At 51.5% G+C, this 227821-nt stretch carries 227 protein-coding genes, 5 tRNA genes, 1 other RNA gene, 1 pseudogene and 1 riboswitch (1 of these 235 cut by a window edge); of the genes and pseudogenes, 142 read left to right on the top strand and 92 right to left on the bottom strand.

What is annotated here, in order from left to right; translation table 11 throughout:
- Together kdpA and kdpF are read right to left on the bottom strand one after the other, a co-directional pair.
- On the bottom strand, positions 1–490 hold the 5' portion of the coding sequence (kdpA, locus tag NMD08_RS18365) for a potassium-transporting ATPase subunit KdpA (protein ID WP_151219532.1). The gene continues 1190 nt to the left of window position 1, outside the view; only the first 490 of its 1680 coding nucleotides appear in the window; the start codon lies at positions 488–490; its stop codon lies off the left edge, out of view.
- Complete coding sequence (kdpF, locus tag NMD08_RS18360; protein ID WP_001670793.1) at positions 490–579, bottom strand: K(+)-transporting ATPase subunit F; 90 nt, start codon at positions 577–579, stop codon at positions 490–492. The genes kdpA and kdpF overlap by 1 nt, the downstream gene beginning before the upstream one ends.
- Before the next feature lie 308 nt (positions 580–887).
- Here kdpF and NMD08_RS18355 point away from each other — a divergent pair, with 308 nt between their 5' ends.
- Complete coding sequence (locus NMD08_RS18355) at positions 888–1094, top strand: YbfA family protein (protein ID WP_151219533.1); 207 nt, start codon at positions 888–890, stop codon at positions 1092–1094.
- A 123-nt stretch (positions 1095–1217) separates the two neighbouring features.
- Positions 1218–2636, top strand: a complete 1419-nt coding sequence (gene phrB, locus NMD08_RS18350; RefSeq protein WP_151219534.1) for a deoxyribodipyrimidine photo-lyase — start codon at positions 1218–1220, stop codon at positions 2634–2636.
- A 140-nt stretch (positions 2637–2776) separates the two neighbouring features.
- Here the strand turns inward: phrB and dtpD are convergent, their stop codons facing one another.
- Positions 2777–4258: a dipeptide permease DtpD gene (dtpD, locus tag NMD08_RS18345; RefSeq protein WP_151219535.1), complete on the bottom strand. Its 1482-nt coding sequence runs from the start codon at positions 4256–4258 to the stop codon at positions 2777–2779.
- Between the two features lie 289 nt (positions 4259–4547).
- Here dtpD and ybgI point away from each other — a divergent pair, with 289 nt between their 5' ends.
- The 8 genes from ybgI to nei are packed head-to-tail and all read left to right on the top strand — an operon-like array spanning position 4548 to position 10841.
- Positions 4548–5291 (top strand): radiation resistance protein YbgI, encoded by a 744-nt coding sequence (gene ybgI / locus NMD08_RS18340; RefSeq protein ID WP_071696195.1) that lies wholly within the window; start codon positions 4548–4550, stop codon positions 5289–5291.
- 15 nt (positions 5292–5306) lie between these two features.
- Positions 5307–5963: a 5-oxoprolinase subunit PxpB gene (gene pxpB / locus NMD08_RS18335; protein WP_151219536.1), complete on the top strand. Its 657-nt coding sequence runs from the start codon at positions 5307–5309 to the stop codon at positions 5961–5963.
- On the top strand, positions 5957–6889 hold the full coding sequence (gene pxpC / locus NMD08_RS18330; protein WP_370618732.1) for a 5-oxoprolinase subunit PxpC: 933 nt from the start codon (positions 5957–5959) through the stop codon (positions 6887–6889). Before pxpB ends, pxpC begins: the two co-directional genes overlap by 7 nt.
- Entirely contained in the window at positions 6879–7613 is a 735-nt protein-coding gene (gene pxpA / locus NMD08_RS18325) for a 5-oxoprolinase subunit PxpA (RefSeq protein WP_187252802.1), read from the top strand. The genes pxpC and pxpA overlap by 11 nt, the downstream gene beginning before the upstream one ends.
- A 53-nt stretch (positions 7614–7666) precedes the next feature.
- On the top strand, positions 7667–8389 hold the full coding sequence (locus NMD08_RS18320) for a DUF969 domain-containing protein (RefSeq protein WP_151219539.1): 723 nt from the start codon (positions 7667–7669) through the stop codon (positions 8387–8389).
- Positions 8386–9381, top strand: coding sequence for a DUF979 domain-containing protein (locus NMD08_RS18315; protein ID WP_187259439.1), 996 nt, complete (start codon positions 8386–8388; stop codon positions 9379–9381). Before NMD08_RS18320 ends, NMD08_RS18315 begins: the two co-directional genes overlap by 4 nt.
- Positions 9382–9390: 9 nt before the next feature.
- A complete protein-coding gene (gene pcp / locus NMD08_RS18310; protein ID WP_151219540.1) occupies positions 9391–10035 on the top strand; it encodes a pyroglutamyl-peptidase I in 645 nt (214 codons plus the stop codon).
- Between the two features lie 14 nt (positions 10036–10049).
- Positions 10050–10841, top strand: a complete 792-nt coding sequence (gene nei / locus NMD08_RS18305; protein WP_187252800.1) for an endonuclease VIII — start codon at positions 10050–10052, stop codon at positions 10839–10841.
- Positions 10842–10843: 2 nt separating this feature from the next.
- Here the strand turns inward: nei and NMD08_RS18300 are convergent, their stop codons facing one another.
- Positions 10844–11692, bottom strand: a complete 849-nt coding sequence (locus NMD08_RS18300; protein ID WP_210904831.1) for an AraC family transcriptional regulator — start codon at positions 11690–11692, stop codon at positions 10844–10846.
- 191 nt (positions 11693–11883) lie between these two features.
- Here NMD08_RS18300 and NMD08_RS18295 point away from each other — a divergent pair, with 191 nt between their 5' ends.
- From NMD08_RS18295 to NMD08_RS18280, 4 genes are all read left to right on the top strand, one after another.
- Positions 11884–13665 (top strand): DUF2264 domain-containing protein, encoded by a 1782-nt coding sequence (locus tag NMD08_RS18295; protein WP_252838013.1) that lies wholly within the window; start codon positions 11884–11886, stop codon positions 13663–13665.
- A 24-nt stretch (positions 13666–13689) separates the two neighbouring features.
- Positions 13690–14955 (top strand): oligosaccharide MFS transporter, encoded by a 1266-nt coding sequence (locus NMD08_RS18290; RefSeq protein WP_187252798.1) that lies wholly within the window; start codon positions 13690–13692, stop codon positions 14953–14955.
- 21 nt (positions 14956–14976) lie between these two features.
- Positions 14977–16167: a glycoside hydrolase family 88 protein gene (locus NMD08_RS18285; RefSeq protein WP_151219545.1), complete on the top strand. Its 1191-nt coding sequence runs from the start codon at positions 14977–14979 to the stop codon at positions 16165–16167.
- An 80-nt stretch (positions 16168–16247) separates the two neighbouring features.
- Positions 16248–17036, top strand: coding sequence for an oligogalacturonate-specific porin KdgM family protein (locus tag NMD08_RS18280; protein ID WP_151219546.1), 789 nt, complete (start codon positions 16248–16250; stop codon positions 17034–17036).
- Between the two features lie 19 nt (positions 17037–17055).
- On the opposite strand, the gene NMD08_RS18275 is transcribed toward NMD08_RS18280, so the two are convergent.
- Both NMD08_RS18275 and NMD08_RS18270 read right to left on the bottom strand, forming a co-directional pair.
- Complete coding sequence (locus NMD08_RS18275) at positions 17056–18093, bottom strand: AbrB family transcriptional regulator (protein ID WP_151219547.1); 1038 nt, start codon at positions 18091–18093, stop codon at positions 17056–17058.
- 174 nt (positions 18094–18267) lie between these two features.
- The gene (locus NMD08_RS18270; RefSeq protein WP_151219548.1) at positions 18268–19551 is read right to left on the bottom strand and encodes a citrate synthase; all 1284 of its coding nucleotides are present in this window, start codon (positions 19549–19551) and stop codon (positions 18268–18270) included.
- 697 nt (positions 19552–20248) lie between these two features.
- Here NMD08_RS18270 and sdhC point away from each other — a divergent pair.
- From sdhC to sucD, 8 genes are all read left to right on the top strand, one after another.
- The gene (gene sdhC, locus NMD08_RS18265; RefSeq protein ID WP_016152282.1) at positions 20249–20653 is read left to right on the top strand and encodes a succinate dehydrogenase cytochrome b556 subunit; all 405 of its coding nucleotides are present in this window, start codon (positions 20249–20251) and stop codon (positions 20651–20653) included.
- On the top strand, positions 20647–20994 hold the full coding sequence (sdhD, locus tag NMD08_RS18260; protein ID WP_005122550.1) for a succinate dehydrogenase membrane anchor subunit: 348 nt from the start codon (positions 20647–20649) through the stop codon (positions 20992–20994). The genes sdhC and sdhD overlap by 7 nt, the downstream gene beginning before the upstream one ends.
- Positions 20994–22760, top strand: coding sequence for a succinate dehydrogenase flavoprotein subunit (gene sdhA, locus NMD08_RS18255; RefSeq protein ID WP_003022919.1), 1767 nt, complete (start codon positions 20994–20996; stop codon positions 22758–22760). Before sdhD ends, sdhA begins: the two co-directional genes overlap by 1 nt.
- Before the next feature lie 15 nt (positions 22761–22775).
- Positions 22776–23492 carry a succinate dehydrogenase iron-sulfur subunit SdhB gene (gene sdhB, locus NMD08_RS18250; protein ID WP_003022921.1) on the top strand — a complete coding sequence of 239 codons (717 nt, stop codon included), beginning with the start codon at positions 22776–22778 and terminating at the stop codon, positions 23490–23492.
- Positions 23493–23856: 364 nt separating this feature from the next.
- Entirely contained in the window at positions 23857–26658 is a 2802-nt protein-coding gene (sucA, locus tag NMD08_RS18245; protein WP_151224956.1) for a 2-oxoglutarate dehydrogenase E1 component, read from the top strand.
- A 14-nt stretch (positions 26659–26672) separates the two neighbouring features.
- A complete protein-coding gene (odhB, locus tag NMD08_RS18240; protein ID WP_370618729.1) occupies positions 26673–27896 on the top strand; it encodes a 2-oxoglutarate dehydrogenase complex dihydrolipoyllysine-residue succinyltransferase in 1224 nt (407 codons plus the stop codon).
- Positions 27897–27986: 90 nt separating this feature from the next.
- Positions 27987–29153, top strand: coding sequence for an ADP-forming succinate--CoA ligase subunit beta (sucC, locus tag NMD08_RS18235; protein WP_003022927.1), 1167 nt, complete (start codon positions 27987–27989; stop codon positions 29151–29153).
- The gene (gene sucD / locus NMD08_RS18230) at positions 29153–30022 is read left to right on the top strand and encodes a succinate--CoA ligase subunit alpha (protein ID WP_003022929.1); all 870 of its coding nucleotides are present in this window, start codon (positions 29153–29155) and stop codon (positions 30020–30022) included. The genes sucC and sucD overlap by 1 nt, the downstream gene beginning before the upstream one ends.
- A gap of 97 nt (positions 30023–30119) precedes the next feature.
- Here the strand turns inward: sucD and NMD08_RS18225 are convergent, their stop codons facing one another.
- Genes NMD08_RS18225 through otnK form a run of 8 tightly spaced genes read right to left on the bottom strand, consistent with a single transcriptional unit; the run spans position 30120 to position 36880 of the window.
- Positions 30120–30773, bottom strand: a complete 654-nt coding sequence (locus NMD08_RS18225) for an aspartate/glutamate racemase family protein (RefSeq protein WP_151219549.1) — start codon at positions 30771–30773, stop codon at positions 30120–30122.
- Positions 30770–31189: a heme-binding protein gene (locus NMD08_RS18220; RefSeq protein WP_151219689.1), complete on the bottom strand. Its 420-nt coding sequence runs from the start codon at positions 31187–31189 to the stop codon at positions 30770–30772. The genes NMD08_RS18225 and NMD08_RS18220 overlap by 4 nt, the downstream gene beginning before the upstream one ends.
- A 5-nt stretch (positions 31190–31194) precedes the next feature.
- On the bottom strand, positions 31195–32541 hold the full coding sequence (locus NMD08_RS18215; RefSeq protein ID WP_370618727.1) for a bile acid:sodium symporter family protein: 1347 nt from the start codon (positions 32539–32541) through the stop codon (positions 31195–31197).
- Between the two features lie 21 nt (positions 32542–32562).
- On the bottom strand, positions 32563–33375 hold the full coding sequence (locus NMD08_RS18210) for a 3-keto-5-aminohexanoate cleavage protein (protein WP_370618725.1): 813 nt from the start codon (positions 33373–33375) through the stop codon (positions 32563–32565).
- A 34-nt stretch (positions 33376–33409) separates the two neighbouring features.
- On the bottom strand, positions 33410–34186 hold the full coding sequence (locus tag NMD08_RS18205) for a TIM barrel protein (protein WP_187252789.1): 777 nt from the start codon (positions 34184–34186) through the stop codon (positions 33410–33412).
- On the bottom strand, positions 34167–34976 hold the full coding sequence (locus NMD08_RS18200; RefSeq protein ID WP_187252788.1) for a DeoR/GlpR family DNA-binding transcription regulator: 810 nt from the start codon (positions 34974–34976) through the stop codon (positions 34167–34169). The genes NMD08_RS18205 and NMD08_RS18200 overlap by 20 nt, the downstream gene beginning before the upstream one ends.
- 6 nt (positions 34977–34982) lie before the next feature.
- On the bottom strand, positions 34983–35627 hold the full coding sequence (locus NMD08_RS18195) for an aldolase (RefSeq protein WP_210904838.1): 645 nt from the start codon (positions 35625–35627) through the stop codon (positions 34983–34985).
- Positions 35624–36880: a 3-oxo-tetronate kinase gene (otnK, locus tag NMD08_RS18190; protein ID WP_151224961.1), complete on the bottom strand. Its 1257-nt coding sequence runs from the start codon at positions 36878–36880 to the stop codon at positions 35624–35626. Before otnK ends, NMD08_RS18195 begins: the two co-directional genes overlap by 4 nt.
- Before the next feature lie 372 nt (positions 36881–37252).
- On the opposite strand from otnK, the gene NMD08_RS18185 reads away from it, so the two are divergent.
- Positions 37253–38146: a PocR ligand-binding domain-containing protein gene (locus NMD08_RS18185; protein ID WP_252838015.1), complete on the top strand. Its 894-nt coding sequence runs from the start codon at positions 37253–37255 to the stop codon at positions 38144–38146.
- Here the strand turns inward: NMD08_RS18185 and cobA are convergent.
- Positions 38125–38913, bottom strand: coding sequence for a uroporphyrinogen-III C-methyltransferase (gene cobA, locus NMD08_RS18180; protein ID WP_370618722.1), 789 nt, complete (start codon positions 38911–38913; stop codon positions 38125–38127). The two genes, NMD08_RS18185 and cobA, sit on opposite strands and share 22 nt — an antisense overlap.
- Positions 38914–39317: 404 nt before the next feature.
- Between cobA and NMD08_RS18175 the strand changes: the two genes are divergently transcribed.
- Complete coding sequence (locus tag NMD08_RS18175; protein WP_151219554.1) at positions 39318–40220, top strand: LysR substrate-binding domain-containing protein; 903 nt, start codon at positions 39318–39320, stop codon at positions 40218–40220.
- 57 nt (positions 40221–40277) lie between these two features.
- On the opposite strand, the gene cobO is transcribed toward NMD08_RS18175, so the two are convergent.
- From cobO to glmS, 10 genes are all read right to left on the bottom strand, one after another.
- Positions 40278–40880, bottom strand: a complete 603-nt coding sequence (gene cobO / locus NMD08_RS18170; RefSeq protein ID WP_370618720.1) for a cob(I)yrinic acid a,c-diamide adenosyltransferase — start codon at positions 40878–40880, stop codon at positions 40278–40280.
- 9 nt (positions 40881–40889) lie between these two features.
- Complete coding sequence (locus NMD08_RS18165) at positions 40890–42542, bottom strand: class I fumarate hydratase (RefSeq protein ID WP_187252784.1); 1653 nt, start codon at positions 42540–42542, stop codon at positions 40890–40892.
- 93 nt (positions 42543–42635) lie between these two features.
- Positions 42636–43637, bottom strand: coding sequence for a glutaminase A (gene glsA / locus NMD08_RS18160; protein ID WP_370618718.1), 1002 nt, complete (start codon positions 43635–43637; stop codon positions 42636–42638).
- Positions 43638–43711: 74 nt separating this feature from the next.
- On the bottom strand, positions 43712–45019 hold the full coding sequence (locus NMD08_RS18155) for a dicarboxylate/amino acid:cation symporter (RefSeq protein ID WP_151219558.1): 1308 nt from the start codon (positions 45017–45019) through the stop codon (positions 43712–43714).
- A gap of 168 nt (positions 45020–45187) precedes the next feature.
- Complete coding sequence (locus NMD08_RS18150; protein WP_005122536.1) at positions 45188–45505, bottom strand: DUF4387 domain-containing protein; 318 nt, start codon at positions 45503–45505, stop codon at positions 45188–45190.
- Entirely contained in the window at positions 45502–46872 is a 1371-nt protein-coding gene (locus NMD08_RS18145) for an acyclic terpene utilization AtuA family protein (RefSeq protein WP_003831426.1), read from the bottom strand. Before NMD08_RS18145 ends, NMD08_RS18150 begins: the two co-directional genes overlap by 4 nt.
- A gap of 3 nt (positions 46873–46875) precedes the next feature.
- Positions 46876–48117: a methylaspartate ammonia-lyase gene (locus NMD08_RS18140; protein ID WP_005122534.1), complete on the bottom strand. Its 1242-nt coding sequence runs from the start codon at positions 48115–48117 to the stop codon at positions 46876–46878.
- The gene (locus NMD08_RS18135; protein ID WP_151219559.1) at positions 48117–49562 is read right to left on the bottom strand and encodes a methylaspartate mutase subunit E; all 1446 of its coding nucleotides are present in this window, start codon (positions 49560–49562) and stop codon (positions 48117–48119) included. Before NMD08_RS18135 ends, NMD08_RS18140 begins: the two co-directional genes overlap by 1 nt.
- An 18-nt stretch (positions 49563–49580) precedes the next feature.
- Entirely contained in the window at positions 49581–50969 is a 1389-nt protein-coding gene (gene glmL, locus NMD08_RS18130) for a methylaspartate mutase accessory protein GlmL (RefSeq protein WP_187252783.1), read from the bottom strand.
- Positions 50969–51418 (bottom strand): methylaspartate mutase subunit S, encoded by a 450-nt coding sequence (gene glmS, locus NMD08_RS18125; RefSeq protein WP_151219560.1) that lies wholly within the window; start codon positions 51416–51418, stop codon positions 50969–50971. Before glmS ends, glmL begins: the two co-directional genes overlap by 1 nt.
- A 1218-nt stretch (positions 51419–52636) precedes the next feature.
- Here glmS and cydA point away from each other — a divergent pair.
- From cydA to pnuC, 19 genes are all read left to right on the top strand, one after another.
- Positions 52637–54205: a cytochrome ubiquinol oxidase subunit I gene (gene cydA, locus NMD08_RS18120; protein WP_151219691.1), complete on the top strand. Its 1569-nt coding sequence runs from the start codon at positions 52637–52639 to the stop codon at positions 54203–54205.
- A gap of 15 nt (positions 54206–54220) precedes the next feature.
- Complete coding sequence (gene cydB / locus NMD08_RS18115) at positions 54221–55360, top strand: cytochrome d ubiquinol oxidase subunit II (protein ID WP_151219561.1); 1140 nt, start codon at positions 54221–54223, stop codon at positions 55358–55360.
- A 14-nt stretch (positions 55361–55374) separates the two neighbouring features.
- A complete protein-coding gene (cydX, locus tag NMD08_RS18110) occupies positions 55375–55488 on the top strand; it encodes a cytochrome bd-I oxidase subunit CydX (protein WP_003022970.1) in 114 nt (37 codons plus the stop codon).
- Complete coding sequence (gene ybgE, locus NMD08_RS18105) at positions 55488–55781, top strand: cyd operon protein YbgE (protein WP_151219562.1); 294 nt, start codon at positions 55488–55490, stop codon at positions 55779–55781. Before cydX ends, ybgE begins: the two co-directional genes overlap by 1 nt.
- A 273-nt stretch (positions 55782–56054) precedes the next feature.
- Positions 56055–56459 (top strand): tol-pal system-associated acyl-CoA thioesterase, encoded by a 405-nt coding sequence (gene ybgC, locus NMD08_RS18100; protein ID WP_045441116.1) that lies wholly within the window; start codon positions 56055–56057, stop codon positions 56457–56459.
- Positions 56456–57148, top strand: coding sequence for a Tol-Pal system protein TolQ (gene tolQ / locus NMD08_RS18095; RefSeq protein ID WP_003022976.1), 693 nt, complete (start codon positions 56456–56458; stop codon positions 57146–57148). Before ybgC ends, tolQ begins: the two co-directional genes overlap by 4 nt.
- Before the next feature lie 3 nt (positions 57149–57151).
- Entirely contained in the window at positions 57152–57580 is a 429-nt protein-coding gene (tolR, locus tag NMD08_RS18090) for a colicin uptake protein TolR (RefSeq protein WP_003022978.1), read from the top strand.
- A gap of 63 nt (positions 57581–57643) precedes the next feature.
- Entirely contained in the window at positions 57644–58900 is a 1257-nt protein-coding gene (gene tolA, locus NMD08_RS18085; protein WP_370618716.1) for a cell envelope integrity protein TolA, read from the top strand.
- Positions 58901–59028: 128 nt separating this feature from the next.
- Entirely contained in the window at positions 59029–60321 is a 1293-nt protein-coding gene (gene tolB, locus NMD08_RS18080) for a Tol-Pal system beta propeller repeat protein TolB (protein ID WP_003022981.1), read from the top strand.
- Positions 60322–60355: 34 nt separating this feature from the next.
- Entirely contained in the window at positions 60356–60874 is a 519-nt protein-coding gene (gene pal, locus NMD08_RS18075) for a peptidoglycan-associated lipoprotein Pal (RefSeq protein WP_003022983.1), read from the top strand.
- 9 nt (positions 60875–60883) lie between these two features.
- Positions 60884–61672 carry a cell division protein CpoB gene (gene cpoB, locus NMD08_RS18070; protein WP_151219564.1) on the top strand — a complete coding sequence of 263 codons (789 nt, stop codon included), beginning with the start codon at positions 60884–60886 and terminating at the stop codon, positions 61670–61672.
- A 164-nt stretch (positions 61673–61836) separates the two neighbouring features.
- Positions 61837–61912, top strand: a tRNA-Lys gene (locus tag NMD08_RS18065).
- A 137-nt stretch (positions 61913–62049) separates the two neighbouring features.
- Positions 62050–62125, top strand: a tRNA-Val gene (locus NMD08_RS18060).
- 3 nt (positions 62126–62128) lie between these two features.
- A tRNA-Lys gene (locus NMD08_RS18055) sits at positions 62129–62204 on the top strand.
- A gap of 145 nt (positions 62205–62349) precedes the next feature.
- Positions 62350–62425: transfer RNA gene (locus NMD08_RS18050), tRNA-Lys, on the top strand.
- Positions 62426–62457: 32 nt separating this feature from the next.
- Positions 62458–62533, top strand: a tRNA-Lys gene (locus NMD08_RS18045).
- Between the two features lie 22 nt (positions 62534–62555).
- A non-coding RNA gene (locus tag NMD08_RS18040) (RtT sRNA) lies at positions 62556–62689 on the top strand.
- Positions 62690–62913: 224 nt separating this feature from the next.
- Entirely contained in the window at positions 62914–63957 is a 1044-nt protein-coding gene (nadA, locus tag NMD08_RS18035; protein WP_187252781.1) for a quinolinate synthase NadA, read from the top strand.
- 27 nt (positions 63958–63984) lie between these two features.
- On the top strand, positions 63985–64704 hold the full coding sequence (gene pnuC, locus NMD08_RS18030) for a nicotinamide riboside transporter PnuC (protein ID WP_151219566.1): 720 nt from the start codon (positions 63985–63987) through the stop codon (positions 64702–64704).
- Here pnuC and zitB read toward each other — a convergent pair.
- Together zitB and NMD08_RS18020 are read right to left on the bottom strand one after the other, a co-directional pair.
- The gene (gene zitB, locus NMD08_RS18025) at positions 64701–65642 is read right to left on the bottom strand and encodes a CDF family zinc transporter ZitB (protein WP_151224966.1); all 942 of its coding nucleotides are present in this window, start codon (positions 65640–65642) and stop codon (positions 64701–64703) included. The two genes, pnuC and zitB, sit on opposite strands and share 4 nt — an antisense overlap.
- 113 nt (positions 65643–65755) lie before the next feature.
- Positions 65756–66130, bottom strand: a complete 375-nt coding sequence (locus NMD08_RS18020) for a YbgS-like family protein (RefSeq protein ID WP_286538033.1) — start codon at positions 66128–66130, stop codon at positions 65756–65758.
- Positions 66131–66447: 317 nt separating this feature from the next.
- Between NMD08_RS18020 and aroG the strand changes: the two genes are divergently transcribed.
- Positions 66448–67500, top strand: coding sequence for a 3-deoxy-7-phosphoheptulonate synthase AroG (aroG, locus tag NMD08_RS18015; RefSeq protein ID WP_187252779.1), 1053 nt, complete (start codon positions 66448–66450; stop codon positions 67498–67500).
- A gap of 67 nt (positions 67501–67567) precedes the next feature.
- On the opposite strand, the gene gpmA is transcribed toward aroG, so the two are convergent.
- The 7 genes from gpmA to modE all read right to left on the bottom strand — a co-directional run bounded on the left by gpmA (position 67568) and on the right by modE (position 75357).
- On the bottom strand, positions 67568–68320 hold the full coding sequence (gpmA, locus tag NMD08_RS18010; protein WP_151224968.1) for a 2,3-diphosphoglycerate-dependent phosphoglycerate mutase: 753 nt from the start codon (positions 68318–68320) through the stop codon (positions 67568–67570).
- Positions 68321–68552: 232 nt separating this feature from the next.
- On the bottom strand, positions 68553–69593 hold the full coding sequence (gene galM, locus NMD08_RS18005; protein ID WP_151219571.1) for a galactose-1-epimerase: 1041 nt from the start codon (positions 69591–69593) through the stop codon (positions 68553–68555).
- A complete protein-coding gene (gene galK / locus NMD08_RS18000) occupies positions 69587–70735 on the bottom strand; it encodes a galactokinase (protein WP_151219572.1) in 1149 nt (382 codons plus the stop codon). Before galK ends, galM begins: the two co-directional genes overlap by 7 nt.
- Before the next feature lie 3 nt (positions 70736–70738).
- The gene (gene galT / locus NMD08_RS17995) at positions 70739–71785 is read right to left on the bottom strand and encodes a galactose-1-phosphate uridylyltransferase (RefSeq protein WP_151219573.1); all 1047 of its coding nucleotides are present in this window, start codon (positions 71783–71785) and stop codon (positions 70739–70741) included.
- Between the two features lie 9 nt (positions 71786–71794).
- Positions 71795–72811: a UDP-glucose 4-epimerase GalE gene (galE, locus tag NMD08_RS17990; RefSeq protein WP_151219574.1), complete on the bottom strand. Its 1017-nt coding sequence runs from the start codon at positions 72809–72811 to the stop codon at positions 71795–71797.
- A 218-nt stretch (positions 72812–73029) separates the two neighbouring features.
- Positions 73030–74502 carry a molybdate ABC transporter ATP-binding protein ModF gene (modF, locus tag NMD08_RS17985; RefSeq protein WP_151219575.1) on the bottom strand — a complete coding sequence of 491 codons (1473 nt, stop codon included), beginning with the start codon at positions 74500–74502 and terminating at the stop codon, positions 73030–73032.
- A 66-nt stretch (positions 74503–74568) separates the two neighbouring features.
- A complete protein-coding gene (gene modE, locus NMD08_RS17980) occupies positions 74569–75357 on the bottom strand; it encodes a molybdenum-dependent transcriptional regulator (protein WP_151219576.1) in 789 nt (262 codons plus the stop codon).
- Between the two features lie 130 nt (positions 75358–75487).
- Here modE and NMD08_RS17975 point away from each other — a divergent pair, with 130 nt between their 5' ends.
- The 4 genes from NMD08_RS17975 (at position 75488) to modC (ending at position 78361) form a co-directional block, all read left to right on the top strand.
- Complete coding sequence (locus tag NMD08_RS17975; RefSeq protein WP_003023026.1) at positions 75488–75637, top strand: AcrZ family multidrug efflux pump-associated protein; 150 nt, start codon at positions 75488–75490, stop codon at positions 75635–75637.
- A gap of 200 nt (positions 75638–75837) precedes the next feature.
- Positions 75838–76611 carry a molybdate ABC transporter substrate-binding protein gene (modA, locus tag NMD08_RS17970; protein ID WP_370618714.1) on the top strand — a complete coding sequence of 258 codons (774 nt, stop codon included), beginning with the start codon at positions 75838–75840 and terminating at the stop codon, positions 76609–76611.
- Entirely contained in the window at positions 76611–77300 is a 690-nt protein-coding gene (gene modB / locus NMD08_RS17965; RefSeq protein WP_003023032.1) for a molybdate ABC transporter permease subunit, read from the top strand. The genes modA and modB overlap by 1 nt, the downstream gene beginning before the upstream one ends.
- 2 nt (positions 77301–77302) lie before the next feature.
- A complete protein-coding gene (gene modC, locus NMD08_RS17960) occupies positions 77303–78361 on the top strand; it encodes a molybdenum ABC transporter ATP-binding protein ModC (RefSeq protein ID WP_151219577.1) in 1059 nt (352 codons plus the stop codon).
- Here modC and NMD08_RS17955 read toward each other — a convergent pair whose 3' ends face one another.
- Positions 78362–79180: a pyridoxal phosphatase gene (locus NMD08_RS17955; RefSeq protein WP_187259457.1), complete on the bottom strand. Its 819-nt coding sequence runs from the start codon at positions 79178–79180 to the stop codon at positions 78362–78364. It abuts the gene before it with no gap.
- 165 nt (positions 79181–79345) lie between these two features.
- Between NMD08_RS17955 and pgl the strand changes: the two genes are divergently transcribed.
- Positions 79346–80341, top strand: a complete 996-nt coding sequence (gene pgl, locus NMD08_RS17950; protein WP_187252774.1) for a 6-phosphogluconolactonase — start codon at positions 79346–79348, stop codon at positions 80339–80341.
- Positions 80342–80394: 53 nt separating this feature from the next.
- Here the strand turns inward: pgl and NMD08_RS17945 are convergent, their stop codons facing one another.
- Positions 80395–81345, bottom strand: a complete 951-nt coding sequence (locus NMD08_RS17945; RefSeq protein WP_187260168.1) for a LysR family transcriptional regulator — start codon at positions 81343–81345, stop codon at positions 80395–80397.
- Positions 81346–81523: 178 nt separating this feature from the next.
- Between NMD08_RS17945 and NMD08_RS17940 the strand changes: the two genes are divergently transcribed.
- From NMD08_RS17940 to NMD08_RS17930, 3 genes are all read left to right on the top strand, one after another.
- Positions 81524–82576, top strand: coding sequence for a 4-oxalomesaconate tautomerase (locus NMD08_RS17940; protein WP_370618711.1), 1053 nt, complete (start codon positions 81524–81526; stop codon positions 82574–82576).
- An 82-nt stretch (positions 82577–82658) separates the two neighbouring features.
- Complete coding sequence (locus NMD08_RS17935; protein ID WP_151219581.1) at positions 82659–84092, top strand: anion permease; 1434 nt, start codon at positions 82659–82661, stop codon at positions 84090–84092.
- A gap of 63 nt (positions 84093–84155) precedes the next feature.
- A complete protein-coding gene (locus NMD08_RS17930; protein WP_370618709.1) occupies positions 84156–86417 on the top strand; it encodes a hydratase in 2262 nt (753 codons plus the stop codon).
- A 53-nt stretch (positions 86418–86470) separates the two neighbouring features.
- On the opposite strand, the gene NMD08_RS17925 is transcribed toward NMD08_RS17930, so the two are convergent.
- Positions 86471–87754 (bottom strand): putative acyl-CoA thioester hydrolase, encoded by a 1284-nt coding sequence (locus tag NMD08_RS17925; protein WP_210904845.1) that lies wholly within the window; start codon positions 87752–87754, stop codon positions 86471–86473.
- Positions 87755–87977: 223 nt separating this feature from the next.
- On the opposite strand from NMD08_RS17925, the gene hutI reads away from it, so the two are divergent.
- The 5 genes from hutI to hutH all read left to right on the top strand — a co-directional run bounded on the left by hutI (position 87978) and on the right by hutH (position 94268).
- On the top strand, positions 87978–89201 hold the full coding sequence (gene hutI, locus NMD08_RS17920; RefSeq protein WP_370618707.1) for an imidazolonepropionase: 1224 nt from the start codon (positions 87978–87980) through the stop codon (positions 89199–89201).
- Entirely contained in the window at positions 89198–90139 is a 942-nt protein-coding gene (gene hutG / locus NMD08_RS17915) for a formimidoylglutamase (protein ID WP_286543619.1), read from the top strand. The genes hutI and hutG overlap by 4 nt, the downstream gene beginning before the upstream one ends.
- Positions 90140–90203: 64 nt before the next feature.
- The gene (locus NMD08_RS17910; protein WP_187252766.1) at positions 90204–90923 is read left to right on the top strand and encodes a histidine utilization repressor; all 720 of its coding nucleotides are present in this window, start codon (positions 90204–90206) and stop codon (positions 90921–90923) included.
- A 137-nt stretch (positions 90924–91060) separates the two neighbouring features.
- The gene (gene hutU / locus NMD08_RS17905) at positions 91061–92746 is read left to right on the top strand and encodes a urocanate hydratase (RefSeq protein ID WP_370618705.1); all 1686 of its coding nucleotides are present in this window, start codon (positions 91061–91063) and stop codon (positions 92744–92746) included.
- Between the two features lies 1 nt (position 92747).
- A complete protein-coding gene (gene hutH / locus NMD08_RS17900; protein ID WP_370618703.1) occupies positions 92748–94268 on the top strand; it encodes a histidine ammonia-lyase in 1521 nt (506 codons plus the stop codon).
- Positions 94269–94307: 39 nt separating this feature from the next.
- On the opposite strand, the gene NMD08_RS17895 is transcribed toward hutH, so the two are convergent.
- Together NMD08_RS17895 and bioA are read right to left on the bottom strand one after the other, a co-directional pair.
- Entirely contained in the window at positions 94308–94784 is a 477-nt protein-coding gene (locus NMD08_RS17895) for a kinase inhibitor (protein WP_370618701.1), read from the bottom strand.
- A gap of 57 nt (positions 94785–94841) precedes the next feature.
- The gene (gene bioA / locus NMD08_RS17890; protein WP_370618699.1) at positions 94842–96131 is read right to left on the bottom strand and encodes an adenosylmethionine--8-amino-7-oxononanoate transaminase; all 1290 of its coding nucleotides are present in this window, start codon (positions 96129–96131) and stop codon (positions 94842–94844) included.
- A 76-nt stretch (positions 96132–96207) separates the two neighbouring features.
- Between bioA and bioB the strand changes: the two genes are divergently transcribed.
- From bioB to bioD, 4 genes are read left to right on the top strand one after another with little or no spacing between them, the layout of a single operon-like run.
- Entirely contained in the window at positions 96208–97248 is a 1041-nt protein-coding gene (gene bioB, locus NMD08_RS17885; protein ID WP_187252763.1) for a biotin synthase BioB, read from the top strand.
- Positions 97245–98399 (top strand): 8-amino-7-oxononanoate synthase, encoded by a 1155-nt coding sequence (bioF, locus tag NMD08_RS17880; RefSeq protein ID WP_286543608.1) that lies wholly within the window; start codon positions 97245–97247, stop codon positions 98397–98399. Before bioB ends, bioF begins: the two co-directional genes overlap by 4 nt.
- Positions 98386–99141, top strand: a complete 756-nt coding sequence (gene bioC / locus NMD08_RS17875) for a malonyl-ACP O-methyltransferase BioC (protein ID WP_151224984.1) — start codon at positions 98386–98388, stop codon at positions 99139–99141. The genes bioF and bioC overlap by 14 nt, the downstream gene beginning before the upstream one ends.
- Positions 99134–99832: a dethiobiotin synthase gene (gene bioD / locus NMD08_RS17870; protein ID WP_151219593.1), complete on the top strand. Its 699-nt coding sequence runs from the start codon at positions 99134–99136 to the stop codon at positions 99830–99832. Before bioC ends, bioD begins: the two co-directional genes overlap by 8 nt.
- Here bioD and NMD08_RS17865 read toward each other — a convergent pair.
- Complete coding sequence (locus tag NMD08_RS17865; protein WP_151224985.1) at positions 99798–100520, bottom strand: ATP-binding cassette domain-containing protein; 723 nt, start codon at positions 100518–100520, stop codon at positions 99798–99800. The genes bioD and NMD08_RS17865 overlap by 35 nt on opposite strands.
- 769 nt (positions 100521–101289) lie before the next feature.
- On the opposite strand from NMD08_RS17865, the gene uvrB reads away from it, so the two are divergent.
- Positions 101290–103311, top strand: coding sequence for an excinuclease ABC subunit UvrB (gene uvrB / locus NMD08_RS17860; protein ID WP_103768867.1), 2022 nt, complete (start codon positions 101290–101292; stop codon positions 103309–103311).
- Between the two features lie 94 nt (positions 103312–103405).
- Here uvrB and yvcK read toward each other — a convergent pair whose 3' ends face one another.
- The gene (gene yvcK, locus NMD08_RS17855; protein WP_151219595.1) at positions 103406–104314 is read right to left on the bottom strand and encodes a uridine diphosphate-N-acetylglucosamine-binding protein YvcK; all 909 of its coding nucleotides are present in this window, start codon (positions 104312–104314) and stop codon (positions 103406–103408) included.
- A 289-nt stretch (positions 104315–104603) separates the two neighbouring features.
- Positions 104604–104749: riboswitch (molybdenum cofactor riboswitch) on the top strand.
- On the opposite strand from yvcK, the gene moaA reads away from it, so the two are divergent.
- From moaA to NMD08_RS17825, 6 genes are all read left to right on the top strand, one after another.
- Complete coding sequence (moaA, locus tag NMD08_RS17850) at positions 104737–105726, top strand: GTP 3',8-cyclase MoaA (protein ID WP_151219596.1); 990 nt, start codon at positions 104737–104739, stop codon at positions 105724–105726. Its footprint overlaps the riboswitch before it by 13 nt.
- A gap of 19 nt (positions 105727–105745) precedes the next feature.
- Complete coding sequence (moaB, locus tag NMD08_RS17845; protein ID WP_003035187.1) at positions 105746–106258, top strand: molybdenum cofactor biosynthesis protein B; 513 nt, start codon at positions 105746–105748, stop codon at positions 106256–106258.
- Positions 106259–106260: 2 nt separating this feature from the next.
- Positions 106261–106746, top strand: coding sequence for a cyclic pyranopterin monophosphate synthase MoaC (moaC, locus tag NMD08_RS17840; RefSeq protein ID WP_151219597.1), 486 nt, complete (start codon positions 106261–106263; stop codon positions 106744–106746).
- Positions 106739–106984 (top strand): molybdopterin synthase sulfur carrier subunit, encoded by a 246-nt coding sequence (moaD, locus tag NMD08_RS17835; protein WP_151219598.1) that lies wholly within the window; start codon positions 106739–106741, stop codon positions 106982–106984. The genes moaC and moaD overlap by 8 nt, the downstream gene beginning before the upstream one ends.
- Position 106985: 1 nt before the next feature.
- Entirely contained in the window at positions 106986–107438 is a 453-nt protein-coding gene (gene moaE / locus NMD08_RS17830; protein WP_187260183.1) for a molybdopterin synthase catalytic subunit MoaE, read from the top strand.
- A gap of 44 nt (positions 107439–107482) precedes the next feature.
- Positions 107483–108187, top strand: coding sequence for a Bax inhibitor-1/YccA family protein (locus NMD08_RS17825; protein WP_038639068.1), 705 nt, complete (start codon positions 107483–107485; stop codon positions 108185–108187).
- A gap of 39 nt (positions 108188–108226) precedes the next feature.
- Here the strand turns inward: NMD08_RS17825 and NMD08_RS17820 are convergent, their stop codons facing one another.
- From NMD08_RS17820 to NMD08_RS17810, 3 genes are read right to left on the bottom strand one after another with little or no spacing between them, the layout of a single operon-like run.
- Complete coding sequence (locus tag NMD08_RS17820; protein ID WP_187252759.1) at positions 108227–109189, bottom strand: lysylphosphatidylglycerol synthase domain-containing protein; 963 nt, start codon at positions 109187–109189, stop codon at positions 108227–108229.
- Entirely contained in the window at positions 109189–110430 is a 1242-nt protein-coding gene (clsB, locus tag NMD08_RS17815; RefSeq protein WP_370618695.1) for a cardiolipin synthase ClsB, read from the bottom strand. The genes NMD08_RS17820 and clsB overlap by 1 nt, the downstream gene beginning before the upstream one ends.
- On the bottom strand, positions 110427–111188 hold the full coding sequence (locus tag NMD08_RS17810; protein ID WP_210904860.1) for an endonuclease/exonuclease/phosphatase family protein: 762 nt from the start codon (positions 111186–111188) through the stop codon (positions 110427–110429). Before NMD08_RS17810 ends, clsB begins: the two co-directional genes overlap by 4 nt.
- A gap of 131 nt (positions 111189–111319) precedes the next feature.
- Between NMD08_RS17810 and NMD08_RS17805 the strand changes: the two genes are divergently transcribed.
- Positions 111320–111730, top strand: coding sequence for a YbhQ family protein (locus NMD08_RS17805; protein WP_016152353.1), 411 nt, complete (start codon positions 111320–111322; stop codon positions 111728–111730).
- On the opposite strand, the gene NMD08_RS17800 is transcribed toward NMD08_RS17805, so the two are convergent.
- Genes NMD08_RS17800 through cecR form a run of 5 tightly spaced genes read right to left on the bottom strand, consistent with a single transcriptional unit; the run spans position 111692 to position 117333 of the window.
- The gene (locus NMD08_RS17800; RefSeq protein ID WP_003837035.1) at positions 111692–112798 is read right to left on the bottom strand and encodes an ABC transporter permease; all 1107 of its coding nucleotides are present in this window, start codon (positions 112796–112798) and stop codon (positions 111692–111694) included. The genes NMD08_RS17805 and NMD08_RS17800 overlap by 39 nt on opposite strands.
- Before the next feature lie 10 nt (positions 112799–112808).
- Complete coding sequence (locus NMD08_RS17795) at positions 112809–113942, bottom strand: ABC transporter permease (protein WP_003831545.1); 1134 nt, start codon at positions 113940–113942, stop codon at positions 112809–112811.
- Positions 113935–115671 carry an ATP-binding cassette domain-containing protein gene (locus NMD08_RS17790; RefSeq protein WP_370618692.1) on the bottom strand — a complete coding sequence of 579 codons (1737 nt, stop codon included), beginning with the start codon at positions 115669–115671 and terminating at the stop codon, positions 113935–113937. The genes NMD08_RS17795 and NMD08_RS17790 overlap by 8 nt, the downstream gene beginning before the upstream one ends.
- Positions 115664–116659: a secretion protein HlyD gene (hlyD, locus tag NMD08_RS17785; RefSeq protein WP_151224986.1), complete on the bottom strand. Its 996-nt coding sequence runs from the start codon at positions 116657–116659 to the stop codon at positions 115664–115666. The genes NMD08_RS17790 and hlyD overlap by 8 nt, the downstream gene beginning before the upstream one ends.
- Positions 116656–117333 carry a transcriptional regulator CecR gene (gene cecR / locus NMD08_RS17780; protein WP_151219603.1) on the bottom strand — a complete coding sequence of 226 codons (678 nt, stop codon included), beginning with the start codon at positions 117331–117333 and terminating at the stop codon, positions 116656–116658. Before cecR ends, hlyD begins: the two co-directional genes overlap by 4 nt.
- Before the next feature lie 221 nt (positions 117334–117554).
- Between cecR and rhlE the strand changes: the two genes are divergently transcribed.
- From rhlE to NMD08_RS17760, 4 genes are all read left to right on the top strand, one after another.
- Positions 117555–118898 carry an ATP-dependent RNA helicase RhlE gene (gene rhlE, locus NMD08_RS17775; RefSeq protein WP_151219604.1) on the top strand — a complete coding sequence of 448 codons (1344 nt, stop codon included), beginning with the start codon at positions 117555–117557 and terminating at the stop codon, positions 118896–118898.
- A gap of 96 nt (positions 118899–118994) precedes the next feature.
- Positions 118995–121145: an ATP-dependent DNA helicase DinG gene (dinG, locus tag NMD08_RS17770; protein WP_286537963.1), complete on the top strand. Its 2151-nt coding sequence runs from the start codon at positions 118995–118997 to the stop codon at positions 121143–121145.
- Positions 121146–121174: 29 nt separating this feature from the next.
- Complete coding sequence (gene ybiB / locus NMD08_RS17765; protein ID WP_151224987.1) at positions 121175–122143, top strand: DNA-binding protein YbiB; 969 nt, start codon at positions 121175–121177, stop codon at positions 122141–122143.
- Between the two features lie 161 nt (positions 122144–122304).
- Entirely contained in the window at positions 122305–123390 is a 1086-nt protein-coding gene (locus NMD08_RS17760; protein ID WP_187252752.1) for a malate/lactate/ureidoglycolate dehydrogenase, read from the top strand.
- Between the two features lie 97 nt (positions 123391–123487).
- On the opposite strand, the gene ybiJ is transcribed toward NMD08_RS17760, so the two are convergent.
- The 5 genes from ybiJ to mcbA all read right to left on the bottom strand — a co-directional run bounded on the left by ybiJ (position 123488) and on the right by mcbA (position 127950).
- Positions 123488–123748: a DUF1471 family protein YbiJ gene (ybiJ, locus tag NMD08_RS17755; protein ID WP_079936844.1), complete on the bottom strand. Its 261-nt coding sequence runs from the start codon at positions 123746–123748 to the stop codon at positions 123488–123490.
- 301 nt (positions 123749–124049) lie between these two features.
- The gene (locus NMD08_RS17750) at positions 124050–124316 is read right to left on the bottom strand and encodes a DksA/TraR family C4-type zinc finger protein (protein ID WP_142417726.1); all 267 of its coding nucleotides are present in this window, start codon (positions 124314–124316) and stop codon (positions 124050–124052) included.
- A 75-nt stretch (positions 124317–124391) separates the two neighbouring features.
- On the bottom strand, positions 124392–125069 hold the full coding sequence (gene ybiX, locus NMD08_RS17745; RefSeq protein WP_151219607.1) for a PKHD-type hydroxylase YbiX: 678 nt from the start codon (positions 125067–125069) through the stop codon (positions 124392–124394).
- Positions 125070–125112: 43 nt separating this feature from the next.
- Entirely contained in the window at positions 125113–127398 is a 2286-nt protein-coding gene (locus NMD08_RS17740; RefSeq protein WP_252838040.1) for a catecholate siderophore receptor Fiu, read from the bottom strand.
- Positions 127399–127689: 291 nt separating this feature from the next.
- Entirely contained in the window at positions 127690–127950 is a 261-nt protein-coding gene (gene mcbA, locus NMD08_RS17735) for a DUF1471 family periplasmic protein McbA (protein ID WP_151219609.1), read from the bottom strand.
- 211 nt (positions 127951–128161) lie between these two features.
- Between mcbA and rlmF the strand changes: the two genes are divergently transcribed.
- Positions 128162–129088, top strand: a complete 927-nt coding sequence (gene rlmF / locus NMD08_RS17730; RefSeq protein ID WP_187252750.1) for a 23S rRNA (adenine(1618)-N(6))-methyltransferase RlmF — start codon at positions 128162–128164, stop codon at positions 129086–129088.
- Here rlmF and ybiO read toward each other — a convergent pair.
- The 6 genes from ybiO to rhtA all read right to left on the bottom strand — a co-directional run bounded on the left by ybiO (position 129085) and on the right by rhtA (position 135732).
- Positions 129085–131322 carry a mechanosensitive channel protein gene (gene ybiO, locus NMD08_RS17725; RefSeq protein ID WP_252838041.1) on the bottom strand — a complete coding sequence of 746 codons (2238 nt, stop codon included), beginning with the start codon at positions 131320–131322 and terminating at the stop codon, positions 129085–129087. The genes rlmF and ybiO overlap by 4 nt on opposite strands.
- 118 nt (positions 131323–131440) lie before the next feature.
- On the bottom strand, positions 131441–132163 hold the full coding sequence (gene glnQ / locus NMD08_RS17720; protein WP_048226011.1) for a glutamine ABC transporter ATP-binding protein GlnQ: 723 nt from the start codon (positions 132161–132163) through the stop codon (positions 131441–131443).
- A complete protein-coding gene (glnP, locus tag NMD08_RS17715; RefSeq protein ID WP_043015695.1) occupies positions 132160–132819 on the bottom strand; it encodes a glutamine ABC transporter permease GlnP in 660 nt (219 codons plus the stop codon). The genes glnQ and glnP overlap by 4 nt, the downstream gene beginning before the upstream one ends.
- Positions 132820–132926: 107 nt before the next feature.
- Entirely contained in the window at positions 132927–133673 is a 747-nt protein-coding gene (glnH, locus tag NMD08_RS17710; RefSeq protein WP_016152370.1) for a glutamine ABC transporter substrate-binding protein GlnH, read from the bottom strand.
- Positions 133674–134038: 365 nt separating this feature from the next.
- Positions 134039–134542 (bottom strand): DNA starvation/stationary phase protection protein Dps, encoded by a 504-nt coding sequence (gene dps, locus NMD08_RS17705; RefSeq protein ID WP_370618688.1) that lies wholly within the window; start codon positions 134540–134542, stop codon positions 134039–134041.
- A 302-nt stretch (positions 134543–134844) separates the two neighbouring features.
- Positions 134845–135732 (bottom strand): threonine/homoserine exporter RhtA, encoded by an 888-nt coding sequence (gene rhtA / locus NMD08_RS17700; protein ID WP_151219613.1) that lies wholly within the window; start codon positions 135730–135732, stop codon positions 134845–134847.
- A 353-nt stretch (positions 135733–136085) separates the two neighbouring features.
- Between rhtA and ompX the strand changes: the two genes are divergently transcribed.
- Positions 136086–136601 (top strand): outer membrane protein OmpX, encoded by a 516-nt coding sequence (gene ompX, locus NMD08_RS17695; RefSeq protein ID WP_003035257.1) that lies wholly within the window; start codon positions 136086–136088, stop codon positions 136599–136601.
- Positions 136602–136665: 64 nt separating this feature from the next.
- On the opposite strand, the gene NMD08_RS17690 is transcribed toward ompX, so the two are convergent.
- Both NMD08_RS17690 and mntS read right to left on the bottom strand, forming a co-directional pair.
- Positions 136666–138252: a phosphoethanolamine transferase gene (locus NMD08_RS17690; RefSeq protein ID WP_370618686.1), complete on the bottom strand. Its 1587-nt coding sequence runs from the start codon at positions 138250–138252 to the stop codon at positions 136666–136668.
- A gap of 276 nt (positions 138253–138528) precedes the next feature.
- Complete coding sequence (mntS, locus tag NMD08_RS17685; protein ID WP_003831584.1) at positions 138529–138657, bottom strand: manganase accumulation protein MntS; 129 nt, start codon at positions 138655–138657, stop codon at positions 138529–138531.
- Between the two features lie 186 nt (positions 138658–138843).
- Between mntS and mntR the strand changes: the two genes are divergently transcribed.
- Positions 138844–139317 (top strand): manganese-binding transcriptional regulator MntR, encoded by a 474-nt coding sequence (gene mntR, locus NMD08_RS17680; protein WP_187252747.1) that lies wholly within the window; start codon positions 138844–138846, stop codon positions 139315–139317.
- On the top strand, positions 139314–140426 hold the full coding sequence (locus tag NMD08_RS17675; RefSeq protein ID WP_151219616.1) for an anion transporter: 1113 nt from the start codon (positions 139314–139316) through the stop codon (positions 140424–140426). The genes mntR and NMD08_RS17675 overlap by 4 nt, the downstream gene beginning before the upstream one ends.
- A gap of 61 nt (positions 140427–140487) precedes the next feature.
- Here the strand turns inward: NMD08_RS17675 and ldtB are convergent, their stop codons facing one another.
- Positions 140488–141408, bottom strand: coding sequence for a L,D-transpeptidase (gene ldtB / locus NMD08_RS17670; RefSeq protein ID WP_048233825.1), 921 nt, complete (start codon positions 141406–141408; stop codon positions 140488–140490).
- Positions 141409–141640: 232 nt separating this feature from the next.
- Here ldtB and NMD08_RS17665 point away from each other — a divergent pair, with 232 nt between their 5' ends.
- Positions 141641–143236: an ABC-F family ATPase gene (locus tag NMD08_RS17665; RefSeq protein ID WP_103768890.1), complete on the top strand. Its 1596-nt coding sequence runs from the start codon at positions 141641–141643 to the stop codon at positions 143234–143236.
- A 143-nt stretch (positions 143237–143379) separates the two neighbouring features.
- Here the strand turns inward: NMD08_RS17665 and NMD08_RS17660 are convergent, their stop codons facing one another.
- The 4 genes from NMD08_RS17660 to NMD08_RS17645 all read right to left on the bottom strand — a co-directional run bounded on the left by NMD08_RS17660 (position 143380) and on the right by NMD08_RS17645 (position 149137).
- Entirely contained in the window at positions 143380–144642 is a 1263-nt protein-coding gene (locus tag NMD08_RS17660) for a DUF1479 domain-containing protein (RefSeq protein ID WP_370618684.1), read from the bottom strand.
- Positions 144643–144791: 149 nt separating this feature from the next.
- Complete coding sequence (locus NMD08_RS17655) at positions 144792–145607, bottom strand: Cof-type HAD-IIB family hydrolase (protein WP_252838043.1); 816 nt, start codon at positions 145605–145607, stop codon at positions 144792–144794.
- 192 nt (positions 145608–145799) lie between these two features.
- Positions 145800–148232: a glycyl radical protein gene (locus tag NMD08_RS17650; RefSeq protein WP_187252744.1), complete on the bottom strand. Its 2433-nt coding sequence runs from the start codon at positions 148230–148232 to the stop codon at positions 145800–145802.
- Between the two features lie 5 nt (positions 148233–148237).
- Entirely contained in the window at positions 148238–149137 is a 900-nt protein-coding gene (locus NMD08_RS17645; RefSeq protein WP_151219618.1) for a glycyl-radical enzyme activating protein, read from the bottom strand.
- A 132-nt stretch (positions 149138–149269) separates the two neighbouring features.
- On the opposite strand from NMD08_RS17645, the gene fsa reads away from it, so the two are divergent.
- The gene (gene fsa, locus NMD08_RS17640; RefSeq protein WP_151219619.1) at positions 149270–149932 is read left to right on the top strand and encodes a fructose-6-phosphate aldolase; all 663 of its coding nucleotides are present in this window, start codon (positions 149270–149272) and stop codon (positions 149930–149932) included.
- A 27-nt stretch (positions 149933–149959) separates the two neighbouring features.
- On the opposite strand, the gene moeB is transcribed toward fsa, so the two are convergent.
- Both moeB and moeA read right to left on the bottom strand, forming a co-directional pair.
- Positions 149960–150709 (bottom strand): molybdopterin-synthase adenylyltransferase MoeB, encoded by a 750-nt coding sequence (gene moeB / locus NMD08_RS17635; RefSeq protein WP_151219620.1) that lies wholly within the window; start codon positions 150707–150709, stop codon positions 149960–149962.
- On the bottom strand, positions 150709–151944 hold the full coding sequence (gene moeA / locus NMD08_RS17630; protein WP_151224998.1) for a molybdopterin molybdotransferase MoeA: 1236 nt from the start codon (positions 151942–151944) through the stop codon (positions 150709–150711). Before moeA ends, moeB begins: the two co-directional genes overlap by 1 nt.
- Positions 151945–152120: 176 nt before the next feature.
- On the opposite strand from moeA, the gene NMD08_RS17625 reads away from it, so the two are divergent.
- The 6 genes from NMD08_RS17625 (at position 152121) to gsiD (ending at position 159372) form a co-directional block, all read left to right on the top strand.
- Positions 152121–152909, top strand: coding sequence for an aminoglycoside adenylyltransferase family protein (locus NMD08_RS17625; RefSeq protein WP_370618681.1), 789 nt, complete (start codon positions 152121–152123; stop codon positions 152907–152909).
- A gap of 191 nt (positions 152910–153100) precedes the next feature.
- The gene (iaaA, locus tag NMD08_RS17620) at positions 153101–154066 is read left to right on the top strand and encodes a beta-aspartyl-peptidase (RefSeq protein ID WP_370618679.1); all 966 of its coding nucleotides are present in this window, start codon (positions 153101–153103) and stop codon (positions 154064–154066) included.
- Positions 154053–155924, top strand: coding sequence for a glutathione ABC transporter ATP-binding protein GsiA (gene gsiA / locus NMD08_RS17615; protein WP_151225000.1), 1872 nt, complete (start codon positions 154053–154055; stop codon positions 155922–155924). Before iaaA ends, gsiA begins: the two co-directional genes overlap by 14 nt.
- Before the next feature lie 28 nt (positions 155925–155952).
- The gene (gene gsiB / locus NMD08_RS17610) at positions 155953–157491 is read left to right on the top strand and encodes a glutathione ABC transporter substrate-binding protein GsiB (RefSeq protein ID WP_370618677.1); all 1539 of its coding nucleotides are present in this window, start codon (positions 155953–155955) and stop codon (positions 157489–157491) included.
- Positions 157492–157537: 46 nt separating this feature from the next.
- Positions 157538–158458, top strand: a complete 921-nt coding sequence (gsiC, locus tag NMD08_RS17605) for a glutathione ABC transporter permease GsiC (RefSeq protein WP_151219626.1) — start codon at positions 157538–157540, stop codon at positions 158456–158458.
- A gap of 2 nt (positions 158459–158460) precedes the next feature.
- A complete protein-coding gene (gsiD, locus tag NMD08_RS17600) occupies positions 158461–159372 on the top strand; it encodes a glutathione ABC transporter permease GsiD (RefSeq protein ID WP_370618675.1) in 912 nt (303 codons plus the stop codon).
- A 91-nt stretch (positions 159373–159463) separates the two neighbouring features.
- Here gsiD and rimO read toward each other — a convergent pair whose 3' ends face one another.
- Entirely contained in the window at positions 159464–160789 is a 1326-nt protein-coding gene (gene rimO / locus NMD08_RS17595; protein ID WP_151219628.1) for a 30S ribosomal protein S12 methylthiotransferase RimO, read from the bottom strand.
- Positions 160790–161018: 229 nt separating this feature from the next.
- Here rimO and bssR point away from each other — a divergent pair, with 229 nt between their 5' ends.
- Together bssR and NMD08_RS17585 are read left to right on the top strand one after the other, a co-directional pair.
- Positions 161019–161402, top strand: a complete 384-nt coding sequence (bssR, locus tag NMD08_RS17590) for a biofilm formation regulator BssR (protein WP_151219629.1) — start codon at positions 161019–161021, stop codon at positions 161400–161402.
- 102 nt (positions 161403–161504) lie between these two features.
- Positions 161505–162602, top strand: a complete 1098-nt coding sequence (locus tag NMD08_RS17585) for a PQQ-dependent sugar dehydrogenase (protein ID WP_286545306.1) — start codon at positions 161505–161507, stop codon at positions 162600–162602.
- A 5-nt stretch (positions 162603–162607) separates the two neighbouring features.
- Here NMD08_RS17585 and NMD08_RS17580 read toward each other — a convergent pair whose 3' ends face one another.
- Positions 162608–163234, bottom strand: a complete 627-nt coding sequence (locus tag NMD08_RS17580) for a glutathione S-transferase family protein (RefSeq protein WP_187260203.1) — start codon at positions 163232–163234, stop codon at positions 162608–162610.
- Positions 163235–163564: 330 nt separating this feature from the next.
- Between NMD08_RS17580 and dacC the strand changes: the two genes are divergently transcribed.
- The gene (gene dacC, locus NMD08_RS17575) at positions 163565–164767 is read left to right on the top strand and encodes a serine-type D-Ala-D-Ala carboxypeptidase (RefSeq protein ID WP_151219632.1); all 1203 of its coding nucleotides are present in this window, start codon (positions 163565–163567) and stop codon (positions 164765–164767) included.
- A gap of 45 nt (positions 164768–164812) precedes the next feature.
- Here the strand turns inward: dacC and deoR are convergent, their stop codons facing one another.
- The gene (gene deoR / locus NMD08_RS17570) at positions 164813–165571 is read right to left on the bottom strand and encodes a DNA-binding transcriptional repressor DeoR (protein WP_370618673.1); all 759 of its coding nucleotides are present in this window, start codon (positions 165569–165571) and stop codon (positions 164813–164815) included.
- A gap of 64 nt (positions 165572–165635) precedes the next feature.
- Positions 165636–166244 carry an undecaprenyl-diphosphate phosphatase gene (ybjG, locus tag NMD08_RS17565; protein ID WP_187253026.1) on the bottom strand — a complete coding sequence of 203 codons (609 nt, stop codon included), beginning with the start codon at positions 166242–166244 and terminating at the stop codon, positions 165636–165638.
- A 298-nt stretch (positions 166245–166542) separates the two neighbouring features.
- On the opposite strand from ybjG, the gene NMD08_RS17560 reads away from it, so the two are divergent.
- The gene (locus NMD08_RS17560) at positions 166543–167775 is read left to right on the top strand and encodes an MFS transporter (protein WP_210904871.1); all 1233 of its coding nucleotides are present in this window, start codon (positions 166543–166545) and stop codon (positions 167773–167775) included.
- Between the two features lie 96 nt (positions 167776–167871).
- Here the strand turns inward: NMD08_RS17560 and NMD08_RS17555 are convergent, their stop codons facing one another.
- Both NMD08_RS17555 and NMD08_RS17550 read right to left on the bottom strand, forming a co-directional pair.
- A complete protein-coding gene (locus NMD08_RS17555; protein WP_151225006.1) occupies positions 167872–168687 on the bottom strand; it encodes a Cof-type HAD-IIB family hydrolase in 816 nt (271 codons plus the stop codon).
- Positions 168687–169894, bottom strand: a pseudogene (locus tag NMD08_RS17550) (MFS transporter). Before NMD08_RS17550 ends, NMD08_RS17555 begins: the two are co-directional and overlap by 1 nt.
- 85 nt (positions 169895–169979) lie before the next feature.
- Between NMD08_RS17550 and NMD08_RS17545 the strand changes: the two are divergent.
- Positions 169980–170528 (top strand): TetR/AcrR family transcriptional regulator, encoded by a 549-nt coding sequence (locus tag NMD08_RS17545; RefSeq protein WP_032936378.1) that lies wholly within the window; start codon positions 169980–169982, stop codon positions 170526–170528.
- Positions 170529–170533: 5 nt separating this feature from the next.
- Here the strand turns inward: NMD08_RS17545 and NMD08_RS17540 are convergent, their stop codons facing one another.
- The 8 genes from NMD08_RS17540 to NMD08_RS17505 form a co-directional block, all read right to left on the bottom strand.
- The gene (locus tag NMD08_RS17540; protein ID WP_286545349.1) at positions 170534–170827 is read right to left on the bottom strand and encodes a LysR substrate-binding domain-containing protein; all 294 of its coding nucleotides are present in this window, start codon (positions 170825–170827) and stop codon (positions 170534–170536) included.
- A 29-nt stretch (positions 170828–170856) separates the two neighbouring features.
- Positions 170857–171654, bottom strand: a complete 798-nt coding sequence (locus NMD08_RS17535; RefSeq protein WP_151225012.1) for an SDR family oxidoreductase — start codon at positions 171652–171654, stop codon at positions 170857–170859.
- A gap of 112 nt (positions 171655–171766) precedes the next feature.
- Entirely contained in the window at positions 171767–172261 is a 495-nt protein-coding gene (locus tag NMD08_RS17530) for a hypothetical protein (protein ID WP_370618670.1), read from the bottom strand.
- Between the two features lie 388 nt (positions 172262–172649).
- Complete coding sequence (locus NMD08_RS17525; RefSeq protein ID WP_048225960.1) at positions 172650–173702, bottom strand: tyrosine-type recombinase/integrase; 1053 nt, start codon at positions 173700–173702, stop codon at positions 172650–172652.
- 79 nt (positions 173703–173781) lie between these two features.
- Positions 173782–174153 carry an ASCH domain-containing protein gene (locus tag NMD08_RS17520; protein ID WP_032428730.1) on the bottom strand — a complete coding sequence of 124 codons (372 nt, stop codon included), beginning with the start codon at positions 174151–174153 and terminating at the stop codon, positions 173782–173784.
- Entirely contained in the window at positions 174131–175204 is a 1074-nt protein-coding gene (locus NMD08_RS17515; protein ID WP_048225959.1) for a hypothetical protein, read from the bottom strand. Before NMD08_RS17515 ends, NMD08_RS17520 begins: the two co-directional genes overlap by 23 nt.
- 26 nt (positions 175205–175230) lie before the next feature.
- On the bottom strand, positions 175231–176310 hold the full coding sequence (locus tag NMD08_RS17510) for a hypothetical protein (RefSeq protein ID WP_048225957.1): 1080 nt from the start codon (positions 176308–176310) through the stop codon (positions 175231–175233).
- Positions 176311–176336: 26 nt separating this feature from the next.
- Complete coding sequence (locus tag NMD08_RS17505; protein ID WP_048225955.1) at positions 176337–176948, bottom strand: phage repressor protein CI; 612 nt, start codon at positions 176946–176948, stop codon at positions 176337–176339.
- 133 nt (positions 176949–177081) lie between these two features.
- Between NMD08_RS17505 and NMD08_RS17500 the strand changes: the two genes are divergently transcribed.
- From NMD08_RS17500 to NMD08_RS17455, 10 genes are all read left to right on the top strand, one after another.
- A complete protein-coding gene (locus NMD08_RS17500; protein ID WP_032411932.1) occupies positions 177082–177303 on the top strand; it encodes a hypothetical protein in 222 nt (73 codons plus the stop codon).
- A gap of 32 nt (positions 177304–177335) precedes the next feature.
- A complete protein-coding gene (locus tag NMD08_RS17495) occupies positions 177336–177839 on the top strand; it encodes a phage regulatory CII family protein (protein WP_000460873.1) in 504 nt (167 codons plus the stop codon).
- A gap of 9 nt (positions 177840–177848) precedes the next feature.
- Positions 177849–178076 carry a phage filamentation protein Fil family protein gene (locus NMD08_RS17490; RefSeq protein ID WP_075552825.1) on the top strand — a complete coding sequence of 76 codons (228 nt, stop codon included), beginning with the start codon at positions 177849–177851 and terminating at the stop codon, positions 178074–178076.
- Positions 178066–178494 carry a hypothetical protein gene (locus NMD08_RS17485; RefSeq protein WP_048225952.1) on the top strand — a complete coding sequence of 143 codons (429 nt, stop codon included), beginning with the start codon at positions 178066–178068 and terminating at the stop codon, positions 178492–178494. Before NMD08_RS17490 ends, NMD08_RS17485 begins: the two co-directional genes overlap by 11 nt.
- Positions 178494–178895, top strand: a complete 402-nt coding sequence (locus NMD08_RS17480; RefSeq protein ID WP_003838010.1) for a hypothetical protein — start codon at positions 178494–178496, stop codon at positions 178893–178895. The genes NMD08_RS17485 and NMD08_RS17480 overlap by 1 nt, the downstream gene beginning before the upstream one ends.
- Positions 178896–178963: 68 nt before the next feature.
- A complete protein-coding gene (locus tag NMD08_RS17475) occupies positions 178964–179197 on the top strand; it encodes a DUF2732 family protein (RefSeq protein ID WP_048225950.1) in 234 nt (77 codons plus the stop codon).
- Positions 179188–180057, top strand: coding sequence for a Dam family site-specific DNA-(adenine-N6)-methyltransferase (locus tag NMD08_RS17470; RefSeq protein WP_048225948.1), 870 nt, complete (start codon positions 179188–179190; stop codon positions 180055–180057). Before NMD08_RS17475 ends, NMD08_RS17470 begins: the two co-directional genes overlap by 10 nt.
- Complete coding sequence (locus NMD08_RS17465) at positions 180054–180266, top strand: hypothetical protein (protein ID WP_048225947.1); 213 nt, start codon at positions 180054–180056, stop codon at positions 180264–180266. The genes NMD08_RS17470 and NMD08_RS17465 overlap by 4 nt, the downstream gene beginning before the upstream one ends.
- Position 180267: 1 nt before the next feature.
- Positions 180268–182283, top strand: a complete 2016-nt coding sequence (locus tag NMD08_RS17460) for a replication endonuclease (protein ID WP_082201027.1) — start codon at positions 180268–180270, stop codon at positions 182281–182283.
- Between the two features lie 136 nt (positions 182284–182419).
- A complete protein-coding gene (locus NMD08_RS17455) occupies positions 182420–182617 on the top strand; it encodes a hypothetical protein (RefSeq protein WP_001742468.1) in 198 nt (65 codons plus the stop codon).
- Here NMD08_RS17455 and NMD08_RS17450 read toward each other — a convergent pair.
- Genes NMD08_RS17450 through NMD08_RS17440 form a run of 3 tightly spaced genes read right to left on the bottom strand, consistent with a single transcriptional unit; the run spans position 182591 to position 185744 of the window.
- Positions 182591–182914 carry an ogr/Delta-like zinc finger family protein gene (locus NMD08_RS17450; RefSeq protein WP_012602735.1) on the bottom strand — a complete coding sequence of 108 codons (324 nt, stop codon included), beginning with the start codon at positions 182912–182914 and terminating at the stop codon, positions 182591–182593. The genes NMD08_RS17455 and NMD08_RS17450 overlap by 27 nt on opposite strands.
- Positions 182911–183972 carry a phage portal protein gene (locus NMD08_RS17445; protein WP_000038862.1) on the bottom strand — a complete coding sequence of 354 codons (1062 nt, stop codon included), beginning with the start codon at positions 183970–183972 and terminating at the stop codon, positions 182911–182913. Before NMD08_RS17445 ends, NMD08_RS17450 begins: the two co-directional genes overlap by 4 nt.
- Entirely contained in the window at positions 183969–185744 is a 1776-nt protein-coding gene (locus NMD08_RS17440) for a terminase large subunit domain-containing protein (RefSeq protein ID WP_048225943.1), read from the bottom strand. The genes NMD08_RS17445 and NMD08_RS17440 overlap by 4 nt, the downstream gene beginning before the upstream one ends.
- A 161-nt stretch (positions 185745–185905) precedes the next feature.
- Here NMD08_RS17440 and NMD08_RS17435 point away from each other — a divergent pair, with 161 nt between their 5' ends.
- From NMD08_RS17435 to NMD08_RS17330, 23 genes are all read left to right on the top strand, one after another.
- Positions 185906–186709, top strand: a complete 804-nt coding sequence (locus NMD08_RS17435) for a GPO family capsid scaffolding protein (RefSeq protein ID WP_001738719.1) — start codon at positions 185906–185908, stop codon at positions 186707–186709.
- Between the two features lie 61 nt (positions 186710–186770).
- Positions 186771–187793 (top strand): phage major capsid protein, P2 family, encoded by a 1023-nt coding sequence (locus NMD08_RS17430; protein ID WP_003838043.1) that lies wholly within the window; start codon positions 186771–186773, stop codon positions 187791–187793.
- Positions 187794–187796: 3 nt separating this feature from the next.
- A complete protein-coding gene (gpM, locus tag NMD08_RS17425; RefSeq protein WP_048225941.1) occupies positions 187797–188498 on the top strand; it encodes a phage terminase small subunit in 702 nt (233 codons plus the stop codon).
- 96 nt (positions 188499–188594) lie between these two features.
- A complete protein-coding gene (locus NMD08_RS17420) occupies positions 188595–189047 on the top strand; it encodes a head completion/stabilization protein (RefSeq protein WP_181890984.1) in 453 nt (150 codons plus the stop codon).
- Positions 189044–189550: a phage tail protein gene (locus NMD08_RS17415; RefSeq protein ID WP_048225937.1), complete on the top strand. Its 507-nt coding sequence runs from the start codon at positions 189044–189046 to the stop codon at positions 189548–189550. Before NMD08_RS17420 ends, NMD08_RS17415 begins: the two co-directional genes overlap by 4 nt.
- Positions 189547–190254, top strand: a complete 708-nt coding sequence (locus tag NMD08_RS17410; protein ID WP_048225935.1) for a hypothetical protein — start codon at positions 189547–189549, stop codon at positions 190252–190254. The genes NMD08_RS17415 and NMD08_RS17410 overlap by 4 nt, the downstream gene beginning before the upstream one ends.
- On the top strand, positions 190251–191378 hold the full coding sequence (locus NMD08_RS17405) for a DUF2586 domain-containing protein (protein WP_048225933.1): 1128 nt from the start codon (positions 190251–190253) through the stop codon (positions 191376–191378). Before NMD08_RS17410 ends, NMD08_RS17405 begins: the two co-directional genes overlap by 4 nt.
- Positions 191375–191830 carry a phage protein gene (locus tag NMD08_RS17400; protein WP_000044253.1) on the top strand — a complete coding sequence of 152 codons (456 nt, stop codon included), beginning with the start codon at positions 191375–191377 and terminating at the stop codon, positions 191828–191830. The genes NMD08_RS17405 and NMD08_RS17400 overlap by 4 nt, the downstream gene beginning before the upstream one ends.
- A 9-nt stretch (positions 191831–191839) precedes the next feature.
- Entirely contained in the window at positions 191840–192133 is a 294-nt protein-coding gene (locus NMD08_RS17395) for a phage holin family protein (protein WP_048225932.1), read from the top strand.
- Positions 192130–192471 (top strand): M15 family metallopeptidase, encoded by a 342-nt coding sequence (locus NMD08_RS17390; protein WP_048225931.1) that lies wholly within the window; start codon positions 192130–192132, stop codon positions 192469–192471. Before NMD08_RS17395 ends, NMD08_RS17390 begins: the two co-directional genes overlap by 4 nt.
- Positions 192471–192851, top strand: coding sequence for a hypothetical protein (locus tag NMD08_RS17385; RefSeq protein ID WP_048225929.1), 381 nt, complete (start codon positions 192471–192473; stop codon positions 192849–192851). The genes NMD08_RS17390 and NMD08_RS17385 overlap by 1 nt, the downstream gene beginning before the upstream one ends.
- Positions 192781–192969, top strand: coding sequence for a hypothetical protein (locus NMD08_RS17380; RefSeq protein ID WP_023165677.1), 189 nt, complete (start codon positions 192781–192783; stop codon positions 192967–192969). The genes NMD08_RS17385 and NMD08_RS17380 overlap by 71 nt, the downstream gene beginning before the upstream one ends.
- The gene (locus NMD08_RS17375) at positions 192956–193213 is read left to right on the top strand and encodes a putative phage tail assembly chaperone (protein ID WP_021293731.1); all 258 of its coding nucleotides are present in this window, start codon (positions 192956–192958) and stop codon (positions 193211–193213) included. The genes NMD08_RS17380 and NMD08_RS17375 overlap by 14 nt, the downstream gene beginning before the upstream one ends.
- A complete protein-coding gene (locus NMD08_RS28360; RefSeq protein ID WP_371321192.1) occupies positions 193210–193404 on the top strand; it encodes a hypothetical protein in 195 nt (64 codons plus the stop codon). The genes NMD08_RS17375 and NMD08_RS28360 overlap by 4 nt, the downstream gene beginning before the upstream one ends.
- Positions 193401–195461: a phage tail tape measure protein gene (locus NMD08_RS17370; protein WP_048225927.1), complete on the top strand. Its 2061-nt coding sequence runs from the start codon at positions 193401–193403 to the stop codon at positions 195459–195461. Before NMD08_RS28360 ends, NMD08_RS17370 begins: the two co-directional genes overlap by 4 nt.
- Complete coding sequence (locus NMD08_RS17365) at positions 195458–195787, top strand: DUF2590 family protein (RefSeq protein ID WP_000004502.1); 330 nt, start codon at positions 195458–195460, stop codon at positions 195785–195787. The genes NMD08_RS17370 and NMD08_RS17365 overlap by 4 nt, the downstream gene beginning before the upstream one ends.
- On the top strand, positions 195784–196968 hold the full coding sequence (locus tag NMD08_RS17360) for a baseplate J/gp47 family protein (RefSeq protein ID WP_048225925.1): 1185 nt from the start codon (positions 195784–195786) through the stop codon (positions 196966–196968). Before NMD08_RS17365 ends, NMD08_RS17360 begins: the two co-directional genes overlap by 4 nt.
- The gene (locus NMD08_RS17355) at positions 196961–197548 is read left to right on the top strand and encodes a phage tail protein (RefSeq protein WP_048225923.1); all 588 of its coding nucleotides are present in this window, start codon (positions 196961–196963) and stop codon (positions 197546–197548) included. The genes NMD08_RS17360 and NMD08_RS17355 overlap by 8 nt, the downstream gene beginning before the upstream one ends.
- 10 nt (positions 197549–197558) lie before the next feature.
- Complete coding sequence (locus NMD08_RS17350; RefSeq protein ID WP_048225922.1) at positions 197559–199559, top strand: phage tail protein; 2001 nt, start codon at positions 197559–197561, stop codon at positions 199557–199559.
- A 12-nt stretch (positions 199560–199571) separates the two neighbouring features.
- Complete coding sequence (locus NMD08_RS17345; protein ID WP_048225919.1) at positions 199572–200108, top strand: tail fiber assembly protein; 537 nt, start codon at positions 199572–199574, stop codon at positions 200106–200108.
- A complete protein-coding gene (locus tag NMD08_RS17340; protein WP_048225917.1) occupies positions 200098–200823 on the top strand; it encodes a hypothetical protein in 726 nt (241 codons plus the stop codon). The genes NMD08_RS17345 and NMD08_RS17340 overlap by 11 nt, the downstream gene beginning before the upstream one ends.
- The gene (locus NMD08_RS17335) at positions 200795–201340 is read left to right on the top strand and encodes a hypothetical protein (RefSeq protein ID WP_003838080.1); all 546 of its coding nucleotides are present in this window, start codon (positions 200795–200797) and stop codon (positions 201338–201340) included. Before NMD08_RS17340 ends, NMD08_RS17335 begins: the two co-directional genes overlap by 29 nt.
- On the top strand, positions 201340–203043 hold the full coding sequence (locus tag NMD08_RS17330) for a hypothetical protein (RefSeq protein ID WP_181890983.1): 1704 nt from the start codon (positions 201340–201342) through the stop codon (positions 203041–203043). The genes NMD08_RS17335 and NMD08_RS17330 overlap by 1 nt, the downstream gene beginning before the upstream one ends.
- Positions 203044–203555: 512 nt before the next feature.
- Here NMD08_RS17330 and NMD08_RS17325 read toward each other — a convergent pair.
- Together NMD08_RS17325 and NMD08_RS17320 are read right to left on the bottom strand one after the other, a co-directional pair.
- The gene (locus NMD08_RS17325; RefSeq protein ID WP_048225915.1) at positions 203556–204218 is read right to left on the bottom strand and encodes a hypothetical protein; all 663 of its coding nucleotides are present in this window, start codon (positions 204216–204218) and stop codon (positions 203556–203558) included.
- Positions 204219–204474: 256 nt separating this feature from the next.
- Positions 204475–206160, bottom strand: a complete 1686-nt coding sequence (locus NMD08_RS17320) for an aspartate:alanine antiporter (protein ID WP_187252731.1) — start codon at positions 206158–206160, stop codon at positions 204475–204477.
- Between the two features lie 270 nt (positions 206161–206430).
- Here NMD08_RS17320 and NMD08_RS17315 point away from each other — a divergent pair, with 270 nt between their 5' ends.
- Positions 206431–206811, top strand: coding sequence for an inner membrane protein YbjM (locus NMD08_RS17315; RefSeq protein ID WP_151219645.1), 381 nt, complete (start codon positions 206431–206433; stop codon positions 206809–206811).
- A 34-nt stretch (positions 206812–206845) separates the two neighbouring features.
- Here the strand turns inward: NMD08_RS17315 and NMD08_RS17310 are convergent, their stop codons facing one another.
- On the bottom strand, positions 206846–207109 hold the full coding sequence (locus tag NMD08_RS17310; RefSeq protein WP_016152408.1) for a GrxA family glutaredoxin: 264 nt from the start codon (positions 207107–207109) through the stop codon (positions 206846–206848).
- A 172-nt stretch (positions 207110–207281) separates the two neighbouring features.
- Here NMD08_RS17310 and NMD08_RS17305 point away from each other — a divergent pair, with 172 nt between their 5' ends.
- The 10 genes from NMD08_RS17305 to rlmC all read left to right on the top strand — a co-directional run bounded on the left by NMD08_RS17305 (position 207282) and on the right by rlmC (position 216147).
- Positions 207282–207572, top strand: coding sequence for a YbjC family protein (locus tag NMD08_RS17305; RefSeq protein WP_151219646.1), 291 nt, complete (start codon positions 207282–207284; stop codon positions 207570–207572).
- A complete protein-coding gene (gene nfsA, locus NMD08_RS17300; protein WP_151219647.1) occupies positions 207556–208278 on the top strand; it encodes a nitroreductase NfsA in 723 nt (240 codons plus the stop codon). The genes NMD08_RS17305 and nfsA overlap by 17 nt, the downstream gene beginning before the upstream one ends.
- 59 nt (positions 208279–208337) lie before the next feature.
- Entirely contained in the window at positions 208338–209240 is a 903-nt protein-coding gene (gene rimK, locus NMD08_RS17295) for a 30S ribosomal protein S6--L-glutamate ligase (RefSeq protein WP_151219648.1), read from the top strand.
- Positions 209241–209330: 90 nt separating this feature from the next.
- On the top strand, positions 209331–209807 hold the full coding sequence (locus tag NMD08_RS17290) for a YbjN domain-containing protein (RefSeq protein ID WP_151219649.1): 477 nt from the start codon (positions 209331–209333) through the stop codon (positions 209805–209807).
- Positions 209808–210240: 433 nt separating this feature from the next.
- On the top strand, positions 210241–211353 hold the full coding sequence (gene potF / locus NMD08_RS17285; RefSeq protein ID WP_151219650.1) for a spermidine/putrescine ABC transporter substrate-binding protein PotF: 1113 nt from the start codon (positions 210241–210243) through the stop codon (positions 211351–211353).
- Positions 211354–211491: 138 nt separating this feature from the next.
- Positions 211492–212625, top strand: coding sequence for a putrescine ABC transporter ATP-binding subunit PotG (gene potG, locus NMD08_RS17280; protein ID WP_151219694.1), 1134 nt, complete (start codon positions 211492–211494; stop codon positions 212623–212625).
- Between the two features lie 9 nt (positions 212626–212634).
- On the top strand, positions 212635–213588 hold the full coding sequence (gene potH / locus NMD08_RS17275) for a putrescine ABC transporter permease PotH (RefSeq protein WP_151219651.1): 954 nt from the start codon (positions 212635–212637) through the stop codon (positions 213586–213588).
- Positions 213585–214430, top strand: a complete 846-nt coding sequence (gene potI / locus NMD08_RS17270) for a putrescine ABC transporter permease PotI (RefSeq protein WP_370618659.1) — start codon at positions 213585–213587, stop codon at positions 214428–214430. The genes potH and potI overlap by 4 nt, the downstream gene beginning before the upstream one ends.
- A gap of 59 nt (positions 214431–214489) precedes the next feature.
- Entirely contained in the window at positions 214490–214978 is a 489-nt protein-coding gene (locus NMD08_RS17265; RefSeq protein ID WP_187252730.1) for a YbjO family protein, read from the top strand.
- Between the two features lie 41 nt (positions 214979–215019).
- Entirely contained in the window at positions 215020–216147 is a 1128-nt protein-coding gene (rlmC, locus tag NMD08_RS17260) for a 23S rRNA (uracil(747)-C(5))-methyltransferase RlmC (protein WP_370618657.1), read from the top strand.
- Positions 216148–217270: 1123 nt separating this feature from the next.
- Here rlmC and NMD08_RS17255 read toward each other — a convergent pair.
- Positions 217271–217567 carry a hypothetical protein gene (locus NMD08_RS17255; RefSeq protein ID WP_370618655.1) on the bottom strand — a complete coding sequence of 99 codons (297 nt, stop codon included), beginning with the start codon at positions 217565–217567 and terminating at the stop codon, positions 217271–217273.
- Positions 217568–217595: 28 nt separating this feature from the next.
- On the opposite strand from NMD08_RS17255, the gene NMD08_RS17250 reads away from it, so the two are divergent.
- From NMD08_RS17250 to NMD08_RS17220, 7 genes are all read left to right on the top strand, one after another.
- Entirely contained in the window at positions 217596–218270 is a 675-nt protein-coding gene (locus NMD08_RS17250; protein WP_187260376.1) for a tyrosine-type DNA invertase, read from the top strand.
- A 492-nt stretch (positions 218271–218762) separates the two neighbouring features.
- The gene (locus NMD08_RS17245) at positions 218763–219311 is read left to right on the top strand and encodes a fimbrial protein PefA (RefSeq protein WP_187260375.1); all 549 of its coding nucleotides are present in this window, start codon (positions 218763–218765) and stop codon (positions 219309–219311) included.
- A 109-nt stretch (positions 219312–219420) separates the two neighbouring features.
- Positions 219421–221904 carry a PefC/AfrB family outer membrane usher protein gene (gene pefC / locus NMD08_RS17240; protein ID WP_370618653.1) on the top strand — a complete coding sequence of 828 codons (2484 nt, stop codon included), beginning with the start codon at positions 219421–219423 and terminating at the stop codon, positions 221902–221904.
- Position 221905: 1 nt separating this feature from the next.
- Complete coding sequence (locus tag NMD08_RS17235) at positions 221906–222598, top strand: fimbrial chaperone (protein ID WP_370620218.1); 693 nt, start codon at positions 221906–221908, stop codon at positions 222596–222598.
- Between the two features lie 124 nt (positions 222599–222722).
- A complete protein-coding gene (locus NMD08_RS17230) occupies positions 222723–223109 on the top strand; it encodes a fimbrial protein (RefSeq protein WP_187260373.1) in 387 nt (128 codons plus the stop codon).
- An 82-nt stretch (positions 223110–223191) separates the two neighbouring features.
- The gene (locus NMD08_RS17225) at positions 223192–224169 is read left to right on the top strand and encodes a hypothetical protein (protein WP_370618651.1); all 978 of its coding nucleotides are present in this window, start codon (positions 223192–223194) and stop codon (positions 224167–224169) included.
- A 470-nt stretch (positions 224170–224639) separates the two neighbouring features.
- Positions 224640–225200, top strand: a complete 561-nt coding sequence (locus NMD08_RS17220; RefSeq protein WP_210904881.1) for a hypothetical protein — start codon at positions 224640–224642, stop codon at positions 225198–225200.
- A 476-nt stretch (positions 225201–225676) separates the two neighbouring features.
- Here the strand turns inward: NMD08_RS17220 and NMD08_RS17215 are convergent, their stop codons facing one another.
- Positions 225677–226144, bottom strand: a complete 468-nt coding sequence (locus NMD08_RS17215) for a FidL-like protein (protein WP_187260370.1) — start codon at positions 226142–226144, stop codon at positions 225677–225679.
- Positions 226141–226857, bottom strand: coding sequence for a winged helix-turn-helix domain-containing protein (locus tag NMD08_RS17210; protein ID WP_187260369.1), 717 nt, complete (start codon positions 226855–226857; stop codon positions 226141–226143). The genes NMD08_RS17215 and NMD08_RS17210 overlap by 4 nt, the downstream gene beginning before the upstream one ends.
- A gap of 315 nt (positions 226858–227172) precedes the next feature.
- Between NMD08_RS17210 and NMD08_RS17205 the strand changes: the two genes are divergently transcribed.
- Complete coding sequence (locus tag NMD08_RS17205; protein WP_370618648.1) at positions 227173–227748, top strand: tyrosine-type recombinase/integrase; 576 nt, start codon at positions 227173–227175, stop codon at positions 227746–227748.
- The last annotated feature ends 73 nt before the right edge of the window (positions 227749–227821 follow it).

Raw genomic sequence — 227821 nt, 5'->3', positions numbered from 1 at the left:
CCAGCGTATTCATACTCTGGCGCGTGAAGGCGCGAGTCAGGGCAAAAATCACCGCAATACCGGTCGCCGCAGACAGGAAGTTCTGCACGGTCAACCCGGCCATCTGGCTGAAATAGCTTAAGGTGGTTTCGCCAGCATAGGATTGCCAGTTGGTATTAGTGACAAAACTCACTGCGGTGTTGAGCGCCAGATCCCACGAAAGCCCTGGCAGTTGCTGTGGATTTAACGGCAGCAGGTTTTGCGCCATCAGCATCGAAAACAGGACCAACAGGCCAAGCACATTGAGCGCGAGGATAGCCAGCAAATACTGCCGCCAGTTCATCTCCTGCTGCGAGATGCCCAGACCGCGCCAGAGCAGATGCTCCACGCCAGCCAGACCCGGCAGGGATGTATTGTTGATCAGTCGAGCCAGCCCGAACCCTAACGGTCTGGCGATGACAAACAGCACCAGCAAGAAACTGGCAATAAGTAAGAATCCTTGGGCCGCCATCAGAACGCCTCCGCATTAATCAGGGCATACACCAGGTAACCTAATAATAAAAAGACCAGCACAATGCCGGTTATCACGCCTGCACTCACAGTGCACCTCCAGTGGCATAAATGTGATAACCAGAGCGTAGATTTTTACCTGCAAAGATTTCGCAAAAATCAGCGGGCGGGGTATAAAAAAAGTATAAAAATGGCAAAAACCATTATTTAACTAATGATTAGTATTAATTTAACTTTTATGTAACTTAATTACAGTTTTAAGCTAAACGGAGCATCAATAGATAAAAATAAGTGGTCGGATGAGTAGTAAAATTACACACAAGGCGGTATTATTTTCATCAGTTAACCAAATTTATTTTTCCGGTGCGATTCACCGAACAGATATATGGGAGAGGATTATGGACTTATATAAAGAGTATCCAGCACACATTGTTTTCTTACGCCGTACCTTTGCCGTTGTGGCGGGCGTGCTGGCGCTACCGGTCATGCTTTTCTGGAAAGACCGCGCCCGTTTTTACAGCTATCTGCATCGCGTATGGTCTAAAACCAGCGATAAACCGGTGTGGATGGAGCAGGCTGAAAAAGCCACCTGCGATTTCTACTAAGTTATCGTTCTTGCTCAAAAAAACCGCTCACAGCAATGTGGCGGTTTTTTTATGTGCAGATGTCTACACTTGTCGGTGTAATGAACAAAGCGTGGCAATGACTAATTTATATCCGGGAGTATTATGACCACCCATCTGGTCTGGTTTCGACGTGATTTACGTCTGCATGACAACCTCGCGTTAGCGGCAGCCTGTCGCGATCCTTCCGCGCAAGTTTTAGCGCTCTATATCTCTACTCCTGAGCAGTGGAAAGCCCACGAAATGGCCCCACGTCAGGCTGCGTTTGTGAATGCGCAGTTGAATGCCTTGCAGGCGGCGTTGACGGAAAAGGGCATCCCGCTCTTGTTTGATGAAGTTGCAGATTTCGCGGCCAGCGTAGAAACCGTCAAAAACGTCTGCGCACAGCATAACGTCAGCCGGTTATTTTATAACTATCAATACGAAATAAACGAACGTCAGCGTGATGCCGCCGTCGAGAAATCATTACTCCATGTGGTGTGCGAAGGTTTTGACGACAGCGTGATCCTGCCTCCGGGGTCAGTCATGACCGGCAATCATGAGATGTATAAAGTCTTTACACCGTTTAAAAATGCCTGGCTGAAGCGAGTTAAAGAGGGGGTTCCAGAATGCGTTAGCGCGCCGAAGGTGAGAGAAAGCGGTGCGCTTGATGTTCCGTTAACATCAATAACGCTGAGCTATTCGCAGCAAGATTTTGATGCGCAGCTATTTGCGGCAGAAGAGAAATTAGCGATCGCGCAATTACGTAAGTTTTGCCAGCAGGCCGCGGGAGAATATGAGCAACTACGTGATTTTCCGGCGGTTGACGGTACCAGCCGATTGTCCGCGAACCTGGCGACAGGCGGGCTTTCGCCGCGCCAGTGCCTGAATCGACTGATCGCGGAGCAGCCGCAGGCTCTGGAGGGCGGGGCGGGCAGCGTCTGGCTGAACGAACTTATTTGGCGTGAATTTTATCGTCATCTGATGGCTTATCATCCGGCGTTGTGCCGGCATCAGCCGTTCATCCGTTGGACCGATCGTGTGCAATGGCAGAATAACCCGACACATTTGCAGGCCTGGCAAACGGGGAATACCGGATACCCTATTGTCGATGCGGCGATGCGTCAGCTCAACGCTACAGGCTGGATGCATAATCGATTACGCATGATTACGGCCAGTTTTTTAGTCAAAGATCTGCTAATCGACTGGCGTAAAGGCGAGCAATATTTTATGTCGCAGCTGATCGATGGCGATCTGGCGGCCAATAACGGTGGCTGGCAGTGGGCTGCCTCAACCGGAACCGACGCTGCGCCGTATTTCCGTATCTTTAACCCTACAACTCAGGGCGAAAAATTTGACCGTGACGGCGAGTTTATCCGCCAATGGCTGCCGGAACTGCGTGAAGTGCCGGGGAAAGCCATTCATGACCCGTGGACGTGGGCTGAAAAAGCGCAGGTGTCGCTCAACTATCCTCGTCCAATTGTCGATCACAAACAGGCAAGGCTGGCAACGCTGGCGGCCTATGAGGCGGCACGTAAAGGATAGCGTAAACCATGTTGGAGCAGGGAATAGATCGCGAAATGGTAAAACTGGTGACAGGTGTTTCTGAAACGGATTTGGCTGTAAGCCATGCATAATCGCCAAAAAACAGGCCCGAATCTTATCACATCATCGGGCCTGTACATTCAGGACTCTACTGCCAGCGGACGGTTTCTGAATTTAAGCGACTGGTATAACCAAATCAGCAGCACCAGCACCACGCAGGCCAACGCGCCCCAGGTAATTTCGCTAAAGACATCAATATACGCATTGATCGAATAGTTGATCGCCCCCGCACTGTCAAACGAGCCTTGCGACGTCTGATCGGCGATAACGCCTGCCAGATAGTTGGCGATGGCGCCGGAAAGCAGCATATAAATGCCTGTTAATACGCCGGTCACCCCAGGGATCTCGATACGCGTAATTTGCGACATCGCCACCGGGTCGATAAACAGTTCGGCAAAGCCCATGACCGCCAGCCCCAATACCATCAGCGGCATGGAAGAGTGGCCGTAGGCTGCGGACCAGCGGGCGCTTAAGGTCAGAATGCAGAACCCTGCGCTCATTAAACCGAGGCCCAGGGCGAATTTACCCCAGATACGTACGGTTCGATTGCCGCCAACGCTTTCTTTGACTACCCAGGCCAGCACGATACCGCACAGCATAACGGCAAAGGCGTTAACCGACTGGAACATCGCGGTCGGGACGGAATACCCCAAAATATCGCGATTAACGAAGCGGTCAATATACAGGCTAATCGAGCTGCCGCCCTGTTGAGCAAAGGCCCAGAACAGCAGGCTGAAGAAGGTCAGCGTCACGATAAGCCCCAATTCTTTGCGCTGCTTCTGGTTTTGCGCCTGACGGTAAATCTTCGCCAGAACCGCCAGACCAATAACCGTGGCAACGATCAGTGCGTAAACGGACCACTCTTTCCAGAACAGGACGGTAATCAGTAACGGTGCTGCAACCAGCAGAACTAACAGCCAGGCCCAGTTTGGCAGCATATACTTTTTCGCACACAGCACGGTTTTGTTGACGCCAGTGGTATGAGCGAAATGGCGATTACCGCATAAGAAAATCACCAACCCTGCCAGCATGCCAATCGCAGCCAGCGCAAAACCCATCGCCCAACTGTACTCTTCCTGCACGTAACCGCAGGCAATGGGCGCAATGATCGAACCGATGTTACCGGCAGCGTAGAGCAGAGAGAATCCACCGTCGCGGCGCGGATCTTCAGGCTGATACAACTCGCCCAGCAGGCAACTGATATTGGATTTAAACAGACCGTAGCCGCAGACAATAATCGCCAGCGACAAATAAAGGAACGCCGGAGCCATTTCACTGGCGCCCAGGACCAGATGTCCCACCGCCATTAAAAATGCGCCGATCATTACCGCCATACGATTGCCGAGCACCTTATCGGCCAGGTACCCCCCGAGAATAGGCGTGACGTAGACCAGAGAGCAATAGGCGCTGAACAGTTCATATGCGTGATTATCGTCGTACTTCAGCTGGTTGGTGAGATAGAGGATCAGCAGTGCACGCATGCCGTAAAAACTGAAGTATTCCCAGATTTGTAGCGCGACGACGTAGTAAATCGCCCGCGGTTGAGATGCTTGTTTATTCATTATTTTCTCGAAGTCAATGCCTCGCGACTGGCCTAACGTGCTGCGCGAGTGTGTTTCCTTAAAGTTGTAACTTTGATACAGATCTGATTATTTTTGCAATATGCTGTCTGATTGCATAAATATACATGAATTAGATCGCGTGAGGGGAAGCAAATTGCCTTCAAAGATGGTGTGATTGTTTCTTGATGTGTCAGTGAAATGGCTATCGACGAATGCTGGCGGGGACGCTATTTTAACCTAAGCTGTGATGCTGATTGGGCAGGCAGAACTAATGACTACGAGGACGACGATGAAAAACACCGAACTGGAACAACTGATCAACGACAAACTGAACAGCGCCGCCATTAGCGACTATGCGCCGAATGGTTTGCAGGTTGAGGGCAAAGAAACGGTGCATAAAATCGTGACCGGCGTGACCGCAAGTCAGGCGTTACTGGACGAGGCGGTACGCCTGCAGGCGGATGCGGTCATCGTTCATCATGGTTATTTCTGGAAAGGTGAATCCCCGGTAATTCGCGGCATGAAGCGCCATCGTCTGAAAACGCTGCTGGAAAATGATATCAACTTGTATGGCTGGCACCTGCCGCTGGACGCTCATCCCGAGCTGGGGAATAACGCGCAACTGGCCGCGCTGTTGGGGATTACTGTGATGGGGGAAATCGAGCCCCTGGTGCCATGGGGAGAACTCTCCATGCCGGTTCCGGGGCTGGAACTGGCATCGTGGATTGAAGCGCGTTTAGGCCGTAAACCGTTATGGTGCGGTGATACCGGGCCGGAAACCGTTCAGCGCGTCGCCTGGTGTACGGGAGGCGGTCAAAGTTTTATTGATAGCGCAGCCCGGTTTGGCGTCGACGCTTTCATCACCGGTGAAGTTTCAGAGCAAACCATTCATTCGGCCCGCGAACAAGGGCTGCATTTTTATGCTGCCGGCCACCATGCGACCGAACGTGGTGGCATTCGCGCATTAAGTGATTGGCTCAATGAAAATACCGATCTGGACGTGACCTTTATCGATATTCCTAATCCGGCGTAATAAAGAGGGACGAAAGTGCAGCGAGCGCGTTGTTATCTGTTAGGTGAAACAGCGGTGGTTCTAGAACTGGAACCGCCCATTACGCTGGCGACTCAGAAACGCATCTGGCGTCTGGCGCAGCGTCTGGTTGATGCCCCTAATGTACTGGAAGCTATTCCGGGTATGAACAATATCACGGTGACCTTGCGCGACCCGCAAACGCTGGCTCTGGATGCGATTGAACGCCTGCAGCGCTGGTGGGAAGAGAGTGAGGCGCTGGAGCCGGACTCACGCTTTATTGAAATACCCGTTACCTATGGCGGTGAGGCCGGCCCCGATCTGGCAGAGGTCGCCCGGCACAGCGGATTAAGCGACAAGCAGGTTGTTGAGCTTCATGCGTCGGTTGATTACGTGGTGTGGTTTATCGGATTCCAGCCCGGATTTCCCTATCTGGGGAGTTTACCTGAACAGCTCCATACACCCAGGCGTGCAGAACCGCGTCTGCTTGTTCCGGCAGGTTCTGTAGGTATTGGCGGATCCCAGACGGGGGTCTATCCGCTTTCCACGCCTGGCGGGTGGCAATTGATTGGCCGTACCTCCGTTGCATTATTTGATCCAAAACGGCAAGAGCCGATTCTGTTACGGGCTGGTGATACCGTGCGGTTTGTCCCGCAGAAGGAGGGGGTATGTTAAACATTATTCGCGCTGGCATGTATACCTCAGTCCAGGACGGGGGACGCCGTAGTTTTCGTCAATCCGGAATCAGTCACTGCGGCGCGCTGGATAAACCGGCACTGAACGTTGCCAACCTGCTGGTGGGCAACGATGCGAATGCCGCTGCGCTGGAAATCACGCTGGGGCAGCTGGTGGTGGAATTTGAAGCCGATGGCTGGTTTGCCCTGACCGGTGCGGGATGCGAAGCGCAGCTGGATCGTACTCCCGTATGGAGCGGATGGCGGCTACCGGTGAAAGCCGGGCAGCGCCTGACGCTAAAACGTCCGCATCACGGCATGCGCAGCTATCTGGCGGTAGCGGGCGGTTTTGATGTTCCCGAAGTTATGGGTTCGCGCAGTACCGATCTCAAAGTGGGCATTGGCGGGCTGGAAGGGCGCCTGCTATGTGATGGCGATCGGCTGGCAATTGGCACTTCAACCCGGCAATTCAGCGGGCCGCAGGGCGTAAAACAGCTGATGTGGGGAAACAATATTCGTGCGCTGCCCGGGCCTGAATATCAGGAGTTCGACGAGGTATCGCAGGCTTCTTTCTGGCGTTCGCCGTGGCAGCTCAGCCCACAAAGTAACCGGATGGGGTATCGTCTGCAAGGGCAGCCGCTGACGCGCACGACCGATCGCGAGCTGCTGTCACATGGTTTGCTTCCCGGTGTGGTGCAGGTTCCGCATAACGGCCAGCCGATCGTACTGATGAACGATGCGCAGACGACAGGCGGCTATCCGCGCATCGCCTGTATCATCGAGGCGGATATGTATCATCTGGCGCAGATCCCGCTCGGCCAGCCGATTCATTTTGTGCAGTGTTCGCTGGAGGAAGCGCTCAAGGCGCGCCAGGATCGGCAGCGTTATCTGGAACAATTAGCATGGAGACTAAACAATGAAAATTGATCTCAATGCAGACCTCGGCGAGGGATGCGCTAACGATGCCGCGTTGCTGCAACTGGTCTCTTCAGCCAACATTGCCTGTGGGTTTCACGCTGGTGATGCGCAGACAATGCTCTTAAGCGTGCGTGAAGCGCTAAAAAATGGCGTGGCGATAGGTGCGCATCCGAGCTTTCCGGATCGGGAAAATTTTGGCCGTAGCGCCATGACCTTGCCTGTGGAAACGGTGTATGCGCAAACGCTGTATCAAATTGGTGCGTTGGCTGCTATTACGCGGGCTGAGGGTGGCGCAATGCGTCATGTCAAACCGCACGGTATGCTGTATAACCAGGCCGCTAAAGATCCTCAGTTAGCCGATGCGATTGCCAAAGCGGTACATGCCTGCGATCCGTCGCTGGTTCTGGTGGGCCTTGCAGGCAGTGAGCTGATCCGTGCCGGAGAACACTATGGCCTGGTAACGCGCCAGGAAGTGTTTGCCGATCGGGGTTATCAGGCTGATGGCAGTCTTGTACCGCGCAGCCAGCCAGGCGCACTGATTGAAGATGAAGAGCTGGCGCTGGCGCAAACGTTAGAAATGGTGCAATCCGGCAGAGTAAAAAGCCAGAGTGGAACATGGGCGAGCGTGACGGCCCAGACGGTATGCATTCATGGGGATGGCGAGCACGCACTCGCTTTTACCCGTCGCTTGCGTAGCGCCTTTGAAGCATGCAATATTCAAATTAGCGCATAAAATTATTCATACAAAACAATAACATATTACACAACAACATAAGGGATTTAATTATGGGAGAGGCTATTTCTCTCTGGCCATTGACGGGGATCGCCGTCATCGTGGTCGGATTTCTTTTACGTTTTAACCCGGTATTGGTGGTTATTATTGCCGGGATCGTCACGGGACTGGCGGCGCATATGCCTATCGCCACTATTCTCGAGAAACTGGGTGAAGGTTTTCTTAACACACGCAACCTGCCGTTTATCCTGCTGATCCCACTGGCGGTAATCGGTCTGCTGGAGCGTCACGGTCTGAAAGAACGTGCACAGACGTGGATCGCAAAAATTCGCAGCGCAACCAGCGGCCGTCTGCTGATTGTTTATTTGTTCATTCGCGAAGCGACCGCTGCGTTAGGGCTGACCAGTCTGGGGGGACATCCGCAAATGGTGCGTCCGCTGCTGGCGCCGATGGCGGAAGGAGCCGCTGAGAAAAATCACGGCGAGATACCTGGGGCGGTACGCTATCGACTGCGCGCCATGTCCGCTGCGACCGATAATGTCGGGCTGTTTTTCGGTGAAGATATCTTTGTTGCTTTCGGCGCCATCATCTTCATGCACAACTTTATGCTGGAGTCCGGCGGGATCCAGACTGAACCGTTACACATTGCCCTGTGGGGGATCCCGACGGCAATTTGTGCCTTCTTGATCCATGGCGCACGTCTGTGGCGTCTGGATAGCTATTTGCAACGTGAAGTGGCGAAAGCGAATGCCGTAGCGAAAGGGGAAGCACAATGAATTTTCAACAAAGCTACCTCTACTGGCTGGCGGGCGCGGTATTACTGATTGTGGCCGTCATGTCCTGGCAGGATAAAGCGAACCCGCGTCGTTTCACCACTGGTCTGTTTTGGGGCATATACGGCGTACTGTTTCTACTTGGTGACTGGACATACTCGCTGTTTGGCGACAAACGCGCGGTACATATTGCCGTCGGTGTTGCGGTGGTCGTCCTGGCGCTGATTGCCGGTTTTGGTGGCGTGAAGCTGGGAAGCTACCATCAACGTACACAACAACAGCGTGAAGAGAGCGCCAGCCGACTGGGTAACCGCTTGTTTTTCCCTGCGCTGGCTATCCCGGTGGTGACCGTTATCGGCGTGCTGATGTTTAATCACATTCCGGGCTTACAGGATGCGCTATTTGGGCCGGGCAATCACGCCACGCTGGTGACGCTGTTTTCGATGACCGCAGGTTCATTAATTGGTCTGGCAATGGCGGTTAAAATGACCCATGAGCGGGCGCATCAACCGATCCAGGAGGCGCGTCGCCTGCTGGATTCCATTGGCTGGGCTTTCATCTTGCCGCAGATTCTGGCTACGCTCGGACTGTTGTTTACGGCAGCGGGCGTAGGCAGCGGCATTTCATATCTGACGCAGGAATATCTGGCGGTAGACAGTCGTTTTATCGCGGTGGCAGTGTACACCATCGGCATGGCATTGCTGACGATGGTGATGGGTAATGCGTTTGCAGCTTTTCCGATCGTGACCGCCGGGATTGGTATTCCGATCCTCGTGCTGCAGCACGGCGGTAATCCGGCGGTAATGGCGGCAATTGGTATGTTCTCCGGTTATTGCGGGACATTGATGACACCGATGGCGGCGAATTTTAACATTGTCCCTGCTGCGCTACTTGAGCTACCGGACAAAAACGCGGTGATTAAGGCGCAGGTGCCAACCGGCATACTGCTGCTGCTGGTCAACGTGTTCCTGATGTATTTCCTGATGTTCTTGTAAGGTGACAGGATGAAAACAGTACTCATCACGGGATTTGAACCCTTTGGCGGCGAGTCAGTTAACCCTTCCTGGGAAGTGGTCTCGGGTCTCGACAATGCTATCATCGGTGGGTGTCGCGTCGTCGCCCGCCAGTTGCCGTGCGTCTTTGGCGAGGCTCTTGTCGTACTCAATGGCGCGATTGACGCGCTGTCGCCATCGCTGGTGCTCGCAGTCGGGCAGGCCGGGGGCCGCACGGATATCACCGTGGAACGCGTGGCAATCAACGTGGACGATGCGCGTATCGCGGACAATCAAGGTCAACAGCCGGTAGATGTGCCGATTGTGGCCGATGGTCCGGCGGCATGGTTTAGTACACTGCCGATCAAAGCGATGGTTGTGGCGATGCGCAACGCGGGAGTTCCGGCCTCGGTTTCCCAGACCGCTGGCACTTTCGTGTGTAACCACGTGATGTATGGCCTGCTGCATAAACTACGCGACGCACCGGCGGTGAAGGGCGGCTTTATTCATATCCCTTATTTGCCGCAACAGGCCGCACAGCATCCCGGGGCGCCAAGTATGGCGGCTGAAACAGTACGCCGGGCGCTGGAAGTCGCAATTGCCACAGCATTGCAGGTGGAAAATGACATCGCAGTGACGGGCGGCGCAACACATTAACAAAGGACAGTATTATGCCTGAAGGCCCGGAGATCCGCCGCGCGGCGGATAACCTGGAGGCGGCAGTCAAAGGCAAACCCCTGACCGATGTCTGGTTTGCCTTTGAGCAGCTAAAACCGTATCAATCTCAACTGATTGGGCAGCGTGTTACTCAGCTTGAAACGCGGGGGAAAGCATTACTGACCCATTTCTCTAATGGTCTGACGCTGTACAGCCACAATCAGCTCTATGGTGTGTGGCGAGTGGTGGAGACGGGCAACATCCCACAGACCTCACGGGTACTCCGTGTCAGTTTGCAAACACAAGACAAAACTATCCTGCTCTATAGCGCGTCTGATATCGAGATGCTGACGCCAGAACAACTTACCACCCATCCGTTCCTGCTGCGGGTTGGGCCGGACGTACTGGATCTACGTTTAACGCCCGATGACGTTAAAGCACGTCTGTTATCCCCGCGTTTTCGCAACCGGCAGTTTTCTGGCCTGCTGCTCGATCAGACATTTCTCGCCGGATTAGGTAACTACTTGCGGGTAGAGATTCTCTGGCAGGTAGGGTTGACCGGGCAGCATAAAGCGTCGCAGCTTGCCGATGAACAGTTGGATGCGTTGGCGCATGCGCTGCTTGATATTCCACGTCTGTCCTATAACACCCGCGGGCTGGTGGATGAGAACAAACATCACGGCGCGCTGTTTCGCTTTAAGGTCTTTCACCGCAATGGCGAAGTCTGTGAGCGCTGTGGTGGAATCATTGAGAAAACGACGCTCTCTTCGCGACCCTTTTACTGGTGTCCGGGATGTCAAAGATAGATCTATACCGAAGCATAGGTTTTGCGATATTGCAGCGGCGTTTTACCCATGTTTTTGCGAAAGCTGGTAATAAACCAGGCATATTCGGAGAAGCCGACCTGGGCGGCGATATCGCGTACCGAGCCGTTGGTATGTAACAGCAGTTCGCAGGCCTGACGAATACGCCGCATCATCAGGTATTCCTGAATAGTGCCGCCGGTCTCTTCGTGAAAACGGCGCGAGGCATGACCTCGTGAACACCCCATTTCACTGGCGATATCTTCCAGCGAGCAGCGCTGATGAAAGTGTGTTTCGATCCAACGGATAATGCTTACCGAAAATGTATTTTGCCCCGTGGCCTGCGCCTGATGTGGCAGTAGGCTAATAAGTTGCATCACCAGGAATGCGCTGTCACTGATGCTAAAGGTCTGGCTTTTGAGCTGTTCTTCAAACCGGCTCAGCAACGTTTCAATGACCGGCTGAACGTCGCCTACGTCAAATACCCTCGCTTTCTCTCCCCTGGCGCACAGCTGGCGCAGCAGCATTTGCTGTCGAGGAAAGTCCCGCAGGTACTGCTCAATCTGCGGGGCGTTAAAGTGCAGCGTTGTGCGGTGATAAATATTGCGTGCATTCTGTTCGACAAACACTTTATGCAACTTTCCTGGCGGGAAAATAAAGATTCGCCCAGGTTTAACGGTGTACTGCTGGTGCTCCATAAGCGCGATACCAACCCCCTGAGAGACCGATAGTATCTCCACGCACTGATGCCAGTGATAGTAGTTGGCAGGCATATTCTTCATACGATTAAAGTAAATCGACTTATCGTTGATATTAATGTGTTCAAGATAGCTGCTGTCTTCAGTCTGCTGCATAACTGTCTCATTGGGTGATGTTAACAAACTTGATTTTTTATCACTGTAATCGAATTTTTGCTGTGAAATGCAGATGAATGTTGTTCTTCATCACCAGTGTTGTGCGGAAATACGACAATTATCACATTTGTATGTCAGGCCAAATCCTTATTATGCGCCCAACACTTCATCAAATGAAACGAGGTTTCATTATGCGGGCAAGGCAAGAATATGTAGAAATGGCGCGGAAATGGTTGGTATCAGCCATTCCTCATCTCACTCGCGATAATACGCGGTTGGACGTTGGAAATACGTCAGCACAATATCCGGCAGACATTGCCGGAATAGAGGGGTTCGCGCGTTTGTTGTGGATTCTTTCGCCGTTGCTGAGCGGAGGAGAGGCGAGTGATTATCGTGAGACATTTATTCGCGGTATTCGTCATGGCTGCGATCCCAAACATCCGGACTATTGGGGCAATCTGGTCGATAACGATCAGCGCTGCGTGGAAATGGCCGCTTTTGGCGTTGCGCTGGCGCTGCCGAATACGGGGTTGTGGAACGAGTTAACAGCCGATGAGCAGGGCAATCTGGAGCGCTGGTTACGGCAAAGTGCTGAAATCCAAATCCCGGATAATAACTGGCACTTTTTCCCGGTATTGGTGCAGGTCGGGCTTAAATGTGTCGGACGCCACTACGATATGATGGTTATTGATAAACATCTGAACGCGATTGAGTCGTTCTGGCTGGGTAACGGCTGGTATTCCGACGGTGCAGGCAAACCGCGCGATTACTATATCTCCAGTGGGTTTCATTTTTACAGTTTGCTGTATAGCCATTTTATGCAGGACGCTGACCCTGAACGTTGCCTGCGCTATCGCCATCGCGCGCGTCAGTTTGCCAAAGATTACATCTATTACTTTACCAGTGACGGGAATGCGATTCCGTTTGGTCGCAGCCTGACTTATCGCTTTGTCCAGGTTGCGTTCTGGAGCGCTGTCGTCTGGACAGGGCTGGATGTTTTTACGCTCCCTATCGTAAAAGGCGTTATTTTGCGCCACCTCGACTGGTGGTTAGCGCAGCCTTTCATTGATCCGGAGGGGTTATTCTCGCTGGGATATACCTATCCGAATCTGGTGATGACTGAAGATTACAACAGCCCGTGCTCGCCCTGGTGGGCATGTAAGGCATTGCTGATTCTGGCACTGCCGGAACAGAGCGCGTTCTGGCAAGCCGAGTCGGCCCCGTTGCCTGAACCAGAGCCAATTCATCCGATCAAGGAAGCTGGGCAATTTGTCGTTCATGATGATGAAAATCGACACGCCTGGATGCTGATGTCCGGGCAGTACGATCGCAATAATTTTGTCAATTTCGATGCCAAATACGGCAAATTTGCTTACTCCAGCCACTTCGGTTTTACCCTTGAGCGTGGTCTTTATGGCATCAACCATGCGGCCTGTGATTCGATGCTGATGTTCAGCGAACAGGACAACTATTGGCGCGGCCGCCGTGAGTGCGAGGCTGTAGAAATGACCGATACGTTGATTCGAAGCCGTTGGCTCCCATGGTCAGATGTCGCAGTGACGACCTGGCTGATCCCGTTTCAGCAAGGGCATATTCGAATCCATCGCGTGGAAACCGCGCGTACGCTTGAGTGTGTGGAAGGGGGATTTGCGCTTAATCGCCATCAGCTTATCGATACCAAAACTGCACAGCACGGGGTCACGCTTCGCGCCATCTCAGGTGTATGTCAGATAACCGATCTGTTGGCTGGACGCCAACCGGAGGTCGTCACTACGCCACCTAACAGCAATATTCTGTATGCATCTCCGGGAGAGATCCCCTGTCTTCGTAGCACGCTTACACCGGGCACGCACTGGCTGGCCTGCGCCATCAATGCCACTTCGCTTTTATGGCTGCCGCCCCCAGTGGCAATGGCCTTCGACTGCGAAAACCAGGCGCTGACGCTGGGTGCCAAAACGTTGGAAATCTTATAACTAACGCATCTCCGGAGAAAAATAATGGCTAACTCTGTGCAGTCGACGCGCTCGGCTTACATAAAATTAAGTCTGTTTGTATTCCTGTTTACCTTTACCTGGGCGGCCAGTTTTGGTCTGTATGCTATCTGGCTGGGAGATAAAGCCGGGCTGGATGGTGTGGAAATCGGCACGGTGTTTGCTGTAAACGGCGTTTTTGCGGTAGTTATCAAACCTGTTTACGGTTACATCATGGATAAAATGGGCATGAAAAAACATCTGCTTTATTTTGTCTGTCTCGTTTCGGCCCTGATGGCACCCTTTTTCATCTGGTGTTACCTGCCGCTATTACAAACGCATTTTATCAGCGGGATGATCGTCGGCGCGCTATTTTTCAGCCTCGGTTGGTATGCGGGCGTGGCGGCGGAGGAGTCCTATGTTGACCGTTTCAGCCGTCTGTACGCGATGGAGTTTGGCCGGATACGCATGTGGGCGGCGCTGGGCTGGGCAACAGCGTCGTCATTCTCCGGTTATCTCTACAATATATCCCCCAAAATAAACTTTGTTATCAGTAGCGTCTCCGCACTGTGCATGTTTGCGGTTCTGTTGACGCTGAAAGTTGATCACTTTGGCCAGGAAGAGAATAACGTCCTGTCGAAAGAGAAGATTGTGATTGGTGATGTGTTCGAGCTGTTACGTAATAAAAAATTCTGGACCTTTGCGCTGTATATCGCGGGAGTGGCATGGATGATGTTTATTGCCGAGCAACAGTTCTCTCGCTATTTCGTCACTTTCTTTAGCACTAAAGAAGAAGGTAATGCCATGTTTGGCTATATGAGTACCGCGCAGTCGGCCGCTGAGTTTTTCGGCATGATGCTGGTGCCTGCCATTATTAACCGCATTGGCGCCAAGCAGGGGATGATCCTGACCGGTCTGGTGATTAGCTTACGTTTGATTATCTCCGGACTAACTAACGATCCGCTGATCATCTGTCTGGTTAAACCATTATATGGAATTGAAATCGCCCTAATTCTGGTTTCAGTCTTCAAATATATTGCCGAGCATTTCGATAAACGCGTTAACGCCACGATGTATCTGCTGGGCTATCAGGCCATGATTTACGTTGGTTCAATTGTCGTGGCGCCGCCTGCTGGCTATGCCTACCAAAAAATTGGTTTTGAGCATACCTATCTGATTATGGGCGTGGTTGCCCTGGTATTTACCGGGATCTCTGCCTTCACGCTTTCTACTTGCTATCAACATAAAAAAAATATTGCAGCCCCTGTCCATGGGCAAGAAGCCACCCATTAAAGTAAAGAAAACGAGAGAATTATGTCTGCAACTATTCGTAAAGAACCGATCGTTCCTGTTGTCCTGCGAAGCGGCGAACGCGCTGCTATTGCGCAGAAGATTCGCCGTGCTTTACCGGTAATTTTATCTGCTATCGATCGTAACAGCGTTTATTTTGGCTCGCGTTTTCCCGATGCGGCATGTGAGGACGGGCGTTATCCAATTATTGATAATCAGGAATGGACTACCAGTTTCTGGACTGGCCAACTGTGGCTGGCATGGGAATGGACGCGTAATGATGCCTATCGTACGTTGGCCGAACAACATGTTCGTTCTTTTGGCGAACGTATTGCCAGACGGGATCATACTAATCACCACGATCTGGGTTTTCTGTACAGCCTTTCCTGCATAGCGGCTAATAAACTGACCGGCAATCGCGAGGCAGCTTATATCGCGCAGCAGGCAGCAGAAGTGCTGATGGAACGCTATCACGAGAAATGCGGCATTATTCAGGCGTGGGGCGAACTGGATAATCCAGAGCAGCAGGGCAGGATGATTATAGACTGCAATATGAATCTGCCATTACTGTATCAGGCCAGCGCCAGCACCGGCGATCCACGTTATGCAGAAGCGGCAAAAAATCATATTGAGCAGGCACGACGTTATATTGTGCGCGAGGACGGTTCGACGTTCCATACGTACTATATGGATGTTCACACCGGGGAACCGCGATTTGGCAATACTCATCAGGGTTTTTCTGATGATTCCTGCTGGTCGCGTGGGCAGGCATGGGGCGTTTATGGCTTTTTGCTGAATTATCTCTATACCGGAGATGAACGACTACTGGAACTGAGTCAGACGCTGGCAAATTACTTTATAAATCGTTTACCGGAAGATCTTATTTGTTATTGGGATTTGGCACTCACCGATCCCCATAGTGAAAGGGATAGCTCAGCCAGCGCAATACTTGCCTGCGCCTTGCTGGAGTTGGTTAAGCAGCTCCCGGCGACTCATCCAGATCGTGAAAGCTACGAAGCGCTGGCATTACGAATGATTGCGCGAATGCTTGATGACTATCTCAATACTGTGCATAAAGCAGGCGAAGGATTATTACAGCACTCTGTATATTATTTTAAAGGTAATGTTGGCGTCGATGAATGCTGTGCGTGGGGTGATTATTTTCTGATGGAAGCATTGACCCGCGCAACATCCTGCTGGAATAGCTACTGGTAATATACCGCTCCCCCAGTTTAATAAATATGCTATTGGTTTAGCAGGGGGAGCTTTTATCTCTGTACGGCGAGGAAAGTATAATGAAAAGCAATAATATTAAGAAGGCCATATTAATGGCTATATTGGTCATGCCCTCAACTGGCGCTTTGGCTGCGGAAAATAATACGACAACGGTCCCTCAGGTAAAATCAACTCCTTTTACGACGGTTTATTTTGCGCCGCGTACGCAGTATCGTACAGCCAGCAAAGGTTTTTTACAGCGACTGATGTTAACCGGCGTGGTACAGGATCCTGACTCAATTTTCAGCAAAATGTACTGGAGTTTTGAAACCGATGCCGATCTAGGAAAAAACATGGATCAGTGGAAAAGCAGCTATCAGGAAGCTGAGTTTAACAAACCTTTTGCGCTGGGTGAGAGTGACTTCTGGCTTGAGCCTGGCGTGGTGTTTCACTGGGAGTCTGCCGGTTCACGCGTTGATCCTTATATCGGGATTGGCTATCATTTTGATCCGACGCTGGGTGCGGTTTTACGCTATCGCTATAACCACCAAAACCATGACAGCGAAACATTGCAAGGCGACTGGGATGATTCTTCGGAACACCGTGTCGATATTTATTTAACCAAATATTTTACGCCAAACTTCTGGGTGCAATACAATCCGACGTATTACAGTAAAACTCATGGCGATAAATTTGAGTATGCTAATGGCAAGAATCATACCCTGCAGCATAACTTTGTATTTAATTTCCATGCCACGCCACGTTTTTATCCGTTTTTTGAATTAGGCTATCTTGATAAATATAAAGATGGTAATGATACAAAAAATGAATATCAAATCAGGGTAGGGTTTAAATATAACTTAAACTGATCCGGGTTTATGAGGGGAATTATTTTGGCGCATGCACCGAAATAAATCGCGCCACTGCCGGACCAGTCAATAATATACTGAATAGCCGCAGGGTTTGCATCGCCATGATCAGCGCCATATCGGCGTGGCTTCCTGCGGCAATCACCGCGACAGAATCCACGCCACCTGGACTGGTCGCCAGATAGGCAGTGAGAAAATCAATCTGCATGTAATGCGCCAGTCCCCAGGCCATAGCGGCACAGATCGCCATGAGTGAAAAAATGGACAACAGGATCTGCGGCAAAGGGCGCAGCGCCATTAAAAAGATCTGCTTATCAAAGCCGAGGCCGATTTGCCAGCCGATGGACATATAGGCTATTGCCAGTAGCCACTCCGGCAGCTCGATCACCATCACCCCACCGGCATTTAACAGTGCACCAGCCAGCATCGGGAGCAACATGACGCCAGAGGGAATGCGCAGTAAACGCCCGGCTATTCCGGCAATAGCAGCCAACAAGATGGTGCTGAACAGATTGCCGCTCAGCGGTGGGAACCAGACGATTTGCTCGCTGACCGTTTGGGCCTGTTCACCCATTACCAGTCGGGTGACCAGCGCCGCAGCGCCAACCACTAATAATACCCGCAGATACTGCATAAACGCCACCAGACGGATGTCGGCACCATAATCCTGCGCCATCGCGACCATGGCCGCTGCACCGCCCGGTGATGAGCCCCATGCACCGGTGTTCCCCGGTAGACTACTGTAGCGAACAAGCAGCCAGCCGATTACCGCGCTGCTGACAAGGGTTGCTATCAGGATAACCATCACCATCGGCCAGTGGGCCGCAAGGGTTGTAAAGATTGAGCCAGTCAGGTTTTGGGCAATCATGCAACCGAGGATCGCTTGGGCACCAAGAAACGTGAAGCGGGGAGGGCGCAATGAGATGCCGCGCAGACTGAAAATGATACCGACGATCATCGAACCGAGCAGCAAGGGTCCAGGAAGATGGATAAACAGAAAGAACAGGGAAAGAAGGAGTGATAGCAGAAACAACAGGCTCCACTGCAAAACAGGCATCCCGTGCTCCTGAGTAAAATGAGGGAAATCTCAGTAAATCATAGAGAAGGCGTGATGAGAATAAAATAATATGGATCAAGAAAAACAGGCCGGATTGTGGCTTTAACGCCTTGTCCGGCCAGGGGGAGCTGATTGTTGTAAGCCGGACAGGCGCTAACGCTATCCGGCAGACAATTAACGCTTAATTTCAGACTTAAAATCGCGTTTGTCGTAGCCGGTATACAGCTGACGTGGACGTGCGATCTTCATGCCGTCGGTGTGCATTTCGTTCCAGTGTGCAATCCAGCCAACGGTACGCGCCATGGCGAAAATAACGGTGAACATAGAAGACGGAATACCCATTGCTTTCAGAATGATGCCGGAGTAGAAGTCTACGTTCGGGTAGAGTTTCTTCTCAATGAAGTACGGGTCGTTGAGCGCAATGTGCTCAAGCTCCATAGCCACTTCCAGCAGATCATCTTTGGTGCCCAGTTCTTTCAGCACTTCGTGACAGGTTTCACGCATCACGGTGGCGCGTGGGTCATAGTTTTTATAAACACGGTGACCAAAGCCCATCAGGCGGAAAGAATCATTCTTGTCTTTCGCGCGGCGAACAAATTCTGGAATGTGTTTAACGGAGCTGATTTCTTCCAGCATTTTCAGTGCAGCTTCGTTTGCACCGCCGTGTGCCGGTCCCCACAGGGAAGCAATACCGGCTGCAATGCAGGCAAACGGGTTAGCGCCAGACGAACCCGCGGTACGTACGGTAGACGTCGAGGCGTTCTGTTCGTGGTCGGCGTGCAGGATCAAGATACGGTCCATTGCGCGTTCCAGAATCGGGTTTACTTCATATTTTTCGCACGGCGTGGAGAACATCATGTTCAGGAAGTTACCGGCGTAAGAGAGATCATTACGCGGGTACACGAACGGCTGTCCGATGGAGTATTTGTAGCACATCGCGGCCATGGTCGGCATTTTGGACAGCAGACGGAAAGCGGCGATTTCGCGGTGACGCGGATTATTCACATCCAGCGAATCGTGGTAGAACGCAGCCAGCGCACCAGTAACACCGCACATAACGGCCATCGGGTGAGAGTCGCGGCGGAAACCGTGGAACAGACGGGTGATCTGCTCGTGGATCATGGTATGGCGAGTGACCGTAGTTTTGAACCCGTCGTACTCTTCCTGCGTCGGTTTTTCGCCGTACAGCAGGATATAACACACTTCCAGATAGTTGGACTCGGTCGCCAACTGGTCAATCGGGAAGCCGCGATGCAGCAAAATACCTTCGTCACCATCGATGAACGTAATTTTGGATTCGCAGGATGCGGTAGAGGTAAAACCTGGATCAAAAGTGAACATCCCTTTTGATCCGAGACTACGAATATCAATAACATCTTGACCGAGCGTACCTTTCAGCACATCCAGTTCAATAGCAGTATCACCATTTAGAGTGATTTTTGCTTTAGTATCAGCCATTTACGGTCTCCTTAGCGCCTTATTGCTTAAGACTGCCGGAACTCACATTTGCTTTCGTACATCAATGAACCGTTACCAGTTTGTTATTTGGCTCGCCGCTCTGCGAAAGAGGGGATGACCTGGGTACAGAGCTATGGGCGCTTGCAGGTAAAACGGTCTTTTCATGGCGAATAAACTGCAAATCAAGAACTTAGCAATCCGAATTATTAAACCTGTCTATCACTAATAACTGTCCTGACGGTATTGGTCAATACTTCCACACTGTTGCATAACTAAATCTCCGGTGAAAGAGTGACCCCATAACTTTTACGCATTATATGCTTTTTCTGGTGTCGTTTGTAACAACTTTGTTTAATGATTGTCAAATCAGATGATTAAAAATTAAAATAATGTTGTTATCGTGACCTATGTCACTGTTCGGGATAAAACCCGACAAACTATATGTAGGTTAATTGTAATGATTTTGTGAACGTCCTATACTGCCGCCAGGTCTCCGGAATACCCTGCAATCCCGAGCCAACCAGCGTTGTAACGTGTCGTTTTAGCATCTGGAAGCAGTGTTTTATATGACGCGTAGTTATAGTAAGGACGCTGTCTGACCCGCACGCAGACCGGAGGAAGGAAATCCCGTCGTCTTTCAGGCTACAGGTGTCTTCATCTTCTGTACCCGAAGTCCAAAGGGAATAATAAGAACAGCATGTGGGCGTTATTCATGATAAGAAATGTGAAAAAACAAAGACCTGTCAATCTGGATCTGCAAACGATCCGGTTCCCAATCACGGCGATAGCGTCCATTCTCCATCGCGTATCCGGAGTGATCACCTTCGTGGCGGTCGGGATTCTGTTGTGGTTATTGGGTACCAGCCTTTCCTCCCCTGAAGGTTTCCTCGCGGCGTCATCCATTATGAATAACTTCTTTGTGGAGTTAATTCTGTGGGGGATCCTGATTGCGCTGGCATATCACGCCGTAATGGGCATTCGCCATCTGTTGATGGATTTTGGCTATATCGAAGAAACCCTCGAAGCAGGGACACGCTCCGCCAAAATTTGTTTCGTTATCATTGTCGTGCTTTCACTTCTCGCAGGAGTCCTCGTATGGTAAGCAACGCCTCCGCATTAGGACGCAACGGCGTACATGACTTCATTCTGGTTCGTGCTACCGCTATCGTTCTGACGTTATACATCATCTATATGGTCGGCTTCTTCGCCACCAGCGGCGAGCTGACGTTTGAAGTCTGGACCGGTTTCTTCTCATCGGCATTCACCAAAGTCTTCACCCTGCTGGCACTTTTTTCCATCTTGATTCATGCCTGGATCGGCATGTGGCAGGTGTTGACCGACTACGTTAAACCTCTGGCTGTGCGCCTGATTCTGCAACTGGCTATCGTCGTTGCGCTGGTGGTTTACGTCATTTATGGATTTGTTGTGGTGTGGGGTGTGTAATGAAACTGCCAGTCAGAGAATTTGATGCTGTTGTGATTGGTGCCGGCGGCGCAGGTATGCGCGCGGCGCTGCAAATTTCCCAGAGCGGTCAGACCTGTGCGCTGCTCTCCAAGGTGTTCCCAACCCGTTCCCATACCGTATCTGCGCAAGGTGGTATCACCGTTGCGCTCGGTAATACCCATGAAGATAACTGGGAATGGCACATGTACGACACAGTAAAAGGGTCGGACTACATTGGTGATCAGGACGCTATTGAATATATGTGTAAGACCGGTCCGGAAGCGATTCTGGAGCTGGATCACATGGGGCTGCCGTTCTCTCGCCTTGATAATGGCACCATTTATCAACGTCCGTTTGGCGGCCAGTCGAAGAACTTCGGCGGTGAGCAGGCGGCACGTACCGCAGCCGCGGCAGACCGTACCGGTCATGCGCTGTTGCACACGCTGTATCAGCAGAACCTGAAAAACCATACCACCATCTTCTCAGAATGGTATGCGCTGGATCTGGTTAAAAATGCCGATGGCGCGATTGTCGGTTGTACCGCGCTGTGTATCGAAACCGGTGAAGTCGTTTACTTCAAAGCTCGCGCAACCGTGCTGGCGACTGGTGGTGCTGGCCGTATTTATCAGTCCACTACTAATGCCCACATCAACACCGGTGACGGCGTTGGTATGGCTATCCGCGCCGGTGTTCCGGTGCAGGATATGGAGATGTGGCAGTTCCACCCAACCGGTATCGCCGGTGCGGGTGTTCTGGTCACAGAAGGCTGCCGTGGTGAAGGTGGCTACCTGCTGAATAAACACGGCGAGCGCTTTATGGAGCGTTATGCGCCAAATGCGAAAGACCTGGCGGGTCGTGACGTGGTGGCGCGTTCCATCATGATCGAAATCCGTGAAGGTCGCGGCTGCGACGGCCCATGGGGCCCACACGCCAAGCTGAAACTTGACCACCTGGGTAAAGAAGTACTGGAATCCCGTCTGCCGGGCATTCTCGAGCTGTCTCGCACCTTCGCTCACGTTGATCCGGTGAAAGAGCCGATCCCGGTTATCCCAACCTGCCACTATATGATGGGCGGTATTCCGACCAAAGTAACCGGCCAGGCGTTGACCGTAAACGAGCAGGGCGAAGATGTGGTGATCCCTGGATTGTTTGCCGTCGGTGAAATTGCCTGTGTATCGGTTCATGGTGCAAACCGTCTGGGCGGCAACTCGCTGCTGGACCTGGTGGTGTTTGGTCGTGCGGTGGGGCTGCATCTGCAAGAGTCTATCGCCGAGCAGGGCGACCTGCTGGATGCGACCGAAGATGAAATCGATGCTTCTCTGGCGCGCCTGAATCGCTGGAACGGCAACCGCAACGGTGAAGACCCGGTGGCGATTCGCAAAGCGCTGCAGGAATGTATGCAGCACAACTTCTCGGTATTCCGCGAAGGCGATGCGATGGCGAAAGGTCTGGAAGAGCTGAAAGCGATTCGCGAGCGTCTGAAAAATGCCCGTCTGGACGATACCTCCAGCGAGTTCAACACCCAGCGTGTTGAGTGCCTGGAACTGGATAACCTGATGGAGACCGCGTACGCCACCGCAGTATCTGCAAACTTCCGTACCGAAAGCCGTGGCGCGCATAGCCGCTTCGACTTCCCGGAACGTGATGATGAAAACTGGCTGTGCCATTCCCTGTACCTGCCAGAGTCGGAATCCATGACGCGACGTCAAGTCAATATGGAACCGAAGCTGCGCCCGGCATTCCCGCCGAAGATTCGTACTTATTAATGCGGAGACAGGACAATGAAACTCGAGTTTTCAGTTTATCGCTATAACCCGGATGTTGACGACGCTCCGCGCATGCAGGATTACACCCTGGAGGCGGAAGAAGGGCGCGACATGATGCTGCTGGATGCGTTGATGCAGCTGAAAGAAAAAGACCCATCGCTGTCGTTCCGCCGCTCCTGCCGTGAAGGGGTCTGCGGCTCCGACGGTCTGAATATGAACGGCAAAAATGGACTGGCCTGTATCACACCTATTTCTGCGCTGAATCAGCCGGGCAAGAAAATTGTCATTCGCCCGCTGCCGGGCTTACCGGTTGTGCGCGATTTGGTGGTAGACATGGGGCAATTCTACGCACAGTATGAGAAGATTAAGCCTTACTTGTTGAATAATGGGAAAAATCCGCCGGCTCGTGAGCATTTACAAATGCCTGAGCAGCGTGAGAAGCTCGATGGGCTGTATGAATGTATTTTGTGTGCATGCTGCTCAACGTCCTGCCCATCGTTCTGGTGGAACCCGGACAAGTTTATTGGCCCGGCAGGCCTGCTGGCCGCGTATCGCTTCTTAATTGATAGCCGCGATACCGAGACCGACAGCCGCCTGGAAGGTTTAAGTGATGCTTTCAGCGTATTCCGCTGCCATAGCATCATGAACTGCGTCAGTGTATGTCCTAAAGGGCTGAACCCGACGCGTGCCATCGGCCATATTAAGTCGATGCTGCTCAAACGTAGTGCATAAATAGTTGTTGTTGCCGGGGAAGTGATTCCCCGGTAGTGCAGGAAACCTCTAAAAACTGCCACATTGATAGCAATAATCGCAGCCTGAACAGCGAAGATTATTAGACAGTTTTTAAAGGTTCCTTAGCGGACGCAGAAAACACGACAGTCCGCAACAAGTGAACCCCGGCACGCACATCGGTGTGCGTGGTAGTATCCACGGCGAAATACTCGTCATAGATCACGTTGCATGTGCGTTGGCTGCACTTGCTCACCCTGGTCACTTACTGGATGTAAGCTCCCAGGGAATCGCAAGCTTGCCGCCTTCCTGAAACGTGATCTATTTAGAGTATTAAATAAGCAGAAAAGATGCTTAAGGGATCACGATGCAGAACAGCGCTTTGAAAGCCTGGTTGGACTCTTCTTACCTCTCTGGTTCAAACCAGAGCTGGATAGAACAGCTCTATGAAGACTTCTTAACCGACCCTGACTCGGTAGATGCTAACTGGCGTTCGACGTTCCAGCAGTTACCTGGTACCGGAGTCAAACCGGATCAACTCCACTCAAAAACACGTGATTATTTCCGTCGGCAGGCGTTGATTACCCCACGTTACTCTTCTTCTATTTCCGATCCTGATGCCAATGTGAAGCAGGTTAAAGTCCTGCAGCTCATTAACGCCTACCGTTTCCGCGGTCATCAGCATGCGAATCTCGATCCGCTGGGACTGTGGCAGCAAGAAAATGTGGCCGATCTGGATCCGTCCTTCCACGATCTGACCGATGCGGATTTCCAGGAAAGCTTTAACGTAGGTTCTTTTGCCGGCGGCAAAGACACGATGAAGCTGAGCGACCTGGTTGTCGCGTTGAAACAAACCTACTGCGGCCCGATTGGCGCCGAGTATATGCACATTACCAGCACTGAAGAAAAACGCTGGCTTCAACAGCGTATCGAGTCTGGCCGCGCCGCGTTCAGTAGTGAAGAGAAGAAACGCTTCCTCAGCGAACTGACCGCTGCGGAAGGTCTGGAACGCTACCTGGGCGCGAAGTTCCCGGGAGCGAAACGATTCTCGTTGGAAGGCGGGGATGCGTTAATCCCAATGCTCAAAGAGATGATCCGCCACGCCGGCAACAGTGGTACCCGTGAAGTGGTGCTGGGTATGGCGCACCGTGGCCGTCTAAACGTGCTGGTCAACGTGTTGGGTAAAAAACCGCAGGACCTGTTCGACGAGTTCGCTGGCAAACATAAAGAACACCTCGGTACCGGCGACGTGAAGTATCACATGGGCTTCTCGTCGGATATCGAAACCGAAGGCGGTCTGGTTCACCTGGCGCTGGCGTTTAACCCGTCGCACCTGGAAATCGTTAGCCCGGTGGTTATCGGTTCCGTGCGCGCGCGTCTGGATCGTCTGGACGAGCCAAGCAGCAACAAGGTACTGCCAATCACCATCCACGGCGATGCGGCGGTAACCGGGCAGGGCGTGGTTCAGGAAACCCTGAACATGTCGAAAGCGCGTGGTTACGAAGTGGGCGGTACCGTTCGCATCGTGATCAACAACCAGGTGGGATTTACTACCTCTAACCCGCTGGATGCGCGTTCTACGCCGTACTGCACCGACATCGGTAAGATGGTTCAGGCGCCAATCTTCCACGTTAACGCGGATGACCCGGAAGCGGTCGCTTTCGTGACGCGTCTGGCGCTGGACTTCCGTAATACCTTCAAACGCGATGTGTTCATCGATCTGGTGTGCTACCGCCGTCATGGCCACAACGAAGCCGACGAGCCGAGTGCAACTCAGCCGCTGATGTATCAGAAAATCAAAAAGCATCCGACCCCGCGTAAAATCTACGCTGACAAGCTGGAAGCGGATAAAGTCGCCACGCTGGAAGATGCGACCGAAATGGTCAATCTGTATCGTGACGCGCTGGATGCTGGCGAATGCGTCGTGAAAGAGTGGCGTCCAATGAACATGCACTCCTTCACCTGGTCGCCGTACCTCAACCACGAGTGGGACGAAAGCTACCCGAACAAGGTAGAAATGAAGCGTCTGCAGGAGCTGGCAAAACGCATCAGTACCGTGCCTGAAGCCGTTGAAATGCAGTCGCGCGTTGCCAAAATTTACGGTGACCGTCAGGCCATGGCCGCAGGCGAGAAGCTGTTCGACTGGGGTGGGGCAGAGAATCTGGCTTATGCCACGCTGGTTGACGAAGGCATCCCAGTTCGTCTGTCGGGTGAAGACTCCGGTCGTGGAACCTTCTTCCACCGTCACGCAGTGATCCATAACCAGGCGAACGGTTCAACCTACACGCCGCTGCAGCATGTGCATAACGGCCAGGGCACGTTCCGCGTATGGGACTCCGTGCTGTCTGAAGAAGCCGTGCTGGCGTTCGAGTATGGTTATGCCACAGCAGAACCGCGTACGCTGACCATCTGGGAAGCGCAGTTTGGCGACTTTGCCAACGGTGCGCAGGTGGTGATTGACCAGTTCATCTCTTCCGGCGAGCAGAAGTGGGGTCGTATGTGCGGTCTGGTTATGCTGCTACCACACGGCTATGAAGGTCAGGGCCCGGAGCACTCTTCCGCACGTCTGGAACGTTATCTGCAACTTTGCGCTGAGCAAAACATGCAGGTTTGCGTCCCGTCCACCCCGGCACAGGTCTACCACATGCTGCGTCGTCAGGCACTGCGCGGGATGCGTCGTCCGCTGGTGGTGATGTCACCGAAGTCGCTGCTGCGACATCCGCTGGCAGTGTCCACGCTGGACGAACTGGCAAATGGCACCTTCCTGCCAGCCATTGGCGAAGTAGATGAACTTGATCCGAAAGGCGTGAAGCGTGTCGTGATGTGTTCTGGTAAGGTTTATTACGACCTGCTGGAGCAACGCCGCAAGAACGACCAAAAAGATGTTGCCATTGTGCGCATCGAACAGCTCTATCCGTTCCCGCATAAAGCGGTGCAGGAAGCGCTGAAACCGTTTGCTCATGTACATGATTTTGTCTGGTGCCAGGAAGAGCCGCTCAACCAGGGCGCATGGTACTGCAGCCAGCATCATTTCCGTGAAGTAATTCCATTTGGGTCCGCTCTGCGTTATGCAGGTCGCCCGGCCTCTGCCTCCCCGGCAGTAGGATATATGTCTGTTCACCAGAAGCAGCAACAAGATCTGGTTAATGACGCGCTGAACGTCGATTAAATAAAGGATAAATAATGAGTAGCGTAGATATTCTTGTTCCCGACCTGCCTGAATCCGTAGCGGATGCAACGGTTGCAACCTGGCACAAAAAACCGGGCGATGCAGTACGTCGTGATGAAGTACTGGTAGAAATCGAAACTGACAAAGTGGTACTGGAAGTACCGGCATCAGCGGACGGTATTCTTGATGCGGTTCTGGAAGATGAAGGGACAACCGTCACTTCTCGCCAGATCCTTGGTCGCCTGCGTGAAGGCAACAGCACCGGTAAAGAGACCAGTGCCAAGTCTGAAGAGAAAGATTCTACTCCTGCACAGCGCCAACAGGCGTCTCTTGCTGAGCAGAACAACGATGCCCTGAGCCCGGCGATCCGTCGCCTGCTGGGTGAGCATAACCTCGAAGCCAGCGCCATTAACGGCACCGGCGTCGGTGGTCGTATCACACGTGAAGATGTTGAAAAACATCTGGCCAAAGCACCGGCGGCGAAAGCAGAATCCAAAGCGCCAGCCGCAGCACCTGCGCCACAGGCTCAACTTGGCGCGCGTGGTGAAAAACGTGTTCCGATGACCCGTCTGCGCAAACGCGTGGCTGAGCGTCTGCTGGAAGCGAAAAATTCCACCGCGATGCTGACCACATTTAACGAAGTCAACATGAAGCCAATCATGGATCTGCGTAAGCAGTACGGTGACGCGTTTGAGAAACGCCACGGTATCCGTCTGGGCTTTATGTCTTTCTACGTGAAAGCGGTGGTTGAAGCGCTGAAACGCTATCCGGAAGTCAACGCGTCCATCGATGGTGATGACGTGGTATACCACAACTACTTTGATGTCAGCATGGCGGTCTCCACGCCACGTGGTCTGGTAACGCCGGTTCTGCGCGATGTGGATCTGCTGGGTATGGCGGACATCGAGAAAAATATTAAAGAACTGGCAGTTAAAGGTCGCGACGGCAAGCTGACGGTGGAAGATCTGACGGGCGGTAACTTCACCATTACTAACGGTGGTGTATTCGGTTCCCTGATGTCTACGCCGATCATCAACCCACCGCAGAGCGCCATCCTGGGTATGCATGCCATCAAAGATCGTCCGATGGCCGTAGACGGTAAGGTTGAAATCCTGCCGATGATGTATCTGGCGCTGTCTTATGACCACCGTCTGATCGATGGTCGTGAGTCAGTCGGCTTCCTGGTAACCATTAAAGAGTTGCTGGAAGATCCAACGCGTCTGCTGCTGGACGTGTAGTTAATAAGAGTATCACCTGCCCCGTAGGCCTGGACGCTTATCAGGCCTACGGGTAAAAGATAACGATTACCTGAAGGATGGACAGAACACATGAACTTACATGAATATCAGGCAAAACAACTTTTTGCCCGCTATGGCTTACCGGCACCGGTGGGTTATGCCTGTACTACTCCGCGTGAAGCAGAAGAAGCCGCTTCAAAAATCGGCGCTGGCCCGTGGGTAGTGAAATGTCAGGTTCACGCTGGTGGCCGCGGTAAAGCGGGCGGTGTGAAAGTTGTGAACAGCAAAGAAGACATTCGCGCTTTTGCTGAACACTGGCTGGGTAAACGTCTGGTCACTTACCAGACAGACGCCCATGGTCAACCGGTAAATCAGATTCTGGTTGAAGCAGCGACCGACATCGGTAAAGAACTTTACCTCGGCGCAGTGGTTGACCGTAGCTCCCGTCGCGTGGTCTTCATGGCCTCTACTGAAGGCGGTGTGGAAATTGAAAAAGTCGCGGAAGAAACCCCGCACCTGATCCACAAAGTGGCGCTCGATCCGCTGGCAGGGCCGATGCCTTACCAGGGACGTGAGCTGGCGTTCAAACTGGGTCTGGAAGGTAAACAGGTTCAGCAGTTCACCAAGATCTTCATGGGGCTGGCGACCATTTTCCTGGAGCGCGACCTGGCGCTGATCGAAATCAACCCGCTGGTTGTAACCAAGCAGGGTGACCTGATCTGCCTCGACGGCAAGCTGGGCGCTGACGGCAACGCGCTGTTCCGCCAGGCTGATCTGCGCGAAATGCGCGACCAGTCTCAGGAAGATCCGCGTGAAGCGCAGGCTGCACAGTGGGAACTGAACTACGTTGCGCTCGACGGCAATATCGGCTGTATGGTTAACGGTGCGGGCCTGGCAATGGGCACCATGGACATCGTTAAGCTGCACGGCGGCGAACCGGCTAACTTCCTCGACGTTGGCGGCGGTGCCACCAAAGAGCGCGTGACCGAAGCGTTCAAAATTATTCTCTCTGACGACAATGTTAAAGCCGTCCTGGTTAACATCTTCGGCGGTATCGTACGTTGCGATCTGATCGCCGACGGTATCATCGGCGCGGTTGCCGAAGTCGGCGTTAACGTCCCGGTTGTGGTGCGTCTGGAAGGCAACAACGCCGAACTCGGCGCGAAAAAACTGGCTGATAGCGGCCTGAATATTATTGCAGCGAAAAGTCTGACGGATGCAGCTCAGCAGGTTGTTGCCGCAGTGGAGGGGAAATAATGTCAGTTTTAATTAATAAAGATACCAAGGTTATCTGCCAGGGCTTCACCGGTAGCCAGGGGACATTCCACTCCGAACAAGCGATTGCTTACGGTACGCAGATGGTTGGCGGTGTAACGCCAGGTAAAGGTGGCACCACGCACCTGGGCCTGCCGGTGTTCAACACCGTGCGTGAAGCCGTGGAAGCGACGGGCGCAACCGCGACCGTTATTTACGTTCCGGCACCGTTCTGCAAAGACTCCATCCTGGAAGCGATTGATGCTGGCATCAAACTGATTATCACTATCACCGAAGGCATCCCGACCCTGGATATGCTGACCGTGAAAGTGAAGCTGGATGAAGCTGGCGTGCGCATGATTGGCCCGAACTGCCCGGGTGTTATCACCCCAGGCGAATGTAAAATCGGTATCATGCCGGGTCACATTCACAAGCCGGGTAAAGTGGGCATCGTTTCTCGCTCCGGTACGCTGACCTATGAAGCGGTTAAGCAGACCACCGACTACGGTTTCGGCCAGTCTACCTGTGTAGGCATCGGTGGCGACCCGATCCCGGGGTCTAACTTTATCGATATCCTGAAACTGTTCCAGGAAGATCCGCAGACTGAAGCGATCGTCATGATCGGTGAGATCGGCGGTAGCGCGGAAGAAGAAGCCGCGGCTTATATCAAAGATCATGTGACCAAGCCGGTTGTGGGTTACATCGCGGGTGTGACTGCGCCGAAAGGTAAGCGTATGGGTCACGCGGGTGCGATCATCGCGGGCGGTAAAGGTACTGCGGACGAGAAATTCGCGGCTCTTGAAGCTGCGGGCGTGAAAACCGTTCGTAGCCTGGCCGATATCGGCGAAGCACTGAAAACCGTTATTAAGTAAGCAATAAAAATACAGCCCTGACTTTCTGCATGGTCAAGGGCTGGTCCCGTTTCGACATGGTTGGCCATCTGATGATGGCCTTTTTTTTGCCAGTAATTTAGCTTTCAGCCAACGTTTTCAGCCAGCGAATACCGCTTTCCGGCGAGGTCATTACCGGCACAGGCGGGGAAGGGAGCTGTTGTAGAACGCGCGCCATCGAAGCCTGCGCCAGCATCACGACATCCGCTTGGGTAAAGGCGCTCTGTAACCCTTCACTAACGATACGGTCATGGGTCTCCATATCTCCCGCCAGTAGCGCGTGGAATGCCTCCTCCATTAATACAGGCGTAATGGTTCGCGATTTACCGCTCTGTTGAACTTTGCGCTGGACGTAATCCAGCGTTGGCTTCAGCGTGGTTGCCACGGTCGCCAGGACGGCGATTCGCTCACCTTTTTCAATCGCCTCTTCCACCATCGCGCAGTCAATGCGCGCGAGCTGGAGTGGGGTCATAAACTGACATTGCTCCACCGCAGTACCAATTGAGGAACAGGCGGTAATAAAGATATCGCAGTCCGCCTTTTCAGCAATATGTACATAGTCGGCGATGCGGGCGGCAATATCTGGAGTCACTCCCTGGGCCTTCATTACCTGCTTGATCATGGATTCTTCAACCAGGTGCATAACTTCAACATCCGGCATAATGTCGGCGATCAGCTGTTGCATCATTGCAAGTGTGGCTGCGCTGGTATGTAGCATGGCGACCTTTTTCATTGGGCTATCTCCTTAAGTAACGTTTCCGCGACGGCCAGCGCCGCATCATGATCTTCCTGTGCGGATAAACCGCCTACCGCGACGGCTCCGAGGCATTTCCCCTGGCGCAGAATCGGGATCCCACCCGGCAGCGCCGTAAAACGCGGATCGGCAAAATAGCCAATATCCAGCTGCTCTTTCTGCAGACGCTGTAAAAATGCCTGCGTGGTGCAGCCCAGGCGGCTGCTGGTACGCGCTTTACGCTGGGTTAACTCGATGGTTAACAGTTTGGCGTTATCCATTCGTGCAAAGCTAAGCAGTTCTCCATTGGCATCGCATACGGCCACGCTTAACGGGCGATTTGCGTAACATGTTTCGGCGAGCTCGAGCGCACAGGTTACGGCGCGCTGGGCGTGTTCCAGAGTGAGAGTTGTCATCGTGATTATCCTTTCGATAGATTTTCGCAAGCGGGTTGAACGGGATCTTTGGCTGCGGCTGCCTGCGCCTGTCTGGCGTCTTTTTTGCGCCAGTAGTTGGCGAGCAGCGAGCCGCTAACGTTGCCCAGTGGTGTCATCACCGCTGATGCGAGGCCTACGGTTGCCAGTTTGCCCATCGCCGCGGCAAGCCCGGACGCCATACCGCCGTTTTGCAGGCCGACTTCAAAGGCCACGGTACGGGCAGACTGTACGTCCATGCGGAAGATCCAGCGGCTCATCAGGTAACCAATCAGGAAGCCGCCGAGGTTATGCATCAGCATGGCGAAACAGAGCAGGAAGCCGACCTGTACCAGGTTGTCGCGCCCGGCTGCGGCGGCGGTGGTGGTAAAGAAAATGATCCCCATCATTGAGATGGTTGGCATGACCTTCTTCACGCCCGCCACACGGCCATACAGCCAGTTGTAGAACAATGCCCACACGAGACCGCCTGCCACGAAGTTGAGGACCACCGCGTACATCTGTGCTTCGGCGCTGGCGTGATCAAACAGCGCGTCCCAGCCGCCGGCAATCATATACAGCAGCCAAAGCGCGCCGATCCCGGCCAGCATCTGGACGACACGGCGGCCGCGCACGCCGGCATAGGTTTTCAGATAGTCATGCAGAATTGCCGCGCCGATGGGAATTAATACGATTTTCACCACGTCCATCACCATCGCGGTGAGTTGGATATCGATCATCGAGCCCGCCAGCAGGTTGACCCACAGCGGCGTCATTACCGTTGCCGCCAGCGTTGAGACTGCGGCGATTGACACCGCCAGCGCGAGGTTAGCATTGGCGATGTAAACCATTACCGTAGATGAGAGACCGCTTGGGCAAGCGCCAATCAATAAAATGCCTACTGCGACTTCAGGCGGAAAATCAAAGATCAGGGTAATGCTCAGGCCGAGCAGGGGCATGATCACGAAATGGCAGAAGGTACCGATAAACACAGCCCACGGCATTTTGGCAACATCAATAAAATCCTGGATCGTTAGCTTCGTGCCCATGCTGAACATGGTGGCCTGAATCACGAGGAACACGATCCATTTATGGGTGATATTGAAACCGCCCCAGACGATCAGATCCGTAGACCAGGTCATGGCGGCCACAAAACCGGCGATGATCCACAATGTAAACTGATAGCTGCGTAAACCAGGCCAGTAGCCCGCACCGGCGGCGAATCCGGCGGTGAACATCACCAGCCCCGGCTGCCACAGCGCCGCGGACTGGATTAGTGCGCCGATAATCGCCAGCGCCGTGCCCGCAACGCTGAGGCCAAGTCCGGTTTTATGAATAACAGTGGTCATAGTCATGTTGAAATGTCCTTGCTGTTGTTATTGCTGCCGGGGGGGAATAGATAACATACGCCGTGCAATTTCCGGCGTGGCGACTTTTTTATCCATACTGCGAATGAGCGTAGCGAGTTTGGCGACTTGCTGATAATTATGCTGCGCTTTTTCTTCGGCGCTTAAATAATAACTATCTTCAAAGCCGATTCGTACTTCACTGGCACCCATAGCGACAGCAGCAGCGATAATATCGAAATTCTTTCTACCAAAATGGGTAATTCCCCATAAGGCATCGCGTGGAATCATGCTACGCAACGCAATTAATGCATCAATGGTTGCAGGCGTACTGCCGCGGTGGCCGAGAACGATATTAAAGAGCATGGGTTTTTGAAATTTTATTTTATCTTCAAGGTTCAGGATGTTATTAATCATGCCGATTTCAAAAACTTCAAACTCTGGGATAATATTGCGTTCGGTTATTTGCCGGGAACAATATTCCACGTCCGGACCGGGATTAAAATACACTGCATCACCGAGGTTGACGGAACCGACGTTCAGCGAAGCCATCTCTACGCCGGGACAGGCGAGTGGTGCGCAGCGTTCGGCGATGGACATCGAAGAGACGCCGCCGGTAGAAGCCTGAATAATCAGGTCTGAATGGTGCATAACGCGGTCAATGGTAGCCTGAAAGTCGATAGTATCTGGCGTCAGGCGTCCCTGTTTATCACGAACGTGTAAATGCACGATGGACGCGCCATGTTCTACGCTGGCGAGTATTTCCTGCGCCAGTTCTTCGGGTATAACTCTGGGGCAATCCGCGGCAACGGGTGCCAGCGAAATAATAACAGTATCCGACATTTTTTCCTCCGATACAGAGATAGAGATATTAAAATTATAGGTAAGGTGTCATCCAGTTTAATGAGTCTGGCCCTGATGTTGACGGTTGATATTCACAACCAATCCAGCCCTGGTAATTCATTTTTCTTATAAAATTAAATAGCCATGTTTCATTTAACTCCCCGGTTCCCGGTTCATGACGATAAGGAACAGAAGCAATTTGAAAATGTTTAATAAGGGTAAAATAGTGTTCGATATTTTTCGCCACGTTGCCATGAATTTTCTGACAGTGGTAAATATCAAACTGTAAACCGATATTTTTCTTAGCAACTTCGTGAATAATTGATTCGGCCAACGGGAAGCTGTCAATAAAATAACCGGGCATATCTTGCGAATTTAATGGTTCAATCAGTACATCGATTTCCGCGTCTGCCATCACATCACAGGCGATGCGCAGCCGATTTGTCAGGAGATCGCGCTGGGCGTGCAGCGTCAGGTCGCCGCAGCGCAAGCCCGCCATAATGTGAACCCGCCGACAGCCCAGCGCCGTGGCATAATCGCGCGCCACGTTCAGGCTATGGTGAAATTCTTTGTCGCGACCGGGCTGTGCGGCCAGTCCTCGTTCACCTTGCGCCCAGTTGCCAGCCGGCGCGTTCATCAGCACTACCGGCAGGGATGTTTCCCGCTGAGCGGCTTGCAAATGTTCCAGCGGATGCTGCCAGAGAAATAGCCCTTCTACACCGCGAAAACCGGCCGTCTGCGCCGCCGCAAATCGCGCCGCTATCGGTAAATCTGTAAACAACCAGTCGAGATTAGCCGCTAACTTCAGCATGGCGCGCACCCTCCAGGCCATCAACCAGATGCAGCTTAACGCCCTGACTGGCAATCGTTTGTTGCGCGTCTTCCGGTAACCGGTTATCAGAAATAATGTCGGTTAACTGCTGCAGACCACAGATGTGGAACATACCGTATTTGCCAAATTTACTGCTGTCGCAGACCAACACCCGACGCCGGGAGACGGTGAGTACCGCTTCTTTGACCGAGGCTTTCCCTTCACTCGGCGTCGACATACCGCGTTCGGTATCCCACGATGAGGAGCTTAGAAACGCTACGTCAATATTAATGGTGTGCAAAAAACTGGCGGCGCTTTTTCCAAGACATGAGCGGTTACGTTGATCTACAAGACCACCGGTGTGATAGAGCGTAATGTGCGGCATATCCATCAAATAGTGGCTGATGGAAAAATCGTTGGTGACTACCGTCAGATTGAAACAGTGGCTGGCGGCGACGGCTTTCGCCACTTCAAACAACGACGTTCCTGCATCCAGATACAGCGTTTGTCCGGGCTCAATGAGCATGGCGGCAAGCTGGCCCATTTTACGCTTCACATCATGATTCAACTCGGCTTTTTCCCGCCATGGCAGTTCAGATTTCAACAGGTTATTGAGCTTCACGCCGCCGTTAATGGCGATAACTTTGCCTTCTTCTTCCAGCAATTGAATATCGCGACGCACGGTCATATGCGACACGCTCATTAAATCTGCCAGTTCATTAAATGAGGCGGCATTTTTTTCGTGCACGTAGCGGTAGATAAAATCACGTCGTTGCTCGGGGATCATCATGTCACCTCACGCTTGCCGGGAATGTTCAAGTTCGGCCACCGCCTCTTCTGAGAGCGGAACATAGCCGAGCGGTTTTAACGTCAGCCAGATGCGAGCACTGTCTTCCAGCTCCTCGGCGTTAAATACTGCCTCACGCAGCGAGCGACCGCTTACTACCGGCCCATGATTGGCCAGCAGCGCTGCCGAATGGTTTGCTGCAATTTCACTCAGTGCGCTGGCAATACCTTCATGGCCGGGCTTGAAATAAGGTAGCAGCGGTAACTGCCCGACCCGCATCACGTAGTACGGCGTTAATGGCGGCAGACAGTTTTCCGGCGTGGCGCACGGCAGGCAGGAGAGTGCGGTCAGCCATGGAGAATGCAGGTGTACGACTGCACCGCAGGATGGCCGATGCCGATACCACGCCAGATGCATGGGAACCTCTTTTGAGGGTTTGTCACCGCTAAGATGAACGCCGTTGGCATCAAGCCGACTTAGCGTGGCCGGATCAAGTTCGCCCAGGCAGGAGTTGGTCGGGGTCACCAGATAGCCGCCATCCGGCAATTTGGCGCTGAGATTGCCGGAACCGCCGCTGCTGTAGCCGCGCACAAACAGGGAACGGCCATAATGGACGAGTAGTTCGCGCAGTTGGTGTTCACTCACCGGATTCATAATGCGTACTCCTGGGCAGTAAAAAAGAAATCTTCGTCACCAAAGTTGCCTGACTTCAGTGCCAGCGCCAGACCTGAAGAAAATACCCACGGCACGCCTGGCGCAATGGTTTTGCCAACGGACAAACGCTTCACCTGCAGGGCTTCCACAACGGTGCCGGACGTTTCACCGCCTGCGACGATAAATGTGTTTACACCTGCAACCTGTAGCTTTGCGCTCAGTCGGGAGAAAGCGTGTTCGATTGCCTGGCTGGCAGACTGTTCGCCGTACTCCTGTTGAATGCGTTTAAGTACTTCTGGCGGCTGAGTGGCGTAAATCATCGGCGCGAATGGGTCGCTGATATGCGTCATCGCCCAGGCACACAGTTCATCGGTGTAGCGTTCTGCATCAAACAGGCAGCGAGCCACATCGAGCACTCGAGATGCTGCCGCGGCTTTGTAACGAGTAACCTGGCGATTGCTCATTGCTGAACAGCTACCGGAGAACACCACGGTTTTTGCCGGCAGTGGAAAAGCGTCCGACTGCTGGGTTTGCCGACCTCCGGCGCAGGCGGCCAGCGCACCACCAAGCCCGGATCCCCCGGCTAACAGAGGGCTGGCATGGAGTGCCTGCGCCAGCGTGTTGAGATCTGCTTCATCCAGCGTATCGACAATAACGTGACGCGTACCTTCAGCCTGAAGTTGGGCCAAAGTATGAGTGACCGCTTCCACACCTTGACGCAGCGTTCTGAGGTTGATGCAGCCAACCGACCCCGGCGTTTGTGCGCTCAGCAGGCGCGGCAGGCTGGCATCGGTCATGGGATTGAGCGGATGCTTTTCCATTCCGGACTCGTTAAGCAGTACGCCATTTACAAAAAGATGGCCATGCACCACCGTGCGCCCGTTTTGCGGCAGGGCGGGGCAGTGGACGATCACGGGAGTCTGCAGGTCGTTCATCAACGCATCGCTGACTGGTCCAATGTTGCCTGTTGGCGTGGAGTCAAACGTCGAACAATATTTAAAATAGATCTGGCGGACACCTGCCTTTTGTTTCAGCCAGCGGGCACAGGACAGAGATTGTGCGACGGCCTGTTCTGAGGGTAATGAGCGGCTTTTCAGCGAGATGACGATAGCGTCAACCTCTTCATTCCAGCATTGAGCGGCATCAGGCATTCCGGGTAGTAGCGCAACGCGCCACCCCTGCTGCGCCATAAAGCTTGCAATGTCCGTTGCGCCGGTGAAATCGTCGGCGATAACGCCTGTGGTGACGGCCATGGATCAACTCCGTTCAGATTGTTTGCTAATTGAATATATTATTCAGGAGGGCCTTTCACATTCACATGATGATTATCACAAATAAGCACATCATTGATTCATGGTAAAAATGGGTAATCTATTGAAAAGAATGGAGATAGATTATGAGCGTTGCGAAAAGAGCCTCACAAGGAAGTGTGAAGATTCGTTAATCTTTGAGAAAGCAAAGTCAGTAGTGTGCAGCCGAGTATTATCGTGTCCGCTATAATTCTCTTGCTAATTGATCATAATAATCTGCGTAAATGAGATTATTTTTTGCGGTAAACATCATTTTTTCTTGAGACTAAATTTTGCATATTACCAGCTTTAATATAATTAATGCTGGGGGATAGCGTGCAGTTGAAAATCCAGAATGACTATTTACACCATTTTTTTTCTATCGCAGAACTCTTTTCCCGTGCCACTGGGTTAGCGTCGGTAGTCGTGGATATTAACGGTATACCATTGTCTAAATATCATAATTTTAATTCGTTCTGCACATTAATGCGGGCAGATGAACGTTATCGAGTGGGGTGTCAAAAGTGCGATAAGTACTGTGCTTTTGAAGCACTAAGACAGCTTAAACCCAGAATACTCACCTGTCATGCCGGGTTAAGCTTGTTTTCTATGCCATTAATTTGTGAAGGGCAACTTTACGGTTCTATTATCTGTGGGCAGGTCCGTGTAAAGTATCAGGAGTATAAAACTATCGCCATTGATAATGATAATTTATGGATGGGTAATATTGAATTAAAAGAACAATGGTATCAGGTTGCGGAAGCAGATAATAATTCACTGGTGGCGTCGGCAAATCTGTTAAATTTTATTGTTGATAATTTTGAGAAAGAGCAACCACAATTGGAAGAAGTTGTTATTCCACCGGTCGGTCATATTCAGAATTATTTCACAGAACCTTCCCGACACGAGAAAAAACTGCTGGCGGCACTGCGTTACATTGACGAGAATTTATATGGTGAATTGTCTTTGGAATCCGTTGCGGCTCATGTTTGCTTAAGTGCAAACTACTTCAGCCGATTTTTCAAAAAACGCCAGGGCGTTAATTTTAAAACCTGGGTGAGCCAGAAAAAGATGCAGAAAGCGGGGGAGTTATTACACGATCCGGTTCATTCAATAGACAGCATTGCCCGGAAACTGCAATATGCGCAAACCAGCTATTTTTGCCGCGTTTTCCGGGCGGCGCATCAAACGTCGCCCCAGTCTTTTCGTCATGCCAGACTTTCGCAGTAAAGGTTTTCCGGCAGCGAGATGGTTTCAGGTATAAAAGAGAGCCGATCGCTCAGGGTCACCACGTCACCAATGACAATCAGCGCGGGTGGAAGGATGTTCGCTTCCTGCGCTTTGCTCAGTAATGAACCGAGCGTACAGGTCAGGCGGCGTTGATTTTCTCGGGTCGCGGACATAATTAGCGCGGCGGGCGTGTCTGCTGCTTTCCCGCCCATCAATAGTTCTTCACAAATAAACGCCAGATTAGCGATACCCATGACGATGACCAGCGTACCGTTAAGTTTCGCCAGTTGACGCCAGTCCTGCTGCTGGTTGCCTTCGCGCGTATGGCCAGTGACTACGTGAAAGCCAGAGGCAAATTCGCGATGCGTCACCGGGATCCCCGCGTAGGTCAGACCGCCAATAGTAGAACTGATCCCTGGCACAACTTCAAAAGGGATCCCGGTCTCAACGAGATCCTCAACTTCTTCAGCCCCACGGCCAAAAACATACGGATCGCCCCCCTTCAGGCGCACAATGTTGTGATGCGTTTGGGCATACTGGACAAGTAGTGCGTTAATTTCATCCTGCGGGACGCAGTGGAAGCCCGGGTTTTTGCCAACATTGATAAGCAGACAATCAGGTAATGCCCATTCCAAAATTTTAGGATTGACCAGCCGATCGTAAATAATGACGTCTGCGTGTTTAATGCACATCATCGCTTTGAGGGTGAGTAATGAAATATCACCGGGACCTGCTCCAACGAGCCAGACCTTTCCGAAAGTTTTCACATTGCGTCCTTTATCACGTCTAACAAAAATGGCAGAAACTACATCAAGGAATGATAAAAAGCAGTCGTTTGCCCGTAAGTTATAACGTGAAATTATCCGGAATTATGGCATGGATAATATTGATTAATCTCGCAAAGTTTTTTCTGCAATAAACAAGATGACTTGAAAAATTATTAAGAACTTATTGGCACGTTTTACTTAGGTTTAACCTTATTTAAATTGTGTTTATTGTTGTGCTTGAGTATTATTGGTTAATATTTATCCGTCGTCAGTGTGAGTAAATCATGGATTGGATCAATGACATCAATGGATAAAATAAAATATAACTCTCGGTGCTTATCTGGGTGCCTTGAATTATTTTTTATAAATTAAACTATTTTTGTACGCTGCATATGGAAGAGGTTATGAGAGGAAAAATACCCAAGACGGAGTTGCTGGTAACTTTTGAAGTGGTTGCGCGTCACGAAAGTTATACCCGGGCAGCTGAAGAGCTGGCATTGACTCAAAGTGCTGTTTTCCGCCAGGTAAATGCACTAGAGGATTTTCTTAATACCGCGCTATTTAATCATGCCAAAAAGCGCATATTTTTAAATGCTGCGGGCAAACACTATTTAGGTATCGTTAAAGAAACGTTAAATAAACTCGAGCGCGATACGACCACAATAATGACCTGGCAGCCGACCGTACAGGTTATTGAGCTGGCGGTGAATCCGACGTTCAGCACGCACTGGTTGATCCCAAACTTGCGCGAGTTTAACAAACTCAATCCAGATATTATTGTGAACATCCATTCGCTGGCGAATATCGGTGATTTTCTCAATCGCGAGTATGATGCAGCAATTATGCGTGAAGACTTTTACTCGCCGTGGTCAGAGGTTGAGTACCTGTTTGAAGAGGAAATCCTGCCGGTATGTAGTCGCTGTCTGCTGGCTGAGCCGGAACGGAAACTGACGGTTGATGAACTGCTAAATGAATACCCGCTGTTGCATCAAAGTACGCGTATCAAAGGCTGGCAGGAATGGTTTGCACTGTCTGATGTCAGCAGTCCGCTGGTGAATAAAGGACCGAGGTTTGATCTGTTGTCGATGCTGATTGCGGCGGTCCGCTCTAATTTGGGCGTTGCGCTGCTGCCCCGTTTTGCCATTCAGCACGATTTGGACAGTGGTGATATGGTTATTCCTTGCGATGTCCCGATGCGCACCGGGAACCGTTTCATCATGACGTGGCGTGAAGAGAAATCAGAGTCCGAACATTTACAGATTTTCCGTAGTTGGCTGTTGAATAAATCCGTGGTGTCGCCCATTTGATGGCCCCAGCGCTACGTTGAAATCGGCCTACGACTCTGTGAGCTGTAGGCCGTATGACTACCAGTCGATCCCAACCTGCGCCTGAATTCCTCGGTCAAACGCGTGCCTGACCGGGCGAATTTCACTGATCGTATCGGCCATTTCCAGCAATCGTGCGTGGCATCCGCGTCCGGTGACAATTACGCTCTGATGGGCAGGGCGATTTTCGATGGCGTTGAGAACCTCCTGGGTATCCAGGTAGTGGTAAGCCAGCATGTAGGTGAGCTCATCCAGCACCACCAGATCGTAATGCGCATCAGCCAACATGCGCTTACTTTCCTGCCAGACTGTCGTTGCTGCCTCGATATCTGCCTGTCGATTCTGCGTTTCCCAGGTAAATCCAGTCCCCATAATATGGAATTCGACGCCGAGCGGTTGCAAAGTGTTGTACTCACCATTATCCCACTGGCCCTTAATGAACTGCGCGATGCCAACGGTTTTTCCGTGACCAACCGCGCGCGTTGCCGTACCAAAGGCTGCGGTGGATTTTCCTTTACCGTTACCGGTGAAGACTATCAGGATCCCTTTCTTCTCCGTTGCCGCCGCCACGCGGGTATCAACCTGCTCTTTCAGTTTCTGCTGACGCTGGCGGTGCCTGTCATTATTGGCTCGCGCTTCCATGGTGACTCCTTAGTGTCCTGCCGGACAAGTTGCGCAGCGATGCTGCTGCTCAAACTGGCTAAAGAAGTTATTGCCTTTGTCGTCTACTAATACGAACGCAGGCATATTTTTAACTTCCATCATCCACACCGCTTCCATTCCCAGCTCTGGATATTCAAGGCACTGCAGGCTCTTCACATACTGCTGGGCCAGTAGAGCCGCCGCGCCGCCAATGCTGCCGAGGCTAAATCCACCGTGTTTGTGACAGGCATCAGTGACCTGCTGACTGCGGTTACCCTTGGTGAGCATAATGAGACTTCCGCCTTGTGCCTGGAAAGCATCGACGTACCCATCCATGCGTCCGCCGGTTGTCGGACCCAATGAACCGCAGGCCTGGTTTTCGGGGGTTTTGGCGGGGCCGGCGTAATAAACGATATGTTTTTTCATGTATTCCGGCATCGGTTCGCCGTTATCCAGGCGCGCTTTGATGTTTGCGTGGGCGATATCTCGGGCAACAACAATTGGGCCGCTTAACGACAAACGAGTGCCGATCGGCAGGGCGGACAGGTCATGCAGAATTTCGCGTAATGGACGATTCAGATCCAGTTGAACGGTCTGGGCGCCGTTTTCCACACGCTGTGAATCAGGGATAAATTTGCCCGGGTTATGCTCAAGTTTCTCCAGCCAGATACCGTGTTTGTTGATTTTGGCTTTGATGTTGCGATCGGCTGAGCAGGAGAGGGCCATGGCGATAGGGCAGGAGCCGCCGTGGCGTGGCAGGCGGATCACCCGGATATCGTGGGCAAAGTATTTGCCGCCAAACTGCGCGCCGATGCCAAACTCGCGGCTGGCATTGAGCAGTTCGGCTTCCAGCGCTGTATCGCGGAACGCCTGACCCAGCTCGTTCCCGCTGGTGGGCAGGTTATCATAATATTTGGTTGATGCCAGTTTGGCTGTCTTCAGGGCCTGATCGGCGGACAAGCCTCCAACCACAAAAGCGATGTGATACGGCGGGCAAGCAGCGGTACCCAGTGATTTCATTTTTTCGATCAGGAAAGCAGTGAGCTTTTCCGGCTGCAGAATAGATTTGGTTTCCTGGAATAGCGCCGCCTTATTGGCAGAACCGCCGCCTTTGTTGACGAACAGGAATTTATATTCGTTACCCGGCGTGGCGCTGATGTCGATTTGCGCCGGCAGGTTAGTCTGGGTATTGATCTCGGTATACATGTCCAACGGGGCATTTTGCGAGTAACGCAGATTGTTTTCGGTGAAGGTGGTATACACGCCTTTGCTTAAGGCTTCGGCGTCATCGCCGCCTGTCCAGACATTCTGTCCTTTGCTGGCCACAATGGTTGCCGTCCCGGTGTCCTGGCAGTTAGGCAGGACACCTTTGGCCGAAACTTCAGCGTTGCGCAGCAGTTGTAATGCGACGTACTTATCGTTACCGCTGGCCTGCGGGTCGTGCAAAATGCTGGCTATCTGTTTCAAATGTCCGGCGCGCAGAAAAAATGAAGCCTCATAAAATGCCTGCTGTGCTAATAAGGTTAACGCTTCGGGCGCCACCTTAATCACTTCCTCTCCGTCTAACTCCGTTACCGTTACGTGCTGGTTACTCAGTAATTCATACTCGGTACTATCTTTACTCTGAACAAAGAGCTCCTGCCAGACAAATGGTTTAGACATGTTTACTTCTCACCTCTTCATTTTTGCCGGATGACGGCGTAAATAAGCGCGCTAATCGTAGGCCGGATAGGCGAAACGCCATCCGGCATCGTGTTATTTTGCTAAAAAGACATTGGCCTGCGTCGCTTCGGCGACATATTCGATGGTTTGCTGGGCGCGAACGCTGTTACCAGCCTCATCCAGCGGCGGAGAGTAGACGGCAATGGCATATTCGCCAGGAACAACGGCAACCATCCCGCCGCCGACACCACTTTTCGCCGGAATACCAACGGTGTACAGCCATTTACCGCTGCCGTCGTACAGTCCGGCAATCGCCATTTCCGCCAGCACCTGCGGAACATATTTTTCATTCAGCAACTGCTTGCCGTTGAACGGTGATTTCCCTTTGTTCGCCAGCACTGCACCCATTTTGGCCAGTTGCTCAACGGTGATATCCACCGAGCACTGACGGGTATAAATTTCGACGGCGTCGTCGGTGTTGCCATAGAAGCTGTTATAGGATTCCATCAGCTTCGCCAGCGCCTGATTGTGTTGGTTGGTTTCCATCTCGGATTTGAAGACCGGCTCATTAACCGTGAGCGTGGCGTCGGCCCAGACGTTCAGGTTGTCGAGGATTTTGTTCCAGCGATCGGTTTTATCTTTGGCTTCAATCAGGCTAACGGTGCTCATGGCTCCGGCGTTTACCAGCGGGTTCTCAGGCGCACCTTTGGTCAGTTCAACCGCTAAACCGGAGTTAAAAGGCATGCCAGTGGCATTTGCCCCGAGTTTATCCAGTACCACCTGAGGACCGTGCTGTTCCATGGCGAGCGCCATGGTGAAGACTTTACTCAGGGATTCCATGGGAAAGGGTTTGTTAACATCGCCAACCTGGTAGATCTTGCCATCCACCGTAGCAATAGTGATGGCAAAATTATTTGGGCTGTAGGTCGCCAGGGCAGGGATGTAGTCGGCGACTTTTCCATCGTTATTACTTTTGAACTTTTGATGCGCCTGTTCTATCAGTCTGGCGTAGTCCGGCGCGGTTTGCGCGAATGAGGTCGCGCTAAACAAGATGCTGAAAGAAAAGAGACTCACGCCGATAATTGTTTTATTCATTGTGCATTCCTGCTGATTTGATAACTATGTTGCCGGATAGCGGCGCAAGCGCCTTATCCGGCAATCGTGTTTTATCAGGACATCGCAACTTCAGACTGTTCAGTAACCGGGCGTTCCTGTTCCGGTGACTTCACTGGCGCAGTTCCACGGCAACCCTGGCCGAAGTGTTCGCCTTCCCAACGACCCACAATGGCAGCGCCCATGGCGTTACTCATGACGTTGGTGGCAGAACGACCCATATCGAGGAACGGATCGACGCCCATCAACAGGATCAAACCGGCTTCCGGAATGTTGAATTGGTTCAGGGTGGCGGCGATAACGACCATCGAGGCACGCGGTACGCCCGCCATTCCTTTAGAGGTCAGCATCAGAATTAACAGCATGGTAATTTGCTCGCCCATGCTCAGTTCGATATTGCAGGCCTGAGCAATAAAGACGGTGGCAAAGGAGCAGTAGGCCATGGAACCGACCAGGTTAAAGGAGTAACCGATAGGCAGAACGAAGCTGGCAATTTTTGAGGAAACGCCGAATTTTTCCAGCTTGTCCAGCGTGCCCGGGAAGGCGGCTTCAGAACTGGAGGTCGTAAAGGCCAGTAGTGCAGGCTCGAAGATTGATTTGGTCAAACGTGCGATACAAGGCCCGACTATCATGGTTGACAGGCCAATCAGGATTGCCCACAGCATACCCAGCGTCAGGTAGAATTCACCCATGAAGATCCCGGCGCTGACCATCACTCCCAGACCACGTTCGGCAATCAAACCTGAAATAGCGGCAAAAACGGTCAGCGGCGCAAACAGCATGACGTAACCCGTCAGCTTCAGCATCACGTGCACCAGAGAATCCAGAACCTTCACGATAGGCTCGGCTTTTTCACCAATGGCGGCCAGGCTGCAACCAAGGAAAATTGAGAACACCACGATCTGCAGAATTTCGTTCCGCGCCATCGCATCGACAATACTGGTCGGTACCGCGTGCGAGATGAACACTTTCAGCGTGAATGGCTCTGACTTAACCGCGGCAACGACCCCGGCGTCATGCGGCACGAAGTTGATACCTGCGCCTGGCTGGAAAATATTAACGATAACCAGACCCAGCGCGATTGACAGCAATGATGCGCAAATAAACAGGAAGAAGGTTTTTGAAAATATACGTCCCAGCGTTTTGGCATCGCCCATTTTGGCAATACCCACAACCAGAGTTGAAATAACCAATGGCGCGATAATCATTTTCACCATACGTAAGAATATAGTGGTGAAAATGGAAATGTCTGCTGCATAAGATTTTGCTGTTTCAGCCGTGACCATATTATTGATGGCTACCCCGGCAATCATGCCGAGTATCAGACCTAATATGATCATCTTCGTTAAACTTATTTTCTTCATGTGTACTCCATCGGATAAAGGTTGGTAATTGGAATTGTGTAGGGTGGCGTGCGCCTGAGCCTGGACAGCAGCTTAGACGCACGCCTGTTGTGACCAACCGCATGAATAATTCGAAGCACTGTGATACAGCTGAATTCTGTGCCCCAATGGTTGTTATTGTGTTTTTTGTTACAAGTCGAACTCAATACTTAATAATGGTGCGTGTTGCTGCGCACCATAAACATCATTGTCACCAACGTTGCCGGAAATAATATCGCGCGGCATGACAATTTTTACGGCATTCGCCGGGTCGAACCACACAATATTGTGAATAAAGTCAGGTTCAACGTTATATAAACCGGCAATAAGCTGCGGTGTTAATTGCTCGGAACGTTTTACGCGCTGATAATCTTCCCGGGTTTTAAATAAAATATCTAAAACCAGTTCGTACGGTCCGGCGTTTTTCGAGCGAATAACTTGCGCCAGTGAACAAATTGACTGTTTCATGCCTGAACTCCTTCTGGCGTCACCTGTTCAATGTGGAAATCAAAACGCAGCGCATCGCTTGCTTCAATCAGGTGATAGATCGAGAACTCATACACCGGTCCACTTTGAATATCAGATGGCGAGAACGGGAAGGCGAGGTTGCCCGCCGTCGCAATGCGATTCTCATAGCCGTAGTGCAGCAGGGTAGAGCGCACCAGCGAGCAAACGCTGTTGGCGATATCCTGCGTCGGCGCGACGACATCCAGTAAAATCCCCAGTTCGTGACCGGCGGTTTTCATCGGTTCATGGTTGCCCATCACGCCGTTCTTCCCGTAAAGGTGGAACGTCATACGGATGCTGTCGTCGTTCAGGGAGAGGTTACGTGCTACGCTTGCCTGGACCTCTTCGAGAATGGTGTCAATTCCGGCAATCATAATCGGGTCACGCGTTCCGGCGATGGTCAGGCAGCGGAAGCCAACCTGACGCGCCCCTTCCAGTTTCAACGCATACGGTGTTTCTTCATGACGTGAACCGCTGACATACACTTCACCCTCGTTAACCTGGGTAAAGGTGCACGCTTTCAGGTTCAGCACACCGCCGGGACCCGGCAGGAAGTACGGATCGGACTTCTCATACAGGGTGTGCGCCGCAGCTGACGTTTCTGTGAACTTACGCTTGGGATTGAACGCCTTCAGCGTAAAGCCGTTGTCGTCGATAATCCCCATCGCACAATCGGAGCCGGAGCCGGGTGTGGCAGCAATGGCAGCACACTCAAGGATCTTACCGCAATGCAACGCCAGACCTTCATCAAAGCCTTGCATAATTGGCAGCGCGGCAAAGCAGGCCGGATCGTAGGCGCGTCCGCCCAGCACCACTTGCGCACCGGCTTTCAGTGCGCGCTGGAAAGGCTCGATACCCATCTGCGCGACGATGTAGGTACTCTCTTCGATCGCCTCGTGAGTCAGTTCCGGCACAAAGTCGAGTGCGGTGATTTTGCCGTTATCCAGCGCCTGATGAACGATTTCTTTGTCGACATCTGACGGGATTAGCGCCATTGAGAAGGACAGTTTTTCTTCCTGTGCGATCTCATGGATAATCTGGCGACACCACTCCAGATGCGGAGCTGCGCCAGAACCACCGGCGGTGCCGATCACGACCGGGATGTTGTTCTTAACGCCCGCCACAATCATATAGCGCAGATCGCGTTTTACCCCGGCTCTGTCGGTAAAGGGTTTACCTGCCCCCAGGTAATGGGGGCCCGGATCGGAGGAACCCGCGTCAACGGCAATAAGATCGGGTGACTCTTCCATGGCTTTGCGAAAACTTTCTTCCGGGAAGCCATAACCCAGGATAGCCGTCGGCGATAAGATCTTAAATGTGCGAGCCATCTCTTAATCCTTAGTTTGCAACAACGCGATGGTGCGATTCATCTCGTTAAACACGATGTTGAGACCTTCATCGAATCCCATTCCTGGTTTGACCAGCATGCGCATCGGACGCGCGGCAAGCGCCACGTGTACGCAGGTGCGAGCACTGATCTCGGTTTCGTTACAGGTACCGCCCTGATAGGCTTCCATGGCGTGTTTGTTGCAGTACAGCACTGCATCAACAATGTTATGAATGCCGCCAAGATCAGGGGTTTTGATCTGTACCATGTGGCAGCTGCCCGCATCGGTAAAGTCCACGATATCCTGATAGGTGTTACACCATTCGTCGGCGACAATTTTCACGCCGGAGCCCAGACGGGTCAGTTCTTTGGTGATGGCGGTCAACATGCGGATCTGATCCGGCTTGTTACCCGCATCTACTGGCCCTTCGATATACAGCGGCAGGCCTTGAGCTTCGGCTTCCAGGCTGGCGATGTATTCGGCGCAGCGCACGGGATCCATATCGAAGATCAAACCGATCGTGCCGTACACATCAATATGCAGCGTCGGGTGATAACGTTCGCTGGTGCGCAGGCTTAAGATACGGTCGGACAACCAACGTACATACTCACGCAGTTTTTCGCCTTTAAAGCCCAGTTTCTCTTCGACGTTGTTGATCAGCGCATGCGGCAGGACGTCCACACCTTTGAGGATCATCTTGTCAACGGCGATATAACGGTCGTCGCCGCTCTGGCCAAATAATGGAATAGCTTCCGGTACGCACGGCAGTTGCCATTCATCGCAAACCACTTCAGTTTTCAGACGACCGGTAGCCAGCGCCGCCGCATCGAGCAGCGCCTGAGACAGACCATAGCGGACGGCAGTATGCAGCAGATGACCGTCAATACGCAGTTGGTCAAAGAAACGGGCGTTTGGCAGGAACGCATCAACGTCACGGCCTTCCAGCAGCGGTTTGATGTGATCGTTGAGGAACGGAATGAAATTTTCTGCCAGGAAAAGCGGATCACGACCACCTGCGCCTGAATATTGAACCGCTGCGCAATCGCCCACCGCTACCGCGCCATTCTCCAGAATCAGTTGCACGGAAACGCATTCACCCGCCTGACGAACAGAGGTAAATCCTGGCGTTACCGGATCGCCGGTATAGATAAACCCGTCATGACCGGCGCCATTTTTGATGGCCTGCTGATCGTCAAAATAAAATGAGGAGTAGCCAGCGGTGAAAAGGGCCTTTTTGATTTTCATTATGGTCTTCCTATTAATTTACTGTGGGATACGGCGTTGATGTCATCAATGACCATCTGGAAAGAAGGCTTGCGGCCTTCAAAATGTGCGCGCTCTGCGACATAGTCGTGGTGCAGGGCGAGAATATCTTTCGGCAGTGGAACTGCACCGGCTTCGAGAATACGGATAGCGCCTGTGTTATCGCGAACAGGGAGGATCTTGCCGGCGTTGCAAGCGGCAGGCGCGAACGGCACATCCAGTACGCCAGCTTCAAAGGCCAGCACCGTGCCACGCGCAATGTCGCCATTGCCCAGTTCGAAGACTTTTTTCAGCACTGCGCGGACTTCGCTCTTGATCAGATCAACTTCCTGCTCGACGGCAGCGCATTGCGGGAATTTCTGGTCACTGACCATGTTGAGCATCTGGCGTGACGCTTTCAGACCCTGGGCGTTGGCTGCTGCCGTTGGGATACCGAACGCTTCGTGCGGGCTTTTGGTGATCACTTTCGTGGCACCGGACATACCCGCAACCGCTGCCCCCCAGGCGATAACGGAGAAGGCTTTCGCTTCATCTTCCGGGAATCCGCCCATCCACTGGTGGAAAACGGTGCTCAGTTCGTAATCGTCGAATCCGTGGTTATGGAAGTATTCGTGGGACAGTTCGCGCAGCGCCTGAATAGCGGCGATATCCTGCGTCAGGCTACCGACCTGGCCGTAGCCGACGGTAATGGACTTCACGCCCTGTTCCAGCGCCAATAGACCTTCAATAATCGCCACCGAGTGGGACATAAACGGCGGGATTAGGGTGCCAGTTAGCGGGCCGAACGGTTCACGGTTGATACGAATACCGTTCTCTTCGTACAGGCCCATCAGGCGATCGCAGTACTGCCAGTCACGGATGGATTTTTCCAGGGTGACGCGCTTAGCGTAAGGAATGTTGTAGGAGATACCGCCGCCTTCGTAGCTGGTAAAACCACTGGCCATAGCGATTTCCGCCAGCAGGCGAGCATCTGGCGTTCCGTGGCGAACCTGGATCGGTTTTTCCAGCGATTCAGTCATCCGGCGGCAGGCAGCTACCCCGTGATTGACGACCGGTAAACCATTCAGTTTGGACGTCCCAGCTTCGATGGATTTCTGGATCCCGACAGCGGCTTCTTCATAGCGATTCAGACGGGTATAGGCATCGATGGTGCTTGGCAGGAGGTCGCACTCTTCCTGCAATGTTTTGAGCAGCGCAATATGCTCATCCATTAAGGCTACGCCTGCGCGCGGCTGGCTCAGGGTTCTGCCTTCCTGATCGGCTTTCAGCAGAGCAAGGGAGAAGCGTTTGTTATCTGGAATTGATTGCTGGTACTTCACGCCATCTTCGAAGTTCTCAACATCTTTGCCGGTTTCCCAGGTTTGTAACACCTGATGCCTTTCGGTCATGAATTCGTCGTGGGTTAATTTTTTATTTCGAAGTTCCATTCGTAGCTGCCTTAAGTTTTATAGGGTTAAACACTGAATGCTGGTGCGAGCAGCGGCTTGCGGGTACAGTCTGGCGACGTTTGCCAGTAGAGGGAGCAGGCCATTTGAATCGCGGTAATACTCAAACTGGTTCGGTAACAGAATTCTTTTGCCCTGGTCGTCCAGCTCCCGATATTTGAGCCAGTTATGGATATCGAACTGGCTGGCGCGAGAGAGCCATCCCCCTGAACCGACGACTTTGCGCACGGTGGTGAGATCGCGACCCATCTGTAAATCCACGTTACCCACGCAGGTACAAACCTGCTTTTTAGTGCCCGCGTGGCGCTCAGCGGCATAGCCCACGCATAAACCTGCCAGCAGGGTGTCGAAATATTTCTCTTCCTCGCTGAGTGGCAAGTAATCCGGTTGCCCAACCAGATGACGTAGGTAGCGGTAAAACGCTTCCTCGCGCTGTGGCTGTTGGGCGAAGATGACTTTCACCATATCCTGCGTGCTTTCTCCCACCACAACGGCGGAAACGCGCATGCCCAGGTCACCTTCAACGGTACGTTTGACGAACGGTTCAGGAACACCATGCAGGACGGTGTCGGGGGAGAGGGTATTCGCGCTGGCCGAATAGACATCCGTGGTGGCTCCGCCCATATCAATCAGCATGAACTCCTTCCATGCGTTGTCGTAATCGCTAATGGCTTTGACTAACTCATAGACTGTCCATGGCGTCGGCATTGGCTCTTCGCCTGTTTCACCGACAATGACGTCCAGACCTTTACCTTTGACAATGCGTGACAAGAACACATCGCAAATCGCCTGGCGTGCGGCAAACGGATTCGGGTGATCGAGGTCAGGTAGAATGTTGTCTACCGTGGTCAGATCTTTGTCTCCCAGAATCGTTTGAATTTCGTCCTGAATGTCCCGATTTCCGGCGTAGATAATGGCGCAATCAAGCTTTGAGCCTGCCAGAGCGCGCGCATTCGCCAGGCCGTAACTTTCTTCGCCGCCGTCTGTACCGCCGGTAAACAACAGAATGTCTGGTGGTGATGATTCCAGTTCCTGGATGTCATGACGGTTCAGTTTGTACGAATAATATTGCGCGATTTTCGCTCCTGCCGAATGGGCGGTAACTTTTGCCGATTCCAGCGTAATGGAAGGCACCAGCCCCATTGCTGCTACGGCGAGCCCACCTTTGGCCGAGGAGGAGTATTTCAACTGTACTTCACCACTTTTCAGTAACGGGCGAGCATCGGCAACATTCAGCACCTGATTCAGGCTGGCAAAAAAACCGTCTGCCAGATGATGTGTGGTGGTTGGGGTCAGGACATGGTTTACCAGGGTTAATTCCTCGCCTTCATGAGCAAAGAGGGCAGCCTTGGTCCATGTCGAGCCGATATCGACAGAAACTGTTTGCATCAGATGGCCTCTTCCAGACAACGCTGCTCGAGGCCATTGTGCTGGTGAATATCATTAGTGATAAGCGCGCAGACATCTTCCAGGTCGTGGCTCGGCGCGAAGACGCGGTTAAACCCCATCTCTTTAAATTTCACTTCTACATCGGCGAAGTCATGTTTCCCGACGACCAGATTGCCGCCGACGTACAGCAGAATGTCGCCGAGGCCACGCTCGATGCAGCGCTCACGTAATCCGAGGCAGTCAATATCACCATGACCGTAGATAGACGACACCACGATGGCATCGGCACCTGTTTCAATTGCGGCATCAATATATTCATCCTGGCTCACCATCACCCCGAGGTTTATTACGTGGAAATTATGAGCCGTGAAAACGCGATCCAGAACTTTATTACCTACTGCATGGCAGTCAGCACCGATGACGCCAATAACAAGTGTAGATTTCTTCATGGGTAATCCTCTGTAGGGCTGATGGTCAATAAGTGAAAATTGTTTTCTAATATTTAGAACATGGAGTGCGACAACCTTTTAATAGGGTTGGAGTTTCTGTGGAAGCGGAAAAGGAAGCAATTGATCTATTTTCAAAATATCCTGCGCAAAATGATTGTTATATTTCTTGGTTATAAAAAGTCATTAAAATCAATGTGTTGTTTTTGTTTCTTGTTTCTTTTTTTAATTTGTTAGGGAAATGAGTAATAAATGACTTGCCATGTTTGTGATCGAAATCTTATTTTGTTGCGATGCTCATTCATGCGACGATTTTTATAATTTCAAAAATTATTTCTGCTAAATAACTTGTGAACGGCATAACGTTTTTTTATTTTTTAATCTTATATGGCACAATTATCTTTTGTTAAATTTAAGATAAAAATGATAATGAATTGTTTGTATCAGATTTAATCTTATGTCACATAAAAAAGAGGGAGCAGGTACGATAACTTTCAGTGATGAGTGAAGCGAAGCGCCAACTTTCTGCGGTAAAACCTAAAATGCAATGAGGCGGTCAATGTCAGGCTCTTTCGCTTCTGATTGAGATAGTTACATTACGGTGTTAATCATAAGTAAAATTAAAATGAAAAAATTGTATGAAATAAATATTCACTGACTTGCTAAACAAAAAACTGTGAGCTACCCAGCAATAGTGACTCTTTATCTGTTGGCAAATTTGTCCGTCTGGCCGGTTAAAAGATCGTGTACATTTAAATAAATATCCTATCATTTGTAGTAACGGCAATTACTCATTGAAAAACATGTCGTTAACATGTTGTTTACTAGTCACCTGACTGCTAAACACTATTAACATTGGTTTTGGAAATTGATTTAAATCAATGTTTAAAACTTGGTAAACGATCTCAAAAGAGGTTAAATTGCTGCAGATCAAATTGGTCTGAAAGTGGTAAATTAGCTATAAATTGATCACTATCGAAAAATGCAAATTTACCTCGATAAAAACCTGTTTATTGTAAGGATTTTACGGCGTAATATAATTGCGGGATCAATTTGAGTGTTTTATTAACATGTTTGTAACCTATCGTCATTGTCCTTTCTTCAAACGAGAAGAAAGAGCTGCGGCGGAGGGGAGCAGATAAATTTGTATTGGGGCATGCGTGTGACCCTTTCTAACGGGGTTCACTCTCGGAGTCTTCATGCGATGAGCAAGGAGTCATGATGTTAGATATAGTCGAACTGTCGCGCTTACAGTTTGCCTTGACCGCGATGTACCACTTCCTGTTTGTGCCACTGACGCTTGGTATGGCGTTCTTGTTGGCCATCATGGAAACGGTCTACGTCCTTTCCGGCAAACAGATTTATAAAGATATGACCAAGTTCTGGGGCAAGTTGTTTGGTATCAACTTCGCTCTGGGTGTGGCAACCGGTCTGACCATGGAGTTCCAGTTCGGGACTAACTGGTCTTACTATTCCCACTATGTAGGGGATATTTTCGGTGCGCCGCTGGCGATCGAAGGTTTGATGGCCTTCTTCCTCGAATCCACCTTTGTAGGTCTGTTCTTCTTCGGCTGGGACCGTTTGGGTAAAGTCCAGCATATGTGCGTCACCTGGCTGGTGGCTTTAGGTTCAAACCTGTCCGCACTGTGGATTCTGGTTGCGAACGGCTGGATGCAAAACCCAATCGCCGCGGATTTCAACTTTGAAACCATGCGCATGGAGATGCTGAGCTTCTCTGAACTGGTGCTCAACCCGGTAGCACAGGTGAAATTTGTTCACACTGTCGCCTCTGGTTATGTAACAGGTGCGATGTTCATCCTTGGCATTAGTGCGTATTACATGCTGAAAGGCCGCGACTTCGCTTTCGCAAAACGCTCATTCGCGATTGCTGCCAGCTTCGGTATGGCTGCTGTACTTTCTGTTATCGTTCTGGGTGATGAGTCCGGATACGAAATGGGTGACGTACAGAAAACCAAACTGGCTGCGATCGAAGCCGAGTGGGAAACTCAACCTGCTCCTGCTGCGTTTACTTTGTTCGGTATTCCCGATCAGGATAAACAAGAAAACAAATTTGCGATTCAAATTCCTTATGCGCTGGGCATCATTGCCACCCGCTCTGTTGATACACCGGTCATTGGTCTGAAAGACCTGATGGTGCAACACGAAGAGCGCATCCGTAACGGTATGAAAGCCTATCAGTTGCTGGAAGAACTGCGTGCTGGTAGTACCGATCAGGCCGTTCGCGACCAGTTCAACAGTATGAAGAAAGACCTGGGTTATGGTCTGCTGCTGAAACGCTATACCGATAAAGTCACCGACGCGACGGAAGCGCAAATTCAGCAGGCAACAAAAGATTCTATCCCACGTGTTGCACCGCTTTACTTCGCTTTCCGTATCATGGTGGCGTGCGGCTTCTTGCTGCTGGCAATTATTGCGTTGTCCTTCTGGAGCGTAATTCGTAACCGTATCGGTGAGAAAAAATGGCTGCTGCGTGCGGCGCTTTACGGTATTCCACTGCCGTGGATTGCTGTAGAAGCAGGTTGGTTTGTTGCCGAATATGGTCGTCAGCCATGGGCGATCGGTGAGGTGTTACCAACGGCGGTTGCAAACTCATCGTTAACAGTAGGTGACCTATTGTTCTCCATGATCCTGATTTGTGGCCTGTATACCCTGTTCCTGGTGGCAGAACTGTTCTTAATGTTCAAGTTTGCACGCCTCGGCCCAAGCAGCCTGAAAACCGGTCGCTATCACTTTGAGCAGTCCAATGTGACTTCTCAGCCGGCACGCTAAGACAGGAGTCGTCAAATGATCGATTATGAAGTATTGCGTTTTGTCTGGTGGCTGCTGGTCGGCATTCTGCTGATTGGTTTTGCGGTCACTGATGGCTTCGACATGGGGGTGGGCATGCTCACCCGTTTCCTCGGTCGTAATGATACCGAGCGTCGAATTATGATTAACTCCATCGCCCCGCACTGGGATGGTAACCAGGTGTGGTTGATCACCGCGGGTGGCGCATTGTTCGCTGCCTGGCCGATGGTGTATGCCGCTGCATTCTCCGGTTTCTATGTGGCGATGGTTCTGGTGCTGGCGTCCTTGTTCTTTCGTCCGGTCGGTTTTGATTACCGTTCCAAGATTGAAGACACTCGTTGGCGTAACATGTGGGACTGGGGCATCTTTATTGGTAGCTTCGTTCCACCGTTGGTGATTGGTGTGGCGTTCGGTAACCTGCTGCAAGGGGTTCCGTTCCACATTGATGAGTACCTGCGCCTTTACTACACAGGTAACTTCTTCCAGTTGCTGAATCCGTTTGGTCTGCTGGCGGGTGTCGTGAGCGTTGGGATGATCATCACCCAGGGCGCGACTTATCTGCAGATGCGTACTGTGGGTGAGTTACATCTGCGTACCCGCACCACCGCTCAGGTAGCGGCGCTGGTGACTCTGGTCTGCTTCGCGCTGGCGGGTGTATGGGTGATGTACGGTATTGACGGTTATGTTGTGACTTCTGCAGTTGATCATCATGCGGCGTCTAACCCGCTGACCAAAGAAGTCGCGCGTGAAGCAGGCGCATGGTTGGTGAACTTTAATAATGCACCGATCCTGTGGTTGATTCCGGCACTGGGTGTGGTTCTGCCGCTGTTGACTATCCTGACCTCTCGTATGGAGAAAGGAGCATGGGCGTTCGTCTTCTCCTCACTGACGTTAGCCTGCATCATCCTGACTGCTGGTATTGCAATGTTCCCGTTTGTAATGCCATCCAGCACCATGATGAACGCGAGTCTGACCATGTGGGATGCAACGTCCAGCCAGCTGACGCTGAACGTGATGACCTATGTGGCATGTGTGTTCGTGCCAATTATTCTCCTCTACACCACATGGTGCTACTGGAAGATGTTTGGTCGTATCACCAAAGAAGATATTGAACGTAACACACACTCTCTGTACTAAGTAAGGAGCTTAAAATGTGGTATTTCGCATGGATTTTGGGAACGCTTCTTGCCTGTGCATTTGGGATAATCACAGCGCTGGCGCTTGAGCACGTTGAATCAGGCAAGGCCGGACAAGAAGATAGCTGATGACCAACATTATCGCGATAGTATATGCGGTAATGGACAAGCGCCCCTTGCGGGCGCTTTCCTTTGTGCTGGCAATCGTGTTGGCCGGCTGCATATTCTGGGAACCGTCACGTTTCGCGGCCAAAACCAGTACGCTTGAAATCTGGCATGGTTTTCTGCTGATGTGGGCGGTCTGCGCAGGCATCATTCATGGCGTTGGCTTTCGTCCTCGCGCCGTACACTGGCAGGGCATCTTCTGCCCGCTGATCGCAGATATCGTCCTCGTGGTTGGTCTGATTTTCTTCTTCTTTTGAATAAGAAACATCCTTAAATATTTATGGGCTTGCATAAGCCCATAATTTTTTACTCTCCGTTTACTTTCCCCCATTCCAAAGCACCATTCCCGCGCGTATAGTAGCGAAGTTTGAAAGCACTAACCTAATTGCATTACCGGGATGTAAAGTGAAGACAGCGCGATATACAACGACATTCTTGATGCATCGCGGCGGCAAGAACGCGAGTCACCAGGGGCTTACAAAGTTAAGCGACCGGTGTGAGTGGGCAAAGCCAACAAAGAGGCAGTAAGAATGAATAAGTATATTTTCCGATGGCCGGTTCGTGTCTATTATGAAGACACCGATGCCGGTGGGGTGGTTTATCACGCCAGTTACGTCGCTTTTTATGAAAGAGCACGCACAGAGATGCTGCGTCATCATCACTTCAGTCAGCAGGTTCTGTTGGCCGAACGTGTAGCCTTTGTGGTGCGCAAGATGACCCTTGAGTATTTTGCGCCTGCCCGGCTCGACGATATGCTCGAAGTCCAAACCGAAATTACGTCAATGCGTGGCACCTCATTGGTTTTCACGCAACGCATTGTCAACGCAGAGAACACCGTGCTGAATGAAGCCGAAGTTCTGATTGTTTGCGTTGATCCACTCAAAATGAAGCCTCGTGCGCTTCCCAAGTCTATTGTCGCGGAGTTTAAGCAGTGACTGACATGAATATCCTTGATTTGTTCCTGAAGGCAAGCCTTCTGGTTAAACTTATCATGTTGATTTTGATTGGTTTCTCAATCGCATCCTGGGCTATTATTATCCAGCGGACCCGTATTCTTAATGCTGCTTCACGTGAAGCCGAAGCATTTGAAGACAAGTTCTGGTCCGGCATTGAGTTGTCGCGCCTGTACCAGGAAAGTCAGGGGCGTCGTGATAATCTGGCGGGTTCAGAGCAAATTTTTTATAGCGGGTTCAAAGAATTTGCGCGTCTGCATAGGGCGAATAGCCATGCGCCTGAAGCGGTCGTTGAGGGGGCATCCCGTGCTATGCGTATCTCGATGAACCGTGAACTGGAAACGCTGGAAACGCATATTCCATTCCTCGGCACTGTCGGCTCCATCAGCCCGTATATCGGTCTGTTCGGTACCGTTTGGGGGATCATGCACGCCTTTATCGCGCTGGGCGCGGTAAAACAGGCGACGCTGCAAATGGTTGCGCCGGGTATCGCGGAAGCGTTGATTGCAACGGCTATCGGCCTGTTTGCGGCAATTCCGGCGGTTATGGCTTACAACCGACTGAATCAGCGCGTGAACAAGCTGGAACTGAATTACGACAACTTTATGGAAGAGTTCACCGCGATTCTGCACCGCCAGGCGTTTACCGTTAGCGAGAGCAACAAGGGGTAAACCATGGCCAGAACGCGTGGACGAGGTCGTCGCGAACTTAAGTCCGAAATCAATATTGTCCCGCTGCTCGACGTACTGCTGGTGCTGTTGCTGATCTTTATGGCAACCGCGCCGATCATTACGCAGAGTGTGGAAGTTGACCTGCCGGATGCGACCGAATCGCAAGCCGTCAGCAGTAACGACGAGCCACCGGTCATTATTGAAGTTTCCGGTATTGGGCAATACAGCGTGGTCGTTGAGAAAGACAGGATGGATCAACTGCCGCCGGAGCAGGTTATCGCGGAAGCGAAAAGCCGCCTGCAGACCAATCCGAAAACAGTATTTTTAATCGGTGGTGCGAAAGACGTGCCTTATGATGAAATAATTAAAGCGCTGAACTTGTTACACAGTGCAGGCGTAAAATCGGTTGGCCTGATGACGCAGCCAATCTGATGACTGCATATTGCTGGCTTGAAAGATAGCGCGTAACAGGCGAACAGTTTTTGGGAACCGAGAGTGTCAAAGGCAACCGAACAAAACGACAAGCTCAAAAGGGCGATAATTATTTCAGCGGTGCTGCATGTCATTTTATTTGCAGCGCTGATCTGGAGTTCGTTCGATGAGCACATTGATGCTTCAGCCGGCGGCGGTGGCGGTTCGTCTATCGACGCCGTTATGGTCGATCCTGGTGCCGTTGTTCAACAGTACGATCGCCAGCAGCAACAGCAGGCAAGTGCGAAACGTGCAGAAGAACAGCGCGAAAAACAGGCGCAACAGCAAGCAGAGGAACTTCGTGAGAAGCAAGCTGCTGAGCAAGAACGACTGAAGCAACTGGAAAAAGAACGTTTAGCTGCGCAGGAAAAAGTGCGCGAGCAGGCGGAACAGCAGAAGCAAGCAGAGGCCGCCGCCGCGAAAGCGCAAGAACAACAGAAACAGGCTGAAGAGGCTGCGGCGAAGGCTGCTGCAGACGCGAAGGCCAAGGCTGATGCTCAGGCGAAACAAGCGGCAGATGCCGCGAAGAAAGCTGCTGCGGACGCACAGAAAAAAGCTGAGGCAGAAGCCGCTAAAGCCGCTGCTGATGCGAAGAAAGCTGCCGAAGCACAAGCTGCTAAGGCTGCCGCAGATGCTGCGAAGAAAGCGCAGGTTGAAGCCGCTAAGCAAGCAGCAGCCGAGAAAGCTGCCGCTGAGAAAGCAGAAAAAGCCGCCGCCGCGAAAGCAGCCGCTGCTGAAAAGGCTGCCGCTGACAAAAAAGCAGCTGCTGAAAAAGCTGCGGCAGATAAAAAGGCTGCAGCTGAGAAAGCCGCTGCCGATAAGAAAGCTGCAGCAGATAAAGCTGCTGCTGCGAAAAAGGCTGCCGCCGAAAAAGCCGCCGCAGCATCTGGCGTTGACGACTTGTTGGGCGACCTAAGCTCCGGTAAGAATGCACCGAAATCGGGTGGTGGAGCGAAAGGAAACGGCCAACCGGCGAAAGATAGTGGTACAAGTGGTGCAAATGGCGGTGCATCTGGCGCTGATATCAGTGCTTACGCATCTCAAATTCGTAATGCGATTCAGAGCCGTCTGTATGGTGCCGATTTGTATGCGGGAAAATCCTGCGTATTACATATCAAGTTAGCGCCTGATGGTCTGTTACTGGATGTGACCGAAGAGGGCGGGGATCCGGCATTGTGCCAGGCTGCGCTGACGGCTGCGAAAACAGCCAGAATTCCTAAACCGCCTAGCCAGGCTGTTTATGAAAAAGTAAAAGATGCCAAACTGGACTTTAAACTGTAATAACGACCCCTGAGAAATCGGGGGAAACGGTCTAAGGTTGAGACAGTGTTCTGGTAGTTTTGTGTATTTGAGTTTGTTAACATTCTGCTAAATTATCGTGGGCTTTCCGTCCAGATAAGGGAGATATGATGAAGCAGGCATTACGAGTTGCATTTGGTTTTCTGATGCTGTGGGCAGCGGTGCTGCACGCAGAAGTACGTATCGAGATCACCCAAGGGGTGGACTCGGCACGCCCGATTGGTGTTGTCCCCTTCCAGTGGGCAGGACCGGGTGCTGCACCTGAAGATATCGGTGGTATCGTGGGTGCTGACCTGCGAAACAGCGGTAAATTTAACCCATTAGACCGTTCTCGCCTGCCGCAGCAGCCGGGTACCGCGCAGGAAGTTCAACCTGCCGCATGGTCTGCTCTGGGTATTGATGCCGTAGTGGTTGGCCAGGTCACACCGAATCCAGATGGTTCCTACAGTGTTGCTTATCAACTGGTTGATACCGGTGGCGCACCGGGTACCGTACTGGCACAGAACACGTATAAAGTGAACAAGCAGTGGTTGCGTTACGCAGGCCATACCGCAAGTGACGAAGTGTTTGAAAAACTGACCGGTATTAAAGGTGCATTCCGTACCCGTATCGCTTATGTTGTTCAGACTAACGGCGGTCAGTTCCCGTACGAGTTACGCGTGTCCGACTACGATGGCTACAACCAGTTTGTGGTACACCGTTCTCCGCAACCGCTGATGTCTCCGGCGTGGTCTCCGGACGGTTCAAAACTGGCGTACGTAACCTTCGAGAGCGGTCGTTCTGCACTGGTTATTCAGACATTGTCTAATGGCGCAGTTCGTCAGGTAGCGTCGTTCCCACGTCACAACGGTGCACCTGCGTTTTCTCCGGATGGCAGCAAACTGGCGTTTGCCCTGTCTAAAACCGGTAGCCTGAACTTGTATGTCATGGACATTGGTTCCGGTCAGATTCGTCAGGTGACGGATGGTCGCAGCAACAACACGGAACCGACCTGGTTCCCGGACAGCCAAAACCTGGCCTTTACGTCTGACCAGGCTGGTCGTCCGCAGGTATACAAAGTTAACGTTAACGGCGGTGCTCCGCAGCGTATTACCTGGGAAGGTTCGCAAAACCAGGATGCGGATGTGAGCAGCGACGGTAAATTTATGGTAATGGTAAGCTCGGCAAATGGTCAGCAGCACATTGCCAAACAAGATCTGGTAGCGGGTGGCGTACAAGTTCTGTCGTCAACGTTCCTGGACGAAACGCCAAGTCTGGCACCTAACGGCACTATGGTAATCTACAGCTCTTCTCAGGGGATGGGATCCGTGCTGAATTTGGTTTCTACAGATGGGCGTTTCAAAGCGCGTCTTCCGGCAACTGATGGTCAGGTAAAATTCCCTGCCTGGTCGCCGTATCTGTGATAATAAATAATTGATTAATAAAGGAATCATTGAAATGCAACTGAACAAAGTGCTGAAAGGGCTGATGATTGCTCTGCCTGTTATGGCTATTGCGGCATGTTCTTCTAACAAGAACGCCAGCAATGACGGCAGCGAAGGCATGCTGGGTGCCGGCACTGGTATGGATGCAAATGGCAGCGGCAACATGTCTTCTGAAGAGCAAGCGCGTCTTCAGATGCAACAGCTGCAGCAGAACAACATCGTTTACTTCGATCTGGACAAGTACGATATCCGTTCTGACTTCGCTGCAATGCTGGATGCTCACGCTAACTTCCTGCGTAGCAACCCGTCTTACAAAGTCACCGTAGAAGGTCATGCGGACGAACGTGGTACTCCTGAGTACAACATCTCCCTGGGTGAGCGTCGTGCAAACGCCGTTAAGATGTACCTGCAGGGTAAAGGCGTTTCTGCTGACCAGATCTCCATCGTTTCTTACGGTAAAGAAAAACCTGCAGTACTGGGTCATGACGAAGCGGCTTACGCCAAAAACCGTCGCGCCGTACTGGTTTACTAAGAGAATTGCATGAGCAGTAACTTCAGACATCACGTGTTGAGTCTGTCGTTACTGGTTGGCATAGCGGCCCCTTGGGCCGCTTTTGCTCAGGCGCCAATCAGTAGTGTCGGCTCAGGCTCGGTCGAAGACCGTGTCACTCAACTCGAGCGTATTTCTAACGCTCACAGTCAGCTTTTAACCCAACTCCAGCAACAACTCTCCGATAATCAGTCCGATATTGATTCCCTGCGCGGTCAAATTCAGGAAAATCAGTACCAGCTGAATCAGGTTGTTGAGCGCCAGAAGCAAATATTGCTGCAGATGAATAATCTTGGCAGCGGTAGCGCGCCTGCTGCGCAATCTGCAGGTGGCGATCAGAGTGGGGCGGCAACCCCAGCACCTGATGCAGGCGCTGCGACAACGTCAGGGGCGCCCGCGCAAACTGGCGATGCGAATACCGATTACAATGCGGCAATTGCTCTGGTGCAGGATAAATCTCGCCAGGATGACGCGATTGAAGCATTTCAGAACTTCATCAAAAAATACCCGGACTCAACTTACCTGCCCAATGCGAATTATTGGCTGGGTCAGTTGAATTACAATAAGGGTAAAAAAGATGATGCAGCGTTCTATTTTGCTTCGGTAGTAAAAAACTTCCCGAAATCACCGAAGGCTGCAGACGCGATGTACAAAGTCGGCGTCATCATGCAGGACAAAGGTGACACAGCAAAAGCTAAAGCGGTTTATCAGCAGGTTATCACTAAATACCCTGGCACTGATGGCGCGAAACAAGCGCAAAAACGCCTTGGCGCGATGTAATGACCACCACGCGACCAGAAATCGTGTTATTTCTGGTCGTGTCGTGTGATTCCTAAGCAGTTGAGTTATTTACATCGAAATTTTTGTTGCGCTAAAATCTGAAATCAGTAATATATGCCGCCGTTGCCAAGGGATATCAAACAAACCAAAAGCAGCGCAAAAGCGGGTCGTTAGCTCAGTTGGTAGAGCAGTTGACTTTTAATCAATTGGTCGCAGGTTCGAATCCTGCACGACCCACCAATCGCTAAGGTGGAACGCGATTGTAAAACGTGAAGGATAACGTTGCGTAAGCAACGGCCCGTAGGGCGAGACGAAGTTGAGTCATCCTGCACGACCCACCACTAACTCAGTTAGTAAGTAGTATCCAGCGTAGTATCGGGTGATTAGCTCAGCTGGGAGAGCACCTCCCTTACAAGGAGGGGGTCGGCGGTTCGATCCCGTCATCACCCACCACTCGGGGCGTTAGCTCAGTTGGTAGAGCAGTTGACTTTTAATCAATTGGTCGCAGGTTCGAATCCTGCACGCCCCACCAACTTTAACATCGTACTCAGATGTTAAACGTGAAGGATAACGTTGCCTAAGCAACGGCCCGTTAGGGCGAGACGAAGTCGAGTCATCCTGCACGCCCCACCAATTTATTGGTGGTACCGAGTAAAAATTTTCAGGTTATCCCGAGCGGGTCGTTAGCTCAGTTGGTAGAGCAGTTGACTTTTAATCAATTGGTCGCAGGTTCGAATCCTGCACGACCCACCATCCTGAAAGTATAAAGAAGTAAACCCCATAAGGGGGCGTTAGCTCAGTTGGTAGAGCAGTTGACTTTTAATCAATTGGTCGCAGGTTCGAATCCTGCACGCCCCACCAGTGTAAAAAAGCGCCCTAAAGGCGCTTTTTTGCTATGCGCAGGATTTCATGATTCGAACCTGCAGCAGGTTCGGGTCGAACGAAGTGAGACAACGGAGCCGTTTACGGCGATGGCCCGAAGGGCGAGCGTAGCGAGTCATCCTGCACGCCCCACCAGTGTAAAAAAGCGCCCTAAAGGCGCTTTTTTGCTATCTGCGATTTAAAAGATTTGAACCTGCAGGCCCGCAGGTCGCCATCCGGCACTCATCACTCGCAATTATTGTGACTTTTCTGCGCCAATCCGCTATCTTGTTTAGCATATAAAACAATTCAAACCGAATATGGCGTGCGTCACGCTTTTAATCGGTTAATTCGTTAAGCCAGTAAAACGAGAAAGCAAGATGAGCGTGATGTTTGATCCAGAAGCAGCAATTTATCCGTTTCCGCCGAAGCCAGGGCCGCTGAGTGTGGATGAAAAGCAATTTTATCGTGAAAAAATCAAGCGCCTGTTGAAAGAGCGTGATGCCGTTATGGTCGCGCACTATTACACCGATCCTGAAATTCAGCAATTGGCCGAAGAGACCGGTGGCTGTATTTCTGATTCTCTGGAGATGGCGCGGTTCGGTGCAAAACACCCAGCTTCTACGCTGCTGGTTGCGGGCGTGAGGTTTATGGGAGAAACCGCCAAAATTCTCAGCCCGGAAAAGACTATCCTGATGCCAACTTTACAGGCGGAATGTTCATTAGATCTGGGCTGTCCGATAGACGCGTTCAGCGCATTCTGCGACGCGCATCCGGATCGTACCGTGGTGGTTTACGCCAATACTTCAGCCGCCGTTAAAGCTCGTGCTGACTGGGTCGTGACCTCCAGTATCGCGGTTGAACTTATTGAGCATCTTGATAGTTTAGGTGAAAAAATCATCTGGGCTCCGGACAGACATCTGGGTAACTACGTGCAGAAACAAACCGGCGCAGATGTGCTCTGCTGGCAGGGGGCCTGTATTGTCCACGACGAGTTTAAAACCCAGGCTTTAACGCGCATGAAAGGACTGTACCCTGATGCTGCGGTGCTGGTGCACCCGGAGTCACCTCAGTCTATCGTTGATATGGCCGATGCGGTTGGCTCAACCAGTCAGCTCATCACCGCAGCTAAATCGTTACCGCATAAGCAGCTGATTGTGGCGACTGACCGGGGCATTTTTTACAAAATGCAGCAGGCCGTTCCGGATAAAGAGCTGCTTGAAGCTCCAACGGCTGGCGAGGGGGCAACCTGTCGTAGCTGCGCGCATTGTCCATGGATGGCGATGAACGGCCTCAAGGCGATTGCTGAGGGGCTGGAGCATGGCGGCGCGGCGCATGAAATACATGTTGATCACGCACTGCGAGAAGGGGCATTGTTGCCATTAAATCGTATGTTGGAATTTGCGGCTACACTACGAGCTTAATACTTTATTTTTGCTCTGGGGGAAAAGATGGACTTTTTTAGCACGCAGAACATTCTGGTACATATTCCGATTGGCGCAGGTGGTTACGATCTATCGTGGATCGAAGCCGTGGGGACGATCGCCGGGTTGCTGTGTATTGGCCTGGCGAGTCTTGAGAAAATCAGCAATTACGTTTTCGGTCTGATAAACGTCACGCTGTTTGCGATTATCTTCTTTCAGATCCAGCTTTATGCCAGCCTGTTGCTGCAAGTCTTTTTCTTTGCCGCCAACATCTACGGCTGGTATGCCTGGTCCCGGCAAACCAACCAGCATGAAGCGGAACTGAAAATTCGCTGGCTGCCGTTGCCAAAAGCGATCGGCTGGCTGGCGGCTTGTGTGGTGGCGATCGGCCTGATGTCGGTCTATATCGATCCGGTCTTTGCGTTGCTGACTCGTATTGCGGTCAACATAATGCAGGCATTGGGACTGCAGGTTGCTGTGCCTGAACTGCAACCCGATGCATTCCCGTTCTGGGACTCCTGCATGATGGTGCTTTCGATTGCGGCGATGATCCTGATGACGCGCAAATACGTTGAAAACTGGCTGCTGTGGGTGATCATCAACGTAATCAGCGTGGTGATCTTTGCCCTGCAAGGCGTATATGCCATGTCGCTGGAATATATGATCCTGACGGTTATCGCCCTCAACGGGAGCAGGATGTGGATCAACAGTGCGCGTGAGCGAGGTTCCCACGCGCTGTCTCATTAATGGTGATGATGTGAATGGCCGGACACGCCCTGATACAGGTGGCAGTCCGGTCCATTGCACGGCTGATACTCCATCTGAATCGTCGCGTGTTCAATCTGGTAATGATGGATAAGGAAATGCTGAATACGCTCCAGCAGCGCATCATGATCGTGCGGCGGGATCACCTGCACATGCAGCGTCATTACCGGCTTTTCTCCCACCATCCAGACGTGGACATGGTGCACATTGCGGACTTCGGGAATATCCCGGCTGAGATGGCGCTGCAGTGCGGCGATATCCAGCGCCAGCGGAGCCCCTTCCAGTAATTCGTTGACGCTATCTTTTAATAATCGCCAGGCGCTGCGCAGCACCAGTACGGATACCAAAATTGAGAGGATCGGGTCCGCAGGCGTCCAGCCCGTCCAGATAATAATCAACGCAGCGATGATTGCCCCGACCGAGCCGAGTAAATCGCCCATCACATGCAGCGCTGCGGCACGGACGTTCAAATTTTTCTCTTCGCTGCCGCGATGTAAAACCCAAAAAGCAAGCACGTTGGCCAGTAAACCCGCGACAGCAATAACCATCATCATGCCGCCCGCCACGGGACGAGGTGTCTGGAAGCGCTCAATCGCCTCCCAGACGATTAAAATGGTGATAACGACCAATGCGATGGCATTAACGAATGCGGCCAGCGTCGTGAGCCTCAGCCAGCCGAAGGTGTGGCGTATTGTAGGTGGGCGACGGGAAAACTGAACGGCCAACAGCGCGAAAAGCAGCGCTGCCGCATCCGTAAGCATATGCCCGGCGTCGGCCAGCAAGGCCAGTGAGCCTGAAAGTATTCCGCCCACCACTTCGACCAACATAAATCCGGCGGTAATGCAGAATGCGAACATCAGTCGGCGGGCGTTATTGTCTTTGGGTTGCTCAGAGGAAGTATGAGTATGTGCGTGCGCCATTATGCCATCCCTTTGTTATTCTCATCTTTACTGTATGCCATCATACCGTTTTTGGGACGATAAAATTAAAAAGGAGAGCTATTGCTCTCCCGTTATTAGCTTTATTTTCAGCGTTACTGCGTGGTGCCGTCAGTTTTGGTATCAACATCATTGTTGATGCCGTTTCCAGTCTCAACCTTCTTGTTCACATCAGGACAGCGACCGTCCTTACACATGGTGTTTTTGTGCATCTCGTCTTTGGTCATCCCCTCATGGTTCATTGATGAACCGTTCGGGTGCAGCATCGTGCCACCTGAATTCACGTTACTGTTGTCGACATTATTCGGCGCTACGTTTTCGCGAGCGTCTGGTGCGACCTGACCGGCATCTGCCGAGGAATTTGCCTGGCCATTATTGGACTGCGAGTTGGTTTCAGCGGCCAGCGCCGCACTGCTGGCGAGGCTGAGGGTAGCAGTAAGAAAGAGTGAAGCCAGCTTAGTCATATGCATAATATGCTCCTGTTAAGGTCGATATGTCGGATAACGTCTTCCAACAGTGCATGTGCCAGTTACATCATCAATACGTGGTTAATCGTTTTGCTTTGGAAATTAAAACCAGCATACAATCTTGAAATCTATGAAAATTTAAGATGTTACAGTTAGAAATTGTAGTCTGGATCTCATTTTTCGCTACATTATTGCGTTTTTTTACCAGATTCCAGGATTAATCCGTCCAAAGTGTAAAACCCCGTTTACACCTTATGACTGAAGATATAGATTGGAGGGATTGCATTCATTTATATAAGTATGGCAACGCTGGAATAATCATGAATTATCAGAACGACGATTTACGCATCAAAGAGATCAACGAGTTATTACCGCCAGTCGCACTGCTGGAAAAATTCCCCGCTACTGAAAATGCCGCAAATACGGTGGCTCATGCCCGTAAGGCAATTCATAAAATTCTGAAAGGGAACGACGATCGCCTGTTAGTGGTGATTGGGCCGTGCTCTATTCATGATCCGGCTGCCGCCAAAGAGTACGCCACTCGCCTGCTGGCGCTGCGCGAAGAGTTAAAAGGCGAGCTTGAAATTGTCATGCGAGTCTATTTCGAAAAGCCGCGTACCACCGTCGGCTGGAAGGGGCTTATCAACGATCCGCACATGGACAATAGCTTCCAGATCAACGATGGACTGCGCATTGCGCGTAAACTGCTGTTGGATATCAACGACAGCGGATTGCCAGCTGCAGGTGAATTCCTCGATATGATCACGCCGCAATATCTTGCCGACCTGATGAGTTGGGGCGCTATTGGAGCACGTACCACTGAGTCTCAGGTGCACCGCGAACTGGCATCTGGTCTGTCCTGCCCGGTTGGCTTTAAAAACGGTACTGATGGCACGATCAAAGTTGCGATTGATGCAATCAACGCCGCAGGGGCACCACACTGCTTCCTGTCTGTGACCAAATGGGGTCATTCGGCGATCGTGAATACCAGCGGTAATGGTGATTGCCATATCATTCTGCGCGGTGGCAAAGAGCCGAACTACAGCGCTCAGCATGTTGCCGACGTGAAAGAAGGTCTGATTAAAGCAGGGCTCTCTGCGCAAGTGATGATCGACTTTAGCCATGCCAACTCCAGCAAGCAGTTCAAAAAGCAGATGGATGTTGCGAAAGATGTTTGCGGGCAAGTTGCTGGTGGTGAAAAAGCGATTATTGGCGTGATGATCGAAAGCCATCTGGTCGAGGGTAATCAGAACCCGGATAGCGGCGAACCGCTGACCTACGGTAAGAGCATCACCGACGCCTGCATTGGCTGGGAAGATACTGATGCGGTGTTACGTCAACTGGCGGATGCGGTAAAAGCGCGCCGCGGTTAAACGTTAGCCTACCAGAAAGATAAAAAAAGCGCGGATAGTCCGCGCTTTTTTATGCGACACGCAGAAATTACTTCGCTTTACCCTGGTTCGCAACGGCAGCTGCTTTTGCGGCGATCTCGTCAGCGTTACCCAGATAATAGTGTTTGATTGGTTTGAAGTTTTCGTCGAACTCATACACCAGTGGTACACCCGTCGGGATGTTCAGTTCGAGGATCTCATCTTCGCCCATGTTATCCAGGTATTTCACCAGCGCACGCAGGGAGTTACCGTGAGCGGCGATAATCACTCGCTCACCGCTTTTCATGCGCGGCAGGATGGTTTCATTCCAGTAAGGGATAACGCGATCGATGGTCAGCGCCAGGCTTTCGGTAACCGGTAACTCGTTGTCGGTCAGCTTCGCATAACGCGGATCATGACCCGGATAGCGTTCGTCATCTTTAGTCAGTTCCGGTGGGGTGACCGCAAAGCCGCGACGCCATTGCTTAACCTGCTCGTCACCGTATTTTTCCGCAGTTTCCGCTTTGTTCAGCCCCTGCAGCGCGCCGTAATGACGTTCATTCAGTTTCCAGGATTTCTCAACTGGCAGCCAGGCCTGATCCAGTTCATCCAGTACGTTCCACAGGGTGTGGATGGCACGTTTCAGCACAGAGGTATATGCAAAATCGAAGCTATAGCCTTCCTCTTTCAACAGTTTACCTGCTGCTTTCGCTTCGCCCACGCCTTTCTCGGACAGATCAACGTCATACCAACCGGTAAAACGGTTCTCCTTGTTCCACTGACTTTCACCGTGACGTACCAGAACCAGCTTAGTTACAGCCATACACTCACTCCTATAAATCATATTGAATGATAATAATTCTCATTATATTGCCGTAATGCGTCAGCGGCAATCCTTACGCATAACCATAGCGAAAATAGCGCCACAGTGTAAGGTTCTTGTGAACTCAAGGTTGCGATTTTGTCTTTGAACGGTGGGGATTTGAACGGTTCTACTGTGATAAACAAGCAACAGGCCCGATTCGTTACGTCATCGGGCCTGGGAGGGGGAACGATTAAGCTGGTATAAACCGGTATTCCGTCACGCTGGTGTACTCTTCGCCAGGACGCAGGAAGCAGTCTGGCTGCGGCCATTCCGGATGGTTCGGGCTGTCCGGCAGGAACTCGCTTTCCAGCGCCAGACCTTGCCAGTCGGCGTAGGCGTCAGGACCACGGGATGGCGTACCGCCGAGGAAATTTCCGGAATAAAACTGCAAAGCCGGGGCAGAGGTGTAGACCTCCATCTGCAGTTTTTCATCCTGTGACCACAGATTCGCGATCGGTTTGCGGCTATCGCCTTGCGCCTGTAGCAAGAAAGCGTGATCGTAACCTTTTACTTTCCGCTGATCGTCATCGGCCAAAAATTCGCTGTCGATAACTTTCGCCACGCGGAAATCGAACGAGGTACCAGCCACCGGCTTCAGTCCGTCGTGTGGGATACCCATTTCATCCACCGGCAAGTACTCGTCAGCGAAGATCTGCAGCTTATGTTGACGGACATCGGTTGTATCACCGTCGAGGTTGAAATAAACGTGGTTGGTAAGATTCACCGGACAGGGCTTATCGACCGTGGCGCGGTAGGTGATCGAAATACGATTATCGTCAGTAAGGCGATACTGCGCGGTCGCGCAAAGATGGCCAGGAAAGCCCTGGTCGCCATCTTCAGACGTTAGGGCGAACAGCACCTGACGGTCATTCTGATTGACTATCTGCCAGCGACGTTTGTCGAAACCGTCCGGCCCGCCGTGCAGCTGGTTGTTGCCCTGGCTTGGTATTAATTCAACGGTTTCACCGGCAAAAGTATAGCGGCTGTTGGCGATACGGTTAGCGTAGCGACCAATCGACGCCCCCAGAAATGCAGCCTGTTCCGGATATTGTTCCGGGCTGGCGCACCCGAGTAATGCTTCGCGCACGCTACCATCGCTCAGCGGAATACGCGCAGAGAGCAGGGTCGCGCCCCAGTCCATCAGCGTGACCACCATCCCTGCGTCATTGCGCAGGGTAATCAGGCGAAACGGCTGACCGTCCGGAGCCTGCACAGGGATTTCGTTTAACATTGTCCGGCTCCTTGTGAAGGTTTGCAGACGTAGAATGTTTCTTTGATACCGGTTTTTGCTTCGTATTGCTCAGCGACAGCTTGTTGCACGGCAGGCACCAAATCTTGCGGGATCAGCGCCACGATGCAGCCGCCGAAGCCGCCGCCAGTCATACGTACACCGCCTTTATCGCCGATGGTCGCTTTGACAATTTCAACCAGCGTATCAATTTGTGGCACGGTGATTTCAAAGTCATCGCGCATTGAGGCGTGAGATTCCGCCATCAATTGTCCCATACGCAGCAGGTCGCCTTTTTCCAACGCCTGCGCGGCTTCAACGGTACGCGCATTTTCCGTGATGACGTGGCGGACGCGTTTGGCGACAATCGGATCCAGCTCGTGGGCGACAGCGTTAAACGCTTCAAGACTGACATCACGCAGCGCCGGTTGCTGGAAGAAACGTGCGCCGGTTTCACACTGTTCGCGACGGGTGTTGTACTCGCTGCCGACCAACGTGCGTTTAAAGTTGCTATTGATGATCACCACCGCCACACCTTCCGGCATGGAGACAGCTTTGGTGCCCAACGTACGGCAGTCGATCAGTAGCGCATGATCTTTCTTGCCAAGCGCGGAGATCAGCTGATCCATAATGCCGCAGTTACAGCCGACAAACTGGTTTTCAGCTTCCTGGCCATTCAGGGCGATTTGTGCGCCGTCGAGCGGCAGGTGATAGAGCTGTTGGAATACCGTACCCACAGCGACTTCCAGCGAGGCGGAAGAGCTAAGACCTGCGCCTTGCGGGACATTACCGCTGATCACCAGATCCGCACCGCCAAAGGCGTTACTGCGTTTTTGTAGATGCTTCACCACGCCACGCACGTAGTTCGACCACTGCTGGCTGTCGTGGGCGATAATCGGCGCATCGAGAGAGAACTCATCAATCTGATTGTCGTAATCAGCGGCGATCACGCGAACTTTTCGATCGTCGCGCGCGGCACAACTGATGACGGTTTGATAGTCGATGGCGCAGGGCAGAACGAAGCCGTCATTATAATCGGTGTGTTCGCCGATCAGGTTTACGCGACCCGGTGCCTGAATAGTATGGGTGGCTGGGTAGCCAAACGTTTCTGCAAACAGAGATTGTGTTTTTTCTTTCAGACTCATTATTTAAACTCCGGATTCGCGAAAATGGATGTCGCTGACCGCACGCAGTCGCTCAGCCGCTTGTTCTGCCGTCAGGTCACGCTGGGTTTCCGCCAGCATTTCATAACCGACCATAAATTTACGCACGGTCGCGGAACGCAGCAGCGGCGGGTAAAAGTGCGCGTGTAACTGCCAGTGTTCGTTTTCTTCACCGTTGAACGGCGCGCCGTGCCAGCCCATAGAGTAGGGGAATGAGCACTGGAACAGGTTGTCGTAACGACTGGTCAGTTTTTTCAGCGCCAGCGCCAGGTCAGCACGCTGTTCATTGGTCAAATCAGTGATACGCAGCACATGCGCTTTCGGCAGCAGCAGCGTTTCGAACGGCCACGCGGCCCAGTAAGGCACAACCGCCAGCCAGTGCTCAGTTTCTACGACCGTACGACTGCCGTCCGCCAGTTCGCGCTGGACGTAATCAACGAGCATCGGTGCGCCCTGTTCAGCGAAGTACGCTTTCTGCAGGCGATCTTCACGTTCGGCTTCGTTGGGCAAAAAGCTGTTGGCCCAAATTTGACCGTGCGGGTGCGGGTTAGAGCAGCCCATCGCCGCGCCTTTATTCTCAAATACCTGCACCCAGGGATAGGTTTTTCCTAACTCTTCAGTCTGTTCCTGCCACGTCTGTACAATTTCTGTCAGCGCAGGGACGCTGAGTTCCGGCAGCGTTTTGCTGTGATCGGGCGAGAAGCAAATCACGCGACTGGTACCGCGTGCGCTCTGGCAACGCATCAACGGATCGTGACTGTCCGGCGCGTCCGGGGTATCTGACATGAGGGCCGCAAAGTCATTAGTGAAGACATAGGTCCCGGTGTAATCCGGGTTTTTGTCGCCGGTAACGCGCGTATTGCCAGCGCACAGAAAGCAGTCCGGGTCATGCGCAGGCAGTACCTGCTTAGAAGGAGTTTCCTGCGCCCCTTGCCACGGACGTTTGGCGCGATGCGGTGAAACAAGGATCCACTGCCCGGTGAGCGGGTTAAAACGGCGATGTGGGTGATCGACAGGATTGAATTGCGTCATGATTGGTCCTTAATCCGAATATCCCTGTGGGTGGCGTGACTGCCAGTGCCATGTGTCTTGTGCCATTTCATCCAGCGTGCGGGTCACGCGCCAGTTGAGCTCGCGATCGGCTTTGCTGGCATCAGCCCAGTAGGCCGGAAGATCGCCATCACGGCGCGGGGCGAAATGGTAATTAATCGGTTTACCGCAGGCTTTGCTGAAGGCATTGACCACGTCCAGCACGCTGCTGCCGATGCCTGCGCCAAGGTTGTAAATATGCACACCCTGTTTGTCCGCCAGTTTTTCCATTGCGACAACGTGACCGTCGGCGAGATCCATCACGTGGATGTAGTCGCGAACGCCGGTGCCATCTTCAGTAGGATAGTCGTTGCCAAATACGGCAAGGGACTCGCGGCGACCCACGGCAACCTGTGCGATGTAAGGCATCAGGTTGTTGGGAATACCCTGAGGATCTTCCCCCATATCCCCTGATGGATGCGCGCCAACCGGGTTAAAGTAGCGCAACAAAGCAATGCTCCAGTCGGGTTGGGCTTTTTGCAGATCGGTCAGGATCTGTTCCACCATCAGCTTACTTTTGCCGTACGGACTCTGCGGCGTGCCGGTGGGGAAGCTTTCAACATAAGGAATTTGCGGCTGATCGCCATAGACGGTCGCGGAGGAGCTGAAAATGAAGTTTTTCACGTTGGCGGCGCGCATGGCGTTTACCAGACGCAGAGTTCCATTGACGTTGTTGTCATAGTACTCCAGCGGCTTGGCCACGGATTCTCCAACGGCTTTTAACCCGGCAAAATGGATGACCGTGTCAATGGCATGATCGTGCAGAATTTCGGTTATCAGCGCTTCGTTACGGATATCTCCTTCCACAAAAGTCGGATGCTTACCACCTAAACGCTCAATGACGGGCAGAACGCTGCGCTTGCTGTTGCAGAGATTATCCAGGATCACCACCTCGTGACCGTTTTTCAACAACTGCACGCAAGTGTGGCTTCCGATGTAACCGCTACCACCTGTAACCAATACTCTCATAATTCGCTCCGTTAAGCCTATGGTATGCAATAACCATAGCATAACAAAGATGCGAAAAGTGTGACATGGAATAAATTAGTGGAATCGTTTACACACTGGCGTTTTCACATATTTGCAGTGGTTATTTTATTTTAAATCATTACGTTAGGTTGTTATCTCAGCGTTTGTCTGAAAAAAAGACAGAAAAAAGGGCGTATTCAAACGCCCTGGTATGAAAATTAACGCAGTGATGTTTGTTGATAGGTGTAGATATCGCCCTCGGGCACAAACTCCAGACGGTGGGTAATGCAGGCTGGGGCATCTTCGGCGTGATGAGAGACGAACAACAGCTGAGTTTCGCCTTGACCGATCAGCACATCTACAAAACGACGAATCAGTTGGCGATTGAGCGGATCTAACCCTTGCAAAGGCTCGTCAAGAATCAACAAGGTAGGGTGTTTAACCAGCGCGCGAACAATCAGCGCCAGCCGCTGTTGACCCCAGGAAAGACTATGGAATGGCGCATCCGCAGTACGTTTATCGATGCCAAGGATCTCCAGCCACTGTTGTACCAGTTTGTGCTGCCTGTCGGAGACGGCCTGGTAAATGCCAATTGAATCAAAATAACCGGAGAGAATAACGTTGCGTACGGTCGTACTCACCCGATAATCCAGATGCAGACTGCTGCTGACGTAGCCGATGTGTTTTTTGATATCCCAGATAGTTTCACCGCTACCCCGACGGCGGCCAAACAGCGTCAGATCGTTACTGTAGCCCTGGGGATGATCGCCGGTGATTAAACTGAGCAGGGTTGATTTTCCCGCACCGTTGGGGCCGACGATTTGCCAGTGCTCGCCTGGGTTTACCTGCCAGCTCATATGATGAAGGATAGGGCGATCGTTATACGAGACGATGCCATTGTTAAGTACAATTCGTGGCTCGTTATCTGACAACGTGCGGCGCACCGAAGGTTCATCCGGTTCGGGTAACTGAATACCTTCCAGTCGTTCGCTATGGGCAAGTTGAGCGATTAATGCCTGTTGCAGAAGGTCGGCTTTCGCGCCGGTTTCTGTCAGCGTGCAATCGGCAAGCACGCCGGCAAACTGCACGAACTCGGGAATTTCATCAAAGCGGTTAAGCACCAATATTAACGTAAAGCCAGCCTGGTGCAGGTCAGCGAGCAGTTCTGCTAACTGGCAGCGGGATGCCACATCCAGCCCGTCAAAGGGCTCATCGAGGATCAGTAAATCCGGTGCGGACATTAACGCCTGGCAAAGCAGAGTTTTACGTGTTTCTCCTGTCGAAAGGTATTTGAAACGCCTGTTGAGAAGGGCAGAGATGCCAAATTGCTGAGCCAATGTAGCGCAGCGGGCGGGATCGCTGATCTCATCCTGAATGATTTCTGCGGTGGTGCGCCCGGTGTCATCTTCACCGGGGCTGAGAAGATCGGTGTTGTTTCGCTGCCACTCGTCGCTAACCAGCTTCTGGAGCTGTTCAAAGGAGAGTCGGGTGATACGCGTAAACTGACAGTGGCGCTCGCCTTTCAGCTGCGGTAATTCCCCTGCCAGCGCGCGGGCCAGCGCAGATTTCCCGCTACCGTTAGAGCCAACAAACGCCCAGCTATCACCCGCGTTTAACGTCAACGCATCTAACTGGAGCGTTTTTGTGTCGCTAAGACGAAACGTGCCTTGCGAAATTTGCAACGATGACATTTTGTATCCCATTATTTGCAGCGATTAATAACAGGGATACGTGTTCTTCAAGCTGATGTCAATCACTCAGCATAGTGTGGCGATAATCACCCTGTCAGCATTGAAAAAAGCAGTGACGTTCGCGCCTTCCTGCAGCGTCGCACTATTTTCTGTCGGAATGGTTGCACACAGTGTCTGGCCGTCTGGCAGCGTCATCAATACCTCGCACTGTTCTGCGCCGCGTTCGATATGGCTGATCGTACCCTGCAGCTGGTTGTCGGCAGCCTGAGCGATAGCGTCATCCTGGGTAATTCCGACCCACGGCGCTTTTAGCAGAATCAACACCTCTTTCCCTTCATCAAGGCCCAGACGCTCGCCGCTTTGTGCCGTGATCGCCACCTTCAGGCGCGTTTCGCCATCGGCCAGCAGGACGTCGACATGCTGCTGTACCAGGGAGTGATCGCGGGCGGTAATCGTGCCAAACCACTGGTTACGGGCGCTGGTTTGCAGCGAAAAGCGAGAAATTGCCGCCAGCAGGCTGTTAAGTGGCAGCGCATCATCATCACTCAAAACATCAAAGGCTTTTTGTTGGATTTGCGCCAGCAAATCGTACAGCTGGATTAAACGTTGGCCGTAGCGGGTTAACACCGCGCCGCCGCCGCCTTTACCGCCTGTGGCACGCTCAACCAGCGTCTGCTCGCTGAGCTGGTTCATTTCGTTAATTGCATCCCAGGCACTTTTGTAGCTGATGCCTGCATCCTTCGCGCCCTGACTGATGGAGCCGGAAAGCGCAATGTGCTTCAGCAGAGAAATGCGACGGGGATCGGCAAACAGTTTTTGCTGAAGTTTCAGCGTAAGAAGGATTTCGGCCTGCATCACAAGCTCCTGGCAAAAAAAGGTATTGTGACGGAAAACCGTGCCTGAGCAAAGCCGACCGCACAAAAGGGGAGTGCTTTTCTGCGTTATGGGGTTAGAATACAGCTAAGGACTATATCTGGAGTTGACCATGTTAGAGTTATTGAAAAGTCTGGTATTCGCCGTAATCATGGTACCTGTGGTAATGGCCATTATTCTGGGTCTGATTTACGGACTGGGTGAAGTGTTCAACATTTTCTCCGGTATCGGTCAGAAAGACCAGTCCAGACAGAATCATTGATTCCCCAAACGCCCGCTCAGTCGGGCGTTTCTATTTTTTCGCCTTTCTGTTTGTTTTCTCTGACTGCCGTTTCTCAAGATCCTGCTTTCCCTGCCGATATTTTCTTTGTGTAACCTCTAATTGGTATCAATAACCTCTGGGAAAATCCTGTTTTACTCGTTATATTTGCGACTACATAACGAAACGCAAAGGAGTTACAGATGGCACGTACATGGTTACCCTTGTTTGCAGGGGCAACACTTTCTCTTACCGTTGCCGGGCATGTGCTGGCGGATGAAGGAAAAATTACCGTTTTCGCAGCGGCATCATTGACCAACGCGATGCAGGATATTGCAACGCAATACAAAAAAGAGAAGAACGTTGACGTCGTCTCCTCTTTTGCTTCTTCTTCCACACTGGCGCGCCAGATTGAAGCCGGTGCACCAGCCGATCTATTTATTTCTGCCGATCAGAAGTGGATGGACTATGCGGTGGACAAAAAGTCGATTGATAGCGCAACGCGTGCAACGTTGTTGGGTAACAGCCTGGTGGTTGTGGCACCGAAAGCGAGTGAGCAGAAAGCGTTTGCCATCGACAGCAAAACCAACTGGACCAGTTTGTTGAACGGTGGACGTCTGGCCGTTGGCGATCCAGAACATGTTCCAGCAGGCATTTATGCCAAAGAAGCGCTGCAAAAACTGGGTGCATGGGATACCCTTTCCCCAAAACTGGCGCCTGCTGAAGACGTACGGGGTGCGTTGGCGCTGGTTGAACGTAACGAAGCGCCGCTGGGGATTGTCTATGGTTCCGATGCCGTCGCCAGCAAGGGCGTAAAAGTAGTTGCGACTTTCCCGGAAGATTCGCACAAAAAAGTGGAATACCCTATCGCGATTGTTGATGGGCACAAAAACGCAACGGTTAGCGCGTTCTATGATTACCTGAAAGGACCGCAGGCTGCTGAAATCTTTAAACGTTATGGATTTACGACCAAGTAATGATACTGACCGATCCTGAATGGCAGGCCGTTATATTGAGCCTGAAAGTTTCTTCCCTGGCCGTGTTGTTTAGTCTGCCATTTGGGATCTTCTTTGCCTGGTTACTGGTGCGATGCAAATTCCCGGGCAAAGCGCTGCTCGACAGCGTGCTGCATTTACCGCTGGTACTGCCGCCTGTGGTGGTGGGGTATCTGCTGTTGGTCTCTATGGGACGGCGTGGATTCATCGGCGAATGGCTGTATGACTGGTTTGGCATCACCTTTGCCTTTAGCTGGCGTGGTGCCGTGCTGGCCGCTGCGGTGATGTCCTTCCCGCTCATGGTGCGGGCTATTCGTCTGGCGCTGGAAGGTGTCGACGTCAAGCTGGAGCAGGCCGCTCGTACGCTGGGCGCCGGACGCTGGCGCGTCTTTATGACTATAACGCTACCGCTGATGCTACCCGGCATTATTGTTGGTACGGTGTTGGCGTTCGCCCGCTCGCTTGGCGAGTTCGGTGCAACAATTACCTTTGTTTCCAATATACCTGGCGAAACCCGCACTATCCCTTCGGCGATGTATACCCTGATCCAGACTCCGGGCGGCGAAAGCGCGGCGGCAAGATTATGTATCATATCCATTGTATTAGCGCTGATTTCGCTGCTGATTTCTGAATGGCTGGCGCGTATTAGCCGTGAGCGGACGGGGCGATAATCATGTTGGAACTTAATTTCACCCAGACGCTGGGGACGCACTGTCTGACGCTCAACGAAACGCTGCCCGCCAGTGGGATCACCGCGATTTTTGGCGTTTCAGGCGCGGGGAAAACCTCACTGATTAACGCCATCAGCGGTCTGACACAGCCGCAGTCCGGACGCATCGTGCTCAACGATCGGGTATTAAACGACGTTGAGAAGGGTATCTGCTTAACGCCTGAAAAACGCCGGGTGGGTTATGTTTTTCAGGATGCGCGTCTGTTCCCGCATTATAAGGTGCGCGGCAATCTGCGCTACGGCATGGCGAAAAGCATGGCCGGACAGTTTGATAAGCTGGTGGCGTTGTTGGGCATTGAACCGCTGCTTGATCGTCTGCCCGGCGGGCTTTCCGGTGGTGAAAAGCAGCGTGTCGCCATCGGTCGGGCGCTGCTGACCGCACCTGAGTTATTGCTGCTTGATGAGCCGCTCGCCTCGTTGGATATTCCGCGTAAGCGTGAACTGCTGCCTTACCTGCAACGTCTGGCACGCGAAATTAATATTCCGATGCTGTACGTCAGCCACTCGCTGGATGAAATTTTGCACCTGGCCGACAAAGTAATGGTGCTTGAAAGCGGGCAGGTCAAAGCGTTCGGTTCGCTGGAAGATGTCTGGGGCAGCAGCGTGATGCACCCGTGGCTGCCGAAGGAGCAGCAAAGCAGCATTCTGAAAGTCAGCGTACTGGAACATCATCCACACTACGCGATGACCGCGCTGGCGCTTGGCGATCAGCATTTGTGGGTCAATAAACTGGATCAACCACTGCAAACCGCGCTGCGTATTCGTATTCAGGCCTCTGATGTTTCGCTGGTGCTACAACCGCCGCAGCAGACCAGTATTCGTAACGTGCTGCGGGCGAAGGTCGCGCAGTGCTATGACGATAATGGTCAGGTGGAGGTTCAGCTTGAAGTGGGTGGTAAAACGCTGTGGGCGAGGATCAGCCCATGGGCCAGGGATGAACTGGGGATCAAACCCGGCCAGTGGCTGTATGCCCAAATTAAGAGCGTGTCGATTACTGCCTGATTACAGCAGGTGGGAATAGATAAATTTCGCGATGCTGTCGGTGGTGTTATCACCAATCACGATATTGGCGCGGGCTTTGACCGCGTCGTCCGCATTACCCATAGCCACGCCAGTGCCTGCGGCTTCCAGCATGCTGATATCGTTAAAGTTATCGCCAAAGGCAATGACGTTTTCCATTGACCCCCCCTGGGCTTCAATCCACTGGGTCAGGCGCCGTCCTTTGCTGTTGCCTTTACGGGCAATGTCGACCTGATCGTGCCAGGACCATTCACACTCCAGTCCCAGCTGTTGTTCAACATGCTTACCAAACTGTTGCAGTTTCGGAATATCTTCGTCGGTCAGGGCAAATTTCCAGACGGCGTTGACGTCATGCGCAGCCTTCGCCAGCGAAGGCACCTGGGTGAAGGTTGGGCGCTGCTCCGGCGGCAGGGTTTGCGCCCAGTTAGCGGTACGCACCACATGCCCGGTTGGGCGCTCATACAGCATGGCTTCATCCACATACATCAGCCCGTGGATCTGATGCTCATCCAGCATGTCGATCAGCTGTAATGCCTGGTCTACCGGGAGGGGATCGGATTCCAGTACCTTTTTTGCTTGATAATCATACAAGTAGGTGCCGTTGCAGCAAATTGCAGGTGTATCCAGCTCCAGTGCCTGATAAAAAGGATGAATAGCAACGTGATGGCGACCTGTGACAATGATAAGTTGGTAGCCTGCTTCTCTGGCGCGCGAGAGCGCTTCGAGAGAGGATGGCAGCAAGGTTTTTTTCGGGGTCAGCAACGTACCGTCTAAATCCAGGGCAATCACGCGTGCGGTCATAGGTTTTTCCAGATTAAGGTTGAGAATTTTGTCTGCTGGAATGGTACACCGAGACGGGAGCCGGACAAAATTCTGAGCCTTAATTAAGCATTCACCGTTAAAAGCGTCTACCTTAGGCGTGTGTCAGGCAATTGCTGCCACCTGCCAAAAAGCAAAGGAGTATTCATGAAGCAAACCGTTTATACCGCCAGCCCTGAAAGTCAGCAAATTCATGTCTGGAGCCTGAATCACGAGGGGGCGTTGACGCTGACGCAGGTGGTTGATGTGCCGGGTCAGGTACAACCGATGGTCGTCAGCCCGGATAAGCGCTATCTCTATGTTGGCGTGCGCCCGGAGTTTCGCGTGCTGGCTTATCGTATTGCGCCTGATGACGGTGCGCTAACCTTCGCGGCAGAGTCTGCGCTGCCGGGTAGCCCGACCCATATTTCTACCGATCATCAGGGGCGTTTCGTGTTTGTTGGCTCTTATAACGCGGGCAGCGTAAGTGTTACCCGCCTTGAGGATGGACTGCCGGTAGAGCTGGTTGATGTGGTTGAAGGTCTGGACGGTTGCCACTCGGCCAACATCTCACCGGATAACCGTACCCTATGGGTTCCGGCGTTGAAACAGGATCGTATTTGCCTGTTTGACGTCAGCGATGATGGCCATCTGGTCGCGCAGGAACCGGCTGAAGTGACTACCGTGGAAGGCGCGGGCCCGCGTCATATGGCGTTCCATCCGAATAAGCAATATGCCTACTGTGTGAACGAGCTGAACAGCTCTGTTGATGTCTGGGAGCTGAAAGATCCGTACGGCAAGATTGAGTGCGTGCAGACGCTGGATATGATGCCTGCTGATTTCTCAGACACCCGTTGGGCGGCAGATATTCACATTACACCAAATGGTCGTCATCTGTACGCTTGCGATCGCACTGCCAGCCTGATTACGATCTTTAGCGTGTCAGAAGACGGTAGCGTGCTGACGAAAGAGGGTTTCCAGCCTACCGAAACTCAGCCGCGTGGTTTTAATATCGATCACAGCGGAAAATACCTGATTGCTGCCGGGCAAAAATCGCACCATATCGCGGTGTATGAGATTGCAGGTGAACAAGGACTGTTGACAGAGAAAGGTCGTTACGCGGTAGGGCAAGGTCCAATGTGGGTGGTGATTAACGCGTACTAAAACGCGCTGGCGTTACAAACGATCCGCAATCTGGTAAAGGTTGCGGATTTTTTTTATTTAATGAGCGGTAGATTTTCCTGACATTCAGCAACGGATGTCCAAAGGCTATCTTTGTCATCTGACCATAAATTCAGCAGAAGGGAGAAAAATCGCTCAGCGGGAGGGGAGAGAATAGCGTCCTTACGGCGAATAATCCCCAGCGTACGTCTAATGACAGGCTCAACCAGGGGGATCCCTATCAGCGTTGGATGCGGCGTTTGCGGCATGGCAAGTCCTGGTAACGCGGAAACGCCCAATCCCGCCTCAACCAGGCCCAGCGAGGTGGACAGATGGCGGACCTCGTAAAACCAGTTCAACTTCCACGGTTTATCAGTTAAATATTGTTCAATCAATAATCGGTTACCGCTTGAGGAGCGAACGCCTATCAATTTGTAATTCAGCAATTCCTGCCACTCCACCAACTGTTTATTGGCGAGTGGATGATCGCGCCGACAGGCCAGAACAAACGGTTCATTAACCAGTGGAGTGAACTCGATAGAGGAATTTGTGATGTTGTTCATGTTTATCCCAAAATCAGCCTCGTTGCAAAGTACGGATTCCATACAATTATTCGTACCTTGTTCAATAATTCGCACTTTGATATTGGGATACAGCTCATTAAATTTCCCGATTGCCAATGGTAAGAAATAGAACACGGCGGTAGGAATACAAGACAATGTCACTATGCCATGATGGTGAGCATTCATTTCACTAATGCTAAAAATGGTTTCATCTAAGGCTCTAATTAATTCTCTGGCTTCAGGTAATAATCTTTCCCCCGCTTTTGTTAATGTAACTTTGCGAGTTGTTCTTTCAAAGAGTTGAGTGTGTAAATACTCTTCCATCTTTTTAATCCTGCGTGTTAATGCAGGTTGCGTAATATTAAGTAACTTGGCGGCATTGTTAAAAGAATCGGACTCTGCCAGCGTGACAAACGCCTTCATGCTTGATAATTCGTGTTTCATTCTGACTCCGGACTAAATCGGGGAAGCCCCTGCCTATGATGAAAGCGTCCAGTGTATCTGCAATTCTTAAATTTCAATTAATAAAAATAAATCATTAATCTCGTAAACAAAGTCATTAGCCACCCTATTCATGACATGCAACCATGTACTCAGTGGAAATAATATTGAGAGCATAATCATGAAAAAAATACCTTGCGTTATGATGCGCGGAGGAACCTCCAGGGGCGCATTTTTATTAGCACAAGATCTACCGCAAGAAGAAAAGCTGCGTGATGAAGTATTGATTAAAATTATGGGTTCTGGCAATGCGCTGGAAATAGACGGTATTGGCGGTGGCAATCCGTTAACCAGCAAAGTCGCGATTATTAGTCGTTCAAATGACCCGAAAGCTGATATCGATTATTTATTTGCGCAGGTATTGGTGCATGAGCAACGGGTCGATACCACGCCGAACTGCGGTAATATGCTTTCCGCCGTTGGCGCGTTTGCTATTGAAAAGGGACTAATTAATGCCGCAATGCCGACAACGCGCGTTCGTATTCGCAATGTAAACACCAACACGTTTATCGAAGCTGATATACAGACGCCGAACGGTGTTGTGGAGTATGAAGGAACATCAAAAATTGACGGTGTCCCGGGCACATCTGCCCCGATTGCGCTGACGTTCCTCAATGCCGCAGGTTCTAAAACTGGGCAAATCTTCCCGACAGGTCAGCAGATTGATTATATCGACTCGGTTCCCGTGACCTGTATGGATATGGCGACACCAGTGGTGATTATTCCTGCTGAATACCTGGGGAAAACGGGTTATGAATCCGCGCAAGATTTAGATGCAGACCGCGAATTATTGGCGCGCATCGAGTCTATTCGTTTACAGGCCGGTGAAGCTATGGGCCTGGGAAATGTCAGTAATAAGGTTATCCCTAAACCTATTCTCATCTCGGCACCCCAGCACGGTGGCGCAATTAATGTTCGTTATTTTATGCCGCACTCTTGCCATAAAGCACTGGCAATTACCGGGGCGATAGCGATCGCCAGCAGTTGTGTCATTAACGGTACTGTTACGCTTCAGGTAACACCAGGCACGCATGACGGGAATATCACTATAGAACATCCTGGTGGGGCCCTTGATATTCATTTAACTAATGAAGGGGATGAACCTGCAACCCTCAGAGCTTCGGTTATTCGTACCGCCAGGAAAATATTCGCTGGTGACGTTTACCTTCCCTGACAGCATTGACCTCATTTTGCTGTGATTACGGAAAATAGAAAAGAATTCTGTACTTAATATACAGATTATCCAGGACTCAAAAATGAACGTTAAATCATTATGGAAGCTAATATTAATATTAGCTATCCCCTGTATTATCGGTTTCATTCCTGCCCCTGCGGGATTAAGTGAACTGGCATGGGTGCTTTTTGGTATTTATCTTGCTGCGATTGTCGGGCTGGTGATCAAACCGTTTCCTGAACCGGTGGTATTATTGATTGCCGTTGCCGCCTCAATGGTGGTTGTCGGAAATTTAGGCGGCGGCGTACTTAAAACCAGCAGCGTGCTGAGTGGCTATGCTTCCGGTACGACATGGCTGGTTTTCTCTGCGTTTACTTTAAGCGCTGCTTTTGTGACGACGGGGCTGGGTAAGCGCATTGCCTATATTCTGATCGGTAAAATAGGTAACACCACGCTTGGCCTGGGATACGTGACTGTGTTCCTTGACCTGGTATTAGCCCCGGCAACACCGTCAAATACGGCGCGCGCGGGTGGCATTGTATTACCCATCATCAATAGTGTTGCGGTGGCGTTAGGCTCTGAGCCGGACAAGAGCCCACGTCGCGTCGGTCATTACCTGATGATGACGGTGTATATGGTCACTAAAACAACCAGCTATATGTTTTTTACTGCGATGGCCGGAAACATTCTGGCATTAAAGATGATCAACGATATCTGTCACTTGCAGCTGAGCTGGGGGGGATGGGCGCTCGCGGCTGCGCTGCCTGGATTAATCATGCTGTTATTGACGCCATTAGTTATTTATTTTATGTATCCACCTGAAATTAAAAAGGTAGATAACAAAACTATTGCTAAGGCCGGGCTTGAGGATTTAGGGCCAATGAAAGGGCGCGAAAAAATGCTGCTGGGCATTTTTGTCCTCGCGTTATTAGGATGGATCTTTAGTAAAACTCTCGGTGTTGATGAATCTACGGTAGCGATTGTCGTCATGGGGACAATGCTCTTATTTGGCGTAGTTACCTGGGATGATGTGGTTAAAAATAAGGGCGGTTGGAATACCTTAATCTGGTATGGCGGTATAATCGGTTTGAGTTCTCTGTTATCAAAAGTGAAGTTTTTTGACTGGTTAGCTGAACTTTTCAAAAATAACCTCGACTTTGGTAACCACGGGAATATTGCGTTCTTTGTGATTCTTTTTTTGAGCATTATTGTTCGTTATTTCTTTGCCTCTGGTAGCGCCTATATTGTGGCCATGATGCCGGTATTTGCCATGTTGGCGAATGTATCCGGGGCTCCACTGATGTTAACTGCATTGGCATTGCTCTTTTCTAACTCTTACGGCGGTATGGTTACCCATTATGGCGGTGCTGCGGGACCGGTTATTTTTGGCGTCGGGTATAACGACATCAAATCGTGGTGGTTGGTTGGCGCAATGCTGACGTTTTTGACGTTCCTCGTCCATATTACGCTGGGTCTTTGGTGGTGGAATATGTTGATTGGCTGGAACATGCTCTAACTAAATCACATCGTTCATTGGTTGTCTGTGCTCAGGTGAGAATACAGCAATGTGGAGTATCTAATGATTAAATTATATGAGAAAGGGATTTATCTCTCCGGTAATAATGAAATTATCGCTGAGGATGAGGTGTCTGAGTCTATCTGTAAAGAAGAGGCGAAAAAAGGAACTATCGCGTGGTCGATTCTCTCAGCGCATAATACGTCCGGTGACATGAATAAGCTTAAAATTAAGTTTGATTCATTAGCTTCACACGATATTACCTTTGTCGGGATTATTCAGACCGCTAAAGCATCAGGGATGGAGCGCTTTCCATTACCGTACGTTCTGACCAACTGCCATAACTCATTATGCGCGGTAGGGGGAACCATTAACGGTGACGATCATATGTTTGGCCTGTCGGCGGCACAACGATACGGCGGAATCTTTGTGCCGCCACATATTGCTGTCATCCATCAGTACATGCGCGAAATGATGGCTGGTGGCGGCAAAATGATCCTCGGTTCAGACAGCCATACGCGTTACGGCGCATTAGGTTCGATGGCGGTGGGGGAAGGGGGCGGTGAGCTGGTTAAACAGCTGTTAAACGATACCTGGGATATTGATTATCCTGGCGTTGTGGCCGTTTATCTGACCGGCAAGCCTGTAGCGGGCGTAGGTCCCCAGGATGTGGCCTTAGCTATCATTGGCGCGGTATTTAAAAATGGCTACGTCAAAAATAAGGTCATGGAGTTTGTCGGCCCTGGCATTCGGCATCTTTCAACGGATTTTCGCAACAGCGTTGATGTGATGACCACCGAAACTACCTGCCTAAGCTCCGTCTGGCAAACGGATGATGACACTCGCAGTTGGCTGGCATTACACGGTCGCGAACAGGATTATCGCCCGCTCAACCCGCAGCCGATGGCCTGGTACGATGGGTGCATTTATGTCGATCTGAGTGCGATTAAGCCGATGATTGCGCTGCCATTTCATCCAAGTAATGTCTATGAGATTGCTACACTCAATGAAAATCTGACGGATATTCTCCGGGAGATTGAAGTTGAATCTGCGCGAATCGCGCAAGGTAAAGCCAGCCTGGCGTTACTGGATAAAGTGGAGAATGGACGCTTAAAAGTGCAGCAAGGGATCATTGCCGGATGCTCGGGAGGCAACTATGAAAATGTGATTGCTGCGGCACAGGCATTACGTGGTCAATCCTGTGGCAATGATGCTTTCTCGCTGGCAATCTATCCCTCTTCACAACCAGTGTTTATGGATTTAGCGCAGAAAGGCGTCGTTGCGGATTTGCTGGGGGCGGGAGCCGTCATCAGAACCGCGTTCTGTGGCCCATGCTTTGGTGCGGGCGATACGCCAATCAACAACGGTCTTAGTATCCGCCATACCACGCGTAACTTCCCCAACCGCGAAGGTTCGAAGCCGGGCAACGGGCAAATGTCCGCCGTTGCGCTGATGGATGCACGTTCGATAGCGGCAACGGCCGCCAACGGGGGATACCTCACTGCTGCAACAGAGCTGGACTGCTGGGATGCGTTGCCAGACTATGCGTTTAACCCTGCGCCTTATAAGAGCCGCGTATACCAGGGCTTTGTCAAAGGGGCCACGCAGCAGCCGCTCATTTATGGCCCGAATATTAAAGACTGGCCGGAGCTGGGCGCATTAACGGAAAATATTCTGCTGAAAGTGGCCTCAAAAATCCTTGATGATGTGACAACGACGGATGAGCTTATTCCGTCCGGAGAAACCTCTTCGTATCGTTCCAATCCTTTGGGATTGGCTGAATTTACACTTTCCCGACGCGATCCCGGCTATGTTGGCAGAAGCAAGGCGGTCGCTGAACGGGAAAAACAACGTCAGGCGGGTGACGTTAGCGAACTGGCGTCCGTTTTCGCACGCATCCAGCAGATTACTGGTCAGGAAAATACGCAACCATTGGAGACTGAGATTGGCAGCATGATTTATGCCGTCAAGCCTGGAGATGGTTCTGCACGCGAGCAGGCGGCAAGCTGTCAGCGAGTGATCGGTGGATTGGCAAATATCGCCCAGGAATATGCCACCAAACGTTACCGTTCCAATGTGATCAACTGGGGTATGTTACCGCTACAAATGGCAGAGAAACCCTCTTTTGAGGTCGGGGACTATATCTATATTCCTGGTATTCGCCGTGCGCTGGATGCGTGCAGCCGCGAGATAAAAGCGTACGTTCTTCATGATGATGGCGCAGTGAGTGAAATCAGCTTGTATATGGAAAGCCTGACCGCCGAGGAGCGTGAAATTATTAAAGCGGGGAGTTTGATTAACTTTAATAAATCGCGTTTGGTGTAACACCATAAAAAAGGTCGCCAGCGTCAATATGGCGACCTTTTTTTATTCAGGCATTACTGTTTCGGCTCGGCAACCACTTTGCTACCGATGCCGCGGTTGTTGTATTCCCACATGCGGTTGAAGTTGGTGTCGTTCAGGTTGCGCTGGATTTCACCTTTGTCATTTTCCGCACCGGTATTACCAGCAAATGGACGCTTCGCGATAACACTGTCACCCCATGGTTTGGCCATGTTGAAACCTTCGTTGATCACGCTGTCGCGGATAACGACCTGACCATTAGTGTTCGAATCGACATCCAGCGAACGGCCTAACTGTGCCACGCCATCGCCACTTGCCGTGAAGCGGCTATTAATCGCCAGGAAACCGTAATAGATGTTTGACAGAGTAGCCGGTGCAAACACATAGGCTTCCTTCTGTGTGCGGGAGTTCACTACGCGGAAATCGGTGTTCTCGAACACCACTGCGCCGCGACCGGAAACAATATCCACATCACCTTCAATGTAGCTGTTGGTTACCAGCGTACGTGGTTGACGATCGTTTTCCAGACGGTTTTGTACACCGCTGTTGGTCACGAAAAACGTATTCTGGCGGCCAAGAATGTTGACCTTGTTGATCTGCACTTTATCGCCATCGGTACGCAACGCAACGGCCGGGTGGTTACCCGCATCAACGCTGTCACCCAGATTGTTTTCGATGGTCAGATTCTGCAATTGCAGGCCGTTATTCTGCGACCAGACGACAGCAGAACACATCACGCCAATATTCGCGCCGCGTTTGTTCTGGCAATTATCAAACATATACCACGCCGGTTTGCCTGGCATATATTTACCGCCCGGGTTCACCGCATGGCGCCAGTCTGCAGGACTCATGTCACCGTCAATGGCCAGGCCAATTTTCACATCCAGTGGTTTTTCGCCCATGCCGTACAGCGTCAGGCTACCCGTTGCAGCCGGGATATAAACCGTACCCTGATATTCACCTGGCAAAATCGCGATGTACTGACGTTTGTTAGTACGTTTGATGATTGCCGCATCCACTGCCGCCTGAATGCTGGTATGGGTGACGCCCTGAGTCCCTGCCGGGCCGACAACAAAGTCAGGTTGCGCAGGCAGAGAAATAGCAGAAGGGCTCCACGGCTGAGTATTTGGCGTCAGCGCGGAAAAATAGTGTGCAGCGACGAAATTTTTCGCTTCATTGGCCGACAGAATCGGGCGCGAGGAGGTACCTGGCGCGCTCTGATCGGAAGGAATTTGATCGGGCGGTGTAGAGCTACAGGCGGTCAGCGTCACGCCAAAAGCCATTGCCAGCGCCAGACGGGAAACTGATGAAATATTCACAGGTTGCTCCGGGCTTTGAAAGTTATCCATTGAAGCCTGCTTTTTTATACTAAGTTGAGCGAAACGGAAAGGCGAAAAGGTAAAAAGTTGTTTTTTATAGCAGCAATAGCGGATGTGGAGCGTTCTGAAGTCACAATTAAATAACATTTATCGCCCTTCAGGTTGACAACATCCGCAGGATCTCAATAAATGTCTATACAACCTATGACAAGTGGTGAGTGGAATGCAGCAATTTTTCCCTGATGATGCCATCTGGCGTAATGTCCGCCTGGCGACCATGGATCCTGAACGTAATACCCCGTATGGGCTGGTGGACGATCATGCGCTGATTATTCGTCAGGGCAAAATTCGCGCTATCGTGCCGGAATCCTCATTATACCGTACACATGACAATACCTTTGATATGCAGGGCAGATTGATTACGCCGGGTCTGATTGACTGCCATACACATCTGGTCTTTGGTGGAAACCGCGCAGGCGAGTGGGAACAACGGCTCAACGGGGCATCTTACCAGCAGATAAGCGCCCAGGGCGGGGGGATCAATGCCACCGTATCAGCGACTCGCAGCGCCACGGACGAACAACTTTTACACGTTGCCCATCAGCGGATGGACCATCTGATCAACGAAGGCGTTACGTTGCTGGAAATTAAATCCGGTTACGGTCTGGATTTGCAGACAGAAGAGAAGATTTTACGCGTGGCGGCGGGGCTGGCGGCGGAAAATATCGTGGAAATAAGTCCGACGCTGTTGGCTGCGCATGCGACTCCAGCGGAATTCAGGGATGATCCTGACGGCTATATTACGCTGGTGTGCGAGACCATTTTGCCGCAGCTGTGGGAACAAGGTTTGTTTGAGACCGTCGATCTGTTCTGTGAAAGCGTCGGATTTAACCTCGCGCAGAGTGAACGGGTATTTCAGGCCGCACAGGCGTTGGGCATTCCGGTTAAGGGTCACGTTGAACAGTTGTCGCTGCTCGGTGGCGCGCAGTTGGTCAGCCGCTATTACGGGTTATCCGCCGATCATATTGAATATCTGGATGAAGCGGGCGTCGCGGCGATGAGCCAAAGCGGCACGGTCGGCGTGCTGCTGCCCGGCGCGTTCTATTTCCTCAAAGAACAGCAGCGCCCGCCGGTAGAACTGCTGCGTCAATATCAGGTCCCAATGGCGGTGGCGACGGATTTCAACCCCGGCACCAGCCCATTTATCAGCCTGCACTGGGCGATGAACATGGCCTGCATCCAGTTTGGTTTAACGCCGGAAGAAGCATGGGCTGGCGTAACTCGCCATGCGGCCCGGGCGCTGGGGCGTCATGCCACTCACGGACAACTGAAGGCCGGGTTCGTGGCCGATTTTGTGGTGTGGGATGCGACTCTTCCTGTCGAGATCCTGTATGAGCCTGGGCGTAACCCACTCTACCAGCGCGTATTCCGAGGACAACCATCATGATGAACTGGCATCCCGCTTCTCCCGCGCTTTGGCAAGGTCGTGATGACCGCGCTGAATCGCCAACTGCGCTGCGCCTGTTTCAGACCATCACGCTCAGTGCAGCGTTTAGCCCTGAAAACTATCGCGAGCAGATAGCGCTATTGGGATTTGCCTGCGATGAAGGCGTGAAACGAAATCAGGGACGCACGGGCGCCGCCGGAGCCCCCGATGCACTGCGCAAAGCGCTGGCAAATTTAGCCAGTCACCACGGTCATGATCGGCTGGTGGATCTGGGTAATATTGTGGCGCAGGCTCCCGATCTCGAAGGCGCGCAGCAGGCGTTACGCCATGCTGTGCAACGCTGCCAGCAGGCTGAAATGCGCACCTTCGTGTTGGGTGGGGGGCATGAAACCGCCTTTGCCCACGGCGCGGGTGTGCTGGATGCTTTCCCGCGCTCAACCGTAGGTATCGTTAACCTCGATGCCCACCTGGATTTACGTCATGCTGACCAGGCGACTTCTGGTACGCCTTTTCGCCAGTTGGCTCAGCTCTGTGATGCACAGCAGCGTGAATTTCATTACGCCTGCTTTGGCGTTAACCGCGCCGCCAACACTCAGGCGTTGTGGGATGAAGCGCAGCAACGCAATGTTACCGTGGTGGAGGATCTGCACTGTCATAACGCGCAGGCGCAGATGGCGCAGTTCATATCAAGCGTCGACGTTATCTATCTGACTATCGATCTCGACGTTTTGCCGGTCTGGGAAATGCCTGCGGTGTCCGCTCCTGCCGCGCTGGGTGTACCGCTGTCTACATTGCTCAGGCTGATTGAGCCGCTTTGTCGCAGTGGTAAATTACAAGCGGTGGACATGGTTGAATTTAATCCCCGTTTTGACGATGATGGCAACGCGGCGCGCGTTGCGGCGCGGCTTGGCTGGCAAATCGCACACTGGTGGCACTGACGTGCCTGATAACGTTACGCTGCCATTTGGCAACTCTTATTCTCAGCTTAAGGAAGGCTTACGCATGCAACCATCCCGTTCTGCTCCGGCGCCTTTTTACGAAAAGGTCAAACAGGAGATCAGCGAAAAGATAGCCAGCGGTATCTGGCAAGCTCACGATCGCATTCCGTCTGAGGCAGAGCTGGTGGCGCAGTATGGTTTCAGCCGCATGACCATCAACCGGGCGCTGCGTGAGCTAACCGATGAAGGTTTACTGGTGCGTTTGCAGGGCGTAGGGACGTTTGTTGCCGAGCCAAAAGGGCAGTCCGCGCTGTTTGAAATTCGCAGCATCGCGGATGAAATCAACGCCCGTCAGCATCAGCACCGATGTGAGGTGCTGACCCTGGAGAGAACCCGGGCAAACGCGCAGCAGGCTTTGGAGTTAAACGTCAAAGAGGGCACCTCCATTTTTCACTCTGTCATGGTGCACTACGAGAACAACCTACCCGTGCAGATTGAAGATCGCTGCGTGAATGCCGAAATTGTGCCCGAGTATCTGGCGCAGGATTACAGCCAGACCACGCCGCACGCATACCTTTCACTGATAGCCCCCTTGACCGAAGGTGAGCATATCGTTGAGGCCGTTCGCGCCAGCGCCGAAGAGTGCGCGCTGCTGAACATCAAAGAACACGATCCCTGCCTGCTGATCCGCCGCAAGACCTGGTCCGCGTCATCCATTGTCTCTCATGCCCGTTTGCTGTTCCCGGGTTCCCGCTATCGTCTGCAGGGGCGTTTCATGTCCTGATCCAGGAGATGAAAACCGTGATTGCTGCCGCAGTATAATAAAATTGTATCTTAATTGTTAAATTCGACCTTGCGATAGCTTGTATAGACAAGTATATGTTACTTATCTGTCCGAACGTTCGCGAGGAGTGCTCTACCATGTCTCATAGCAAGTATCGTCAGCAGGATATTCGTGCCCCACGAGGCACCACCTTAACGGCCAAAAGCTGGCTGACCGAAGCGCCGCTGCGCATGTTAATGAACAATCTTGATCCCGATGTGGCAGAAAATCCGCATGAGCTGGTGGTTTACGGTGGGATCGGTCGTGCGGCGCGGGACTGGGAGTGCTATGACGCCATCGTCAACGCGTTGATCAAACTGGAGACCGATGAGACGCTGCTGGTCCAGTCCGGTAAACCGGTTGGCGTGTTCAAAACCCATGACAACGCGCCGCGCGTGCTGATTGCCAACTCCAACCTGGTGCCACATTGGGCTACCTGGGAACACTTCAACGAGCTGGATGCCAAAGGACTGGCGATGTACGGTCAGATGACCGCCGGGAGCTGGATCTACATCGGCAGCCAGGGCATCGTGCAGGGGACGTATGAAACCTTCGTTGAAGCAGGTCGTCAGCATTATCAGGGTAACCTGAACGGACGCTGGGTACTGACCGCCGGTCTTGGTGGCATGGGCGGGGCGCAACCGTTAGCCGCTACGCTTGCAGGGGCGTGTTCGCTGAACATTGAATGCCAGCAGAGCCGGATCGATTTCCGTCTGCGTACCCGTTACGTGGACGAGCAGGCGACATCACTGGACGATGCGCTGGCGCGTATTGATAAGTATACCCGTGAGGGTAAAGCAGTCTCTATTGCGCTGTGCGCGAACGCCGCCGAGGTTGTGCCGGAACTGGTGAGACGTGGTGTGCGCCCGGATATGGTCACCGACCAGACCAGCGCCCACGATCCGCTGCATGGTTATCTGCCGTCCGGCTGGAGCTGGGAAGAGTATCAGGCGAAAGCGGTGTCCGATCCGCAGGGCACGGTGCAGGCGGCGAAACGCTCCATGGCAACACACGTCGAGGCGATGCTGGCGTTTAGCAAAATGGGCGTGCCGACGTTTGATTACGGCAATAACATTCGCCAGATGGCCAAAGAGATGGGCGTGGAAAACGCTTTTGATTTCCCCGGCTTCGTACCAGCTTACATTCGACCGTTGTTCTGTCGCGGCATTGGCCCGTTCCGTTGGGTGGCGCTTTCCGGCGATCCGCAGGATATTTATAAAACCGATGCCAAAGTGAAAGAGATCGTGGCTGACGATACACACCTGCACCACTGGCTGGATATGGCGCGTGAGCGGATTAATTTCCAGGGTTTACCGGCGCGTATCTGCTGGGTCGGCCTGGAATGGCGGCAAAAACTGGGGCTGGCGTTTAACGAGATGGTGCGTAGCGGTGAAGTGTCCGCGCCGATTGTTATTGGCCGCGATCATCTGGACTCAGGCTCTGTTGCCAGCCCAAACCGCGAAACTGAAGCCATGCGCGACGGTTCTGACGCGGTATCCGACTGGCCGTTGTTGAATGCACTGCTTAATACAGCCAGTGGCGCGACCTGGGTATCACTGCACCACGGTGGCGGGGTAGGAATGGGCTTCTCCCAGCATGCCGGGATGGTGATTGTGTGTGATGGTACCGATGAAGCCGCTGCGCGTATCGCCCGGGTCTTACACAACGATCCGGCGACCGGGGTGATGCGTCACGCCGACGCCGGGTATGACATTGCGGTGGAATGCGCCGTCGAAGAAGGGCTGAATTTGCCGATGATTGCTGCGACGCAGGAGAAACACTGATATGAACACCATGACATTAACACCGGGTCATCTGAGCTTTGCGCAACTACGCGACATCTGGCAGCAGCCGGTCAAACTGAGCCTGGATGCTGCCGCGATTGATGCTATCAACGCCAGCGTCGCCTGCGTCAATAATATTGTCACTGAAGGCCGCACGGCGTATGGCATTAATACGGGGTTTGGCTTGCTGGCCCAGACCCGTATCGCCACGGAAGACTTGCAGAATTTGCAGCGCTCGCTGGTGCTTTCCCATGCGGCAGGCGTCGGCGAGGCGCTCGATGACGCCATGGTTCGCCTGATTATGGTGTTGAAAATCAACAGTCTGGCGCGCGGTTTTTCCGGTATTCGTCTGAGCGTGATCGATGCGCTGATCGCACTGGTGAATGCCGAAGTGTATCCGCTTATCCCGGCGAAAGGCTCGGTGGGAGCATCGGGCGACCTGGCGCCGCTTGCGCATATGTCTCTGACGCTGCTGGGCGAAGGTAAAGCGCGCTGGCAGGGGGAATGGCTTCCGGCAACTGAAGCGCTGAAAAAGGCCGGGCTGGAGCCAATTACGCTGGAGGCGAAAGAAGGGCTGGCGCTGCTCAATGGTACTCAGGCTTCCACCGCCTTTGCGCTGCGCGGACTAATTGAAGCTCAGGAACTGTTTGCGTCTGCAACGGTGTGCGGGGCGCTGACCACCGAAGCCGTGCTGGGATCCCGTCGTCCGTTTGATGCCCGTATTCATGCCGCGCGAGGACAGCGTGGGCAGATTGATGCTGCGACGCTGTACCGTCACGTATTGACCGACACCAGCGCACTTTCACAGTCGCATCATAACTGTGAAAAAGTGCAGGATCCGTATTCTCTGCGCTGTCAGCCGCAGGTGATGGGGGCGTGTCTGACGCAAATGCGCCAGGTGATGGATGTTCTGCTGGTCGAAGCCAATGCGGTTTCCGACAACCCGCTGGTATTTGCCGAAGAGGGGGATGTCATTTCTGGCGGCAACTTCCATGCTGAACCGGTGGCGATGGCGGCAGATAATCTGGCGCTGGCGATCGCGGAAATCGGGTCGTTATCAGAACGACGTATTGCGCTGATGATGGACAAACATATGTCGCAGTTGCCGCCGTTCCTGGTGAAAAACGGCGGGGTGAACTCCGGATTTATGATTGCTCAGGTAACCGCGGCCGCGCTGGCGAGCGAGAACAAAGCGCTGGCGCATCCGCACAGCGTGGACAGCCTGCCGACCTCCGCCAATCAGGAAGATCATGTCTCTATGGCGCCAGCGGCGGGCCGCAGACTATGGGAGATGGCGGCGAATACGCGCGGCGTGATTGCCGTAGAATGGCTGGCGGCGTGTCAGGGGATTGACCTGCGTGAAGGGTTAACCTCAAGCCCGCTGCTGGAGCAGGCGCGCCTGGCTTTGCGCGCGCAGGTTGCCCACTATACGCAGGATCGCTTTTTCGCCCCGGATATCGAGTGCGCGACCGAACTGCTAGCCCAGGGAACCTTGTTGAAACTGTTGCCTGAGTTTCTGTAACACAATGCCGGATACGCTGTCGCTTATCCGGCACAGAGGTTAACTAAACATCGCCGTAATCGAGGCGCTGGCGAGCGAGTGGAAATGGACATTAAATCCGACCATCGCGCCGCTGGCGCCCTCATCGACATCAAGACGCTCCACATCCAGCGCATGAACCGTAAAGATATAACGATGGGTTTCACCTTTCGGCGGCGCGGCGCCACCATAACCTGCTTTACCAAAATCCGTGCGTGTTTGCATTACGCCTTCCGGCAACGCAACCAACCCTGAGCCGTACCCTTGCGGTAAAACCCGGGTATCTGCAGGCAGGTTAACCACCAGCCAGTGCCACCAGCCGGAGCCGGTTGGCGCATCAGGATCGTAGCAGGTTACGACAAAGCTTTTGGTCCCAGCGGGTACGTCATCCCAGGCCAGATGCGGGGAAATGTTATCCCCGTCATACCCCATGCCGTTAAAGACGTGGCGATGAGGAAGCTTTTCGCCATCGCGCAAATCGTTACTGATTAGTTTCATGCTGACTCCTCTCGTTAGCCAAAAAGTGTAGTCAGAAACCGTAGAGCTTACCGCTGATTAATCGCTAAAAAATGTTGCATTGCGCACAGCCTCGTTGACGGCCTGGGTCAAGCGACGCAATTGTTCGGGCTTGATAATGTACGGCGGCATCAGATAAATGAGCTTACCAAACGGTCTTACCCACACGCCCTGTTCGACAAAGAATTTTTGCAACGCGGCCATATTCACCGGGTGCGTGGTTTCGATGACGCCGATGGCACCAAGCACGCGCACGTCGACGACCCAACCGGAGTCTGCCGCCGGGGCGAGTTCTGTCCGAAGCTGCGTTTCTATGGCCGCTACCTGCGAACGCCACTCGCCGGTTTGGAGTAACGACAGGCTGGCGGAGGCGACGGCGCAGGCCAGTGGATTACCCATGAAAGTTGGACCATGCATAAAACATCCGGCTTCACCGTTGCTGATGGTTTCTGCGACCTGACGCGTGGTCAGGGTAGCGGAAAGGGTCATGGTTCCGCCGGTTAACGCTTTGCCAAGGCACAAAATGTCCGGAGTGATATCGGCGTGCTCACAGGCAAACAGCTTGCCCGTGCGACCAAATCCGGTGGCGATTTCATCGGCAATCAGCAAAATGTCTTCCCGGTCACACATTTTACGGATGCGCTTTAACCACTCAGGATGGTACATGCGCATGCCGCCAGCACCCTGCACAATCGGCTCAAGGATCACCGCCGCAATTTCGTGGCGATGTGCGGCCATCAGACGGGCAAAAGGCACCATATCCAGTTCGTCCCATTCGCCGCCCATCCGGCTTTGCGGAGCGGGCGCAAACAGGTTCTCCGGCAGATAACCCTTCCACAGACTGTGCATTGAGTTGTCAGGATCGCAGACCGACATCGCGCCGAAAGTATCGCCGTGATAACCGTTACGAAATGTCAGGAAACGCTGACGGGATTCGCCTTTGGCCTGCCAGTATTGCAGTGCCATTTTCATCGCGACTTCCACGGCGACCGAACCTGAATCCGCGAGAAAAACGCACTCCAGCGCCTCTGGCGTCATCGCCACCAACTGGCGACACAGCGCAATGGCCGGGGCATGGGTAATGCCGCCAAACATCACGTGCGACATAGCATCAATCTGCGTTTTCATCGCGGCATTCAACTGTGGATGGTTGTAACCGTGGATCGCCGCCCACCAGGATGACATACCGTCAATCAGCATCTCACCGTTGGCTAATATCAGTTCACAACCTTCGGCACGCGCCACCGGATAAACCGGCAGCGGGGAGGTCATGGAGGTGTAAGGGTGCCAGATATGGCGTTGGTCAAACGCAAGATCGTCCGTTGTCATAATCGACTTGTAAACCAAATTAAAAAGATTTAGGTTTACGAGTCTACACCAAACTGACAACGAAACGTATACCAATATGGCTCATTCTTCTCGCTGGACAATGTCGCAAGTCACCGAATTATTTGAAAAACCGCTGCTGGATCTGCTGTTTGAAGCGCAGCAGATTCATCGTCAGCACTTCGATCCGCAGCAGGTTCAGGTCAGTACATTGTTGTCGATAAAGACCGGTGCCTGCCCGGAAGATTGTAAATACTGCCCGCAAAGTTCCCGCTATAAAACCGGCCTGGAAACGGAACGTTTGATGGAAGTTGAACAGGTTCTGGACTCTGCACGTAAGGCGAAACAAGCCGGTTCAACGCGGTTTTGCATGGGTGCGGCGTGGAAGAATCCTCACGAACGCGATATGCCTTACCTGGAACAGATGGTTCAGGGCGTGAAAGAACTGGGGCTGGAAGCCTGTATGACGCTGGGCACGCTGGACGAATCTCAGGCCCAGCGCCTGGCCAATGCGGGTCTGGACTACTACAACCACAACCTCGACACCTCGCCGGAATTTTACGGCAATATCATTACCACCCGTTCGTATCAGGAGCGCCTGGATACGCTGGATAAAGTGCGTGAGGCGGGCATTAAAGTGTGCTCCGGCGGGATTGTGGGACTGGGGGAAACGGTCACCGATCGCGCGGGTCTGCTGCTGCAACTGGCGAACCTACCCACCCCGCCAGAAAGCGTTCCCATCAACATGCTGGTGAAAGTAAAGGGCACGCCGCTCGCCGATAACGACGATGTGGATGCGTTTGATTTTATTCGTACTATCGCCATTGCGCGCATCATGATGCCGACGTCGTACGTGCGTCTTTCTGCCGGACGCGAGCAGATGAACGAACAAACCCAGGCAATGTGCTTTATGGCCGGGGCCAACTCGATTTTCTACGGCTGCAAATTGCTGACCACCCCGAACCCGAACGAAGATAAAGACCTGTTGTTGTTCCGCAAACTGGGTCTGAATCCGCAACAAACGGCGGTGCTGGCGGGCGATAACGAACAGCAGCAACGTCTGGAACAGGCGCTGCGTACTCCGGATACCGACGATTACTACAACGCGGCAACCGTATGACCTGGCAGCAAAAAATAGACGATGCGCTCGCTTTGCGTCGTTCTGCCGATGCCCTGCGTCGGCGCTATGCGGTGACGCAGGGCGCCGGTCGTTGGCTGCAGGCAGACGATCGCCGGTATCTGAATTTCTCCAGCAACGACTACCTTGGCTTAAGCCACCACCCTCAGATTATTTGTGCCTGGCAGCAGGGGGCAGAGCGTTTTGGGGTCGGCAGCGGTGGCTCGGGTCATGTCAGCGGTTATTCGGTTGCGCATCAGGCGCTGGAAGAAGAACTGGCCCACTGGCTGGGCTATTCGCGGGCGCTGTTGTTCATCTCCGGTTTTGCGGCTAATCAGGCGGTCATTACCGCGCTGATGGGCAAAGAGGATCGGATTGTCGCCGACCGACTCAGCCATGCCTCGCTACTGGAGGCTGCGAGCCTTAGCCCCGCCGTGCTACGTCGCTTTACCCACAACGATGCGCAGCATCTGGAACGTCTGCTGGCTGCCTCCTGTCCGGGGCAGCAGTTGGTGGTGACCGAAGGCGTGTTCAGCATGGATGGCGACAGCGCGCCACTGGCTGAAATCCACGCGGCGGCTGAGCGGCAAAGCGCATGGCTGCTGGTGGATGATGCCCACGGTATAGGCGTTACCGGTGAGGAAGGGCGCGGTTCATGCTTCCATCAACAGGTGAAACCTGAGCTGTTAGTGGTGACCTTCGGGAAGGGATTTGGCGTCAGCGGCGCGGCAATCCTGTGTTCAGACAGCGTGGCCGATTATCTGCTGCAGTTTGCCCGTCATCTGATTTACAGCACCAGTATGCCTCCGGCGCAGGCTCAGGCTTTACGCGCTGCGCTGACAGTGATCCGCAGCCGTGAAGGTGACGAGCGCAGAGCAAAACTGACAATGCTTATCCGGCGTTTTCGCGCCGGCATGACGACCCCTGATTTAGTGCTGGCGCATTCAGACAGCGCTATTCAGCCGCTGATCGTTGGCGACAACCATAAAGCCTTGCAACTGGCGCAGGTATTACGGCAACAGGGATGCTGGGTGACGGCAATCCGTCCACCCACCGTGCCGGTCGGCACCGCCAGACTTCGTCTCACGCTGACCCAGGCGCATGAGCCCCAGGACATCGACCGCTTGCTGGAGGTGCTGCATGGCGCAGGTTGATAAGCAAGCCATTGCCGCCGCGTTTGGTCGCGCGGCTTCCCTCTACGAACAACACGCTGAACTCCAGCGCCAGAGCGCCGATGCGTTACTGGCACGACTGGATGGTCGTCAGTTCGACCACGTGCTGGATGCGGGCTGTGGCCCGGGGCGTATGAGTCGTTACTGGCGGCAGCAGGGGAGCAAAGTCAGCGCCCTGGATCTGTCGGCGCAAATGTTGGCAGAAGCACAGCGTCACGATGTTGCTCATCACTATTTATTGGCGGATATCGAAGCTCTACCGCAGGCGAGCGCCACTTTTGACCTGGCCTGGAGCAATCTGGCCGTGCAGTGGTGTAGCGATTTACGCGGCGCGTTAAGCGAGTTGTACCGGGTGGTACGCCCGGGCGGGATAGTGGCGTTTAGTACCCTGGCACACGGCTCGATGCCAGAACTGCGTCAGGCGTGGCGAGCGGTTGATGACCGGGAGCATGCCAACCGTTTTTTGCCCGTGGAACAGCTGGAAAGCGCCCTGGATGGCTGGAATGTTGACTACCAGTCTCATGCCATCACGCTGTGGTTTAACGACGCGCTAAGCGCCATGCGCTCGCTGAAAGGCATCGGCGCGACGCATTTGCATGATGGCCGCGAGCAGCGCTTACTTACTCGTTCACAGTTGCACCAGGTGCAGTTAGCCTGGCCCCAGCAGCAGGGGAGATATCCGCTGACCTATCATCTATTTTTGGGAGTGATTCAACGTGACTAGCACGTATTTTGTCACCGGGACAGACACCGAAGTGGGTAAAACTATTGCCAGCTGCGCGCTGCTCCAGGCGGCGGGGTTGTTGGGATTACGAACCGTCGGCTATAAGCCCGTGGCGTCCGGTAGTGAAATAACGGCTGAAGGACTGCGCAATAGCGATGCGCTGGCTCTACAGCGCAATAGCGTTGTAGCCGTGGATTATGCAGCCATCAATCCGTATACCTTCGCGGAACCTACCTCACCGCATATCATCAGTGCTGACGAAGGGCGCCCCATTCAGGCCTCCGTGATGTCTGCGGGATTACGCACGCTGGAAGAGCAGGCTGAATGGGTACTGGTAGAAGGCGCGGGCGGATGGTTTACGCCGCTTTCGCCAACACTGAGTTTTTCTGACTGGGTAAAAGCGGAGCAACTGCCGGTGATTCTGGTGGTTGGCGTTAAGCTTGGTTGCATCAATCACGCCATGCTGACCGCTCAGGCGGTGCAGCAGGCCGGACTGACCCTTGCCGGATGGGTCGCCAATGATGTGACGCCGCCTGGAAAACGTCATGCAGAATATATGGCGACGCTCAGGCGTGTGCTTGCGGCACCGCTGCTGGGGGAAATTCCCTGGCTGGCAGAAAAGCCGGAGCAGGCATCAACAGGGCATTATATCGATCTTAGCGCTTTATCTGCGTTGTCCCCCAGTCGTTAATTAGCGGGTCGCCGAACGGTGTTATTTGCCCCTGCGCTACGTTACGCCCACGGTGTAACAGGCAATAGCAATCGGCGACCCGTCGAATAAACGGCAGGCTCTGCTCCGCGAGCATAATGGCGATGCCAAGTTCCTGGCTTAGCTTGACAATCAGATTACCCAGCCTGTGGATATAAGCCTGACCACTTCCTCGCGTGGGTTCATCGAGGATCAGCAGGCGCGGGCGTGTGACCAGCGCGCTGGCGAGCGCAAGCTGGTGCTGATTTTCCTCCGACAATGCCACTCCTTTGACCTGACGCAGTTCGAAAAGCTGTGGAAACAGGTGGTAAATATCGCTGCTGTTCATCGTTTCGCTTTCTTCAACCGCCTGACGCGCAATATGCAGATTTTCCTCGACCGTTAGTTGTGAAAAAATCCGTCTCTCTTGTGAAACGTAGTTAATACCCAGCGCAATGCGATTTGCCGTCGGAATCGGACTCAGGTCGCGCGGCGGTGCGCCAGCCTGATGCCAGAACATGGTTCCGCTTTCAATCGGTAAATTGCCGATAATGCAATTGGCAAGCGTAGTCTTTCCCATCCCCGGAAGCCCCAGCACGCCGGTACATTTGCCGGGCAGCAGGTCGAGATCCACATCCCACAATGAGTGTTGATTGCCGTAATAGTGATTCACTGCGCGAAGACTCAACATAGATTTCTCCATCATGATGTTATCGGCCCCACTAACAGGTCGTCGGAAGAAACCTGCAATTCTCTTGCCAGAAGCGGGATTCGTGGTAGAAACAGCGTGATAGCATACTAAAAGCGCAAAAATGTCCGGTTCATCAGATGGGAAGGGCTGTTTTGTGCACATTGCCAGTGCCTGGCGGTATCGTGATGGTGCAGGCAGGAAAATGATGAAAATGCGAGCAAGATCCCGGCCATTCCAGGTTGCTTCGTTAGCTGATAAATATCAAAAAATAGCGATAATTTTTTTTTATGCCTGCGGAAAAGAGAGTCAGGGTGTTTTTGCCAGGCTACAGTCCATACGGGTTGGAGGCAGTTATCCACTATTCCTGTGGATAACCTTGTGTATTAGAGTTAGAAAACACAATGTAAGCGAGAGAAGACGCGGGTTGCGACTAAATTGATGCGAAAGACGGCTTGTGATAATAATCATTAAATTACAGAAAGTTAGATAAAAGCAATGGCTGTCGCAGAAGTGTCATGTGTTGCCACAAAACTTTCATCGGGTAGCTTGACAAATGTTAAAAAAGTCATTGCTTTGGGGATAACACGTTTTTGCTGGTGTTTTATCTTGTCTCTGGCCAAATTTTAGCCTGTACTCACGCTCGTTCAGATGGCGTATCAGAAATATTCTGGCGTGTTACTGTTTTTTCATCCAGTATTTTTTACTGGCAAAATATACCACTGCGAGTAAAATTACACACCTGCCCGCCCATTGCTTCAGGTAGCTGCTCATGAGTAAACCGTTCAAACTTAATTCCGCTTTTAAACCCTCTGGCGATCAGCCTGAGGCAATTCGCCGTCTGGAAGAAGGGCTGGAGGATGGTCTGGCGCATCAGACGCTACTGGGGGTGACGGGGTCTGGGAAAACATTCACCATCGCTAACGTGATTGCGGACTTGCAGCGTCCTACCATGGTGCTGGCCCCCAATAAGACGCTTGCTGCTCAGCTGTACGGTGAGATGAAAGAGTTCTTCCCGGATAACGCGGTGGAGTATTTCGTCTCTTACTACGACTATTATCAGCCGGAAGCCTACGTACCCAGTTCTGACACCTTCATCGAGAAAGATGCTTCGGTCAACGAACATATTGAGCAGATGCGCCTGTCGGCAACCAAAGCGCTGCTGGAGCGTCGGGATGTCGTCGTCGTGGCCTCCGTTTCCGCTATCTATGGTTTGGGCGATCCGGATCTGTACCTGAAGATGATGCTGCATCTGACGGTAGGGATGATTATCGATCAACGCGCGATCCTGCGCCGCCTTGCGGAACTGCAATACACCCGCAACGATCAGGCATTTCAGCGCGGGACCTTCCGTGTGCGTGGTGAAGTGATCGACATTTTCCCGGCTGAATCCGACGACATCGCGCTGCGTGTGGAACTGTTTGATGAAGAGGTTGAACGCTTATCGCTGTTTGACCCGCTCACCGGGCAGGTCGAATCCACGATTTCGCGCTACACCATCTATCCTAAAACGCACTACGTGACGCCGCGCGAACGTATCGTGCAGGCGATGGAAGAAATCAAAGTTGAGCTGGCAGAGCGGCGTAAAATTCTGTTGGCAAATAACAAATTGTTGGAAGAACAGCGGTTAAGCCAGCGTACACAGTTCGATTTGGAAATGATGAATGAGCTGGGTTACTGCTCGGGGATTGAAAACTACTCCCGCTATCTGTCCGGGCGTGGCCCCGGCGAGCCGCCGCCGACGCTGTTTGATTACCTGCCTGCCGACGGTCTGCTGGTGGTGGATGAATCCCACGTCACAATCCCACAAATTGGCGGCATGTATCGCGGAGACCGGGCGCGTAAAGAGACCCTGGTTGAATACGGATTCCGTCTGCCCTCGGCGCTGGATAACCGTCCGCTCAAATTTGAAGAGTTTGAGGCGTTGGCTCCACAAACCATCTACGTTTCAGCGACGCCGGGTAACTATGAGCTGGAGAAATCTGGTGATGAAGTGGTCGATCAGGTAGTACGACCGACCGGCCTGTTGGATCCGGTCATTGAGGTGCGTCCGGTGGCGACGCAGGTTGACGATCTGCTGTCGGAGATCCGCACCCGTGCGGCGATTAACGAACGTGTGCTGGTCACTACGCTCACCAAACGCATGGCGGAGGACCTCACCGAATATCTCGAAGAACACGGTGAGCGAGTGCGCTATCTGCACTCTGACATCGATACCGTGGAACGCATGGAAATCATTCGTGACCTGCGTCTGGGCGAGTTTGACGTGCTGGTGGGTATCAACCTGTTACGTGAGGGCCTGGACATGCCTGAAGTCTCGCTGGTGGCGATTCTGGACGCAGACAAAGAAGGGTTCCTGCGTTCTGAACGTTCGCTGATCCAGACCATTGGTCGTGCGGCGCGTAACATCAACGGTAAGGCTATTCTTTACGGCGACAAAATTACCGCCTCAATGGCCAAAGCGATTGGTGAAACTGAACGTCGTCGTGAGAAACAGCAGCTTTATAACGAAGAACACGGCATTACGCCGCAGGGGCTGAATAAGAAAGTGGTCGATATTCTGGCGTTGGGTCAGAATATTGCGAAGACCAAGGCGAAAGGCAAAGGGAAGTCACGCGCAGGTGCGAAGTCTGAGGTTGTCGAACTGGATATGACGCCAAAAGCGCTGCAGCAGAAGATTCACGAGCTGGAAGGACAAATGATGCAGCATGCGCAGAATCTTGAATTTGAAGAGGCCGCGACGATCCGCGACCAGTTGCATCAGTTGCGCGAGCTGTTTATCGCGGCGTCTTAACGCGTTGTTGAAGGTGGGGGAGACCCGTCATCCGGCCTGGAAACGTCAAGGTTGTGTATGCCTGATAAGCGTCAGCGCCATCAGGCAAATTCGCTCAGCCTAACGCCTGTACCGCTTTTTCCAGCGCGCTATGCAATAGCTGGCGATCATGGCGGTAGGGAATATCGCTGGCTTCCAGCACTTCCTGAATGACAACGCGATTGGTAACGGTGGAAACATCCACTTTCGGGCCCACAACTACGGCATCAATCACTTTCTTGCCAACATACTGTTCAATGATTGCCAGCTTATCGTTGAGTGTCAGGCTGGCTGCTGGCAGGCTTAACTCGCGGCCGAGATTACCGATGTAGACCATCGGGGCCGGCGTGCGACGTAACGCCTGCGCCAGATCGTCGAGCAGCAGGATCGGCATCAGACTGGTGTAAAAACTGCCTGGCCCTATCAGAATCAAATCCGCTTCGGCGATAGCTTCAACCGCTTCCCGCGTGGTGGGGACTTTTGGCGACAGCATCAGCTCCTGAGGAGGGATAGTGAGCTGATCGATATTCACTTCGCCATAGACTTCATGCCCCTGATCGTCGATAGCCATCAGATCCACTGGCAGCTCCGACATCGGAATTAAATGCGCATCGACCTTCAGCAGGTTACGAATTAAATTGATGGCTTCTAAAGGCCGCACGCTGAGGTGATCGAGTGCCTTTAACATCAGATTTCCGAGGTTATGCCCGGAAAGTTCGCCATTTCCGCCAAAACGATACTCAAACATAGCGGATGCGACGCTGGGCTGGGTAATTAACTGGTTGAGACAGTTACGCATGTCTCCCCAGGCGATCCCGCCTTCAGAGCGACGAATACGGCCTGTCGAGCCGCCGTTATCGGTCGTGGTGACGATACCCGTCAGGCGTGAGCCTAAAGGGGAAAGTGAGGAAAGAACGCGTCCTAATCCATGCCCTCCGCCGAGAGCGACAACGCGGTCCAAATCTGCCAGGGTGCGAGTGCGCATAGAGTTTCCTGATATCAATTGATCGGCGCTACAGTACCGTAAATAGCGTGTTTTCAGCAATTATCCAGTTGGCATCTGGCGAAATTTATTATCTGCGATCTACCCCTTTCTGACGATATAGACCTGACGGCAAGATGATGTATATCAATGCAAAACTATGGTTTTTGCTTATTCTGTAGCGAAAATGCACGATCGTGTCGCTATATAAATATTTATATAGCGAAAGTGTACATGGCAAAAGCGTCATTTACACGCTAGTATCGGCATAACCACAATGTACTCGAAGTATGACGAGTATAAACACTCTAGCCTCTGCACCTGGGTCAAATGATACGGTGCTTTGGCCGTGACAATACTTGAATAAGTTTGTCACCAGGGCGCAGGAAGAAATGACTACGTCTCCCGTATTTGGAAAGGTGTACATGGGCTCTCAACTTACCGATGCTTTCGCGCGTAAGTTTTACTACTTACGTTTGTCGATTACAGATGTGTGTAACTTTCGTTGCACCTACTGCCTGCCGGATGGCTATAAGCCCGGCGGGGTCACCAATAACGGCTTTTTAACCGTTGATGAAATTCGTCGTGTCACGCGTGCGTTCGCCAGTCTGGGAACGGAGAAAGTGCGTCTGACAGGTGGCGAACCTTCATTGCGTCGCGACTTTACCGACATCATCGCCGCCGTGCGTGAAAACGACGCCATCCGTCAGATTGCGGTGACCACCAATGGTTATCGTCTGGCGCGCGATGCCGCCGTCTGGCGCGATGCCGGGCTAACCGCGCTAAACGTCAGCGTCGACAGCCTGGATGCCCGTCAGTTTCATGCCATTACCGGGCAGGACAAGTTTCAGCAGGTGATGGCAGGTATTGACGCCGCCTTTGATGCGGGTTTTGAAAAAGTGAAAGTCAACACCGTGCTGATGCGCGACGTAAACCATCATCAGCTGGACACCTTCCTGGCCTGGATCCAACCACGGCCGATCCAACTGCGTTTTATTGAACTGATGGAAACAGGCGAGGGCAGCTCGCTCTTCCGTAAACACCATATCTCTGGCCAGGTACTGCGCGATGAGCTGCTGCGCCGCGGCTGGATTCATCAGATCCGACAGCGCAGCGACGGCCCGGCTCAGGTTTTCTGCCATCCTGACTATGTTGGCGAAATTGGTCTGATCATGCCTTATGAGAAAGACTTCTGCGCTACCTGCAACCGTCTGCGCGTTTCCTCTGTCGGTAAGCTTCATCTGTGTTTATTCGGTGAAGGTGGCGTTAGCCTGCGTGATTTGCTGGAAGATGACGCTCAGCAGTCGGCGCTGGAAGAACGCATTTCAGCTGCGCTGCTGGAGAAAAAACAGACCCATTTCTTACATCAGAACAATACCGGTATTACGCAAAACTTATCTTATATTGGCGGCTGATCGCTAAAAGGAGTTTTTCATGAGTCAGGTAAGCGCTGAATTTATCCCGACACGCATTGCTATTCTTACTGTTTCCAATCGTCGTGGCGAAGAAGATGACACCTCCGGCCATTATCTGCGTGACTCGGCGCAAGAAGCGGGTCATCAAATAGTCGACAAGGCGATTGTCAAAGAGAACCGTTACGCCATCCGCGCCCAGGTTTCAGCCTGGATTGCCAGTGACGACGTGCAGGTTGTGCTCATCACCGGCGGCACCGGGTTAACCGAAGGGGACCAGGCGCCGGAAGCGCTGCAACCGTTGTTCGACAGAGAAGTTGAAGGGTTCGGCGAAGTCTTCCGTATGTTGTCGTTTGAAGAGATTGGCACCGCGACGCTGCAATCCCGGGCGATTGCCGGAGTCGCCAATAAAACGCTGATTTTCGCCATGCCGGGGTCGACCAAAGCGTGTCGTACCGCCTGGGAAAATATTATTGCGCCGCAGCTTGATGCCCGTACGCGTCCGTGTAATTTCCACCCACATTTGAAGAAATAAGTATGTCGCAACTGACTCATATTAACGCCGCTGGCGAAGCGCATATGGTGGATGTCTCCGCCAAAGCGGAAACGGTACGCGAGGCGCGTGCCGAAGCCTTTGTTACCATGCGTAGTGATACGCTGGCGATGATTATCGATGGCAGTCACCATAAGGGCGATGTATTCGCCACGGCGCGTATTGCGGGTATTCAGGCCGCCAAACGGACCTGGGATCTTATCCCGCTGTGTCATCCGCTGATGCTGAGCAAGGTGGAAGTCAATCTGCACGCCGAGCCTGAGCACAACCGCGTACGCATTGAAACGCTGTGTCGCCTGACCGGGAAAACCGGTGTCGAAATGGAAGCGTTAACGGCTGCCTCCGTAGCGGCGTTGACTATCTACGATATGTGTAAAGCGGTGCAAAAGGATATGGTGATTGGTCCGGTGCGTCTGCTGGCAAAAAGCGGCGGCAAATCCGGAGATTTTAAGGTGGATGCGCATGATTAAGGTTCTCTTCTTTGCTCAGGTACGCGAACTGGTAAATACCGATGCGTTAGAGGTCGCCGCCGAGTTTGCAACGGTAGAAGCGCTGCGTAAGCATCTTGCGGCAAAAAGCGATCGCTGGGCGTTGGCGCTGGAAGACGGTAAGCTGCTGGCGGCGGTAAACCAGACGCTGGTCGATTTTGACCATACCCTTAACGCGGGTGACGAAGTGGCTTTCTTCCCACCGGTAACCGGAGGCTAAGATGGCTGAAACGCGAATTGTTGTTGGCCCTGCGGCGTTTCGTGTCGGGGATGAATATCCCTGGCTGGCCGAACGTGACGAGGACGGCGCGGTGGTCACTTTCACCGGGAAAGTCCGCAACCACAATCTCGGAGATAGCGTGCAGGCGTTAACGCTGGAACACTATCCAGGGATGACCGAAAAAGCGCTGGCGGAGATTGTCGATGAAGCGCGTTCGCGCTGGCCGCTGGGACGAGTAACAGTGATTCATCGCATTGGCGAACTGTGGCCGGGTGACGAAATCGTTTTTGTTGGCGTGACCAGCGCGCATCGTAGCAGTGCGTTTGATGCCGGGCAGTTCATTATGGATTACCTGAAAACCCGCGCGCCGTTCTGGAAGCGCGAGGCCACGCCGGAAGGTGAACGTTGGGTTGATGCTCGCGACAGCGATAAGCAGGCGGCAAAACGCTGGTAGAGTAGTACACTTGTGTTAGGCTCATACTGATTCAGGAGATTGTCATGGACCGATTCCCACGATCCGATTCTATTGTGCAGGCGCGTTCCGGTCTGCAAACCTATATGGCGCAGGTCTATGGCTGGATGACTTGCGGGCTGTTGCTGACGGCGTTTATCGCCTGGTATGCGGCAAATACGCCTGCGGTGATGATGTTTGTTTTCTCCAGCAAAATCACCTTCTTTGGCCTGATCATCGCCCAACTGGCGCTGGTGTTTGTCCTGTCTGGCATGGTGCAAAAGCTTAGCGCGGGTGTGGCGACCACGCTATTTATGCTCTACTCGGCGTTAACCGGTCTGACGCTATCAAGCATTTTCATTGTCTATACCTATTCGTCTATCGCCAGTACCTTTGTGGTCACCGGCGGGATGTTTGGTATCATGAGTTTGTACGGCTACACCACCAAGCGCGATCTGAGCGGCTTCGGCAATATGCTGTTTATGGCGCTGATCGGTATTGTGCTGGCCTCGCTGGTTAACTTCTGGCTGAAGAGTGAAGCGTTGATGTGGGCGGTGACGTACATAGGGGTGATTGTGTTTGTCGGCCTGACCGCCTATGACACGCAGAAGCTGAAAAATATCGGTGAGCAGATCGATCTGCGCGACAGTTCCAACTTGCGTAAATACGCTATTCTTGGGGCGTTAACACTGTATCTGGACTTCATTAACCTGTTCCTGATGCTGCTGCGTATCTTCGGCAATCGTCGTTAATTTTCCGTCACCGGATGGCGTAAGCCGCCATCCGGTGAATTATTTCGCCATCGCCTTCTCGTTTTTTACCCGCAACTTTTTTGCCCGACTCTCCAGCAGCAAATAACACACCAGTGCCAGCAGCAGCGGAATAAAATAGTACAACACGCGATACGCCAGCAGAGCGGCAATAATCGTTCCCTGAGACGTTTTTTCTCCTGCCAGCAGCGCCATAAAGACCGCTTCCAGCACGCCGATCCCCGCCGGAATATGCACGATTACGCCGGCAATACTGCTCACCAGCAGCACGCCCAGCACGAAGAAATAATCGATATTCTGACCGAGCAACAACCAGATAATCGCCCCCATTACCATCCAGTTAGCACTGGATATCGCCATTTGCGCGAGGGCAAATTTCCAGGAGGGTAGCACCAGCTTTTGGCCCTTGATGGTGATGTGTCGATGCTTAGCGAAGGCGCAAAACCACAGATAAACGACAATAATCAGCAGCAGCGCTACGCCTAAAATACGCAGCGTACCTTCATCGATATACCAGTGTGCGGGCAGTTCAACGATGCCGAAGGTAAAAATAAAACCGCCCAGCAGAATATAGCCCAACCAGTTGGTGGTAATGCTCAGCGAAAAAATGCGGGTGATTGTGCTCCCCGGTAATCCGAGGCGAGAGTAGAGCCGATAGCGCATCCCAATACCGCCTACCCAGGTGCTTAACGTCAGGTTGAAGGCGTAACAGATAAACGACACCAGCATGACCTGACGTTTTGCCAGCTTATGGCCGCAATAATAGCGTCCGAGCAGGTCATAACAGCCGTAAAGCAAATAACTGACAATCACCAGCCCCACGGCGCTGAGCAGGGCAATCCGGTTGTAATCGCGGATGACCGTCCACACCTCCTGCCAGTTGACTTTGCTGGCATAAACCACCAGCAATACGATGACCGCAATAAAAAACAGCCATGTAAGGATCTTTTTCGCTAATCGCCAGCGTCGGTGGCTTTTTGCCATCAGGATTTTCCTCCTGCATCCTCAGTTGGAATACGATCCTGCGTTTCCAGCGTGGGCTGTGCGGGCGGCTCTACCTCAGCCAGATGCGGGGTATGCGCCGGTAGCCAGCCGACCAGAGCCGGGAAGTGGCGTAAAAAGTGGAACGCCAGTACGCTTTTGGTCAGGTTCCACCAGGTGCGCTTGGGCAGCATGGATTCATCAACACGCTTGCAGTCCTGCGCAATGATAGGGTTCAGGTTGTTACGTAAAGTCTGGTTAAACGTGCGGTCATGAATAATCAGATTTGCCTCCAGATTGAGCGACAGGCTCAGGGGGTCGAGATTGCTGGAACCGACCGTTGCCCAATGGTCATCCATCAGTGCCACTTTGCCGTGCAGAGGCCTACGCCGGTATTCATAAACATGGACGCCGCCTTTAACCAGATAGTTGTACAGCAGGCGGGCGCCAACTTTTACAATCGGCATATCCGGTTCACCCTGGACGATGAGTTTTACCCGCACGCCGCGTCTCGCTGCTTTACGCAGGGCATGCAGCAGGCGATAGCCTGGAAAGAAATAGGCATTGGCAATAATCACTTCCCGCCGTGCCTGGGTCAGCATTTTCAGATAGTGGCGTTCAATATCATCACGATGTTCTTCATTATCACGCCAGACAAACAGTGCCTGTGCTTCGCCGGGATGATGATTATCGACGGCCCGATGATGACGTCGCCACCAGCGTCGTACTGCGCTTTGCCCCGGTAGGTTCTCCAGCACGAATGTCAGGATATCAGCCACAACAGGGCCTTCAACGCGAACGGCGTAATCCTGCTTGGCCTCCGGGCCGTAATCAGACATATGTTCAGCGGAATAATTGATGCCGCCGACAAAAGCAACACGATCGTCAATGACCACTATTTTGCGATGCATTCGGCGAAAGAGATTGGTGCGCATACCGAACAGGCGCGGACGTGGATCGTAGTAGCGGAAGACAACGCCGGCTGTGGTCAGCTCTTCAACAAAACGGTCGCTAAGATCCGGCGAGCCGTAGCCATCCAGCAGCACCTCTGCTTTGATTCCTCGCCGGGCGGCTTCGAGCAACGCGGCATGCAGCTGTTTTCCTACCGCATCTTCAAACCAGATAAAGGTCTCAAGGATAATTTTTTGTTGCGCCTGTTTAATGGCGTCAAAAACGGCGGGGTAGAATTGATCGCCGTTTTCCAGCAGTTGAATTTGATTGCCTTCACGCCAGCCATATTTCATAAATGAATCTCCGCACTCAGAGGGGCATGATCGGACAAATGTCGCCAGTGACGCAGCGCCAGCGTCGTTGGGGTACTGGCATTCGCGTTTTTCACATAGATCCTGTCCAGACGCAGCAGGGGAAACTGCACCGGAAATGTGCGTGCTGGGCGACCGTGGGCGCGGGTAAAAATCTCGTCAAGTCCGGCTCTGGTTTTCAACGGGTGATTGGCCGTTTGCCGCCAGTCGTTGAAATCTCCAGCGATCACCACCGGTTCCGCGTCGGGCAGGGCATTGACCCAATCAGCCAGCATCGCAAGCTGGGCCTGGCGATGAGCTTCGCGTAAACCGAGATGCACACACATGACATGAATGGGGTGGGAGAGCATTGGTGGCGCGATACGGCAGTAAAGCACCCCGCGTTTTTCACTCGCGCCGACCGACACATCACGATTTTCATCATGTTCAATGGGATAACGCGATAGCACCGCATTACCGTGATGCCCCTGCGGGTACACAGCATTACGCCCATAGGCGAAGTCGCTCCACATTGTGTCCGCCAGAAATTCGTAGTGGGTGGTATCCGGCCAGTTCTCAATGCGCAATGAGTGAGCTTCGTGCGCACCCATCACTTCCTGCAGGCATACAATGTCCGCACCAACCGTTCTGACGGCCTCCCTTAGCTCAGGCAAAATAAAACGCCGATTGAAGGCGGTGAACCCTTTGTGAGTATTAATGGTGAGCACATTGAATGAAAATTGAACTCCCGATCCGCTCATGAGCCTCCCGTTGGCGTCACTTCCTAAATAAAATAGTGTAGTCATCGTCACAAAAAGATGCAGTGTTGCGGAATTTTCCGTAAAGTCCGGTACTCTGAACAATTAGTTGAAAATCCTTCAGGAGAAAAGCCATGAGGTGGCAACAACGTGTTCGTGTCGCAACGGGTCTAAGTTGCTGGCAGATTGTGTTGCATTTACTGGTAGTGGCGTTGCTGGTAATGGGCTGGATGAGCGGCACGCTGGTGCGCGTCGGCCTGGGATTATGCGTCGTTTACGGCGTAACAGTTTTATTAATGCTGGCCTTGCAACGTCACCATGAACAGCGCTGGCGCGACGTAGCGGATGTGCTGGAAGAACTCACCACCACGTGGTATTTCGGTGCTGCGATGATCGTGCTGTGGTTACTGTCACGCGTGCTGCAAAACAACGTTTTGCTGGCACTGGCGGGGCTGGTGATCCTGGCCGGACCCGCTGTGGTCTCGCTGCTGGCGAAAGACAAAAAGCTACATCACCTTGCGTCGAAACATCGCATACGCCGCTGAGCCGGTTGTGGCCGCTATCACCAACAGCGGCCACAAACTTCCCCAGACAATCTGCAGACTCGCATCCTTCAGGTAAATCTGTTTCGTAATGTCCGTAAAATGGCGGATTGGGTTAATCCACGTCAGATTCTGTAACCACACCGGCATATTTTCGACCGGCGAGACGTAACCTGAGAGCAAAATCGCCGGCATCATAAACACAAACACGCCGATAAACGCCTGCTGCTGTGTCGCGCACAGCGATGAAATCAGCAAACCAAAGCCGACCAACGACAGCCCGTAAATCACCATCGTGAAATAGAACAGCCCCAGTGAACCGGCAAACGGAATGTCATAAGCCCAAATGCCGATTGCCAGCACAATGGTGGCCTGAAAGGTTGCCACAATTAGTGCGGGAACCGCTTTGCCGATGAAAATCTGCCAGGTGGTAAGCGGAGAGACCAGCAGCTGATCCAGCGTGCCTTGTTCGCGCTCACGGGCAACCGACAGCGAGGTGACGATCATTACGCCGATAGTGGTGATCATCGCGATCAGCGACGGTACTACGAACCATTTGTAATCCAGATTCGGGTTATACCAGTTACGCACGACCAGCTCGCTATTGTTTGGTTTCGGCTTGCCGTCCATCAGCTCCTGCTGATACGTCTTAACGATCTGCTGCAGGTAGTTGGCGGCAATTTGCGCGCTGTTGGAGTTACGCCCATCGAGGATAATTTGCATGGGTGCCTGCTGGAAGGTGTCCAGATTGCGCGAAAAGTTGGCCGGGAAGCGCACCAGCAGCAGGGCTTTTTGCGTGTCGATAGTCGGCTTAATTTCCTGGGGACTTTTAAGCAGCAGAACATGGGTAAAGGCGCTGGCGCGGGCGAAGCGTTGGGTTAACTCCACCGAATGTTTACCGTTGTCTTCGTTATAGATAGCGATCGTGGCGTTGGTCACTTCCAGCGTCGCCGCAAACGGGAACAGGATCACCTGAATCAGTACCGGTAAAATCAGAATGGCTCGCGTCTGCGGTTCGCGTAACAGCGATTGCAGCTCTTTGCGAATTAACGTCCATAAGCGATGAAACATGCCCGTCCCCTTAATCCAGCCGACGTTTGGTTTTAAGCCACGTCAGGCCAATAAACATTACCGCCGAAGCGATTAAAAACAGCACGTTGATAATTAGCACCACAGGAATATTTCCAGCCAGAAACAGGCTTTGCAGGGTGCTGACGAAATAACGCGCCGGAATAATGTAGGTTACCGCCCGGATAATCGCGGGCATGCTGTCTATCTGGAAGATAAAACCTGACAGCATAATCGAGGGCAGGAAAGCGGCGTTCAGCGCCACCTGTGCGGCGTTAAACTGGTTGCGGGTAATAGTCGAAATCAACAGGCCCATGCCGAGCGTACTCAGCAGAAACAGGCTGGTAATAAAAAACAGGATTAGCAGCGAGCCGCGATAGGGCACGCCGAGAATAAATACCGACACCAGCATACACAGCAGCATCGCCAGCATGCCGAGAAAATAATAGGGGATCAGTTTACACAGCAGCAGCTCTACGCGGGTGACTTCGGTAGAAAGCAGCGCCTCCATGGTTCCGCGTTCCCATTCGCGCGCCACTACTAATGAGGTGAGGATCGCGCCAATGACCGTCATTATAATTGTTACCGCTCCGGGAATAATAAAATGCTGGCTGATGGCTGCCGGGTTAAACCAGTAGCGGGTCTGCACGTCGATCAAGGGCTTGAATGATTCTCCACGATCTTCCGCCCGCTGTTGTTGCCAGATCTGCCAAATGCCTTCGACATAACCCTGTACAAAGTTGGCAGTATTGGGTTCGCTGCCGTCGGTGATCACCTGGATCGGCGCCACGTCGTTTGGTCGCGCCATCTGCTGGGCGAAATCCACTGGGATTACCACCAGCCCGCGAATGCGCCCGGCCTGCATTTTCTCAATCAATTCCTGACGGTTATCGCTGATAGTGGCGTCAATATACGGCGAGCCGGTCATGGTATGGGTAAAATCCAGCGCCTCTTCGCTTTGCTGTTCGAGCAAAATCCCTACCCGTAGCTTGCTGGAGTCGAGGTTGATCCCGTAGCCGAAAATAAACAGCAGCAGCAACGGGATCACCACCGCAATCAGCCAACTGCTGGGATCGCGGACGATCTGGCGGGTTTCTTTCACGCACAGCGCGCGTACGCGACGCCAGGAGAGAGCGGAATTACTCATGCGCGTGCTCCTTATCCCAGTCATTGATTAGCGTGATAAACGCCTGTTCCATCGTCGGATCCGGCGTGTCGTTGTCGGCAGCCTGAGCTTTCAGGTCGTCCGGCGTACCGCTGGCAATCAGTTTGCCGCGATACACCAGCCCGATGCGATCGCAGTACTCCGCCTCGTCCATAAAGTGGGTGGTCACCATTACCGTGACACCTTTTTCCACCATGCTGTTGATATGCAGCCAGAACTCGCGGCGAGTGAGAGGATCGACCCCGGAAGTGGGTTCATCGAGGAACAAAATATCGGGTTCATGCATCAGCGAGCAGGCCAGCGCCAGGCGCTGCTTAAAGCCCAGCGGCAGTTCGTCGGTGGCGTGAGACGCGATGCTTTTCAGACCGAATGCCTCGCTCATACGATCGATTTTCTCCTTCTGTGCCCGACCGCGCAGGCCGTAGACGCCGGAGAAAAAGCGCAGGTTCTGCTCAACGGTCAGGTTGCCGTACAGCGAGAATTTTTGCGCCATATAACCCAGATGCTGGCGCGCTTTGCCGGAGCTGACCTTCAGATCCATGTCCAGCACCAGCGCTTTGCCATACGTGGGAACCAGCAGGCCGCACATCATTTTAAAGGTCGTGGATTTGCCTGCGCCGTTGGGCCCTAGTAGGCCAAAAATCTCGCCGCGCTGCACGGCAAAGTCTACGTGGTCGGTCGCGGCAAAATCGCCAAATTTCTTGGTCAGCGCTTTGGCTTCGATCACCGTTTCGCCAGGCGTGCCTTCTACGGTATGCAGGATAGCGCCCAGTGGGGACTCCGATGTCCCGGCTCCGCCGAGTAAATCGATAAAAGCATCCTCGAAACGGGGGGCGGTTTCGTTGATGGTTACTTCCGGCATGCCGTCAGCGTGTTGAATCTGCTGAACTGTCATGTCCTTTTTCAGGATTAAACGGACGGATTTCCCCTGAATCATCCCGTCGCTGACCAGCGGCAGTTTTAACGCGCGTTGCAGCAGTCGGCGGTTATTTTCCTGCGGACTGCTCATCAGGAAGCTTCGACCCGCCATGGTTTGCGTCAGCTGAGTGGGATCGCCCTGGTACAACAGCTCACCTTCGTTCATCAGCAGTACATCACGACATTGCTCTGCTTCATCCAGGTACGACGTACTCCAGAGGATCAGCATACCGTCCCCGGCCAGCTCATGAACCATTTGCCACAATTCGCGACGGGATATAGGGTCGACACCGACGCCAGGCTCATCCAGCAGCAGCACTTTGGGTTCGCCGACCAGCGTACAGGCCAGCCCGAGCTTTTGTTTCATGCCGCCGGAAAGTTTGCCGGCCAGTCGTCCGGTAAATGGCCCCAGCGAGGTAAATTCCAGTAACCGGGCAAAGGTTTTTTCTCGCGTTTCACCGGTGACGCTGCGCAAATCAGCATAGAGATTGAGGTTCTCCATGACGGTCAAATCTTCATACAGACCAAATTTCTGCGGCATATAGCCCAGCACCGCATGCAGCGCGCTGTCGTCCTTGATGGGATCAAAACCAATCACCGCAGCACTTCCGGCATCGGGTTTTAACAATCCCGCCAGCATGCGCATCAGCGTGGTTTTCCCCGCGCCGTCCGGTCCGACAAGTCCGGTCACGTAGCCCGCATGCACGGTACAGTCGAGCGGGGCGACGGCGGGTTTTTCCATTCCGGCAAAGTTTTTTGTCAGCCCTTTGAGCGTAATAACGGCATCATTCATGCCGTGCCTCGTCACTAAATTTGATCGTTACCGGCATTCCCTGGCGCAGCGCATCGTCCGCGTCGGTCACCACAATACGCAGGCGATAAACCAGATCGGTGCGCAGGTCAGGAGTTTCAACTGTTTTCGGCGTAAACTCGGCAGTAGGCGACACGAAGCCGATTTTACCGTGATACGGTTTGTCCGGACGGCCATCGGTGTAGAGCAGGATTTCGCGTCCCGGTTGGGCCTGGCTCAGATTCCGCTCATCTACGTAGGCGCGAACCCAAACCGGACGCGTAAGCGACAACGTCAGTACCGTGCCCCCTTCGTTCAGCATGCTACCAGGTTCCACCGCACGGGTGAGTAGTGTGCCGTCAGACGGGGAGATTAGCGTGGTGTCGTGTAAATTGAGCTCTGCCTGCGCAAGCTGGGCCTGAGCTTGTTCGAGCGTGGCTTTCGCCTGTTCAATGTCCTGTACACGATTACCGCTGCGATACTGGGTAAGTTTGTCCTGCGCAGATTTCAGCGAAGCCTGCGCCTGATCGCGTGATGAACGGGCATTTTCCAGATCGTTGGCGGAGATGGTGCGGCTTTTCCACAATCCTACCTGCCGATTATAAAAGTTCTGCGCGTAATCATAGGCGGCCTGCGCCTGTTTGACGGCCGCTGCTGCCTGAGCAATCTCTTCTGTGCGATACCCGGCCAGCATCAGATCGTATTGCGCCTGGGCGGCGGCAACATTGGCTTTCGCCTGCATTAACGCGTTTTCATATGGGGCGTGATCCAGTTCACCCAGCACCTGACCGGCTGTAATAGCATCGCCTTCGTCAACCGCCAGTGAGGCCAGCCTGCCGCCAACGCGAAAACTCAGGTTGACGCTACGGATATCGACATTGCCGTACAACGTCAGGCCGTTATCTTGCCGACTTTGATACCACCACGTTCCACCGGCAATCACGGCAACGAGGGCCGCGATAACCAGCCCGAGCACGACAGGTTTTTTCATGACTCCAGACTCCTTTGCGTTAAACCTTGCAGAATAAGATCGATGTGACAGGTGATCGTTTGGTCAATCAGCGCGCTTTTATCTTCATCAAATTGTGACCAACCTGTACGCAACAGAATGGTTTCTTTCCCAAGACGAAAGGCCAGCACCTCGCCGAGGATGGCGTGGGTGTGCAGAATCATTTGGGTATCGTTGGCATCGCCGCCGGTATAAGCAGCAATCAGGCGTGTTAAGTGTGTATGCAGCGGATTGATAACCTGGTCGTGCACCAGTTGATAAGCCGCGGTGGGTGAAAGCTGTTCGCGCGAGATAAATTTGCTCAGATTTACGGTGTCTTCCTGGGTGAGCAGCGTGATCATATTTTTGCAGGCGCGCAGGATCAATTCGCGCATTGCGCCACGATCCGGCTTTGGCTGGGCAAACAAACGCTCAGCTTCTTCAGCGTGCGGGCGAAACTGTGAGCCGATAAAATCCGCAATCCACTGGGCACAGGCGAGATACAAATCCTCTTTTGAGCCAAAATAGTAGGTGATAGCCGCAATATTTTGCCCGGCTTGCGCGGCGATATCGCGCGTGGTGGCATGCAGACCATACTCGCCAAACTGTGCCAACGCGGCGGCAATAAGCTGATTTTTTGCCTGTTCACCTTTGGTTGTCATGGTGGGTGTATTCATGGCACGACTCTGATCTTAATCAATCGATTGATTAAGATTATGACTGATGTGCAACCTTGTCCAGTCCGGGGCGTTATTTTCCTCAGCAGGGATAATTTATGCGGCACATCACAAAAACTGCTACACTCCGCCCCTTCATGACATTGTGGTTTTTGTCATCTCTATTGTATGTATCTCCCTGAAAACGACACCGGTAACGGTCAGGGCGGTTCGGAGTTGTTATGTCTTTTGATTCCCTTGGTTTAAACCCTGATATTTTACGTGCCGTTGCCGAACAGGGTTACCGTGAACCTACCCCTATTCAGCAGCAGGCAATCCCTGCCGTGCTGGAAGGCCGCGATCTGATGGCCAGCGCCCAGACCGGTACGGGGAAAACGGCAGGTTTTACCCTGCCGCTGTTGCAGCACCTGATTACTCATCAGCCGCATGGTAAAAGTCGTCGTCCGGTGCGTGCGCTGATCCTCACGCCAACCCGCGAACTGGCGGCTCAGATTGGCGAAAACGTACGTGATTACAGTAAGTATCTGAACATCCGCTCGCTGGTGGTCTTTGGCGGCGTTAGTATCAACCCGCAGATGATGAAGCTGCGCGGCGGCGTGGATGTGCTGATTGCCACGCCTGGCCGTTTGCTCGATCTGGAACACCAGAATGCGGTGAAACTGGATCATGTTGAGATCCTGGTACTCGATGAAGCTGACCGCATGCTGGATATGGGCTTCATTCACGACATTCGTCGTGTTCTGGCGAAGCTGCCGGCAAAACGCCAGAACCTGCTGTTCTCTGCAACGTTCTCTGACGATATTAAATCGCTGGCCGAAAAGCTGCTGCATAACCCGCTGGAAATTGAAGTGGCGCGTCGTAATACCGCGTCAGAGCAGGTGACTCAGCATGTGCATTTCGTGGATAAAAAACGCAAACGTGAACTGTTGTCGCAGATGATTGGTCAAGGCAACTGGCAGCAGGTGCTGGTATTTACCCGTACCAAACACGGTGCGAACCATCTGGCGGAACAGCTAAATAAAGACGGTATTCGCAGCGCGGCGATCCACGGTAACAAATCTCAGGGGGCGCGTACACGTGCGCTGGCTGATTTCAAATCCGGTGATATTCGCGTGCTGGTGGCGACGGATATCGCCGCGCGTGGCCTGGACATTGAAGAGTTGCCGCACGTAGTGAACTACGAGCTGCCAAACGTCCCGGAAGATTATGTGCACCGTATTGGTCGTACCGGTCGTGCTGCCGCCACTGGCGAAGCGCTGTCTCTGGTGTGCGTCGATGAACACAAGCTGCTGCGTGACATTGAGAAGCTGCTGAAAAAAGAGATCCCGCGTATTGCGACGCCAGGCTACGAGCCGGACCCATCCATCAAAGCCGAGCCGATCCAGAACGGTCGTCAGCAGCGTGGCGGTGGCGGTCGCGGTCAGGGTGGAGCCGGGCGTGGCCAGCAGCCGCGTCGTCAGGATGGCGGTGCGCCAAAAGCGAAACCGCGTAGCGGCGAAGGCAAACCGGCGGGCGATAAGCCTCGTCCACCGCGCCGTCCGCGCAAACCGTCTTCCGCGCAGTAATTGCGAGCCCGGCCGAAAGGTCGGGCTTTTCTTTTTGCGACACGTACCAGAAAGTGCCACAATAGTGGCTGTTTATACAGTATTTCAGGTTTTCTCATGGCACTAACGGCCGCGTTAAAAGCGCAAATCGCCGCCTGGTATAAGGCGCTTCAGGAACAGATCCCCGACTTTATCCCCCGTGCGCCGCAACGGCAGATGATTGCCGACGTCGCGAAAACGCTGGCAGGTGAAGAAGGGCGGCATCTGGCGATTGAAGCGCCGACCGGAGTGGGGAAAACCCTGTCGTACCTGCTCCCCGGTATTGCCATCGCGCGTGAAGAACAAAAAACGCTGGTGGTCAGTACCGCCAATGTTGCTTTGCAGGATCAGATCTACAGCAAAGATTTACCGCTGTTGCGCAAAATTATCCCTGACCTACGTTTTACCGCCGCGTTTGGTCGCGGACGCTATGTTTGCCCGCGTAATTTAGCGGCGCTGGCCAGTACCGAACCCAATCAGCAGGATCTGCTGGCCTTTCTCGACGATGACCTGACGCCCAATAACCAGGAAGAACAAAAGCGCTGCGCCAGGCTAAAAGGCGATCTCGACAGTTACAAGTGGGACGGGCTGCGCGATCACACGGATATCGCCATCGATGACGGACTCTGGCAACGCCTGAGCACCGATAAAGCCAGCTGTCTGAATCGTAACTGTCACTACTATCGTGAGTGCCCCTTTTTTGTCGCCCGCCGCGAGATTCAGGAGGCTGAAGTGGTGGTGGCCAACCACGCGCTGGTGATGGCGGCTATGGAAAGCGAAGCTGTGTTGCCGGAGCCGAAAAATCTGCTGCTGGTCCTTGATGAAGGCCACCACCTGCCGGACGTCGCGCGTGATGCGCTGGAGATGAGCGCAGAAATCAGCGCCCCCTGGTATCGGCTCCAGCTGGATCTGTTCTGCAAATTAGTGGCGACCTGCCTGGAACAGTTTCGCCCGAAAACTACGCCGCCGCTGGCGAACGCCGAGCGTCTGAACGCTCACTGTGAAGAGTTGTATGAACTGATTTCATCGCTTAATAGCATTCTTAATCTGTATATGCCCGCTACTCAGGAGGCGGAACACCGCTTTGCGATGGGCGAACTGCCTGCAGAAGTGATGGAGATTTGTCAGCGTCTGGCAAAGCTTACGGAAATGCTGCGCGGGCTGGCGGAACTGTTCCTCAACGATCTCAGCGAAAAAACTGGCACGCACGATGTTGTGCGTCTGCATCGGGTTATTTTGCAGATGAACCGGGCGCTGGGCATGTTTGAGTCGCAAAGCAAACTGTGGCGGCTGGCATCGATCGCGCAGTCGTCAGGCGCGCCGGTGAGTAAATGGGCGACGCGCGAGGTGCGTGACGGGCAAATCCACGTCTGGTTCCACTGCGTGGGGATCCGTGTGAGCGATCAGCTTGAACGCCTGCTGTGGCGTAGCGTCCCGCATATTATTGTCACTTCCGCAACGCTGCGCTCGCTCAACAGCTTCTCGCGTTTGCAGGAGATGAGTGGGCTGAAGGAAAAAGCAGGGGATCGGTTTGTCGCGCTGGATTCACCGTTTAATCACGTTGAACAGGGCAAAATCGTCATTCCGCAGATGCGCTACGAACCGTTAATTGATAACGAAGAGCAACATATCGCGGAAATGGCCGCCTATTTCCGCGAACAGCTGGAAAGCAAAAAGCATCAGGGGATGCTGGTGCTGTTTGCCAGCGGTCGGGCGATGCAGCGTTTTCTTGAGCACGTCACCGATCTGCGTCTGCTGTTGTTGGTGCAGGGCGATCAGCCGCGCTATCGACTGGTAGAGTTGCACCGCAAACGGGTGACCAACGGCGAGCGCAGCGTGCTGGTTGGGCTGCAATCTTTTGCTGAAGGTCTGGACTTGAAAGGCGACCTGCTGACCCAGGTGCATATTCACAAAATTGCATTTCCGCCGATCGACAGCCCGGTGGTGATCACCGAGGGCGAGTGGTTGAAAAGCCTGAATCGCTATCCTTTCGAGGTTCAAAGCCTGCCTGCGGCGTCATTCAATTTGATCCAACAGGTTGGGCGACTCATTCGTAGCCACGGCTGCTGGGGAGAAGTGGTTATTTATGACAAACGTTTATTGACCAAAAATTATGGCAAGCGTTTACTGAACGCGTTACCCATATTTCCGATAGAGCAACCTGCTGTGCCAGACGTTATAGTAAAACCAAAAGAAAAAACGAAACCTACGCGTCGCCGTCGGCGTTAACGATGCGAGCAACAGGCAAGGAGTTATCGATGGATTACCGCAAAATCATAAAAGAGATTGGGCGAGGAAAAAATCACGCGCGTGACCTGGATAAGGATACTGCTCGCGGACTGTATACCCATATGTTGAACGGCGACGTACCGGAGCTTGAAATGGGCGGCGTACTGATTGCGCTACGTATTAAAGGCGAAGGCGAAGCGGAGATGCTGGGCTTTTACGAAGCAATGCAAAACCACACCCTTCGCCTGACCCCGCCGGTTGCCAAACCCATGCCGATTGTCATTCCCAGCTACAACGGCGCGCGCAAGCAGGCGAATTTGACGCCGCTGTTGGCGATTTTACTGCATAAGCTGGGCTTCCCGGTGGTGGTGCACGGCGTCAGCGAGGATCCTACCCGCGTGCTGACAGAAACCATTTTCGAGCTGATGGGGATTGCGCCGACGCGGCATGCCGGGCAGGCACAGGCAAAGCTGGATGGTCATCAGCCGGTGTTTATCCCGGTGAGCGCGCTGTGTCCTCCGCTGGAAAAACAGCTGGCGATGCGTTGGCGAATGGGGGTGCGCAACAGTGCGCACACGTTGGCCAAATTAGCGACACCGTTTGCTGAAGACGCCGCGCTGCGTCTTTCCAGCGTGTCACACCCGGAATACGTCTCGCGTGTGGCAAAATTCTTCAGCGATATCGGTGGACGTGGCCTGTTGATGCACGGTACCGAAGGCGAGGTGTACGCCAACCCGCAGCGCTGCCCGCAGATAAGCCTGATCGATTCGTCCGGTGTGAGAGTGTTACAGGACCGACAGAGCGAGATGCCTGACGAGCCGGTACCGCTGCCGGTGGCAAAAGATCCGGAAACCACTGCGCGCTGGATTGAGCGTTGTCTGGCCGGCAGTGAGCCGGTTCCGGCATCGTTGAAAATCCAGATGGCCTGCTGCCTGGTGGCAACCGGTGAATCCGCGACGCTGGCTGAAGGACTTGCTCGCGTCGAACAAAACTTCTGATTTTTTATTCCCCCGACGGGCCATTTTCCAGGCCTGTCGGTTCTCTCTTTTCGCCAACGTGAAATTTCTGCACGTTTATTGACCTCCTGAGCGCCGTGGCGCAGCATAGTTTGTTGAAAAATAAGAAACACAATCAACACGCGACACAACAGGAGATAACAATGAACAGTGGACATCGCTTCCCTGCGCCAACGCTGCACGCATTTACCCAGGCCGTTTTTCAGCAGATGGGAAGCAATGAACAGGAGGCGCGACTGGTGGCCGATCATCTGATAGCCTCTAACCTCGCCGGTCATGACTCCCACGGCATCGGCATGATCCCCAGCTATATTCGCTCATTCTCGCAGGGACATCTGCAGATCAATCGTCATGCCAAAGTGGTTAAAGATGCGGGGGCGGTGATTACGCTTGATGGCGATTGTGCCTTTGGTCAGGTGGCGGCGCATGAAGCCATCACGCTGGGGATTGAAAAAGCGCGTCAGCACGGTATTGCCGCCGTGGCATTACATAATTCGCATCATATTGGACGTATTGGCTACTGGGCGGAGCAATGTGCGGCGGCAGGTTTTGTCTCAGTGCATTTTGTGAGTGTGGTCGGGATCCCGATGGTTGCACCGTTTCATGGCCGTGATAGTCGTTTTGGCACTAACCCCTTCTGCGTTGTTTTTCCGCGTAAAAATACCTTCCCGCTGTTGCTGGACTATGCAACCAGTGCCATCGCGTTTGGCAAAACCCGTGTGGCATGGCACAAGGGGGAGCCGGTGGCTCCGGGATGCCTGATTGATACAAACGGGGTGCCTACAACCGATCCTGCGGTAATGCAGGTTTCTCCGCTGGGATCGTTGCTCACGTTTGCCCAACACAAAGGTTATGCGCTGGCCGCGATGTGTGAAATTATGGGTGGTGCGCTTTCAGGGGGTAAAACCACACATGAAGAGAGCCTGCAGACCAGCCCGGACGCCATCATCAACTGTATGACCACTATTATTATGAATCCGGAACTATTTAGCGCGCCGGACTGTGACAACCAGGTTGCGGCATTTGCCGAATGGGTGAAAGCGTCCCCGCATGCTGAAGATGCCCCGATCCTGTTGCCTGGGGAGTGGGAGGTGAATACTCGCGAGGAACGGCTGGAACACGGTATTCCGCTGGATGCCGGAAGCTGGCAAGCGATTTGTGAGGCGGCACTGCAAATAGGCATGCCAGACGCCGTGTTGCAGGAATTCCGTCAACGACTGGAACACTAAGCAAAAAAAAGCCCGTCCAGTGGCGGACGGGCAAACAAAGGGTAACAAACAGGGTCAATGAGGGTTGGAGCATTGGGTCGTACAGGTAATCTTTCGGTTATTTATAGATAACCGCGGTGCCGCTCATTTTGTCTTTACCGACAGCGGAAGTGATGCTGTAACCAGATGCACCAGCAGCAGCCGCTTTCTCAGCCAGTTTGGCTTCCAGGCCATCCAGTGTGGTGGCCCCATCAGCAGAAACTACACCAATTTTATTCATGCTTTGTGCCTGAGTGGAGGAAACCGGCTCGGCAGCGAAAACGCCAAATGACAGGGTAGACAGGGCGATAGCAGCAACAGCATATTTAATGTTTTTCATGATTAATCTCTCGCAGGTTTGTTCTGTTAGTTAGTGTTCTGTTAAGAAGACGTTGTTTCGTCGATGTGATAAGTATCACGTTTTTTTTGGCGAGAGAAAATCGAATAGAATTGACGACATCAATCAAAAAAATTGAATGACAAATAACTTATTGAATATTAATAAATTCAGATGAGGGATTTACAGTTCTTGTCACTACGCTTTACAGAGAAACCAACAACGGCACATTTTGCCACACAGAATGCAAAAAAGCGTGCTCGTAAAGGAAATCGTATGCGCTGAAACTTTTGGTAAAGATGAGTCAACGTAGCTGGCTATCTTTCGAACCTCTGCGATTATATCCTGAAAATGCTGCATTATGTGAATCTTTATCCTGTTGGCATGTGATGCACAAGCGTACGCCAGGTACTGCCTCACGCCTGGCCTGTGGGATAGGATTGCCGCATTCTTCGCATTCATACAGACTTTCCCCCGTCGGTAACTCACCACGGGCGCGGGCAACAGCATCTTCAATAGTATTGTTGATCTGTTCGTTAACTGCGTCGTCATTTGCCCATCCGGATGCCATATGTACCTCCTGCTGATGTCTACAGAATAAGTATAGCGAATGTGATGGGCGAAAAACGACCACGCATCAGCGGTATCAGATTTCAGACCATTCGCGCAGCAGGTTATGGTAGAGATTGAGTAACGACAGGATCTCGCTACTTTCCCCATGACGCGCCTTCAGGGACTGAATGTTTTTATCCAGTTCAAAAAGCATGGCGCGATTTTTGTCATCTCGGATCATCGACTGGATCCACATAAAGGATGCCACACGAACCCCACGGGTTACCGGCGTAACGCAGTGCAAGCTGCTGGAAGGGTAAAGCACCAGATCGCCCGCTGGAAGTTTTACCGCGTGCTGGCCGTAGGTATCATTGACCAGCAGTTCTCCTCCCGCATAATCGTCGGGATTACTGAGGAATAAGGTGGCGGAAAGGTCTGTGCGCATCCAGCCGTTTTCCGGATGACTACGTACCGCGCCGTCAACGTGAAAACCGTAGGTTTCATGGTCCTGGTAGCGATTAAACAGCGGTGTGGAGAGCGTTTTCGGTAATGCTGCGGCGAAGAAAAGCGGGCTGTTATTCACCGCAGTTTGTACCGCTTGTTGCAAAACGCCGTAACGCTCGCTTTGCGTATCCACCTGCTGGTTGTTTTTTACCTGCGCGCCCTGGGCGCCGGTGGTTGCTCGGCCATCAATCCAGTCGGCAGCGTCCAGTTGTTCGCGAAACCAGGCGACATCCTGCGCCGACAGAACGCCGGGAATGTGGTACATCATCAGTGTTTCTCCTGAAAGTGGGGCTTTCGCCCCACGAGATGGATCAGAAATGCATATTGGCGGTGAGCAGGAAGGTTCTTGGCTCGCCCGGATGGTAACGGTATCCGCTCTTGTTGATGGAGGATACATAATCGGTGTCGAACAGGTTATAGACGTTCAGCTGGAAATCGAGATTGCGATTCACGCGATAACCCAGCCTGGCGTCGGCGACCCAGTAACCTTCAGTATAAGATGGCGTACCCACTGCGCCGTCCGAACCGCGATGCATGCTGCCCACGTAGCGTGCGCCCGCGCCAACGGAAATATCATCGGTAGCCTGATACTGGCTCCACAGCGTGAAGGCATGTTCTGGCGTATAGGGCAGGGAAGAAGAACCATCCTGAGCAATGTTTTTGCCGCTGTGGATCGTGGCGCGTTGCTGGGTGTATCCTCCAATAACCTGCCATGCGGGGGTGATGTTGCCAGCTACGGAGAGTTCGTAGCCTTCAACGCGTTTCTCCCCGTACTGGGAATATGTTCCGTCGTCGTTCTGCTCTACTTCATTCTCAATATCTGTGCGGAAAATCGCGGCGGTTAACAGCAGGCGCTTATCCAGCACCTCCCATTTGGTGCCGATCTCGCTGGTTTTCGCTTTCTGTGGTTTGAAGTCGGTACGGTTTGCGCTGTTACCGGTTCCTCCCTGCGCAAGGGCAAAGTTGCTGCCGCCCGGCGGTTGCTGAGAAACGGCATAGTTAATGTAGACGTTGCCTTTATCGGTCAGGTGATACAGCGCGCCCGCTTTCCAGTTCACCAGATTGCCTGATTTGGCCGTATCCACGGTCGTAACCGGAGAACCTTTGGCGACGCCTGTCGGACATGCAATTGCACCACGGCCGGAAGCGCCGCAAGCGGTGGCGCTGTCATATTCAGTGCGGTAATTGTCGAGGCGAATACCGCCGTTTAGCTCAAACTCACGGGTAATTTGTAACGTATCAAAAGCGTATACGCCAAAGGTGTCGGTTTGCCCGTTGGCGTTGGCACCGCTACGCGATAATCCGCCGATATTCACGTCGCTGTTGGGATGATAAATATTAACCGGCGGCGGGGTGAGCGGGGCTACACCATAGTTGGTTTGTGTTTCGCGGGCCAGTTCCACACCGGTACTGATATCGTGGCCGATGGATCCGGTGTAAAATTTTGAGGTCAGGTTAGTCTGGTTGGTCAGGATTTTGTTACTGACATCTTTGGTATTTGCCAGGCGTGACCATGTCCAGGTGTCGACGCTGCTGGTGGGTTGCGTAATGTTAGACGCACCGCCCATCACCGCCGTCATCAGATAATCCTGTTTAATACGCGACCAGCGGGTGGTGTTGCGAATCGTGGTGCTGTCGCTCAGGTCATGTTCAAAACGCATTGTCGCGGTATCGGTCGTCGAATCGTCGTAATCCGAGTTGGTACCGTAGAAGTTATGCGTATCGACTTTTCCTGAATGATTCAGTGCAGACGTTCCTGCGGAAGGCGCAGAGTAACCCGGCAGGCCGATAGTGGGGATGCCTCCATCCGGCGTGTTGTGCTGAGTCACGTGCAGATAGTTCAGATACAGTCGGTTCTCGGTGCCTAAGCCAAAAGCGAGAGAGGGGGCCACACCGTAACGTTCATTCTTTACGTTGTCGCGACCGGCATCATGTGTTTTTTCGCCCATCAGATTTAAACGTGCGGCGGTGGTGTCGCCGATAGCCTGGTTAATGTCCAGCGTACCACGGCGGAACCAGGCGCTGCCGACGCTGGCCGACGCATCGATCCCGGAGTCGGTGCGCGGCTGTTTACTGATCATATTGATGGAACCTGTCGGTGCGCTACGCCCATAGTCGGTGCCGGAAGGGCCTTTGATCACTTCGACCTGTTCGGTATTGAAGGTATCGCGCGTGACGCTGCCAATATCACGAATACCGTCGATATAAATACTGTTTGAGGTATCCGCACCACGCATATAAACCGCATCACCGGTAGTGGAATTGCCGTTTTCGCCAGCGAAAAACGCGCCAACGCCCGGTACGTTTTTCAGCGCATCGGTCAGATTTGTTGCGCCTTGATCCTTAATCACTTGTTCAGAAATCACCGTCATGGTGCGGGTGGTATCCGCTACCGGGCGGGAGAATTTAGGGTCGGCAGACTGCCCAGGGGCATACAGCGAAGGTTTGGTCGCTTCAACGACCAATGTATCTTCTTGTTTTTTATCCTGATCGCCTGCAGCGACAGCCTGGGCTACCGGAGACAGGCCAATGCACAGACCAGCAAAAAAAGTCAGTGAATGAAAACTACTGGACGGCAAGTTGCGATTTTTATCCATGTTAATAAGTGACTTATTATTTTTGAGTAGACGGTTTCATTCACGCGAAGGGACATCTCTGTGGATGTTGTACCCTGCAGGTCTCGCGAAAATGAATGTGTAATTGATAATGATTTTGATAATCATTCCTAATCAGTGAGGAGTTTTAGCATTCATTAATTCAAAAATAAATACATTTATTTACATTGGATTCAAAATTCCAACATGATGATTACGATTTGAGCTGTGTGTGGCGTGATGAGAGCGCAAAAAACTGCATTCGGGTCGAATGCAGTTGGGATGAGGTGGGGGCTACTTATAAATAGTTGCGGTACCGTACATCTGGTTTTTACCTCCCGCAGAGTTAACAACAAAGCCTTTTGCGCCTTGTTCTTTCGCTTTTTCTGCCAGCTTGTCTTCGAGATCGCTCAGGTTAGTTGCACCGGTAGCAGATACTGTGCCGGAAGCGTGTAACTGACCGGTGGCTGGGCTGGTGTAGGGCTGTGCAGCAAATGACGCAAAGGTCATGCCGGCCAGTACGGTAGCGGCAAGTAATGTGAGGCATTTCTTCATGGTGATATCCTCTGAAAAACAACAGGTGTGCCTGATAAGTTTAGGTCGCCAGCAGATGACATTTACCGCAAAAAATCGATGATGAACCGTCTGTTTTTTGAACAAAGAAATCGGTATGAAGCAGGCATAAAAAAATCAAATTTCCACGAAGTGCGTGTTTACCCCGTGACGTTATGCGGGTATCTTACGCCGCTGTTAAAAGGAGAATGCTATGCCCCCCCAGAAACCGGGATTACACCCACGCAATCGCCACAATGGCCGTTATGATCTTGCGACTTTATGCCAGGTTACCCCAGAGCTGACGCAATTTCTCACCCTCACGCCAGGCGGTGAGCAGAGTGTTGATTTCGCCAATCCGCAAGCCGTCAAGGCGCTCAATAAGTCACTGTTGGCGCATTTTTATGCGGTGAAAAACTGGGATATTCCAGACGGTTTTTTGTGTCCTCCTGTTCCTGGCCGCGCTGATTACATTCACCACCTGGCCGACCTGTTGGGGGAAACCAACGGCACCATTCCGGCAAATGCGAGCATCCTGGACATCGGCGTAGGGGCAAACTGTATTTATCCGTTGATCGGCGTGCACGAATACGGCTGGCGATTCACGGGCAGTGAGACCAGTAGCGAAGCGTTTAACAGCGCTCAGGCGATCGTAAACGGCAATCCGGGGTTAACCCGTGCTATTCGTCTGCGTCGCCAGAAAGATGCTACGGCAATCTTCAACGGTATCATTCACAAAAATGAGCAGTATGAAGCCACATTGTGTAACCCGCCATTCCATGATTCTGCGGCCTCAGCCCGCGCAGGAAGCGAGCGTAAACGTCGTAATCTGGGGCAAGATAAAGATGATGCGCTGAACTTTGGCGGACAGCAGCAGGAGCTGTGGTGTGAAGGCGGTGAAGTGGCGTTCATTAAAAAAATGATCGCTGAAAGCCAGGCCTTTGGTCGCCAGGTGATGTGGTTCACCACGCTGGTTTCGCGCGGCGAGAATTTGCCTCCGCTGTATCACGCGTTGACGGACGCGGGCGCGGTGAAAGTGGTCAAGAAAGAGATGGCCCAGGGGCAAAAGCAGAGCCGCTTTATTGCCTGGACCTTTATGGATAACGATCAGCGTCGCCGTTTTATGGCGCGTCAACGTTAAAGCGTTGGCTCGGCTGGCGGCAGCGGTTCGCTTGCCGCAGGCGTTGGGCCATGCACCGGTGCAGGCAAGACCTGATATGTCTGTACCGGCGCGCGTATGTTCGCCAGATCGAAGTATTTCTTCACCTGGCTGTCGAGCGCAAAACGTACCGTCCACTGCTTCAGCGGCAAGGTGGTAAACGAAACCCGCAGCGTGAAGGCCGTATTGGTTAACCCTACAATCCCCGCAAACGACGGCTCGCCGATAATAAGCCCACGGATGTCTTCTTTTTCCATCACCGCAGCAACCGCGTCTTTCAACGCCTGATTCGCTTTATCCGCATCCTCATGGCGGTCTACATCGTAATTGGCGACGACCGATCCTATTCCACGCACAAAGTTGGCGAAGGTCGTTATCGATGACCAGGGAATGATATGGTACGCCCCGGTGTCCTGACGCACGCCCACAGAGCGGATAGACATCCGTTCTACCGTACCGGTGAGAGGACCGATGGTAACCAGGTCGCCGGTGTTCATGCCATTTTCGAACTGAATAAAGATCCCGGTAATAATATCTTTTACCAGCGTTTGCGAACCAAAAGAGATCGCCAACCCCAACGCCCCGGCCCCAGCCAGTAAGGGGGCGATATTGACGCCAATTTCTGACAGCACAATCATGATGGTGATCGTGCTGATGATCACCGCCAGCGCGTTGCGAAACAACGTCAACAGGGTGCGGGTACGCGCGCTGGGTAGCGGGCGGCCGTGAATATCGGAAGCCAGACGATTTTCAATCAGGCTGGCGAGAATCGTCCAACCGATGGCGGAGAAGAATAAAATCAGCGCGATACGGATCAGGATATCCACCGTTTTTTCTCCTGCGCCGTAATGCAGCCAGTTCCAGAAGTCGAACAGTCCCCAGGCATTCAGTAGCAGCATGACCGCGACACACACCGTCAGGATCCTGGCGACGCTTAACGCCGTCGACAACCAACCATTCAGCCGCTTTTGGAGTTCCGGATAGCTGCGCTGGGTATGTGGTGAAAGAGTAATGGTTTTGGCTATCCAGCGGGAAAGCATACCGGAAACAAACGCGGCGATCCCGACGATCACCAAGCTGCGCAGCGTGGCACCCATCATGAATTTCAGGCTGTTGCCTGGATCAAACAGCGAGAAGAAAAACAGCACAATGAAGTAGGCGCTGGCCAGCCAATGCCATACCAACGCAAAAGCGCGAATAAACAGACTGAAAAAAGCGAGGGATCTTTCCGCCAGATTCAACAAATGCTGAGTAATTTCTTTCTTGTTTCTGAAAATCAGGTACAGCGCCCATAGTGTGATACACAACATGATGATGACGTTTGCCATCGCGCCGACCTGCACGTTGACCTGATTCGAGATAATGGGTACGGCAACAATAAGCCCGTAGCCAATCAGGCTGCTCAATGAACTCAATCGGCGATTCCAGTAGCGCGCGCCAGCATCCGGAATGTTAAACGGGCGCAGCTCGGCCACCGTAGGGCAAAATATCAGGCGCAAAATGGCCTTGAAGAACTCAATCAGGGCGAAAGCATTGAGAAACAAACTTTGCTGAAAAGCGATCGTGCGACTGCCGGCGTTCATTTTGTCGCTCAGTATCTGCCCGACAAACAATGTCAGCGCCAGCAGAAGCAAATCGATAACGAATGCGCCAACGATCATCGCCGGAAGCTGGAGCCAGTTGCTGCGCTCGCGGTTTTTGCGCCGTGCCCATTGTCCCATTTTGCGATACAGCGGCAGCGCGCACAGACGAACCAACCAGAAAAAACCGAACACCGACACCGCCAGCATTAAAAAATGCGTCAGGGCATTGGTGAACGTTTGCGAGTTAAAGGTTTTGTGCGGGGCATCGGTAATATTGCGATAAAGCTGGGCAAAGCGGCTGGAGAGGGCTTCACCGTAGTGGCGGGTGACATTCGTGACGTTTTCCAGTACCGTTTTTTCCTCCGTTAGCGTGGGCGGGACAATGGTCGGCACCGGCTGCGCAGGAGGGGCAGTGGCCACTTTGCGTAACTGGCCGATCAGCTCCTGACGCGAGGCGTCATTTTCCAGCACATCGGCCAGTGCGCCGTAAGCCGCTTTTTTCTGTTCAATATCCGGCTCTTTCGCCGGTGTGGTTTGCGCGTTGGTTGACGTTGGCGTGGTAACGCCAGGAATCGTCACCGCCAGGGTCGGAAGACTCAACAGACAAACAATGATGAACAGGATCCCGCGCATGACTCCTCCCATGAGAAAATAAATTCAAAAGGATAAGTATAGATGTCAGGGCGGGAGAGAATTGAAATGAGAGGATTCTGGTGAAAAACCTCCCTTCGGATGAAGGGAGGCAGAGCTATCAGGAAACGTGCTGCAAGAATTCCTGTAAGCGTTGGCTGGGCGGATTTTCAATCAGGGCCTGCGGATTACCGTCCTCGGCAATACGGCCCTTATCAATGAAAATCAGGCGTGAAGCCACTTTTTCGGCAAAACCGATTTCGTGGGTCACAATCACCATGGTCATCCCTTCTTCCGCGAGATCCTGCATTACTTTCAGAACTTCGTGGCGCAGTTCCGGATCCAGCGCTGAGGTTGGCTCATCAAACAACATCATTTTCGGCTTCACCGCCAGCGCACGGGCGATAGCCACACGCTGTTGTTGACCGCCGGACAGCTCAGAAGGGTAGTGGTGGGCGCGCTCGGCCAGTCCCACTTTCGCCAGCAGTTCTTTCGCCAGTTTCTCGGCCTGTTCTTTATTCGCCCCGCGTACGCGCTGCGGCCCGAACATGACGTTTTCCAGCGCCGTCAGATGCGGGAACAGATAGAACTGTTGAAACACCATCCCGGCTTCCTGGCGGATTAACCGCTCGTCTACCTTCGGATCGTTCACTTTCAGACCGTCGACGATCAGATCGCCAGAGGTTATCTCTTCCAGTTTGTTAATGCAGCGCAGCAGGGTAGATTTACCGGATCCGGAGGGTCCGATAATGACCACCACTTCACCCTGTTCAATGTTCAGATCAATATTGTGCAGCACCTGGGTTGGACCAAAGTGCTTAGAAACGTTTTTAAATTCAATCACAGGATTTTCATCCTTCTTTCCAGACGACGCAGAATGAAGCTCAGCACCAGCGTAATGATCAGATAGAACACCGCAACGGCGCTCCAGATTTCCAGTGCGCGGAAGTTACCGGCAATGATTTCCTGGCCCTGACGGGTCAGTTCGGCGACGCCAATGACAATAAACAGCGAGGTATCTTTAATGCTGATGATCCACTGGTTGCCCAGCGGCGGCAGCATACGACGCAGTGCGAGAGGTAAAATTACGTGGCGGATGGTCTCTGTGCGTGAAAGCCCAAGCGCCAACCCTGCCTCGCTGAAGCCTTTATGGATTGAGAGCACCGCGCCGCGGGTGATTTCCGCAATATAGGCCCCGGAGTTGATCATGATGGTGACAACGGCGGCGCTAAAGGGGTCAATGCGTAAATCGTTAAATGCCATTGGCAGGGCGAAGTAAATAAACATCACCTGCACAACGATTGGCGTACCGCGAATAACTTCGATAAACACCAGCGCTACGTGGTTGGCTATCCAACCGCCGAAGGTGCGCGCAAACCCTGCTGCAAGTCCGATTACCAGACCGCCAGCCAGACCGAGGACCGAGATCCACAGGGTCATTTTGGCGCCTTCAATCAAAAGCGGGATGGCGGGCCAGATGGCACTCCAGTCAAACTGCATATGTCGTTCCTGTTACCGTGGTGAGAAAAACAATGAGCCATAACATGATGACTCAAAATTGCAGACCCGGCGGCGCTGGCGCTACCGGGCGTTACAGAACGTTCTTGTTATTTAGGCTCAGTACCGAACCATTTTTTGTAGATTTCGTTGTACGTGCCGTTTTCTTTCAGCGTTTTCAGCGCGCCGTTCACTTTCTCGCGCAGTTCATCGCTACCTTTCGGGAAGGCGATACCGTACTGCTGAGCTTCAAGGGACTCACCTACGGCTTTGAACTGGCCGTTACCCGCGGTTTTAATGAAGTAAAGAATGTTTGGCGTGTCGTGCAGCACGGCGTCTGCGCGGTTGGTGCCCAGTTCCATATACGCGTTATCGATGTTCGGGAACTGACGCAGGTCTTTAGTTTTGATGTTAGCTTTCGCGTAATCAACGGAACCGGTGCCGCTCTTCACTGCGACAACTTTACCATCGAGATCTTTCACGCTTTTCACGTCGTTATTATTTGCTTTGACCATCACCAACAGACCGCTTTTATAGTAGCCGTCAGAGAAGTCGATCGCTTTTTTACGCTCATCAGTGATGGTGATACCCGCCAGTGCCAGGTCGATATTTTTGGTTTGCAGAGCCGGGATGATGCCACTGAAATCCATTGGTTTCAGTTCATAATCCAGCTTCAGTTCTTTGGCCACGGCAGCCCACAGATCCACATCAAAACCAACGTATTTGTCACCCTGCTTGAATTCAAACGGTACAAACGCAGTGTCGGTTGCGACAACCAGTTTCTTATCTGCGGCATGGGAGGACACCGCAAAAGCCAGGGTAAGTGCAGCCAGTGAAACTTTTAATACAGACTTCATAGGATTTCCTTTTATATCCACGGGGCGATCCCCTGCGAGAACATATGGCTTAATGAAATAATCGTGCCAATTTTGCAACTCATTGTTTTAACAAGAGGGTGTCTTGTTTTTCTGCACAATGAATAGGGCAAAGAAGGCGATCTGCACTGTTTTGGGGCACTCATTTGGTGCGTACCTGGCACGGTGCAAACGGTATCACTATTTAGCGTAAAAAATGTTGATAAAACAATCTTTCGTTAACGATTGTGTGAAGTGATTATTACAAATAATTTACTTTGAAGGGGTGAATGATCAATGCTGTGCACCATAGATGTGCAAAACCCCCGCCGGGGCGAGGGTTATATAGGTAATTCTTATGTCTGTTGTTATTCAATGTTGGCTTCGATAAACCACAGGAATTTGTCGAGGTCGCGTGAAGCGGCGGTGAAGATATCTGCGGTATCTTCGTCTTTTGCTTCGCCAATGGCTTTACGGACGCTGTTAGCGACGACGGCATAGCGGTCAGCCAGTTCTTTCAGGTGATCCTGTACGCTATGGATATCCAGTGGATAGCTTTTCAGAGGCGTTTTGCTGTTAATAACCTGAGTTGTACCCAATGCCACACCACCTAGCTGTACGGCTCGTTCAGCCATCGTGTCGAGGTGATCGATCAGGGCAGTACGGAAACCATCCAGCATTTCATGTACGGCAATGAAGTTCGCGCCGCGCATATTCCAGTGGGCCTGTTTGGTGATCAACGACAGGTCGATGAATTGGATCACTTGCTGATTCAGCAGCTCAACAGTCGCTTTCTTTTCGCTGTCTGTCACATCGTTGCGGGTATAAAGGAGGGCAGATGCTTTTGTTTTTACCAATTTTGCGGTACTCATATTTTCATATCCTCTTGATGTTTATGTCCCAACTCTTCAACGAAAATAAGTATAGCGCTAAATTTGGATTTATCTTCCCGGTGTTACCTATTACTTTAATAGTGAAGAGACGATGAATATAAAATAGTTGATAAAATCAGTATCTTATGGTGGTTTTTGATGGGATGATGTTATTTTTATGTTAATGTAAAAAATGAATCAAATATGCGAATGAGAAAAATCTATTTATTAGAATAATTATTACGCAAATTTACAATTGGATATTCTGCATGATTATGCAAACCATGCAGAATATTAAGGGGTTAATTTACGTCAACTTGTTTTATTTGTGGTTCTTTGCGAATAGTGAGCGTAGAACCCATCGATGCGACAATAATGGCGCCCAGCGCAAGCGTCTGAATTAGTGTCAGCGTTTCACCGAGGAAGATCATTCCGGAAACCGCCGCCAGCGCCGGTTCCATGCTCATCAACGTCCCAAAAGTACGCGTTGGCAGTCGCGTCAGCGCAATCATCTCCAGCGAATAGGGAAGCGCAGTAGAGAGGACCGCAACGGCCAGGCCTAATGGCAGAATGGACCAGTGCCACAGGGCATCGCCGGCCTGGAGCACACCGATAGGGACAAAAATCAACGCCGCAATTAATGACCCTACCGCAACGGTAGCCGGGCCGTGTTCCGCGCCGGCACGTTGCCCGGTAAGAATATAGATTGCCCAGCAGGCACCAGCCCCCAGCGCCAGCGCAGCACCGGTTAAATCGACGTGAGAAACGTCCTGACCTAATGGCAGCAGGAACCACAGTCCGAGTACAGCCAGTGCAACCCAAATGAAATCCACCGGACGTCGGGATGAAAATAGCGCTACCGCGAGCGGGCCGGTGAACTCCAGCGCCACGGCAATTCCCAGCGGTACGGTCTGAATTGACAGGTAGAAGAGGTAGTTCATCCCGCCCAGCGACAGGCCGTAAAACAATAGAGGAAGACGTTGCTCTTTGGCGAATCGTAAACGCCAGGGTTTAAAGAAGGCGATAAGGATGAGGGTGCCCAGTGCAAGGCGCAGTGCAGTCACCCCCGGTGCGCCAACGAGAGGGAACAGCGATTTTGCCAGAGATGCTCCACTTTGAATGGAGGACATAGCAATCAGCAAAACCAAAATAGGCAACCAGACTGGCGCTTTACGTAACGACCCCGGCATCCTTTCTCCTGTCTAAATATGTCAATAGAAGTAAAACAGCGAGTGTAATGGAAATACACTCATGTGGTTGAGTATTCGTTGAAAAAAAAATTGCTCAGTTCCGTACAATGGGATGAAAGTGATGGATTAATAATCTGTGTGATTAGGAATAATCTGGATGAATGTGCCATATTGTGCGCGCAATAATGGCAGTTTACGTTAGAAAAGTGATGTTAATTGAAAGAGATAGCGGGTTTCTGAAATGTTCTGTTACATGAAAGACCCCGTTAGACATCGCTAATCGCAAAGAGTTTCCCATTAATTTTTGGTATATTTAAAACTTAAGATTTACTTGAAGCACATTTGAGGTGGTTATGAAAAAAATTGCATGTCTTTCAGCACTGGCCGCTGTTCTGGCTTTCTCCGCAGGTACTGCTGTAGCTGCTACTTCTACCGTTACCGGTGGTTACGCTCAGAGCGATGCTCAGGGCGCAGCGAACAAAATGAACGGTTTTAACCTGAAGTATCGTTACGAGCAGGACAACAACCCGCTGGGTGTTATCGGTTCCTTCACTTACACTGAAAAAGATCGTACCGATGCTTCTGGCGACTACAACAAAACCCAGTACTACGGCATCACTGCTGGCCCGGCTTACCGTCTGAACGACTGGGCGAGCATTTACGGCGTAGTGGGTGTTGGTTACGGTAAATTCCAGAACGCAGCATCCCCGGCTGACAACCACACCACCAGTGACTACGGTTTCTCCTACGGTGCTGGTCTGCAGTTCAACCCGATCGAAAACGTTGCTCTGGACTTCTCCTACGAGCAGAGCCGTATTCGTAGCGTTGACGTTGGCACCTGGATCGCTGGCGTGGGTTACCGCTTCTAATCACTTCGGTGATATAAAAAATCCGCCTCTCGGGGCGGATTTTTTTTGCCTGCAATTTGAGCTGTTAGCGAGATTTGGTCTCGAAGATGTCGGTACCAAGGTGGTTGTAATCCACCTTCTGCAGCTTAAAGTTGGTGATATACACCGGACCGGCCTTTTTCTCTGAGATAAAGCGGTAGCTGTTGGTAATTTCTTTTGCGCTGATCCCCGTCCACTGCGAGAAAAAGCTCAAGAAATCATTCGCTGAGCGACGGGCTTTAATCACCTGATGCGCTTTATCATCGCTCGACAGCACCATGAAAGGCACCTGGAAATTCTGCTGGAACTGATCGTCATGCGCCAGGTACTGCACCTCTTTTCCACGCTCTTTAAAGGCGAGGCCATGATCGGAGAAATAGACCATCGAGAAGCTATTGCCGCTGTTACGTAACTGTTCGTAAAGCTGGCGCAGCAGGTCATCCGTCTGCGTCATGGTGTACAGGTAACAGGAGGTCTCTTTTGACTGGACAAAAGTTTCGTATTTTCCTTGCGTACGGTCGCAGGCCTGCGGATGCGAGCCCATTAAATGCAGTACGATCAGCTGCGGCTGCGTGCGCTCGGTTGCCAGCACCTGGGCGGTCATCTTCAACAGCGCTTCGTCGCGGGTGTTTTTGTCTGCTTCGAAATCACCGTTTTTGAGGAACTGAACTTCATCTGCTCGCTTCGCAATACTGGCAATAGCCGTATCGTATTCACCAATCTGTCCCTGATTGGAAAACCACCACGTCTGGAATCCTGCGCGGTTGGCCAGAGTAACAAAGTTGTCCTGGAACTGGGGCTTATTATCAACTACCCGATTCAGGGTTAAGCCGAGTGATTTTTGCGTAGAACCACTGGCGGCAATGTAATCCGCGAAGATATAGCCGTTAACCGAGCTGGCAAACGGGGTGTTATCCCAGTGGCCGCCAAACGCGCCTAACGCATCGCGGCGGGCGCTTTCGCCGATCACCACCACGTAGGTGTGATACTTCGGCTTCACGGCGGTTACCGTCCAGCTGTCTTTGACGCTCGACAGCTTCGCCATACGCTCCTGCTCGTCGAGCACTTCGTTGTTATTGACGATCACGTCCTTGGCAAATCGGAAAACCGGATAGCCGGTATCTTTCAGCTTGAACACGCCACCCCAGGCCAGGTTTTGCACCGGGTTAACAAAGAACGCGACAATGCTGAATAACAAACAAACGCTGTCGAACTTATTCCAGCCGCGCTTTTGTTCATCTTTTTTACGACGTACGGCGATAACACCAAGGGCGAAAATAAACATGCCAACCAGATAGCTGTACCACGGGAAGATGGTCAGAATTTCGGTGGACTCTTCCATATTGGTAGAGTGTAGGGCCAGTAGCGTGTTGAAGTTCGGCGAACCGTATGCCTGGCCGAACGGAAAATACATTGCCGCAATCAGCGAGCAAATGCCAATCAGCGCTTTCTGCGCGCGCGGCGCACTGCGCCACATCAGCATTAATATACAGGTGAAAGCAACGCTATAGAGCAGGCTAAGCGGATAGCCCAGCGCAAGATTGATCAGCAGAGACTGTAAGAAATAGAGGCCAGTCCACGGACTAATCGCCCGGCTGCGAGCAATGATTGAATCTTTGAGGGTTAAATTCATATGCCACTGTTACAAAAACGCCATGTGCTTACCCTGGCGCTAAGGGTCATTGCCTGCCTGAGAGAGCGAGAAGAGGGATAGGGTCCGCATCCGCGAGCCGCAATATACGCAGGGCTGCGAAAAGATAGAGTGTGTGCAAGAGAAGGTCAACTACTACAAAGAAATTGTTTTGCGAGGGACGTGGCAAAACTGACAAAAAGAAGGGTTATTGGCACAAAAACGATCGCTGTATTCGGGTGACCGCAGGAAAAAGAAGCGGCGTACCGCAACGCCGCATTATTTTTCTGAAGGTTTATCCTGCTCTGGTTTGCTGTTAATCATGTCGCACAGCATAGAGATCAGCATTAACCGTACTTTAAAGGGAGAGTGGCTAAACACGCGTATACACCTCTTAAATTCATTCATATAAACCTCCTGACTTCACGATCCCATCAGTCCGTGAGGGATGTCTTTATTATATACAGATATAGCACAGGCTATATTATATAGCTATTGCTAAAACGTTAATTTTTTGTGCCCACGCAACTCTGGTTTACAATGAGCCTTCTCTAATCAGATGCCGTTAACGCGTCACAGTAACGAGGAAGCAGAATGAGTCGTCGCGCAGGTACGCCAACAACAAAAAAAGTGACGCAATTGGTGAATGTCGAAGAACACGTTGAAGGGTTTCGTCAGGTTCGGGAGGCGCATCGCCGCGAGCTGATTGATGACTACGTAGAGCTGATTTCCGATCTCATTATTGAGGTGGGGGAGGCGCGCCAGGTTGATATGGCCGCGCGGCTTGGGGTTTCCCAGCCGACGGTTGCCAAAATGCTTAAGCGCCTGGCTTCCGTCGGGTTGATTGAAATGATCCCCTGGCGGGGCGTGTTTTTAACCGCAGAAGGAGAACGGCTGGCTCAGGAGAGTCGGGAGCGTCATCAGATCGTAGAGAATTTCCTGTTGATTTTAGGCATCAGCCCGGAAATTGCCCGTCGTGACGCGGAAGGAATGGAGCATCACGTCAGTAAGGAAACGCTGGAGGCTTTTAGCCGGTTTACGCAACAGCAAGGAACAGGCTCTGAATGAGTTTCCCTTTACTACGCGCCTTGCAGCGCGATCGCTTTTTCCAGCTGTTAATCATCGTCGGGGTTGCACTGAGCCTGTTCACGCCATTTGCGCCCCGGCTGTGGCCAGGTGCCATTGACTGGCACACGATTATTACGCTTAGCGGCCTGATGTTACTGACCAAAGGGGTCGAGCTCAGCGGCTATTTTGATGTGTTAGGGCGAAAAATGACCCGCCGCTTCAACACAGAACGCCAGGTGGGAATATTTATGGTGCTGGCGGCGGCGCTGCTGTCGACGTTTCTGACCAATGATGTGGCGTTGTTTATTGTTGTTCCGCTGACGATCACCCTGAAAAAATTATGCGCTATTCCGGTGAATCGCCTGATTATCTTTGAGGCGCTGGCGGTTAACGCCGGATCGTTGCTCACGCCAATAGGTAACCCGCAAAACATTCTGATGTGGGGGCGCTCTGGCTTGTCATTTGCCGCATTTACCTGGCAAATGGCGCCGCTTGCGGGGGCCATGATGCTGACGCTGGTGGTGCTGTGCTGGTTCAGTTTCCCGAATAAAGCATTGCATTATCACACCGGTACGTCCGCGCCTGACTGGCAACCGCGTCTGGTGTGGAGCTGTCTGGCATTGTATATCGTCTTCCTGGCGGCGTTGGAGTTAAAACAAGAGCTGTGGGGGCTGGCAATTGTCGCTGCAGGGTTCATGGTGCTGGCTCGCCGCGTGATCCTCAGCGTTGACTGGACGTTGCTGTTAGTGTTTATGGCGATGTTTATTGATGTGCACTTGCTGACGCAACTCCCGGCCTTGCAGGGGATCACCCACCAGATTGGCACGCTTTCAGCGCCGGGGCTGTGGTTGACGGCCATTGGCCTGTCGCAGTTTATCAGTAATGTTCCCAGTACAATTTTGCTGCTGAACTACGTCCCGCCGACGCTATTGCTGGCCTGGGCGGTCAATGTGGGCGGCTTTGGGCTGTTGCCGGGTTCGCTGGCGAATCTTATTGCTTTGCGCATGGCAAACGACCGCCGGATCTGGTGGCGTTTTCATTGGTATTCGATGCCGATGCTGATATGGGCGGCGCTGGTGGGGTATGGTTTGTTGCTGATGCTGTCATAGCGGCGCAGAGACAATAAAAAAGGCGGATGATTCATCCGCCTTTTTCGTATCAGATATGTGCTTAGTTCAGACGAACCGGCATACCAGAACGGTTCTGTACCGCCTGCTCAACGACGGCCTGATCGACGTCAGGCTGACCGGTGATGCTGGTAATGCTCTTATTCAGCGTAATTGGTACGATTTCCCCGCCTTCGAACTGTGCTTCAGTGGTAGACAGTGGGTTGTGTACCTCAATGTAACGGCTGCCGTCTGGTTCGGTAGTGGCTTTTACCGGCTCATCGATAAACTGTACGCGGGTGCCGACCGGCACATTTTCAAACAGGAACTTGATGTCGTCGTTACGCAGACGCACGCAACCATGGCTGACGCGTAAGCCGACGCCGAAGTTAGCATTGGTGCCGTGGATAGCGTACAGGCGACCGATATACAGCGCGTACAGACCCATCGGGTTATCCGGACCTGCCGGAACAACGGCTGGCAGCGGTTCGCCCGCTGCGCGGTATTCCGCATGCATTTTCGCCGTAGGCGTCCAGGTTGGACCCGCTTTTTTACGTTCTACTTTGGTGGTCCAGTTGATTGGCGTGTCTTTGCCCAACTGACCGATACCGATCGGCAGAACAATGACGGTGTTAGTGCCTTTCGGGTAGTAGTACAGACGCATTTCAGCGCTGTTAATCACAATACCTTCATGCACGGTATCCGGCAGGATCAACTGCTGAGGGATGTTCAGCACGGTACCGCCTTTCGGCAGGAAGGTATCCACGCCCGGGTTAGCTTCCAGCATGTTAGACAGCCCCATCTGATACTCTGCCGCAAAATATTCCAGCGGTTGGGTGTTGCCTTCAGGAATCGTGATGACCTGGTTTTGGCCAATCAAACGGCTGCCATCGGTAGGCAGCGGGTACGTGACGGCAGAGGCGGTGTTACAAAAACCAACTATTGCGAGTGCCGCCGCGAAAAGCGTTGTTAATTTCATATTCATGTTCATGTATGCGAGATTCAGTGCCAGGCAGGCTAGTGGGTTGAGATTTATGTAGTGTTGGGCACGCATTATATGTGCAATCTGAGCAACAAGGAATTCGGATGTGTACTAAATCACATTTTTTTCCTCACGCTTTCACTTTACCCCTTCAGCATCAAGGCGCGATCTTATCGCAGACTTATGGCATAATAAGCGGTTTGTCACATATTTCTTTCTCTTTCAGGATACGCCAGTGTTAGTTTCCAGCAACGTCACCATGCAGTTCGGCAGTAAGCCGCTGTTTGAAAATATTTCCGTCAAATTTGGCGGCGGCAACCGTTACGGCCTGATTGGCGCGAACGGTAGCGGTAAATCCACTTTTATGAAAATTCTCGGCGGCGACCTCGAACCGACGCTGGGCAACGTTTCCCTCGATCCGAATGAGCGCATCGGTAAGCTGCGTCAGGATCAGTTCGCCTTTGAAGAATTCACCGTGCTTGACACTGTCATCATGGGTCACGGTGAACTGTGGGAAGTGAAGCAGGAGCGCGATCGCATTTATGCGCTGGCCGAGATGAGCGAAGAAGACGGCTATAAAGTTGCTGACCTCGAAGTTCAGTATGGCGAAATGGACGGCTATTCTGCGGAAGCGCGTGCGGGTGAACTGCTGCTGGGCGTCGGTATTCCGGTAGAGCAGCATTATGGCCCGATGAGCGAAGTCGCGCCCGGCTGGAAACTGCGTGTGCTTCTGGCACAGGCGCTGTTCTCTAACCCGGACATTCTGCTGCTCGACGAACCAACGAACAACCTGGATATCGACACCATTCGCTGGCTGGAGCAGACACTCAACGAGCGTGACAGCACCATGATCATCATTTCGCACGACCGTCACTTCCTGAACATGGTCTGTACGCACATGGCGGATCTGGACTACGGCGAACTGCGTGTTTATCCGGGTAACTACGACGAATACATGACAGCGGCAACTCAGGCGCGTGAACGTCTGCTGGCCGATAACGCCAAGAAGAAAGCACAGATTGCCGATCTGCAATCCTTCGTCAGCCGCTTTAGCGCCAACGCGTCTAAATCTCGTCAGGCAACCTCTCGTGCGCGCCAGATTGATAAGATTAAGCTTGACGAAGTGAAAGCGTCCAGCCGTCAGAACCCGTTCATCCGCTTCGAACAGGATAAGAAACTGTTCCGTAACGCGCTGGAAGTGGAAGCGCTGGCGAAAGGTTTTGATGAAGGCCCGCTGTTTAAAAACTTTAACCTGCTGCTGGAAGTGGGAGAGAAGGTTGCCATCATTGGTGCCAACGGCGTGGGTAAATCCACCATGCTGAAAACGTTGGTTGGCGATTTGCAGCCAGACAACGGTACCGTGAAGTGGTCTGAGAACGCCCAGGTTGGTTACTACGCGCAGGATCATGAATACGAGTTTGAAAACGATCTGACCGTTTTCGAATGGATGAGCCAGTGGAAACAAGAAGGCGATGATGAGCAGGTTGTGCGCAGCTTCCTTGGTCGTCTGCTGTTCAGCCAGGACGATATCAAGAAACCTGCAAAAGTGCTCTCCGGTGGTGAAAAAGGACGCATGCTGTTCGGTAAGCTGATGATGCAGAAACCGAATATCCTGGTGATGGATGAACCGACCAACCACCTGGATATGGAATCTATCGAGTCGCTGAACATGGCGCTGGAAATGTATCAGGGCACGTTGATCTTCGTTTCTCACGACCGTGAGTTCGTCAGTTCCCTGGCGACCCGCGTGATTGAGATTACGCCGGAACGCGTGATCGACTTCACCGGCAACTACGAAGATTACCTGCGTAGTAAAGGTATTGACGGTTAATTTACCCGTCGTCTTTCGTGTTACAGGTGTGTTGGCTGCACCTGTTCACCCCGGTCACTTACTTATGTAAGCTCCCGGGGATTTACAGGCTGACCGCCTTCCTGTAACGCGAAATACTTAGGGAAAATTGTGTAAGCTACATATTAAATAATCCCCAGCGCGCGTTTACCGTGGATATTCAAATCCTCCAGTGTGAAGCGTCCTTCCCAGTGAGTTTCATAATCCTCTCGAGGGAAATCACCCGGCGATGCGCCTTTTTCCAGCGCGGCTTTTACTTTGTGAGCGTAGGCCAGATTCTTTTCGCACATCGGTGCGGCAGGGATGTACATCACGTTGCCCCAACCTTGTTGATTTTCTACCGGCGCGACGGAGTGAATAACATCACAATGCCACCAGACGGAATCTCCGGCTTCCAGTTGTGGAATGCTGGTTAGCGCTTCAATCAGCAGCGGATGCCATTGCGCGGAAATCGGCAGGACTCTGCCGGGCGCTACGCCGCAAAGTTCATCTTCCGGCACATCGTCAAGCAATGGGCGTAACAGCACATACGCCATCGCTTCAGGAATAGGGACCACATGCAACAATCCCTGACCGGGCAGCATATCGGATAATGCAGTCCAGCCCTGGAAGGTACGGAATACTGAACATTTGGTGGTGTTATCCACGGTGTACTCTTCTACTTCGGTGCGATGCGCAGCCTGCCACGGATCGTACTCTTCCAGTTTACCATTGAAAACATTCGCAAAAACCTGCTGATATGCCGGCAGAAGCCAACGTTCCAGCGCGCCGGAATCCGTATGCGCGCCCAACCCTTTGGACGTTGTTCCCGGCGGACGACGACGTATGCGGTCAGGGTAGATAACGCTGACATCCGGGTTAAACCATTGTTTCCCTTCGCTTGTAAACGTCCACAGGCGATTAAGGAATAACTGTGCATTGGCCATTTCTTCGCTCTGGCGGGCCTGCATCTGTGCCTGGGACCAGTAGATGGGGTAGATCTCCGGGCGGGATGCGCTGAGGGTGCCAAAAAAGTTATCACCGGGGCCTTTGTAGACCTCATCAAAATGGTTGCGATCCAGGTAATCGAGCATCGACTGATCCCATGCCAGCGCCTGTTCGCGGGGGAAATGCCCCTTAATAACCGCGCATCCGCGACGCTTAATTTCTTCACGCTGCTCTGCACTCACGCGACCCGCTTTGATATCCGCATAGGACAACACAGGCCATACCGGGGAGCCTTGCGCTTTGAGGGCGTTGATTTCCGCCACGCGGGTGGCAATGGCATCGCTCAGCTGGTTGAAGATCAACTGAACATCCCCAAGCTGTGCCCGCAGCTGCTGTTTCATCTGACGGATTGCCGCTTTGTGATCGGCAGGCAACGTGTCGCTGGTAAAAGTAAAAGCCATAACCACCTCGCATTAACTTTCATTCGAAACTAAATTTGATTGCAAGTGATAATATAAGTTAAAAATTAGTTAATGCAAGTTTAAAAATATGCTGGTGTGCGCAAAGTGAGAATAGAGTGAAAGCTGGGGCGAGCGCCCCGGTTATGGGATCAGCTGTTAAAAGGGGAAGTGTTGTCCAGCACCGCCTGAATCACGTTCAGCGCGCCTTGATGGTTATTGTCATCGGTCTGATAGCGGGCAATCGATTTGATGCTCTCTGCCGCATTGGCCATGGCGAAAGAGTAGTGCGCCATCTTCAACATTTCCGCGTCGTTACCGCTATCGCCAATGGCGACTACGTTTTGCGGTGACAGGTTCCAGCGTTTTAACAAACGGCTGATTCCGTTAGCTTTATGTAAGCCGGGAATGATCAGGTCGATAAACCCAAAGCCGCTGGTGACAGGCTTCATGATGCCGTCGAGGGCAGAGTGAAGGTGATCGATAACTAATGGGATCTGTTGGTCTGGTAAATTCAGCGAGAACTTGAACAGCACATCGTTGATGTCCTGATAATCCTTTACGGGTTTCAGGCGATGGTAGTGTTTTGCCATCAACGCGACAAAGGACTCTGGGGCATTTTCGCTCACGTAGGCGCTTTGCAGTCCACAGGCCACAAAGTTGAGCTGCTTATCTTTGAGCAGTTCGCCAATGACAATGCGTGATTCGTGGCGGGTAAGCTCACCGTGAAACAGCTGTTTGCCGTGTTCAAACACCAGTGCCCCGTTCTCGGCGACAAAAGAGATCTCATCTTTGAGCTCCGGGAAGAAGGATATTAGCTGGTAATACTGGTTGCCGCTGGCCACGACAAATTCAATATCTCGTTTTTTCAGCTCCTGATACTGCGCCATAAAGCGTACGCGATCGTAATGCTTGGCGTCGTCGAGAAAAGTTCCGTCCATGTCTGTGACGATAACTTTGATGGTCATACTTGCTCCTGGCTCATAACTGCGACCTGAAACATTTTAATAACAATGTGAGCTAAAGCACAAATTTAATTTCGAATGAAAGAGGGAGAGGGGCGATTGAGTGGGCCGGATAAGCAACTGCGCCATCCGGCAGTGGTGAGGGATGAGAACCGGATGTCGGTACGAGTACCTAATCCGGCTCACTGACCTTGCTTATAACATATGTTCAGTACGGGCGATGATATCGTCCTGCGCATCCGGAGACAGCGCGGTGAAGAAGGCGGAATAACCCGCTACACGCACCACCAGATCACGGTACTGATCCGGGTGTTTTTTGGCTTCAAGCAGCGTTTCACGAGAAACGATGTTGTACTGAATATGCCAACCTTTGTGCTCTTCAAAGAAGGTACGCAGCAAAATCATCAGCTTCTGTTTATCAGACTCATTTTCCAGCGTGGCCGGGTTCAGCTTCTGATTTAACAGCACGCCACCGAGGATTGAACCGGTAGGCAGTTTACCCACCGAGCCAATTACCGCCGTTGGACCGAGATGGTCCGTACCGGATGCCGGGCTTGCGCCTTCTGCCAGCGGGGTGTGCGCTTTACGGCCATCCGGCGTTGCCATGGTTGCCGCGCCGAACGGTACGTTTGCAGAGATAGACGAGGTCCCGGCGTAGTAGTTGCCGCCAACCGGACCACGGCCGTAACGCGGGTTGTGATACAGCTTCAGTTCGTCAATGTAAGTCTGATAAGCGCGGGCCAGCAGCGCATCAACGCTATCGTCATCGTTGCCGTACTTTGGCGCACCGTTTATCAGGCGTTGGCGCAACTGCTCGTGGGTCAGACCATCAAAATCATCGGCCAGCGCGGCGGCCAGCTGTTGTTGGCCGATAGCCCCCTGCTCGAAGACCAGTTTTTTCACTGCAGCCAGGCTGTTGCCGAGGTTGGCGATACCCACCTGCAGGCCGGATACCCAGTCATACTTCGCGCCACCTTGCTTAATACTTTTCGCACGTTCAATACAGTCATCTACCAGCGCGGAGCACAGAATATCGTGTACGTTTTCTTCCAGCATGGTGTCGACGACATACTCTATTTCGATGGATTTGCGCGTGTAATAGCGGATCTGCGTATCCCAGGCGTCCATCACTTCATCGAAATTATTAAAGTTGCCAGCTGAGAGCGCTTTCTCTTGCGGCAGGAATACTTTGCCGCTGGTGGCATCGCGTCCGCCTTCCAGCGCCGCCAGCATTACGCGGGCAAAGTTTATAAAACTCATGCCGGTGCAGCGGTAGCCCCATTTGCCGCCAACGGCGGTTTCGATGCAACCAATAGCCGCGTAGTCATAGGCGTCCTGCGGTTCAATGCCCAGCTTAATGAATTCCGGAATGACGATTTCGTCGTTGTTAAAGGCTGGCATCCCGAAGCCGCAACGGATCACCTGTACGCAGGCATCCAGGAAGTCATTACTCATCCCCGCATGATAACGCACGCTGAGATTCGGCTGAGTGGAACGCAGTCTGCCACAGGACTCCAGAATGGCGTAGGAGAGCGGGTTGACGGCATCCATCGCCTGACCGTTGACCAGGTTCTGGCCACCAATGGTCACGTTCTGATACAGCGGGCTGCCCGCCGAGGCTTTCGAGTGGGAGCCGGAGCGGATTTTGTTCACTTCCAGCAGCTTCAGCCAGCAGCTGTGCAACAGCTCAATGGCGTGCTCACGATCGAGACTCTGGTTCAGTTCTACGTCACGACGATAGAACGGATAGAGGTACTGATCCATACGACCAAATGATACCGAGTGACCGTTCGATTCAATTTGCAGGATTAACTGGATGAAGTAGCACAACTGTAGCGCCTGCCAGAACGTTTTTGGCGGTTCATGGGCGATGACATCGCAGTTTTCCGCCATGGTCAGCAATTCATCACGGCGGCTGGTGCGCGTTTCTGTGGACGCCATTTTACGTGCCAGTGCGGCAAAGCGCTCAATGTGCAGACTGACGGCTTCCAGCACAATATCAATCGCTTTCAGGAACTGATCGCCATGGAGGTCTTGCAGACAAGTCAGATTGATGCGGGAACGACGTTCATCGACTTTATGGCGCAGGCCGTCGAGACCTTTTTCCAGCAATAGCGGGAAGTTCACCGCCAGGTGCGCGTCACCGGAGGTCATATTACCTTCAGCTTTGATAATGCCTGTTTCCAGCAGCCCTTTTTGTTCGTCAGTAAACATGCCGTAGCAGCGATCCTGTACGGTCTGACCGCGCCACCACGGACACACTTCGTGCAATACGCGCTTGTTCTCTTCACTTACCGCGAAACCTGCGCCAGGCCTGTCGGCAAGATCGTCGATCTCTTTTTCAATCCAGGAGACGGTGTATTCCGGGAAGATTGGCGCGGCGCGTACTTCGCTTGCCTGGTTACCGATGATTAGCTCGTCATGCTTGATCCAGATAGTGCGTTCCGCCAGGTGATGAGCCAGTGCCAGCGCGCGGCGAACCGGGATGGGTTTATCCAGATGCTGCTGATACATCTCGGTATAGTGCTGGGCGCGCTCGGTACAAACCGGTGGTTTCACAATGTGGATCAGGGCCGTTTTATGCGCTTTGATACGGTCGCTAAGTGTGTCCAGTTTCAGAGTGGTCATGGCGATTATCCTCGTAGGGTCGCGGTTAAACCTTTAAGGCTGGCGTACTGCTGGGCAAATTCGAGCAGCGCAGGCGCATCAAGCGGTTTATCCGGGGCATTGTAGGGTTGATTGAGTAAGTGGTATTTGTTGATGCCCAGCGTGTGGTAGGGCAAAAAATGGATCTCTCCGACGTGGAGTTCGTCGGCGGCAAAATCGGTAATTGCCTGAATAGCCGCTTCGTCAGCATTGAATCCCTGAATCAGCGGGACGCGGATAATTATTTTTTTACCGGCGGCGGCCAGTTTTTTCAGGTTTTCCAGCACGCGAGAGGCGCTGCCATCAGTCCACTGTTTAAACGGCGCATCGGCGACATGTTTTAAATCGGCCAGGAACAGATCAACGTAAGGTAACGAAGGTTCGATATACTTCCATGGAACATGCAGACAGGTCTCTACCGCAGTATGAATGCCCGCCTCGTGGCTGGCCTGGAACAATTTAGCCGCCAGCTCTGGCTGCATAAACGGTTCGCCGCCGGAAAGAGTGAGCCCCCCACCGCTGCGATCGTAAAACGGTTTATCACGTAATACGGTCGCCATGATGTCATCCACGCTTTTTACCTCTCCACAGACGGTTAGCGCCTGGGTAGGGCAGCAGTGGGTCAGCGCCGTCAGAGCATTATCGGTCAGTTTTTCGCGATGAATCAGCAACCCGCTCAGCGCCCGCTCAATCACTGCCGGTGCTGCCTTAGCACAAAGATCGCAACCATCGAGGCACAGACGTGCGTCATAAAGCAGATCCTGCGTCCGGGCGCGACTTTCCGGATTCTGACACCACCGACAGCCCAGGGAACATCCCTTAAAAAACACCACGGTGCGGATACCGGGACCATCATGAGTGGAATAGCGCTGGATATTAAAAATCATAAGCGGCCTCTTTTCTTTCATGTAAAGATTAAATTACTTTCGAATGAAAGTTATATTGACGTGCGTCAACTAACCGTGAGGTTTCGCCGTGCTACCTTTTATTCATGCTAATTATTCGTTTGAGGAAAGGTTATGGAACTCTATTTAGATACGTCTGACGTTGCCGCAGTTAAAACGCTGGCGCGTGTTTTTCCGCTGGCAGGGGTGACCACTAACCCAAGCATTGTGGCGGCAGGTAAGCAAACGCTGGATGTGTTACTGCCGCAACTGCAGGACGCAATGGGCGGGCAAGGACGTCTGTTTGCTCAGGTAATGGCGACCACCGCCGAAGGGATGGTCAGCGATGCGCGTAAACTGCGGGCAATCATCGCGGATATCGTCGTGAAAGTGCCGGTTACGGCAGAAGGTCTGACGGCGATTAAGTTGCTGAAAGAAGAAGGTATCCCGACGCTGGGTACTGCGGTTTACGGTGCTGCTCAGGGGCTTTTAGCTGCGCTTGCGGGGGCGGAATATGTCGCGCCATACGTTAACCGCGTGGATGCTCAGGGGGGAGATGGCATTCAGACGGTGACCGATCTGCAGGCCTTATTGAAAATGCATGCCCCACACGCCAAAGTGCTGGCCGCCAGTTTCAAAACGCCGCGTCAGGCGCTGGATTGCCTGCTGGTGGGCTGCGAGTCCATCACGCTGCCGTTGGATGTCGCTCAACAGATGATAAGCTCTCCGGCTGTTGATGCTGCCGTAGCCAAGTTCGAGCATGACTGGCAGAGCGCATTTGGCCGTACTTCTATTTAAGCCAGAGTGCCGGGACTCCTCCCGGCATTATTGCCCGCAGACCTCACACCCAGGATTACGCATCAGTTTCATTTCACGAAACTGGCAGGTCATGGCGTCGTACATGACGATTTTTCCAGATGCCGGTTTACCGTAGTTTGCCAGCAGCTTAATGGCTTCCATCGCCTGTAACGATCCGATTACCCCGATCAGGGGAGCCATTACGCCGGCCTCTACGCAGGTCAGGGCGTTTTCACCGAACAGGCGGCTCAGACAACGGTAGCAGGGCTCGCCTTCCTGATACGTAAAGACGGTAATTTGTCCTTCCATGCGGATTGCCGCACCAGAAACCAGCGGAATCTTCGCGACATAGCATCCGGCATTCAGCTGATTACGAATGCTGACGTTATCCGTACAGTCCAGCACCAAATCGTGTTCGGCGATAAGTCTGTGAATCTCACTATCGTCCAGTAGCGCATTCACTGGTGTAATGGCGACATAGGGGTTAATCCGCGCCAGGGCGTCGCGGGCGGATAGCACTTTCGGCTGTCCAACGGTTGCATCGCTGTGCAGCGTCTGACGTTGGAGATTTGACACGGAGACCGTGTCAAAGTCGAGCAGGGTTAAATTTCCGACGCCTGCGCCCGCAAGATACTGAGTTGCCGCGCATCCCAGTCCGCCCAGACCAACGACCAGTACCCGCGCCTCCTTGAGCGCTTCCTGACCTTCGAAATCGAAGCCGCGCAGAATGATTTGCCGGTTATAGCGCATCATCTCCTGGTCGCTGAGTTCTGCCATTACAGGCCTCCAAACAGTGCGTTAAACGGCTCGACCTCAACCCATTCTCCGGCTTCGACGTTACCACGATCGCGTTCCAGCACGATAAAACAGTTGCCCATGCTAAAGGAGCTAAAAATATGTGAGCCCTGATGTCCGGTGGTGGTGACTTCCAGTTCACCTTCTGCATTGCGCTGCAATACACCGCGCTGAAAATCCAGACGGCCAGGCGTTTTCTTCAGGCGTGATGCGGTGCGCACGCGCTGGCGTGGAGGCAGTCCACAGGCGGTGTTACCGCTGAGTTTTGCCAGTAGCGGTTGGACCAGTTGATAAAAGGTGAGGGCCGCAGACACCGGGTTACCCGGCAGGCCGCAAAACCAGCTATTGCTCAGTTTGCCAAAGGCGAACGGTTTGCCCGGTTTGATGGCCAGCTTCCAGAAGGCGATTTCTCCCAGCTCTTCCAGAATAGTTTTGGTGTAATCCGCTTCGCCAACTGAAACACCACCGGAGCTGATAACGACGTCAGCCTGGCTGTCGGCTTCGATAAACGCGGCGCGCAACGCGTTGGGATCGTCGCGAATAATTCCTAAGTTGATCACCTCGCAGCCTAACTGCTGCAGCATAAGGTGAACGGTCAGACGGTTAGTGTCATAAATCTGTCCGTCCTCCAGCGGCTGACCAGGCAATTGCAGTTCATCGCCGGTGGAAAACAGCGCCACGCGGACTTTGCGCACAACGGGGGCATCGGCAATACCGAGCGAAGCCAGCACAGGAAGCTCGGCAGTTGTCAGGCGAGTCCCGGCGGGAAACACCACCGCGCCGTTTGCAATATCTTCACCGCGCAGACGTATATTTTGCCCACTGCGGACTTTGGCGGTAAAGCGCACACCGTCGTCCGTTTGTTCCGTTTGTTCCTGCATCACTACTGCTTCGCAACCGGCAGGAACCGGGGCACCGGTCATAATGCGGATGCAGGTTCCCGCAGGCCATTCGCCATGGAAAGGCTGACCAGCAAAGGCTTTACCCGCTACCGCAAGAGGCTGCTCAGTGTGTAAATCGGCTAATCGCACCGCATAGCCATCCATTGCCGAGTTATCGAATCCCGGGACATCAATCGGGGAGACGATGTCGGTGGCCAGAATGCGGCCAAAGCATTCAACCAGTGGTAGCGTTTCGACGGCGGTGAGCGGGGTGATACGCGAAAGCATCTGAGAGAGAGCCGTTTCAAGCGGCATCAGTCCGGCGGTAAATTCCATGAGAAGACTCCTGCGAGGCAAAATCGAATCCGCTTATTATGTCAGAAAATGGACGCGGGCAGTATGCCACCTCAGACTTAGGATCAGATATGCTCCAGGTTTTATGCCAGAAGTAGCGTGACAGAAAAAATGCAGTATAGACTCACTATTTCCGCTCTTTTTCCCCTGGGGGCTAGATGACTAATATTATCCCGAACGCAATTCGACGACAGGTGGATGCCGCCAGTACGCTCATCCGCCAGATTTTCGAAGGCAATCTTGTCGCCATTCATTTGTATGGTTCTGCTGTTGAAGGCGGCTTAAAACCCCAAAGCGATATAGATTTGTTGGTCACCTTACGTAAACCAATGGATGCCTGGCAAAGAAAAAAAGTGATGCAGAATTTGTTGAACATCTCTGCACCTCCCGGCACCTCAGAGCAATATCGCGCGCTGGAAGTCACCATCATTCTCTACTCGCAGGTTGTACCCTGGCGATTCCCACCTGCGAGGGAGATGCAGTTTGGCGAATGGTTGCGTGATGATATCTGCGCTGGCGTGTTTGAACCGGCGCAGGAAGATCCCGATCTTTCTATTCTGCTGGCCCAGGCCCGGCGCGCCAGCATACCGTTATTCGGCGAACCCGCTGAGACGTTATTCAACGTAATTCCTTTTACCGATGTCGTGCAAACATTCCGACATATTCTTGAGATGTGGCAGACACCGGACGATTTAATAGGGGACGAGCGTAATATCATCCTTGCTCTGGCACGCATCTGGTATAGCGTGGTTACGGGCAATATTGTCGCTAAAGATGAGGCTGCGTCCTGGCTCATACCGCAATTACCCGTTGAGCACGCTGGTACGCTGCAAGCTGCGCGTGCGGAATACCTGGGGTTAACCAAACAGAACTGGGCTGCGTGTATGCCGTCTGTTGAACGCTTTGTGTTTTATGCAAAAAAACAGATTACCGATCGCTTGAATTAATTTATTCAATAACGTCGAGGAATCTTTTTTCTGTTGAACACCGCTGCATGACCTGATGCGATGGGGTGTGCGGGGCGGGCCTTTACCTTTACATGACGTCTGCATCTTTCTATATTCAAAAATCGAATCAATATGCTACAGAAATTCTGATATTTATAACCCCGGAACGAGCCACCTTATGGACGAATAAAATGGGTAAAGCAGTCATTGCAATTCACGGCGGCGCAGGGGCTATCACCCGCGCGCAGCTGAGCCAGGAGCAAGAGTTGCGTTATATACAGGCGCTGTCGGATATCGTTGAAACCGGCCAGCGGATGCTTGAAGACGGTCGTAGCGCACTGGATGTGGTTACCGAAGCCGTACGTTTGCTGGAAGAGTGTCCGTTGTTTAACGCCGGAATTGGCGCGGTGTATACCCGTGATGAAACCCATGAGCTGGACGCCTGCGTGATGGACGGTAATACGCTGAACGCTGGTGCCGTCGCCGGGGTAAGCCATTTGCGAAACCCGATTCTCGCAGCGCGCCTGGTGATGGAACGCAGCCCCCACGTCATGATGATTGGTGAAGGGGCAGAAAATTTTGCCATTGCGCAGGGTATGGCGCGTGTTTCGGCGGATATTTTCTCGATGCCAGAACGCTACGCACAGCTGCTGGCAGCGCAAGCGGTGGGGGATACGGTGCTGGATCACAGCGCGACTCCGCTGGATGAAAACAACAAAATGGGTACCGTGGGTGCGGTTGCGCTGGATATGTTTGGCAATCTGGCGGCGGCAACTTCGACCGGCGGGATGACCAACAAATTACCGGGGCGGGTGGGTGATAGTCCGCTGGTCGGCGCAGGCTGTTATGCCAATAACGCAAGTGTGGCTGTCTCCTGCACCGGAACCGGTGAAGTTTTTATTCGTGCGCTGGCGGCCTATGACATTGCGGCGTTGATGGATTATGGCGGTTTGAGTTTATCAGAGGCGTGTGAGCGCGTAGTGATGGAAAAATTACCGGCACTCGGTGGTAGCGGCGGTTTAATTGCCATCGATCATGAGGGCAATGTTGCTTTGCCGTTTAACAGCGAAGGCATGTACCGCGCCTGGGGATACGCAGGCGATACGCCCACCACCGGTATTTATCGGGAAAAAGGAGATACCGTTGCCACACAGTGATGAGCTTGATGCCAGTGATGTGCTGTCCGTCAGCAACCTGAATATTGCCTTTGAACAGGAGCAGCAGCGCATTAGCGCGGTGCGCAATCTGTCGTTTCGCCTGAAGCGTGGCGAAACGCTGGCGATAGTGGGCGAGTCTGGTTCAGGAAAGTCGGTCACGGCCTTGTCGCTGATGCGTCTGATTGAACAGTCAGGCGGTGAGGTGAGCTGCGATGAAATGCTTCTTCGACGCCGTAATCGACAGGTTATTGAGCTGGGTGAACAGAGCGCATCGCAGATGCGTCACGTACGGGGCGCGGATATTGCCATGATCTTCCAGGAGCCCATGACATCGCTCAATCCGGTATTTACCGTGGGTGAGCAAATTGCCGAGTCAATCCGCTTGCATCAGGGAGCCAGCCACGAAGAGGCGATGGTGGAAGCTAAACGGATGCTCGACCAGGTGCGTATCCCTGAGGCGAAGGCGATTTTGTCGCGCTATCCGCACCAGCTTTCCGGCGGCATGCGTCAGCGGGTGATGATCGCCATGGCGCTGTCGTGCCGCCCTGCGGTTTTGATTGCCGATGAACCTACCACCGCGCTGGACGTGACGATTCAGGCGCAGATCCTGCAACTGATAAAAGTGTTGCAGCAGGATATGTCGATGGGGGTGATTTTTATTACCCATGACATGGGCGTGGTGGCGGATATTGCCGACCGTGTGCTGGTGATGTATCAGGGCGAGGCGGTAGAAACCGGCAGCGTAGAGCAGATTTTTCATGCTCCCCAACATCCTTACACCAAAGCACTGCTGGCAGCCGTGCCGCAGCTTGGGGCGATGAGCGGACAAGCCTATCCGCGCCGGTTTCCGCTCATTTCGTTACACGATCCCAGTCATGTAGAGCCCCAGACTGAACAGGATACCGTGGTTGAAGGCGAGCCAATTCTACAGGTACGTAACCTGGTGACGCGATTTCCTCTGCGTAGCGGCATTTTTAATCGGGTCACTCGCGAGGTGCATGCGGTAGAAAACGTCAGCTTTGACCTGTGGCCCGGAGAAACGCTCTCGTTGGTGGGCGAGTCGGGATGTGGGAAATCCACCACCGGGCGCGCGCTGCTGCGCCTTGTCGAGTCTCAGCGCGGAGAAATCATTTTTAATGGACAGCGTATTGATACTCTGGCCGCCAGTAAATTACAGCCGTTGCGTCGGGATATTCAGTTTATTTTTCAGGACCCGTATGCTTCACTCGATCCACGTCAGACGGTGGGATATTCCATTTTAGAGCCGCTACGGGTCCATGGATTACTGCAAGGTGATGCGGCGGCAAAACGGGTTGCATGGCTGCTGGAACGCGTAGGATTGCTCCCTGAGCATGCCTGGCGCTATCCGCACGAGTTTTCCGGTGGTCAGCGTCAGCGTATCTGCATTGCCCGGGCGCTGGCGCTCAATCCCAAAGTGATTATTGCCGATGAGTCCGTCTCGGCGCTGGATGTCTCAATTCGTGGGCAAATTATCAACCTGTTGCTCGACCTGCAGCGGGAAATGGGGATCGCGTACCTGTTTATTTCCCACGACATGGCGGTGGTGGAGCGCATTAGTCATCGTGTGGCGGTGATGTATCTTGGACAAATCGTTGAGATTGGCCCCCGACGCGCGGTGTTTGAAAATCCGCAGCACCCGTACACCCGCAAACTGATGGCGGCAGTCCCGGTCGCCGATCCATCGCATCACCGACCGCAGCGTGTGCTGTTGTCGGATGATATCCCCAGCAATATTCGCAAACGCGGTGAAGATATTTCCCCCGTTTCACTCCAGTTAGTGGGCCCGGGGCATTATGTTGCGCGCGGGCAGCCAGACAATGCGCTTTCGCGTTTATAACAGGCAGGCAGGGTTTAAGGAGAATAACATGACAAAAATTGTTGCTCGGAAATGGCTGGTTGCTATGGGAGTGGCCTCTGCGCTGGCCGCATCGCCTGGCTGGGCCGCCAAAGACGTGGTGGTGGCGGTAGGATCCAATTTCACCACGCTCGACCCCTATGACGCGAACGACACGTTGTCGCAGGCAGTAGCGAAGTCGTTTTATCAGGGACTGTTTGGCCTTGATAAAGAGATGAAGCTGAAAAATGTGCTGGCGGAGAGCTATACGGTTTCTGATGATGGCCTGACTTACACTCTTAAGCTGCGTCAGGGCGTGAAATTTCAGGATGGCACCGACTTCAACGCCGAGGCAGTTAAAGCTAACCTCGACCGGGCCAGCAATCCGGAGAATCGTCTGAAACGCTACAACCTGTATAAGAATATCGATAAAACCGAGGTTGTCGATCCGTCAACGGTGAAGATTACGCTGAAGCAGCCGTTCTCTGCATTTATCAATATCCTGGCGCACCCGGCAACGGCGATGATTTCTCCCGCCGCGTTGGAGAAATATGGCAAGGAGATTGGTTTCCACCCTGTCGGCACCGGGCCATATCAACTTGATACCTGGAATCAGACGGATTTTGTGAGGGTTAAGAAGTTCGCGGGTTACTGGCAGCAAGGGCTGCCAAAGCTGGACACGATTACCTGGCGTCCGGTGACCGACAACAACACGCGCGCGGCCATGCTACAGACCGGGGAAGCCCAGTTTGCCTTCCCGATCCCTTACGAGCAGGCGGCGTTACTGGCGAAGAACAAAAACCTGGAACTGGTGGCGAGTCCGTCTATCATGCAGCGTTATATCAGCATGAACGTCACGCAAAAACCGTTCGATAACCCGAAGGTGCGTGAGGCGCTGAATTATGCCATCAACCGTCAGGCGCTGGTGAAAGTGGCGTTTGCCGGTTACGCGACGCCGGCAACGGGCGTTCTTCCGCCATCGATAGCTTACGCGCAAAGTTATACGCCATGGCCATACGATCCGGCGAAAGCGCGCGAGCTGCTGAAAGAAGCGGGTTATCCGAACGGTTTTACTACCACGCTGTGGTCTTCGCATAACCACAGTACCGCGCAGAAAGTACTGCAATTTACCCAGCAGCAGCTGGCGCAGGTGGGTATTAAGGCACAGGTGACGGCGATGGATGCTGGTCAGCGCGCCGCGGAAGTCGAGGGTAAAGCGCAGAAAGAGAGCGGGGTGCGGATGTTCTACACCGGCTGGTCTGCCTCTACCGGGGAAGCGGACTGGGCGCTGTCACCGCTGTTTGCATCACAAAACTGGCCGCCAACGCTGTTTAATACGGCATTCTACAGCAATAAACAGGTGGACAGTGATTTAGCGGCGGCATTGCAAACCAACGATCCGGCGCAGAAAGCGAAGCTGTACAAGGATGCGCAGGATATCATCTGGAAAGAGTCGCCGTGGATCCCGCTGGTTGTGGAAAAACTGATTTCGGCGCACAGCACCAGACTGACCGGGTTCTGGATCATGCCGGATACCGGATTTAGCTTTGATGATGCGGATTTAAAATAAGCGATTCATTCGGCCCCGCAATCCAGGGGCCGGCGAAGGGAGCGTGATGCTTAACTATGTTTTCAAGCGCCTGCTGGGGTTGATTCCAACGCTGTTGATTGTTGCGGTGCTGGTGTTTTTATTTGTTCACCTGCTACCCGGCGATCCGGCCCGGTTGATTGCCGGGCCGGAAGCCGACGCCGAGGTGATTGAACTGGTGCGTACGCAGTTGGGTCTGGACCAGCCGCTGCATATTCAGTTCTGGCATTACATGACCAACGTGTTGCAAGGTGACTTCGGGATCTCGATGGTTTCTCGTCGCCCGGTTGCAGAAGAGATAGCCAGTCGTTTTATGCCGTCGCTATGGCTGACCATTGCCAGTATGGCGTGGGCGGTGTTATTTGGCATGACGGCAGGGATTATCGCTGCGGTATGGCGCAATCGCTGGCCGGACAGATTGAGTATGACGCTGGCGGTCACCGGGATCTCTTTTCCGGCTTTTGCGCTCGGTATGCTGCTCATGCAGATATTCTCCGTTGAGCTTGGGTGGTTGCCAACCGTTGGCGCTGACACCTGGCTGCACTATATCCTTCCGTCAATTACGCTGGGTGCGGCGGTGGCCGCGGTGTTAGCCCGGTTTACTCGCGCATCGTTCGTCGATGTGCTCGGTGAAGACTATATGCGTACCGCGCGGGCCAAAGGGGTGAGTGAAACATGGGTAGTATTAAAACATGGTTTGCGTAATGCGATGATCCCAGTGGTCACCATGATGGGGCTACAGTTTGGCTTTTTGCTTGGCGGTTCTATTGTAGTTGAGAAGGTGTTCAACTGGCCTGGTCTTGGGCGACTGTTGGTGGACTCAGTCGAAATGCGTGACTACCCGGTGATTCAGGCCGAGGTGTTGTTGTTTTCTCTGGAGTTTATTCTTATTAACTTAGTGGTGGATGTGCTTTACGCCGCCATTAATCCGGCTATCAGGTACAAGTAAGGATGCGATTTTTTAACTGGCGCCGACAGGCGATTTTAAATGCAATGCCTCTTGTTAAGCCAGAGCAGATACGCACGCCGTGGCATGAGTTCTGGCGTCGTTTTCGCCGTCAGCGCATGGCGATGATTGCGGGTGTATTTGTCCTGGTCCTGATCGCGGTGGCGGTTTTTGCTCGCTGGTTGACGCCATTCGATGCCGAGAACTACTTCGATTATGACCGATTAAATGATGGCCCCTCAATGCTGCATTGGTTTGGCGTTGACTCGCTGGGGCGGGATATTTTTAGCCGCGTGCTGGTTGGCGCGCAAATCTCGCTGGCGGCGGGGGTCTTTGCCGTATTTATTGGCGCGGCGATTGGCACGGTGCTGGGTCTGCTGGCGGGATACTACGAGGGCTGGTGGGATCGGCTGATTATGCGTATCTGCGATGTGCTGTTCGCCTTTCCCGGCATTCTGCTGGCGATAGCCGTGGTCGCCGTGCTGGGCAGCGGCATTGCGAACGTGATTATTGCCGTGGCCATTTTCTCCATTCCTGCCTTCGCGCGCCTGGTGCGCGGAAATACGCTGGTGCTGAAGCAGCAGACGTTTATTGAATCTGCGCGCAGTATTGGTGCCAGCGATGCGAGCATCATTTTTAACCATATCTTGCCGGGGACGGTTTCATCGATCGTGGTCTTTTTTACCATGCGAATCGGCACGTCGATTATTTCTGCCGCAAGCCTGTCATTTCTGGGATTGGGCGCACAGCCGCCGACCCCGGAGTGGGGGGCTATGCTCAATGAAGCACGGGCGGATATGGTGATCGCGCCGCACGTGGCGATTTTTCCGGCGGTGGCGATATTTCTGACGGTGCTGGCGTTTAACTTGTTGGGCGATGGCCTTCGCGACGCGCTGGACCCGAAGATAAAAGGATAAATTCAGGCCTGATAAGACGCGCTAGCGTCGTCATCAGGCGTTGCCGGATGCGGCGTAACGCCTTATCCGGCCTACGGTTGAGTTACGCTTATTAAACGCGTGAACCCCACAGATCGTATTCATCTGCGTTTTCGACTTTCACGCGAACGATATCGCCAGGCTTCACCCTTGTTTCGCCATTCAGGTATACCGCGCCGTCGATTTCCGGGGCATCAGCCATGCTGCGACCAATCGCGCCTTCTTCGTCAACTTCGTCCACGATGACCAGAATTTCGCGGCCCACTTTCTCCTGCAAACGCTCAGCAGAGATCTGCTGTTGCAACTGCATAAAGCGGTTCCAGCGTTCTTCTTTCACCTCTTCCGGGACTTGATCCGGCAGCTCATTGGCTCCTGCACCCTCTACCGGACTGTATTTAAAGCAGCCCACGCGGTCCAGACGCGCTTCCTTCAGGAAGTCGAGCAGCATCTGGAAGTCCTCTTCCGTTTCGCCCGGGAAGCCGACAATAAAGGTTGAACGCAACGTCAGCTCAGGACAGATTTCACGCCACTGTTTGATGCGCGCCAGCTGTCTGTCCACGGAGCCTGGGCGTTTCATCAGCTTGAGAATACGCGGGCTGGCATGCTGCAACGGGATGTCCAGATACGGCAGGATTTTCCCTTGCGCCATCAGTGGGATCACATCATCAACGTGTGGGTACGGGTAAACATAATGCAGACGCGTCCAGATCCCCAGTTTTGATAACTGCTCGCAAAGATCAACCATGCTGGTTTTGACCGGCTCGCCGTTATGGAAACCGGTACGATGCTTCACATCCACACCGTAAGCGGAGGTATCCTGAGAAATCACTAAAATTTCTTTAACGCCCGCATCGACCAGACGTTTAGCTTCGCTGAGAACATCGCCAATCGGACGACTCACCAGATCGCCACGCATCGACGGAATAATGCAGAAGGTGCAGCGGTGGTTACAGCCTTCAGATATCTTCAGATAGGCATAATGGCGCGGTGTTAGCTTGACGCCCTGTTCAGGAACCAGGCTCAGGAACGGATTATGCTTTGGTTTGGGCACGTAATGGTGTACGTGCTCCAGAACCTGCTCGTAGCTATGCGGCCCGGTGATTTCCAGCACCTTCGGGTGGACTTCACGGATCTGATCGACTTTTGCGCCCAGACAGCCGGTGACGATCACCTTGCCGTTTTCGTTCAGCGCTTCGCCAATCGCTTCCAGAGACTCCTGGACTGCGCTGTCGATAAAGCCGCAGGTGTTAACGATGACCATATCCGCGTCGTCGTAGCTTGGCACGACATCATAGCCTTCGGTACGAAGTTCGGTCAGGATGCGCTCAGAATCGACAAGGTTTTTCGGGCAGCCGAGGGAGACAAAGCCGATTTTCGGCTGGTGGGTTACATTGCTCATAGCGTAAAAAGTGTTCAGTTATTGGAATATTCAGGGCAGGGATTCTACAGAGTTCTGAACAAAAATTGTATCGCAATCTCATACCATCAGCGGCCTGCCCGGCCTGGAATTAAAGATTATTTGTAAATTATGTTAATTTTAAGTGATGGATTGATCCTGGACACGACTTTGTTCAAAAATTAACCATACTATTAAGTTGCACCATAGTTGGAAAGAGGAGGAACAAAGTATGGTTGTTGACAGACTGAGAACCGATCTTCTCAACAAATTGATAAATGCCCGTATCGAACTTGCCGCTTATCTGCTGTTGAGAAAAGCGAAAGGCTACATGTCAGTCAGCGAGAGCGATCGTCTGCGTGATAATTTTTTTGCACTGAATCGCGAATTGCACGAGCAATCACAGCTTCACGGTATGCATCTTGATCAGGAAGAGTGGAATGCCCTTCATCGTGCTGAAGGGGCGTTAGCCGCCGCTGCTGTTTGTCTGATGAGTGGACATCACGATTGTCCAACGTTTATCGCCGTTAACGCAGAGAAACTGGAAAACTGCCTGACAACGCTGACGCTGAGTATCCAGAGTTTAGAATCTTACCCAACGCTGGAACTCGTCTGAATCAGGGGGAGGGCGCTCCCCCTTTTCGTTAAGATTATGTAAATATGACGGGATAATTCCCCTTGCTGGCTACGCTTTATGCAGAGCCATTAAGGAGGTGTTATGCGTCGATTCTTGCTCTGTGCTATTCCACTTGCGCTGTTTTCCTCTTATGCCGCCGCGGTAAAAGTGGAAGTACTGCAAACCAAACTCGATCACCCGTGGTCGCTGGCTTTTTTACCCGATAATCGCGGTATGCTCATTACGCTTAAAGGCGGTCAGCTTCGACTCTGGCAGTCTGGGAAGGGGCTTTCCGACCCGCTGACTGGTGTCCCCAAAGTCTGGGCGAAGGGGCAGGGGGGACTGCTTGATGTGGCGTTGGCCCCGGATTTTACCCAATCCCGCCGGGTGTGGCTAAGCTTCGCGGAAGCCGATAGTGAAGGTAAAGCAGGCACGGCGGTAGGTTTCGCAAGACTGAGCGACGATCTCAAACATCTGCAAGGGTTTCAGACCGTTTTTCGCCAACAGCCAAAGCTCTCTACCGGAAACCATTTTGGTGGACGTATGGTGTTTGATGGCAACGGCTATCTGTTTATTGGCCTCGGTGAGAATAACCAACGTTCAACTGCTCAGGATTTGGATAAGCTGCAGGGCAAGGTCATACGACTGACCGATGAGGGCAAAATTCCACCGGATAATCCGTTTGTGAATATGGCGGGAGCGCGGGCAGAGATTTGGTCGTATGGCATCCGCAACCCGCAGGGGATGGCGATGAACCCGTGGAGTGATGTGTTGTGGCTCAATGAGCATGGTCCACGCGGAGGCGATGAAATCAATATCCCGGAGAAAGGGAAAAACTACGGCTGGCCGCTCGCGACCTGGGGCGTTAACTACAGTGGGCTTAAAATTCCTGAAGCAAAAGGCCAAATTGTTGCGGGTACGGAGCAACCTATCTTTTACTGGGAAAAGTCACCTGCGGTCAGCGGAATGGCTTTTTATAATAGCGATACTTTCCCGCAATGGCGGCAGAAGTTGTTCGTCGGTGCGTTGAAAGAGAAAGCGGTGATCGTACTGAGCGTTAAAGGGAATACCGTCGCCGAAGAGGAGCGTCTGTTGCAGGAAAGGGGGCAAAGGATCCGTGATGTGCGCGTCGGACCAGACGGTTATTTGTACGTGTTAACCGACGAGTCCGACGGGGAATTACTAAAAGTGAGTCCCTGATTGAGTTAGCTGACCGGGATCATCACGATTTTTTGAAACGCCGGGCGCTCGGTCAGTTGTTGATACCAGCGTTCCAGATGCGGGCGCGGGGTCCAGCTCAGGCCAACGTTGTACAGATTATAGATGAACGGCGCAACGGCGATATCGGCAGTGCCAAATTCAGCTCCGGAGAACCATGGCTGGTCCGCCAGCGCGTTGTCCAGTATGGCAAACAGGTTATCGCATACCTTCGTTCCGGCCTCAATGGCCGCCATGTCGCGTTTCTCCGCCGGCGTTCTGACCAGACCAAATAAGATAACCCGATGCGCAGGACTCAGCGTCTGGTTCGCCCAGTCCATCCATTTTTCACCGACGGCGCGCGTGGCCGGGGCGTCAATCCACAAACGATTTTGTCCATACTGAGCCGCCAGATAGCGAACAATGGTATTGGATTCCCACAATACAACATCGGTTTCATCATCGCGTAGCAGCGGGACCAGTCCGTTTGGGTTCAGAGCCAGATAGTCGGCATCGTGGTTACCGCCATGCTGTCCACCCGCCAGAATTTGGTTATACGGCAGTTCCAGTTCTTCGAGCGTCCACAATACTTTTTTTACGTTGGTCGAGTTATTGCGACCCCACAATGTAATCATAGTAACCCCGCAAATAAATTGAGCAGCTTTATGGCTGCAAATGTCGTCTGGCTCGCTCACATGGTGGGGTAAACCTAATATTTACGCAACAAAGTCTAAAAAAATCGTGCCAGAGGCAGCGCAGCGCGGCGATATTGCATAAACTTTAAAAACTTTACCAACTTACGGTTTCTTTAAGCTCGTTAGTGCGTTATTACTCACCGCACTTATTGTTACACGTCATCCATCAGTCCTTTTCTGCATGGGTTGGCCGAGGTCGCTTGGTCGGTTTTGTGTAAACACGGTGTGGTATGACGTGGTTTTTTTGGAATGGATACTCGGGTGGCATTTATGACGCAATACTTCTCTTCACTTCGCAGCCTGGCTGCAGGTTCTGCACTCTTAATCCTTTTGGCACCGACCGTACAGGCGGCGGAGCAACCAACGGCCCCACCGAGCGTGGATGCGCGAGCCTGGATCCTGATGGATTACGCCAGCGGTAAGGTACTGGCGGAAGGTAATGCTGATGAGAAACTGGATCCTGCCAGTCTGACCAAAATCATGACCAGCTATGTAGTCGGTCAGGCGCTGAAGGCTGGGAAAATTAACCTCAACGATATGGTCACTGTGGGTAAAGACGCCTGGGCGACCGGTAATCCGGCTCTGCGCGGTTCTTCGGTCATGTTCCTCAAACCCGGCGATCAGGTTGCGGTGTCCGATCTAAACAAAGGCGTTATCATTCAGTCTGGTAACGATGCCTGTATCGCACTGGCTGATTATGTTGCCGGCAGTCAGGAATCGTTCATCGGTCTGATGAACGGCTACGCGAAAAAACTGGGGCTGACCAACACCACTTTCCAGACGGTGCATGGCCTGGATGCGGCAGGACAATTCAGTACCGCACGTGATATGGCGCTGCTCGGGAAGGCGTTAATCCACGATGTACCGGAAGAATATGCTATCCACAAAGAGAAAGAATTCACCTTTAATAAAATCCGCCAGCCGAACCGTAACCGTCTGTTGTGGAGCACCAACCTGAATGTGGACGGTATGAAAACGGGTACTACGGCCGGGGCGGGGTACAACCTGGTCGCTTCCGCGACTCAAGGCGATATGCGCCTGATCTCCGTGGTGTTGGGGGCGAAAACTGACCGCATCCGATTTAATGAGTCAGAAAAGCTGCTGACCTGGGGTTTCCGCTTCTTTGAAACCGTCACGCCGATTAAGCCGGATGCCACTTTCGTGACTCAGCGCGTCTGGTTTGGTGACAAGAGCGAAGTGAATTTGGGCGCAGGGGAAGGTGGTTCAGTGACCATCCCGCGTGGTCAGCTCAAAAACCTGAAGGCCAGCTTTACCCTGACCGAACCCCAGTTAACTGCGCCTCTGAAGAAAGGCCAGGTTGTGGGGACTATCGACTTCCAGTTGAACGGGAAATCCATCGAGCAGCGCCCGTTGATGGTAATGGAAGATGTGCAAGAGGGCGGTTTCTTTAGCCGTATGTGGGATTTTGTGATGATGAAATTCCACCAGTGGTTTGGCGGCTGGTTCTCTTAATCACACCGATTGCCGGATGACGCTATCGCCATCCGGCATTATCTTTTAATACATTAGCTTTATACGTTGCGCTTTAGCGTACTCAACAAAGTCATCATCAGGGCGGCTGTCGCTGATGATGGTATCGAAACGTTTTACCTCACCCATCCTCGCCGGACGCACCTTACCAAACTTACTGTGATCGATCACCAGAACGTGATGCTGCGCCATCGACATCGCCCAATGTTTCACCGGCAGCTCTTCCAGGTTAAAACAGGTCGCGCCTTTCTCAATGTGAACGCCCGCAGCGGAATAAAAAGCGATATCCGGACACAGGTTATTTAGCGTTTCCTGGAAATCAAGCGGTTTAAAAATGGCGTTGCTGGCATGGAATTCGCCACCACACAGAATGACGCGGCACTGCGGCTTTTCCTGCAGCACCAGAAATGTATTTAGCGAGTAGCAGATTGCGGTAAAAGGCAATTCATTGTCGATAGCTTCAATGATCCACGGCGTGGTGGTACCACAGTCGAAAAAGAGGGTCTGGTGCGCCTGCACGAGGCTTGCGGCCAACTGAGCGGCGCGGCGTTTTTCATCAACCAGCCGGGATTTTTGATCGCTGATTAAATAGTGATTTGCGCTGCGGGGTTCCAGAACAATATAGCCCCCGAGTAGTACGACGGGAGCGTCGTTATTATTCAGATCGCGACGAATGGTCATCTCAGATACGCCCAGCAGCGTCGCGGCTTCTTTTAGATGTAGTTTATCGCTGCGTTTCAGCGCCTGCAGTAATTGACCAATACGCTCGTCGCGTCGAGTTTCCATAGTTCCCCTGGAGAGTAGAATAAGTGCTCAGTGCCGCGCTTAATACTACTCTTTTTACCGTGGGTTAGTCACGCACCCAGCCTTTACGGATAGGTAACGCGAAACAGATGCGATAGCAATTCTGCAAACCGAGGTACAGGGTTTCGCCAAACCGTTGCCAGATCATCTGGGCGCTCAGGCAACCGATCAGTCCGGCAAGTAAGCCTCCCAGCATATCCAGCGGCCAGTGTACGCCAAGGTAAACTCGCGACCAGGCAATCGCCACGGCAACGACCATCAGCAGAGCGCCCGTCCACAGGCGATGCCAGAACAGGAAAGCCAGTGCAAAAGTAAAGATAACCGTACCATGATCGCTCGGGAAAGAGTCATCTGCCGCATGATGCAGGAAGTTGTAACCGATGTGGTTTACAAACGGGCGATCGTGAGGGAACAGATGTCCCATCAGCCAGGAAATAGTCAGGCCGACCGCCAGCGCAATCGCCATTTTTATGACCAACTGGCGCTGGAGGGTAACCTGGGCGCGAGGCCCCCAAAGCCAGAGCACAACGGCTAACAGCGGTACGATGTTAATCAGATCTTTGGCAATGAAAATGGCAAGCGATATCATCCATTGCGCAGAGTCCGGCGTGGCATTGATGAGATAAAAAAGTGAGTTGTTCAGATTTTCCAGCATAACGTCCAGACTCAGCGTAATGGTTAAAAAGACCCATGGGAGCGAGAGCATAAAATTGCTTTCACGGGATAAAAAGCGGTCTTGTCTTATTTGTCTGCTAAATGACTATTTTTGAGACAATTAATGAGACTTATTGAGCATGATAGCGACCACAACTTAAATTAACCTTAAAGCAAAATCTTCTTGAGCAAATGAATGTAAAAATGTGCGCTTTTTGCTTTCAAATCACATAATTCACTATCACCAGTACGGCGCATTTATTACACTTTGCGCGATTTTTCTATAGCTAAGAGACTGCATGCAGAACCGTTTATCTTCAGGCGCCCGTTTGGGGCGTCAGGCATTACTTTTCCCTCTCTGTCTGGTGCTTTACGAATTCTCTACTTATATCGGCAACGATATGATCCAGCCTGGAATGTTGGCGGTGGTGGAGCAATACAATGCAGGATTAGATTGGGTACCCACATCCATGACCGCCTATCTGGCTGGCGGCATGTTTTTACAGTGGCTGTTAGGACCGCTATCGGATCGTGTTGGGCGTCGTCCGGTGATGCTAACCGGCGTGCTCTGGTTCATTGTGACCTGCCTTGCGACCCTGCTTGCGCAGAATATTGAACAGTTTACTTTCCTGCGTTTTTTACAAGGGATAAGCCTGTGCTTCATTGGCGCAGTGGGCTACGCCGCCATACAGGAGTCGTTTGAAGAAGCGGTCTGCATAAAAATTACCGCGCTGATGGCAAACGTGGCGCTAATTGCACCGCTGCTGGGACCATTAGTTGGCGCAGCCTGGGTGCATGTTCTGCCGTGGGAAGGCATGTTTATCTTGTTTGCAGCTCTTGCGGCCATCTCCTTTTTTGGTTTGCAACGTGCGATGCCGGAAACAGCAACCCGGATGGGCGAAAAGCTGTCCATTAAAGAGCTGGGTAAAGATTATAAACTGGTGCTCAGAAACGTACGTTTTGTTGCAGGTGCGCTGGCACTGGGTTTTGTCAGTCTGCCGTTATTGGCCTGGATTGCGCAATCCCCAATTATTATCATTAGCGGTGAACACCTCAGCAGTTACGAATATGGTCTGTTGCAGGTGCCGATTTTTGGTGCGCTGATTGCCGGTAACCTGGTGCTGGCTCGTTTGACCTCGCGAAAAACGGTGCGTTCGCTGATTATTATGGGTGGCTGGCCAATCGCTGTCGGGCTGATTATTGCCGCTGCGGCCACGGTGGTGTCATCCCATGCATATCTTTGGATGACGGCGGGTTTGAGCATCTATGCGTTTGGTATTGGCGTGGCGAATGCGGGGCTGGTCCGTCTGACGTTGTTTGCCAGTGAAATGAGTAAAGGAACAGTTTCTGCCGCCATGGGCATGCTGCAGATGCTGATTTTTACCGTCGGTATTGAACTAAGTAAACACGCTTATCTGTTGGGAGGCAACGGCTTGTTCAGCCTGTTCAATCTGGCAAGCGGCGTGCTATGGCTGATTCTGATGGTTATCTTCCTGAAAGATAAATGGGTAGGGGATTCCCGGGAAGGCTAAAGCCCGGTTGTCCGGGCCTGGCAGAAACTTAGTGGTGATCGTCAATCTGATGTTCGATGATCATGCCATCATTTTGTTGCCGTCTGTGCTGAGGTGTTAATGCGTAAATGGTGCTTCATTGTTTAACACGCGGTCGATAATATCCAGGACGCCCTCTTCGTTGTTCGATCCCGCGCGATATTTCGCCGCCTGGATAACCGGTTCATGGGCGTTCGCCATTGCAAAACTAAACCCTGCCTGGCGCAGCATCTCGATATCATTTCCGCCATCGCCAAACACGACAACCTCATCGTCGGTAATATTCCAGCGTTGTTGCAGCAGACGCAGACCGTTTGCTTTATGCACGCCGGGAATAATTAAATCGATGCTGCCGTAGCCGGTATGTACCGGAACCATAATGTCGCCAATCGCCTCATGAAGATCTGCCTGCACCTGTGGAATGCGATCGTCGGAGATATTCAGGCCAAATTTGAAGAATACATCGTTGATGTTGTCGAAGTTATCGACAAATTCAAGACGATGATAGTACATGGCGGAAACAGCCTTATGTTCATCGCTGTACTGCTTCAGCGTATAAGCGCTGCTTTTACCGCAGGCGATAATATCAATGTCCGTACGTGTCAGCAGATGTTCCACGATGGCCTGAAAATCGTCTTTTGCCAGTTCGCCGTTAAAGACATCTTCCCCTTCACTGACCACCCAACCGCCGTTTTCGGCAACAAAGGAGATTTCACTGGCCAGCTCGGGGAAAAAGGAGATGAGCTGGTAATACTGGTTGCCGCTGGCGACCACAAAGCGGATGCCTTGTTCTTTCATCTGGCGGTATTGCGCCATAAACCGTTCACGATTATAGGTTTTTTGATCGCTTAAAAATGTGCCGTCCATGTCGACCGCAATTAACTTAATAGCCATTAGCTGTTCTCCATCACAGTGGTATTTTTGATATCGGGTTTCGCCACCGCTTTTGCGACGATGGCGGCAACAAGTACCAGCGTCAGCACCACCAACATAGCGCTGCGCAGGCCGTAGTGTTCACCAAGGTATCCCAGCAGCGGCGGTCCAACCAGGAACGCCAGATAGCCGGTGGTTGCGACAACGCTGACGCGGGTTGGCGCATCAGGCCAGTGTCGCTGGCAGCCGAAATGGTCAGTGGGAAGCCGAGCGACGCGCCGAGCCCCCACAGAATAACGGAAACTCCGGCCACCCATGTACTGTCGACAAAAATAATCAGGCTAATCCCGAGTGCGCCCATTAGCGCACTGGCGCGTACCACCGTGACGCGGCTGTAACGGTCGATGAACCAGCCGCCGGTAAATCGGCCAACCGTCATGCCCAGCGTAAATCCGGCATAAATAAGCGAGCCTGATGTCGGGCTAAACCCGTGTCCGTCCACCATCAGCAGTGGAAGCCAGTCGTTGGCGGAACCTTCAGCAAATGCCATTGCGAGCACCACGACGCCAATCAGCAATAACTGGATATCGCGATAAAAAGGCAGCCCTTTTTCGCTGGAGTGAGAGCCGTCAGCGGCATTTTTACCCGTGCCGTCAGGAATCGCTTTGATGGCGATGAAGATAGGAGTGATAGCTACCAGCGCCGCCAGCAGAATATGCGCGGTTGCCGGGACGCTGAAGGCGGTAAGCATCATCCCGACTCCTGCGCCCGCCAGCGTTCCGAGGCTGTAAAAACCATGCATCATCGGCAGCACGGTTTTATTCATTTCGCGTTCAACCGCCGCACCTTCGACGTTGATAGCCACTTCTGCTGCGCCAAAGCTGGCGCCAAACACGGCCAGACCAAATGCGAAAAGCCATGCCGAATTCAGCCAGAGTGCCACGCTGAGGATAGTCATTCCGATAACTGCACACGACATGGTGGTGCGGATCACTTTCCGCGTGCCAAATCGTTTCACCAGCCAGGCCGAACAAAGAATGCCACTCATCGAACCAATAGAGAGTCCAAACAGCACCGCGCCCATTTCGGCGGTAGAGATGGAGAGAATATCTCTGATGGCAGGGGTACGCGTTGCCCAGGAGGCCATTAATAATCCTGGTAAAAAGAAGAACGTGAACAGCGCCCAGGTGCGACGTCTTAAGGCTTTGCGTGATGAGATGCCAGTCATGAATTCGAGCCAAAGAAAAGAGGAAAGAAGACAACATTAGCAAGGTTGTGTACATTTGTACACAAATGCAAGAAGAGGAAATGCAGTGCGACGTGCAAACGATCCGCAGCGGCGGGAAAAAATAGTTCAGGCCACCCTTAAGGCGATAGTAATCCATGGTATTCATGGGGTTACACACCGTAAAATCGCTATGATTGCCGAGGTGCCACTGGGCTCAATGACCTATTATTTTGCAGGAATAGATGATCTGCTGTTGGAGGCATTCAGCTGTTTTACGCATACTATGTCTCAGCAGTACCAGGATTTTTTTGCCGACGTTGCTGATGCGCAGGCGGCCTGCCATGCGATTACCGATATGATTTACGGCTCCCAGGTCACAACGCCTGATAATATGGAGCTTATGTATCAGCTGTATGCTTTCGCCAGCCGTAATCCAGCGTTGAAAACGGTGATGCAGAACTGGATGCTACGCAGCCAACAAACGTTAGAGCAGTGGTTTGATCCGGTTACGGCGCGGGCGCTGGATGCGTTTATTGAAGGAATGACGCTGCATTTTGTCACGGATAAAAAACCGCTGCAGCGAGAAGATATTCTGATGATGGTGGAGCGTATTGCCGAATTGCCGCAAAGATAAAATCCTCAAAATGGTTTGTCGAGGCGGGTAACGGCCTGACGTAAAAAATCAATGACTTTTACCGCCTCTGGCGTCAACGGTCGGGCGGCTATTTTTACCGTCCCGACATCCATATAAGTAATAAAATCATCAATCGTTCTGTGCATGACGCGCAGACCATCCAGTGACCACGGGCGATACACCAGGTCGGATAAAATGGTTATCCCTCTGCCTTTTGCAACCAGACTTCTTATTGCTTCAAAAGAGTTGCTGCGAAAACTGATATTGGGCGTATAGCCACGCTGCTGCCAGTAATCGATAGCAGCGCATGGCGTGAAAAGCGGGTAAATTAGCTTACGGTGGCGCCCCCGGTAATATTCACCACTGTGGCGGTCATGGCGCTGGCATGGTCTGAAGCGAGAAAGGTTGTAACCTCAGCGATTTGTGCAAGCGTAGGCAGGCGCGCGAGCATAGTACTTTGCGCCGCCCCCCCTAACCATTGATCGACGGTTAACCCCATTGACTGTGCTTTAGCGGTGAAAATTTCTCCGGTATAGGAGCCTGCCGCTACAGCATCCACAATCGCATGCGAGCGCACGCCGACGACACGAATGTTTATTGGTCCTGTCTCGCTGGCGAGCGCCTTAATAAAAGCCTCAGTTCCTGCACAGCCGACGATATGGCCGAGATGCCCGGGCATTGCCATCGGGGCTGCGGGCGCAACGATGGTGAGAATAACGCCCGCTCGATTGCCGCCCATGTGCGGCGTTACGGCTTTTGCGATATTGAACTGCGCCGCAAGAAAAGGGGTGATACCGCTCATAAACTCAGAGAGGGATAATGCATCGATGCGCTTGCCCTGTTCATGCATAAATCCCGTTGCGTTAACCACCACATCTATTCCACCGGTTTGCTGCGCAAGTTGAGTAATTTGTTTTGATGCGTCGTGTTCGTCGAGTACATCGGTGATAAAGGTATCGACGGTACCGCCTGCTGTTCGGATAATACTGGCCGCCCAATCCAGCTTTTCCTGACGGCGCGCGCCCAGATACACATGGGCGCCTTCGCGCGTCATCGCCTGCGCAACCGCATTACCAATCGCGCCGCTGCCACCGAAGATCACTGCGACTTTGCCTGAGAGTAACATAGCAACCCCATCACCATTTAGCACCGAGTTAAGTATGTGCCATAACGGGCATGCTGCAAATTTAGTCTCAGATAGCTGAACTTAGAATTTATACTACAGAATCCTGATATAACTATTTTAAATTAAAGTATCTCATGATGAATGAGATAACTAAGGCTAGAAAACCTACACCTGCCACTGGTCCTTTTTCAGTATTTAACAGGAAAGTTGTGGTGATTCTGAATATACCGCCTAAGCCCAGAGGGGTAATGATTTTTACAAATACACCTAAAAGATAATTAAAGCCGATACAAAAAATTGTTAAAGCTCCTAGATTTAAAAGTAAGAAAAACCAAGGGGATAGAATAGGGTTTTTGATGCCAATACGCATTAGGATTACGCCGATGACAACCATTGATAATGATAGCAGGATAGGTCTTATACCAACGATAATGTATTCAACAGTCTTCCCGATATCGTTATCAACATTACTCTGCACACCTGAAAAATACTCTCTTAACTTCCTGTTTAGAAGTTTTCTATGAGACTTAGGCATGAAGTAATCCCACCCCATAAAAATTGCTGCTGTGATCTGGCAAGCCAAAATAGTTTCGTTACTGAAAGTCATCAAACTGTCCTGAGTCACTTTTATATTTATGTACGAAAGACTATACAACGACATAAGAGGACACAACACCTAAAAAGAATCTATGTAGAGATCTTTAAAATTAGGCCCAAGCATCCAACTAAAGAAACAATGCAATACGCGCTGCAAAATTTGCGCGGGAATCGTTGCCTCGTGGCGCTCGCAGAGAGAGAAGTCGACAAATGTCAGCAAATATGGACCAACTGATCGTACAGATTGGGCTATGACTCCCCTGAGGCAGTACGGTAACAGTCATTCATTAGATGGGTTTGAATTTCAGGCAACAAAAAACCCATTTATGTAAACGGGTTAGTGAAAACAATGAGTTACAAGATAATCAATAAGTTAGGTTAGTGATAAGGAGTGGCGATTACGGGGCAATGCCAACCGCTGCCGCCACTTTGTCGCCATTTGGTAGGGTAGCCAATGGGTTAAAGCGCAGCGCTGTTTCAAGGTGATCAGGGGCCAAGTGAGCATAGCGCATGGTCATTTTTATGTCGTGGTGACCAAGGATTTTCTGAAGAGCAAGGATGTTACCGCCTGACATCATAAAGTGTGCTGCAAACGTATGGCGCAGAACGTGGGTAAGCTGACCGCGCGGCAGCACGATAGAAGTTTTCTCCATCACAGATAAAAACTGGAAGTAGCAGTCAGTAAAGAACTTGAAACCGTCCAAGGCAATGATTTCCTCATACAACTCTTTGCTGATTGGAATGCTGCGGTTCTTTTTGCCCTTAGTCCTGACAAATGTGATCCGGTATTTTGTAACCTGAGAACGAGTCAGGTTTACAGCTTCGCGCCAGCGGGCACCGGTACTCAGACAGATTTTGACAACTAGGGCGAGTAGGGGGCTTTGGCGTTTGCAGTCGCACAAAAGCTCAGTGATTTGTTCATGTGTCAGCCAGGCCATCTCTTTTTCTGCGATGGTGAATTTGCGCATGTTCTCCAATGGGTTTGGCGCAGTCCATTCTCCAAGTCGTGCCAGCTCGCTAAACACTCCGCTCATATAGCTTTGCTCAAGATTGATAGTTACCGGGCTGGCTCCTTTCTTCCATTTTTCGCTAAAGTAGATTTCACCCGTCAGGCGTTTATCGCGATAGTGCGCGAACATTTTGGATGTTAAATCAGTGGCGAGGGGATTTCCGAGAGCATCGACCATCAGGATCAGCTTGTCGTGAACATGCTCGCCTGCGGTCAGAGATTTTCCGTGCAGCTTGTACCAGAGTTCGACGATATCTTTTAGCGTCCGGCGGTCTACCGATTCGCCCAGCCAGGGTTTCGCCTCAGTCTCATCCATCATGTGCCGTTCAAACGCTAACGCTTCACCTTTACTAGCGAACTGCCTACGCACGCGGCGTCCGCTACGACCTGCGGGATAGCATTCACAAATCCATTTTCCGGTGGTGAGTTTTCGTACTGACATAAAAAATGCCCTCCTTTTGGAGAGCATTTTTACTGTATGTATAAACAGTGTCAATGTATGATGTTAAGAACCTTATACATCATAGGTATCGGTATGACTGCGGTGCTGTTATGTTGTCACCTAATGAACTTAGCAAACGTGGTTGTTCATAGACTTTCAAATCACCGATCTTAATCGCAAAGGCTTTATCCCTGCTTTGAAAGTAAGAATCAAAAAATTGTTTACTGATACCCGCATAACGGCTGGTTTTTTTCCAGACATTGCTGGGTTTATCTTCAATAACATCAGCAATATCGAACTCAGCAACAATCATCCCTACAGGCATTGTTGAATAAATAACCACAGATTTAACATCTGGATTTTTGAAGATTCCTTTTCTGAACTCAAATTTTTTTGTTCCATCAAGAATCTTTTCAACAAATTCAGGTTTAATTGACAATAATACTTTCATCTACAGCACCAAGTTTAATAATGTTGTCAAATTCTCTGTCGGTTAATTTTAATACACCCCAATATGCTTGTGGATTTAAACCAACGTCTTCTATTAGTTTAGCACGAGTGATTCTTTTCGGTAAAGCAAGATTATATGTAAAACTTATAATATAGGGGTATTTCTTTGTTTTATAAAAACTTCTCAATTCTGTTTCGGTAAATACACTATACCGAGCACAATATTTAATAAAATCTTGCTCTGTTGGGAATGAAAAAATATCTCTAACATCTTCTACGACACATAGAGATGTAGCAACAGAACGATAATGAGCTGGACCTTTTTTATCTGAAGTTCGATAAATTACGAGAATGTCATGCATTTTTATATTTGCTACATCTTGCATGGCGCAGATGTAAATTTTTCTTATACTGTTAGCGTGAGACACGTCAGTAATAATATCTGGAGATTCAGTTATAAGTTTTGAGTCTGGGAATAGACGAGTATGAAAATCTGGATAAATAGATAGTAAGTATTTGTTTTCTTTATGTCTGTTGTTGATGAAGGGATAGTCGGCAAGAAGGTCTCCAGTGAGATCATCTGTGCTCATTTCTCTTACTAAAACATTTTCAATACCATTTTCAGATTCTTTTTTTCCGTATTTTATAAACCCATAATTTAAAAAAAGTTTAATCAGGTAATCATGCTTATCAAAAACTGTTACATATATATCGTTCACTTTTTCACTTAATGCGTGGTCAAATATCTTTTTCAAAAAACGTTGACCTCGCAATGTACCTTTCGTATTAAACTTAAAGGTCCCTATTTTGAGATGTTTTAAATCAGCCAATGAAGGGTTAACATCAGTAACCTCGCCATCTTCAATTTTTAGATACATGAATCCATCAATTGAATCATCCTCATTGTAGAGCACGTATGCTTTTTCTCTTAGATCTTTTGCTTTTTTGTGAAACCATTCTACAAAACCAGCTTTATAGTCAGCTTTCAATGAGTCAAAAAAAGCATCGTCAAAGTTTACTTCATTAAAACTAATGTGCTTTAAATTTTCCATTTTAATCTCCATGTCTCATTGAAAAGTCATTTTCTAAATTTAATGAAATGTGCGATTATATATAATGCTATTAACGATAGTGAACCGTAAATAAATAGGTTTTTATCTAAGCTTTCTGTTGGTACAAATTTCATAACAAATGTTATTGCTGCGCCGTAGAAAATGTATGCAAATATTTTGCTTAGTTTAGATTTCGTGTTTTTAAATTTTACGACGACAGAAAAATCATTAAGTCTCGAATTTATATCATTTGATATTTTCCAATGATATATCATTGGGTCATGAGACCCGAAAGATACGCCTTTGCTAAAATATTTTGTCCATGTCTCAGACTCTAAAATTCTTGAACCTTTATAATTTGAACCGGATGCGGAACAGTCATCAACCATATCGCGGATTATAAAAATATGGCATTTCAAAGGGGTACAAGCGGCGCTAGCAAGAGTTGTGGCTATTTCGGAGGGCAGGTTTCTTTGCTCATTAACCCTAAAATCGATGATATCAGACCGCTCAATACTACTCTTAAGGAAGAGATCTTTGGGGTAAAATGTTTTCACTAAAAGACCGATATCTTCTTTATTAATTTGGACACGGAATCTTAAATAGTGATTGCAAGCATCTTCGGAAGAGAGACAATCCTTGAGTTTAAAGGCTAGTAAGGTGCCATTGTGGATTTTTGTTATCTTGACTCTATGATCAAGCTCGCCGCCGCTAAATGATAACTTAGTATTAACAACTAAGTCTCCTTTATTGGCGAGCACTAATTTTAAATGTCTACCATCTACTGTTTTAGTGTCAATAAGGTATTCATTGAAAACTGCAGTTACGAGATCTCTGCTTGATTCAAGGTTTTCACTAAGATCAGAAAAAAAATTATTTTCTTTTTCGAATGGTAGGAATATACATATTGCCCCATGCTTAGCAATGGTTTCATCTTCAGGCTTTTTGAATGTGATGCCAAAATCTAAATAGCCAAATTTATGAGCGCTTATGTTCCAAAAATTAATATGCAACTCTTCAATGAAATTCTTATGTTCAGAGTTGTAGGTCGAGCCTGAACTACTATGATAATCCCTACACCCCCAGACCGCAAAACTTCGTGACATATCGATTTCCTTTGTCAGTAACGGTTTTAATTCAAATTGACCAGTAAGTAAAAATGGCATCGTGCAATTGGGTTTAGTTCACTGATAAAGCACTCAAATGAATGGCATGGATTGGGTGCTCCAACCTTGACCCTTCCTACAGGTATTCTCGTAAGTTCTCTAATACTCACTTTCCCTTCTATCTCTACCACCCACTTACCATCGGTCACTTCGTGAAAATGTTGATCAGCTAAATAGAGCTGATCTGAATCCATGATTACGATAGGTTTTCGCAAAGAATCTGGCACCAACGCTTTGTCGAGTAGGTAAAAATTTGAATCTAATAATTTCCCATCTTTGATTTTTTTTCGAGGTACGGAAAACAAATCAGCAAGAACATTTTCATTTGCTGATTGGATACCTAAAGATTTTTGGGGTGGCTTAGGACTCCCAGTTCCAAATGAAAGCCACTCAACTGGGACTCCGGTCTCAATTGAGCACTTTATTATCCAGTCAGCAGGGAACACGTCTCTCATCCATCTGGTGCTCATCGTGCTTGTTGAAATCCCAAGCCGCTCACAAAGAGCCTTACGAGTACTTACTCCGTAGGCCTCAAGCATACGAAGAATAGCCTCACGGCCACCATTGTTAAAATCCATTAATGCTCCTTTGGAACCTTACATGTTGACAAACTCCAAATGAGACGTAATATTGCTGCTGAAGCTCATTTGGAGTCTTCACTATTGAACACCGCTAGACACGGTTTACTTACTTAAAAAGGAATCTTGCATCATGACTCCTCACATTTCAATCACGTTGACTGTTCCTTCCGTATCAATTGAAAAATATAGCGAACTTACTGGGCTATCAATTGACACAATCAATGACATGCTAGCGGATGGTCGCTTGATACGGCACCGCTTACGCAAAGATAAAAAGCGCGAAAAAGTTATGATCAACATTGCGGCTATGACTGTCGATGCGCTCTCAGATTGCAACGTGTCCATCAATTAGTTCGATTTTGAGACCGACTGAGGGCAATGACTATGTTTGATTATCAAACCTCCAAACATGCGCACTTTGATGCGGCTTGCCGAGCATTTGCGATTGAGCACAATCTGGAAGATGTGGCCGCTGCTGTTGGCATGAGGCCGCAGATCCTGCGCAACAAATTGAATCCAGCACAGCCACACCGTTTAACCTGTGACGAGCTTTTAGCTATTACGGATTACACCGAAGATGCGCGTTTACTGGATGGAATGCTGGGGCAGATTAACTGCCTTCCATCCGTACCAGTGAACAATGCCACAGAAGGCAACATGCAGTTGTGCGCACTGAGTGCCACAGCCTGTGTGGGCGCAATTGCTGGGGAAGCCGTATCAACTGGTCATATGACCGCCGCCCGCCGTACACAAATTCTGGATCGCGCTCGCGATGCAATCCGTAGCTTATCCGTGCTGGCTTATACCGTTGAAAGCCGTATCCAGTCTGCGCCTGTTCTGGCCGCAGCGGTGGATCTGGTGACGGCTAACGCCACCGGCTTGATGTGAGGGAGCACCATGAAAGCGTTTGTTACTTACCTCAAAAAAGAATCACCAGCCATGCAACGGCCAAGTGGTACAACGGGCTGGATAGAACTGCCGAACGGTCAGCGCTGGAATCCTAGCCACACGTATAAATTCAATGCGCATGAGTCTGTTCGAATGAAAGGCGGGGTGGTTTTACGTTTCTTGCCAACAAAAGTCCGTCGCCTAGTTAGGTGTATAGGGGGGCGCTATGGCAATTAGTCAGGAACAGCAACAGCGCGGACTGGATCAGATTAAAAAGATTCGCCGCAAATACTTCAATACCAGCAGTGAGGCTGCTGACTGGTGGGACAAATTAACACCGGAATGGCGCGGGGTAGTTCTCCATGCCGCCGCTGTTAATTCTGGCTTGAGTGTATTCAAAGCTCACTTAAGCAAATGCTGCTGGCGGGAACTGTTTGAGCGTCTGGATTACCGGGCAATGATTCAGCTGCGCTGCGGCATTTCCCGTGCGCGTCTGACGATGAATGGATTCGGGTCATTGCGTGACAGTGATTTTTCTAAAAGTACCGCGAACCGTCCAATAAAGCGGGTTTATCCAATCAATAACAATCGGGGTCCGCAGATGATTATCGCGCCTCATATCGTCCATAAGTTACAACAACAGGGGAATCTCTGATGGCCATTATTTCCGTTGAAGGTAAATCGTTAGGGGCTGAGCTGGCCGTGTGGGGCGTTCCACATAATTATGCCGTGGCGTTTGCAGAGAAAAGCACCAGCAAAAACGGTCGCATTGCGCTGCATCCGTTCTTCTTTAATGACACTGAGCACATGACTAATCCGCGTCACTGGCTGGCAATCAATGCCGCTTTCTGGTGCTGCGTGTACCGCGAGGCCGAAAGCAAAGAAGCACAGATTGAAGCGCTGGCTGGGATCCGTGCAATTTTCTACACGGCCGGTGCGTTGGGTGTTGGCGAAATTAAAGCACTGATCCAGGAGTGGTGGCGGACAACGTACGAGCTGCACCTTATTCCTGCACCGAACCATTCCGCCGTCACTGTACAACCCGCTTTTCACTAATTAACAACATGATTTTTTTTGGCCACAGCTTAGGTGGCCGGGGATTCTTTTGCCTTAAGGAAACCAAAATGCACATGACACGTCAGGATTTACCCGCAACAAAATCAGGCACTGACCTGCTGGCTATGCTCACCCAAGCCACGCAGGAAGGTAAAGCCGCTGCTGCTGATCTGTGTTCCACCCGTCTGGATAAGCTGGCCACCCATGCAGCCAATGAAGGTTTAAGCGCAACGGAAATCATTGAGTTAATCCGCGAAGAAGCCGCAGCGATTTGCAGTAAAGGCGGTGCAGCATGGCAGTAAAAACTCCGCTTAAGTGGGTGGGCAGCAAAGCCCGCCTTATGCCGCAGTTGCTTCCCCATCTGCCGGAGGGTAAGCGCCTGATAGAACCTTTTGCCGGTTCCTGTGCTGTCATGATGAATACGGATTATGACGAGTATCTGATAGCTGATGTGAATCCTGACCTTGTTAATCTGTATAAGACGATGGCTTATCACACTGATGCATTGCTCATTGAGCTGGAGGCTTTATTTTCTGCCGGTTCATTAGGTGATGAAGAAAACAGGGCAATTTTCTATTACGCGGTGCGTGATGCCTTCAATCAGTCCGGCAAATACTTTGGTTCTGAATCTGTGGAAGCTGCGGCGCGTTTTCTTTATCTGAATCGTCACTGCTTCAATGGCCTGTGCCGATACAATCGCCGTGGTCAGTTCAATGTTCCGTTTGGTAAGTACAAAAAAACCTACTTTCCTGCTGATGAAATCCGCGCTTTTGCAGAAAAAGCGAAACGTGCAACGTTCATTACTGCCAACTATTCAGAAACGCTTGATTTGGTAAGGGACGGGCATGACGTTGTTTATTGTGATCCGCCTTACCTGACTGATACCGACAATTTCACCGCTTACCATGAGCGCGGTTTTTCGCACATGGATCAGGGACGGCTGGCGCGTAGGCTGCGCCGCCTGACTGAGCGTGGGATTAAGGTTGTCGCGTCAAACAGCGATCTGGAAATGGTGCATTACCTGTATGCAGGATTTGAAGCTGTTCGGGTAAATGCGCCACGTAGTGTGGGTGCAGCAGCGGCAAGCCAGAAAGTGGCTGCTGAGCTGATTCTTAAGTCACCTGCTAACCCTGCGATCGATGTTCGGGCGGTGGTGGCATGATGACGGAAATTATTACCGGCTTTTATGCCTTGTTTGCCTGTATTACTTTCGCCTTTCTCTTATGGGACGAATGCCAGGACGAATTTGATCACGATGCTGAGGACTTAGGGCTAATCACTCTGAGTGCGGTTTTCTGGCTACCACTGGTAACGGCTGTACTTGTGGCCTTCCTGATTGATTTCTGGCGGAAGTGGGTTAACCGTGGCTGATATGCTGGAGCCTGGCCAACACCATGCCGTCAATGCCTGGCAGCGTGAAACATTTGCGCCTAGTACCCCGTCAGATGCGACGATCACCGAACGCCGCCTGTGGGCTGTTAACCCACAGGATTATGAATGGCGTTCCCAGTACCTGCATGAGATACCCGACTGGTTAGCCGGGTATTTCGGCAACCGTTACGAAAAGCTGCTGTCTGGTCGTGACGGGCGTCGCCGTGCCAATACGTTCCTGCGCAAAACTATCGGCGGGAATGTATTGCCACGTCTGCGCAAAGTGGCTGCACGTTACAAACTGGCCGCTGATGCACTTGATCTTCCTTTCGGTAAGTCGCTGGAGCGACTGCCGTCACTTGACCGCCCGGAACTCAAAAAACTGGCTGGCCAGATATCTGGCTGGATCTCCCAGTCACTGTATGACTTTACCGATCAGTTTGTAGGCAGCACTGACGATGCCGCAGAGCTGCGCCGCCGTACGCTGGAGTCTTACCGCCATTTATGCACGTGTTCCCTGATGCTGAACAATCAACCGCCGTACTGGGCTGAACATGAAGCTAATGGCGGGCAACTGGAAACGCGTAAGGCTGAATCCGGGATCCTCCGCATGATGGCACCAGAATGGTGGTATCTGCGTCTCAAGCGGGCGCGGGATATGCAGCGTGAGCATATGGCCATTGCAGTGGGGCAGGTACAGAAAGCGGCCAGCGCTTATGTGTCCCGTAAAACCCTGGGCGAATGGATAGACCAGAAAAAGCGGAACCTTGAGTTCTTCAAAAAGTTTGACCTGCTGAATGATGAAGGGCTGCGTATTGCACTGGACAGCATGGTGCATCGCAGCGTTGCTAATCCGGCGATCCGTCGCTGTGAGCTAATGGTAAGAATGAGAGGGTTTGAAGATATGGCCAATGAAGAAGGGCTGGCCGGTGAGTTTTACACCATCACCGCGCCATCGCGATTCCATGCGGTACACAGCAAAGGGGGCTTTGTTTCACAGTGGGATGGCTGCACCCCGCAGGATACCCAGCGCTACTTATGTGGTGTATGGGCGAAAGCCCGCGCAGCCATTTCCCGGGCTGGTATCCATGTTTTTGGTTTTCGTGTGGTAGAGCCTCACCACGATGGGACACCGCACTGGCATATGCTGCTTTTTATGCGTCCTGGTGACGTGGATACCGTGCGCGATATTCTTTGCTATCACGCCAGAATTACCGATTCCGAAGAACTGCAAACGCCAAACGCGCTAAAGGCACGTTTCCATGTTGAAGCCATCGATCCCGCTAAAGGTTCGGCTACGGGTTACATCGCCAAATACATATCCAAAAACATTGATGGTTTTGCGCTGGATGGTGAACAGGACGACGAAACAGGGGAGAACCTACGGGACATGGCCAAGTCCGTTTCTGCATGGGCTTCACGCTGGCGCATTCGCCAGTTTCAGCAGATTGGTGGTGCGCCGGTGACAGTCTGGCGTGAGCTGCGTCGGTTGCGTGATCAGGTACTGACTGACCGCAGAATGGATGCGGTTCTGGCTGCTGCGGATGTTGGGGACTGGGCGGCATATACCCAGGCGCAGGGTGGCGCACTGGTTGCCCGCCGCGATCTGGTTGTTCGTCTGGCTTATGAAATCACTGAGCAGGGTAATGAATACGCAGAGGACGTGCAGCGCGTTCAGGGTGTCTATTCTCCATTGGTTCCAGATTCAGCGGTATGTACGCGACTGGTGAAGTGGCAGAAGGTAGCGAAGTTGGCCGAAGCGCCAGCGGAGGCGGGTTTTTCTGGCGGCAACGCCGCCCCTTGGAGTTCTGTCAATAACTGTACGGAGGGTGGAACCCGCAGACGGTTAAAACTGGAATTGCGCAGCCGGGGTTTTGAAGGTTCTGACGATGAAATAGCCATTCTCATGCGGGGCAGTGGTTTGAGATTTGGCCAGGCGGCGTTGATTTACCGTAATGGCAGGTTACAGGAGACACGAAACGAGCCAATGCACGAGCTGTGGCCGGGGTGGTTGTAGCCTCGTAAGTCTGTGATACATCACTGTTTGTCAACGAATAGCAGCAAAAATCACTTTCACATTTTGTGCTTAAATGTATACTGTATGAATATACAGTTATTCTGTTTTTAGGAGGATGCTTGTGCAGGATTTGTTTATGGAAACTATCGCATTGCAGCGGATTGCGTTGTTTACCAGGTTGATCGCCAAAAGTAATTGCACTGGCTGTGAAAAGGACATTGCACTTGCCTGGCTAAGCGAGCTGACTTCAGATCTGGAAAGTAAACTTGATGAATATGAAAGTAAAAACCCCCGGGAAGGGGGCTTATCAGGCGGCGGGAGTCGCTTTCAGTAGGTCTAATGCCATTTGACGCTGATCGGGTGACAGTGCATTCAATATTTTCTGCACCATTGCATCACCCGTTTTCGCGCTGGGGCTGAGAGTGTGGGAGAACGTCAGATTCATCACAAACGTATGGCCACACTCCACATCTGAACAGGCGCAGTAAATATCCGCAATCTGCCGGTGCTTCCGGTTTGTTTTACGAATAACAGCCTTTGAGCCGCATTCCGGGCATTCGATTTTCAGAACTCGCATATTCCATGCTCCAGCTGTTAAATGATGCCTGGATTTTAGCCTTTTTCGCCTCATGCCGCATCCTTATCCGTTGATTCTGTGTAACTTAAATCAAAGTTAAGATGCAGCCTTTCCGGTATTTCGGGATCGTTGTTCACGGCAGTCATAAACCGGCGCTGAATGGGCGCTATCTCGCTTTTCTTGTAAATCCTTTCCGCCTTTTCAACATCCCCCAGGCCGGCAGTGTTCTGCGGGACAATTCCGGCCAGGCCAGCAGGAAAGCGGTGCGCGTTGAGAATGTCCTGCGCACTGATGTTTTTGATGTTGGCAAATTCATCTTTTGCGGAGATATCCCCCATTTCAATGAACTTGATCGCATCCCCATCCCCGCCAGGAATGTTCACCAGAATGGTGGAGAAGTTGCCGATACCTTTGCTGTCACGCAGCTGCTGTTCAATTTCTTCTTCCATTTCATCCGTCATGCTGGGATCACGTGTATAGAGAATGCCGCCAGTATGAGCGCCGTTGTGGTAGTAGCGGCGGCGGAAAATCACGGCTTCACTGTTAAGCAATGCCGAGTGTACGCCACCGATATAGTCTGGCAGCCCGTAGATATGCTGCTGCGGGTCGTACATCTTGATAAAAATGATATCTTCCTGCGGCCATACCTGCGGTTCACCGTCCTGTAACACCACATAATCGCCGGGCTGGTCTGTGGCGTTGTCCCTGACTTTACGGCGGCGAATATACAGGCCGGGTAAAGGTTCCAGGGCAATTACATCCCCCCATCCGTTGCGGATTTTACCAATCGCAATATCCCCGAAGGTTGTATAGTCAAACGCTGCGGCTTCCAGCTGGTCGTAAGTCAGGCCACCGCCCAGATAATCAGACACAATCATATTTTTCCGGGCATGGATGATGCCGCCATGCTGACCATTCAGATTGATAAGCTGTGCCAGTGCCAGCCGGTCAATCGGCTGGGTAAAGTGATCGGCGGCATTGTCGTACCAGATGTCGCGGTAATCCGTGCCGGTGGTCAGGACAGGTTCCGGTTTGCCGAACGTGATGATGCTCATTTTTTTGGACTTATCGCCGCGCGGGTTGCGCTTAACGAAGCGGTTTTTTTTACTCATGCAGCCTCTTTCCTTACACCCCAGCGGGATTTCGGTTTGTTTTCGTAGTTGAGTGGTTCGTTATGCAGTGCGTGGGTAATGGCCCAGAACGCCTCTGCGTGGCCAGTGTCCTGGCTGCGGTCAGCGACAAATGTCATGGCGTTACCGCTTTGCGTGGTGGTGCGGCGTACAGCCATAAAGCTGGCCGGGATCTCTTTCAGGTTTTTGTCCCATTCAATACGCTGGCTTTCCACCACGTCCGCCGCTTTCAGAACCAGCTGATTTTTCGTGTTCATGTCGTAACGAATGGCGACGGCCACGCGCATGGCAAAATGCTGGATGTTGTCAAAAACACCCTGGCCAATGCCGGTAACGTCCACTCCCAGATAGGTGAAGTTATATTTTTTAAACAGGAGTTCGATCTGCCTGGCCTGATAGCGGAAGTTCATGCCCTTCCAGTTAATGACCTTCAGAACGCGGAATTTCTCTGCGGCGTACATCGGCGGGGCAATAATCACAAAACACGATAAATCGCCGCTGCGTGCCGGGTCAAAGCCTCCCCATACTGGCCTGTCACCAAATGGCCGCGCCGCATCCGGGTTGTGATCCTGCCAGGTGTCCACCTCCACACCGCAGGCTTCCAGGTCAGAAAAGCTGAATACGGAATCCTTGCTGTCCACGAACACGCACATATAGAGCATGTTGAAGGTGGCGGTGTTGTAGCGGTTGCGCAGCTTCTCGATGTTGGCCAGGTTGAAGCCGCCCGCAATGGCATCCTCCATCGTGATGACATAGCGCCACTGACCATCCGGGCAAAGCCGTCCGCCGTTGCGCATTTCATCAAAGGACGGGAACTGAGCGGCCGCGCGTTTTTTGCTGCCCTGTTTCCATTCCTCACCCGTCCAGAACGGGTAAGCCTGGTGCGTTTTGGCTGAGGGCGTTGAAAAGTAGGTGGTACGCCATTTGTCATGGGTGGCCATTGCGCTGGCCACTTCGTTAAGCCTGGCGAAGTTAGGCACCCAGAAATATTCGTCACAGTACAGGTGGCCACTGTAGGACTGTGCCGTGTTTTTGTTGGTTGAGAGAAAACGCAGTTCAGCGCCGTTGCTGAGGCGGATCGGGTTGCCGGTCAGCGTGATGCCAAAATACTGTTCTGCAATGTTGACGATGTAAGACCGGAAGTATTCCGCCTGGACTTTGGAGGCAGACAGGAAGATTTGCGGATCGCCTGTCATGACCGCGTTTTCAAAGGCTTCAAATGCAAAGTACCAGGTGGCACCGATCTGGCGGCTTTTAAGGATGTTCCTGACCTGCTGGCCAATATTCCGGCGCAGGTGTTTCTGGTATTCAAAAAGATGTTCTTCCGCCCAGGTGTCAAAATCCGCCTGGGTCAGAGAGGAAATATCGTTTTTCCTGTTTTTGCGTTTGGGGCGGGGCTCATCGTTGTTGCTGTCCCGCGCAGCAGCCTGCCCGTTACTCTGGCCGCTGGCCATCTTTTCTTTATGCTTATTGCTTTGAGCACGCAGCTTTGTGGCGTGGGCAATCAGCATGTCCATTTCTTTCAGGTCGAGATCGGTTTTATTATCGCGGCTGGCCAGCAGCTGGTAGCGGCGTTCGATTGCCTCCTCTGTGCTTTCAAAGCTGAGTAAATCAGCCCAGCTGTATTTCTCAGCCCAGTAGTAAACGATCCGCGCATTCGGCAGATTTAATTCTGATGCAATTTCTTTGGGCGTATAGCGGCGCAAATAAAGTGCGCGGACAACGCCTTTTAGTTCTTCTGAGTATTTAGCCATGCGGATAATTATGCCGTGGCTGTTATGAAAAAACGGCGGTGTTAATTCGCGTCTGTTCGGTAATACGTGATAACCGAACTGTTCAGAATAAAGCGTGATGCGGTGGTGGTTTTATTTGGCAATAATTGATTTGCAGCGTCGGTGAATAAATCAGGGGGGATATGTCGCATTTAAAAACTGACTGGCTGTGTGTTGCTACCGAAGGGGATACCGTTGACGGCAGGGATATTAAACGCCAGTGGATTATCGATATGGGGGAAACCTATGACTATAACCACTATGTCGCTCTAATCTGGCCAGAACACGAGGATGATTGCGGTAATTTTGGGGAGGTACTGGAAGCCACCTGGCATGATGGTGAGGACGGACTGGCGAGGCTTTACGTCAGCCTTTGCCCGAATATGCGATTAATATTCGCCAACCATGAAGATCAGCTCCTGTTCTTCTCGATTGAACCGGAAGAAAACTGGCGCGGTAGTGGGCGTACATACCTCAAGGGGCTGGCGGTTACAGATACTCCCGCCAGTGTTGGCACCACACGGCTGCGCTTTAGTAGTCGGCGCAAAAAATTATCTAAGCAGGGATATTACAGTTGTGTGATTTCCCGTGATGGAAAAATTAAACAGGAAATACGAATGAAGAACTGGCAAAAATTGTTTGGTATTAAACCGAAGTTTGAAGATGAAACGCCGCCTGATGATACCGCGCAGGGTGATGATAAGTTACAGGCGCTGGCCAACGCGGTAAACGAACTGGAAGGCCGTGTGGCCAAAATTGAAAATCAGCTCAATGATGTTCAGGGTGATGTGGATACCATTGCGGAAGTGGTCGATACCGAAGAATTTGCGGCTATTCGTGATAATGCAAAAGATATCGTTAAACGTTTTAACGATCTGGGTAATAAATCCACCCGTACACCAGGGCGTAAGATTTCAGAAAAAGCGGGTAAGTTTAATTTCCTGTAATACGTTCTGACGTTAATTAGTACAAAACATTTTTATTATCGCTTAATCGCGAGGGAGTTTTATGCACCTTAATAATCGTGCACGGGATTTACTGGATAAATATTCGAGTGGTATGGCGCAGCAGTTTGGCGCACGTGATACCAGTCGTTATTTCTCCCTGAATGACCCGCAGGAAAACGCGCTGCGTCTGGCGCTGCTGGAGTCCGTGGAGTTCCTGAACATGATCACCTGTCTGGATGTTGACCAGCTGAGTGGCCAGGTGATTTCTGTCGGTTCCTCCGTGCTGCATACCGGCCGCAGTGAAAATGGCCGCTTTGTTCGTCAGGTTGGCGTGGACGGCAATGACTATTCACTGGTTGAAACGGACAGCTGCGCCGCACTGCGCTGGGATCTGCTTTCGGTCTGGGCCAATGCCGGTAAGGACGAAAACGAGTTTTACAACCTGGTCCAGGCGTTTACCACACAGGCGTTTGCGCTGGATATGCTGCGTATTGGTTTTAACGGTAAGAGCCGTGCCAAAACGACGAATCCAACGGATAACCCGAACGGCGAAGATGTCAACATCGGCTGGCATGAGCGTATGAAAACGCTGCTGGGTGGTAATCAGATTATGACCGATCCGGTCGTGCTGGATGAAGCCGGGGATTACAAATCACTGGATGCAATGGCTTCAGACCTGATTAACGCCAAGATTCCGGCACAGTTCCGCAATGACCCGCGTCTGGTGGTTCTGGTCGGAGCCGATCTGGTCGCTGCTGAACAATACCGACTGTATCAGGCCGCAGACCGCCCGACTGAGAAAATCGCGGCGCAGATGCTGGGCAGCACCATTGCTGGCCGTCCTGCTGTTATCCCGCCGTTTATGCCGGGTAAACGTATGGTCGTCACGCCGCTTTCTAATTTGCATATCTACACCCAGCGCAACACCCGCATGCGTAAGGCGGAATTTGTTGAAGACCGTAAGCAGTTCGAAAACAAATACCTGCGTAATGAAGGCTATGCGGTTGAAGTGCCGGAGTTGTATGCGGCCATTGATGAATCCGCCGTGACCATCGGCAAGGTTTCCGAACCAGCAGAGGGCTGATAAATGGCACTTTCTCCTGCGCAGCGTCACAGCCAGCGCATTGCGATGGAACAAAAGCTGAAACGCAGTCAGGCACTGGAAACCACGGAAAGCATGCACCTGCTGATTAAGGCGCTGGAAGCGGATGTGGAACATGCCCGTAACCTGCCGACAATCGCGGATCGCGTTGAGTTTAAGCGGGATGTGTTGCTGCCGCGCTGGACACCGACTGTGGAAGCGTATCTGGAAAGCGGGCAGGTGTATGCCAACCCGGTATTTGCCTGGTGTGTTATCTGGCTGTTTGACGTGGGCGATCTGGATAAGGCGCTGGACTGGGCTGACATTGCAATCAGCCAGCAGCAGGCAACCCCGGATCGGTTGCGCAGCAATTTTCCCACGTTTGTGGCCGATACGATGCTGGCCTGGGCGCAGGAAACATCCGGGCGCGGGGAAAGTGTTGAACCGTATTTTTCCCGCACATTTGAGCGCGTTGCCAGTACCTGGCGGCTGCATGAACAGGTTACGGCCAAGTGGTTCAAGTTTGCCGGGCTGGAGCTGCTGCGCGGCGAAGATGGCCAGACAACGGCCGCGAGTGTGGACGACATTGAAACGCTGGAGAAAGCCGATCAACTGCTGGCCACCGCAGAAAAGTACTATTTAAAAATCGGCGTCAGAACGGCACGGCAGACGATTGCCGCCCGTATCCGAAAACTGACGCAGGGGTAAAGACTACCGCAAGCCAGGCGGACGCGGTGGAGGGCAGAACACTCCGTGTGTCACTGTGCCGTGGAAACCGGTCAGTCCGCCTTTTTCGGGGGAATTATGTTTAGCGGAAAACCGCTGGATTATCAGGATGAGCCGCTGACGAATAACGGGTTCTGGCCGGATCTGAATCTGAAGGACTTTCAGGCGCAGCGGTCACTGCCAGCCGATATCGACGCGGACACCATCAGTCAGGCACTGCTGGCCGCAGTTGCGGAGGTGAATGCCGAGCTGGAAAGCGTGGAGGCCAGCTGGAAAGCAAAAGGCCACACGCTGGCGGCAGATGTTCCGGGCGTAAAAATGAGCGGGCTTAACAGCCTGTGTGCCCAGTACATGAAAGCGGTATTTGCCAGGGCAAAAGCGGATCTGCTGGGGGAGTTCGCCACTGTCGGGCGACGTGAAACCCATCCGGGACAGGAGAGTATGGAGACCCGCGCCGGGTTACTGGCTGAGGCTTCAGTGGTTATCCGTCGCATGAAGGGGCTTAAACGGGCAACGGTGAAAAAAGTATGAGCCAGACACAGCTTGAGAGCCTGACCGCATTTTTTCAGCAAAACGTGCCGCCGCGCGCCATGCAGTCATTTGACAGTGTGCTGGATGAAATGAAGTTCATCCCCGCCGCGAAGGATTACGGGCTGGGACAGTACCGCCAGGCGGTGATTCGCTATGACGCGGTAATCAGCTGGCAGCGTTTCCCGTACCGCCTGTGTCCGCCGCAGTTGCTTATGTCGCTGCTGGCCGCGTGGCTGGATGAGGCTGACAGGGAATTACTGGATGAAGTCGGCCTGACTGAAGCTGAACCGGACTGGGATGTGTCAGTGGAGGATGAGGAAACCGCCACCATTGTGCTGACGGTACCAATGGCGGAAGAACTGGTGATCAGGGAGGACGAAAACGGGGTGATCCCGTGGCAGGGGAAACGCTGGTCGCTGGTTAACCCTGAAGTCTGGATAGCGATCACCGCCAATATTTATGGCGTGGATGAAACCGGTGCGCCGGTAGGCGGTAACGAATGATTGCCGGTGGCGAGCTGAATAAAAAACAGCTGGCAGAGTTGCGTAAATCACTGGCCAGCATGGAGCTGCCGCCCAAAAAGCGCCAGCGTCTTATCTGGAGGCTGGCCAAATACGGCGTGATTGCCGCCGCAAAACGGCATGTCCGTAATCAGGAAGCACCGGATGGCCAGAAATGGCTGGGGCGTAAAACGAAGCGCAAAGGAAAGATGCTGCGGAACCTGCCAAAACTGCTGCATATCCGTGAAATGCCAGAGATTCAGGCGGTGCGGATTTATTTGCAGGGCGGTGGCTACCGGAACGGGGAAACGCCGGTACCGGCCGGGACAGTCGGATATGCGCAACAAAACGGGATGCGTGTCAGTGTCAGCCGTCGCAGCCAGCCACGGAAGGCGGAGACCGGAAAAATGGCCACGCCAGCCCAGGCCAAAAAACTGCGGGCGCTGGGGTACCGGGTACGCACCGGTAAACGCTGGAAAAAGCCCACGCTGGGCGAGTTAACCCAAACGATGCCATACAGCCGGGCGGGGTTACTGATCCGAAAACTCAGCGGTAAGGCGGTGAAAACCAGCTGGACAGTGGATCTTCCTGCCCGTGTCTTTCTGGGCATGAGTGACGATGAATTTGATAACGCGCTGGCGCGTCAGCTTCAGGCCATTGGCTTTGGCTGGGATGTTAAGGCGCAGGATATTAAGGGGAAAGCATGACCTGGCCAAACGTGACCGTGAACCAGGTAAACCAGCTGCTGGGTGAAACCAATGAAGTGGAGCGCACGCTGCTGTTTATCGGTACGGGTACCAAAAATGTGGGGAAAACGCTGGCGGTGAATGCCCAGAGTGACTTTGATGCACTGCTGGGAGAGGGGGAAAGCCCGCTGAAAAACGATGTTCTGGCGGCACTGGCAAACGCCGGTCAGAACTGGTGGGGATTTATTCATGTGCTGCCCGCAGATGCTGAGGACGATGCCTGGGTGAAAGCGGTTCTGGCTGCACAGGTGGTGTGTTCGGTGGAAGGGGTGGTGCTGTCCAGTGATGTGACGGCAAAAGCCCAGGTGAATCAGGCGGTGACGTTACGATCCACGCTGATTTCCAAATATGGGCGCTGGGTGTGGTTCATTCTGGCCGTGCAGGGAATGCAGGAAGAAGAAGCCCAGGCGGATTACCTGACCCGTGTGTCTGCAATCCAGGACGGTATTGCAGAGAAGGCGGTGCAGCTGATCCCGCGTTTGTGGGGAAATGAGCCGGGTGTGCTGGCTGGGCGTCTGTGCAGCCGTGCCGTGACTATCGCAGACAGTCCCGCCCGTGTGAAAACCGGGGCGCTGCTGAATCTGGGCAGTGATGAAATGCCGGTTGATGGTACCGGGGCGGTACTGGAGCTGGCCACGCTTCGGGCACTGGAAGCGCAGCGCTTTAGTGTACCGATGTGGTACCCGGATTATGACGGTTTTTACTGGGCAGACGGGCGAACGCTGGATGTGGAAGGCGGCGATTACCAGTCGATTGAAACCCTGCGTGTTGCCGATAAAGCGGCGCGTCGTGTACGTCTGCTGGCTATCAGCAAAATTGCGGATCGCTCACTGAACAGCACACCGGGCAGCATTGCTGCACACCAGACGCTGTTTGCACGTCCACTGCGTGAAATGTCTACGGCAGCCAGTATCAATGGCGTGTCATTTCCGGGGGAAGTGAAGCCGCCGCAGGAGGGTGATGTGACCATTGTCTGGAAGAACAAAAAGACGGTGGATATTTATCTGGTGGTACGCACCTGGGAAGTTCCGCTGCAAATCACCATCAGTCTGTTACTGGATGCCAGTCTGGAGGGCGCTGCATGAGTAAACGTATTTCGGGTATGTCGTTTGATACCTATCTTGATGGCGATCTGATCCATATCGAGAAAATCACACTCGATATCACGGATAACAGCGCCGCCGCCCAGACCCGTGGTGTGCCGGATGGCCATGTTGATGGTGATGTGGCCGCAGAGGGCGAAATTGAAGTCAGTTCCAAAGTGCTGGGTGTGCTGACGGCCAAAGCCCGCGCAGCAGGTTCGTGGCGTGGTATTCCGCCGCTGGATTTTCTTTTCTATGCCAAAGCGGGCAGCGAAGAAATGAAAGTGGAATCGTTCGGCAACAAACTCCAACTGAGTAATCTGCTGGATATCGATCCAAAGGGCGGCGGTGTGGCGACTCACAAAATCAAATATTTTGTGACCAGTCCCAAGTTCGTGAATATCAACGGTGTGCCGTATCTGGAAGCGGAAGCCACGGAAAACCTGATCGGATAGGGGGCAGGGATGCAGGACTATGAGAAAGGGTTTATTGCCCTGGCGGTGATGGGGGCGCTGATTGCGCTGGGCAAAATGTTGAGCAGTGGGGAGCCGATAACTCTGCGGCTGGTTGCGGGGCGCGTCATTGTCGGTAGCGCTCTGTCGGTTGCGGCTGGAGTGGCACTGTACTTTGTCCCGGATATTCATCCACTGGCGCTGGCCGGGATTGGTTCCGCGCTGGGTATTCTCGGTCTGAATGGCGTTGAAGCCTGGCTGCGCCGAAAGGGGATCGATTTTTTAGGTAAAGGGGGTAGCAAGTGACGTTAAGTGAAAAGCAGCAACTGTTTACTGTCATGGTGGCCAATCTAATCCACTGGGCGGAAGAACGCGGCTACCGGCTGACGTTTGGTGAAGCGTACCGCACCCCGGAACAGGCGGTGCTGAACGCGAAGAAGGGCAGCGGTATTTCGAACAGTCTGCACACCCAGCGTCTGGCCGTGGATTTTAATCTGTTTGTGAATGGCCAGTACCAGACCCGTACAGAGGACTATCTGCCACTGGGTGAATACTGGGAATCACTGGGCGGAAGCTGGGGCGGGCGCTTCAAATCCAGACCGGATGGTAATCATTTCAGCCTGGAACATAACGGGGTGCGCTGATGAGTCACGCGCAGTGGCTGGTTGTGGTGGCGCTGGCGTTTGTCTGGGGCTGGCTGACCGCTGACTGGCGGCGAGACAGCCTGGAGCTGGCAATCAACACGGCGGCGCAGGTGGCGGGTAATGAATCGCGAAAGGTGATGCAGGGCATTGCCAGTGATTCCGCCAGGGCGCTGGAAGATAAACTGGAGGCGCTAAGAAATGCGCAACCGCGAGAGATCCGCACGGAAGTGCTTAAGCCGGTTTTTACTAACAGGTGCCTGTCTGATGAGTTTGTCAGCATGTACAACAGCGCCGTCGCTGGTACCGAACGTGCGTTATCAGGAAAACCTGAAAACACGATGCGCCACGCAGCTGCCGCGCCTGAACGGGGCAACAGGTAAAGACGCAGCGGAACTGTTGACTGCTTACCTTGAAATATATGGCCAGTGTGCGGCGCGTCATAATCAGTTAGTCGATGAAATTAATTTAAGAGAGCGTGTTATTTATGGAACAAATTAAACTGAGTGTTTGTGGTGCAGATATTGTTTTTGAACCTAATCAGACTGCTTACAATAAACTGATTAACGAAATGGCAATGGATAATAAAGTTGCACCTGCAAATAATTATCTGATGCGTATTGTTACCCCGGAAACAAAAGAAGCACTGATTGACGTATTAAAACGTCCGGGTGCAGCGTTGCAACTGGTCAGTAAGGTTAATGATATTTACGCGCCGGAACTGGAGATTGAAGTAAAAAACTGACAAAGCGAGTCCATGATATTGAACGAAATGGACTCGAACAGTATTTAATTCTTCGCCGTCATTATTTACCACATGGTCAGGATTCCGTTGACGATATTGCCGCCGCTATATGGCTGGATAACCGTCACTGGGAATATACGGGAATAGCCGTGGCTAATGGCGTGGCTAAAGCATTTAAAGGCACTGAATGAAACAGTTAGATTTTACATTAAGCCTGATTGATAAATTGTCCCGCCCGTTAAAACAGGCGCAGGGCAACGTAACGGGCTTTGCTGAAAAATCAAAAGAAGCCTTTATGCAGATTGGCGGCGGTGTTCTGGCGCTGGCGGGTACAGGGATGGCCATTAAAGGTGCACTGATGCCCGCCATTGAAATGTATGATGCGCTGAATGATGCGGCCGCAAAAGGGATCGATGATTCTGCGCTTAAGGCCGTTCAGCGTGATGCGCTGCGCTTCAGTACGACCTACGGCGCCAGCGCAGTGGAGTTTGTACAGTCCACGGAAAGTATAAACGCCTCTATTGCCGGGCTGACCGGGAATGAGCTGCCGAAAGTGACGAAAGTCGCTAATACTCTGGCGTTTGCGCTTAAATCCACCGCTGCGGAAACCGCTGAGTTTATGGGGCAGATGTTCGGTAACTTTTCCGCCGATGCCAACCGGCTGGGCAAAGTTGAGTTTGCTGAACAGTTGGCCGGAAAAATGGTGTATATGCGCAAAACCTTTGGCACGGAAATGGCCGCTATCAAGGATTTGATGGAAGGGGCGCGCGGCGTGGGTACTAACTACGGCGTGGGGCTGGATGAACAGCTGGCCGTGCTGGGACAGCTTCAGCGGACACTGGGCACGGAAGCCAGCAGCGCTTATGAAGGCTTTATGACCGGAGCCATTGAGGGCGGTAAAAAGCTGGGGATGTCCTTCACGGATTCCACCGGCAAAATGCTGTCCATGCCTGAAATGCTGATCAAGTTACAGGGCAAGTATGGCAAAAGCCTGGAAGGGAACCTGAAAGCCCAGGCTGAACTGGATGCGGCATTTGGTGACAGTTCGGCAGTGGTAAAACACCTGTACGGTAATGTGGCGCTGCTTCAGCGCAATATCACAGAACTGGGCGGTGCTGATGGTCTGAAGCGTACCCAGGAAATGGCGCAGAAAATGGTGAAGCCGTGGGATCGGTTTGTCGCAATCCTGAAGGCTATCCAGACCGTAATCGGCCTGACGTTGATCCCGGTGTTATATCCGGTACTGAATCGTCTGGCCGATATGGGGCAGACCTTTGCCCGCTGGATGCAGCTGTTTCCCAACATTGCGCGTGTTGTCGGTTATGCGGCAATGGCCTTGCTCAGCTTTGCGGCTGTGGGCGCAGTCGCCAACATCGTGATGGGTGTCTCCAGATTCATCATGATGGGGTTGCGCGGGATCTGGGTGGCGCTGACAGCCGTCACGAAAATCTACACCGCGGCTGTCTGGCTGGGGAACATTGCTGTGGTCGCCTGGAACGCCACGCTGAAATTTCTGCGCGGTACGTTGCTGGCGGTTCGTATGGCGGCAATGATGGCTGGGATAGGTATCAATCTGATGAGCTGGCCGATCCTGCTGGTGATTGGTGCCGTTGCTTTGCTTGCTGCCGGTTGCTGGCTGTTGATTAAACACTGGGACACGGTAAAGAACGCGGTCATGGATACCGCTGCATTTCAGGCATGCGCCAGGGTAGTGGCATGGCTTGCCGGGGTGTTTGCTTCAGCCTGGCAGTTTATCAGCGAAGGCTGGAACAGTTTTATTTCCATGCTGACCGGGTTTTCTCCTTCCCAGGCATTAAGCGGACTGGCCACGGGCATTGTGTCATTGTTTGATAATGTCTGGCTGTCCGTTAAAAACGGCTTTCTGAAATCATGGAACTGGATTGTAAGTAAATTAAATAATATTCCGGGTGTTGATATTGAACTGGCGGGCGCTGCTTCAGCAGGTATCGCTAAAAATGAAACAGCGGTGTATCCGGTACCAGAGTTAAAACAATCCGCAAAAGCTGAAGGCGCACTTCCTGCGGTGACGCAAAATAGTTTCACCCCAGACAGGCTTTTAACCGGAGGTGAATTAAAAGGAATTGAGAAGGGCGGAATTACCAAAACGATTAACAGTAATGCTAAGTCCGTGACCGACAATAGCCGGAAAATTGACACGGTAAACATTTATCCGAAAGAAATGATTACACCCGGTCAGTTAATGGAATTTCAGGAGCTGGGCGCATGAGTGAGAGCCTTTATATAGATTTGCTTATTCAGGGCGGTGATTTTGTTCTGAATACCGGATATGAACCTGAACTGTGTAATAACCGTAAAAGTATCGGGCAGGACATTATTCATTCCATTATTGAAAGTGGGCTGGCAACGGAACTGATTGCCGAACGCAGCCCAACAATGCGGGCGGATATTTTTACCCGTATGGAATTACTGATTGAAGATGATGAACGGATTATTCCGGGAACAGTGGAAATCAGTGAGGAAAGCCAGAAACGATTATGGATAACGGCCAGTACCTATGACTTTGGCGGCATATCTGCGCAGGTGGATTTATGACGGAAAAACCGCAGGTTGATTTTGAGGAAGTGGTGAAGGCCAGCGGGATGCCGGTGACGGAATCTGAAGTGCGGGATCGCTTTAATGCGATTGCGGCTGAGGAGGGCATGATCACCAACACATCCCGTATGTCACCGTTCTGGCGGTTAATTACGGCCATTGTGACTGCGCCGGTGATGTGGCTGAAAGAGGTTCTGGTGTCCACGGTGCTGGCCAATATGTTTGTGGCCACGGCCAGCGGGAGCATGCTGCGCCTGTTGGCCTGGGCGGTGAACGTGACGGCGAAACCTGCCAGCGCTGCGCAGGGTGTGATCCGTTTCTTTAAGGAAGATGCCAGAGCCGTTGTGACGGTGAAGGCCGGAACGGTTATCCAGACTGAACGCATCAACGGCAGGGTGTACGAACTGGCGACCACTGCCGATGTGGTGATCCCTTCCGGCACGGCCAGCGCCTTGCTGCCAGTGAAAGCCACCGGAGCCGGGGGAGCCTATAACCTTGCGCCAGGGTATTACCGCATTTTACCTGTGGCCGTTGACGGCATCAGCCATGTGGCCAGCGAGGAAAACTGGCTGACGGTGCCGGGTGCCGATGAGGAAAGTGATGATGAACTGCGTGAGCGCTGCCGCAACCAGTTTAACCTGGTGGGCAATTACCACACGGATGCGGTTTACCGTTCAATGATTGCCGGTGTTGCCGGGCTGAGTATTGACCGGATTTTCTTTGAGCATGAAGCGCCGAGGGGACCAGGTACCGCAAACGCCTATTTATTGCTGGACAGCGGGGTGACTTCCGCACCGTTTGTGAATGCGGTGAATGATTACATCAACACGCAGGGGCATCACGGCCACGGCGATGATATGCAGTGTTACGCCATGCCGGAAACCCTTCACGATCTGGCCGTGACGGTGTACGTCAGAAATCTGGCCAACCTGACAGACGACGAACGGAACAGCCTGAAGGACGGGATTGAAAACATGATCCGCTGTGCCTTTCGTGAAAACGCTGATTTTGACGTCAGAAAGACGTGGCCATATTCGCGCTTCTCGTTTTCTCAGCTGGGACGGGAGATCCACAAAACCTTTGCGCTGGCGGATTCGCTGTCCTTTTCACTGGGTGACATTACCAGTGAGCTGAATGTGCCGCGCCTGAAGTCACTGGTAGTGAGTCTTGAAAATGAATGAGTTCATGAAAAAGCTGGCCGGGATGGTACTTCCTTCCTGGATGAATCAGGGGGAACCGAAGAAGCTGCTGAAAACAGCGCGGCGATTCTGGGCGGAGGTTTACGGCTGGATAACCTGGCCACTGAACCAGTTTGATCCGCTGACCTGCACACCGGCATTACTGAACCTGCTGGCGTATGACCGGGACATAACCCGCTTCGATGGTGAGCCACTGAGCCTGTTTCGTAAGCGTGTGGCGTATGCCTTTGTGAATGCGCGTGATGCCGGTTCCGTTGAGGGATTTATCAATATCTTTGATCGGCTGGGCATTGGATATGTGGAGCTGCGGGAGCGTCAGCCAGATATTGACTGGGATGTGATCCTGGTTCGTGTGACGGACAGCCAGATAGCAGACAACACGCAGCTGCTTATCCAGATAATCCGGCAGTACGGGCGAACATGCCGCCGCTATCAGTTTGAGGTGATCACATCGGAAAAAATGGCCATCAGAGCCGGATGGGATCAGGGGGAATACGTGGTTTATCCGGCTTCGTTAGCAGGGACGGAAACCCAAAGCGCGACATTCAGCGCAGGTTTGTAAGGAGTTTTATATGTCACAGACAGCTATCACGCTGGCGTTTGAACACTGGAAAGCGCAGCAGGGTGCGACTGGTGAGCCGGTGTTACTGGATGAATTTGTGTTTGCGAATGTGCCAGGGCTGAACCCGGATATTCCTGTTGATCGCAGTGAAGCATTGCCGCCTGTGGAGCAGATTGTGCACCGGCAGCCTGTTACCCGCACTGGCGTGGTGAATGAAAATGGCGTGGTGTATTCCGCCGTTCTGGGCGCTGACGTGGGCGATTTCAGTTTCAACTGGATCGGTCTACTGAATAAGGCCAGCGGCACCCTGGCCATGATTGTTCATGCGCCCTTACAGCAAAAGCTGAAAACAGCGGAAGGGCAGCAGGGGAATGTGCTTACCCGTTCGTTTCTGATGGAGTACAACGGCGCACAGACTGAAACCGGGATTAATACACCGGCTGAAACCTGGCAGATTGACTTCACGGCGCGGATGGCCGGAATGGATGAACGCCAGCGCCTGGAAAATACGGATATTTACGGCGCTGCGGCATTCTTTGGCGATGGCTGGTTGGTCGGTAAAACGGGCAATCAGTTCTTTGTTACCAAAGGCACCGGCTATGTGGCGGGACTGCGTACGTCACTGGCTGACAATCAGAATATCACCGTGACGACAAAGCCGGTCAAAGTCTGGCTGGATGTGTGCTGGACAGGAGCACTGACCAGTGTCTGGAATGCGCAGTGCAAAATCACGGTGGCGGAAAACCTGGCGGATTACGTGCAGAACGGTGTGCAGCATTACGTGTTTGCTGTGGCCAGTATTGATGTAAATGGCAATATCACGGATTTACGGCCAAAAGGAACGCTGAACGAACAACAGGCCAGCGATGCGCTGAAAAAGCATGAGCAGTCCCGAAATCATCCTGATGCCACTACCAGTGCAAAGGGATTCACTCAGTTAAGCAGCGCGACAGACAGCACCAGTGAAGGGCAAGCAGCAACACCAAAGGCGGTTAAAATTGCGATGGATAATGCAAACGCGCGTCTTGCAAAAGAGCGTAATGGTGCCGATATCCCGAACCCGCCGTTGTTTGTTCAGAATATTGGTTTGCAGGATACGGTTAATAAGGCGGCTGGTGCACTGCAAAAAGACCAGAACGGCGCGGATGTACCTGACAAAAATCTGTTTTTGAATAATGTTGGCGCCATACCGAACTATCCCCGAGGGACTATCACAAATAACGGTACGATGGCCTCTGCTGCTACGCCTGGATGGTGGCTGGTAAGCGTTGCAAATCCTGACACAGTTGCTGATTTTCCAACCGATCGGAATGGTAGCAAACTGTATGGCTACGGCTTCATGTTCGTGGGGCGTTCAGGCGATGTATGGTTGCAGCAATATTTCACGCATCATGGAATGAAGGCCAGTCGTCAGACATGGAACGGCGACATGTCTGTGCAAACGGCGTGGGTAGTGGACTACAACACGAGCTATAAGCCGACTGCTAGTGAGGTTGGTGCATTACCGATAACTGGCGGCACAGTCAGTGGCTACCTGGGTGCTATTGGTATCGTGCAAGCTGGAGACAGTAAAAAATTTTCTCTATCAAGTGCTAATAACACAACTAAAAATGCTGATTTTAATCTATGGGGAAGTGCCGAGCGACCTGTCGTTATAGAAATGAGGGATGATTCAGGCTGGCATTTTTATAGTCAGAGAAATACAGATGGCAGCATTACTTTTTCAATAAACGGACAAGTTACACCATCTAATTACGGTAATTTTGATGCTCGCTATCAGCCAAGAGATAACTACGCAACTCAGGAATGGGTATTACAGAACTTTGTCCAGAATATCGACCTTACTGCACCGGCTGAAGTTGGATTCCGGGATGGTTGGGGATATCCACGTGGGACGGATGGCGCAGCTATGTACAACTTTAGTATGGTTGGTGGGAGCAGTAACGTTGGTAATTTTATTGTTCGCTATACACGAAAACTTGTGAATAACACCTGGTATGTCATCAATTAAAAGGAAATAAAGATGCAGAGCTTTGGCAAATTCACCCCATATACACCAGACACTACTGACAGACCGAAGATTATTGACGGCCAGAACGTCCTGTTTTTGCAGGATGATAAAGGCAATGACTGGTATGACGTTATTAAGTTATTTGATGAAGCTAAAACGCTGAAAATTGGCTATGACGATGATGGTAGCGTGAGAACGTTCACGACAAATATTCATGCGTTTTTCCCGGCTAATTTGAGCGTTGTCGAGCTTCCGGCCACAAAAGCTAATTTGCGCGTCACGCTGGGGGATGACTGGTTTTATAAAGACGGCAAATTGCAGCAAATCCGCGATCATCTGGCAAACGCCGAGGCCGAACGTAACAACCGTATGGCAGAGGTTACAACGCGGATTGACTGGCTGGAGGACGCACAAAAAGACGGTGATATTTCAGCCGATGAAGAAACAGAACTGGCGACACTACGCGTTTATCGCACTGCTTTGCGCCGCCTGGATCTGACTACTGCGCCGGATATTAACTGGCCGGAGGTGCCTGAATATGTGGCGTGAAGCGCGTCTGGCTTTCACTGACTCACTGGCTGCGCTGAATTGTTCGGTTGTTCCGGCGCATCCGTGGATAAACGGTCTGGGGCAGCAGACGGATAACGGGGCATATCTCAGCCCGGTGAATGCCGTCCGCTATCTTGCTGAAAGGCTGGACGGAACGGGCGGGAATGCCGATGTGATGATCATGATGGTGACAGGTCAGACGCATGAGAATTTTATGATCCGTCTCAACGGTCTGGTCGATGTTTTCCCTGCACCGGCATTCACTCAGGTAAAACGCCTGGCACAATCCGCTGCGGCGCTGGCCATCGAAAAAATGCAAATCCCCGCTAAAGCCGGGGCGGGGTTGCCGGTGGCTATTCCGCTGTCTGTGCCAACCAGCAGGGCGGCATTGTCTGCGGCGGCTGTCAGCCAGGCACAAAAAGCGGCCAGTGCGGGATTCAGCCTGGACGGACTAAAGCAGCAACTGGGTGAGTTCACGCAGCTGCGCGACAGCCTGATCAGTGATGTGGCCAGCGGGCTGAATGATTTGCAGGGGAAAAGTGCCAGAGCATGGGTGTTTACCAGCACCGGTGATACGGCCACCACGCTGCTGGAACTGGTAAAGGATATCCCGCAACCGTCAGCCGTCTACACAGCGGCGGTGATGCTGGTCGGTGACAATCTGGATGGAATAAAGGGAATGATTCATGACTTCGATCCCAACGCTGGCGCTTAATGGTGAGGCTATCCAACTGAAAAATATGCGCGTGACCGTATCGCAGCAGTTTCAGGATAAAGACCAGTCCGGCCAGACAAGTGCCACAACCAAATCAGAACAGGGGGCAAAAGGGAAAGAGCTGCGTATCAGTGGCGAAATTCCGTTTAAAAGCCCGGAGATCCTGAAGCGTATTTTCGAACTGGCCAGCGCCACGGATGCCGGAGGCAACCGCCAGAAATACCGCGTGGCGCATGAAGTGGCCAGAGCCGTGAATTTTCGTGAGGCGACATTCAGCGGGATGCTTGATGCCCCGCAGCAGGACGGGAAAATGGCCTGGCTGGTCACGTTCACCCTGGCAGAACATATCAGCGTGCAGGAAAAGCGGGAAGCCCGGGCAACAGGCAAAACGTCTGCCAAAAAACAGACGGCCGGTAATGCGGGACAATCTGGCGGCCAGAGTGCCGGGGAAGATGAAGAAAAACTGACGTGGTTTGAAAAACGGGTGCTGAAACCCGTCAATGATGCTTTGGGTTAATGATGAAACCAGTTAAACGCCTGTACCTTTCAACGGATGAAGTTCACCTGGCTGATGCCAGCCTGGTGCTGGAGCTGAACAGCTGCGGCCGGGGATTTATCACTGCACAGACAGCCACGGATTACACCGGGAAACTGGTGCGTCTGGATGTGGGGTATTCCGATCTGCTTTTGCGCTGGTTTACTGGTTATGTGGAACGTGCGCAACCTGCCGAAAACGGTTTTCAGCGTCTGTTTGTGCGCGAGCTGGTCGGCGTATTTGAAAGGATGTGGCCATGTTCATTTCAGCATCCCACTTTACGCAAGGTCGCCAGCTGGCTGGAGGAAAACAGCGGAATTGCTGTCAGTGTGCCGGATGCTCCTTACAGCGATAAACCGATCCCGCACTTCACCCATAACGGCACGGGTTATCAGCTGCTGAATAATCTGGGCAGGGCGTTCAGTATCCCGGATTACATCTGGTACCAGCTGCCGGATGGTTCCCTGTATGTGGGCGGTGCGGAAAAAGCGATGTTTGCCGGTCGTCCGGTCGATATCCCGGCAGAGTTCAGCCAGGGGGCTGCTGGCGGTAATTCCATGACGCTGCCGGTGATCCAGAGTCTGCGGCCGGGAGTGGAGCTGAACGGGGAGCGCGTGACTAAAGTGCACCTGACCAATGACACAATGGCAGTTACCTGGACACCCAGAAATCGCGCAACAGGTCAGCCCTTACAGAAAACACCGGCACAGCGTCAGATTGAAAGCCATTACCCGGAACTGGCTTCCGGGCTGCACCTGCCAAAACTGGCCAGAGTGGTGGCACCCAGTGAGGCCGTGAAAAGTGGTAATTTTGCCGATCCGTTCCGGCCGCGCTATGCCGTTGATGTGCAGCTGCTTGATGCAGACGGCAACCCGGATAACCAGACGCCGGTTTATTCTGCGGTGCCGCTGCCGGTACCTATGGCCGGTAATGACTCTGGCATGTTCCAGTTCCCGCCAGAAGGGACGCTGGTTGAAGTTGCGTTTACCGGAGGGCGCCCGGATAAACCGTTTATCAGGCAGACGTTGCCGGATGGTACCAGTCTGCCGGATGTTAAACCCGGCGAGCAGCTGCAACAGCAGCGGGCGGAAGTGTCGCAGCGTGTTACCCAGGCTGGCGACTGGGTGAGACAGACCGATCAGACCATCAGTGAAACATCGATGGCGCGGACTGTTAAAGCCGATACAGAACAGCGTGATCTGGTCAGCCGTGAAACGACGGTTAAAGCCACTGACAAAACCACGGTGCTGGGTACCGCCACCCTGATGGCCGGAGCTATTCAGCAGGTCAGTGCAGGGGATTATAGCCAGGCAGTGAAAGGCAACAGGCTGGCCAGCATTGAAGGGAATGACGAAACTGACATAACCGGGAAACAGTCCACTAAGGTGGCCGGAGCCGTGGATGTTGATGTGGGGGGAACCCTGACTGAAAAGATTGCTGCATTACGCAAATCTGTGGCATCGGGCGGCCAGCAGATTATGGGACCAACCGTCCATATTGGCAGTGAGAGCGTTAACACGCTGACCATGATGCTGGACACCATTGATTTACTGGCCGAGCTGGCGCAGCAGTGTGCGAGCCATTCGCACCCCAGTGTTGGTACGCCAACCAATGCCGGCGCATTCACACAGACGGCGGAGAAGGCAGGTCAGACCCGGAGTAAGTACCAGAAAATAATCGCCTGACCATCCCATCAGTCCGCGCATAATGCGGGCTTTTTTGTGCCCATTCCCAGACCTCACCAGACGCATTCTAAGCGCTTCTTTTATCTGACCGCGACCGCGTAACACCACAAAAGGATCTGCGCTATCGCGTGACGCTGACGGCGCTACACGCTGACAAAATAAATCTTTCGCAGACAAAAACGGCACTACACCGCACCCGCCTGCGGTTTTTGGATCGATAAAATTTTTCAGTTTTCTTTTTCTACAAACCACCGCCTTGAACAGCACCAGTACTGGCGGCTTCACAGAGAACGTAAACTGAAAAGATTGAAAATAATTTCAGTATTTTTCAGTTTTATGGATCTGTGGAGGATCTAAGATGAATCTTAACTAACAGATATATAAGGTGATTTTGAATTTTATGTGAGGTTTGAAGATCAAGTGGCGTTAGGGAGGGTAGATAAAAAAAGAATACAAAGCCTTGACTGGTTTGCATCGCAAGGCTTTCTGTTAACGATTCAAAACTGAAAAAGTTAGATGGTCGATTGGTGTAATGTTGTGATGAAGATTGTTAGGACTGTAGCCCATGCAATCACATGTGGGATGTAGTGTTGCCCTACTGAAGGGGTATCGAAAAGGCGAATAACAAGAAATTTCATCTCAAATAGTAGGCACTTCCAATAACCCAAATTTAATGGGGTTAGCGTTCCGTTCTTGATATTGCTCGCTTTTGGTCCGAAATGAACGAACATGCCTCCGCCTGTAGAATCGTTGCCAAAAAATGAAAACTTGAACTTCCGAGCCAGCAACCCCCTTTCATAATGAACGTAGTTTCCAGCTACTGTTTGTGGGATTTTGGGGTCGGCCCATGCCCATTTGCTTACTCCATAGGCTCCAGGAAACCCAACTTTTTTAGCTGAAAATACTTTATGTACGAAGCCCGATGCGTTCAGTTTGTTTTGGATTAGTTTGTCTATTTCAGGTTTGTTTTCATGCAGTGAGAGGACCATGAAGCGCTGCCACAGCAATAACCAAATTACTGTCAGTATAAGAGGTATTGCTTTCGGTGCCTGGAATGAAACGCCAGTACTTCCAATCGGTATTGCACCTGAAACTGAACCAGTTCCTGTGAAAAGGGCTATCAAAGCTAGCGATAGTGTAATCAGGAGGACTAAAACGGTATTCACTTTATCCATGTAAAGAATCGCACCTTGTATCTCTGCCGCCACTTTGTCGCCAATGGCGCTTTTATGAGGCTATAACGTAGTGATTTTTAAGGAGGAATATAGCAGGCAACAAAAAACCCATCAACCTTGAACCAAAACGGCGGGGTTGATGGGCTCCACAAATTGGGGACATCAAAGAAAAGCAGTGGCAATAGTTATGACTGACGCCTTGAAGAAAAGTTCTGCTTAACTGCAAAAATTTTTCGTTTAAGGGTAAATTTCAGCGCTAACCAAGGCCAGGCCAGACAATGACGATCAGCGTCCCCGCTAATGTCAGCAGCACGTTGGCGATTGCGTAGGTCCCGGCATAACCTAATGCGGGGATATTGCTGCGTGCCGTATCGCTGATGATTTCCATTGCCGGAGCGCAGGTTCGTGCCCCCATCATGGCGCCAAACAACAGAGCGCGGTTCATACGTAATACGTAAGCACCGAACAAGAAACAGATGACAACCGGCACCAGGCTGACAACCAGACCGGCAATCAACATTTGGCCACCGACGACACCAAGGCCATTGCCAATGCCGCTGCCCGCGCTTAAACCGACACCTGCCATAAAGACCATCAGGCCAAACTCTTTCACCATGTTCAGCGCACCCTGTGGGATGTAGCCAAACGTTGGGTGGTTGGCACGCAGGAAGCCCAGCATGATCCCCGCGAACAGCAGTCCAGCCGCATTCCCGATGCCGAAGCTGAAATTACTGAACTGGAAGGTGATCATCCCGATCATCAGACCGATGATAAAGAAAGCGCAGAAGGCCAGCAGATCGGTCACCTGACTGTGAATCGAAATGAAGCCGATACGATCGGCAATGGTTTTCACGCGGCGAGCATCTCCGCTGACCTGCAATACGTCACCTTTATTGAGCACGACGTTGTCATCAATCGGCATTTCAATCTGGCTACGGATCACGCGGTTGAGGAAACAACCGTGATCGGTCAATTTCAACTGTGCCAGGCGACGACCAACGGCATTATGGTTTTTCACTACAATTTCTTCAGTGACGATGCGCATATCGAGCAGATCGCGATCGAACACCTCTTTACCGTTACGGAAGCTGGGATCGAGGCGGGCATGTGCGTCCGGATAACCCACCAGGGCTATCTCATCGCCCATTTGCAGCACTGCATCACCATCCGGATTCGCCAGGATGCCGTTGCGACGGATACGTTCAATGTAACAACCGGTCTGACGATAAATACCCAGTTCGCGCAGATTTTTACCATCGGCCCATGCCACCAGCTCCGGGCCTACGCGATAGGCGCGAATGACCGGCAGATAAACCTTACGCGTGGCGTCGGTGTCCAGACCGCGTTCGCGTGCGATTTGTTGGGCGCTGGTTTGTAGATCCTGATGCTGAAGTTTTGGCAGGTAGCGGGCGCCGACAATCAGGCTGACCAGACCAATCAAATAGGTGAGCGCATAACCGAGACTTAGGTTGTCGAGAGCGGTCGACAGTTGTGTTCCTGTCATCCCCGAGTGGCGCAAGGTGTCACCTGCGCCGACCAGCACTGGCGTTGAGGTCATTGAGCCGGCCAGCATACCTGCCGTCAGGCCGATGTCCCAGCCAAATAGCTTACCCAGCCCCAGGGCGATCAGCATTGCGCTGCCGACCATCACCAGAGCAAGCATTAGATAATTTTTCCCATCGCGAAAAAAAATCGAAAAAAAGTTGGGGCCGGCTTCGACGCCGACACAAAAAATAAACAGCATAAAGCCGAGATTTAATGCATCGGTGTTAATACTAAAGTGCTGCTGGCCTAATAATAGGGACACCACTAAAACGCCAATGGAATTACCGAGTTGGACTGAACCCAGGCGCAATTTACCCAGACATAAGCCCAGAGCCAGGACCACAAATAATAACAGGATGTAATTCCCATTTAACAAATCTGCGACGTTTATATTCACGGAGGCTAACTTCTTGTTTACTAGTAAGCTATTGAAAGAAATGGCAATTTACGCTAATGTTTTTGCCAGAAATTAAGGGGGCGACAGCGTCATACACAGCCCCGAATAATGCAGCGTAACAATATATGCGGCTAGTTTAATCTCATTACGTATCAACGGCTATAAGAATCGTGTGAGTGTGTTTTTGGCATGGAATGCCAGGTTACTTTATCTGACTGGACGCCTGTAGGCGAAAAGAGTGTTCGATAGAGAATGTGTCAGGAGGAACGATTGAAACATAAGCAAAGTTGGGCGGGTGCGGTCTGTTGCTTTGTGCTCTTTATTGTAGTGTGTCTTTCGTTAACGCTGAACGTGAAAGGGGCATTCAGAGCGGCAGGGCATCCTGAGGTCGGATTATTATTTTTCATCCTGCCTGGTGCTGCAGCAAGCTTTTTCTCCCATCGTCGGGAGGTGCTCAAACCCCTTCTTGGTGCAATGTTGGCGGCGCCGTGCTGTCTGTTACTGATGCGGTTCGTTTTTATGCCGACGCGTTCATTGTGGCAAGAGCTGGCGTGGTTGTTTAGTGCAGTGTTTTGGTGCGCGCTTGGCGCATTATGTTTTTTGTTTATCAGCAGCTTGTTCACTCAGCATCAACGACGGAAAAAGAACTAATAACGCCCTCCAGCGGAGGGCGTAGAAACAGCTATCAGGCGAACAGATTCATGTTCTCTTTTGCCCACGCTTCAAAATCCGTGCAGCCGCCGATGTGTTTTTGATCAACAAAAATCTGCGGTACGGTTTCAACTGGCTTACCTACCGTCTTTTCCAGATCGGCCTTCGTAATACCTTCGGCATGGATATCAATGTAGCGGAAGTTAAAATCGTCATGCTCATTGCTTAATTTTTCTGCTAATTCTTTTGCGCGCACGCAATACGGGCACCCCGGACGACCAAAAATAACGGCAAACATCTCTCTCTCCTCGAACTTATCAGGCCGGATGGCAATACTTGTTATGATGCCGCGATTTGTGACGGATGGAAAGCAGGTTCAGCCTGTTGCTTTGATATCCTCAAGCTATAACTGTTAAACACGACAAGGTGGAACGTTTTATAATGAAAGCCATTTCGCCGGGAGGCCGCTTATGCGCACAATTGGTGTATTACCCAAAAGCGTATTGATGCTGGAAATAATAGGGATGGTTTTGTTATCGCTGGCGCTGCTATCGCTTAACGATTACCTCTCCTTACCCGCACCGCTTAACAGCCCGTTAGCCTGTGTGGTAATGATATTTCTGGGCGTGCTGCTGATGCTTCCCGCCGCGGTGGGATTAACGTGGCGTATTGCTAAGATGCTGGCGCCGCAGCTGATGTCACAAGCCCCCGGCGATTCTTCCCGTTCAGACAGAGATAAAAGAGATGACGCCAACCATTGATTTATTACGCAGCCACCGTTCCATTCGCCATTTCACCGATGATGCTATTTCGGATGCACAGCGAGAGGCGATCATTGCCGCCGCTCAGGGGACGTCAAGCTCGAGTTTTTTGCAGTGCACGACCATCGTTCGCATCACGGACAAAGCCCTGCGCGAATCACTGGCTACCTTATCCGGCGGACAAAAACATGTGGCGCGGGCTGCGGAGTTCTGGGTGTTTTGCGCTGATTTTAATCGGCATCTGCAGATTTGTCCTGACGCGCAACTTGGGCTGGCGGAACAACTGCTGCTGGGTGTGGTTGATACTGCGATGATGGCGCAAAATGCGCTAACAGCGGCAGAATCGTTGGGACTTGGCGGTGTGTTTATTGGCGGTTTGCGTAACAATATTGAACCGGTTACCGAACTGCTGAAGCTTCCGCAACATGTTCTGCCGTTGTTTGGCTTGTGCCTGGGCTGGCCTGCGGATAACCCGGATATCAAGCCGCGTCTGCCGGCGTCGCTGGTGGTGCACGAAAACCAGTATCAGCCACTCAACAGCGAGGTTTTGTCGCAATATGATGAGCAGCTTGCGCAGTACTATCTGACTCGTGCTAGCAATGCGCGTCGCGATACCTGGAGCGATCATATTCGCCGTACCATTATCAAAGAAAGTCGCCCCTTTATCCTGGAATATTTGCATAAACAGGGATGGGCCACGCGCTAAAGATTTTAACCCAGTGTATGATATGCCAGCTTCAACCAGGTCATTCAGAGAGGTACAGGGTGAAAATTGCCATTTTGTCCCGGGACGGAACGCTCTATTCTTGTAAGCGCCTGCGCGAAGCGGCGATGCAGCGCGGTCATCTGGTAGAAATTATCGATCCCCTTTCTTGCTATATGAACATTAGCCCGGCGGCGTCCTCAATTCATTACAAGGGCCGTCAGCTTCCCCATTTCGACGCGGTGATCCCAAGGATTGGTTCGGCGATTACCTTTTATGGTACGGCGGCGTTGCGCCAGTTTGAGATGTTAGGTAGCTATCCGCTGAATGAGTCGGTAGCGATTACGCGGGCGCGCGATAAGCTGCGTTCGCTGCAGTTGCTGGCGCGTCAGGGGATTGATTTGCCCATCACCGGAATAGCTCACTCTCCGGATGATACCAGCGACATGATTGACATGGTTGGTGGTGCGCCGCTGGTGGTGAAACTCGTTGAAGGCACGCAGGGGATTGGCGTAGTCCTGGCGGAAACTCGGCAGGCCGCAGAAAGCGTAGTGGATGCTTTTCGTGGGTTGAATGCCCATATCCTGGTTCAGGAATATATCAAAGAAGCGAAAGGACGAGATATTCGCTGTTTTGTGGTGGGGGACGAGGTGGTGGCCGCCATTGAACGCCGGGCGAAAGAGGGCGATTTTCGGTCTAATCTCCATCGTGGCGGGGTCGCCACGATTGCGAATATCACGCCTCGTGAAAGAGAAATTGCGCTCAAAGCCGCGCAGACTATGGGTCTGGACGTTGCAGGCGTTGATATTCTGCGCGCTGAACGTGGGCCGCTGGTCATGGAAGTCAACGCGTCTCCTGGACTGGAAGGGGTGGAGAAAACTACCGGAATAGACATTGCCTGCAAGATGATCCAGTGGATAGAGCGTCACGCTACTCCTGAATTTTGCCTTAAAATCGGCGGCTAAGCACAATATCGATTGCTGTCGTAGTATGACACGCGCTTTTTGCGTAAGCTGTGCCGGTATTTTTTTCATCAATTGAGGTCGCACATTATTATGACATCACTGGTCGTTCCCACTCTGGATACGTTGCGTCAATGGCTCGACGACCTGGGCATGAGTTTTTTTGAATGCGATACCTGTCAGGCACTGCATTTACCGCACATGCAGAATTTTGACGGCATCTTTGATGCAAAAGTTGATTTGGTTGATAACGTCATTCTGTTTTCCGCGATGGCAGAAGTCAGACCTTCTGCTCTGCTGCCCCTGGCCGCCGATCTGTCCGCGATTAACGCCAGTTCACTAACGGTGAAAGCCTTTCTGGATATGCAGGATGATAATCTGCCAAAGCTGGTGGTTTGCCAGTCTTTATCCGTTATGCCGGGCGTGACGTTTGAGCAGTTTGAATATTTTATTCGCCAGAGCGAAGAACAAATATCGATGGTGATCCTCGAAGCTGGCGCGCATCAACTGTTATTTAACGCTGAAGAAGATGGGCAAAACAGCAGCGCTGAAGTTCATTTCCTCCATTAATTCTTCCTGCATCAGGACATATATTGCGCAGCCGCTGCCAGAGCGGTTGCGTATTGCCATTTTTTATTCTGTATTTAACCTTTCGTTAAAGAATTATTCACCTGTGTTCGACGCCTTCCGCTTTACGTCATAGACAATTCCTGCATAAAAAATTGATAAAAGACGTTTTTTAATCTGGGCTATATCCACAAATCCTGGCTAAAGTTATTCTTGCAAAGCGTATCAACCCCCTCATTCAAACAGCCCCTTGTGACCTGACCTGCGGGCGCAATGTATGTTGAATGCATGGGCAGATACCAGCGCGCAATGGCGGCGTGAGGAGAGGCCTCTCTTTTCATAGGTGCCGCATGAAAGAATATGCACGTTTCTTGCATATCATTAGAGTGTGACATTTTTGTTCGTTTGTTAACGAACTTTCAGAAGGAAAGAGATTATGACCGCCTTAAATAAAAAATGGTTATCAGGCCTGGTTGCGGGTGCTCTGATGGCCATCTCTGCCGGCACGCTCGCTGCTGAACAAAAAACGCTGCATATTTATAACTGGTCTGATTATATTGCCCCGGATACGGTGGCTAATTTCGAAAAAGAGACCGGAATTAAAGTTATCTATGACGTATTTGATTCTAATGAAGTACTGGAAGGTAAGCTCATGGCTGGCAGCACCGGCTTTGATCTTGTCGTTCCATCCGCCAGTTTCCTTGAGCGTCAACTGACCGCAGGCGTCTTCCAGCCGCTGGATAAGAGCAAATTGCCGGGCTGGAAAAACCTCGATCCAGAACTGCTGAAGCTGGTGGGCAAACACGATCCGGACAACAAGTTCGCGATGCCGTATATGTGGGCAACCACCGGCATTGGTTATAACGTCGATAAAGTCAAAGAGGTGTTGGGGCCGGATGCGCCGGTCAATAGCTGGGATTTGATCCTCAAACCAGAAAACCTGGAAAAACTCAAAAGCTGCGGTGTCTCCTTCCTCGATGCCCCCGAGGAAGTGTTTGCCACCGTGCTGAATTATTTGGGCAAAGATCCAAACAGTACTAAAGCGGATGATTACACCGGACCAGCAACAGAGCTGCTGTTGAAACTGCGTCCGAATATTCGCTACTTCCACTCTTCACAGTACATTAACGACCTGGCAAACGGTGATACCTGTGTGGCGATTGGCTGGGCGGGTGACGTATGGCAGGCGGCAAACCGTGCGAAAGAAGCGAAAAATGGCGTCAATATTTCTTTCTCAATTCCGAAGGAAGGTGCGATGGCCTTCTTTGACGTGTTCGCGATGCCAGCCGATGCGAAAAACAAAGACGAAGCCTATCAGTTCCTTAACTACCTGTTGCGTCCTGATGTGATTGCGCATATTTCCGACCACGTGTTCTATGCCAATGCCAACAAAGAAGCGACAGCACTGGTTAGCCAGGAAGTTCGCGACAATCCTGGTATTTACCCGCCTGCGGATGTCCGCGCCAAGCTGTTCACGTTGAAAGTTCAGGATCCGAAGATCGATCGTGTCCGTACTCGCGCCTGGACGAAGGTAAAAAGCGGGAAATAACCCGATGTACGGGACGTGACCTGGCAGGATTTACGCCTGCCGGGCAGTGCCGATCCCGGACACACAAAACCCGGCAATACGCACCACCGTGGTGCGTTATTTGCACCGTTTATTTGTTTTATGCCGGAGAGCACCAGAGTGAATGATGCAACCCCACGCCCACAGGCGAAAATCCGCAAGGCGCTGACCCCGCTGCTCGAAATTCGCAACCTGACCAAGTCATTTGACGGTCAGCATGCCGTCGATGACGTCAATCTTACTATCTATAAAGGTGAAATATTTGCGCTGCTCGGTGCGTCCGGCTGTGGTAAATCGACCCTGCTGCGGATGCTGGCGGGATTTGAGCTGCCGACAACCGGGCAAATTATGCTTGATGGCGTCGATTTAGCGCATGTTCCGCCTTATCTGCGCCCGATTAATATGATGTTTCAGTCTTATGCCTTGTTTCCGCACATGACGGTAGAACAGAACATTGCCTTTGGCCTCAAGCAGGACAAACTGCCAAAGGCTGAAATCGCCAGTCGGGTGAATGAGATGTTGGGCCTGGTGCATATGCAAGAGTTTGCCAAACGTAAGCCGCATCAGCTTTCTGGCGGTCAGCGCCAGCGTGTGGCGTTGGCGCGTAGCCTGGCGAAACGCCCGAAACTGCTGCTGTTGGATGAACCGATGGGAGCGCTGGATAAAAAGCTCCGTGACCGCATGCAACTGGAAGTGGTGGATATCCTTGAGCGCGTCGGCGTGACCTGCGTGATGGTGACGCACGATCAGGAAGAAGCCATGACCATGGCAGGGCGCATTGCGATCATGAACCGTGGAAAATTTGTGCAGATCGGCGAGCCGGAAGAGATCTACGAGCACCCGACCACGCGTTACAGCGCAGAATTTATCGGTTCGGTGAACGTCTTTGAGGGGTTGCTGAAAGAACGTCAGGAAGATGGTTTGATTATTGAGTCTCCAGGCCTGATGCATCCGCTGAAAGTGGACGCCGATGCTTCTGTTGTCGATAACGTTCCGGTGTATGTTGCGCTGCGTCCGGAAAAAATCATGCTCTGCGAAGCCACTCCGCCAGAAGGATACAACTTTGCGGTAGGTGAAGTGGCGCACATTGCCTATCTGGGCGATTTGTCGGTGTACCACGTGCGTTTGAAAAGCGGCCAGATGCTGAGCGCCCAGCTACAAAATGAACATCGTTATCGTAAAGGCTTACCCACCTGGGGTGACGAAGTCCGTTTATGTTGGGATGCGGACAGCTGTGTGGTGTTGACGGTTTAAGGAGCGAAGATGAGTACACTTGAACCTCCGGCTCGCGTGGATAAAGCGGGGCGATTCACGCTGTTTATGTCGCGGCTGCAAATGAAGCACGGGCGCAAGCTGGTGATCGCGCTGCCGTATGTGTGGCTATTGCTGCTGTTTCTGCTGCCGTTTTTGATCGTCTTCAAAATCAGTTTGGCTGAAATGGCACGTGCTATTCCGCCGTATACCGACCTCGTTTCATGGGCTGACGATCAGCTATCCATCACGCTCAACTTAGGTAATTTCCTGCAACTGACGGACGATCCGCTCTATTTTGATGCGTACCTGCAATCTTTGCAGGTGGCGGGGATTTCGACGCTATTTTGCCTGCTGCTGGGATATCCGCTGGCATGGGCGGTGGCACACAGCAAACCCTCAACGCGTAATATCCTGTTGCTGCTGGTGATCCTACCGTCCTGGACCTCGTTTTTGATTCGCGTGTACGCCTGGATGGGGATCCTGAAAAATAACGGCGTACTGAACAACTTCCTGCTGTGGCTGGGGGTTATCGATCAACCATTGACGATTCTGCACACCAATCTGGCGGTCTATATCGGAATTGTTTACGCCTATTTGCCTTTTATGGTGCTGCCAATTTATACCGCGTTGACACGGATCGATTATTCACTGGTGGAAGCGGCGCTGGATTTAGGTGCCCGGCCGTTGAAAACCTTCTTTAGCGTGATCGTGCCGTTGACTAAGGGCGGGATTATTGCCGGATCAATGCTGGTGTTTATTCCAGCAGTTGGGGAGTTCGTGATCCCTGAACTGTTGGGTGGCCCGGACAGCATCATGATTGGTCGTGTACTTTGGCAGGAGTTTTTCAATAACCGCGACTGGCCGGTGGCTTCTGCTGTCGCCATTATTATGCTGCTGTTACTGATTGTGCCGATCATGTGGTTCCACAAATATCAGCAAAAAAGCGTAGGGGAACACGGATGAATAACTTACCTGTCGTTCGCTCACCGTGGCGTATCTTTATTCTGGTGCTGGGTTTTACCTTTCTGTACGCGCCGATGTTGATGTTGGTTATCTATTCGTTTAACAGCTCCAAGCTGGTGACGGTGTGGGCGGGATGGTCAACGCGTTGGTATGGTGAACTTTTCCACGATAGCTCGATGATAAGCGCCGTCGGGATGAGCTTAACGATTGCTGCTGGTGCTGCGACGATGGCAGCAATCCTCGGCACCATAGCTGCCGTAGTGATGGTGCGCTTTGGTCGTTTTCGCGGTTCCAATGGCTTCGCCTTTATGATCACCGCGCCGCTGGTTATGCCGGATGTCATTACCGGTTTGTCGCTGTTGCTGCTGTTTGTGGCTTTGGCGCACGCCATCGGCTGGCCAGCGGATCGCGGTATGTTGACCATCTGGTTGGCGCACGTCACTTTCTGTACAGCGTACGTGGCGGTCGTTATCTCTTCACGTTTGCGCGAACTGGATCATTCCATTGAGGAAGCGGCGATGGATCTTGGCGCCACGCCGCTGAAGGTCTTTTTCGTCATCACGCTGCCGATGATTATGCCAGCAGTGATCTCCGGGTGGTTACTGGCCTTTACGCTGTCGCTCGATGACCTGGTTATTGCCAGCTTTGTCTCTGGTCCCGGTGCTACAACATTACCCATGCTGGTGTTTTCCAGCGTACGTATGGGGGTTAATCCGGAGATCAACGCACTGGCGACGCTGATACTTGGCGTGGTAGGAATTATCGGATTTATCGCGTGGTATCTGATGGCGCGAACAGAAAAACAACGGATTCGCGATATCCAACGTGCAAGACGTGGCTGAAAAAACTAAAATCTGCCAACCTGTCTATTCGGCGCAGCTGTGGTGGCTGCGCCGTTTTCATGGAAGACGACGCGTTGGGATTTTTTAAGAAATCATCCATATCACATGCCCGCTTAAACGTCCCTGCTTTGGTGCAGGTGGCGGCGCTGGCTATTATTATGATCCGCTGTCTCGATCTGTTGATGATTTTTAATACGCTCGGGTTGCGTGGAACTAGTGAGTTTATTCATCGTAGCGTACAGACCTGGAATTTAACGCTGGTGTTTCTGGCTAGCCTGGTGATGCTGTTTATCGAAATTTACTGCGCATTTTCGTTGGTAAAAGGTCGGAACTGGGCACGCTGGATTTATCTGCTGACCCAGATTATCGCCAGTGTCTATCTGTGGGCAGCCTCGTTGGGCTACGGATATCCGGAACTGTTCAGTATTGCGGGAGAGTCTAAACGTGAAATCCTGCATACCCTGGTGATGCAAAAACTGCCCGATATGTTGGTGTTGCTGCTGCTTTTTGTTCCTGCATCCAGCAGGCGGTTCTTCCGCTTGCAATAACGTGTATAATTTTGGCCCCCGGTTAATTTGTAGGTTTTTGTATGCAGTGCGCACTTTATGACGCCGAACGCTGTCGCTCCTGTCAGTGGATAACACAGCCAGTCGCCGATCAACTCTTCGCCAAAACAGCCGATCTGCAAAATCTGCTGGCCGATAATCCGGTCGGTGAATGGTGCGCGCCAGTCAGCGGCCCGGAAAGCGCTTTTCGTAATAAAGCAAAAATGGTGGTTAGCTGCAGCGTAGAGAAACCGCTGTTGGGAATGCTGCATCGTGACGGTATACCTGAGGATTTGTGCGACTGTCCGCTTTATCCTGAGTCTTTTGCGCCCGTGTTTGCCACACTCAAACCGTTTATCGCCCGTGCGGGATTAACGCCCTATAACGTGGAGCGAAAACGCGGGGAGCTGAAGTATCTGCTGTTAACAGAAAGCCGGTTCGATGGCGGCATGATGCTGCGTTTTGTCCTGCGTTCCGACGCGAAACTGGCACAACTGCGCGCGGCGCTACCATGGCTGCAGGCACAGCTTCCGCAGTTAAAAGTGATCACTGCCAATATACAGCCTGTGCATATGGCAATTATGGAAGGGGATAGTGAAATCTACCTGACGGAACAACAGGCGCTGGCGGAGCGTTTTAACGATGTACCGTTGTGGATTCGCCCGCAGAGCTTCTTCCAGACCAACCCGGTAGTGGCGGGGCACTTGTATGCCACGGCGCGCGACTGGGTGCGTCAGCTTCCGGTTAATCACATGTGGGATCTGTTTTGCGGTGTTGGGGGCTTTGGTCTGCACTGCGCCACGCCGCAGATGAAACTGACGGGGATTGAAATCGCGCCAGAGGCGATTGCCTGTGCGAAACAGTCTGCGCAGGAGCTTGGGTTACAAAATCTGCATTTTCAGGCCCTGGATTCGACTCAGTTTGCCACCGCCCAGGGCGAAGTACCGGACCTGGTGCTGGTGAATCCGCCGCGTCGGGGAATTGGCAAACCGCTGTGTGATTTTCTTTCTCACATGGCACCGCGTTTTATCATTTATTCCAGCTGTAATGCGCAAACCATGGCGAAGGATATTCGTGAGTTACCAGGGTATCGCATTGAGCGCGTCCAGCTTTTCGATATGTTCCCACACACCGCGCATTATGAGGTTTTAACGCTGCTCAGCCGACAATAACGACCATGCCTGATGGCGCTTCGCTTAACAGGCCGAGCTGCCGGAATGCCGCATCCTGCAAACAGGCCCGTGATTTTGATCGTGATCGGCAGTGCAATGGTGTAGTCAGCCAGTGGTAAGGTCTGACATCCGGAAAGCATTGCTAATGTGCATGTTATCGCGCTGTGGATGGCGGGCTTTCCGTGCGTGAAAGGCATGATATTGCAGTCGCGTTGCGCGAGGCTGTAATGGAAGAAAAATACATACTGGACGTGATAACTCATCATTGATTCGTATCAGGGGGAAGGTCAAGCTTTTAATTCACTGGCTATCGCTGTAGTGAATTTAGTTACGTGCGAGCGTAGGGAAGTTTGTAATCTTGCCAGCAACCGAATGAGATAATTATGAGTGATATCCAAGAGGTAACTCCTGATAGCGGTTGGGTGATAAAAATAATGCTTTCTGACGTTATTTTTTAGGACTATCCGGGATAGTACTTTGCTGTAAGGCATCGCTCCCTCAAAATAGTTCACAGAGGTATTCACTGACAACTATGTGTTTCTATATACGCAGGGTTAAATACTGAAATGTTACCTAAAAGCGGCCTCTCGGGACTTTTTTCTGGCGAGTAACTGAGCGCCAATATACGCACGAATGCACTGCGTATCTCTGAATTTATCCCCACTACTTATCCATGCTATTGGATGAGTGACTGTGCCTTTGGAGTTAAAGAAAAATTTTAATGCGACAGAATTATCGGTAGATTTCATTATTGCCTGGTTTTCTTTTTAATTAATGGAAATGAATGTAATGTTTATTTTGCTAAGAATTTTTAGGGGGTATTTTGTGTTTTTATTTTAAATATCCATGCTTGGTGTTTTATTTTAAGGTGATTTTAATATTTTGCATTATAAAAAAGCAGTATCATGTCCCAGGGGGAAGTTATAATGCGCTATAGCTATCATTACATAATACGCTCAGGCGTAATTCTGTCATGATGGCTAAAAAAAGGGAGTCGCAGGCGACTCCCACCAGAAAGAAAATAAAACATAAAGGTCTTTAAAAACCTCATAGTTAGCGCGGTCAGTTATGCCATATTAGTCGATAGTGCAAAACTGATCTGCATCAACAATTAACGTTATTGTCATCTGGTCGGTGGAGTGGGTTTTTGATGTGGCCCCAGTCTGGTGCTGTACCGCTTAGAAAACGCCAGTTCCGGGCCGGCAGTCATGCTCGCCAGGTTGTCCGGGGCATCACTTTCCGCCATCATAGTTATTGTGCAGGCCTGACCACCTGGCTGAAGGTCTAAGTTGTGGTGGTACGGGATAAGAGCGCATGACGCCACCCCGAGCCTGAAATACGGCGGTTCCTGCACGGTCATGTCGATTGTGATGACCTGACCGGTATGTGCCGGTACAGGATGCACGATCGAAGGTTTCACCTCTTAAAAACCAGAAGGAGTCATTCCTATGACACGACGTCGTTTTCTAACCGCCCGGGAGGTTACGGGCATGATGGAGGCCGTCCGCAACGGCAATAACGGAGCCCGGGACTACTGCCTTATTCTCATGGCATTTCGTCATGGTATGCGTATCAGTGAGTTATTAGGTCTACGATACAGAGATATGGATCTCGAGGCCGGACGAATGAGCGTTAACCGTCTGAAGAACGGATTTTCTACGGTACACCCGCTGATAGATGATGAACTGGATGCGATCCGCACATGGACACGGGTACGCAGCACCTGGAGGCATGCTGCCAGTACGGATACTGTTTTTATTTCACGAAAGGGAACGATGCTTTCGAGGCAACAGGCCTACCGTATCATTCGCGCTGCTGGAGAGTTGGCAGGTGCCGTTACCTGCACCACGCCGCATATGTTGCGTCATGCCTGCGGGTATGAACTGGCGGAACGGGGCACGGATACGCGTCTGATTCAGGATTATCTGGGGCATCGGAATATTCGTCACACTGTACGCTATACGGCCAGCAATGCAGCGCGATTCAATGGGTTGTGGGAACGCGAAAGAATCAGTAGAGATGATATTGGAAAGCGAATTAAAACTGGTCAATTGGGACCAATTTGTGCACATCTTAATAGCAAGACTATTTGCAAGGCAATCCCTCAGCCAGTTTTTTTCTAAAAAAAACCTCAATTAATTGATTTTAAATATTTTATTTATTTAGTCACAGTTTTATCTCGCCCATCAGATACCACTTCCTTGTGGAATATTATTTAACACTCTAAATAAAAACGCAAAATACTATCATTTAAAATCAGGTGTAAATTCTGATTTTGTCTGTTATTGCGTCTGTGTAAAGCGTTATATCCTTTTTTTTGTCTAATTTTAAGTGATATATGCCAATGAGTCAAAATGGTCCCAACTGTTCCTATTTTAGGTCAAAAAAACATCGCTGTGAGGGTTTGAAAGGAAGGGGATAAGCAAAATGATTGAAAATTAAAATTTTACGGTTTGTAAAATTTGTGCGGTAGCTTTGTATTTATTCAAGTAAGAGTCCATCAGTAATCCTGTTAATTAATAATAGAGTTGCTGATGGTTTCTTCCATCGAAAAATACATCGCAAATAATATCAAAAAGCATGCTTAATATCAGCATCCTAATAAGGAATATGAAATGAAAAAATTACTGAAGGTCTCCACACTGACTCTGGCGGTATTATCGGGATCAGCGTTTGCAGCACCAAATAGTGGTGATGTCCAGTTTATTGGAGCTGTTGTTGACACAACTTGCGACATTGTGCCGCTTGCAGATACTGGTGCAGTAAGTAGCGTTGTTCAATTGGGTAATGTTACAACTTCTACAAAAGCGGCTGGTTCTGGTTCTAACCAAAGTCCGGTAGTGAATTTTTCTCTGAAACCGAAGGCGGGCACTACCTGTAATCCAGTTGCTATGAGTAATGCCTCTTTTGCATTTTCTGGACCTCTGGAAGCCTCTGGACTGGTACCTCAAAGCGGAACAGCAACCGATGCCATCGTAAAATTGCGTGCAGTAAATGCAGTTGGAGGTGCTCATGATATCGATAAAACCCGCACGACATCAGATGTAACATTGACTGATTTGAATGACCCTGCCAAAGGCGCGCAATTTACTGCGCAACTGATAGGTGGTACCCAGGCAGGCGATTACCGCTCTGCTCTTGCTTACGTAGTTTCTTACAACTAAGTCATTTCAATCCCTGCCCGTACTAAGCGGTATAAGTACGAGGCAGGGTCTTCCTCTATTAAAGCAATTTTATTCTTGTTCTTCTCTTTTGCTCTGAAGGCAGGTCTGTGTGAGTACAAAATATAACATAGCAAGAAAACAACCTGCGCTGTCTCTTCTGGCACTAAGCATTTGTTCTTCCTTTGCATCTGCCACCGAACTGAATATGGCATTTCTACAGGGAATCACAGATGTGCCCTCTGTTCTGAAAGACGGTGTAAAATACCCTGCAGGTCAATACTACGTCGACGTTTCTCTCAACGGATCCCGCACCGGACGAATGCCATTTGAGATTAGCGCGGAAGATGAGCAGGCTGGACAACCCTGCTTCAGCCCGGAATGGCTCCACAGTGCGGGTATCTTTTTTAAACCGGAAGCTTACCAGGATACATTTGATTCCATTCGCGGCTGTTATTCAATTGGAAAGAAAATGGCCTCTAAAGTCAATTTTGACCTTGGAGCTCAATCTCTGGATTTCAGTATCCCTCAGGCGTGGATGACAGAAAAAAATGATGCTACGCGCTGGGACTATGGCATAAATGGTCTGCGTCTGAAGTACAGTGGTAACTTTAATCAAAACGTTCAAAATAAGAATAATAGCTACAGCAATGATTCGATCAATGCTTATGGTAGTTTCAATTCGAGCCTCAATATTGGCCGCTGGATTTTATCCAGCGACATGAATGCTAAACGCAATTTGTGGGGAAATGAATTCGCCACGAATAATCTTACCCTTTCCACCGCTATTAGCCAGGTTAAAGGGGATTTACTGCTCGGGCGTTCACAGACAAGAACTGAGTTATTCAGCGACTTTAGTTTTTATGGAATATCATTGCGTTCTAATAGCAACATGCGCTCATGGCTCACCCGCGGCTATGCCCCAGTTATCTCCGGAGTAGCCTCTACCACATCAAGAATTACAGTGACTCAGGGTGGGTATACAATTTATTCTCGCGTGATACCTCCAGGTCCATATCGTCTCGATGACATCAATTCTACCAGTAACGGAAATATGGTTGTAACAGTAGAGGATAATAGTGGTCGTAAAACTGTAACTGAATATCCTGTAGCAACCCTGCCTTCGCTTCTACGTCCTGGAGAATATAATTACAATTTTGCTGTTGGACAGCGTAACGACTCTAATCGTTTAGGGGATGCTTTCTCCTCAGGGTATGGCACTTTTGGCCTGGCCAGCTTCGACTGGGGGTTACCAACGACCACGCTTAATATCGCTACTCTGCTGCATAACAGTTATCAGGCTGCCGGAGTTGGGCTTACGCAATCAATGGGAGAACTCGGCGCTGTCGCGTTAAGTGTAAATGGGGCGCGGGCTGAGTATGATAATAACTCTCAACGCCAGGGAATAAGCGCAACATTAAAATATGCAAAAAGTTTCACTAACCAGACAGATATTCAGTTACTGACGTACAGGTATCAGAGCCCTGGATATACCGAATTTGTGAACTGGAATCCTAAGGACGGAATAGGACGAAAGATTTATGATCCGGATGGCCTGGGCTTTAATGAACACTACATTTGGTTTGATGGCAAAGAGAAGGCGCGATATGAAGCCCGACTGTCCCATCGGATAGATAACATTTATATTAACAGCGCGTTCTGGCAGCAATCTTACTGGAATCGTAACACCGATGCTATTGGAGCATCATTGTCCGTCAACACCACAATACTTGACGGGGTATCGCTCTACATTAACGGAAACTATTCACGTAATGCATGGTCAACTACAGATGAGTATTCAGGTGCCCTGGGTGTAAGCATCCCGTTTACGCTGGGAGGTATTCGTCATAACAGCAGTAATTCAGTCGGCTATAGCCGATACAATGGTACCTCTTTTAATACCAACATATCGGCCGCTCTGGACGAACGCCTTAGTTACAGTGTTAATGCTGGAATGGATGAACACAGTAATAATACAGTTGGTGCATCGGCTAGTTATGCCTTTGACCGAATTCAGACTAACTTAGCAGTTTCACAAAGCCGAGATGCAACCACTTTATCCGGAAATCTCTCTGGTACAGCCATTGCCACGAGGCAAACGGGTCTACTGCTCACAAGAGAATCTTCAGACACTGTAGCCGTTGTCAGAATTAGAGATACACCAGGAGTGACATTCAATGGTTCACTTCCAACTAACAGCAGCGGAAATACTGTGCTTTACCTGACAGGATATAACCCTACAACGATAAGCATTAATCCGGAAAACGTACCGGAAAGCGCTGAGTTGCTCAATACTTCCTATAATGTTGTTCCAACAGAAAAAGCAATTATCTACCGCGAATTTGATTTCCAGAAAGTGCGGCGTTATATCGTTCGGTTACGTGATATGCAGGGTAATGAAATTACTGGTGGAAACGCAACCACGGAGCAGGGGCTGGATGCTGGTTTTGTCACGCGTAATGGCGTTTTGCTGATGAATCTGCTCTCCGCCCCGAAAACTATTACAGTAAGTCAAAGTACTGGAAAAATATGTCGATTTAGTGCGGTAGGGTTGAAGGAAAATATAGGAACAGTTCAGGAGGTTCGTTGTGAATAGTATTAAGAAGTTTTTTAAGTTAGCAGTCATGACGACGTCTATGACATTATTTTTTGCTGGTTATGCCATAGCTGCTTTTACTCTTAATGGAACTCGTTTTATTTATGAAGAAGGGAAGAAAAATATTTCCTTTGAAGTAAGTAGCAGCTCAGATGATATCTATGGAGCTCAGGTGTGGATTGAAAATATATCGCAGAGTAAAGCGGATGTTTTTATAGTACCGTCTCCACCATTTTTTAGGATTGGGCCGAGAGGTAAACAGATAGTACGATTAATGAATGTAAACCCGACTTTGCCGTCAGATAAGGAATCTTTATTTCGTCTTAATGTTCAAGAGATTCCGCCAAAACCCAAAGAAACTGATGGTAGCGTGATCGCCATAGCAATGAATACCCAGGTTAAGCTGATTTACCGCCCAAAAGCTCTGGCTGAAGGACGTAAAAATGCAGAAAAACAGCTGGTTTTGTCGAATCGGGATGGAAGGGTCTGGATAAAGAACCCGACACCCTACTATTTTGCGGTCACGAAACTGAAAAGCCAGGGGAAAGAGATCGAGCTAAATGCGGATGTGCAGCGTGCACTTGCACAACTGGCCCCGTACTCAGAAGTGAATACCGGGCACACAAATCTTAAAGACGTAAGTGTTATAGCCCTTAACGATTGGGGCGGCGCGGTGAAATATGATATTAAATAACCAACTGTTTAACATATTTATGTGTATCATCCTGCTCTCGGTCTTTAATTCCGCGAACGCTGTCACTACCAGTAACCGGGTTACTGTTACGGCAAGATTCACCACACCTCCGTGTACATTGACAATGCCTGATCGTGTAAACCTGGGGGCGATTTTACCCGGTGCGCAGAGTTATCCCCCATTCATTATCCGGCTGGATTGTCCACTGCCAGCAGCTATAACTGCGTTATATGCTGAAATTGTTCAGGGAAGTCTGAGCGCGGGGAGCAATAATCGCGTTGATATGACCGGGCCAGCAGGAAGTTCCGGAACCCCCGTAAAACTGTGGTTGACAGATAATGATGGGAAAGAAGTCATGCTGGACGGGAGTGGTTCCTCTGAAGAGAGTGGTCGCTTTTGCTCAGGCACAGGAAGTCGCAACTGTACTATCACGCCAAATACGGAAGTAGAAATAGATACCCCACGTGGCCTAACCAGCGCCATGTTAAGATTCAATGTTATTGTTCCATAGAAAAATTATGACTAATCTATATATTGTGTTTGTTATATAAAATTAATTTTATGTTTTTTAAAATAATCGTGTTGAGTGTGATATGAATAATAAAATATTGGCATTTCTGAGCCTGATGTCAATTATTGGATTCAAAACATATGCGGCTACTTATACCTATCTTTCACCTGTTGGACGGCTGGTGGGACCTACAATAACTGCGAAAGCCCAGCAGAAAATATATCCTAATGATGTGAATGCAATATTAGCTTATGTTAAGAGAACGCCAACTATCACAATGAATATTGGAAGTGGAAGGGATGTTCGCATGATATCTGGTTTTCCTGATAAGGTTGGGTTGTTATGGAACAATACCAATGCAGCATTTGCTATCTGTGATGTTGGTAGTGATGGCGCGGCAATAGAAAGTAGTTGTACTTCTGAAATTTCGTCAATTTACCATATCACAAATTATAACGATTATCTTTTGCCAAGGGTTAATTTCCCACCAGGTTTGAAAACAGGTGACACATATACGCTTACTCCTTTTTTTGAATGGACGGTAGCTAAAAATATGACAATAGAGACTGATGATAATCCCGGTGAGAAAAGTGTTGATGTCATCATGACACTGACAGATATGAATACCCTGGCGCGTTCACCTTGCGGGATAACATGCGCAAGTAATACGGTGAGCGGGGGGGCGTTAGGCGGAGGGGAAATAGTTGCTCCTCCTTTGGTCCCGGTTCAGGCATCATTGTCAATTACGGGGCCGACATCTTTAAACTGTTCTGCAATATTGCCTTCATCCTGTGTTGTAACTGGCGATTTCAGTATAAGTACCGCCGTTCCGGCCAGGTTTAGTGTCCAGAATGACTCAGATAAATGTGGTGAAAATCCAGTATCAGTTCAGGCTAAAAGTGGTGGGCAGGAGATATCGGTTGGATTTTCTGATGGGTACAAAACCAAATCGGCAAGCACTGAAAAGATACAACTCGAGTATGTAATAAAGCCAACGCAAAATACGCTGCCAGGTGAAGTTTGTCAGGTTGCTTCTACGCTAATATTAACCACTGACTAGTATTGAAGTATGTCTGCATTTGAATAAAATTTTAATGATGGTATGGATATTAAAGAAATTTATTGTTTTATTAAAATATATAACTTCAACTAAAGATGATGGACTTAAAATATCATTAATTATTATCATTTAACATCATTTTATAACGACTTTTATTAATCAAGGATTCTGGTTTTGATTGTGATTAAATTTTTTTGTGCATATGATTAATGTGGAACAGCATTTTGAACATTGCTGTCCTTTTTAGATTGATTGGTAATAAGTATTGAGTGTGAAGTGCTTAAGAGGGGAGATAAAAGTAGTAGTGAATGATATGCGTGAGTTAATGATTTTTATCTTTAAGATTACTTAGCGAAATGTTGTGACTGAATGATGGTGTTATATTGATATAAGCTTGTTGCTATCAATTTTCATTAAGGTGTCAATTATTGTTGGTTTATAATTTACTGAATAGTTAACAGGAGGTATAAATGATTCATGTTATTACGAAGGATAACTATTTTTTTTTAGGAATACAAGCTGCGATCGGTGATGAAGAAATTAATCTCATAAATAGCATTGAATGTTTAGCTGATACAGAGTTGCCTCGAGATGTTCTTGTTATTGATACCTTTCTTACCGGGAGTTTTACACCGGATAGCTTAAAGAAACTATGCAAATTAAAATTCCAACGTATTGTTTTTTTCTCCATGTTAAAAGTTACTTGCCTGCCATTATTATCTACTGTTTATTTTGTTTCAAGAAATACAAGCCCTTCAAAGGTAATTGATCTGCTGATGCGAGAAGTTAACAGAACATTCAACGAGTTGCCCTCTTACAGTATGAGACAGCTCATAGTGGCCCAATTATGCCTTGGAAATATGGAACAGAGACAGGCTTTGGATATGTTAGGTATATCGAGTAAAACGTATGAAGCAGACAAGTATCGGTTGATGTTGCAGATGAGAATACGAAAATGGTATCACATCGTGAAACTACCTATTTTCAATCATTTAAGTACTCTTACTATACTGCTGTCATTATCACAATGACAGCTACTATATTTGAAGATCTTTTCTAAAAGATAGTAAGATAGTTGGTATTAACTATTTGTCATATACTTCTATTATATATAATACATCTTAATGTCCAGAATTTGAAATTGTAATGATTCAAAATGACGCCTGAATCGAAATTTTTAAAGCTGCACGCCATTGTTTTAAATATATTATTAATTTTGTGCTGAATATTTTACTCCAGAATTATTACTTTAACGTTGTTACAGTTTGTAAGAGACGTTAGCCATACTCGAGTGTCATTTAATGTAATTCATATGTTTTGGATACCAATATCTAATTTTTCAGCTCGTTCAGAAAAGCCTGGCCTGAGTATCTCATCTCCCGCCAGTTATGGTGAGTGGGCATATTCAAATATGCAGGACAGAGCAGGTGCTAAGCTATAAGCAGATTATACAGTACTGCTTTGGGAGAGAGTTTATTATATCTGTTGAAAATCAAAACCCCTGTCCTTATTCAGACACACAGATCATAACTGGTGATGTTGGGGAGTTAAATAACCAAGTATTCTTATTTATTTTTTTTATAATGATATAATCACTGCTTTTGGAGGCGGCATTCAGATTTATATCGTCATTATGAAACTCATTCATGTCATCCCGTAAAAGTATTTTCATGTTTTGTGACTTAACTTTGAACATACCTTTTTGGATATCTATAACGTCGTAAGTAAATTCAATCTCCCTGTTTATAATATAATACTTTTTTTCAGTTACTATCTTTCCCGTGATATTAGCCACCCCCGTATAATCACTGAAAAAATGTACGGAAATGGTACCTGCAGCATGATTCCCTGATGCTGTGTTTTTTTCAAATGTTGACTGGCACTGTAGATCCGTACCAGACTGATGACGAATAAACCACCAGGTTAGACCTGCCAGCATAAAAAGAATGACAAGACTGATTATGATTTTTTTCATCCGGCCACGTCCACTCTGTTATGACAATGAGTAAAATAGTCAGGTTTTTCTTTTTCACACGAAACAATAAGTTTGTCCTCTTTTTTCCCAGCATGGTTAAAAATGAATACATCCTGATTCTTATTGCAGCTTTTTGCAACGAACTCAATAGGTGGAGCCTTTATTGAAGGATTTCCGGATAACATATATACATTACATTCAGGCGGATATCCGGAAATTTTAATCAGTGGTGCAGACGCTGTAATGGTATCGCTGAAGTAAATGAGGTAAGTTGCTAAGCCAAGAGATATAACAAATAAAATGTATATCGGATAATATAAGTGACTGTTAAAAAAATCATTAAATAAACTTTTTATTCTGCTGTTTTTTTTTCCGGCAAAACTGACATATGTCTTGACGTCGATAACAGGGTTAAACATAAAACCGATTTTTGGGATAGTAATGATCGCATCATCGGGTAATCCTGCCTGTACAAGAGTTTTTCTTAATATGCTGATGTACTGGTTTAAATTACTGTGAGAAGAACGCAGTCCATGTTCATCCCAGACGGTCCTGAAAAGATAGTCTCGCTCCACGGGGCTTCCGCGTTCAGTGATGAGAACCAAAAGTAATCTGCGAGCTGGTGCCGCCATCAAAACGGAAACATTAAGTGACGGGTTTTCCAGATACCCGTCTTCTTCATTAAAAGTCACTTCTTTATTAATAATGAACATATTTCCAGAGAACCTGACGATGTAAAGGAATACCAGGAACATAGCTTGCCGCCAGAAGCGGTAGTCGCCATTAACATGCAATTCCGTTCTGGATTGGTTGTAAAGGTTCCGTTTTGCTTTCTGAAAAATGAGTATGTGCTATAGGTGAAAATTTGTATACCCCTTGCTGATAAAAATTTATACCAGAATAAAAATATAAATTACGGCAATAAAAAAGATAAAAACGCTGTATATTTCATTATTGCGGAATTATGTGTTAATTGTGGAATTGTTTAATTACCATATTGACTCCGAAAATAACTTCTGGATTTTTTAATGAAAACAAGGCGCTATATCACACAGGAAGAATGGAATGCAGTAATGAGTGTTATTCCTGAATACAATGATTATGTCAGGGACAGATGTATACTGATTATGATGTATATCCATGGGCTCAGGGTGAGTGAACTTGCAAACATACAGCTTTCAAGTCTCTCTCTGGAAAGTAGCGAGATCTATATCCGGAGAATAAAAAATGGGTTCTCAACAACACATCCTGTTCAGAAAGAAGAGAAAATATGGTTATTACGATGGCTAGATATACGAAAAACGAAACTGAATGGTAAGGATTTGCCCTGGCTTTTTATTTCGTCCAGAAGAAGCAGAATATCTCGTCAGCAGGTATACTCGCTGGTCAGATACTATGGGGAGCTGGCTGGTTTACCTATTAAATTGCATCCTCATGTACTCAGGCACTCATGTGGTTATGCCCTGGCTAATCAAGGCCTGGATACCCGACTGATTCAGGACTATTTAGGGCACCGGAATATTCGTCATACCGTGCATTATACCGCTGCTAACTGTAAGCGCTTTTCACGTGTCTGGTCACTGGGGAGCGAAGATGTTTTTTAATGACCGTGGCATCAGTATATTGATAATTTTCATTAAAATATCAATGTGATTAGTTATGGTTTTTATCTTTGAG

This window comes from Citrobacter meridianamericanus, from assembly GCF_041320245.1.
Classification (GTDB): domain Bacteria; phylum Pseudomonadota; class Gammaproteobacteria; order Enterobacterales; family Enterobacteriaceae; genus Citrobacter; species Citrobacter meridianamericanus.
This window is presented reverse-complemented; position numbering and strand designations above follow the sequence as displayed.

Excerpts from the sequence above, each read along its gene's own strand:
- NMD08_RS17375 (WP_021293731.1), top strand. The coding sequence starts at position 192,956 with ATGGAACAAATTAAACTGAGTGTTTGTGGTGCAGATATTGTTTTTGAA.
- NMD08_RS18020 (WP_286538033.1), bottom strand. The coding sequence starts at position 66,130 with ATGCATATGACTAAGCTGGCTTCACTCTTTCTTACTGCTACCCTCAGC.
- gsiD (WP_370618675.1), top strand. The coding sequence starts at position 158,461 with ATGCGATTTTTTAACTGGCGCCGACAGGCGATTTTAAATGCAATGCCT.
- NMD08_RS17645 (WP_151219618.1), bottom strand. The coding sequence starts at position 149,137 with ATGATTTTTAATATCCAGCGCTATTCCACTCATGATGGTCCCGGTATC.
- sucD (WP_003022929.1), top strand. The coding sequence starts at position 29,153 with ATGTCAGTTTTAATTAATAAAGATACCAAGGTTATCTGCCAGGGCTTC.
- NMD08_RS17385 (WP_048225929.1), top strand. The coding sequence starts at position 192,471 with ATGAGTCACGCGCAGTGGCTGGTTGTGGTGGCGCTGGCGTTTGTCTGG.
- iaaA (WP_370618679.1), top strand. The coding sequence starts at position 153,101 with ATGGGTAAAGCAGTCATTGCAATTCACGGCGGCGCAGGGGCTATCACC.
- NMD08_RS18175 (WP_151219554.1), top strand. The coding sequence starts at position 39,318 with ATGAGAGGAAAAATACCCAAGACGGAGTTGCTGGTAACTTTTGAAGTG.
- pgl (WP_187252774.1), top strand. The coding sequence starts at position 79,346 with ATGAAGCAAACCGTTTATACCGCCAGCCCTGAAAGTCAGCAAATTCAT.
- NMD08_RS17395 (WP_048225932.1), top strand. The coding sequence starts at position 191,840 with ATGCAGGACTATGAGAAAGGGTTTATTGCCCTGGCGGTGATGGGGGCG.
- NMD08_RS17660 (WP_370618684.1), bottom strand. The coding sequence starts at position 144,642 with ATGGCTTTTACTTTTACCAGCGACACGTTGCCTGCCGATCACAAAGCG.
- NMD08_RS17795 (WP_003831545.1), bottom strand. The coding sequence starts at position 113,942 with ATGAGTAATTCCGCTCTCTCCTGGCGTCGCGTACGCGCGCTGTGCGTG.
- NMD08_RS17215 (WP_187260370.1), bottom strand. The coding sequence starts at position 226,144 with ATGAAAAAAATCATAATCAGTCTTGTCATTCTTTTTATGCTGGCAGGT.
- NMD08_RS17675 (WP_151219616.1), top strand. The coding sequence starts at position 139,314 with ATGAGTTTCCCTTTACTACGCGCCTTGCAGCGCGATCGCTTTTTCCAG.
- NMD08_RS17520 (WP_032428730.1), bottom strand. The coding sequence starts at position 174,153 with ATGAAAGTATTATTGTCAATTAAACCTGAATTTGTTGAAAAGATTCTT.
- NMD08_RS18145 (WP_003831426.1), bottom strand. The coding sequence starts at position 46,872 with ATGGCTCGCACATTTAAGATCTTATCGCCGACGGCTATCCTGGGTTAT.
- NMD08_RS17975 (WP_003023026.1), top strand. The coding sequence starts at position 75,488 with ATGTTAGAGTTATTGAAAAGTCTGGTATTCGCCGTAATCATGGTACCT.
- sdhB (WP_003022921.1), top strand. The coding sequence starts at position 22,776 with ATGAAACTCGAGTTTTCAGTTTATCGCTATAACCCGGATGTTGACGAC.
- NMD08_RS18215 (WP_370618727.1), bottom strand. The coding sequence starts at position 32,541 with ATGACTATGACCACTGTTATTCATAAAACCGGACTTGGCCTCAGCGTT.
- pnuC (WP_151219566.1), top strand. The coding sequence starts at position 63,985 with ATGGACTTTTTTAGCACGCAGAACATTCTGGTACATATTCCGATTGGC.
- NMD08_RS17655 (WP_252838043.1), bottom strand. The coding sequence starts at position 145,607 with ATGACCATCAAAGTTATCGTCACAGACATGGACGGAACTTTTCTCGAC.
- nei (WP_187252800.1), top strand. The coding sequence starts at position 10,050 with ATGCCTGAAGGCCCGGAGATCCGCCGCGCGGCGGATAACCTGGAGGCG.
- dacC (WP_151219632.1), top strand. The coding sequence starts at position 163,565 with ATGACGCAATACTTCTCTTCACTTCGCAGCCTGGCTGCAGGTTCTGCA.
- bioC (WP_151224984.1), top strand. The coding sequence starts at position 98,386 with ATGGCGCAGGTTGATAAGCAAGCCATTGCCGCCGCGTTTGGTCGCGCG.
- bioA (WP_370618699.1), bottom strand. The coding sequence starts at position 96,131 with ATGACAACGGACGATCTTGCGTTTGACCAACGCCATATCTGGCACCCT.
- galT (WP_151219573.1), bottom strand. The coding sequence starts at position 71,785 with ATGACGCAATTCAATCCTGTCGATCACCCACATCGCCGTTTTAACCCG.
- NMD08_RS17650 (WP_187252744.1), bottom strand. The coding sequence starts at position 148,232 with ATGACCACTCTGAAACTGGACACACTTAGCGACCGTATCAAAGCGCAT.
- NMD08_RS17220 (WP_210904881.1), top strand. The coding sequence starts at position 224,640 with ATGATTCATGTTATTACGAAGGATAACTATTTTTTTTTAGGAATACAA.
- modE (WP_151219576.1), bottom strand. The coding sequence starts at position 75,357 with ATGCAGGCCGAAATCCTTCTTACGCTGAAACTTCAGCAAAAACTGTTT.
- NMD08_RS18280 (WP_151219546.1), top strand. The coding sequence starts at position 16,248 with ATGAAAAGCAATAATATTAAGAAGGCCATATTAATGGCTATATTGGTC.
- NMD08_RS18275 (WP_151219547.1), bottom strand. The coding sequence starts at position 18,093 with ATGCCTGTTTTGCAGTGGAGCCTGTTGTTTCTGCTATCACTCCTTCTT.
- potI (WP_370618659.1), top strand. The coding sequence starts at position 213,585 with ATGAATAACTTACCTGTCGTTCGCTCACCGTGGCGTATCTTTATTCTG.
- NMD08_RS17265 (WP_187252730.1), top strand. The coding sequence starts at position 214,490 with ATGGAAGACGACGCGTTGGGATTTTTTAAGAAATCATCCATATCACAT.
- yvcK (WP_151219595.1), bottom strand. The coding sequence starts at position 104,314 with ATGCGCACTCGCACCCTGGCAGATTTGGACCGCGTTGTCGCTCTCGGC.
- NMD08_RS18205 (WP_187252789.1), bottom strand. The coding sequence starts at position 34,186 with ATGCTGAAGTTAGCGGCTAATCTCGACTGGTTGTTTACAGATTTACCG.
- ybiB (WP_151224987.1), top strand. The coding sequence starts at position 121,175 with ATGGATTACCGCAAAATCATAAAAGAGATTGGGCGAGGAAAAAATCAC.
- NMD08_RS17345 (WP_048225919.1), top strand. The coding sequence starts at position 199,572 with ATGCAGAGCTTTGGCAAATTCACCCCATATACACCAGACACTACTGAC.
- bssR (WP_151219629.1), top strand. The coding sequence starts at position 161,019 with ATGGTTGTTGACAGACTGAGAACCGATCTTCTCAACAAATTGATAAAT.
- NMD08_RS17290 (WP_151219649.1), top strand. The coding sequence starts at position 209,331 with ATGACATCACTGGTCGTTCCCACTCTGGATACGTTGCGTCAATGGCTC.
- NMD08_RS17350 (WP_048225922.1), top strand. The coding sequence starts at position 197,559 with ATGTCACAGACAGCTATCACGCTGGCGTTTGAACACTGGAAAGCGCAG.
- NMD08_RS17370 (WP_048225927.1), top strand. The coding sequence starts at position 193,401 with ATGAAACAGTTAGATTTTACATTAAGCCTGATTGATAAATTGTCCCGC.
- galM (WP_151219571.1), bottom strand. The coding sequence starts at position 69,593 with ATGTTAAACGAAATCCCTGTGCAGGCTCCGGACGGTCAGCCGTTTCGC.
- pcp (WP_151219540.1), top strand. The coding sequence starts at position 9,391 with ATGAAAACAGTACTCATCACGGGATTTGAACCCTTTGGCGGCGAGTCA.
- ybgE (WP_151219562.1), top strand. The coding sequence starts at position 55,488 with ATGACCAACATTATCGCGATAGTATATGCGGTAATGGACAAGCGCCCC.
- NMD08_RS17500 (WP_032411932.1), top strand. The coding sequence starts at position 177,082 with ATGACTCCTCACATTTCAATCACGTTGACTGTTCCTTCCGTATCAATT.
- sdhC (WP_016152282.1), top strand. The coding sequence starts at position 20,249 with ATGTGGGCGTTATTCATGATAAGAAATGTGAAAAAACAAAGACCTGTC.
- pxpA (WP_187252802.1), top strand. The coding sequence starts at position 6,879 with ATGAAAATTGATCTCAATGCAGACCTCGGCGAGGGATGCGCTAACGAT.
- NMD08_RS18210 (WP_370618725.1), bottom strand. The coding sequence starts at position 33,375 with ATGTCGGATACTGTTATTATTTCGCTGGCACCCGTTGCCGCGGATTGC.
- NMD08_RS17450 (WP_012602735.1), bottom strand. The coding sequence starts at position 182,914 with ATGAGGCGAAAAAGGCTAAAATCCAGGCATCATTTAACAGCTGGAGCA.
- gpM (WP_048225941.1), top strand. The coding sequence starts at position 187,797 with ATGGCACTTTCTCCTGCGCAGCGTCACAGCCAGCGCATTGCGATGGAA.
- NMD08_RS17485 (WP_048225952.1), top strand. The coding sequence starts at position 178,066 with ATGGCAATTAGTCAGGAACAGCAACAGCGCGGACTGGATCAGATTAAA.
- NMD08_RS17325 (WP_048225915.1), bottom strand. The coding sequence starts at position 204,218 with ATGGATAAAGTGAATACCGTTTTAGTCCTCCTGATTACACTATCGCTA.
- fsa (WP_151219619.1), top strand. The coding sequence starts at position 149,270 with ATGGAACTCTATTTAGATACGTCTGACGTTGCCGCAGTTAAAACGCTG.
- NMD08_RS17250 (WP_187260376.1), top strand. The coding sequence starts at position 217,596 with ATGACACGACGTCGTTTTCTAACCGCCCGGGAGGTTACGGGCATGATG.
- NMD08_RS17400 (WP_000044253.1), top strand. The coding sequence starts at position 191,375 with ATGAGTAAACGTATTTCGGGTATGTCGTTTGATACCTATCTTGATGGC.
- NMD08_RS17355 (WP_048225923.1), top strand. The coding sequence starts at position 196,961 with ATGAATGAGTTCATGAAAAAGCTGGCCGGGATGGTACTTCCTTCCTGG.
- phrB (WP_151219534.1), top strand. The coding sequence starts at position 1,218 with ATGACCACCCATCTGGTCTGGTTTCGACGTGATTTACGTCTGCATGAC.
- NMD08_RS17555 (WP_151225006.1), bottom strand. The coding sequence starts at position 168,687 with ATGGCTATTAAGTTAATTGCGGTCGACATGGACGGCACATTTTTAAGC.
- NMD08_RS17330 (WP_181890983.1), top strand. The coding sequence starts at position 201,340 with ATGATGAAACCAGTTAAACGCCTGTACCTTTCAACGGATGAAGTTCAC.
- sdhD (WP_005122550.1), top strand. The coding sequence starts at position 20,647 with ATGGTAAGCAACGCCTCCGCATTAGGACGCAACGGCGTACATGACTTC.
- NMD08_RS18140 (WP_005122534.1), bottom strand. The coding sequence starts at position 48,117 with ATGAAAATCAAAAAGGCCCTTTTCACCGCTGGCTACTCCTCATTTTAT.
- NMD08_RS17305 (WP_151219646.1), top strand. The coding sequence starts at position 207,282 with ATGCGCACAATTGGTGTATTACCCAAAAGCGTATTGATGCTGGAAATA.
- glmL (WP_187252783.1), bottom strand. The coding sequence starts at position 50,969 with ATGCAAACAGTTTCTGTCGATATCGGCTCGACATGGACCAAGGCTGCC.
- NMD08_RS17490 (WP_075552825.1), top strand. The coding sequence starts at position 177,849 with ATGAAAGCGTTTGTTACTTACCTCAAAAAAGAATCACCAGCCATGCAA.
- potF (WP_151219650.1), top strand. The coding sequence starts at position 210,241 with ATGACCGCCTTAAATAAAAAATGGTTATCAGGCCTGGTTGCGGGTGCT.
- NMD08_RS17440 (WP_048225943.1), bottom strand. The coding sequence starts at position 185,744 with ATGGCTAAATACTCAGAAGAACTAAAAGGCGTTGTCCGCGCACTTTAT.
- NMD08_RS17495 (WP_000460873.1), top strand. The coding sequence starts at position 177,336 with ATGTTTGATTATCAAACCTCCAAACATGCGCACTTTGATGCGGCTTGC.
- moeA (WP_151224998.1), bottom strand. The coding sequence starts at position 151,944 with ATGGAATTTACCGCCGGACTGATGCCGCTTGAAACGGCTCTCTCTCAG.
- uvrB (WP_103768867.1), top strand. The coding sequence starts at position 101,290 with ATGAGTAAACCGTTCAAACTTAATTCCGCTTTTAAACCCTCTGGCGAT.
- dinG (WP_286537963.1), top strand. The coding sequence starts at position 118,995 with ATGGCACTAACGGCCGCGTTAAAAGCGCAAATCGCCGCCTGGTATAAG.
- NMD08_RS17525 (WP_048225960.1), bottom strand. The coding sequence starts at position 173,702 with ATGTCAGTACGAAAACTCACCACCGGAAAATGGATTTGTGAATGCTAT.
- galE (WP_151219574.1), bottom strand. The coding sequence starts at position 72,811 with ATGAGAGTATTGGTTACAGGTGGTAGCGGTTACATCGGAAGCCACACT.
- modF (WP_151219575.1), bottom strand. The coding sequence starts at position 74,502 with ATGTCATCGTTGCAAATTTCGCAAGGCACGTTTCGTCTTAGCGACACA.
- NMD08_RS17445 (WP_000038862.1), bottom strand. The coding sequence starts at position 183,972 with ATGAGTAAAAAAAACCGCTTCGTTAAGCGCAACCCGCGCGGCGATAAG.
- NMD08_RS17895 (WP_370618701.1), bottom strand. The coding sequence starts at position 94,784 with ATGAAACTAATCAGTAACGATTTGCGCGATGGCGAAAAGCTTCCTCAT.
- NMD08_RS17365 (WP_000004502.1), top strand. The coding sequence starts at position 195,458 with ATGAGTGAGAGCCTTTATATAGATTTGCTTATTCAGGGCGGTGATTTT.
- hutG (WP_286543619.1), top strand. The coding sequence starts at position 89,198 with ATGATGAACTGGCATCCCGCTTCTCCCGCGCTTTGGCAAGGTCGTGAT.
- ybiJ (WP_079936844.1), bottom strand. The coding sequence starts at position 123,748 with ATGAAAAACATTAAATATGCTGTTGCTGCTATCGCCCTGTCTACCCTG.
- pal (WP_003022983.1), top strand. The coding sequence starts at position 60,356 with ATGCAACTGAACAAAGTGCTGAAAGGGCTGATGATTGCTCTGCCTGTT.
- glmS (WP_151219560.1), bottom strand. The coding sequence starts at position 51,418 with ATGAAGAAATCTACACTTGTTATTGGCGTCATCGGTGCTGACTGCCAT.
- sdhA (WP_003022919.1), top strand. The coding sequence starts at position 20,994 with ATGAAACTGCCAGTCAGAGAATTTGATGCTGTTGTGATTGGTGCCGGC.
- moaE (WP_187260183.1), top strand. The coding sequence starts at position 106,986 with ATGGCTGAAACGCGAATTGTTGTTGGCCCTGCGGCGTTTCGTGTCGGG.
- rlmF (WP_187252750.1), top strand. The coding sequence starts at position 128,162 with ATGCCCCCCCAGAAACCGGGATTACACCCACGCAATCGCCACAATGGC.
- dps (WP_370618688.1), bottom strand. The coding sequence starts at position 134,542 with ATGAGTACCGCAAAATTGGTAAAAACAAAAGCATCTGCCCTCCTTTAT.
- NMD08_RS17560 (WP_210904871.1), top strand. The coding sequence starts at position 166,543 with ATGCAGAACCGTTTATCTTCAGGCGCCCGTTTGGGGCGTCAGGCATTA.
- NMD08_RS17405 (WP_048225933.1), top strand. The coding sequence starts at position 190,251 with ATGACCTGGCCAAACGTGACCGTGAACCAGGTAAACCAGCTGCTGGGT.
- NMD08_RS17945 (WP_187260168.1), bottom strand. The coding sequence starts at position 81,345 with ATGAAACACGAATTATCAAGCATGAAGGCGTTTGTCACGCTGGCAGAG.
- moaC (WP_151219597.1), top strand. The coding sequence starts at position 106,261 with ATGTCGCAACTGACTCATATTAACGCCGCTGGCGAAGCGCATATGGTG.
- NMD08_RS18165 (WP_187252784.1), bottom strand. The coding sequence starts at position 42,542 with ATGTCTAAACCATTTGTCTGGCAGGAGCTCTTTGTTCAGAGTAAAGAT.
- NMD08_RS17225 (WP_370618651.1), top strand. The coding sequence starts at position 223,192 with ATGAATAATAAAATATTGGCATTTCTGAGCCTGATGTCAATTATTGGA.
- hutI (WP_370618707.1), top strand. The coding sequence starts at position 87,978 with ATGCAGCAATTTTTCCCTGATGATGCCATCTGGCGTAATGTCCGCCTG.
- modB (WP_003023032.1), top strand. The coding sequence starts at position 76,611 with ATGATACTGACCGATCCTGAATGGCAGGCCGTTATATTGAGCCTGAAA.
- cydB (WP_151219561.1), top strand. The coding sequence starts at position 54,221 with ATGATCGATTATGAAGTATTGCGTTTTGTCTGGTGGCTGCTGGTCGGC.
- NMD08_RS17790 (WP_370618692.1), bottom strand. The coding sequence starts at position 115,671 with ATGAATGATGCCGTTATTACGCTCAAAGGGCTGACAAAAAACTTTGCC.
- NMD08_RS17210 (WP_187260369.1), bottom strand. The coding sequence starts at position 226,857 with ATGTTCATTATTAATAAAGAAGTGACTTTTAATGAAGAAGACGGGTAT.
- NMD08_RS17455 (WP_001742468.1), top strand. The coding sequence starts at position 182,420 with ATGGAAACTATCGCATTGCAGCGGATTGCGTTGTTTACCAGGTTGATC.
- NMD08_RS17825 (WP_038639068.1), top strand. The coding sequence starts at position 107,483 with ATGGACCGATTCCCACGATCCGATTCTATTGTGCAGGCGCGTTCCGGT.
- NMD08_RS17475 (WP_048225950.1), top strand. The coding sequence starts at position 178,964 with ATGCACATGACACGTCAGGATTTACCCGCAACAAAATCAGGCACTGAC.
- NMD08_RS17420 (WP_181890984.1), top strand. The coding sequence starts at position 188,595 with ATGTTTAGCGGAAAACCGCTGGATTATCAGGATGAGCCGCTGACGAAT.
- NMD08_RS17410 (WP_048225935.1), top strand. The coding sequence starts at position 189,547 with ATGATTGCCGGTGGCGAGCTGAATAAAAAACAGCTGGCAGAGTTGCGT.
- cecR (WP_151219603.1), bottom strand. The coding sequence starts at position 117,333 with ATGAATACACCCACCATGACAACCAAAGGTGAACAGGCAAAAAATCAG.
- cobO (WP_370618720.1), bottom strand. The coding sequence starts at position 40,880 with ATGGAAGCGCGAGCCAATAATGACAGGCACCGCCAGCGTCAGCAGAAA.
- NMD08_RS17820 (WP_187252759.1), bottom strand. The coding sequence starts at position 109,189 with ATGGCAAAAAGCCACCGACGCTGGCGATTAGCGAAAAAGATCCTTACA.
- NMD08_RS18355 (WP_151219533.1), top strand. The coding sequence starts at position 888 with ATGGACTTATATAAAGAGTATCCAGCACACATTGTTTTCTTACGCCGT.
- pxpC (WP_370618732.1), top strand. The coding sequence starts at position 5,957 with ATGTTAAACATTATTCGCGCTGGCATGTATACCTCAGTCCAGGACGGG.
- NMD08_RS17435 (WP_001738719.1), top strand. The coding sequence starts at position 185,906 with ATGTCGCATTTAAAAACTGACTGGCTGTGTGTTGCTACCGAAGGGGAT.
- tolR (WP_003022978.1), top strand. The coding sequence starts at position 57,152 with ATGGCCAGAACGCGTGGACGAGGTCGTCGCGAACTTAAGTCCGAAATC.
- NMD08_RS17750 (WP_142417726.1), bottom strand. The coding sequence starts at position 124,316 with ATGGCATCCGGATGGGCAAATGACGACGCAGTTAACGAACAGATCAAC.
- NMD08_RS17580 (WP_187260203.1), bottom strand. The coding sequence starts at position 163,234 with ATGATTACATTGTGGGGTCGCAATAACTCGACCAACGTAAAAAAAGTA.
- NMD08_RS17340 (WP_048225917.1), top strand. The coding sequence starts at position 200,098 with ATGTGGCGTGAAGCGCGTCTGGCTTTCACTGACTCACTGGCTGCGCTG.
- ybgI (WP_071696195.1), top strand. The coding sequence starts at position 4,548 with ATGAAAAACACCGAACTGGAACAACTGATCAACGACAAACTGAACAGC.
- NMD08_RS18155 (WP_151219558.1), bottom strand. The coding sequence starts at position 45,019 with ATGAAGAAAATAAGTTTAACGAAGATGATCATATTAGGTCTGATACTC.
- glsA (WP_370618718.1), bottom strand. The coding sequence starts at position 43,637 with ATGAATAAAACAATTATCGGCGTGAGTCTCTTTTCTTTCAGCATCTTG.
- tolB (WP_003022981.1), top strand. The coding sequence starts at position 59,029 with ATGAAGCAGGCATTACGAGTTGCATTTGGTTTTCTGATGCTGTGGGCA.
- NMD08_RS17245 (WP_187260375.1), top strand. The coding sequence starts at position 218,763 with ATGAAAAAATTACTGAAGGTCTCCACACTGACTCTGGCGGTATTATCG.
- NMD08_RS18290 (WP_187252798.1), top strand. The coding sequence starts at position 13,690 with ATGGCTAACTCTGTGCAGTCGACGCGCTCGGCTTACATAAAATTAAGT.
- bioF (WP_286543608.1), top strand. The coding sequence starts at position 97,245 with ATGACCTGGCAGCAAAAAATAGACGATGCGCTCGCTTTGCGTCGTTCT.
- cydX (WP_003022970.1), top strand. The coding sequence starts at position 55,375 with ATGTGGTATTTCGCATGGATTTTGGGAACGCTTCTTGCCTGTGCATTT.
- ybgC (WP_045441116.1), top strand. The coding sequence starts at position 56,055 with ATGAATAAGTATATTTTCCGATGGCCGGTTCGTGTCTATTATGAAGAC.
- NMD08_RS17805 (WP_016152353.1), top strand. The coding sequence starts at position 111,320 with ATGAGGTGGCAACAACGTGTTCGTGTCGCAACGGGTCTAAGTTGCTGG.
- moaB (WP_003035187.1), top strand. The coding sequence starts at position 105,746 with ATGAGTCAGGTAAGCGCTGAATTTATCCCGACACGCATTGCTATTCTT.
- NMD08_RS17460 (WP_082201027.1), top strand. The coding sequence starts at position 180,268 with ATGCTGGAGCCTGGCCAACACCATGCCGTCAATGCCTGGCAGCGTGAA.
- NMD08_RS17310 (WP_016152408.1), bottom strand. The coding sequence starts at position 207,109 with ATGTTTGCCGTTATTTTTGGTCGTCCGGGGTGCCCGTATTGCGTGCGC.
- odhB (WP_370618729.1), top strand. The coding sequence starts at position 26,673 with ATGAGTAGCGTAGATATTCTTGTTCCCGACCTGCCTGAATCCGTAGCG.
- hutU (WP_370618705.1), top strand. The coding sequence starts at position 91,061 with ATGTCTCATAGCAAGTATCGTCAGCAGGATATTCGTGCCCCACGAGGC.
- NMD08_RS18220 (WP_151219689.1), bottom strand. The coding sequence starts at position 31,189 with ATGACAACTCTCACTCTGGAACACGCCCAGCGCGCCGTAACCTGTGCG.
- NMD08_RS17625 (WP_370618681.1), top strand. The coding sequence starts at position 152,121 with ATGACTAATATTATCCCGAACGCAATTCGACGACAGGTGGATGCCGCC.
- hutH (WP_370618703.1), top strand. The coding sequence starts at position 92,748 with ATGAACACCATGACATTAACACCGGGTCATCTGAGCTTTGCGCAACTA.
- NMD08_RS18300 (WP_210904831.1), bottom strand. The coding sequence starts at position 11,692 with ATGCAGCAGACTGAAGACAGCAGCTATCTTGAACACATTAATATCAAC.
- NMD08_RS17205 (WP_370618648.1), top strand. The coding sequence starts at position 227,173 with ATGAAAACAAGGCGCTATATCACACAGGAAGAATGGAATGCAGTAATG.
- NMD08_RS17585 (WP_286545306.1), top strand. The coding sequence starts at position 161,505 with ATGCGTCGATTCTTGCTCTGTGCTATTCCACTTGCGCTGTTTTCCTCT.
- glnP (WP_043015695.1), bottom strand. The coding sequence starts at position 132,819 with ATGCAGTTTGACTGGAGTGCCATCTGGCCCGCCATCCCGCTTTTGATT.
- NMD08_RS18315 (WP_187259439.1), top strand. The coding sequence starts at position 8,386 with ATGAATTTTCAACAAAGCTACCTCTACTGGCTGGCGGGCGCGGTATTA.
- ybiO (WP_252838041.1), bottom strand. The coding sequence starts at position 131,322 with ATGCGCGGGATCCTGTTCATCATTGTTTGTCTGTTGAGTCTTCCGACC.
- NMD08_RS17910 (WP_187252766.1), top strand. The coding sequence starts at position 90,204 with ATGCAACCATCCCGTTCTGCTCCGGCGCCTTTTTACGAAAAGGTCAAA.
- NMD08_RS18225 (WP_151219549.1), bottom strand. The coding sequence starts at position 30,773 with ATGAAAAAGGTCGCCATGCTACATACCAGCGCAGCCACACTTGCAATG.
- mntS (WP_003831584.1), bottom strand. The coding sequence starts at position 138,657 with ATGAATGAATTTAAGAGGTGTATACGCGTGTTTAGCCACTCTCCCTTT.
- NMD08_RS17430 (WP_003838043.1), top strand. The coding sequence starts at position 186,771 with ATGCACCTTAATAATCGTGCACGGGATTTACTGGATAAATATTCGAGT.
- rlmC (WP_370618657.1), top strand. The coding sequence starts at position 215,020 with ATGCAGTGCGCACTTTATGACGCCGAACGCTGTCGCTCCTGTCAGTGG.
- NMD08_RS18150 (WP_005122536.1), bottom strand. The coding sequence starts at position 45,505 with ATGAAACAGTCAATTTGTTCACTGGCGCAAGTTATTCGCTCGAAAAAC.
- NMD08_RS17810 (WP_210904860.1), bottom strand. The coding sequence starts at position 111,188 with ATGAGCGGATCGGGAGTTCAATTTTCATTCAATGTGCTCACCATTAAT.
- NMD08_RS17230 (WP_187260373.1), top strand. The coding sequence starts at position 222,723 with ATGCCTGATCGTGTAAACCTGGGGGCGATTTTACCCGGTGCGCAGAGT.
- NMD08_RS17935 (WP_151219581.1), top strand. The coding sequence starts at position 82,659 with ATGAACGTTAAATCATTATGGAAGCTAATATTAATATTAGCTATCCCC.
- gpmA (WP_151224968.1), bottom strand. The coding sequence starts at position 68,320 with ATGGCTGTAACTAAGCTGGTTCTGGTACGTCACGGTGAAAGTCAGTGG.
- moaD (WP_151219598.1), top strand. The coding sequence starts at position 106,739 with ATGATTAAGGTTCTCTTCTTTGCTCAGGTACGCGAACTGGTAAATACC.
- moeB (WP_151219620.1), bottom strand. The coding sequence starts at position 150,709 with ATGGCAGAACTCAGCGACCAGGAGATGATGCGCTATAACCGGCAAATC.
- NMD08_RS17510 (WP_048225957.1), bottom strand. The coding sequence starts at position 176,310 with ATGTCACGAAGTTTTGCGGTCTGGGGGTGTAGGGATTATCATAGTAGT.
- NMD08_RS17535 (WP_151225012.1), bottom strand. The coding sequence starts at position 171,654 with ATGTTACTCTCAGGCAAAGTCGCAGTGATCTTCGGTGGCAGCGGCGCG.
- NMD08_RS17955 (WP_187259457.1), bottom strand. The coding sequence starts at position 79,180 with ATGACCGCACGCGTGATTGCCCTGGATTTAGACGGTACGTTGCTGACC.
- otnK (WP_151224961.1), bottom strand. The coding sequence starts at position 36,880 with ATGGCCGTCACCACAGGCGTTATCGCCGACGATTTCACCGGCGCAACG.
- gsiC (WP_151219626.1), top strand. The coding sequence starts at position 157,538 with ATGCTTAACTATGTTTTCAAGCGCCTGCTGGGGTTGATTCCAACGCTG.
- NMD08_RS18285 (WP_151219545.1), top strand. The coding sequence starts at position 14,977 with ATGTCTGCAACTATTCGTAAAGAACCGATCGTTCCTGTTGTCCTGCGA.
- NMD08_RS17530 (WP_370618670.1), bottom strand. The coding sequence starts at position 172,261 with ATGACTTTCAGTAACGAAACTATTTTGGCTTGCCAGATCACAGCAGCA.
- NMD08_RS17470 (WP_048225948.1), top strand. The coding sequence starts at position 179,188 with ATGGCAGTAAAAACTCCGCTTAAGTGGGTGGGCAGCAAAGCCCGCCTT.
- ldtB (WP_048233825.1), bottom strand. The coding sequence starts at position 141,408 with ATGAATATGAAATTAACAACGCTTTTCGCGGCGGCACTCGCAATAGTT.
- NMD08_RS17505 (WP_048225955.1), bottom strand. The coding sequence starts at position 176,948 with ATGGATTTTAACAATGGTGGCCGTGAGGCTATTCTTCGTATGCTTGAG.
- NMD08_RS17940 (WP_370618711.1), top strand. The coding sequence starts at position 81,524 with ATGAAAAAAATACCTTGCGTTATGATGCGCGGAGGAACCTCCAGGGGC.
- nfsA (WP_151219647.1), top strand. The coding sequence starts at position 207,556 with ATGACGCCAACCATTGATTTATTACGCAGCCACCGTTCCATTCGCCAT.
- cydA (WP_151219691.1), top strand. The coding sequence starts at position 52,637 with ATGTTAGATATAGTCGAACTGTCGCGCTTACAGTTTGCCTTGACCGCG.
- NMD08_RS17480 (WP_003838010.1), top strand. The coding sequence starts at position 178,494 with ATGGCCATTATTTCCGTTGAAGGTAAATCGTTAGGGGCTGAGCTGGCC.
- mcbA (WP_151219609.1), bottom strand. The coding sequence starts at position 127,950 with ATGAAGAAATGCCTCACATTACTTGCCGCTACCGTACTGGCCGGCATG.
- ompX (WP_003035257.1), top strand. The coding sequence starts at position 136,086 with ATGAAAAAAATTGCATGTCTTTCAGCACTGGCCGCTGTTCTGGCTTTC.
- NMD08_RS17360 (WP_048225925.1), top strand. The coding sequence starts at position 195,784 with ATGACGGAAAAACCGCAGGTTGATTTTGAGGAAGTGGTGAAGGCCAGC.
- NMD08_RS17690 (WP_370618686.1), bottom strand. The coding sequence starts at position 138,252 with ATGAATTTAACCCTCAAAGATTCAATCATTGCTCGCAGCCGGGCGATT.
- NMD08_RS17760 (WP_187252752.1), top strand. The coding sequence starts at position 122,305 with ATGAACAGTGGACATCGCTTCCCTGCGCCAACGCTGCACGCATTTACC.
- NMD08_RS17335 (WP_003838080.1), top strand. The coding sequence starts at position 200,795 with ATGACTTCGATCCCAACGCTGGCGCTTAATGGTGAGGCTATCCAACTG.
- dtpD (WP_151219535.1), bottom strand. The coding sequence starts at position 4,258 with ATGAATAAACAAGCATCTCAACCGCGGGCGATTTACTACGTCGTCGCG.
- NMD08_RS17930 (WP_370618709.1), top strand. The coding sequence starts at position 84,156 with ATGATTAAATTATATGAGAAAGGGATTTATCTCTCCGGTAATAATGAA.
- modA (WP_370618714.1), top strand. The coding sequence starts at position 75,838 with ATGGCACGTACATGGTTACCCTTGTTTGCAGGGGCAACACTTTCTCTT.
- ybjG (WP_187253026.1), bottom strand. The coding sequence starts at position 166,244 with ATGCTGGAAAATCTGAACAACTCACTTTTTTATCTCATCAATGCCACG.
- mntR (WP_187252747.1), top strand. The coding sequence starts at position 138,844 with ATGAGTCGTCGCGCAGGTACGCCAACAACAAAAAAAGTGACGCAATTG.
- NMD08_RS17415 (WP_048225937.1), top strand. The coding sequence starts at position 189,044 with ATGAGCCAGACACAGCTTGAGAGCCTGACCGCATTTTTTCAGCAAAAC.
- sucA (WP_151224956.1), top strand. The coding sequence starts at position 23,857 with ATGCAGAACAGCGCTTTGAAAGCCTGGTTGGACTCTTCTTACCTCTCT.
- NMD08_RS18135 (WP_151219559.1), bottom strand. The coding sequence starts at position 49,562 with ATGGAACTTCGAAATAAAAAATTAACCCACGACGAATTCATGACCGAA.
- moaA (WP_151219596.1), top strand. The coding sequence starts at position 104,737 with ATGGGCTCTCAACTTACCGATGCTTTCGCGCGTAAGTTTTACTACTTA.
- NMD08_RS18320 (WP_151219539.1), top strand. The coding sequence starts at position 7,667 with ATGGGAGAGGCTATTTCTCTCTGGCCATTGACGGGGATCGCCGTCATC.
- aroG (WP_187252779.1), top strand. The coding sequence starts at position 66,448 with ATGAATTATCAGAACGACGATTTACGCATCAAAGAGATCAACGAGTTA.
- glnH (WP_016152370.1), bottom strand. The coding sequence starts at position 133,673 with ATGAAGTCTGTATTAAAAGTTTCACTGGCTGCACTTACCCTGGCTTTT.
- NMD08_RS17515 (WP_048225959.1), bottom strand. The coding sequence starts at position 175,204 with ATGGAAAATTTAAAGCACATTAGTTTTAATGAAGTAAACTTTGACGAT.
- potH (WP_151219651.1), top strand. The coding sequence starts at position 212,635 with ATGAGTACACTTGAACCTCCGGCTCGCGTGGATAAAGCGGGGCGATTC.
- NMD08_RS17465 (WP_048225947.1), top strand. The coding sequence starts at position 180,054 with ATGATGACGGAAATTATTACCGGCTTTTATGCCTTGTTTGCCTGTATT.
- NMD08_RS18270 (WP_151219548.1), bottom strand. The coding sequence starts at position 19,551 with ATGGCTGATACTAAAGCAAAAATCACTCTAAATGGTGATACTGCTATT.
- sucC (WP_003022927.1), top strand. The coding sequence starts at position 27,987 with ATGAACTTACATGAATATCAGGCAAAACAACTTTTTGCCCGCTATGGC.
- bioB (WP_187252763.1), top strand. The coding sequence starts at position 96,208 with ATGGCTCATTCTTCTCGCTGGACAATGTCGCAAGTCACCGAATTATTT.
- gsiB (WP_370618677.1), top strand. The coding sequence starts at position 155,953 with ATGACAAAAATTGTTGCTCGGAAATGGCTGGTTGCTATGGGAGTGGCC.
- NMD08_RS18295 (WP_252838013.1), top strand. The coding sequence starts at position 11,884 with ATGCGGGCAAGGCAAGAATATGTAGAAATGGCGCGGAAATGGTTGGTA.
- rhlE (WP_151219604.1), top strand. The coding sequence starts at position 117,555 with ATGTCTTTTGATTCCCTTGGTTTAAACCCTGATATTTTACGTGCCGTT.
- galK (WP_151219572.1), bottom strand. The coding sequence starts at position 70,735 with ATGAGTCTGAAAGAAAAAACACAATCTCTGTTTGCAGAAACGTTTGGC.
- hlyD (WP_151224986.1), bottom strand. The coding sequence starts at position 116,659 with ATGAAAAAACCTGTCGTGCTCGGGCTGGTTATCGCGGCCCTCGTTGCC.
- clsB (WP_370618695.1), bottom strand. The coding sequence starts at position 110,430 with ATGAAATATGGCTGGCGTGAAGGCAATCAAATTCAACTGCTGGAAAAC.
- cpoB (WP_151219564.1), top strand. The coding sequence starts at position 60,884 with ATGAGCAGTAACTTCAGACATCACGTGTTGAGTCTGTCGTTACTGGTT.
- ybiX (WP_151219607.1), bottom strand. The coding sequence starts at position 125,069 with ATGATGTACCACATTCCCGGCGTTCTGTCGGCGCAGGATGTCGCCTGG.
- NMD08_RS18195 (WP_210904838.1), bottom strand. The coding sequence starts at position 35,627 with ATGAATCCGGTGAGTGAACACCAACTGCGCGAACTACTCGTCCATTAT.
- deoR (WP_370618673.1), bottom strand. The coding sequence starts at position 165,571 with ATGGAAACTCGACGCGACGAGCGTATTGGTCAATTACTGCAGGCGCTG.
- NMD08_RS17800 (WP_003837035.1), bottom strand. The coding sequence starts at position 112,798 with ATGTTTCATCGCTTATGGACGTTAATTCGCAAAGAGCTGCAATCGCTG.
- modC (WP_151219577.1), top strand. The coding sequence starts at position 77,303 with ATGTTGGAACTTAATTTCACCCAGACGCTGGGGACGCACTGTCTGACG.
- nadA (WP_187252781.1), top strand. The coding sequence starts at position 62,914 with ATGAGCGTGATGTTTGATCCAGAAGCAGCAATTTATCCGTTTCCGCCG.
- NMD08_RS18200 (WP_187252788.1), bottom strand. The coding sequence starts at position 34,976 with ATGATGATCCCCGAGCAACGACGTGATTTTATCTACCGCTACGTGCAC.
- rimO (WP_151219628.1), bottom strand. The coding sequence starts at position 160,789 with ATGAGCAATGTAACCCACCAGCCGAAAATCGGCTTTGTCTCCCTCGGC.
- zitB (WP_151224966.1), bottom strand. The coding sequence starts at position 65,642 with ATGGCGCACGCACATACTCATACTTCCTCTGAGCAACCCAAAGACAAT.
- NMD08_RS17865 (WP_151224985.1), bottom strand. The coding sequence starts at position 100,520 with ATGTTGAGTCTTCGCGCAGTGAATCACTATTACGGCAATCAACACTCA.
- rhtA (WP_151219613.1), bottom strand. The coding sequence starts at position 135,732 with ATGCCGGGGTCGTTACGTAAAGCGCCAGTCTGGTTGCCTATTTTGGTT.
- NMD08_RS17740 (WP_252838040.1), bottom strand. The coding sequence starts at position 127,398 with ATGGATAAAAATCGCAACTTGCCGTCCAGTAGTTTTCATTCACTGACT.